The organism is Janthinobacterium violaceinigrum (assembly GCF_009208555.1).
Taxonomy (GTDB): Bacteria; Pseudomonadota; Gammaproteobacteria; order Burkholderiales; family Burkholderiaceae_D; genus Janthinobacterium; species Janthinobacterium violaceinigrum.
This window is the reverse complement of record NZ_WFLI01000001.1, coordinates 167,641-336,578: the sequence shown is the minus strand read 5'-3', so window position 1 is coordinate 336,578 and position 168,938 is coordinate 167,641. Positions and strand designations below refer to the sequence as shown.

General features: G+C 64.2%; 157 protein-coding genes and 1 pseudogene (1 of these 158 running past the window's edge). 63 read left to right on the top strand and 95 right to left on the bottom strand.

The features are described from left to right. From xrtA to GCN75_RS01585, 8 genes are all read right to left on the bottom strand, one after another. Nucleotides 1-932: exosortase A (gene xrtA / locus GCN75_RS01620; protein WP_152281046.1), on the bottom strand; the 932-nt coding region annotated here is incomplete at its 3' end. After that, a complete protein-coding gene (locus GCN75_RS01615) occupies nucleotides 929-2,218 on the bottom strand; it encodes a TIGR03087 family PEP-CTERM/XrtA system glycosyltransferase (RefSeq protein ID WP_152281045.1) in 1,290 nt (429 codons plus the stop codon). The genes xrtA and GCN75_RS01615, both read right to left, overlap by 4 nt. A gap of 15 nt (nucleotides 2,219-2,233) precedes the next feature. Then, nucleotides 2,234-3,346: a FemAB family XrtA/PEP-CTERM system-associated protein gene (locus GCN75_RS01610; protein WP_152281075.1), complete on the bottom strand. Its 1,113-nt coding sequence runs from the start codon at nucleotides 3,344-3,346 to the stop codon at nucleotides 2,234-2,236. Beyond that, the gene (locus GCN75_RS01605) at nucleotides 3,346-4,200 is read right to left on the bottom strand and encodes an XrtA system polysaccharide deacetylase (protein WP_152281044.1); all 855 of its coding nucleotides are present in this window, start codon (nucleotides 4,198-4,200) and stop codon (nucleotides 3,346-3,348) included. Before GCN75_RS01605 ends, GCN75_RS01610 begins: the two co-directional genes overlap by 1 nt. Beyond that, nucleotides 4,197-5,351 carry a non-hydrolyzing UDP-N-acetylglucosamine 2-epimerase gene (gene wecB, locus GCN75_RS01600; RefSeq protein WP_152281043.1) on the bottom strand — a complete coding sequence of 385 codons (1,155 nt, stop codon included), beginning with the start codon at nucleotides 5,349-5,351 and terminating at the stop codon, nucleotides 4,197-4,199. Before wecB ends, GCN75_RS01605 begins: the two co-directional genes overlap by 4 nt. A 12-nt stretch (nucleotides 5,352-5,363) precedes the next feature. Beyond that, the gene (locus GCN75_RS01595) at nucleotides 5,364-6,893 is read right to left on the bottom strand and encodes a TIGR03016 family PEP-CTERM system-associated outer membrane protein (protein ID WP_152281042.1); all 1,530 of its coding nucleotides are present in this window, start codon (nucleotides 6,891-6,893) and stop codon (nucleotides 5,364-5,366) included. Beyond that, nucleotides 6,877-7,710: an XrtA-associated tyrosine autokinase gene (locus tag GCN75_RS01590; RefSeq protein ID WP_152281041.1), complete on the bottom strand. Its 834-nt coding sequence runs from the start codon at nucleotides 7,708-7,710 to the stop codon at nucleotides 6,877-6,879. The genes GCN75_RS01595 and GCN75_RS01590 overlap by 17 nt, the downstream gene beginning before the upstream one ends. 19 nt (nucleotides 7,711-7,729) lie before the next feature. Then, entirely contained in the window at nucleotides 7,730-9,259 is a 1,530-nt protein-coding gene (locus GCN75_RS01585) for an XrtA system polysaccharide chain length determinant (RefSeq protein ID WP_152281040.1), read from the bottom strand. Nucleotides 9,260-9,509: 250 nt separating this feature from the next. Between GCN75_RS01585 and GCN75_RS01580 the strand changes: the two genes are divergently transcribed. Then, a complete protein-coding gene (locus GCN75_RS01580; protein ID WP_152281039.1) occupies nucleotides 9,510-10,133 on the top strand; it encodes an XrtA/PEP-CTERM system exopolysaccharide export protein in 624 nt (207 codons plus the stop codon). Nucleotides 10,134-10,332: 199 nt separating this feature from the next. Then, nucleotides 10,333-11,079: an N-acyl amino acid synthase FeeM domain-containing protein gene (locus GCN75_RS01575; RefSeq protein WP_152255691.1), complete on the top strand. Its 747-nt coding sequence runs from the start codon at nucleotides 10,333-10,335 to the stop codon at nucleotides 11,077-11,079. 4 nt (nucleotides 11,080-11,083) lie between these two features. On the opposite strand, the gene GCN75_RS01570 is transcribed toward GCN75_RS01575, so the two are convergent. The 3 genes from GCN75_RS01570 to prsT are packed head-to-tail and all read right to left on the bottom strand — an operon-like array spanning nucleotide 11,084 to nucleotide 17,121. Beyond that, on the bottom strand, nucleotides 11,084-11,854 hold the full coding sequence (locus GCN75_RS01570) for a S1 family peptidase (protein ID WP_152281038.1): 771 nt from the start codon (nucleotides 11,852-11,854) through the stop codon (nucleotides 11,084-11,086). Continuing rightward, nucleotides 11,851-14,334 carry a hypothetical protein gene (locus GCN75_RS01565; protein WP_152281037.1) on the bottom strand — a complete coding sequence of 828 codons (2,484 nt, stop codon included), beginning with the start codon at nucleotides 14,332-14,334 and terminating at the stop codon, nucleotides 11,851-11,853. Before GCN75_RS01565 ends, GCN75_RS01570 begins: the two co-directional genes overlap by 4 nt. A 3-nt stretch (nucleotides 14,335-14,337) precedes the next feature. Further along, on the bottom strand, nucleotides 14,338-17,121 hold the full coding sequence (gene prsT / locus GCN75_RS01560) for an XrtA/PEP-CTERM system TPR-repeat protein PrsT (protein WP_152281036.1): 2,784 nt from the start codon (nucleotides 17,119-17,121) through the stop codon (nucleotides 14,338-14,340). Between the two features lie 219 nt (nucleotides 17,122-17,340). On the opposite strand from prsT, the gene GCN75_RS01555 reads away from it, so the two are divergent. Beyond that, nucleotides 17,341-18,645, top strand: a complete 1,305-nt coding sequence (locus tag GCN75_RS01555; protein ID WP_152281035.1) for a nucleotide sugar dehydrogenase — start codon at nucleotides 17,341-17,343, stop codon at nucleotides 18,643-18,645. Further along, nucleotides 18,645-19,994 carry an SDR family oxidoreductase gene (locus tag GCN75_RS29480; protein ID WP_226940999.1) on the top strand — a complete coding sequence of 450 codons (1,350 nt, stop codon included), beginning with the start codon at nucleotides 18,645-18,647 and terminating at the stop codon, nucleotides 19,992-19,994. The genes GCN75_RS01555 and GCN75_RS29480 overlap by 1 nt, the downstream gene beginning before the upstream one ends. Nucleotides 19,995-20,441: 447 nt before the next feature. Here GCN75_RS29480 and GCN75_RS01540 read toward each other — a convergent pair whose 3' ends face one another. The 3 genes from GCN75_RS01540 to GCN75_RS01530 all read right to left on the bottom strand — a co-directional run bounded on the left by GCN75_RS01540 (nucleotide 20,442) and on the right by GCN75_RS01530 (nucleotide 25,443). Beyond that, the gene (locus GCN75_RS01540; RefSeq protein WP_152281034.1) at nucleotides 20,442-21,929 is read right to left on the bottom strand and encodes a SpoVR family protein; all 1,488 of its coding nucleotides are present in this window, start codon (nucleotides 21,927-21,929) and stop codon (nucleotides 20,442-20,444) included. Nucleotides 21,930-22,066: 137 nt separating this feature from the next. Further along, nucleotides 22,067-23,335, bottom strand: a complete 1,269-nt coding sequence (locus GCN75_RS01535; RefSeq protein WP_152281033.1) for a DUF444 family protein — start codon at nucleotides 23,333-23,335, stop codon at nucleotides 22,067-22,069. 2 nt (nucleotides 23,336-23,337) lie between these two features. Continuing rightward, complete coding sequence (locus GCN75_RS01530) at nucleotides 23,338-25,443, bottom strand: serine protein kinase (RefSeq protein ID WP_226940998.1); 2,106 nt, start codon at nucleotides 25,441-25,443, stop codon at nucleotides 23,338-23,340. A 182-nt stretch (nucleotides 25,444-25,625) separates the two neighbouring features. Here GCN75_RS01530 and GCN75_RS01525 point away from each other — a divergent pair, with 182 nt between their 5' ends. Together GCN75_RS01525 and GCN75_RS01520 are read left to right on the top strand one after the other, a co-directional pair. Then, nucleotides 25,626-26,807 (top strand): S1 family peptidase, encoded by a 1,182-nt coding sequence (locus GCN75_RS01525; protein WP_226940997.1) that lies wholly within the window; start codon nucleotides 25,626-25,628, stop codon nucleotides 26,805-26,807. Nucleotides 26,808-27,035: 228 nt separating this feature from the next. After that, complete coding sequence (locus tag GCN75_RS01520; protein WP_152281031.1) at nucleotides 27,036-27,374, top strand: hypothetical protein; 339 nt, start codon at nucleotides 27,036-27,038, stop codon at nucleotides 27,372-27,374. Nucleotides 27,375-27,617: 243 nt separating this feature from the next. Here the strand turns inward: GCN75_RS01520 and GCN75_RS01515 are convergent, their stop codons facing one another. Both GCN75_RS01515 and GCN75_RS01510 read right to left on the bottom strand, forming a co-directional pair. Next, the gene (locus GCN75_RS01515) at nucleotides 27,618-29,054 is read right to left on the bottom strand and encodes a catalase (protein ID WP_152281030.1); all 1,437 of its coding nucleotides are present in this window, start codon (nucleotides 29,052-29,054) and stop codon (nucleotides 27,618-27,620) included. Nucleotides 29,055-29,297: 243 nt separating this feature from the next. Further along, nucleotides 29,298-30,011 (bottom strand): annotated as a pseudogene (locus GCN75_RS01510) (GNAT family N-acetyltransferase); the annotation flags it as partial. Between the two features lie 126 nt (nucleotides 30,012-30,137). On the opposite strand from GCN75_RS01510, the gene pdxR reads away from it, so the two are divergent. Beyond that, nucleotides 30,138-31,592: a MocR-like pyridoxine biosynthesis transcription factor PdxR gene (gene pdxR / locus GCN75_RS01505; protein ID WP_152281028.1), complete on the top strand. Its 1,455-nt coding sequence runs from the start codon at nucleotides 30,138-30,140 to the stop codon at nucleotides 31,590-31,592. Nucleotide 31,593: 1 nt separating this feature from the next. Here pdxR and GCN75_RS01500 read toward each other — a convergent pair whose 3' ends face one another. The 6 genes from GCN75_RS01500 to GCN75_RS01475 form a co-directional block, all read right to left on the bottom strand. After that, a complete protein-coding gene (locus GCN75_RS01500) occupies nucleotides 31,594-32,286 on the bottom strand; it encodes a tetratricopeptide repeat protein (RefSeq protein WP_152281027.1) in 693 nt (230 codons plus the stop codon). A 55-nt stretch (nucleotides 32,287-32,341) separates the two neighbouring features. Continuing rightward, entirely contained in the window at nucleotides 32,342-34,444 is a 2,103-nt protein-coding gene (locus tag GCN75_RS01495; protein ID WP_152281026.1) for a bifunctional 2',3'-cyclic-nucleotide 2'-phosphodiesterase/3'-nucleotidase, read from the bottom strand. 83 nt (nucleotides 34,445-34,527) lie between these two features. Further along, nucleotides 34,528-34,983, bottom strand: coding sequence for a TlpA disulfide reductase family protein (locus GCN75_RS01490; protein ID WP_152281025.1), 456 nt, complete (start codon nucleotides 34,981-34,983; stop codon nucleotides 34,528-34,530). Then, nucleotides 34,980-35,447: a DUF3299 domain-containing protein gene (locus tag GCN75_RS01485; RefSeq protein ID WP_152281024.1), complete on the bottom strand. Its 468-nt coding sequence runs from the start codon at nucleotides 35,445-35,447 to the stop codon at nucleotides 34,980-34,982. The genes GCN75_RS01490 and GCN75_RS01485 overlap by 4 nt, the downstream gene beginning before the upstream one ends. 10 nt (nucleotides 35,448-35,457) lie before the next feature. Then, entirely contained in the window at nucleotides 35,458-36,648 is a 1,191-nt protein-coding gene (locus GCN75_RS01480; RefSeq protein WP_152281023.1) for an FtsX-like permease family protein, read from the bottom strand. Then, entirely contained in the window at nucleotides 36,645-37,301 is a 657-nt protein-coding gene (locus GCN75_RS01475; protein ID WP_152281022.1) for an ABC transporter ATP-binding protein, read from the bottom strand. The genes GCN75_RS01480 and GCN75_RS01475 overlap by 4 nt, the downstream gene beginning before the upstream one ends. Before the next feature lie 191 nt (nucleotides 37,302-37,492). On the opposite strand from GCN75_RS01475, the gene zigA reads away from it, so the two are divergent. Genes zigA through GCN75_RS01455 form a run of 4 tightly spaced genes read left to right on the top strand, consistent with a single transcriptional unit; the run spans nucleotide 37,493 to nucleotide 41,091 of the window. Continuing rightward, nucleotides 37,493-38,719 carry a zinc metallochaperone GTPase ZigA gene (gene zigA / locus GCN75_RS01470; protein WP_152281021.1) on the top strand — a complete coding sequence of 409 codons (1,227 nt, stop codon included), beginning with the start codon at nucleotides 37,493-37,495 and terminating at the stop codon, nucleotides 38,717-38,719. 19 nt (nucleotides 38,720-38,738) lie between these two features. Continuing rightward, entirely contained in the window at nucleotides 38,739-39,743 is a 1,005-nt protein-coding gene (locus tag GCN75_RS01465) for a CobW family GTP-binding protein (RefSeq protein ID WP_152281020.1), read from the top strand. Beyond that, entirely contained in the window at nucleotides 39,740-40,528 is a 789-nt protein-coding gene (locus GCN75_RS01460) for a HoxN/HupN/NixA family nickel/cobalt transporter (protein ID WP_152281019.1), read from the top strand. Before GCN75_RS01465 ends, GCN75_RS01460 begins: the two co-directional genes overlap by 4 nt. Nucleotides 40,529-40,572: 44 nt before the next feature. Next, a complete protein-coding gene (locus tag GCN75_RS01455; protein ID WP_152281018.1) occupies nucleotides 40,573-41,091 on the top strand; it encodes a GNAT family N-acetyltransferase in 519 nt (172 codons plus the stop codon). A gap of 25 nt (nucleotides 41,092-41,116) precedes the next feature. On the opposite strand, the gene GCN75_RS01450 is transcribed toward GCN75_RS01455, so the two are convergent. The 9 genes from GCN75_RS01450 to GCN75_RS01410 form a co-directional block, all read right to left on the bottom strand. Further along, nucleotides 41,117-41,542, bottom strand: coding sequence for a Fur family transcriptional regulator (locus tag GCN75_RS01450; protein ID WP_034787417.1), 426 nt, complete (start codon nucleotides 41,540-41,542; stop codon nucleotides 41,117-41,119). 103 nt (nucleotides 41,543-41,645) lie between these two features. Further along, entirely contained in the window at nucleotides 41,646-42,998 is a 1,353-nt protein-coding gene (locus GCN75_RS01445) for an alpha/beta hydrolase (RefSeq protein WP_152281017.1), read from the bottom strand. A gap of 108 nt (nucleotides 42,999-43,106) precedes the next feature. Beyond that, the gene (locus GCN75_RS01440) at nucleotides 43,107-43,985 is read right to left on the bottom strand and encodes a peptidase (protein WP_152281016.1); all 879 of its coding nucleotides are present in this window, start codon (nucleotides 43,983-43,985) and stop codon (nucleotides 43,107-43,109) included. Nucleotides 43,986-44,076: 91 nt separating this feature from the next. After that, on the bottom strand, nucleotides 44,077-44,886 hold the full coding sequence (locus GCN75_RS01435; RefSeq protein WP_152281015.1) for a transglutaminase family protein: 810 nt from the start codon (nucleotides 44,884-44,886) through the stop codon (nucleotides 44,077-44,079). Beyond that, the gene (locus GCN75_RS01430; RefSeq protein ID WP_152281014.1) at nucleotides 44,886-45,830 is read right to left on the bottom strand and encodes an alpha-E domain-containing protein; all 945 of its coding nucleotides are present in this window, start codon (nucleotides 45,828-45,830) and stop codon (nucleotides 44,886-44,888) included. Before GCN75_RS01430 ends, GCN75_RS01435 begins: the two co-directional genes overlap by 1 nt. Beyond that, entirely contained in the window at nucleotides 45,824-47,278 is a 1,455-nt protein-coding gene (locus GCN75_RS01425; RefSeq protein WP_152281013.1) for a circularly permuted type 2 ATP-grasp protein, read from the bottom strand. The genes GCN75_RS01430 and GCN75_RS01425 overlap by 7 nt, the downstream gene beginning before the upstream one ends. 128 nt (nucleotides 47,279-47,406) lie before the next feature. Next, nucleotides 47,407-48,564: a sensor histidine kinase gene (locus GCN75_RS01420; RefSeq protein WP_152281012.1), complete on the bottom strand. Its 1,158-nt coding sequence runs from the start codon at nucleotides 48,562-48,564 to the stop codon at nucleotides 47,407-47,409. A 68-nt stretch (nucleotides 48,565-48,632) separates the two neighbouring features. Further along, nucleotides 48,633-49,514 (bottom strand): hypothetical protein, encoded by an 882-nt coding sequence (locus tag GCN75_RS01415; RefSeq protein ID WP_152281011.1) that lies wholly within the window; start codon nucleotides 49,512-49,514, stop codon nucleotides 48,633-48,635. 80 nt (nucleotides 49,515-49,594) lie between these two features. Then, complete coding sequence (locus GCN75_RS01410) at nucleotides 49,595-51,784, bottom strand: TonB-dependent receptor (protein ID WP_152281010.1); 2,190 nt, start codon at nucleotides 51,782-51,784, stop codon at nucleotides 49,595-49,597. A 232-nt stretch (nucleotides 51,785-52,016) separates the two neighbouring features. On the opposite strand from GCN75_RS01410, the gene GCN75_RS01405 reads away from it, so the two are divergent. The 4 genes from GCN75_RS01405 to GCN75_RS01390 all read left to right on the top strand — a co-directional run bounded on the left by GCN75_RS01405 (nucleotide 52,017) and on the right by GCN75_RS01390 (nucleotide 55,396). Next, nucleotides 52,017-52,685 (top strand): hypothetical protein, encoded by a 669-nt coding sequence (locus tag GCN75_RS01405; protein WP_152281009.1) that lies wholly within the window; start codon nucleotides 52,017-52,019, stop codon nucleotides 52,683-52,685. A 125-nt stretch (nucleotides 52,686-52,810) separates the two neighbouring features. Beyond that, entirely contained in the window at nucleotides 52,811-53,761 is a 951-nt protein-coding gene (locus GCN75_RS01400; RefSeq protein WP_152281008.1) for a 2-hydroxyacid dehydrogenase, read from the top strand. A gap of 127 nt (nucleotides 53,762-53,888) precedes the next feature. Next, nucleotides 53,889-54,146, top strand: a complete 258-nt coding sequence (locus GCN75_RS01395; RefSeq protein WP_152281007.1) for a hypothetical protein — start codon at nucleotides 53,889-53,891, stop codon at nucleotides 54,144-54,146. 65 nt (nucleotides 54,147-54,211) lie between these two features. Next, nucleotides 54,212-55,396, top strand: coding sequence for a low temperature requirement protein A (locus tag GCN75_RS01390; RefSeq protein WP_405002771.1), 1,185 nt, complete (start codon nucleotides 54,212-54,214; stop codon nucleotides 55,394-55,396). Nucleotides 55,397-55,409: 13 nt separating this feature from the next. On the opposite strand, the gene GCN75_RS01385 is transcribed toward GCN75_RS01390, so the two are convergent. After that, entirely contained in the window at nucleotides 55,410-55,940 is a 531-nt protein-coding gene (locus GCN75_RS01385) for a GNAT family N-acetyltransferase (protein ID WP_152281005.1), read from the bottom strand. Between the two features lie 103 nt (nucleotides 55,941-56,043). Between GCN75_RS01385 and GCN75_RS01380 the strand changes: the two genes are divergently transcribed. Then, a complete protein-coding gene (locus GCN75_RS01380) occupies nucleotides 56,044-56,613 on the top strand; it encodes a helix-turn-helix domain-containing protein (RefSeq protein ID WP_152281004.1) in 570 nt (189 codons plus the stop codon). A 2-nt stretch (nucleotides 56,614-56,615) separates the two neighbouring features. Here GCN75_RS01380 and GCN75_RS01375 read toward each other — a convergent pair whose 3' ends face one another. Further along, a complete protein-coding gene (locus GCN75_RS01375; RefSeq protein ID WP_226940996.1) occupies nucleotides 56,616-57,512 on the bottom strand; it encodes a LysR family transcriptional regulator in 897 nt (298 codons plus the stop codon). Between the two features lie 63 nt (nucleotides 57,513-57,575). On the opposite strand from GCN75_RS01375, the gene GCN75_RS01370 reads away from it, so the two are divergent. The 3 genes from GCN75_RS01370 to GCN75_RS01360 all read left to right on the top strand — a co-directional run bounded on the left by GCN75_RS01370 (nucleotide 57,576) and on the right by GCN75_RS01360 (nucleotide 61,252). Then, a complete protein-coding gene (locus tag GCN75_RS01370; protein WP_152281003.1) occupies nucleotides 57,576-59,093 on the top strand; it encodes an MFS transporter in 1,518 nt (505 codons plus the stop codon). Nucleotides 59,094-59,325: 232 nt separating this feature from the next. Continuing rightward, complete coding sequence (locus GCN75_RS01365) at nucleotides 59,326-60,894, top strand: EAL domain-containing protein (RefSeq protein ID WP_152281002.1); 1,569 nt, start codon at nucleotides 59,326-59,328, stop codon at nucleotides 60,892-60,894. Nucleotides 60,895-60,898: 4 nt separating this feature from the next. Continuing rightward, the gene (locus GCN75_RS01360) at nucleotides 60,899-61,252 is read left to right on the top strand and encodes a hypothetical protein (RefSeq protein WP_152281001.1); all 354 of its coding nucleotides are present in this window, start codon (nucleotides 60,899-60,901) and stop codon (nucleotides 61,250-61,252) included. Nucleotides 61,253-61,255: 3 nt separating this feature from the next. Here the strand turns inward: GCN75_RS01360 and GCN75_RS01355 are convergent, their stop codons facing one another. Continuing rightward, a complete protein-coding gene (locus GCN75_RS01355; protein ID WP_193317341.1) occupies nucleotides 61,256-62,608 on the bottom strand; it encodes a serine hydrolase in 1,353 nt (450 codons plus the stop codon). Between the two features lie 137 nt (nucleotides 62,609-62,745). After that, nucleotides 62,746-63,654 (bottom strand): VirK/YbjX family protein, encoded by a 909-nt coding sequence (locus GCN75_RS01350; RefSeq protein WP_152280999.1) that lies wholly within the window; start codon nucleotides 63,652-63,654, stop codon nucleotides 62,746-62,748. 189 nt (nucleotides 63,655-63,843) lie between these two features. Here GCN75_RS01350 and GCN75_RS01345 point away from each other — a divergent pair, with 189 nt between their 5' ends. The 5 genes from GCN75_RS01345 (at nucleotide 63,844) to GCN75_RS01325 (ending at nucleotide 66,552) form a co-directional block, all read left to right on the top strand. Next, the gene (locus GCN75_RS01345) at nucleotides 63,844-64,452 is read left to right on the top strand and encodes a hypothetical protein (RefSeq protein WP_152280998.1); all 609 of its coding nucleotides are present in this window, start codon (nucleotides 63,844-63,846) and stop codon (nucleotides 64,450-64,452) included. Nucleotides 64,453-64,491: 39 nt separating this feature from the next. Then, nucleotides 64,492-64,926, top strand: a complete 435-nt coding sequence (locus tag GCN75_RS01340; protein WP_152280997.1) for a DUF1801 domain-containing protein — start codon at nucleotides 64,492-64,494, stop codon at nucleotides 64,924-64,926. Then, entirely contained in the window at nucleotides 64,923-65,483 is a 561-nt protein-coding gene (locus GCN75_RS01335; protein WP_152280996.1) for a hypothetical protein, read from the top strand. Before GCN75_RS01340 ends, GCN75_RS01335 begins: the two co-directional genes overlap by 4 nt. Nucleotides 65,484-65,572: 89 nt before the next feature. After that, the gene (locus tag GCN75_RS01330; RefSeq protein WP_152280995.1) at nucleotides 65,573-66,022 is read left to right on the top strand and encodes a GNAT family N-acetyltransferase; all 450 of its coding nucleotides are present in this window, start codon (nucleotides 65,573-65,575) and stop codon (nucleotides 66,020-66,022) included. After that, nucleotides 66,019-66,552, top strand: coding sequence for a DUF3592 domain-containing protein (locus GCN75_RS01325; RefSeq protein WP_152280994.1), 534 nt, complete (start codon nucleotides 66,019-66,021; stop codon nucleotides 66,550-66,552). Before GCN75_RS01330 ends, GCN75_RS01325 begins: the two co-directional genes overlap by 4 nt. Before the next feature lie 167 nt (nucleotides 66,553-66,719). On the opposite strand, the gene GCN75_RS01320 is transcribed toward GCN75_RS01325, so the two are convergent. Then, on the bottom strand, nucleotides 66,720-67,742 hold the full coding sequence (locus GCN75_RS01320; RefSeq protein ID WP_226940994.1) for a DNA-binding protein: 1,023 nt from the start codon (nucleotides 67,740-67,742) through the stop codon (nucleotides 66,720-66,722). 221 nt (nucleotides 67,743-67,963) lie between these two features. On the opposite strand from GCN75_RS01320, the gene GCN75_RS01315 reads away from it, so the two are divergent. After that, nucleotides 67,964-68,983 (top strand): site-specific integrase, encoded by a 1,020-nt coding sequence (locus GCN75_RS01315; RefSeq protein WP_152280992.1) that lies wholly within the window; start codon nucleotides 67,964-67,966, stop codon nucleotides 68,981-68,983. A 557-nt stretch (nucleotides 68,984-69,540) separates the two neighbouring features. Here GCN75_RS01315 and GCN75_RS01310 read toward each other — a convergent pair. From GCN75_RS01310 to GCN75_RS01285, 6 genes are all read right to left on the bottom strand, one after another. Then, nucleotides 69,541-69,954: a hypothetical protein gene (locus tag GCN75_RS01310; RefSeq protein WP_152280991.1), complete on the bottom strand. Its 414-nt coding sequence runs from the start codon at nucleotides 69,952-69,954 to the stop codon at nucleotides 69,541-69,543. Between the two features lie 276 nt (nucleotides 69,955-70,230). After that, entirely contained in the window at nucleotides 70,231-70,488 is a 258-nt protein-coding gene (locus GCN75_RS01305) for a hypothetical protein (RefSeq protein ID WP_152280990.1), read from the bottom strand. Between the two features lie 139 nt (nucleotides 70,489-70,627). Then, on the bottom strand, nucleotides 70,628-71,065 hold the full coding sequence (locus tag GCN75_RS01300; RefSeq protein WP_152280989.1) for a GNAT family N-acetyltransferase: 438 nt from the start codon (nucleotides 71,063-71,065) through the stop codon (nucleotides 70,628-70,630). After that, entirely contained in the window at nucleotides 71,062-71,520 is a 459-nt protein-coding gene (locus GCN75_RS01295) for a PaaI family thioesterase (protein WP_099668007.1), read from the bottom strand. Before GCN75_RS01295 ends, GCN75_RS01300 begins: the two co-directional genes overlap by 4 nt. 44 nt (nucleotides 71,521-71,564) lie before the next feature. Beyond that, entirely contained in the window at nucleotides 71,565-72,056 is a 492-nt protein-coding gene (locus tag GCN75_RS01290; protein WP_152280988.1) for a MarR family winged helix-turn-helix transcriptional regulator, read from the bottom strand. Nucleotides 72,057-72,112: 56 nt separating this feature from the next. Then, a complete protein-coding gene (locus tag GCN75_RS01285) occupies nucleotides 72,113-73,309 on the bottom strand; it encodes a citrate synthase family protein (protein WP_226940993.1) in 1,197 nt (398 codons plus the stop codon). A gap of 76 nt (nucleotides 73,310-73,385) precedes the next feature. Here GCN75_RS01285 and GCN75_RS01280 point away from each other — a divergent pair, with 76 nt between their 5' ends. Both GCN75_RS01280 and GCN75_RS01275 read left to right on the top strand, forming a co-directional pair. After that, a complete protein-coding gene (locus GCN75_RS01280) occupies nucleotides 73,386-73,928 on the top strand; it encodes a GNAT family N-acetyltransferase (RefSeq protein ID WP_152280987.1) in 543 nt (180 codons plus the stop codon). 22 nt (nucleotides 73,929-73,950) lie between these two features. Continuing rightward, nucleotides 73,951-75,003: an NAD(P)/FAD-dependent oxidoreductase gene (locus GCN75_RS01275; RefSeq protein WP_152280986.1), complete on the top strand. Its 1,053-nt coding sequence runs from the start codon at nucleotides 73,951-73,953 to the stop codon at nucleotides 75,001-75,003. 31 nt (nucleotides 75,004-75,034) lie between these two features. Here the strand turns inward: GCN75_RS01275 and GCN75_RS01270 are convergent, their stop codons facing one another. The 4 genes from GCN75_RS01270 to GCN75_RS01255 all read right to left on the bottom strand — a co-directional run bounded on the left by GCN75_RS01270 (nucleotide 75,035) and on the right by GCN75_RS01255 (nucleotide 77,747). Continuing rightward, complete coding sequence (locus GCN75_RS01270) at nucleotides 75,035-75,505, bottom strand: hypothetical protein (protein WP_152280985.1); 471 nt, start codon at nucleotides 75,503-75,505, stop codon at nucleotides 75,035-75,037. Beyond that, on the bottom strand, nucleotides 75,498-76,115 hold the full coding sequence (locus tag GCN75_RS01265; RefSeq protein WP_077404411.1) for a hypothetical protein: 618 nt from the start codon (nucleotides 76,113-76,115) through the stop codon (nucleotides 75,498-75,500). Before GCN75_RS01265 ends, GCN75_RS01270 begins: the two co-directional genes overlap by 8 nt. 117 nt (nucleotides 76,116-76,232) lie before the next feature. Next, the gene (locus GCN75_RS01260) at nucleotides 76,233-76,652 is read right to left on the bottom strand and encodes an NTF2 fold immunity protein (RefSeq protein WP_152280984.1); all 420 of its coding nucleotides are present in this window, start codon (nucleotides 76,650-76,652) and stop codon (nucleotides 76,233-76,235) included. A 213-nt stretch (nucleotides 76,653-76,865) separates the two neighbouring features. Beyond that, nucleotides 76,866-77,747, bottom strand: a complete 882-nt coding sequence (locus GCN75_RS01255) for a LysR family transcriptional regulator (RefSeq protein WP_152280983.1) — start codon at nucleotides 77,745-77,747, stop codon at nucleotides 76,866-76,868. A gap of 97 nt (nucleotides 77,748-77,844) precedes the next feature. Between GCN75_RS01255 and GCN75_RS01250 the strand changes: the two genes are divergently transcribed. Then, on the top strand, nucleotides 77,845-78,429 hold the full coding sequence (locus GCN75_RS01250; protein ID WP_193317340.1) for a GNAT family N-acetyltransferase: 585 nt from the start codon (nucleotides 77,845-77,847) through the stop codon (nucleotides 78,427-78,429). Nucleotides 78,430-78,557: 128 nt separating this feature from the next. Continuing rightward, on the top strand, nucleotides 78,558-80,036 hold the full coding sequence (locus GCN75_RS01245; protein ID WP_319633273.1) for an MFS transporter: 1,479 nt from the start codon (nucleotides 78,558-78,560) through the stop codon (nucleotides 80,034-80,036). Nucleotides 80,037-80,121: 85 nt separating this feature from the next. Here GCN75_RS01245 and GCN75_RS01240 read toward each other — a convergent pair whose 3' ends face one another. The 4 genes from GCN75_RS01240 to GCN75_RS01230 form a co-directional block, all read right to left on the bottom strand. Then, on the bottom strand, nucleotides 80,122-80,955 hold the full coding sequence (locus tag GCN75_RS01240) for an alpha/beta fold hydrolase (protein WP_226940992.1): 834 nt from the start codon (nucleotides 80,953-80,955) through the stop codon (nucleotides 80,122-80,124). Nucleotides 80,956-81,043: 88 nt separating this feature from the next. Further along, complete coding sequence (locus GCN75_RS01235) at nucleotides 81,044-81,796, bottom strand: LytR/AlgR family response regulator transcription factor (RefSeq protein ID WP_152280980.1); 753 nt, start codon at nucleotides 81,794-81,796, stop codon at nucleotides 81,044-81,046. Then, on the bottom strand, nucleotides 81,793-81,951 hold the full coding sequence (locus GCN75_RS29055; protein ID WP_193317339.1) for a hypothetical protein: 159 nt from the start codon (nucleotides 81,949-81,951) through the stop codon (nucleotides 81,793-81,795). Before GCN75_RS29055 ends, GCN75_RS01235 begins: the two co-directional genes overlap by 4 nt. Next, nucleotides 81,881-82,960 carry a sensor histidine kinase gene (locus GCN75_RS01230; RefSeq protein WP_193317338.1) on the bottom strand — a complete coding sequence of 360 codons (1,080 nt, stop codon included), beginning with the start codon at nucleotides 82,958-82,960 and terminating at the stop codon, nucleotides 81,881-81,883. Before GCN75_RS01230 ends, GCN75_RS29055 begins: the two co-directional genes overlap by 71 nt. 146 nt (nucleotides 82,961-83,106) lie before the next feature. Between GCN75_RS01230 and GCN75_RS01225 the strand changes: the two genes are divergently transcribed. Further along, on the top strand, nucleotides 83,107-84,123 hold the full coding sequence (locus tag GCN75_RS01225; protein ID WP_152280978.1) for a formylglycine-generating enzyme family protein: 1,017 nt from the start codon (nucleotides 83,107-83,109) through the stop codon (nucleotides 84,121-84,123). 31 nt (nucleotides 84,124-84,154) lie between these two features. Here the strand turns inward: GCN75_RS01225 and GCN75_RS01220 are convergent, their stop codons facing one another. The 3 genes from GCN75_RS01220 to GCN75_RS01210 all read right to left on the bottom strand — a co-directional run bounded on the left by GCN75_RS01220 (nucleotide 84,155) and on the right by GCN75_RS01210 (nucleotide 85,903). Then, nucleotides 84,155-84,538: a cupredoxin domain-containing protein gene (locus GCN75_RS01220; protein WP_152280977.1), complete on the bottom strand. Its 384-nt coding sequence runs from the start codon at nucleotides 84,536-84,538 to the stop codon at nucleotides 84,155-84,157. Between the two features lie 3 nt (nucleotides 84,539-84,541). Continuing rightward, nucleotides 84,542-85,435 carry a metallophosphoesterase family protein gene (locus tag GCN75_RS01215; protein WP_152281070.1) on the bottom strand — a complete coding sequence of 298 codons (894 nt, stop codon included), beginning with the start codon at nucleotides 85,433-85,435 and terminating at the stop codon, nucleotides 84,542-84,544. A 63-nt stretch (nucleotides 85,436-85,498) separates the two neighbouring features. Next, the gene (locus GCN75_RS01210) at nucleotides 85,499-85,903 is read right to left on the bottom strand and encodes a c-type cytochrome (RefSeq protein ID WP_152280976.1); all 405 of its coding nucleotides are present in this window, start codon (nucleotides 85,901-85,903) and stop codon (nucleotides 85,499-85,501) included. 240 nt (nucleotides 85,904-86,143) lie between these two features. Here GCN75_RS01210 and GCN75_RS01205 point away from each other — a divergent pair, with 240 nt between their 5' ends. Both GCN75_RS01205 and GCN75_RS01200 read left to right on the top strand, forming a co-directional pair. Further along, on the top strand, nucleotides 86,144-86,635 hold the full coding sequence (locus GCN75_RS01205; protein WP_152280975.1) for a sigma-70 family RNA polymerase sigma factor: 492 nt from the start codon (nucleotides 86,144-86,146) through the stop codon (nucleotides 86,633-86,635). 1 nt (nucleotide 86,636) lies between these two features. Further along, entirely contained in the window at nucleotides 86,637-87,440 is an 804-nt protein-coding gene (locus GCN75_RS01200) for an anti-sigma factor family protein (RefSeq protein WP_152280974.1), read from the top strand. 19 nt (nucleotides 87,441-87,459) lie between these two features. Here the strand turns inward: GCN75_RS01200 and GCN75_RS01195 are convergent, their stop codons facing one another. The 3 genes from GCN75_RS01195 to GCN75_RS01185 all read right to left on the bottom strand — a co-directional run bounded on the left by GCN75_RS01195 (nucleotide 87,460) and on the right by GCN75_RS01185 (nucleotide 92,366). Beyond that, nucleotides 87,460-88,509 (bottom strand): alpha/beta fold hydrolase, encoded by a 1,050-nt coding sequence (locus GCN75_RS01195; RefSeq protein WP_226940985.1) that lies wholly within the window; start codon nucleotides 88,507-88,509, stop codon nucleotides 87,460-87,462. A gap of 10 nt (nucleotides 88,510-88,519) precedes the next feature. Then, entirely contained in the window at nucleotides 88,520-89,989 is a 1,470-nt protein-coding gene (locus tag GCN75_RS01190) for an alpha/beta fold hydrolase (RefSeq protein WP_152280973.1), read from the bottom strand. A gap of 85 nt (nucleotides 89,990-90,074) precedes the next feature. After that, entirely contained in the window at nucleotides 90,075-92,366 is a 2,292-nt protein-coding gene (locus GCN75_RS01185; RefSeq protein WP_152280972.1) for a heavy metal translocating P-type ATPase, read from the bottom strand. 99 nt (nucleotides 92,367-92,465) lie between these two features. Between GCN75_RS01185 and cadR the strand changes: the two genes are divergently transcribed. Beyond that, nucleotides 92,466-92,897 carry a Cd(II)/Pb(II)-responsive transcriptional regulator gene (gene cadR, locus GCN75_RS01180; protein ID WP_152255756.1) on the top strand — a complete coding sequence of 144 codons (432 nt, stop codon included), beginning with the start codon at nucleotides 92,466-92,468 and terminating at the stop codon, nucleotides 92,895-92,897. 262 nt (nucleotides 92,898-93,159) lie between these two features. Here cadR and GCN75_RS01175 read toward each other — a convergent pair whose 3' ends face one another. The 5 genes from GCN75_RS01175 to GCN75_RS01155 form a co-directional block, all read right to left on the bottom strand. Then, nucleotides 93,160-93,591, bottom strand: a complete 432-nt coding sequence (locus tag GCN75_RS01175; protein ID WP_152280971.1) for a hypothetical protein — start codon at nucleotides 93,589-93,591, stop codon at nucleotides 93,160-93,162. A 13-nt stretch (nucleotides 93,592-93,604) separates the two neighbouring features. Continuing rightward, complete coding sequence (locus GCN75_RS01170) at nucleotides 93,605-93,985, bottom strand: hypothetical protein (protein WP_152280970.1); 381 nt, start codon at nucleotides 93,983-93,985, stop codon at nucleotides 93,605-93,607. A 114-nt stretch (nucleotides 93,986-94,099) separates the two neighbouring features. Then, nucleotides 94,100-94,651, bottom strand: coding sequence for a DUF4142 domain-containing protein (locus GCN75_RS01165; protein WP_152280969.1), 552 nt, complete (start codon nucleotides 94,649-94,651; stop codon nucleotides 94,100-94,102). A 100-nt stretch (nucleotides 94,652-94,751) separates the two neighbouring features. Then, nucleotides 94,752-95,417: an SMI1/KNR4 family protein gene (locus GCN75_RS01160; RefSeq protein WP_152280968.1), complete on the bottom strand. Its 666-nt coding sequence runs from the start codon at nucleotides 95,415-95,417 to the stop codon at nucleotides 94,752-94,754. A gap of 3 nt (nucleotides 95,418-95,420) precedes the next feature. After that, nucleotides 95,421-95,807 (bottom strand): MerR family transcriptional regulator, encoded by a 387-nt coding sequence (locus GCN75_RS01155; protein WP_152280967.1) that lies wholly within the window; start codon nucleotides 95,805-95,807, stop codon nucleotides 95,421-95,423. Between the two features lie 154 nt (nucleotides 95,808-95,961). Here GCN75_RS01155 and GCN75_RS01150 point away from each other — a divergent pair, with 154 nt between their 5' ends. Beyond that, complete coding sequence (locus tag GCN75_RS01150) at nucleotides 95,962-96,756, top strand: SDR family NAD(P)-dependent oxidoreductase (RefSeq protein WP_152280966.1); 795 nt, start codon at nucleotides 95,962-95,964, stop codon at nucleotides 96,754-96,756. A 3-nt stretch (nucleotides 96,757-96,759) separates the two neighbouring features. Here the strand turns inward: GCN75_RS01150 and GCN75_RS01145 are convergent, their stop codons facing one another. From GCN75_RS01145 to GCN75_RS01115, 7 genes are all read right to left on the bottom strand, one after another. Continuing rightward, a complete protein-coding gene (locus GCN75_RS01145; RefSeq protein WP_152280965.1) occupies nucleotides 96,760-98,049 on the bottom strand; it encodes an NRAMP family divalent metal transporter in 1,290 nt (429 codons plus the stop codon). Beyond that, entirely contained in the window at nucleotides 98,050-98,826 is a 777-nt protein-coding gene (locus GCN75_RS01140) for a class I SAM-dependent methyltransferase (RefSeq protein ID WP_152280964.1), read from the bottom strand. 59 nt (nucleotides 98,827-98,885) lie between these two features. After that, a complete protein-coding gene (locus tag GCN75_RS01135; RefSeq protein ID WP_152280963.1) occupies nucleotides 98,886-100,976 on the bottom strand; it encodes a c-type cytochrome in 2,091 nt (696 codons plus the stop codon). Nucleotides 100,977-101,165: 189 nt separating this feature from the next. Then, nucleotides 101,166-102,365, bottom strand: a complete 1,200-nt coding sequence (locus tag GCN75_RS01130) for an FAD-dependent monooxygenase (protein ID WP_152280962.1) — start codon at nucleotides 102,363-102,365, stop codon at nucleotides 101,166-101,168. Beyond that, nucleotides 102,362-102,874 carry a MarR family winged helix-turn-helix transcriptional regulator gene (locus GCN75_RS01125; RefSeq protein WP_152280961.1) on the bottom strand — a complete coding sequence of 171 codons (513 nt, stop codon included), beginning with the start codon at nucleotides 102,872-102,874 and terminating at the stop codon, nucleotides 102,362-102,364. Before GCN75_RS01125 ends, GCN75_RS01130 begins: the two co-directional genes overlap by 4 nt. Beyond that, nucleotides 102,867-104,234: an MFS transporter gene (locus tag GCN75_RS01120; RefSeq protein ID WP_226940984.1), complete on the bottom strand. Its 1,368-nt coding sequence runs from the start codon at nucleotides 104,232-104,234 to the stop codon at nucleotides 102,867-102,869. The genes GCN75_RS01125 and GCN75_RS01120 overlap by 8 nt, the downstream gene beginning before the upstream one ends. 133 nt (nucleotides 104,235-104,367) lie before the next feature. Then, nucleotides 104,368-105,276 (bottom strand): LysR family transcriptional regulator, encoded by a 909-nt coding sequence (locus tag GCN75_RS01115; protein ID WP_152280959.1) that lies wholly within the window; start codon nucleotides 105,274-105,276, stop codon nucleotides 104,368-104,370. Between the two features lie 102 nt (nucleotides 105,277-105,378). Here GCN75_RS01115 and GCN75_RS01110 point away from each other — a divergent pair, with 102 nt between their 5' ends. Further along, nucleotides 105,379-106,815 (top strand): amidase, encoded by a 1,437-nt coding sequence (locus GCN75_RS01110; RefSeq protein ID WP_152280958.1) that lies wholly within the window; start codon nucleotides 105,379-105,381, stop codon nucleotides 106,813-106,815. A gap of 9 nt (nucleotides 106,816-106,824) precedes the next feature. Here GCN75_RS01110 and GCN75_RS01105 read toward each other — a convergent pair whose 3' ends face one another. Both GCN75_RS01105 and GCN75_RS01100 read right to left on the bottom strand, forming a co-directional pair. Continuing rightward, nucleotides 106,825-107,247 (bottom strand): DUF2061 domain-containing protein, encoded by a 423-nt coding sequence (locus tag GCN75_RS01105; RefSeq protein WP_152280957.1) that lies wholly within the window; start codon nucleotides 107,245-107,247, stop codon nucleotides 106,825-106,827. A 165-nt stretch (nucleotides 107,248-107,412) separates the two neighbouring features. After that, nucleotides 107,413-107,820 carry a nuclear transport factor 2 family protein gene (locus GCN75_RS01100; protein WP_226940977.1) on the bottom strand — a complete coding sequence of 136 codons (408 nt, stop codon included), beginning with the start codon at nucleotides 107,818-107,820 and terminating at the stop codon, nucleotides 107,413-107,415. 88 nt (nucleotides 107,821-107,908) lie between these two features. Here GCN75_RS01100 and GCN75_RS01095 point away from each other — a divergent pair, with 88 nt between their 5' ends. Beyond that, a complete protein-coding gene (locus GCN75_RS01095) occupies nucleotides 107,909-108,493 on the top strand; it encodes a TetR/AcrR family transcriptional regulator (protein ID WP_152280955.1) in 585 nt (194 codons plus the stop codon). Nucleotides 108,494-108,529: 36 nt separating this feature from the next. Here GCN75_RS01095 and GCN75_RS01090 read toward each other — a convergent pair whose 3' ends face one another. After that, on the bottom strand, nucleotides 108,530-109,882 hold the full coding sequence (locus GCN75_RS01090) for a chitinase (protein ID WP_226940975.1): 1,353 nt from the start codon (nucleotides 109,880-109,882) through the stop codon (nucleotides 108,530-108,532). A 280-nt stretch (nucleotides 109,883-110,162) separates the two neighbouring features. Then, on the bottom strand, nucleotides 110,163-111,725 hold the full coding sequence (locus tag GCN75_RS01085) for a M28 family metallopeptidase (RefSeq protein WP_152280954.1): 1,563 nt from the start codon (nucleotides 111,723-111,725) through the stop codon (nucleotides 110,163-110,165). A 223-nt stretch (nucleotides 111,726-111,948) separates the two neighbouring features. Between GCN75_RS01085 and GCN75_RS01080 the strand changes: the two genes are divergently transcribed. Next, nucleotides 111,949-112,605: an SDR family oxidoreductase gene (locus GCN75_RS01080; RefSeq protein WP_226940973.1), complete on the top strand. Its 657-nt coding sequence runs from the start codon at nucleotides 111,949-111,951 to the stop codon at nucleotides 112,603-112,605. 297 nt (nucleotides 112,606-112,902) lie between these two features. Here GCN75_RS01080 and GCN75_RS01075 read toward each other — a convergent pair whose 3' ends face one another. The 7 genes from GCN75_RS01075 to GCN75_RS01045 all read right to left on the bottom strand — a co-directional run bounded on the left by GCN75_RS01075 (nucleotide 112,903) and on the right by GCN75_RS01045 (nucleotide 119,321). Beyond that, nucleotides 112,903-113,415: a DUF4062 domain-containing protein gene (locus GCN75_RS01075; protein ID WP_152280953.1), complete on the bottom strand. Its 513-nt coding sequence runs from the start codon at nucleotides 113,413-113,415 to the stop codon at nucleotides 112,903-112,905. Nucleotides 113,416-113,859: 444 nt separating this feature from the next. Next, on the bottom strand, nucleotides 113,860-114,681 hold the full coding sequence (locus GCN75_RS01070) for a rolling circle replication-associated protein (protein ID WP_226940972.1): 822 nt from the start codon (nucleotides 114,679-114,681) through the stop codon (nucleotides 113,860-113,862). Nucleotides 114,682-115,264: 583 nt separating this feature from the next. After that, nucleotides 115,265-116,059 carry a TraB/GumN family protein gene (locus GCN75_RS01065; RefSeq protein ID WP_152280952.1) on the bottom strand — a complete coding sequence of 265 codons (795 nt, stop codon included), beginning with the start codon at nucleotides 116,057-116,059 and terminating at the stop codon, nucleotides 115,265-115,267. Between the two features lie 399 nt (nucleotides 116,060-116,458). Then, nucleotides 116,459-117,388, bottom strand: coding sequence for a hypothetical protein (locus tag GCN75_RS01060; protein WP_152280951.1), 930 nt, complete (start codon nucleotides 117,386-117,388; stop codon nucleotides 116,459-116,461). Nucleotides 117,389-117,402: 14 nt separating this feature from the next. After that, nucleotides 117,403-117,720 (bottom strand): hypothetical protein, encoded by a 318-nt coding sequence (locus GCN75_RS01055; RefSeq protein ID WP_152280950.1) that lies wholly within the window; start codon nucleotides 117,718-117,720, stop codon nucleotides 117,403-117,405. A gap of 376 nt (nucleotides 117,721-118,096) precedes the next feature. Beyond that, nucleotides 118,097-118,510 (bottom strand): MerR family transcriptional regulator, encoded by a 414-nt coding sequence (locus tag GCN75_RS01050; protein ID WP_152280949.1) that lies wholly within the window; start codon nucleotides 118,508-118,510, stop codon nucleotides 118,097-118,099. A 16-nt stretch (nucleotides 118,511-118,526) separates the two neighbouring features. Continuing rightward, the gene (locus GCN75_RS01045) at nucleotides 118,527-119,321 is read right to left on the bottom strand and encodes a type 1 glutamine amidotransferase domain-containing protein (RefSeq protein ID WP_152280948.1); all 795 of its coding nucleotides are present in this window, start codon (nucleotides 119,319-119,321) and stop codon (nucleotides 118,527-118,529) included. A 250-nt stretch (nucleotides 119,322-119,571) separates the two neighbouring features. Here GCN75_RS01045 and GCN75_RS01040 point away from each other — a divergent pair, with 250 nt between their 5' ends. From GCN75_RS01040 to GCN75_RS01020, 5 genes are all read left to right on the top strand, one after another. After that, nucleotides 119,572-120,810 (top strand): NADH:flavin oxidoreductase/NADH oxidase family protein, encoded by a 1,239-nt coding sequence (locus GCN75_RS01040; RefSeq protein ID WP_152280947.1) that lies wholly within the window; start codon nucleotides 119,572-119,574, stop codon nucleotides 120,808-120,810. Beyond that, nucleotides 120,810-121,865 (top strand): acetoacetate decarboxylase (ADC), encoded by a 1,056-nt coding sequence (locus GCN75_RS01035; RefSeq protein WP_226940971.1) that lies wholly within the window; start codon nucleotides 120,810-120,812, stop codon nucleotides 121,863-121,865. Before GCN75_RS01040 ends, GCN75_RS01035 begins: the two co-directional genes overlap by 1 nt. Nucleotides 121,866-122,095: 230 nt before the next feature. Further along, nucleotides 122,096-123,133, top strand: coding sequence for a zinc-dependent alcohol dehydrogenase (locus GCN75_RS01030; protein ID WP_226940970.1), 1,038 nt, complete (start codon nucleotides 122,096-122,098; stop codon nucleotides 123,131-123,133). A gap of 100 nt (nucleotides 123,134-123,233) precedes the next feature. Next, complete coding sequence (locus GCN75_RS01025; RefSeq protein ID WP_152280946.1) at nucleotides 123,234-123,938, top strand: hypothetical protein; 705 nt, start codon at nucleotides 123,234-123,236, stop codon at nucleotides 123,936-123,938. A 155-nt stretch (nucleotides 123,939-124,093) separates the two neighbouring features. Beyond that, complete coding sequence (locus GCN75_RS01020; RefSeq protein ID WP_193317337.1) at nucleotides 124,094-126,037, top strand: cytochrome c/FTR1 family iron permease; 1,944 nt, start codon at nucleotides 124,094-124,096, stop codon at nucleotides 126,035-126,037. Between the two features lie 108 nt (nucleotides 126,038-126,145). Here the strand turns inward: GCN75_RS01020 and GCN75_RS01015 are convergent, their stop codons facing one another. Next, the gene (locus GCN75_RS01015) at nucleotides 126,146-128,008 is read right to left on the bottom strand and encodes an amidohydrolase (RefSeq protein ID WP_152280944.1); all 1,863 of its coding nucleotides are present in this window, start codon (nucleotides 128,006-128,008) and stop codon (nucleotides 126,146-126,148) included. A 291-nt stretch (nucleotides 128,009-128,299) separates the two neighbouring features. Between GCN75_RS01015 and GCN75_RS01010 the strand changes: the two genes are divergently transcribed. Next, nucleotides 128,300-128,827 (top strand): ribonuclease domain-containing protein, encoded by a 528-nt coding sequence (locus tag GCN75_RS01010; RefSeq protein ID WP_152280943.1) that lies wholly within the window; start codon nucleotides 128,300-128,302, stop codon nucleotides 128,825-128,827. A gap of 260 nt (nucleotides 128,828-129,087) precedes the next feature. Here GCN75_RS01010 and GCN75_RS01005 read toward each other — a convergent pair whose 3' ends face one another. Beyond that, entirely contained in the window at nucleotides 129,088-129,459 is a 372-nt protein-coding gene (locus tag GCN75_RS01005; RefSeq protein WP_152280942.1) for a gamma-glutamylcyclotransferase family protein, read from the bottom strand. 230 nt (nucleotides 129,460-129,689) lie between these two features. Between GCN75_RS01005 and GCN75_RS01000 the strand changes: the two genes are divergently transcribed. Beyond that, nucleotides 129,690-130,337, top strand: a complete 648-nt coding sequence (locus GCN75_RS01000; protein WP_152280941.1) for a hypothetical protein — start codon at nucleotides 129,690-129,692, stop codon at nucleotides 130,335-130,337. 18 nt (nucleotides 130,338-130,355) lie between these two features. Here the strand turns inward: GCN75_RS01000 and GCN75_RS00995 are convergent, their stop codons facing one another. Next, a complete protein-coding gene (locus GCN75_RS00995; protein ID WP_152281063.1) occupies nucleotides 130,356-131,861 on the bottom strand; it encodes an anion permease in 1,506 nt (501 codons plus the stop codon). Nucleotides 131,862-132,151: 290 nt separating this feature from the next. On the opposite strand from GCN75_RS00995, the gene lodA reads away from it, so the two are divergent. The 3 genes from lodA (at nucleotide 132,152) to GCN75_RS00980 (ending at nucleotide 136,593) form a co-directional block, all read left to right on the top strand. Continuing rightward, a complete protein-coding gene (gene lodA, locus GCN75_RS00990) occupies nucleotides 132,152-134,362 on the top strand; it encodes a CTQ-dependent lysine 6-oxidase LodA (protein ID WP_152280940.1) in 2,211 nt (736 codons plus the stop codon). 14 nt (nucleotides 134,363-134,376) lie between these two features. Further along, nucleotides 134,377-135,513: a tryptophan 7-halogenase gene (locus GCN75_RS00985; RefSeq protein ID WP_193317336.1), complete on the top strand. Its 1,137-nt coding sequence runs from the start codon at nucleotides 134,377-134,379 to the stop codon at nucleotides 135,511-135,513. Nucleotides 135,514-135,819: 306 nt separating this feature from the next. Further along, nucleotides 135,820-136,593, top strand: coding sequence for a ferredoxin--NADP reductase (locus GCN75_RS00980; RefSeq protein WP_152280938.1), 774 nt, complete (start codon nucleotides 135,820-135,822; stop codon nucleotides 136,591-136,593). A gap of 62 nt (nucleotides 136,594-136,655) precedes the next feature. Here the strand turns inward: GCN75_RS00980 and GCN75_RS00975 are convergent, their stop codons facing one another. Continuing rightward, nucleotides 136,656-138,314, bottom strand: a complete 1,659-nt coding sequence (locus tag GCN75_RS00975; RefSeq protein WP_193317335.1) for a phosphoethanolamine transferase — start codon at nucleotides 138,312-138,314, stop codon at nucleotides 136,656-136,658. Nucleotides 138,315-138,547: 233 nt separating this feature from the next. On the opposite strand from GCN75_RS00975, the gene GCN75_RS00970 reads away from it, so the two are divergent. After that, the gene (locus tag GCN75_RS00970; RefSeq protein ID WP_152280936.1) at nucleotides 138,548-139,123 is read left to right on the top strand and encodes a type 1 glutamine amidotransferase family protein; all 576 of its coding nucleotides are present in this window, start codon (nucleotides 138,548-138,550) and stop codon (nucleotides 139,121-139,123) included. A 20-nt stretch (nucleotides 139,124-139,143) separates the two neighbouring features. Here the strand turns inward: GCN75_RS00970 and GCN75_RS00965 are convergent, their stop codons facing one another. The 4 genes from GCN75_RS00965 to GCN75_RS00950 all read right to left on the bottom strand — a co-directional run bounded on the left by GCN75_RS00965 (nucleotide 139,144) and on the right by GCN75_RS00950 (nucleotide 149,215). Continuing rightward, entirely contained in the window at nucleotides 139,144-140,619 is a 1,476-nt protein-coding gene (locus tag GCN75_RS00965; RefSeq protein ID WP_152280935.1) for a serine hydrolase domain-containing protein, read from the bottom strand. Between the two features lie 187 nt (nucleotides 140,620-140,806). Then, entirely contained in the window at nucleotides 140,807-148,405 is a 7,599-nt protein-coding gene (locus GCN75_RS00960; RefSeq protein WP_152280934.1) for a glycoside hydrolase family 18 protein, read from the bottom strand. Between the two features lie 86 nt (nucleotides 148,406-148,491). After that, on the bottom strand, nucleotides 148,492-148,827 hold the full coding sequence (locus GCN75_RS00955) for an immunity protein Imm33 domain-containing protein (protein WP_152280933.1): 336 nt from the start codon (nucleotides 148,825-148,827) through the stop codon (nucleotides 148,492-148,494). Nucleotides 148,828-148,834: 7 nt separating this feature from the next. Next, a complete protein-coding gene (locus GCN75_RS00950) occupies nucleotides 148,835-149,215 on the bottom strand; it encodes a hypothetical protein (RefSeq protein ID WP_152280932.1) in 381 nt (126 codons plus the stop codon). Between the two features lie 335 nt (nucleotides 149,216-149,550). On the opposite strand from GCN75_RS00950, the gene GCN75_RS00945 reads away from it, so the two are divergent. The 9 genes from GCN75_RS00945 (at nucleotide 149,551) to GCN75_RS00905 (ending at nucleotide 155,743) form a co-directional block, all read left to right on the top strand. After that, a complete protein-coding gene (locus tag GCN75_RS00945) occupies nucleotides 149,551-149,739 on the top strand; it encodes a hypothetical protein (RefSeq protein ID WP_152280931.1) in 189 nt (62 codons plus the stop codon). 228 nt (nucleotides 149,740-149,967) lie between these two features. Beyond that, a complete protein-coding gene (locus GCN75_RS00940) occupies nucleotides 149,968-150,159 on the top strand; it encodes a hypothetical protein (RefSeq protein ID WP_152280930.1) in 192 nt (63 codons plus the stop codon). Nucleotides 150,160-150,236: 77 nt separating this feature from the next. Beyond that, nucleotides 150,237-151,250, top strand: a complete 1,014-nt coding sequence (locus tag GCN75_RS00935; RefSeq protein WP_152280929.1) for an ATP-grasp domain-containing protein — start codon at nucleotides 150,237-150,239, stop codon at nucleotides 151,248-151,250. Next, nucleotides 151,232-152,110, top strand: a complete 879-nt coding sequence (locus GCN75_RS00930; protein ID WP_152280928.1) for an SDH family Clp fold serine proteinase — start codon at nucleotides 151,232-151,234, stop codon at nucleotides 152,108-152,110. Before GCN75_RS00935 ends, GCN75_RS00930 begins: the two co-directional genes overlap by 19 nt. Before the next feature lie 20 nt (nucleotides 152,111-152,130). Next, on the top strand, nucleotides 152,131-152,649 hold the full coding sequence (locus GCN75_RS00925; RefSeq protein WP_152280927.1) for a MauE/DoxX family redox-associated membrane protein: 519 nt from the start codon (nucleotides 152,131-152,133) through the stop codon (nucleotides 152,647-152,649). Further along, entirely contained in the window at nucleotides 152,649-153,203 is a 555-nt protein-coding gene (locus GCN75_RS00920) for a TlpA family protein disulfide reductase (RefSeq protein WP_152280926.1), read from the top strand. Before GCN75_RS00925 ends, GCN75_RS00920 begins: the two co-directional genes overlap by 1 nt. Beyond that, nucleotides 153,200-154,972 (top strand): ABC transporter ATP-binding protein, encoded by a 1,773-nt coding sequence (locus GCN75_RS00915; RefSeq protein WP_152280925.1) that lies wholly within the window; start codon nucleotides 153,200-153,202, stop codon nucleotides 154,970-154,972. The genes GCN75_RS00920 and GCN75_RS00915 overlap by 4 nt, the downstream gene beginning before the upstream one ends. 11 nt (nucleotides 154,973-154,983) lie before the next feature. After that, on the top strand, nucleotides 154,984-155,385 hold the full coding sequence (locus GCN75_RS00910; RefSeq protein ID WP_152280924.1) for a GFA family protein: 402 nt from the start codon (nucleotides 154,984-154,986) through the stop codon (nucleotides 155,383-155,385). 109 nt (nucleotides 155,386-155,494) lie between these two features. Next, complete coding sequence (locus tag GCN75_RS00905; protein ID WP_010398340.1) at nucleotides 155,495-155,743, top strand: DUF3297 family protein; 249 nt, start codon at nucleotides 155,495-155,497, stop codon at nucleotides 155,741-155,743. A gap of 65 nt (nucleotides 155,744-155,808) precedes the next feature. Here the strand turns inward: GCN75_RS00905 and GCN75_RS00900 are convergent, their stop codons facing one another. The 7 genes from GCN75_RS00900 to GCN75_RS00870 form a co-directional block, all read right to left on the bottom strand. Further along, the gene (locus GCN75_RS00900) at nucleotides 155,809-156,708 is read right to left on the bottom strand and encodes an HvfC/BufC N-terminal domain-containing protein (protein ID WP_193317334.1); all 900 of its coding nucleotides are present in this window, start codon (nucleotides 156,706-156,708) and stop codon (nucleotides 155,809-155,811) included. Next, a complete protein-coding gene (bufB, locus tag GCN75_RS00895; RefSeq protein WP_152280922.1) occupies nucleotides 156,698-157,621 on the bottom strand; it encodes an MNIO family bufferin maturase in 924 nt (307 codons plus the stop codon). Before bufB ends, GCN75_RS00900 begins: the two co-directional genes overlap by 11 nt. A gap of 11 nt (nucleotides 157,622-157,632) precedes the next feature. Beyond that, nucleotides 157,633-159,657 (bottom strand): ferritin-like domain-containing protein, encoded by a 2,025-nt coding sequence (locus GCN75_RS00890; RefSeq protein ID WP_152280921.1) that lies wholly within the window; start codon nucleotides 159,655-159,657, stop codon nucleotides 157,633-157,635. Nucleotides 159,658-159,938: 281 nt separating this feature from the next. Then, on the bottom strand, nucleotides 159,939-160,586 hold the full coding sequence (locus tag GCN75_RS00885) for a hypothetical protein (protein ID WP_152280920.1): 648 nt from the start codon (nucleotides 160,584-160,586) through the stop codon (nucleotides 159,939-159,941). Further along, the gene (locus tag GCN75_RS00880; RefSeq protein ID WP_152280919.1) at nucleotides 160,583-161,449 is read right to left on the bottom strand and encodes a hypothetical protein; all 867 of its coding nucleotides are present in this window, start codon (nucleotides 161,447-161,449) and stop codon (nucleotides 160,583-160,585) included. The genes GCN75_RS00885 and GCN75_RS00880 overlap by 4 nt, the downstream gene beginning before the upstream one ends. Nucleotides 161,450-161,530: 81 nt before the next feature. Then, on the bottom strand, nucleotides 161,531-162,361 hold the full coding sequence (locus tag GCN75_RS00875; RefSeq protein ID WP_152280918.1) for a glutaminyl-peptide cyclotransferase: 831 nt from the start codon (nucleotides 162,359-162,361) through the stop codon (nucleotides 161,531-161,533). A gap of 26 nt (nucleotides 162,362-162,387) precedes the next feature. Further along, a complete protein-coding gene (locus GCN75_RS00870) occupies nucleotides 162,388-163,296 on the bottom strand; it encodes a LysR family transcriptional regulator (RefSeq protein ID WP_152280917.1) in 909 nt (302 codons plus the stop codon). A 103-nt stretch (nucleotides 163,297-163,399) separates the two neighbouring features. On the opposite strand from GCN75_RS00870, the gene GCN75_RS00865 reads away from it, so the two are divergent. Both GCN75_RS00865 and GCN75_RS00860 read left to right on the top strand, forming a co-directional pair. Further along, the gene (locus tag GCN75_RS00865) at nucleotides 163,400-163,867 is read left to right on the top strand and encodes a CidA/LrgA family protein (protein ID WP_226940969.1); all 468 of its coding nucleotides are present in this window, start codon (nucleotides 163,400-163,402) and stop codon (nucleotides 163,865-163,867) included. After that, a complete protein-coding gene (locus GCN75_RS00860; RefSeq protein ID WP_152280916.1) occupies nucleotides 163,864-164,553 on the top strand; it encodes an LrgB family protein in 690 nt (229 codons plus the stop codon). Before GCN75_RS00865 ends, GCN75_RS00860 begins: the two co-directional genes overlap by 4 nt. Here GCN75_RS00860 and GCN75_RS00855 read toward each other — a convergent pair. Then, complete coding sequence (locus tag GCN75_RS00855; RefSeq protein WP_152280915.1) at nucleotides 164,550-165,233, bottom strand: TetR/AcrR family transcriptional regulator; 684 nt, start codon at nucleotides 165,231-165,233, stop codon at nucleotides 164,550-164,552. The two genes, GCN75_RS00860 and GCN75_RS00855, sit on opposite strands and share 4 nt — an antisense overlap. Nucleotides 165,234-165,322: 89 nt before the next feature. Here GCN75_RS00855 and GCN75_RS00850 point away from each other — a divergent pair, with 89 nt between their 5' ends. The 4 genes from GCN75_RS00850 to GCN75_RS00835 form a co-directional block, all read left to right on the top strand. Continuing rightward, nucleotides 165,323-166,465 carry an FAD-dependent oxidoreductase gene (locus GCN75_RS00850; protein WP_226940968.1) on the top strand — a complete coding sequence of 381 codons (1,143 nt, stop codon included), beginning with the start codon at nucleotides 165,323-165,325 and terminating at the stop codon, nucleotides 166,463-166,465. A 78-nt stretch (nucleotides 166,466-166,543) separates the two neighbouring features. Continuing rightward, on the top strand, nucleotides 166,544-167,635 hold the full coding sequence (gene mnmH / locus GCN75_RS00845) for a tRNA 2-selenouridine(34) synthase MnmH (RefSeq protein WP_152280914.1): 1,092 nt from the start codon (nucleotides 166,544-166,546) through the stop codon (nucleotides 167,633-167,635). A 42-nt stretch (nucleotides 167,636-167,677) separates the two neighbouring features. Continuing rightward, nucleotides 167,678-168,742 (top strand): selenide, water dikinase SelD, encoded by a 1,065-nt coding sequence (gene selD, locus GCN75_RS00840; protein WP_152280913.1) that lies wholly within the window; start codon nucleotides 167,678-167,680, stop codon nucleotides 168,740-168,742. A 26-nt stretch (nucleotides 168,743-168,768) separates the two neighbouring features. Beyond that, nucleotides 168,769-168,938, top strand: the start of a protein-coding gene (locus GCN75_RS00835) for a putative selenate ABC transporter substrate-binding protein (RefSeq protein ID WP_193317333.1). The gene runs 709 nt beyond the window's last position; 170 of the gene's 879 nt are visible here — the first part of the coding sequence; its start codon is at nucleotides 168,769-168,771; its stop codon lies beyond the right edge, outside the window.

Sequence of the window (168,938 nt, the reverse complement as noted above, 5' to 3'; positions counted from 1 at the left end):
CGCGTGCCTGCCGTGCCGACGCCGGGCCGCACGGGCAGGGTGGACAGGGCGGCGCGCGCCGGCGGCAATTCGCGCCAGCGCGCGGCCAGCCAGAACAGCAGCAGCGCCACCACGCCGAAGAACAGCCAGCCGTAGATCAGGTGATCGACGCCCACGGCCAGGCGCATGTTGCTCAGGTGGCCCAGCATCACGATCAGGTAGGCGCGCACGCCATTGGCCACGATGGGCACGACCAGGGCGGCGGCCATGACGGCCAGGCGCCGCCCCGTGCTGTGCACGTTCACGTGGGCGTACAGGGCGCCCAGGGCCAGCGCGGCGATCAGGTAGCGCAAGCCGCTGCACGCCTCCACCACCGACCAGTTGCCTGTGGGCAGCGAGAAATTGCTGCCATCGCGAAATACGGGCACGCCTGTCCATTGCAGCGCGGTGACCGTGAAGGCGGCCGTGAAGTCGATCAGCGGTTCCAGGAAGACTTCGCCAAATGGCACGGCGAGAAACAGGTAGGCGAGCGGGAAGGCCAGCAGGCGCACGGCCGGCCAGCCCAGGATGGCCAGCACGCAGGCGGGCAGCATGGCCGTGGCCGCATACTGTTCCACCACGGGCACGTTGGCGGCATCGGCCAGCAGCCAGCCCAGGCCCAGCGCACCCAGCAGCAGCAAGCCCTGCCACGTCGGCTGGAGCGCCAGCGCGGCCAGGCGGGCGCGCTGGCGCCAGGCCAGCCAGCAGCTGATGGGCACGATCAAGAAGCCATGCGCGAACGTTTGCGAGCGGGACCACAATTCCAGCATCGACCAGAACGTGGCGTGGTACAGCAGCACGACGGCGGCCAGGGCCAGCAGCAGCAAGGCCCGGGCGGCCTGATGCGGTCCATGGCCGTACGGCAGGAAGGCCGCGTCCGGCAAGCGGGCGATGCTGTCGAGCTGCAGGCTCATGTGGATGGCTCCCGCACGGGCAGCGGCGCTGCAGCCGCGCCGCTGCCACCCGCTTCGGCTTCGGCAGGCAGGCCCAGCATGGCGCCCAGGCCGCGCAGGTTGCGTTCCCAGTCGTACTCCTGCAACACCAGCTGGCGCGCCGCCGCGCCGATGGCTGTGCCGCTGCCTTCGGTTGCGCCGCCCTGGGCCTGGCGCAGCACGCGCGCGGCATGGTGGATGAATTCGGCGTCGTCGCGCGCCAGCAGCAGTTCCAGGCCCGGCTGCGCGGCGATGCCTTCCAGCGCCTGCGGCGTGGCCAGCACGATCTTGCCCATGGCCATCGCTTCCAGCACCTTGTTCTGCACGCCGCGGGCAATGCGCAGGGGGGCCACGGCCAGCGCCGCGCCGGCCAGGTAAGGCCGGATGTCGGACACCTTGCCCGTCACCACCACGCCCGCGACCCTGGCCAGCGCCGTCACGGCAGGCACGGGCGCATTGCCGACGATATAGAACTGCAGCTGGGGAAACTGGCGCCGCAGGGCGGGCCACACGTGGCGCACGAACCATTGCACGGCGTCGACATTGGGCCAGTAATCCATGGCCCCCGTAAATACCAGCGCCTGCACGCCGGGCGCATACACGGCGGGCTGGGCCGGCATGGGCGCGAAATACGCCGTGTCCACGCCGTTATTCACATGGCCCGTCTTGCGCCGCGCCATCGGTGCGCACTGGCGGAACAGGGCCGCTTCGGCGGGCGAGACGAAGCTCGAGGCCGTGAACTGCTGGGCGATATGGCGTTCGTACTGCAGCAGCAGCTGCGCCTCGCGCCGGTACAGCAGCGACATGGGCCACGGCTTGCTGTCGCCGTACTGGCGCCACTTGTCGGAATCGACATCGACGAAATCGATCACGCGGTGCAGGGAGCGGCCCGCGCTGCCGTCGATGTATTGCGCCATGGGCCCGGAAAAGGCCAGCGCATGGCGCACCTTGCCGCTCGACAGCAAGCCGTCGACCCATTGCAGCAGGCGCGCATCGCGGTAGTAATGCACGCTCATGGCTTGCCGCGACAGCAGCGCCTGCATGGCGCGCCAGCGGGCCGCGCCGCGCCCCAGGCCGATGAAGCGCGTGCTGGCGCACAGGGCGGCCACGGTTTTCGCGTGCTGCCAGTCGTCGTCATCGTCGATGAAGCAGCCCAGGTGGACGCGGAAATGCCGGCTCAGATATTGCAGCATGTGCCACGAACGTATCTTGTCGCCCTTGTTGGGCGGATACGGCAGGCGGTGGGCGAGGAAGAGCAGTTCGCGCATGGTGTGTCCGGATGCCTAGCCCAGTTGCCGCACGATATGCGGCCCCAGCAGGTTGGCCAGCGGCAGCGGCAGGCGGCGCCAGGCGCGGATGAACAGCGCGTACCTGGGATTGAGCGGGTTGACTTCCGGTAGTGCCCTGGCGCGCACCAACTTGTAGGCATACGGCAGCGGCTGCGGCGCGAAACCCCAGTTCTTCTTGAAGTCGCAGGCGCCCGTGCCCAGCTTGCTGCGGCCGAAATCGAACAGGCGGCAGCCGCGCGCGCAGGCGCGGCGCATCGACTCCCAGTACATGAAGTCGTTGGCGCCCGTGCTGCGCGCCAGCACGCTGCCGCCGCCGTAATAGGGCAGTACTTCATCGCGGAAATAGAACTGCAGCACGCTCGCTTGCGCCTGCTGGCCGTGGTACACGGTGAGGATCTCGCAATCGGCGCCGAACACGGCGCGCAGCAGGGCAAAATGACGGCGCGCGAAGACGGGCGTGCCCAGCCGGTGCACGCTGGCCGCGTAGATCGGGTAGAAGCGTTCGAGGTCATGGTCGATGGCGCTGTGCAGGCCGGCCGCCATGGCCTTGCGCACGACGGCGCGCTGCTTGCGGGGAATGGCCAGCAGGTTCTGTTCGGCATCGGCATGCAGGGTGTGGCGGAAGGTCGCGTACAGGGGCTTGCGCAGCCAGCGGGCCGGTGCCTTGTCCGGTGCATCTTCTCTCTCCTCGCGCCAGCGGTATTCCAGGTGTCCCACGCCCAGGCGCCGGGCCAGCGCCTGCGCCGCCTCGTCGAGGGCTTGCCGGACGTCCCCGCTGCCGCCGGCGATGCCGCCGTACACGCAGAACGGCAGCGAGACGAGCGAAGAGCCGAACAGGCGGCTGCGCACGTGGGCCAGCGGCAGTACGCCCGCGATGCGCCCGTCCTGTTCCGCGTACAGGAAATGGCTGTCGTGCCGGAAACCCTGTTCCATGATGGTTTGCCAGCCGGCGCGGTGAAAGAAGGTGGCTTCGGGGCAAGCATCGACAAAGGCATCCCAGCGCGCATGCTCATGCCCCTGCAGCGAGCGCACGGCAATGGCGCTTGCGCGCGGCATGGTGCCGGGCGCAAGCGCCGGGAGGTCGAAGGGAGGGCTGGCCTCGTGCATCATGTGCTTTCCAGAAAAATACGGTCCATGCGGTCCCAGGCGAAGTCGCGCGTCAGCCGCGCCAGCCGCGCTTCCATGCGCCCCAGGTTCAGGTAGTGGCGAAAGCGCGTCTTCGCGCTGAGGCCGGGTGGGCGGGGCTGGCCGGGATCGAGTTCCCAAGGATGAAAATAGAATATGCCAGCTTGCCCGTCGCGCGAATTGATGCGCCGCAAAAGCCAGCGCGACAGTGCATACGGCATCAGGCGAAAATAGCCGCCGCCGCCGGCCGGCACGTTGCGTCCGTGCAGGCGCACGGTGCTGACGGGCAATTCCAGCACGCCCAGCGGCCCCCGCGGATGCCAGGCGAAGCGGGGCGCGCCGGGCATGCCGTAGTGGTCGTGGCGGATCGGGTAGATGCTGGAACTGTAGCGGTAGCCCGCTTCCTGCAGCACGTCGAAGGCCCACAGGTTGGCCGCGCCGATGGAAAAACTGGGCGCCCGGTAGCCGTGCACGGGCAGCCCCGTCAGCTGTTCCAGGATGGTCTTGCTGCGGCGCACGTCATCGGCAAATTGGGCGGCTGACTGGTCGCAGGCGCGCAGGTGCGCATAGCCGTGGCTGGCCACTTCGTGGCCCGCACCGGCCACGCGGCGCAGCATGGCCGGATAGCGTTCGGCAATCCAGCCCAGCGTAAAAAAGGTGGCGTGGATGCGCCGGCGTTCGAGCAGCAGCAGGATGCGCTCGATATTTGCCTCGACCCGGCATTCGAGGCGGGGCCAGTCTGCGCGCGCGATGTGCGGCGCAAACGCGGATACCTGGAAATAGTCTTCCACGTCGATGGTCAGCGCGTTGCGCAACAGCGCGGGCGGCGCCGTCATGGCGTGCCCCCGCGTGCGGCCAGCCAGGCGGCGATGGCGGCGGCGATGCGCGTGGCCGCGTGGCCATCCCACAGCGCGGGCAGGCGGCCACGCTTGCCGCCCGTTGCCAGGGTGGCGCGCGCCAGCGCCAGGATGACGGCCGGGTCCGTGCCGGCCAGCGTATTCGTGCCGTCGCTGACGGTGACGGGCCGCTCCGTATTGGCGCGCAGGGTCAGGCAGGGCACGCCCAGGGCCGTGCTTTCTTCCTGGATGCCGCCCGAATCCGTCAGCACCAGGCGCGCCCCCTGCATCAGGCCCAGCATTTCCAAATAGCCCAGCGGCGGCAGGCAGACGATGCCCGGTTGCGCCAGCAATGCTTCCAGGCCCGCCAGGCGCAGGCCGGCTGCCGTGCGCGGGTGGATGGGAAACAGCAGCGGCAGCTGCCGCGCCAGTTGTCCCAGCGCCCGCAGCAGCGCTTCCAGTTGCACCTTGTCATCCACGTTCGACGGCCGGTGCAGGGTCACCAGGCCATGCGCGGGCGGACAGGCGTGGCCGTGGGCGCGCAAGGTGGCGGCGGGCGCGGCGGCGCGGGGCAATTGCTGCCGCAGGCTGTCGATCATGACGTTGCCCGTGAAATGGATGCGTTCGGGTGCGATGCCTTCGCGCAGCAGGTTGGCGCGCGCGCCTTCCTCGCTGGTCAGCAGCAGGCTTGACAATTGATCCGTCAGCACGCGGTTGATTTCCTCGGGCATGTGCCGGTCGCCGCTGCGCAAGCCCGCCTCGACGTGGATCACGGGGATGGTCCGCTTGGCCGCCACCAGCGCGCACGCCAGCGTGGAATTGACGTCGCCCACCACCAGGACGCCATCGGGCGCCAGCGGCGGATAGGCGTCCAGCACGGCGTCGAAGCGGCGCATGATCTCGGCCGTCTGCTGTGCGTGGTTGCCGGAGCCGACATCGAGGGCGATGTCGGGCGCGCGCAGGTCCAGGTCGGCAAACAGCTGGCCGTTCATGGCCGTGTCGTAATGTTGCCCAGTGTGCAACAAGGTCGTGCGCACGGCGGGCGCCTGGCGGTCCAGGGCGGCCAGGATGGGCGCCATCTTCATCAGGTTGGGGCGCGCGGCCACCACGCACAGCAGGTGTGCGGGCGTTGCTGGCGGCAAGATGGGCATGCTGCATCCTCCTTAGAACTGCATGTTGAGCGTGGCGCTGACGCCGTTCTCGCGGTAGCCGCCGCCCCGGGTACTGCTGTGCTGGGTGCGCCGCAGGTCGATGCTGGCCGTCATCTTCGGCTGCAAGGTGCGGCTGAGGCCAGCCGTGACGGTGACGTTGTTGTCGCGTCGCGGGGCGCTCAGCGAGCGCACGCTGGCGTAGCCCGCATTGACGTTTACGCTGGTGCGCGACGACGCTTGCCAGCTCCAGCCCACGTTGCTGCCCACCTGGCGCGTGCGGTCTTCGCTGCCGAATTCCACGCCGGGCAGCAGGCCGCTGTCGATGCCGCTGGCCGTCTGCGCCGTGCGGTCGACGGCGTTGACGGCGACGATCACCGTGCTTTTCGCCGTGGCGCGGGCCGCCGTCAGGCTCAGCTGCTTTTGCAGGAAATAGCGGTTGCTGAAGTAATTGATGGCGCCCAGTTCCGGGCCCAGCCCGTTCGCATAGCGCAGGAAGGCGTCGATGCGCAGGCGGCGCTGCATGGCGTTGGGGAAGATGCCGCGCCACAGCTGGTCCAGCAGATTGGCTGCGTCGGCATTGCCCAGGCGCAGGTACTGGGCGGGCATGGTGGTGATGTTCTCGCTGTAATTGAGCGACCAGTTCGTATGCCGCTGCAGGAAGTGGGCATCGAGGCTGTAGGTCTGGCCAAAGAAGCGCCGCCCCGTGCTGAAGGCCACGCTGGTGCGCGGCGACGGCGTCCAGACGCCGCCCACGGACCAGAAACGGCCTTGCGGCGCCTTGCCCGTGCTGCTGGCATAGCCTTCCTTTTCCGTGCCCGCGCTGGCCGTGGCCGCCCATTTGCTGCTGAACGGGTAGCGCAGGCCCACGCTGCTGCGCTCCATGCGCTCCGGCGCCAGCTTGCTGTTCTGCGTATTGCGCCTGTCGTAGCTGGCGTTCCAGCTCCAGCCGTTGCCGTGCGGTTCGCCGCTGAGCAGCATCTGCACTTCATCGCTGTGCATGGCCAGCAGGTCGCCGCCGCTGGCCACCGTGCTGCGCGTGTAGCGCAGTTCGGCCGTGCCCAGGGCGCGAAAACGGTGGCGCAGGTAGGGGCTCAGCATGGTGGTGCGCACCGTGCTCTCGTTGCCGCTACCGGGCAGTCCGTCGATGATCTGCGGCCCGAACGGCGAGACATTCTGGCGGCTCACGCCGGCGCGTGCCTCGACGTGCAGCCAGTCCTTGACCAGTTCCGCCTCGGTGGACGCCTGCAGCTGGTGGGTGTCCGTGTCGGGCCGGTGCAGGTAGTGGAACTTGCGCCAGCTGTAGTCGAGGTGCACCTGCAGCCGGGGGCCGCTGCCGATCAGGGCCAGGGCGGGCGCGATTTCCGTGATGAAGTCGGACCTGGCCTGCGCCTGCGGCGCCAGCACGGCGTTGTCCGTGTAGCTTTCGCGCAGGCGCAGCGACGGCACCACCAGCCAGTCGACGGCGCCGGCGGGCGCGGGCAGCAGCAGGGACAGCAGCAAGGGGACGGATCGCGGCGCGCGGCGGCTAATCGTAATAGCCATAACCGTAGTAGTCGGTGCCGGGGAACGATTTGGTCTTGTTGTAGATCAAATGAATGTGTTCGCACGATTCGATCTGGCGCAGCGCTTCCTTGACGGCGTGCTGGGTCGTCGTTTCCGCCTCGACCACCATCACCACTTGCCCCATCTGTCCCACCAGCGCGTGCGCCTCGCTGGTGATCAGCAGGGGCGGCGAGTCGAAGACGACGACGCGGTCCGCATAGCGGCTGGCAATCTCGGCCAGCAGCCGGCTCATGGCCCGGCTGGCCAGCAATTCCGTTGCATGCTTGTTGCTGCGCCCGGCAGGCAGGATGCTCAGGTTGGCCACGTTGGTTTTCAGGATGACGTCCGCCATGGCCAGCTGCGGGTCCAGCAGCACGTCCATCAGCCCCGGCTCCGGCGGCAGGCCCAGCACTTTCAGCACGGACGGGCGCGCCACGTCGGCGTCGACCAGCAGCACCGTGATATCCATTTCCATGGCGATGCTCATGGCCAGGTTGACGGCGCAATACGTCTTGCCTTCGCCGGGCATGGCGCTGGTGACGACGATCAGGTTGCCGTGGCGGATGGCGTCGGCACCGGTGGCGCGGGCCTGGCGCAGCAGCGGGCGCTTGATGATGCGGAAATCCTCGGCCACCGAGCTGCGCCCGCCATCCTGCGTGAGCATGCCTTGTTCCGCCAGCCGGGCCAGGTTCAAGGTCCGGTAGCGGGGGTTCAGCGCCTCGGCCTGGGCGTCCGCCTGGTCCGCGCCATACGGCACGCCGGCCTCGGCCACGCCCAGGATGGTGGGTTCCTGCCTGCCGCTGTCCTTGGTGCTCATCGTCGCTCCCGTGGTGGCGCTAGAATTTCAGCAGCGCGGCCGTCATGACCCCGCCGTACAGTACGAACAGGCTGCCCAGGCAGGCGCCAAAGCCATAGCGGGCGCGGCGGCGGCGCACCTGCTGCAGCGCCGTCCAGTTCATCGATACCGTGCCCAGCACGTTCAAGCCCGTGGCATCGCGCAGTTCGGCGGGGCTGAGGAAGGTGGGGCGCACCTGGCTGATCAGCAGGGCCGTGGCGATGCCGGCCACCAGGGCCGCACCCAGCGCCGCGCTGAACAGCAGCGGGCGGTTCGGGCCCACGGGTGCATATTGCACCGTGGGAGGATCGATGATCTTGAAGGCCATCATCTCCGTGGTGGAGCTCAGTTCGCCCGACAGCTTGGCCGCTTCGCGCCGGCCGATCAGCTTTTCATAGTTTTCCTTGTTGATGATGTAGTCGCGGTTCAGCTGCGCCAGCTGCGATTCCACCTCGGGCACGGCATTGCTTTGCGCCAGCAGGCGCTCGTTGCGCGCGTTGTATTCCTGCACGCGGGCGCGGATGGCGGCCACCTTGGCATCCGCGTCCGTCAGCGCCACCTTCAGCTGCTGCAGCATGGGGCTGTAGTTCTTGCCCGGGTCGCCGGCCGCCGTTTTCAGCTTGCTTTCCTCGATCTTGCGTTCTTCCAGCTGTGCAATGAGACGCTTCGAGGCGATGATGTCGGGATGCAATTCCGTAAATTGCATGCGCAGGCTGTCGAGGTTCTTGTTGAGCGAGGCGATGCGCTCGTCGAGTTCGGGATTCGTGATGGTCGACGCGTTCGGTTCCAGGTCGAGCACGGGTTCGTCGCCCTCGATCTGGCTCTGGATGGCCTTGCGCGCCTGCTCCGCCTCGACCAGTTCCAGCTTGGCATTGTTCAGGCTATCGGACGACATCAGCAGCTGGCTGCCATAGTCGATGCCCTGGCGCGGCAGCAGCAGGTTGTTGCGGATCTTGAATTCCTTCACCAGGTTTTCCGCCGCGCTCAGCTTGTCCTCGTAATTCTTGATCTGCTCGTCGATGAACTGCACGGCCTTCTGCGAGTCCCCCTTTTTACCCTGGAAGCTGCCTTCGACAAAGATGGTCAGCAGGCTTTGCACCACGTCGCGCACCAGCTTCGGGTCGCGGCCGCTGTAGCTGATGGTGTAGATGTCGTAGGCGTTGGTGCCCGTGATCTTGATGCGGCTCATCAGGTCGTCGAGCTGGGCCTCGTGCTCGCGCACGGTCTTCGAGTCCAGGTCCAGGTCGACCATGCGCATGACGCGCTCCACGTTCGGGCGGCTGAGCAGGGTACGGCTCATGATGGCCACCTGCTGTTCCGTATTCGGCACGCTGGTCATGCCGGCCATCAGCGGCTTGAGGATGGTTTGCGTATCGACAAACACGCGCGCCGACGTCTGGAAGTCGTCCGGCAGGGTGATCACCCGGATGAAACCGCCGATTGCCACCAGCCACGCCACCAGCACCGCATGCCAGCGGTATTTCCAGATGCCTTTCAGGCCGGAAAGCAATTGCTGTATCAATTCTTCCATGTCGCTTCCTTCAAGTGACGGTGCTGCACGGCAGAGGGCTTGGCGGCGCGGACAGGCGTCTTGTAAAAAATGCTTGCCTGTTGAGTAAGCAAAGTATAGGACCCCTGTCGAGCAAGATTTCCCAAGATGATTGCTTCTTGATACGCCTCAAGGTTGACTTGCCGGGTTTTAATAATCATAGGAAGTTCGCGGCTCAGGCTGGTTCTGCGGGGCCGCCCATGGACGCGCCATCGACCCGAAGAGGCTCCGCATGAATCCGTTTCGCCGTGCATTTGTCTGCCACGCGCTGGTCCTGGCGGGCGCCGCCAGCCTGCTGGGCGCCTGCCGCACGCCCCATCCGCCGGCGCCCGCCGACGACAGCGCGCCCATGCACGACTACCTGATCGGCCCGGGCGATTCCGTCAACATCATCGTGTGGCGCAATCCGGAAGTGTCGCTGACGGTGGCCGTGCGGCCGGACGGCAAGATCACCACGCCGCTGGTGGAAGACCTGGAAGCGAGCGGCAAGACGTCGACCCAGCTGGCGCGCGACATCGAGCAAGCGTTGGGCAAGTTCATCCAGCAGCCCGTGGTGACGGTCATCGTCACCAATTTTTCGGGACCGTACAGCGAGCAGATCCGGGTGATCGGCGAGGCCGCCAAGCCGCAGGCGCTGCCGTACCGGCTGGGCATGTCGCTGATGGACGTGCTCATCGCCGTGGGCGGCATCACCGACTTCGCCGCCGGCAACAAGGCCAGCATCATCCGCATGCGCGAAGGCAGCCAGCAGCAGCTGGGCGTGCGCCTGGACGACCTGCTCAAGCATGGCGACATTTCCGCCAACGTCATGATGCGGCCCGGCGACGTGTTGCTGATACCGGAGAGTTTTTTCTAAATCGGCAATAGTCCTGTCAAAACAGCATTTTTGTTTGTCATTTTGTACTTGCGGGCAAATTTCAGCGTGCAATTTTGCTATTAAATAGCGTATTTCTTCTGTTTTTTTTGCCTGGCGTGGGAACTTCTCCAGTTTTTATCTTGTCACAAGGCATTGGCTTCAGTCCGTCTCGACGGCGGCCGATGAACGTGAGGACAAGATGAGCTTTGACGATGAACCCATTATTTCCTTCGACACGCCGGGCAATTTCAGCGACCTGGTGGTGGGCGAGGGGCAGATCGATCCCGCCATGGAGCACGAACTCGACCTGCAGCGCTTTCATATCCGCATGGCCAATTCGCGTGGCCGGCGCGAAGCGGCGAGTTTGCTGATCCGCAAGATGTACGGCTGGCGCGGCTATGCCGTCGATCCCGGCATTGCGCATGCGCTCAATAAGATCACCCTGTTTGCGGAAACGGCCGGCAGCACCGTCGGCACCATGACCCTGTGCCTGGATAACGACGAGACGGGCTTGCCCGCCGACGAAAACTTCCGCGACAAGCTCGACGTGCTGCGCGAAGAGGGGCGGCGCCTGTGCGAACCGTCGCGCCTGGCCATCGACAAGGGCGTCAGCAAGCGCGTGTTTGCAGCGCTGATTCATATTTCTTATATCTATGCCCATAATATTCACGGCTTTACTGATTACGTGATCGAAGTCAACCCCCGTCACGTGGTGTTTTACAAGCGCATGCTGGGTTTCAAGGACTTCGGTGGCGAACGAGAGTGCACGCGCGTGGGGGCGCCGGCCGTGCTGCTGCGACTGGACCTCGATTACATGGGGGCCCAGATCCGCAAATACGGCGGCTTGATGGAACAGCATGGGGGTGAACGGTCGTTTTACCCCTTTTTTTTTCCGACATGGGATGAGCCCGGCATTACGGACCGGCTGAGGCAGGGGCGCAACTGACAACTCATTTGTTTTTCTGCAAGATCGCCTGCATGTGGCTGCCCGGTATCGCATACGTGATGCCGCTGGGCGCGCTGATGGCCGCCTCTTTCAGGCCCTTGACGTACACCATGTTGACGATGCCGTAGACGAGACCGGTCTCGGGATCGAACAGGGGGCTGCCGCTGCTGCCCGGATACGCCGTCGCGTCCAGTTGGAACACGGTGTACGGGGCCTTTTGCAGCTGCGCCAGGCGCCGCGGGTCCAGGCGCTGCGCGTTTTCACTGGGCATGACCACGGGCGTCAGCGACGACACGGTGGCGCGGTGCGTCACGTGGTGCAAGCCCAGCAAGGTGCCCAGGGGAAAACCCGTGAAGGCCATGGCCTGGCCTTCGCGCACGGCGGCCGCGTCGCCCAGCGCCAGGGCGGGCAGCGGCGCGCCTGCCAGGCGCAGCAAGGCCAGGTCGTGTTCCGTATCCAGCGCCTGGACTTTGGCGGGGCGAAATTGCGCCACCTCGCCCTGGCCCGTGAGGATGCCGATCACTTCGTCGGGATTGGCGTCGAGCAGTTTCTGGATCACATGGGCGCAGGTGAGCACGCTCAAGCCGTCGCCCGTCACGAAACCCGTGCCGATGAAATTCATGGGCGGCGTGCGCGTCTTTTGCAGGCTGCCCACGCCGACGATGGACGGTTTCACGCGCGCGATGGTTTGCGCCAGGGTGTCGTCGGCGCGGCAGGGCGGGCCGGCCAGGGCCAGTACCAGGCAGGACAGCAGGGCGGAAGACAAGGCTTTCATGGCGGCGCACTTTCAAGGGCAGGAGGAGAGCGGACGGGCTGCAGCAGCGCGCACAGCAGCATCAGGTAGCACAGCAGGGCGATGCGCGGCACGTCGAGCAGGCTGTCGAACAGGCCCACGACGAGAAAACCCAGCAGGGCGGCGGCGCAAGCCAGCGCGCCCTGGTTGCCCCGCGTGGCCCGGCGCAGCAGGCGCAGGCCCGCCAGGGTCAGCAGGCCCAGCATCGACAGTGCACCGCACCAGCCCGTTTCCACCAGCAGATGCAGCGCCAGGCTCTTGATATGCCACGGCAAGTGATGGTGGTCGCTGCTGAAAAACCAGTAATTGTTTGCCTGCGTAAAGCGTCCATTGGCGATCAGTTCTTCGCCGCCGGGCGCGCGCAGGCTCAGATTGTCGACCTCGACCACGGACGAGGTGGCCGTGCCGCTGGCCGCCAGTTCCAGCTGCACGGGCGGGCGCAGCAGCCAGGAACCTCCGCCCAGCCAGGCGCTGTCGAACGGCACCTCGTAGTGCTGCCAGTGCTGCCAGGCCCCCACGGGACTGCCAGTCGGCACAGGATGCAGGCGCAGCGGGATATTGACGCAAGCTTGTGCATACAGCAATTGCCGCTGGCACAGGCGCACCTGCAGCACGGGCATGGGGCCCGTCCGGCGCGCATCGAGTGCCAGCGTGTAGCGTGTGGCGGGCTGCACGGGCAGGCGTTGCAGCAGCCGCAGCAGTTCGCCATAGCCGGCGCTGTAGCCGGGACTGGCCAGGCGCACGTAGCGATTGCCGGGGTTGCCGGCTTCTTCGGCATACGCGATGCTGGCCGGCACTTCGCGCCCCGGATTGTGCCAGTAGTACGTGGCGGGAAAACTGCCCATGCCCATGCCGAACAGGCGGTCGCTCCAGTCCGCTGGCTGCATGGCCAGCACTTGCCGCCAATGGCGCAAGCGGCCCTGCATGTCGAAGGCGGTGGTGGCAAAGCGTTCGGTGGCGTAATAGCTGGCCGAGACGGGGATGGCCAGCAGCAGCAGGATGCCGGCCGCGCCCGCGATGCTGAGGCTGGCCCGGTCCAGCCGCCACAGCGGCGGATGCACGCGCCCGTTGCTCAGCATCAGCATGGCCAGCAGCACGACCAGGCCGGCCGGCAGCAGGGCCGGGGGGCCGGCCCAGTGCCAGCCTATCCAGACGAGATTGCATGCCAGCATGGTCCATGCCACCATCGCCAGGCCCAGCCTGCCCGGACCCTTGCCACCGGCCTTGCCCGGCCACAGCGCGCACGCCAGCAGCGCGGCGGCCAGCAGGAACAGGAAATATGGCCCTTTCAGCCAGCCCGCGCCATGCAGGCTGGTGCCGTCCGGCCACCAGCTGGCCAGCAAGCCCTGCACGCACAGCGCGCACAACAGGCTGGCCGGCGCCAGGCGCCACGGCAGGGGCCGCGCCGCCAGCACGAAACTGGCCGCGAACAGGACCACGGCGGCCAGCAAGCCCCGGTAGCCAGCCAGGGTAAACATATACACGAGCAGGCCGGTGCCCAGGCCGGCCAGCAATAGCCTCAGCAAGAGTTTGCGTACGGGCAGCCGGCCGGGCGGGTGCCGTGGCGTACCGGGGGGCGTGCGCAGGGTTTGCCAAAACGCCAGCAGCACCGCTGCGGCCAATGCCAGGTACAGGCCCCGCGAAAAGGTGGTGAAGGCCGCGTGCAGGGCCAGTGCCAGCAGCAGCAAGGCCAGCGCCGCCTGCCAGCGGCTGCGCGTGCGCGCCAGCCACAGTCCTGCAAACGGCAGGCTCAGGGCCAGGTAGCCGTCGAGCGCCGCGCCGCCCGTGTGCATGGCGGAAAACGGCGCCGTGATGCGGTAGTCGCTGGACAGGTTCAGCAGGCCGGGAAACGCGGCCCGCTCCCACAGCGCGAACAGCGACACCATGGCCAGTCCCGCCAGCATGCCCGGCAGCGCGTAGCGGCGCAAGGCGGGCGCGTCTGCGTCGCGCAGCAGCAGCGGCAGCAACAGCATGCTCCAGGCCCAGGCTTTGCCCAGCCGCAAGCTGTTGTACGGGCTCAGGTAATTGTCCCAGGCATTCGCGTCCAGCGGCGCCAGCGGCAGCACGCCGCGCAGCACGGCGATCAGCCAGGCCAGGCTGCACAGCAGCAGGCAGGCGCGGGCGGCGGTCGACAGCCGCGCCGCGGCGGGCTGGTCCACCGCGCCCAGGCGCCAGTAACCGCACGCCACCGTCAGCAACAGCAGCACGTCGATTTCTTCGAGAAAGAACCAGCCCGTCCACGGCGCCAGGTCAAGCACGGGCAGCAAGGCGGGCACACAGAACAGCCAGCAGGCGGGACGCCAGCACAGCAGCAGAAAGTAGGCGGGCAGCAGGATGGCAAACAGCAGGCCGGGCCAGCCGTGGCCCAGCGGGTAATGGCGCAAGGCCAGCGCGCAGGCGCCGCCCGCCAGCAGGGCCAGCAGCCGCGCCGCCAGGCCGGGCAGGGCCGCGTGCGCCGCCATGGCCTAGAGCTGGGTCAGCAAGGCTTGCGCTGCGGCCCGCTGCGGAAAGTCTTTGTTGGCGGCCAGCAATTGTTCCAGCTGCTTGCGCGCGCCGCCCTTGTCGCCTGACTTCGCCAGGGCCGCGCCCAGGTGGTACAGCACTTCGGGCGACGCCGGCGCCAGCACCGCCGCCTGGCGCAGCAGGGCCGTGGCGCGCTTGACGTCGCCTTGCTCCAGCACGATCCAGCCCAGGGTGTCGAGCACCGAGGGATTGTCGGGCGCCAGCTTGAGCGCCTGCTCGGCCGTGGCCTGGGCGCGCGGATCTTTTTCCTGCTGATAGGCCCAGGCCAGGTCGTTCAGCGCCACCACATTGCTGGTGTCCTTGGCAACGATGTACTGGAAATGCCCGATGGCGTCGCGGTATTGCTTGGCTGCCAGCATGGTGCCGGCCAGGTAGGTGCGCGTGCTCAAGTCTTCCGGATGCGCCTTCAGCCAGGCCGCCATGCCCGCATCGGCGTCGCGCGCCTGTCCCGCCGCCTGCAAGGCCCTGTACAGCTGCACCTGCAAGGGGCCGATGGGGCTGATCCCGAACGCGTGCTGGTACAGCTTGACGGCTTGCTGCGGCAGCTTTTGCTCCATCAGCACGTCGCCTTCGAGCTTGTAGCCTGCCGCCAGCTTCGGCTGCTGTTCCTGCACCTGGCGCGCCACGGCCAGCGCCTCGCGCTGGCGATTCAGGTTCAGCAACATGGCCACTTCGATCACGCGCGCTTCCAGCAGACCCGGATCGAGCGCCTGCGCTCGCTTGACGGCTTGCAGCGCATTATGGTGGTCGCCCAGCGCCAGGTACAGGCTGGCGATGCGCATCTGCAAAGGCGCCGAGCTGTTCTGGATGCCGGCCAGCTTGTTGTAGCTGTCGAGCGCCGCCTGTGCCTGACCCGCGCTGTATTCCACCTGGGCGCGCAGGGCCAGCGCATCGGCGTCGCCCGGATGGCCCGTCTGCAGGGTGCGCGCCAGCTCGAGCGCCTTGTCGGGCGCTCCCGTCTTCAGGTAAAAATTGCTGAGCAGCAGAGCCGGGCCCACGGCGTCAGGATTGTCGCGGTGGGCCCGCTCGAGCCAGCGCCGCGCCTCGTCCGTCTTGCCCTGCGACGCGGCCAGCTTGGCCAGCGCCGCGCACAGGTCGGCATTTTTCGGCGCTTTCGCCAGCGCTCGCTCGAAGCGCTCCCGCGCTTGCTCGGGCTTTTTCTCGGCCAGGTCTATCTGCGCCAGGTTGTTCAAGGCGGGCAAGTACACGGGGTCCATGCCCAGCGCCTGCTCGAAGCTGGCGCGCGCGGCGGGCAAGTCGCGCAAGGCCAGGTAGACGCCGCCTTTCAGGTTCAGCAGCAGGGGATTCGTGCCTTTTTGCTGCTGCTCCATCGTCTTGACGGCAGCGAGGGCCTTGTCGTTCTGCTTGTTGCGCAGCAAGGTCATCACCAGCATGGTGCCCGCCTGCGGCGTGCTCCTGTCGAGCATGCTGGCCCGTTCCAGCTCATTGATGGCGCGGCTGTTCTCGCCCTGGCCCAGGCGGCTGATGCCCAGCGCCGCATGCAGCCGGGCCGTGTCCGGCGCCAGGGTACTGGCTTTTTCGAAATACGCCGTCGCCTTGTCGTACTGGCGCGCGCGCAAGTGCGCTTCGCCCGCCAGCGACAGCAGTTCCACGTCTTCGGGAAAGGCGGCCAGCATCGGTTGCAGCAGGGCGATGGCCGCGTCGGTCTTGCCCCGCATCAGTTCGATCGAAGTCATCATCTTGACGGCGTACAGGTGCTGGGGATACACGGCGAGGAAGCGCTGCAGATACGCTTCCGCCAGTTGCGGCGAGCCCAGCGCCAGTTGCACGGCGCCGGCCAGCAGGATCGACGGCATGTGGTCGGGCGCCGCCTTGAGCACCAGCTGCAAGGCTTGCAAGGCCGCCTTGTTTTTGCCCTGGCGAAAATCGAGCAGCGCCTGCGCTTGCAGCAGGCCCAGGCTGTTGGGCGCCGTCTTGCGCGCCGTGGCCAGCTGGGCGCCCGCTTCCGCGTAGCGGTTTTCCGTGATATCGAGGTTGGCCAGGTCGATATGCGCCTGGGTATTGTCCGGTTTTATTTTGAGGATCTGCATGTAGGCGAGGCGCGCCGGCCCGTTCTTGCCTTGCAGGCGCAGCAGGTCGCCCTGCAGGCGCATGGCGTCGAGATTGGCGGGCGCGCTTTTCAACGCTTGCGCCAGCAGCAGCTGGGCCGCCGGCACCTGCTGCTCCAGCGCCGCCAGCCGCGCCAGGCCCAGCAAGGCCTCGACCTGGTCCGGATGGGCTTCGAGCAGGCGCGCAAACACGGCGCGCGCTTCGTCCCGGCGGCCCAGGGCCAGCAGGGCGTCGCCGCGCAGGGCCAGCACGACGGGGGGCTGCGCCGCATCGTCTGGCACTTCAGCCAGCACCTTGTCGAACTGGCCCAGCATCAGCCAGGACTTGCCCAGCAAGGGCATCACTTGTTGGGCCGACAGGCCCAGCGACTTTGCCTTGCGCAATTCTTTCTCGGCCGACAGCGCTTCGCCCGTATCGATATAGATGCTGCCCAGCAGCAAGCGTGCCGCCGCGTTGTCCGGTTCCTTCTGCAGCAAATTCTTCAGTTGGATGATGGCGGCCCGCGCCTCGCCTTTCTGGCGGTACTGCTGCGCGTCGGCCAGCAGCGATTCGCTGCTTTGCGTGCCGTGGCAAGCCGTCAGCAGGGGCAGCAGCAGGGTGCAGCACAGCGCGGCGGCAGGCAGGCCGGGGAAAGGGCGGGGCAGGGAACGGGCCATGGAAGTCTCCGGTAGCGGCGTGCATGGGGAATGGGCATGGCCTAGCTTAAAAAGATGGCCGCCGCTCTCCTTGATTGCGCTCAACAAGCCGCCGATTGTCGCCGCGCGCGCTGGCCGCCGCCCCGCGTTTCTTGTTCCGGCTCAAGAATGGCCGGACCTGCAACCGTAGAATTTCCTGGACGGCGCTGCTGGGGCCGCAACCATTCGGAGCACACGCATATGGACAGCAAGGTGGAGAGCAGGACGGACGTGGTGGCGGTGGTGGGACTCGGCTATGTGGGCTTGCAGCTGGCCGTGGCGTTTGGCATGCGCCAGCGCACGATCGGTTTTGACTTGTCGGCCCGCAAGGTGGAAAGCTACCGCAGCCATGTCGATCCCACGGGCGAAGTGAGTACGGAACAGCTGCGCGCCGCGCAATGGCTGAGCGTCGGCTGCGATCCCGCCGAGCTGCAGCTGGCCGATTTCATCGTCGTGGCCGTGCCCACGCCCGTCGACAGCGCGCATAATCCCGATTTCTCGGCCCTGGCCGGCGCCAGCGCGGCCGTCGGCCGCCACATGCGGCGCGGCGCCACCGTCATCTACGAATCTACCGTGTATCCGGGCGCCACCGAGGAAATCTGCATCCCCATCCTCGAGCAGCATTCGGGCCTGCGCTGGAAGGAAGACTTCCATGTGGGCTTTTCTCCCGAGCGCATCAACCCCGGCGACAAGGCGCATACCTTGCACAGCATCCGCAAGGTGGTCTCGGGCGACGACGACGCCACCCTGGACAAGGTGGCGGCCCTGTACGAAGGCGTGGTCGAGGCCGGTGTGCACCGGGCGTCCAGCATCCGCGTGGCCGAGGCGGCCAAGGTGATCGAAAACACGCAGCGCGACCTGAACATCGCGCTGATGAACGAGCTGGCCATCATCTTCGACCGCATCGGCATCGACACGCTGGAAGTGCTGCAGGCAGCGGGCACGAAATGGAATTTCCTGCCATTCCGGCCCGGCCTGGTGGGCGGCCACTGCATCGGCGTCGACCCCTATTATTTGACGCACAAGGCGGAAATGCTGGGCTACCACCCACACGTGATCCTGGCCGGGCGCCGCATCAACGACGGCATGGCCAAGTTCGTGGCGGAAAAGACGATCAAGGAAATGGTGCGCGCCGGCTTTAAACTGAAGGGCGCGCACGTGAACGTGCTGGGCCTGACCTTCAAGGAAAACTGCCCGGACTTGCGCAACTCCAAGGTGGTCGACATGATCCACGAACTGCAGTCGTACGGAGTGCAGGTGCACGTGCACGACCCCGTCGCCGATGGCCGCGAAGCGCTGGAAGAATACGGCTTGTCGCTGGAAAGCTGGGAACAGCTGCCGCGAGCCGAGGCCATCATCAGCGCCGTTTCGCACCAGGCCCTGCTGGCCCGTCCGCTGGCCGACTTCCAGAGCAAGGTGCTGGAAAATGGCTGCTTCATCGACATCAAATCGCATTTCGACCCCCGTCCGCTGGAAGACGGCGGCCTGCACGTGTGGCGGCTGTGATGGCGGCCGATGCCTGCGGTCCGGCCGCAAACCCGGCGCCCGGCGCTCCGGCTTGGGGCCCGGCTGCCGGCGCCTACGCGCAAGCGTGCGCGCAGCTGGCCAGCGAACCGCGGCGCTGGCTGGTGACGGGCGTGGCCGGCTTCATCGGTTCGCACCTGCTGGAAACCCTCTTGACGCTGGGGCAGGAAGTGCGGGGCCTCGATAATTTCATGACGGGCCACCGGCATAACCTGGAACTGGTGCGCGCCAGCGTGGGCGAACAGGCGTGGCGGCGCTTTACCTTCATCGAGGGCGATATCCGCGATCCGCAGGCGTGCGCGCGCGCGTGCGGCGGGACAGGGGGCGCAAGCGGTGTTGCCAGTGCCGCGGATACCGTCGCGGATGTGATTGCGGGCAGTGCATTCGATGCAAATCGTGGAAGTACGGGCGGCGATGCCGGCGCTGGCAAGATTGCAGGCAAAGATGCAAGTAATAGTGCGGGAAACAGCAAGGGTGCTGGTGACAGCGCCATTGCAGGCCATGGCTGCAGCGCAGGCGGCATTGACGGCTATGGGGGGAACGGCACCGCCGATGCCGGTGGCCCCGTCGACTACGTGCTGCACCAGGCGGCGCTCGGTTCCGTCTCGCGTTCGCTGGAAGACCCGCTGCTGTGCCACGCCGTCAATGTCAGCGGTTTCCTGAACATGCTGGCCGCTGCCCGCGATGCGGGCGTACAGCGCTTCGTGTATGCGGCGTCCAGCGCCACCTATGGCGACCATCCGGCCTTGCCGAAAGTGGAACAGCATATCGGCGCGCCCCTGTCGCCGTATGCCTTGAGTAAATATGTCAATGAACTGTATGCGCAAGTGTACGCGCGCTGCTACGCCATGCAGACGGTGGGGCTGCGCTATTTCAATGTCTTCGGTCCGCGGCAAGACCCGCTGGGTGCCTACGCGGCCGTCATTCCCCGCTGGATCGCCGCCATGCTGGACAATCAGGCCGTGTACATCCACGGCGATGGCGCCACCAGCCGCGACTTCTGCTTCGTGCACAATGCCGTGCAAGCCAATCTCCTGGCCGCCACGAGTCCTGACCCGGCGGCCATCAACCAGGTCTACAACGTGGCCGTCAACGCCCGCACCAGCCTGACGCAGCTGCACGCCACCATGCAGCAGATGCTGCAGGCGGCCCGTCCGCAGCACGCACCGCTGGCGCCCCGGTACGGCGAGTTTCGCGCCGGCGACGTGCGCCATTCGCAGGCCGACATCGCCAAGGCCGCCCGCTTGCTCGGCTATGCGCCCACGCACGACCTGGCGCAAGGCTTGCGCCAGACCATCGCGTGGTATGTGGCGCAGGCTGATAGGGCCTAAGGCAAGAGACATGAGGCAAGCGGCATGAGGCGAGCGGCATGGGCTTGTCCGGCGTGAAGACTCGCTGGCGAAGTGCGAAAGCAGGCAGGCCGAGCATGACGGGCAGCCGGCCGAGCGCAAGGATCTGCCGCCCATTGCAAGGGTCAGCCGGTCTGACATGACGATACGCTGATCAACCGCGGGCTACCAGCTGCTCAAGCTAAACTACAAGGACTACAAGGACTACAAGGATTACAAGGCCTACAAGCTGCTCCGGCGCGAACCACAAGCTGGCCAGGCGCGAGGTCGCGGCTAGCGGCTAGCAGCTAGCAGCTTAGCGAATAGCAGATAGCAGGAAGCAGGTAGCGGCATGCCTCGCCCGAGGTGCGCGCACAGGTGGCCCGCGCAGCAGGTGTCCATTACCGGAGCCAGGCGCGCGCGATATGCATGCGCCCGGTCATCTGCCGTTCAGTGCTGCATGGGCGACCCTGCCGGCGTCGGTGGCGGCACTGTCGGCGCGGGCGGTTCGGGTACGCCGTCGGTCTTGCTGCGCAGAACCCGGGGCGTGCCGCGGAAATCGGCCGTATGCAGAGTGACGGGGCGGCGCCAGACGCGGGCGATATACGCAAGCACCTGTTCCGCCCGCTCCAAATCCAGGCCGCGCCCATCGCGCTGGTGATCGTGGCGCAACACGAGGCTGCCGTCGTCGTTGAGCAGGGTGACGGCGATGCAGGGCGCGCCATAGTTGTATTTGGGCGCCAAGATGGCTTCGCGGATGGCCCGCAAGTCGCGGTTTGCCAGGCGCGTTTCTCCGTCGCGGCGGCTTTCATGCACGAACAGGCCAAGGCGGTCGGCCAGTTCCCCGTCCAGATAGTTGCGTATGAAACTGAAATCATCATCGTCGCGGCAGATCTGGCGCGCCCGCGCCAATCCTTCGCGCTCGATGATATGTTCCCACATGCAAAAGCCCAGATGATAGGGATTGACGGCCAGCGCCTGCTGGTGCTCGCCCGCGTAGGGGCGCACCACGTCCGAGTGCGACTTGATGGCGGACAGATACAGTGCAGGCGGCAGGAAACGGGCTTCGCGCAGCAGCCGCGCATGCCAGTACGAGGCCCAGCCTTCGTTCATGATCTGGCAGGCGTACACGGGATAGAAATAAAACGACTCTTCGCGCACGGCAAGAAAAATGTCGCGCTCCCAGTCGGCCAGTTCTGGCCCGTATCGAGCGATGAACCACAGCAAGTCGTATTCGGCTTGCGGCGGCAGGAGCGGGCGCTGCGCCAGCCGCGCCCTGGCCGCCTCGTGCGCCGCCAGCGCGGCCGCTTCGCCCGGCAGGCGCCGGTAGCGCTGCGCAAAAGGATCGTCAACGCCGGTCCTGTCTTGCTTGCCGGCCACACCGGCGGGTACGGATGATGCGGCATAGGGCGGGCGGTGCAGCTCGGCGTGGATGTCCACGTGCTGTTCCAGCGCCAGTGCTGCGTCGAGCACGGCCTCGACCGCCTCCTGTCCGTGGCGTTGCAGCGCCGCTTCGAGACGCTGCGCCCGTGCCGCGCTCTGTTCCAGGATGTGCTGGCCTGCCATGGCGCCGAAACGGAGGAACAGGGCATTGCGGCTGGCAAAGTCGGCATGGCCCAACACATGCGCTGTGACGAGGGTGTTTTCCGCCACGGAATTATGTTCGGCCATGTAGGCATGGCAAGGGTCGCCGGGGAACATGACTTCGAACATATGCGAGTTACCCATCTTTTGATGCACGAGCTGGTGGATGTAGCGCACGCCGAACGACCAGTGACGCATGCGCACGGGCAAGCCATAAATGGCGATTTCGGTCATGAAACTGTCCGGCACCAGCTCGAATTCGACGGGGGCAAATTCCAGGCCCAGTTGGCGCGCCAGCGCTTCGATGCGCGTCGCGTAGCCGTCCAGGCCCGCAGGCTCTGGCGCATCTGGCATACCTGGCGTGCCTGCGATGCCTGCAATGCCTGTTGCCGTGTCGCCTGTTGCCTCTGCCGTGCCGCCGTGGAGGGCGGGCGGTGCAGCCGGACCAGGCCCCGCATCCGGCTGTGGGGCGGATTGCGGACTGGGCCGCGTCATGGGTTTTCCTCCGCGTCGGCCGCCTCGTGCTGGAAAAAGGTGCGGATGGCGGCCCACACATCGTCGGGCTTGCTGAGCAGGCTGCTGTGCAGGGGCAAGCCGCGCCGTTCCTGTTCGGCAAACAGGCTGTGCATCTCCGTTTCCAGGCTGCGCGGTACGCCGGGCAAGGTTTCCACATAGCCCATGTAGTTGAGCAAGGTGGCCAGTTCGCCCAGGGCCACGCTGGCCGGCGCCCGGTCTTCGCTGAAATTCTCGCCGTCGGAAGCATAGAACAGGTAGGCGTTGTAGCGGCCCGGCGCGTAGTGCTCTTTCAGCAGGTCGCGGCTCAGGCAAAAGGCCGTGGAGGCCATGGTGCCGCCCATGCCGTTGACCTGGAAGAACTCGGCTTCGGAAAATTCCCAGGCCCGCGTCGTATGGGCGATAAAGCGCGTTTCCACGCGCGCATACCGGCGGCGCAAGCCTTGCAAGGCAAAGAAAAAGAAGGACTTGGCCAGCCTGCGCTCGGCCTGCGCCATGCTGGCCGACACGTCCAGCACGAAAAACACGACGGCATTCGCGCTGGGCCGGGGCTGCGGCAGCACCTGGCGGTAGCGCAAGTCTTCGTTGGTGAAGGGCACGGGCTGCGCTTGCACCGCGCGGCGCTTGATGGCTTCCTTGACGGTGCGCCGCCGGTCCAGGCGCGAACGAGCGCCATGCCGGTCCAGACCGCTACGCACGAGCCGTACCTCGTCGATCGCGCCCAGGTGGCGCGGTTTCAGGTGGGGCAACGCGAAGGCGTCCCACAGCCAGTCGAGTATATCGTCGATGGGGAACTCCAGCAGCAGGCGCACCGTCCCCTCGCCATTGCCGCCTTCGCCTTGCGTCCCGGTCTCGTCCGTGGTGGCGGGACGCGCCGGGCGCAGGATATCGCCGGGCTGGCCGTCCCCCTGGCCCGCGCCCACGCTGTTGCGCGCGGGCGCCAGGCGGAAACGCGCATGTTCGAGCAGGCGCATGGGCACGTGCACCGTGCGCTGCTGCGGCCCGCCGATCAGGTCGGGCGTGGCGATCAGCTCGGGCAAGTGGGCCTGCACGGCTTCGCGCACTTTCTGGTTGTGGCGCAGCCAGTCGCGCGCGCCGCGCGAGAACAGCGCATACCACGGCTGGGCCAGGGCCGGCGAGGCCGAAACCGGGGCTGCCCCGTCGGCGGTACTTGCCGTGCCCGCGGCGGCGTCGCGCGCCGGGCCGCCATCGTGGTTGCCGCTGCCTGGCAAGGTGGTGGCGGACATGGCTATTCCTGCGCCAGCAAGGTGGTCACGTAGTTGAGCGCTTCGCGCGCGCTATGGGCGTCATAGCCATATTCGTCGACCAGGCGCTGCTCGACGGCGGAAATCCTGGCCCGCACGTCGTCATCGGGACGTTTTGCGGAGCCCACCAGGCGCAGCACGTCGCGCCGCTGCTCGAACAGGTATTGCTGGATGGCGTCGTGCAGCTGCGCATGGCTGGCCAGGCCAAATGCTTCGCCCCGCTTGAACGCGCTCATGGCCTTGCGTACCACCTCTTGCCGGAATGACTGCTTGCCCGAGTCGCTGATATGGATTTTTTCTTCCACGGCGCGCAGGAAGCGTTCGTCGGGACGGCGCTCTTCGCTGGTGATGGGGTCGCGGATCTGACGGTTGTCCAGCATGGCTTCCACTTCATCGAGGTATTTGTTCAGCAAGTCTTGCGCTTCTTGCTCGAATGAAACGAACAAGGCCTTGTGCACGTCGGCCTTGACCCAGCGGTTATAGAAATCCTTGCGCGTAAGTACCAGGTAATCGACCCACTTGCGCTTGCGCCGCGGCTCGATGCGCGCATCGTTTTCAATGCCATCCTTCAAGGCCAGCAACACGTCCATGGTGGAGAGGCTGTTGCGCTGGGCGGAAATGATGGCGTGCGACAGGGCATTGATGACGAAACGGGGAGACACGCCCGACAGGCCCTCGTCCGGCGCCTTGTCGCGCTCGCGCATGCGGCGGATGTCGGCCGGCTGCAGGTCGTCGACGTCTTCGTCCGCGTAGATGCGCAGCTTCTTGACCAGTTCGGCTTCCTTGTCGTCCGCTTCGGGCAAGCGGCTGAGGATGGCAAACACGGCTGCCGCATGCAGCACGTGCGGGTCGAGGTGCACGTCGCGGAAGGCGGGCGCGGCCGCCAGGATCAGTTTGCGGTAGATGCGTGCTTCCTCGCGGTAATTGAGCGTGTACGGCACTTGCACGATGACCATGCGGTCGAGCAGCGCCTCGTTCTCGCTTTCTTGCAGGAATTTGCGAAATTCGGCCAGATTCGTGTGCGCGAGAATGGTTTCATCGAGGTAGATCAGGGGGAAACGCGACACCTTGACATTCTTTTCCTGCGTCAGGGTCAGCAGCAGGTAGAGAAATTCCCGTTTGACCTTGAGGATCTCGATCATTTCCAGCATGCCGCGGCTGGCCGCGTACACGGCACCGGACCACGACCAGGCGCGCGGATCGCCTTCGTCGCCGTACTGCGCCACTTTCGACAGGTCGACGGAGCCCACCAGGTCGGCCAGGTCGGCCGTGGTGGGGTCGTGCGGCGCATACGTGCCGATGCCGCAGCGGCCCGCCTCGGACAGATGGATGCGCTCGACGGGCATGCGCAAGAAATCGCCTCCGTACTGCTCCTCCAGACGGGCGCGGCAGTGGGGGCACAGGTCGCCATGCAGTTCGGCATCATAGCTGGCGCGAAAGTCGGCGCGCATGCTGTGCGGCACCAGATGCAGCGGCGATTCGTGCACGGGACAGCCGGCGATGCCGTACAGCGCCCCCTCGCTGCTGTGGCTGTATTCTTCCAGGCCCCGCTTGAGCAGGATCACCATCGTCGACTTGCCGCCCGACGGCGGGCCCAGCAATAGCAACATGCGCCGGCCCACCTCGGAACCGGCCGCGGCCGCCTTGAAGTAAGAGGCGACCCGGTCGATCGCTTCGTCGATGCCGAACAGCTCGTCGTCGAACAAACGGCAGCGGAAGCGCCCGCTGTCATCGGTGTGGCCGTTCCAGCGCATCATGTCCCACAGGTACTGGTGCGCGCTGCGCGCCAGCAGGGCAGCCCGGCCCGGCAAGATCTGCTCGAGGAAGTCGGCAAAACTGCCGCGCCAGGGGCTGATGCGGTGTTTTGCCGCCCAAGCCGCCATGCCGTGCACGAAACCCGCATGCTGGGTGGCGTGCGGCCCGCTGGCCTCTGCAGCGCCGTTGCCTGCCGGCTCGCCTGCAGGCACTGCCGCCGCAGGCGCGTTGTCGTCGGATTGGCGTGTCGTACCAGCGCTCGTCATTGTTTCCCCATCTATACCGTTGCTGCCGTTGCCGCCGTGGAGCAGGCCCAGTTCCAGCGTGTCGGCCAAGTATACGGCGCCGCCTCTGCCCGCACGCCTGATCTCGCTCAACCTTGACGAGGGAACTATTTTTGTCTTCGCCGCCCCCTGATGGCGGTGCCCAACCGTACACCAGCGTAGTTGAATCCAGATCAATACCGGCTGGCGCGGCCCGCCCACACTGGAAGCTTGCAGCGACCCACGAGGAGAACATGATGATAGGCAATGAAAATGGTTTCAGCGCCCCGCCTGGCAGCAGCGGCAGGGGACAAAGCGCCGACGATGAAGAGGCCGTCGGTCAATTTTCCGTCCCAGGCGACGACGACAATGCGGCCGAGAGCGCGTCCGTCCCGGACGTGCCCGACGCCTTGAGCGGCGTCAGCATGGAATTGCTGGAAATCAAGCGCAGCATCGAAGACGGCATGCGCCAGTCCATCTCGCAGGCGGGCGGCGTGCGCGCGGCCGATGCCTTCAGCGACGGCGGCAATATCCAGGGCGTGTCCATCGGCCTGGGCGAGGGCGCCAGCGACAGCTCGTCGGGCGAACCGGGCTTGCCGGCCCTGACCCTGTACGTGGCCGAACCCACGTCCGTCGACCGCGCCAAGGCCGCCATCGTGGGCGCCATGGGCGTGCGCGCCGTGGCCAGCGACAAGGTGCCCGTCAACATCGTCGTCACGGGCGTGATCGATGCGCAACCGCACCGCTTCCGTCTGCGCCCGGCGCCGGGCGGGGTATCGGTCGGGCATTTCCGCATCACGGCCGGCACCATCGGCTGCCTGGCTGTGGGGCGCAGCGCGCCGCGCAACAGCCGCCTGATGATCCTGAGCAATAATCACGTGCTGGCCAATTCCAACGGCGGGGTGTTCAACGATTGCATCGTGCAGCCCGGCCCCATCGACGGCGGCCGCTGTCCGCAAGACCAGGTGGCCGTGCTTGAGCGTTTCGTGCCCATCAATTTCAGCGGCGGCGTCAACTTTGTCGACTGCGCCACCGGCTGGGCCTGGCCTGACCGGGTGCGGCCCGAACTGGTTTACCTGAGCGGCGGCGTGCCTGCCTATTTCCGCATCAGCAATGCGCTGGTGGCGCCTGCGCTGGGCATGCTGGTCGGCAAATCCGGACGCACGACGCAATTGACGCAGGGCCGCATCACGGGGCTGGGCGCCACCATCAACGTCAACTACGGCGGCGGCCGGATCGCGCTGTTCCAGGACCAGATCGCTATCACGGGCGTCAGCGGGGCGTTCAGCGCGGGCGGCGATTCCGGCTCGTCCATCTGGACCTGGAACCAGCAGCGCAATCCCGTGGGCCTGCTGTTTGCCGGCGGCGGCAACATCACGTTTGCCAACCAGATGCGGCGCGTGGTGGTGGCGCTCGACATCAATTTGTACACCTGAGTACGCGTTCAGAAGCAAGCGGGCGGTGTCACGCCGCCTTGCATAACGCTGCCTTTTGCACGATGATGGTTGAGGGCCTGTGCCGGCAGCGAGCGTCGCCTGGCGCGTCTTCCTGAGCGTTTCTGCCGGGGCAGGCTGCTGGCCGGGGCAGCCGCCTGCTTGCCCGGCGAAGCGCGCGGCGGCGCCCGATGACCGGGTGTATCATGGAATGCATCAGGAGGGTGTGTCATGTCAAACAGTAAATTTGCACAATCGTCATATGCCGTCTTCGAAGATGCCGCCATGCCGTATTTGCCGGACGAGACTCTTGGCCAGGGCGCTGCCGGCGCAGGGTACGCCCATGCCGTGCCCCAAGGCCGGCTGGAAGCGGCCAAGCGGCGCAATGAGCGGGCGCTGATGGCCATCGACGGCGTGGAAGGCGTGAGCCTGGGACGCAACGCCGTCGGCAAGGAAGCGCTCGTCGTGTATTTGCGCGACTCGTCCGTCAAGCGGCGCGTGCCCTTGCAGGTCGAAGGCTATCCGGTGGAAACGAGCATCACGGGCCAGATCGACATCCAGCGCTGGTAGCGCACTGGCGCGGCGGGCTTGCCGTCACGCTAATCAGAAGCTTACCCGCAGCTTGCCCGCCGGCGAGGCAGCAGGCGGCAGGCCGTGCGCCGGACGTCGGCGCGTTTGGATCGCTTGTCGCGTGGCAGGTTTTGATGCGGCTGGTGCTCAACCCGCGGGCCGTTGCGGCGGAGGGCCCCGTTCACTGGCGGCCCTCCTGAACCTTCGCCCTCCTTGCCAAGCCGCGGGTCTTGCCGGCGCGCCTTATTTGCTCAGGCGGCCGATTGCTTCGGCCACGCCCGCGCCATAAGCGGGGTCGCACAGGGTGCAGTTGCCGATGTGGCGTTGCTTGACTTGCTCCGAAGCGCCCGAAATGGCGCGCGCCGTGTTGTCGAACAAGGCTTGCTGCTGTGCCGGACTCATCAGGCGGAACAGGGCGCGCGGCTGCGAATAGTAATCCTCATCGACGCGGTGATTCCAGTGGTCGGCCGCGCCTTCGATGCTCAATGGCGGTTCGCGGAAATCGGGCTGCTCGGCCCATTCCTGCTCGCTGTTCGGCTCGTAGCCCAAGGTTCCGCCCTGGTTGCCGTCCACGCGCATCTGGCCGTCGCGGTGATAGCTGTGGAACGGGCATTTTGGCGCATTGACGGGGATATGACTGTGGTTGACACCGAGGCGGTAGCGCTGTGCGTCGCCATACGAAAACAGCCGGCCTTGCAGCATCTTGTCCGGCGAAAAGCTGATGCCGGGCACCACGTTGGCCGGGTTGAAGGCCGCTTGTTCCACTTCGGCAAAGTGATTGTCCGCATTGCGGTTCAGTTCCAGCACGCCCACCTCGATCAGCGGATAGTCGCCGTGCGGCCACACCTTAGACAGGTCGAACGGGTTGAGGTGATAGGTGCCTGCCTCTTTTTCCGGCATGATTTGCACGTACAGGGTCCAGCGGGGGAAATCCTTGTTTTCGATGCTTTCGTACAGGTCGCGGTGCGAGCTTTCGCGGTCCTTGCCCACGAGTTCCTCGGCTTGCGCATCCGTCAGGTTTTGAATGCCTTGCTGGGTTTTAAACGTGAACTTGACCCAGAAACGCTCGTTTTGCGCATTCAGGAAGCTGAAGGTATGGCTGCCGAAGCCGTGCATGTGGCGGAAACTGCGCGGCAAGCCCCGGTCGCTCATCACCACCGTCACCTGGTGCAGCGCTTCGGGCAGCGACGTCCAGAAATCCCAGTTGCTGTTAGCGCTGCGCAAGCCCGTGCGGGGATCGCGCTTGATCGCGTGGTTCAGATCGGGAAATTTGAGGGGGTCGCGCATGAAGAAGACGGGCGTATTGTTGCCGACCAGATCCCAGTTGCCTTCTTCCGTGTAGAACTTCAGGGCGAAGCCGCGGATGTCGCGTTCCGCGTCCGCCGCGCCCCGTTCGCCAGCCACCGTGGAAAAGCGCGCGAACATGGGGGTTTGCTTGCCCACGGCGCCAAAAATCTTCGCCCGCGTGTAGCGCGTGATGTCTTGCGTGACGGTAAACGTGCCATGCGCGCCGGAACCCTTGGCATGCATGCGGCGCTCGGGAATGACTTCGCGGTCGAAGTGGGCCAGCTTTTCCAGGAACCACACATCTTGCAGCAGGGCAGGGCCGCGGGGGCCCGCCGTCTGGATGTTCTGGTTGTCGACTACAGGCGCGCCAAAGGCAGTGGTCAGCTTTTTCATTGGACTCTTTCTTTATAGGGAGGTCAACGGACGAGCCAGGGCCTACCCAAACACTGGCTGGGCTGAGCATTGCGAGGCGCTCACCGAGGCTGGTCCAGAGTAACAAATTTCTAAAAAGCAAATTCAGTGTAATCCATTTCGAGGCCGGCAACAGCCCCGCCGCGTCCGGGGAAGCAGCGTGCCCATCATAGCCCCTGGGCGAGGTCCAGGCCAACACGATAGCCGCGGCGCATACGGCTAGGCGGCTGACGCCGCGCGCAGGGCGGCCAGCGACCGCAGCTGCCTGCCAGGCGCGGGCAGGTTGTCCGGCGCCAGCCACTGCGCCAGCGCTTGCCGCACGGCGGGCCAGTCCCCATCGATGATGGCAAACCAGGCCGTGTCGCGGCTGCGGCCCTTGTAGACGGTGGCCTGGCGAAAGACGCCTTCGAACTGAAAACCCAGGCGCAGCGCCGCCTGGCGCGATGGCGCATTCAGGCTGTCGCACTTCCATTCGTAGCGGCGGTACCCCAAGGTATCGAACGCGTATTGCATCAGCAGATACTGCGCCTCGGTGGATGCGGGCGTACGCTGCAGAGCCGGCGAAAACATGACATTGCCTACTTCGATGACGCCATTGGCCGGATCGATGCGCATCAGGGCCAAGGTGCCGACGGCCAGGCCGCTCGACAGATCGATGACGGCGAAGTGCAAGGGATCGTTGCCTTGCGCGGCCTGCACCGCGTAGGCGCGGTAGTTCTCCGCGTCGTCGAAGGGGCCGGCAAGCATGTAGGTCCAGCCCCGCTGGTCCGGCGCCTGCGCATACGCGCGGGACAGGTCTGCCGCGTGCCGGCTGGCATCCAGCGGCTCCAGGCGGCAATAGCGGCCGTGCAGGGTCAGGCGTTCGGGACGGGGGCGGGCGGACCAGTGCGGGATCGGAGCGCCGATGGCTTGCTGGAAGGAATTCTGAAACGACGACATGGATGGCTTTCTGCTGAGGCGGCCCGCACGCTGCGGTCCTGAGACAGGCAGGATAAGTGGGGCTTGGCCCCATCACAAGCGCCAGTCAGTGTATATTTCATAGTGCCACGATTTCACGCCTACCCCATGAACCAGCCGCAAACGCCTCTCGAACTTCCCCTGTCCCGTGCGCCGGACGCCGCGCCCCTGCAACGGCAATTGCATGCGCGCCTGAAATACGCCATGCTCGCGGGCAGCCTGCCGGCAGGAACCCGCCTGCCCGCGTCGCGCCTGCTGGCGCAGACCCTGGGCATTGCGCGCAATACCGTCAGTGCCGTGTACGAGCAACTGGCGGTGGAAGGCTTTGTCCTTGCGGGGCGGCAAGGCACGGTGGTTGCCGTCTTGCCGCAGCCTGGCGTGGCGCCGGCCGCGCCGCCCATGCCGCCGTTAGCGCGGCGCACAGTACCGTTGTCGGCCACGCCCGTCACTGAATGTGTTCCCGCCGCGCTGCGTCCCGGCGAACCGGCCTTGCCGCAGTTTCCGCTGGCAGCGTGGCGGCGCGCGCTCGATGTTGCCTGCCGCAGCGGCAGTGCCGCGCTCGCGTATGGCGAGCCGGCTGGCAAACCGGCCCTGCGCGCGGCGATTGCCCGCTATCTGGGCGTGGCGCGCGGTGTGCGTTGCGTGCCTGGGCAAATCATCATCACGGAAGGGGCGCAAGAGGCGCTGGGGCTGTGCGTGCGGCTGCTGAGCAACCCTGGCGAGACGGCGTGGGTGGAAGACCCCGGCTACCGCGGCGCCAAGGCGGCCATGCGCGCGGGCGACCTGCGCATCGTGCCCATGCGTGTCGATGGACAGGGCATGGTGGCCAGTGCCGAGGATTGGCAGGCCCGGCCACCGCGCCTCGTCTACACGACGCCTGCCCACCAATATCCGCTGGGCCCGGTGCTGTCGGCCACGCGGCGCCTGCAGCTGATCGAGGCGGCGCAAGCGCATGGCGCGTGGCTGATCGAGGATGATTACGACAGTGAATTTCGTCATGCGGGCGAGCCGATCGCCGCCATGCAGGGCTTGGCCAGCCAGGGGCCGGTCTTGTATGTGGGCACGTTCAGCAAGACCATGTTTCCCGCCTTGCGCCTGGGCTTTCTCGTCTTGCCGCCCGCCTTGCTGGCGGCGGCTCAGGCACCGCTGGCCGCCATGCTGCGCGGCGGGCACCGGCTGGAACAGCTGGCCATGGCGCATTTCATCGACAGCGGGCAATATGCGCGCCACTTGGGGCGCATGCGCCGCCTGTACCGCGAGCGGCAACAGGCTTTGCGCGCGGCGCTGGCGCAGTCGTTCGACGTGCCGCACAGCATAGAGGGAGGCCATTGCGGCCTGCACCTGACTGTCCGTCTGCCCCCGGATTTTCCGGATGCCGCCATCGCCGGGGCCGCGCGCGCGTACGGCTTGGCGCCCACGGCCCTGTCCAGCTTTGCGCTGGCGGCGACGCCCGCGGACAATGGCCTGGTGCTCGGCTACGGCAACACGGCGCCCGGCCTGTACGCGCCGCTGCTGAGGCGCCTGGCGCAGCTGGCAAGGGCAGCGCGCCGGATGCCCGTCTGAACTAGAAACGGTTCCAGTTGTTGTGCCGGTGCTCCGTCGCTTCCTTCATCAGGTGGCCCGCGCGCAGAGCGTCGCCGGCCTGCACCGTCATCGCCAGTTCCTGGATGGCGGGCGGATATTCGTGGTGGGCCGCTTCTTCCAGCAGTTCACGCCCCTTGGCCAGGTCGCGCGGCACGCCGCGGCCTTCGCGGTAGGCGTTGTACAGCAGGAACATGGCATGCGGGTTGCCCAGCTCGCTGGACTTTTCCAGCCAATGCGCGGCCGTCACGGGGTCTTGCGGCACGCCTTCGCCATTTGCCGCCAGCAAGCCCAGCATCAGGGCCGCTTTCGCATGGCCTTGCTGGGCCGCTTGCCGGTACCACAGCCACGCCTGGTCCGGGGCTGCCGCGCGCCGCATCTGGCCCAGTTCGAATGCCGCCTCCGTGTCGCCCGCGCGGGCCGCCTGTTCGAACAGGGCCAGCGCATCGGCGCGGCGTTCGGGACGGGTCTGGTAAATCAGCGCCAGTTCCCGCTCGGCCACCGGCATGTCCTTGCTGGCCCAGCTGCGCACCTTGCGTTCGGCCAGGTGGTCGCCCGCCTGGCGCGCATGCATGGCGACGGCTTCGATCTCGGCCGACGTGGGCGGCGGCGACGCCTGGCAGGCGGCCAGGGCGGCAGCGAGGACGACGGCAGGCAGGGAGAGTGCGTGTTTCATCTTGATCACCTTTCATTGCGGGGGCCGGAACCGTTGCAGTCCCGGCCCATGGACCTTATTTGCTCAGGTCGATGCGGTACTTGGCGAAGCCGCTGGCGTCGAGGCCGCCTTCGGCCGCCACGTTGGCAATGCCGCTGCCTTGCGCCAGCGCCAGGTGGCCCGGCGCCGAGCGCAGGATCACGGGACCGGCCGTGGCCGTCTTGACGAAGCTCCAGCTGCGCGCGCTGCCATTGGCTGCCAAGGTTACCTTGCCGCCCTTGGTGCTCAGCGACGCCAGGTAGTTGCTGACCACGGCCTGGTTCGCATCGGGCGACTTGATGATGGTCTTGCTGCCATCGATGCCAGGCACGGCGCCACCACCACCGGCGCGGTAGTCGTTGGTAGCCACGATGAAGTCATCGCCATCGGCCACCGCCGCGCCCTTGTACGTGAGGTTGACGATGCGGCTGCCCGCCGGTTTCGTCACGTCGATCTGGTACGTCAGCGCATTGTTTTCCGCATAAAACACGTCGTAGTTGTAGATCGTGCCATACGACGGCACCAGGTCCTGCTCGGCGCTGCTGGCCGGATCGATCTGGGCAAACTGCTTGGCCGACGTTTCCAGCCATGCCTTCAAGTCCGAACCCTTGATCTTCACCGCTTGCAGGTTGTTATTGCTATACAAATACAGATCGCCCGGATTGCGCACTTGCAAGCCGACGGGGGCGGCCGGCGTCGCGCCAGCGGCCACGTCCGTGAAGTCCGATGGCCCGTTGCGGCCCGCCTTGAATGGCGCGCTGCACGAGATCACGGGGATGTTCTTGTAGCTCGACAAGGTGGCATCCGTGCTGGTGGCGATGAAGTTCTTCACGTAGTCGAGCTGCGCCTGGTTGACCAGCTGGATGGCGCTCACGTCACCCACCAGCGCGAAGTAGGCGGACATCTCGAAATCCGTGCTGATGCCCAGCGGCTGCTTGGCGTAGGCGATGGTGGCTGCATGCTCGGTGGCCACCAGCGGTGCGATGGCCGGGTCGGCTTTCACGAGGGTCTTGCCATCCGTGTACTTGAAGCCGCGCGATTCCACGCTCGTCTTGGCCGGCTGCACCACCCACTTGCCGCCCTGATAGGCCATGGTCAGCTTGATGATGCCCAGACGGCGGCCCCAGCTTTGCGCCATGACGGTAGGCACACCGTTGACGAAACCGTTGACGGCGTCGATCTTCGCGCTGGCGGGGAAGGCGGCAAACGAGGCGTCCAGGGCGGCTGCGCCTTCTTCCTTGCCTTTCGGGAAGATCAAGTGCGAATGGCCGATCATCAGCGCATCGATGCCCGTGCTGGTCAGGTGGTAGCTGCCGTTTTCCATCTTCGGGCTGTAGGCGCTGGTGTCCAGGCCGCCATGCGACAGGGCCACGACGAGGTCGGCGCCCTTGCTGCGCAATTCCGGCACGTATTGTTTCGCCGCTTCCTGCACGCCCGTCACGCTGACCTTGCCGGCGAGTACTTTCTGGTCCCATTCGAGGATCTGCGGCGGCACAAAGCTCAGCACGCCCACATTGATCTTCACGGTCAGCTTGCTGCCATCGGGCGCCGTGGCGGCGAAATCGCGGGGCAGCACGGTGTAGGGCTGGAAGATGGGCTTGCCGCTGGACACGCCGACGACATTGCTCAGCACGGAAGGGAAGGCGGGCGCGCCGCAGGTACCCGTCGGCTTGGCCACGCCGGGAATGCCGAAATCCGTGTTGGTGATCTGGCTCAGGTAAGCGAGGCCATAGTTGAACTCGTGGTTGCCCATGCCGCCCGCATCGTATTTCAGCGCGTTCATGGCCTTGTGCACGGCCAAGGTGCCGGAACATGGCACGGGCGCGGCCACGGCCTGCAGGTCGGCGAGCAAAGTGCCCTGGATGACGTCGCCATCGTCGAGCAGCACATTGTTCGGATTTTCCGCGCGCGCCGCCTGGATCAGGGTCGACGTGCGCTCCAGGCCCAGGCTCGTGTCTTCGGCCAGCGCATAGTAGTTATAACTGAGGACGTTCGAGTGGATGTCCGTGGTTTCCAGCAATGCGACGGTGACCGTCGTGCCTTCGGGAATGGCCGGTGTGGCCGGGGTATTCGAACTGCCGTTGCAACCGACGAGACCTGCACTTGCCAGCGCTGCCAGCATGACCCAATTTGTTTTCATTACCGCCCTCGGAGAGATTCAAAGGACGCGACTGTAACGCCGCCATATGACGGCGCGATGACAGCCGTGCAAGGCGCATGGATTCAAGGGCCGCCGCAGGCAGCCACGGCCTTGGCCAGCCACGCCGCATCGACGGGCCCCAGACGCCGCGTGCAGATCCGATGTTGAGAGTTCACAATCACTGTGTACGGCAAGCCTTTGATTTGATTGCCAAAGGTGGGCAGCAAGGCGGGGCTGGACAAGGCTTGCGGATAGCTGGCCGGGTGGCGCCGCAGGTACGCTTGCGCGGCCGGTCGCGTATCGACGGCGATGCCGATCACGCGTTGCCGTGGCTGGCTGGCGGCGTAGGCATGCAAGACGGGCAGCTCCTGGATGCAGGGCAGGCAGTTGCTGGCCCAGAAGTTCAGCACGACGGCCTGGCCGCGGAACTGGTTCAGCCTGAGCTGGCCGTCGCCATCAAGGCGGGGCAGGTCGAAGTGCAGCGGCGCGGCGTGCGCCTGGCAGGCGAACGCCAGCAACAGTGCGGGCCAGCGCGTCATTGCGGTACCACGGCCGCATCCGTCATGCGGTAATACAGGCCCATGGGGTCGCTGGCCAGCACTTTCAGCTTGCCCTGCACGATGAAGGGCGCGTAGCTGAATTTCACGGGTGTGCGGCTCTTGATTTCCACCACGCCTTCCGGACCCGCGGGCAGGCAGTAGGGACAGCTGGCCGAGGTGACGGTCAGCAGGAAGTGTTTCTGCTTCTGGCCCGCTTCCAGCGGCATCATGAAGCCTTGCACCTTCACGTCAGTATTGTCGAGCGCGCTGATTTCCGGCGTGTATTTCGGCACCATGCGGCCTTTTTTTGCCTTGACCGTGGTGGCCTGGCCCAGCAGCTTCCACGACACCACGCCGGGCAAGTCCGTCAATGGGGCGAAGAACGACGGCGGTTCATCGGCTGGCGCCGCCGCGGCGATGCCGGCCAGCAGCAGGCAGGCGCTTAAAACAAGGATTTTCAACATGGCTCTCTCCTCAGGGGCGCGCCAGGGTGGCGGCGATATCGGTGCGGTAGGCGCGCAGGGCGGGAAGGGCGGCGGCCAGCAAGCCCACGCCGGCGGCGATCACGGGCAGCCACGCTTCGCCAGCGACGACGCGCCACGCCTGCAGGTTCAGTTGCTGTTCGTCTTTCATACTCCACTGCAGCAGCGCCACGCCGCCATGGCCCAGCAGCCAGCCCAGCCCCGCGCCCGCCAGCGACAGCAGCAAGCCTTGCGCCAGCAGCAGGCGCAGCAGTGTGGCGGGCGAGGCGCCCAGGGTGCGCAGGATGGCCAGGTCGGTCTTGCGCTCTTCCAGCGCGCCGTACAGGGCTACGAACAGGGACAGGGCCGCCACCAGCAGCACGCTGGCGGCAATCGCCCGCAGCACATCGATGCCCACGCCCAGCAGATTGAACAGCCGTGCCGCCTCGAATGCGGGCTGGGCCGCCTGCAGACGCGGCTGGCCATTGACCCAGCGGGGCAGGCTGACGGCCGCCAGCGGCGATGCATATTGCACCAGCACGGCCGTCAGTTCGCGCTCGGGGGCCGCTGCCGGCTGTTCATCGGGGTCCGTTTCATGCACCTGCCACACGGAGGCGACGGGCGTGAGGATCAGCCGGTCCAGCACCGTGCCCGTGGGCGCCAAAATGCCCGTCACCGTGTACGGCGCATGCGCGTGTAGTTCGCCGCCCGCCGCCAGACCGTGCGATCCCGCGAAGCGGGCCCCCAGTGTCGCGCCCGTCTCGCGTGCGGCGCGGGCGCCGAATACGGCTTGCATCGGCTGCGCGAACAGCGCCCCTTGCGCCAGGTGTGCGCCGTAATGGCCCAGCAGGGCCGTGGTGCTGCCGACAATGCGGAAGCCGTGGAAATTGTCGCCCAGCGCGAGGGGAATCGCGTAGTTCACCAGCGGCTGCGCGGCCAGGGCCGCCAGTGCCGAGTCCGGAATATTGCCGGTCGGAATATCGGCGTGATACACGGATGACAGGATCAATTGCAGTGGGGAACCTTTCGCGCCCACCACCAGGTCGATGCCCTGCGCATCGCGTTCCGCATGCTCTTCCAGCTGGACGGAGACGGCGAGTATGAAGGTCATCATGGCGATGCCGATGGCGATCAGCAGCAGGTTCAGGCTGGAGGCCAGCGGCTTGTGGCGCAGCGCGCGCCAGGCCAGGGTGGCCGCGTTCATGCCGCCCCCCTGGCGCGCGGCAGGCGCAGCACGGCTGCGTTCGGCAAGGCGGCCAGCACCCTGGCGTCGTGGCTGGCGATTACCAGCGAGGCGCCTGCTTGCGCCGCTTGCCGGGCAAGCAGATGCACGACGGTGGCGCAGGCGTCGTCGTCGAGGTTGGCCGTCGGCTCGTCGGCCAGGATCAGTTGCGGGCGCATGACGACGGCGCGCGCGATGGCGGCACGCTGCCGCTGGCCGCCGCTCAAGGCGTACGGGTAGGCATCGAGCTTGTCGGCCAGACCCAGCTGGCCCAGCAGGCTGGCGGCGCGGGCCGGATCGGGCCGCTGGTCGCTGGCGTAGGCGGGCAACAGGACATTATCGAGCACGTTCAAGCTGGGCACCAGCGCCAGTTGCTGGGGCAGCAAGCCGATGGCGCGGCCGCGCCAGCTGTCGCGCTGGCGCGGCGTGAGGCTGGGCAGGGACGTGCCCGCCACTTCGAGGCGGCCGGCCTGGGGCGCCAGGATGCCGGCCAGCAAATGCAGCAAGGTCGATTTGCCGGAGCCGGATGGCCCCAGCAGCAGCGCGTGCTGTCCGATGGGCAAGTGAAAGGCGGCGATGTCCAGCACGGGGCGGGCGCTGTCATAGCCGTAGGTCAGTGAGTCGAGGTGGAGCATGGAGTCTTTCGGAAAGCTGGCCGGCTGGCAAAGATTGCCGCACAAATGCAAGTGAGCTGCATTATAATTCAAACGCAATCGACTTGCATTTAAAAATCCGCCGCGCATTGCCGCCGTATTTGCCAGCGCATTTGCAACCGCATCTGCCACCCTATTTGTCAACCTTCATCGTCCCCATCCGAAAGATACTCATGACCCAGCGCAAACTCCCCGTCACCGTCCTGTCCGGCTTTCTCGGCGCCGGCAAGACCACCTTGCTCAACCACATACTGCGCAACCGCGAAGGCAAGCGCGTGGCCGTCATCGTCAACGACATGAGCGAGGTCAATATCGACGCCTCGCTGGTGCAGGACAGCGCCGAGGCGGCCGGTGCGGCCCTGTCGCGCACGGAAGAAAAACTGGTGGAAATGTCCAACGGCTGCATCTGCTGCACCCTGCGCGACGATCTGTTGCAGGAAGTGCGGCGCCTGGCCGCGGAAGACCGTTTCGACTACCTGCTGATCGAATCGACGGGCGTGGGCGAACCGATGCCCGTGGCCGCCACCTTCGACTTCGAGGATGAGCATGGCGACAGCCTGAATGACGTGGCACGCATCGACTGCATGGTCACCGTGGTCGACTGCGCCAACCTGCTCGACGATTTCCACAGCGAAGACAGCCTCGAGCAGCGGGGCGAAACGGCGGGCGAGGGCGACGACCGCCAGCTGGCCAATTTACTCACGGAACAGATCGAATTTGCCAATGTCATCGTCCTCAACAAGGTGGACATGGTCGACGCGGCCCATCGCCTGCGCGTGCTGGCCGTCATCAAGGCCTTGAATCCCGGCGCGCGCATCATCGAGACGAACCAGTCCGTCGTGCCGCTGGACGCCATCCTGGGCACGAATCTGTTCAACCTGGAACAGGCGGCCAGCATGCCGGGCTGGGCCCAGGAACTGGCGGGCGTGCACACGCCGGAAACGGAAACGTATGGCATCGGCAGCTTCGTCTACCGGTCGAAAGAACCGTTCCACGCGCAGCGCCTGCACGATTACATTGCCCAGCCGATACCCGGCGTGGTGCGCAGCAAGGGATATTTCTGGCTGGCCAGCCGCCCCGAGTGGGTGGCCAGCCTGTCCGGCGCGGGCAAGCTGATGAATATCGAACCCGTGGGCCTGTGGTGGGCGTCCGTGCCGAAAGAGCGCTGGCCCACGGATGCGGCTTCGCTGGCGGAAATGAAGGCGGGCTGGAACGAGCCATATGGCGACCGCTACCAGGAAATCGTCTTCATCGGCCAGGACATGGACCAGGCCGCCATCGAGGCGGACTTGAAGAAATGCCAACTCAACACCACGGAAACGCGCCAGGGCATGGCCGCCTGGCGCAAGCTGCCCGACCCGTTTCCCCAGTGGCAACGCATGGAAGAACTGGAAGATTAACCACCGATAGGAAAGCAATATGACAGAACTGATCCCCGTTACCATCATCACGGGTTTTCTCGGCAGCGGGAAAACCACCTTGCTCAAGCGTATATTGCAGGGCGATCACGGCGTGCGCATTGCCGTGATTGAAAACGAATTCGCCGCCGAAAGCATCGACCATGGCTTGCTGGTGCAGGACAGCGACGAGCAGATCGTGGAAATGAACAATGGCTGCATCTGTTGCAGCGTGCGCGGCGACCTGATCCGCATCCTGGGCGAGCTGCACGCGAGGCGCGAAACCGGGGCAATCGCCTTCGACCACGTGATCATCGAAACGACGGGCCTGGCCGCGCCCGGCCCCGTGGCGCAAACCTTCTTTGCGGAGCCGTCCGTCAGCGAGTTCTACATGCTCGACGCCATCCTGACGGTGGTCGATGCGCGCCACGCGCAGCAGCAACTGACGGCGCACAAGGAAGCGCAGGAACAGGTGGGCTTTGCCGACCGCATCCTGCTGTCGAAGACGGACCTGGTCGACAAGGATGCGCTGGCCGCGCTGCGCCAGCGGCTGGTCGCCATCAATGGCCGCGCCAGCATACAGAAGGTGCGCTTTGGCAACGTGCCCTTGCGCGACATCCTGAACATCCGCGGTTTCAATCTGAACGCCATCGTCGAGCTGGAGCCGGATTTCCTGGGGGAACTGGGCCACCGCCATGGCGACGGCGTGCAATCGTTCGTCTACCACCAGTCCCAACCCCTAGATCTGCTGCAGGTGGAGAATTTTCTCGATGCCGTGGTGCAGCTGTTCGGTACCCAGCTGATGCGCTACAAGGGTATCCTGTACGTGGCCGACGTGCCGTGCCGGGCCGTCTTCCAGGGCGTGCACATGCTGATGGGCTCGGAACTGGGCGCGCCGTGGCGCGACGGCGAGACGCGGGCCAGCAAGATCATCTTCATCGGCCGCGACTTGCCGCAGGATATGCTGATCCGGGGCCTGGACCGCTGCGTGGCCAAGGCGGACAGCCCGGTCGAGGTGGCGGCATGAGCGTGGAAGCGGGCTTGCCCGCCCTGGCGCTGATTTTTCTGCTCGGCATGCGGCATGGGCTGGAACCGGACCACCTGGCCGCCGTCGACGGCCTGACCCTGCGCAGCCAGGCCGCCCATCCGCGCTGGACGCCGTGGATGGGCGCGCTGTTTGCGCTGGGACATGGCATCTGCGTGCTGGCCATCGTGGCCGTGGCCGCCCTGGCGTCGGCGCAATTCACGCCATCCGAGGCCGTGTTCGGCTGGCTGGAATGGCTGCCCATCGCCTTGCTGCTGCTGATTGCGGCCCTGAATGCGCGCAGCTTGCTGGCCGGCGCGCAGCTGGCCGAAGTACGCGGCCGGCTGCTGCCGCGCTGGCTGCAGGGCGCTTCCGGGCCGCTGGGCGCCATCCTCGTCGGCATGCTGTTCGCGCTGGTGTTCGACACGGCCCTGCAGGCGGCCGCCTGGGGCTACGCGGCCGTGGCGCTGGGCGGCATGGGGCCGGCCATGCTGACGGGGCTGGTGTTTGCCGTGGGCATGGGCGTGACCGATACCTTCGATGGCTGGGTCACGGCGAAAGTCATGCGCACCGGCAAAATCGAGATCGTGCGCGCATTCCGCCGCCGCCTGGGCTGGCCCATCGTCGCCATCTGCGTGGCCATGGCCGCCTGCATGGCTGCGGGCAAGCTGGACCCCGCGTGGTCGCTGCCGGAAAGCTGGATGGCGGCGCTCGGTGCGGCCATGGTGCTGCTGATGGCGGCCCTGTATGGCTGGACCTTGCTGGGCTTGCGCCGCGTGCGTGCCTGAGACGGGGGCGTGGGTATAATGGAAAAAAACTGCCGGATTCCACCATGCCCCCAGCCGATATCGTCATCCGCCTGCTGACGCCAGCAGATACCGCCGCCTTTTGCGCGCTGCGCCTGCGCGCCATTCTCGATTCGCCCAGTTCGTTTTCCTCGTCGCGCGAGGATGAGCTGGCGCGCACGCGGGAAGAACACGCGCAGCGCATCGCCGGCGGCGTCCTGCAGCGGGCGTTTGGCGCCTTCGACGGCGAGCGTCTCGTGGGGTTTGCGGGGCTGCGGCGCGAACCGCTGCGCCAGCTGTGGCACAAGGCCTTGCTGTGGGGCGTGTTCGTCGATGTGGCGCAGCGGGGCAAGGGCGTGGCGCGGCGTCTCGTCAACGCCTGCATCGAACAGGCCGAGGCGGACCCTGCCGTCATGCAGGTGCACTTGAGCGTGAATGCGGAAAACAATGCTGCCTTGCGCCTGTATGAATCGCTGGGATTTATCGCGTATGGCACGGAACCGCGTTCGATGCGCGTGGGCGAGCTGTTCTATGACGAGCATCACCTGGCCTTGCTGCTCAAGTGACGTCGTCAGGCGATGTCTATGTAAATTACTTGCAGCGGGGGCACAGGCCCTTGATCAGGTAATCGACTTCGCCGCCGCTGAAGCCTTCCGGCAAGAGCACGGGTGGCGGCAGCTTGACTTCATTGAAACAGGTGACGTTTGCGCACTTGGTGCACTGGAAGTGCGCGTGCTCGTGCGCCTGGTGGCCCGCGCCCGCGCTGAAGCGCCACACTTGGTCGGCACCCGCGATGCGGTGCACCAGTTCATTTTCCGTCAGCCATTCCAGCACCCGGTACAGGGTGACGGAATCGATATCGCTGTCCTGCGACAGCGCCTGCTGGATTTCATGGTGGGTCAGCGAACGGCTTTGCGCCATTAAAAAGTCGAGCACCTTCACACGCGTCTTGGTGACGCGGGCGTTGGTGTTGCGGATCAGCGATTCGGCTTGCGGTGTAGAAGATGATGTCAACATGATAGGCCTGCTTGCGGGGGATCGGCTGGCGGCGTCATCGCCGTGCCCGTTGCCACCCTATGGGCCGTATCTTAGCATGCGGGCCGCACCGTATGAAACGGCGTCATGGTTTGAACGTCCAATAGCGGCCGGCCACCGTATCGACGGGGTCGAGAAAGCGCTGGTCGGCGCGCGTCTGGTTGCGTATCAGGTAGAACATGTCGGACAGGGCGGAGCGCTGGTCCGCGAAGTACGAATGCTTCATGAAGCTCGTGTCCACGCCCGTGGCGTCGATGGTTTCCACACCTGCCACGATCAGCATGCCAGCGCCGCTGTCGCCCGCGCGCGGGTAGCCGTGCACGGCTTTCGACGCGGCCAGGGCCAGGTCTTGCGACGAGGCATACAGGGTCACGGGATTGCGCGCGCCGGCCAGTTTCGGTGCGATATCGTGCCGGAAGACGGCGGCGTCGATATCGGGCGCGGACAGGATGAGCTCCGTGATCTTTTGCGCCAGCTGCGGCTGCGCGGCCAGCAAGTCGGCCACGGCCCGCGTCAGCCCGCGGCTGCCCATGCTGTGGCCCACCAGGTACACTTGCGCCGCGTCCGTGCTGGCGAGAAAGTCGGCCAGGAAGGCCGTGATGTGGGGCGTGCTCCACTCGATATTGTTTTCATCGATGGTGTAGCCGGCGATGTCGCCGCGCGACGGCCAGCTGTAGAACGCGGGCGCGCCGTCGAAGCCCAGGTCGTAGGCCATCTGTCCCGTGCGCCGCGCCGCATCCTCGAAACTCACGTTGTAGCCGTGCACGAAGACAAATGCGCTCTTGCCGGCCGAGGCGCGGACCTGGGTTCTTAATGCCGCAAAGAAATTATCGTGATCCTGTACCTCGGCGTCGAGCAGCACCACGTGCTTGGCCGGATCGTCGCGAAATTCCAGGCGCCACAGCGATGGCGATTCCAGCTGGCCCATGCGGTGGTCGCGGGGGATGCTGATGTCGCAGCTGCCATAGCTGAGCGGCCCGTCGCCGTTGCCATTGCCGCCCGTGATGCTGCGTTCGCCGCTGAAGCGCTGGGCCGCAGGCTTGCCCACGTCGCGCTGGCGATCCGTGGCGAAATACACTTTCACCACGGCGTAGTTCGACACGACGGTGCCTTTATCGGCTGGCGCGGGCACGGCTTCCACGTCGGGTAGCGGGGTAACAGGCCGCTGCAGCGCATCGAGCAAGCCTTGCGCGGCAAACAGGGTTTCCATGTCGTCCGGCACGTTTGCCGCGGCCAGGGCGGCCGACAGGGCCAGTTGCCGCTGGGGATCGGCGGGCGCCGCTTCCAGCGCGGCGATGGCGGCCAGGATGGCGGCGGCGCCGTCGAACTTGGCGATGGCCAGCTTGAGCCGTTGAAAATGGCTGGCGACGGCTTGCGGCGCATGGCCGGGCGCGCCGTGTTCGATGGCTGCCACGACGGCGGAAGTGATCAAGTCCATGCGCCACCTGCCTTTCAGGTCAATCTGGATTGAATGTCAACCCATATTGCCATAAAAGCACGCGGAAAGCGACTTGTCCAGCATCCCGCGCAGCGGGCCTGTCAACGGTCAATGCTGCTTGTCGTCGCTGAACTGCTGCGCCAACGATTGCAGGGGCGCCACCGTCAAGCCGCCGCGGCTCACGTGTTCGGGGATGGCCACGCGCACGGGCTTGCTGTGCATGTTGGCGGACGACAACACGTTCATGGTCGTTTCCGGCGCCGCATTCCACACGGGATCGACGATACCTTCAAACACATGTTTCAATTGCTCGCCCCATGTGTCGCGGATCATGCGGAAGTACTGGTTTTTTTCATCGATGGTGACGAAGCGCGTGACGGCCAGGCTGCCCGTCTCGTAGACGAGCAAATCGAGCGGCAAGCCGACGGAAATATTCGAGCGCAGGGTGGAGTCCATGGAGATCAGCGCGCACTTGGCCGCTTCGTCCAGGCGCGTGAACGGGTTGATGACCCTATCGATGATCGGTTTGCCGTACTTGGCTTCGCCGATCTGGAAATACGTGTTTTCATCGTGCGATTCGATGAAATTGCCGGCCGAATACACCTGGAACAAGCGGCAGCGCTCGGCCCCTATCTGGCCCCCTAAAATGATGCTGACATTGAAATCGATGCCGCAGTCGGCCAGCGCCTTCGCTTCGCGCAAGTGCACGGTGCGCACGGCTTCGCCCACGATACGGGCCGCATCGTACATGCTGGCCACGTTCCAGATGCTGCGGCCATCGGCATCCACGTGTTCGGACACGATCTGGCGGATCGCCTGCGAGATCGACAAATTGCCTGCCGTCATCAGGACCAGCATGCGGTCGCCCGGGTTTTCGAACACGCTCATCTTGCGGAAGGTGCCCACCTGGTCCACGCCGGCGTTGGTGCGGGAGTCGGACAGGAAGACCAGGCCTTCGTTCAGGCGCATGCCTATGCAATAAGTCATCGTCGTAAATCAAGTCAAAAGGGGTAGCATTCTACACCAGCCGGACCGCGCCACCTGCTGGCAAGGCCCGGCCAGCCTCATTCCTGCCCGTTTACACGGGCACGATCTGCACGTCGACACGTAAGGTTTCCGTGCCGCCGCCCTGGCGCACGCCGCGCACGGGAGCGGCCGAATCGTAGTCGCGCCCGATGGCCAGGCGGCAATACGCATCCGTCATCAGCCGCGCGTGCGTGACGTCGATGCTGACCCAGCCCACGAAATCCGTGTCTTCCGCCCACGCGTCGACCCAGGCGTGGCTGGCCGCATGGCCCGTCGTGCCCGGATCGATATAGCCGGACACGTAGCGGGCGGGAATGCCCCAGGCGTGGCAGCAGGCCAGGAACAGATGGGCGTGGTCCTGGCACACGCCGCGTCCCAGGGCCAGCGCGTCAGCGGCCGTGGTGGTGACCATGGTGGCACCGCTTTCATACGCCACGTGGCCCACGATGTGCTCGGCCAGGCGCAGCAAATGGCCCGTGCCCGCCGTCACCCGGCGGTCCGGCAGGCTGGCGGCCGTCAGCTCGAGGATGGCGGGATTGGCCTGGGTCAGCGGTGTCGGCATGGTAAACAATAGCGGCGACAGGGTATCGACCAGGTTCAGCCGTCCCTTGTGCGGGTAGATGGTTTCCACCACGCCGTGCGCCACCAGGCTCAGGGATTGATGGCTGCCATTGATCGTCAGCATGTGCGACAGGTTGCCGTAGGCATCCGTGTAGGCGTGGCACTGGCCTGGCGTGGCGATATGCCAGGACAGGGCCCGCTGCTGCGGCTCGATACGCGGCGTCAGGTGCAGCTGCTGGATGGTGTAGGCCAGCGGCGCACTGTAGGCGTAATGGGTTTCGTGGCGGATGGTGAGCTGCATCAGGCCGCCAGGGGAACGAGGAAGTCGCGGCTGACCCGGTTGCCCAGGTCGTAGATATTTTCCAGAAATTCCGTCAAGGTATGGTGCAAGCCCGCCTTCATGATGTCGTCGATATGGCCGAATTTCAGCTCCGCATGCAGTTTGCCGGCAAACCGCTCCGTATCGGCCGACACGTCGTTGCGGATATGTTTTAAATTTTCCACCACATCATCCATGCAGGCGAGCAGGGACCGTGGCATGTCGCCGCGCAGCATCAGCAATTCCGCCACCCGTGCCGGCGTGATCACGTCGCGGTAGACCTTGCGGTAGATTTCGAAGCCGGAAACGGAGCGCAGCAGGGCCGCCCAGTAATAGAAATCGCGCTGGGCCACGTCTTTCGACGTGTCGCGCGCGCCGTGGAACTTCACGTCGAGGATGCGCGCCGTGTTGTCGGCCCGTTCCAGGAAGGTGCCCAGGCGGATGAAGTGGATGGCTTCATCCTTGAGCATGGTGCCCAACGTGACCCCGCGCGACAGATGCGAGCGGTACTTGACCCATTCGAAGAACTGGCTGGGGTCCGTTTCCAGCAGATTGCTTTTCAGGCGCTTCTGCATGTCGAGCCAGGTGGCGTTCTGGATTTCCCACACTTCCGTCGTCAACGTGCCCCGCACGGCGCGGGCGTTTTCGCGCGCGCCCGTCAGGCAGGCCAGGATGGAAGACGGGTTGTTCGGGTCGCGTACCATGAAGTCGAGCACGTCGCGCGTGTGGAAGCGGCCGTATTTGTGGTCGTACGCGCTTTGCAGCTCGGAAATACCCAGGGTGGCGCGCCAGCCCTGTTCCGCGTCCTGCTCGGACTGGGGCAGCATCGACGTTTGCATGTTGACGTCCAGCATGCGCGCCGTGTTTTCCGCCCGCTCCGTATAGCGGGCCATCCAGAACAAATGATCGGCAGTGCGGCTCAGCATGTTTTCTCTCCTGCAAAAGCGGATGTGGCTTCCAGTACCCAGGTATCCTTGGTGCCGCCCCCTTGCGAGGAATTGACCACCAGCGAGCCTTCACCGAGGGCCACGCGGGTCAGGCCGCCCGGCACCATGGAAATCGTCTTGCCGGACAGCACGAACGGACGCAGATCGATGTGGCGCGGCGCAATGCCGGCGTCCACATATGTGGGGCAGGCGGACAGGGCGAGTGTCGGCTGGGCGATGTAGCCGCCCGGATTGGCCAGCAGGCGCTGGCGGAAGTCCTCGATCTGCGCCAGGCTGGACGCGGGTCCCACCAGCATGCCGTAGCCGCCCGCGCCATGCACTTCCTTGACGACCAGTTTCGGCAGATTCGCCAGCACGTAGGACAGGTCCGCCGGTTTGCGGCATTGGTAGGTGGGCACGTTGTTCAATATCGGTTCCTGCGACAGGTAGAACTTGATCATGTCGGGCACGAACGGGTAAATGGACTTGTCGTCGGCCACGCCCGTGCCGATGGCGTTCGCCAGGGTCACCCGGCCCGCGCGATAGACGGACAGCAGGCCCGGCACGCCCAGGGAGGAATCGGAGCGGAAGGCCAGCGGGTCGAGGAAATCGTCGTCGACCCTGCGGTAGATCACGTCCACGCGCTTGGGCCCCCGCGTGGTGCGCATGTACACGGAGTTGTCGTTGACAAACAGATCCTTGCCCTCGACCAGTTCCACGCCCATCTGCTGGGCCAGGAACGCGTGTTCGAAGTAGGCGGAGTTGTACATGCCGGGCGTCATGACGACGACTGTCGGATCATCCACGCCCATGGGGGCGACGGAACGCAGGTTGTCGAGCAGCATGTCCGGATAATGGTCGACGGGCGCGATGCGGTTGCGGGCGAACAGTTCCGGGAACAACCGCATCATCATCTTGCGGTCTTCCAGCATGTAGGACACGCCGGACGGCACCCGTAGATTGTCTTCCAGCACATAGAATTCGCCCTGGCCCGCGCGCACGATGTCGACGCCCGCGATGTGGGCGTAAATGTCGGAAGCGACGGAAATACCCTGCATTTCCGGGCGGTACTGGGCATTCTTGTAGATTTGCTCGGCCGGAATGATGCCCGCCTTGATGATGTTTTGCTCATGATAAATATCATGGATGAACATGTTCAAGGCTTGCACCCTTTGCACCAGGCCTGTCTGCATCTGCGCCCATTCGGCGGCGGGGATGATGCGGGGGATGGTGTCGAACGGTATCAGGCGTTCCGTGCCGGCATCGTCGCCATACACGGCAAACGTGATGCCGACCCGGCGGAACGTCAGGTCGGCTTCGGCCCGCTTGCGGGCGATGGTCTCGGGCGATTGCTGTTCCAGCCAGTTGCTGAATTCACGATAGTGTTCACGTACCTTGCTGTCCGTACCCACGTCATTTGCAGTCATTTCATTGAAAAAATTTGCCATGTTGTGATTTCCCTTGAGCCGTGTCTGGGTATAGCTCAGCAGGAAACGTGCCAACAGGGCGGGTACGAACCGGTATAAATATGACCACTTTTGTGGCGTCGCGCCATCCGTCGCACCGATTTGGTGCGCTAGCAGTCATTGTTGGGGACGCCAGTGGGCTCGACGAAGGGACGGCAATCGACGGGCACGTCGAAGATGAAGCTGGTGCCCGTTTCGGGCGCGCTGTCGACGGCGATGCTGCCGCCATGGCTTTCCGCCACGTTCTGCACGAAGGGCAGGCCGATGCCCCAGCCGGGCGCGGGGTTGTCGTTTTCGCGGCGCAGGTAGTCGAAGATGCGTTCGGCCTGTTCCGGCGCGATGGCGTGGCCGCTATTGTGGACGGTGATGATCAGGCGTTCGTGGGTCGCTTCCACGTGCACGCCGATGGGGGCGTCGTCGCCGTACTTGAGGGCATTGCCCAGCAGGTTTTCCAGCGCGCGCCGCAGCGAGTTCTCGCACCACCAGCCGGTGACGGATTGCCCTTGGACATGGCATTTGTCGGGCCGCTGCAGATTGACCTGGCCAGCCACGGCCTGCACCAGGGGCAGCACGTCGAACTGGCTCAGCGCCAATGGCAGCCGCTGGCCCTGGTGGTAGCTGAGGCTATCGAGCAATTCCTCGATCATGCTGTCGAGCCGTTTGCTGTGCTCGGCAATCTTGTGCGCGAGCGCCACCACTCGTTCCGGCTCCGCCGGCCGCAGCAGCAGCTGGGCGCTGGTGCTGATGACGGCCAGCGGGTTGCGCATGTCGTGCGACAGGCCGGCCGCGATACGGCGCCGGAAGCCTTCGTGCATGCTGGTAAATTCGCGTATCGATTCGCGGATGCCCGAGTCGATCGATTCGTTGATCACCTGCCAATCCTTGCTGCGCAGGGTAATACCGGACTCATGCGCGACGGCGGCAAAGCAGTCGCGGAAGATCTGGTATTCCTGGATCACCTGTTCCGGCCCGTAATTGGTCATGCGCGCCCGCTCATTGCCATGCACGGCAGGCACGTTGCTGTTGCTGGCCGCGTTTTCGCGCGGGTGGCCCGGCGTGAGGGCTTCGGCCAGGTTGTCGAAAAAGGCCGGCAAGGTATTGATGAGTATGGGCGTGAGCAGCTGGTCCGCGCCCCGCACGCTGGCGCGCACGCGCTGTTCCCAGGCCGTGAGGACGGCGTCGCGCATGGCAAAGATGCGCTGTGCGCGCTGCAGCGGATGGCGTTTGCTTGCCTGGCGGCCCGTGTGCTGATCAGTGGCAATATTCACCGGAACTCCCTGACAGGAATGGCTATGCGCTTAATAGTATGCGCCAAATCAGCGGCCGGGGAAACGCCTTATTGCCCAGTATCGGCCTGCCGCAAGGCCGCATGCAGGCGGAAAAGCGCCGCTGACCACTCGCTCAGGGAAAAGTTCTGTGGGTCATCATGACCATTCGCAAAGCCCGTATCGAGCACGGCGTGGAAGGCGGGGATCAGCCACGTGCCCCTGCGCACGCTGGCGGCGATATAAAGCAGGGCCAGGCGCTCGTATTGCGCGGGCGTGAAGCCGGGATCGGGCGCCAGCCCGTCGTTGCCCTTGCCGCCGCCGGGCACGGAGTTGCGCGGCTGCACCAGTTCCACGTGCAGGAACAGCCCCGTCAGCGACGGCTTGTCCTTTTCCAGCTTGCTGGCGTAGCCTGGCGTGCCGAAGTCGCGCACTTGCAGGGAGCCGCCCAGGCGGTTCACGTAGACATGGCCTTTCGGCCCGCCACCCAGCGCAGGGTTACGTATATTGAAATCGTTGAAATCCCAGCCGGCATCGTTGATGTGGGCTGGAATGGCGTCGAGCAGGAAATTCGGGTAACTGGTGTCGTGGATGACGAAGTACCGGGCCATGGGCGCCGCCAGCCGGCCCACGGCCCGCGACAGGGGCGCATCGACGGCGCCGCCCACGTCCGCTTCGCTGACCGATTGCTGCGCCAGCCAGGCGCGCAGGCGGGCCGGGGCGATATCCGTGCGCTGGCCGATGTGGGCGGCAAGGAATTCGGGCAGCGGCGCGGTCTCGCCCAGGCGCGCATACAGCTTCACGGGGCGCAGCAGGCACGTGGCTTGCGCCCGCGCATCGCCCTTGAAGCCGCTTTTCCAGGCCACGTAGGGGCAGGCGGTTTGCTGTTGGGCAAAGGCGGTGCCGACGGTGGCGAAGAGGAACAGGGAGAGGAGGGCGGGGCGCAGTGTCATGCGCGCATTGTCGCCGATGCCGCGCCCGATGGACAGGGGCGCACGCAGCGGTGCGCCCCTGCCGGAGTGGGGACGGTTGCCTAGAAGTCGACCGAGGCGGAAACGACGACCGTGCGCGGGGCGCCCAGCACCAGGTAGCCGGAGTTGGAAGCGCCGCCGGCCGAAGCCCAGTAATTCTTGTCCGTCACGTTGTCGAGGCGGGCGCGCAAGGTCACGGCGCGGTCGGCGATGCTGGTCGTGTAGCGGGCGCCCAGGTCCAGGCGGGTCCACGACGGCAGTTTCTGCTGGTTGTCCGCGTCGAGGTACTGGGTCGAGGTGTACAGCGCGCGGCCCGTCAGCGCCAGGCCACGCACGCCCGGCACATCCCATTCCACGCCGGCATTGAGCTGGCTGCGCGGCACGCCGATGGCGTCCTTGCCGTTATTTTCCTTCTTGAGCACGTTGACCTGTTCCGCATCGAGGAAGGTCAGGCCGCCCAGCAGGCGCAAGCCGCGCACGGGGCTGCCGAAGACGGACAGTTCCAGGCCGCGGTTGCGCTGTTCGCCAAACACGCCGAAGGTACCGTTGTCCACGTAGGCCAGCGGCTGCTTGGTGGTGAACAGGGCGGCGCTCATGCCGATGCGGCCACCGTCATACTTGACGCCGATTTCCTTCTGCTTGGATTTATACGGGGCGAAGACCTGGCCGATGTTGTTCGTCACGCCAAAGCCGCCTGCCACGGCGCCTTTCTGCAAGCCCTCGATGTAGTTCGCATACACGGACACTTCCTTGCTGGGGCGGTACACGAGGCCCGCCAGCGGCGTGGTGGTGCTTTCACTGTAGCCGGGATCGGTCTGCTTGCCCGTGTCGTAGTTGTAGCTGTCATCCTTGATAGTCTGGCGGCGCAGGCCCACGGTCAGCAGTACGCTGTCGTTGGCGAAGCCCATGGTGTCGGCCACGGCAAAGCTGGACAGGATGCTGCGCGACGTGACCAGTGGATTGTCCAGCTTGCCGCCCACGTACAGGTCGGCGGCTGGCGGCACGGCGTTGAACGGCGCATAGATGCTGGCGTTGAAATTGCCGCTGATGCCATAGGCATTGCGCGATTGCGCCCAGAAGGTCGACGCCGTGGCGCTCAGGCTGTGGCTGACGCTGCCCGTGACGGCCTTGCCGCGCACGCCGATTTCGCCAGTGCGCACCGTATCGCGGCGTTCGTTGTCGAAACGGTAAGCTGTGCCGGAACCGTCCGCGCGCGCCACCGTGGGTACGGCCAGCACGTTCGATTCATTGCCGCTGCGCGCGCCCAGCGCGGCCCAGGCCACGACATCCTTGGCGATATCGTATTCGCCGCGCAGGGTGCCGAAGGTGTCGCGCTCGTTCGAACGGGTCCAGTCCTGGGCGAAATTGCGGCTGGCGTCGGGTGCTGCCGGAATCGCCACACCGGCCGCCACATTCACGCTGGGACGGGGCGCCGTCAGTTTGTGGTCCTGGTAGCCGGCGTCGGCCGACAGGCGGAAGTCGCGGCCGCGGTAGTCGGCGCCGATGGAAAATACGCTCAGTTCGCGCTTTTCATGCTTGACGGCCGTATCGCCGTCGCGGCGGGCCGCATTGATGCGGATGCCCGTGTTGTTGTCCGGGCCGAAACGGCGCGCGATATCGGTGGCTACATACACCTGGCCGCCGCTTTCCACGCCCACGGTCACTTGCGTCAGCGGCGCATTCGGCGCCCGCTTGGGCAGCAGGTTGATGGCGCCGCCGATGCCGCCGCCGCCCGGCGCCGCGCCGTTGATGAAGGTATTGGCGCCACGGAATACTTCCACGCGTTCCAGCAATTCCGATGCGACGAACTGGCGCGGCAGCAAGCCGTACAGGCCGTTATACGCGAGGTCGTCCGAATTCACGGGAAAACCGCGGATCATGTACATTTCCTGGAAATTGCCGAAACCGCGCGTGACGCGCACGCCCGGGTCGTTCTGCAGCACGTCGCCCACGCCTTGCGCCTGCTGGTCCTGGATCAGCGCCTGCGTGTAGTTGAGGCTATTGAAGGGCGTGGCCATGATGTCCACATTGCCCAGCAAACCCAGACGCCCGCCGCGCGCCACCTGGCCGCCCGCATAGGCTTTCGACAAGCCTTCCGCCGACGCATCGGCCGATGCATTCACGACCACCGTGGGCATGGTTTGCGCATCGCCGGCCGGCGCCGCGGAGGTGGTTTGTGCATGGACGGTGCTGCTGGCCAGCAGGAAGGCGGCCAGGGCGAAAGGGGTAGGGGCGAGGCGGAAGGTGCGCATGGTGTTGTTTGGATAGTAATGAGAATGATTATCATTATATTCCAGTGACGCGCAGCGCGTGGAAAAGCGTGAGAATGTGGCAAAAAAGTCGCCATTTGTACAACACCTGGCCCGGCAGGCACTGGATTCTGGCGGAAAAAGGCGCGTCACACGATACCTTGTGGATTTATTAATGCCTATGACCAAGTTTCGTTAAAATGGGCCATCGCGCCCGGCGCCCCCAGGAAACCGCATGTCATTGCACCGCCACTTACAGTCCGCCTTCCAGCGCATGCAGCGCGGCTTGAGCCTGAAAAGCGCGGCCGTCGCGCTGATCCTGGCCATGCATGCGCTGGGCCTGTATTTCCTGCTGCTGCCGGCGCGGCAGCTCAAGCAATACACGGAAGTGGCGTTCCTCACGCTGATGCCGGCCCGGCCGCTGCCGCAGACGCCGCCAATGCCCTTGCCGATGCCCATGCCTGTCCCCATGCCGCGCGCGCGGACCAGTGCGCCGCCCGCCGTTCCCGACCTGCCTGCCGTGGCGGCGCAAGCGATCGCCGTTCCCGAGGAAGTAGCCCCCGCGCCATCGGCGGCGTCGTCCGCGACGGACTTGCGCACGCGCGCCCGGCTGGCGGCGGGCGCCGCCGACAAGGCCCTGCGTGGCGAAATCAAGCAGGAGCAGCCGTGGCTGGCCGCGGCCGAGCTCAAAAGCGAAACCACGTTCCAGAAGCTGGTCGCGTCCGCCTACCGTGGCGGGCCCGTCATCCGCGTGGAAGAATACCTGTCGGCCGACGGCCGGCCGGTGACGCGCATCGTCAGCGCCGGCGGCGCCACCTGCTATGGCATGGATGCCAACCCGGGCGCGGGCGCCGACCCGTCCAGGACGGGCGGCAAGGTAAAACGCGTGCCTTGCCCGGGATAACGTTTCCGCGCAGCACACAGCGCAACACACAGTTTTCACGGCAATTACGGGGCGCTCAGCCCCGGCGGGGTCCCAAATATGCTAAGTTGCGTCTGCAAATCTTGTCGACACGACCCAGGACGCCCATGCTACCCGAACTCCTCATCCTCGCTCCCAGCCCCTCGGCTGCCGTCAACGCGCAGCTGGAACAGCACTACACCTGCCATCACGCGTGGCAGGTGCCGGCCGACGAGCGCCATGCGTGGCTGGCGGAGCGGGCGCCGGCCATCCGCGCCGTCGTCACGACGGGCGCGCTGGGCTTGAATGCGGCCGACATGGCCTTGCTGCCCGCGCTGGAAATCATCGCCGTCAATGGCGTGGGCCTCGACGGCCTGGCGCTCGACGAGGCGCGCGCGCGCGGTATCGCCGTCACCACCACGCCGAACGTGCTCACCGACGACGTGGCCGACGTGGCGCTGGGCCTGCTGCTGGCCAGCGCCCGGCACATCGTGGCGCTCGACCGTTTCGTGCGCGACGGCGGCTGGGAACGCCGCGAAGCCATCGCCCCCGCGTCCAGCCTGCGCGGCAAGACGGCCGGCATCTTTGGTTTCGGCCAGATCGGGCAAGCCATCGCGCTGCGCCTGGCCGCGTTCGGCGTCAAGGTGCGCTACTTCCAGCCCCGCGCCATTGCCGGCACCGACGTGCCGCGCGCCGAATCGCTGCTGGCCCTGGCGCAGGACAGCGATTACCTGTTCGTCTGCGCGCCGGGCACGCCCGCCACGCGCAAGATCGTCGACCGCACGGTGCTCGACGCGCTGGGCTCCCAGGGCACCTTGATCAATATCGCCCGTGGCGCGCTGATCGATGAAGACGCGCTGATCGCCGCCTTGCAGGACGGCCATCTGGGCGCGGCCGGCCTCGACGTGTTTGCGGACGAACCGCGCGTGCCGGTCGCCTTGCGGGCCTTGCCGAACGTGGTGCTGACGCCGCACGTGGGCAGCCTGACCGTGGAAACGCGTCATGCGATGGGGCAGTTGGTCGTGGATAATCTGCGCGCCCATTTTTCCGGCCTGCCTTTGCCCACGCCCGTGGTTTAAGCCCGGTTTATCGCCAATGTGCGGCCAGGCGCATGCCACCTTCACCGAATCGCCTCTCGCGCCAGCAAAATGCGTTAGCATCCTATAAATAGCATTTTTATACGATGTTGTGACGAAAGGAATGGCGATGCATACGATACTGGTGATGGGCGCGGGCTTCGCGCTGCTGGCACTGTGCCTGCTGGTGGGGTGGGGCAGGGGCGCGATGGCGCATGCGGCACTGGCTTTCATTCCCTTGTGGCTGCTGGGCGCCGGCATCAACATGGCGGTGGGCGTGCTGACGGCCGGCTATTCCGTCGCCGAGGAACTACCGATTTTTGCAGTAATTTTTGCCGTGCCAGCCTTGCTGGCCGGTTTTTTGTGGTGGCGTTTACAACGCGCCTGAGCCGCCAGCCCATGGGCAGCACCGCCAGCACGGCCAGGATTGATGATGAAAGAGTAGCTATGGAATTGACAAAATCGCTGTTGCGCAAGCGCGGCGGACAGGACAGCGGCAAGGTGGGCATGATCGAGCTGTTCTTCGACCTTGTATTCGTGTTTGCCGTGACGCAACTGTCGCACGGCTTGCTGGCGCACCTGAGCGCCATGGGCTGGCTGCAGACGGGCTTGCTGTTGATGGCCGTCTGGTGGGTATGGATCTTTACTTCGTGGATCACCAACTGGCTCGATCCCGAACGCATTCCCGTGCGCATCAGCCTGTTTGCCCTGATGCTGGGCGGCCTGATCATGTCCGCCTCGATACCGGAAGCGTTCGGCGCGCGGGGCCTGGGCTTTGCGGGCGCCTACGTGGCCATGCAGGTGGGCCGCCCCGTGTTCGCCTGGTGGGCCGTGCGCCATGAAGCACTGGCGCGCCGCCGCAATTTCCAGCGCATCACTGTGTGGGCCGTGTTGTCCGGCATCTTCTGGATTGCCGGCGGCATCGCGTCGCCCGAACAGCGCCTCTTCTGGTGGGGCGGGGCCCTGGCGATCGACCTGGCCGGCCCGTGGATGCGCTTTGGCGTGCCGGGCCTAGGCAGTTCGTCGACGGCCGACTGGGATGTCGACGGCGGCCACATGGCCGAACGCTGCGCGCTGTTCGTCATCATCGCCCTGGGCGAATCGTTGCTGGTGACGGGCGCCACGTTCGCGGGACTGGAATGGACACCCGGCAACTGGCTGGGCTTTTTGTCGGCGCTGGTCGGCAGCATCGCCATGTGGTGGATTTATTTCGACACGGGCGCCGAAGCGGGCCATCACCGCATCGCCCACTCGAAAGACCCGGGCAGCATCGCCCGCAAGGCCTATACCTACATCCACGTGCTGATCGTGGGCGGGGTGATCGTCAGCGCCGTGGCCGACGAACTGGCCCTCGTGCATCCGGATGAGGCGAGCTTCGCCGGCATCAGCGCCTTGCTGGGCGGCCCGATCCTGTATCTGCTGGGCAATGCGCTGTTCAAATGGGTCAGCAACGACCGCGCCACGCCGCCGCTGTCGCACCTGCTGGGCATCCTGATCATCCTGGCGCTGATCCCGATGGCGTACGGCCGCCTGTACGCACCGCTGACCCTGGCCTGCATCACCAGCTGCGTGCTGGTCCTCGTGGCCGTGTGGGAACACATGGCGCTGCGCCGCCCGCCGGCCGACATCGACCCTTGATGCCCGCGTAAGCCTATCTGGACGGCGCAATGCCGTCCGGATCGCTGCGCGCGTCCAGCGTCAGCTGCAGAAACGCCAGGTCCAGCCAGGCGCCGAACTTCGTGCCCACCTGGGGCAGCAATCCCACTTCCACGAACCCCAGTTTTTTATGCAGGGCGATCGAGCCGCCATTCTTTGCCTCGATGCCGGCCACCATCACGTGCTTGCCGATGCCGCGCGCGCGCGCGATCAATTCCACCATCAGGGCCAGCCCGATGCCTGCGCCGCGGCAATCCGGGTGCACATACACGGAATGCTCGACTGTATGGCGGAAGCCTTCGAAGGCGCGCCAGTCGCCGAACGAGGCGTAGCCGGCCACGCTGCCCGCCTCATCGATGGCGACGAGCACGGGGTAACCGGCCTTTTCGCGGTCGGCCAGCCAGGCGGCGCGGTTGGCGATGTCGACCGTCCGTTCATTCCAGATGGCCAAGGTGTTGCTGACGGCATCGTTGTAGATGGCTGTGATTCCTTCGAGGTCGCCCGTCCGGGCATCGCGTATCTGCATGTTGATCTCCTTGCTTGGCGTCTACTATAATGGACAAATCATAGATTGCCGCCCACGCCTTGTCCAATAAAATCCGAATGGAAGCCGGAATGAAATCCAATATATGTCCACTAAACCAGACGAATTAAACCAGCGCATCGGCGCCAGGGTGCGCCTCGAGCGCGAGGGCCTGGGCTGGTCGCTGACGGAGCTGGCGGCCCGTTCCGGCGTGTCGCGCGCGATGGTGCACAAGGTGGAGCGCGGCGATTGCAGCCCCACGGCCACCTTGCTGGCGCGGTTGTCGGGCGCCTTCGGCCTGAGCATGTCGGAACTGATCGCCCGCGCCGAAATGCGCGAAGGGCGTTTGCTGCGCAAGGCGGACCAGCCCGTGTGGACAGACCCGCAGAGCGGCTACGTGCGGCGGCACGTGTCGCCCGCCTCCGACATGCTGCTCGACCTCGTGCATATCAGCTTGCCGCCGGGCGCCGTGGTGGCGATGCCGGCCGCCGCCTATGTGGCGCGGCGCCAGCTGATCTGGTCGCTCAGCGGCAGTCTCGTCTTCATCGAAGGCGATACCCGCCACGTACTGGACGAGGGCGACTGCCTGGAGCTGGGGCCGCCGGCCGACTGCGTGTTCAGGAATGAAACCTCGGACCACTGCACCTACGCCGTGGCCGTATTGAAGAGCGCTTGAGCTTAAGCGAGCGCCGCCGCGCGCAGCTGGGCAATGAAGGCGCGCGCGGCGGGCGCCTGTTCGTGGCGGCGGAAGGCCACGGCGATTTCCGAGCTGATCTGCGGGCCTTCCAGCTCGCGGAATACCACGCCGGGCAATTGCACGCTGGCCATCACGGAGTGGGGCACGATGGCGCAACCCACGCCCAGCGACACTTCCGTCAGCACGGCCAGCAGGCTGCCCGGACGCGACACCACCTGCGCCGCAAAGCCGCCGCGCCGGCTCGCTTCCAGGGTTCCCAATTCCTGTTCCGGCACGATGAACGCCTGCTGCGCCAGCGCGGCGGGCCCGATCACGTGCAGGCGCACGAGCGGGCTGTCTGCCTGCACGGCCAGCACGAAGCGGTCGCGCAGCAAGATGACACTGTCCAGTCCGTCCGGCAGGTGCAGGGGCGGGCGCACGAACGCCAGGTCCACGCGGCCCTGGTCCAGCAAGCCGGGCAGGGTATCCATCGCATATTCGCGCGCGCCGATATGGATGCCGGGGTGGCTGGCGCGAAAGCGGGCAAACTGGTTCTGCAGCACGCCCGAATAGGCGGCCGACGCCACGTAGCCGATTTCCAGCCGTCCCAGTTCGCCCCGGCCCGCCCGCCGCGCCACTTCCTGCGCCTGCGCCAGCTGCGCCAGCGCGCGCGTGGCCTCGATGACGAACAGCTCGCCGGCCGCCGTCAGGGCCACGGCGCGCTTGCTGCGCTGGAACAGCCGCGTACCGAGCAAGCTTTCCGTTTCCTGCACCTGCTTGGTCAGCGCGGGCGGCGAAATGCCCAGCTCCGCGGCCGCCCGCGCGAAATGCAGGCTGTGCGCGACGGCCAGCACGCAGCGGAAATGCCGCAATTCCATCGCTTTGTCTGTATTCACCATGGGTAAATTATAAGGCGATCATCTTATAACAGGAAATAATACAAGCCTGCTTAAAATACAGGCATGAAAAATACCAACTGGACCTTATATACGTGCTCGGGCGTGTGCGCGCTGATCATGCTCGACACCAACGTGGTGGCCGTCTCGCTGCCGTCGATCGCCCGCTCGCTCAACGCCAGCTTCGTCGACGTGGAATGGGTGGTCAGCGCCTACATGCTGGCGTTCGCCTCGTTCCTGCTGCCGGCGGGCAGCATCGCCGACCGCCTGGGAAGGCGCAGGGTCATGCTGTGCGGCCTGGCAGTGTTCGCGCTGGCTTCCTTGCTGTGCGGCCTGGCGTGGACGCCGTTCGTGCTCAACGTGGCGCGCGCCGTCAAGGGCCTGGGCGCGGCGCTGCTGCTGACTTCCGCGCTGGCCGTCATCGGCCACACGTTTCATGCGGAAAAGGAGAGGGCGCGCGCCTGGTCCGTGTGGGGCGCGGCCATGGGCGTGGCCATGACGGTGGCGCCCCTGCTGGGCGGCCTGATCACGAGCGCCATCAACTGGCGCTGGATTTTCTACCTGAACCTGCCCGTCGTGGCCATCTTGATGTGGCTGGTGCACAAACACGTGGACGAATCGAAGGATGCGTCGAACGCCAGTTTCGATCCGCTGGGCGCGCTGCTGTTTTCCGCCGGCCTGTTCTGCATCATCTGGGGCCTGATCGACGCCAGCGTGGCGGGCTGGTCCAGCCGCGCCACCACGCTGCGCTTTCTGGCCGGCGCAGCGCTGCTGGCCGTGTTCGTGCTGGTGGAACGGCGCCAGCGGGCGCCCATGGTCGATTTGTCCCTGTTCTGCCGCCGCGTGTTTGTCGGTGCCGTGCTGGGCATGTTCGGCTACGCCATCGCCGCGCAGGTGATGATGACGTTTTTACCCCTGTACCTGCAGAACGCCTTCGGCTTTTCCGCCGTGCTGGCCGGCTGCGCCATGCTGCCGTTTGCCGTTGCCATGGTGGTGCTGTCCCGTCTGGCGCCGCGCGCCATGCGCCATCTGGACGACCGCGGCATCCTGGTGACGGGCTTGCTGATCGTTGCGGTGGGCAACGTGGCCACGGCCCTGGCCGCCGCCAGTCTGCAGTACGGCCTGGTGGCGGCCGGCATGGTCGTCACCGGCGCGGGGGCGGGATTGCTCAACGGCACCACGCAAAAGGCCATTCTCGCCTGCATCCCCCGCGAACGCACGGGCATGGGGTCCGGCATCAGCACCACCACGCGCTTTGTCGGCATCGTGCTGGCCGTGGGCGCGCTGGGCGCCGTGCTGGCCATGCGCACGGCTGCCTCGTTCGAGAAACTGGCGTGGCTGCACGGCTTGAAGGCTTCGCCCGAAATGATAGGGCGCATCGTGGCCGGCAATGCGGCCGAAGCGTTCGGCCAGCTGCCGCCCGCCATGCAGGCCGTGGCGCAGGAAGCGGCGCGCCATGCCTTCATCGACGGCTTTGCCAGCGTGCTGTACCTGGCTGGCGGCTTGGCGGCCGTGGTGGCCGCGCTGGTGTTCGTGCTGGCCAGGCCAGTGTTGTCCGCTGCGCCGGCAGCAGGAAAAGTGTAACTGTTCAGCAAGATTCACGTGCGCCGCTTGCACTTGTAATATGATGCCATCAGGAAATACATGGCATTCATATAACACGACCAATCAAGAGCGCCGAACAGAAGCGTAGCGAGCGGCAGCGAGTTGTGGCTGAGAAGCGGAGCTGTGCGAAGCACGGGGCCGCCGAGGCAGTGAGCATCGGAGGCCGCAAATCGCGACGCGCAGTAGCTTATGTTCGGTGCGGGAGGAGCGCATGCGCAGAAAACGCATCATCATCACCAGCGTGCTGGTGGCCGTCATCGGCGTGGCCGCTCCCCTGAGCCTGGCCTTTTACCTGTCGTCCGTGCGGGCCGAGCAGGGCGAGCAGGAACGCCTGCGCCTGCTGGCTGGCTACGCGCTCGAGCGCGCCCACCGTTCGATCGCCTCGGCCGGGGCCGCCCTGCGCAGCGCCGATGCGCTGGACCTGGCGCCGTGTTCGGAAGCGCATATCCAGCAGCTGCGCCGCATCACCATCACCACGCGCAGCATCGACGATATCGGCTATGTGGAAAACGGCTTTCTCAAATGCACGTCCACGGGCATCGAGGAGGCGCGCATCGCCATCACGCCGCCCGATTTCAATCTGGACAATGGCCTGGGCCTCGATTTCAACCTGCGCCCCGTCGCCAGCGGCGGCAAGCGCATGGTGGGACTGTCCTACCGCGCCTATAAGGTGCTGATCGATCCCGTGCGCTTTTCCGACGTCATCGTCGACAGCGACATCCAGATGGCCGTGGCCATCGGCAAGCGGGGCGTGCTCGATACCTTGCACCATCCGGACCCCGCGCAGGTGCAGGCCTTGCTCGCCGGCCATCCGGCGGCGGACGCCGTCACGCCCGACGGCAGCATCCATGCGATCCTTTACCGCGACGGCTTGACGGCCGTGATGATCGAGCCGCGCAGCAAGCTGAACGACAGGTTGCGGCGCGAACAGCTGCTGCTCTTGCCGCTGGGCCTGCTGATGGCCGCCTTCATCGTCGGCATCGTCATCTGGCTGTCGCGCCGCCGCCTGTCGCTGATGGGCGAGCTGCGCATCGCCATCGACCGGCGCGAATTCTTTGTCCATTATCAGCCCATCATCGCGCTCGACACGGGCGTGTGCGTGGGTGCCGAAGCGCTGATACGCTGGCGCCGTCCCGACGGCAGCATGATACGGCCCGACCTGTTCATCCCCGTGGCCGAGGAGGGCGGCCTGATCTTGCCCATCACGGACCAGGTGATCGATTGCGTCATCGCCGACATGCGCAGCGCGCTGCTGGCCGACCGCGACCTGCACATCGCCATCAACCTGTGCGCCAGCGATATCGAGACGGGCCGCGTGCTCGACGTGCTCGAACGGGCGCTCGACGGCACGGGCATCGAGGCGCAGCAGATCTGGCTGGAAGCGACGGAGCGGGGCTTCATCAACGTGGAAGCGGCGCGCGCCACCATCGAAAAGGCCCGCGCGCGGGGGCACGCGGTGGCCATCGACGATTTCGGCACGGGGTACTCAAGCCTGTCGAGCCTGCAAAACCTGCCGCTCGACGCCTTGAAAATCGACAAATCGTTCGTCGACACCATCGGCACGGACGCCGCCACCAGCAGCGTCACGCCGCACATCATCGCCATGGCCCGCACCTTGAACATGCTGATCGTGGCCGAAGGCATCGAAACGCAGCAGCAAGCTGATTATCTGCGCGAACGCAAGGTGGAATTCGGCCAGGGCTGGCTGTTTGCCAAGGCGCTGCCGGCCCTGGACTTCCTGGCCTTCTACCAGACGCGCCGCGCGCCGTCCGCATCATGAAATCATGAAACACACGCGCTTTCCTTATCCCTTGCAGCCGCTGCGCGTACCGGGCGGCTGGCACATCACCGTGAACACCCTGTTCGAGGTGGAACCCGGTCCGGACACCATGCAATGGTTCAGCAGCGCATTGCTGCTGTGGGGCCATTGCCGCGACAGCGGTTACAGCTTCAACTCGCACTTCGAGCCGGAAGACGATCCGCAGGGCGAATTCGTGCTGGAGATGGGCAAGGTGGCATATGACCGCCACGGCAAAGCCGTCAAGGACAGCGAGGTGTTCCTGGGCGAGTTCCGCACGCGCAGCAAGGCGGCGTTTGTCGCACGGGTCGAGCAATTCATGCAAGACCCGGCAGCCTGAACGCTACGGCTTGCGCGGCAAGACCGTATCCTGCCCGCTTTGCTTGAGCACGGCGCTGGCGATCTTGCCCGCCGCATCGCGCGTAAACGCCAGTTCCGCGTCGATGGCGCGGAAGAAGAATTGGTCTTTCGCGCTGGCAAACAAGGGGGCGGATCCCATGCCTGTCCCGGCCGCTTCCAGGCCCTGCTTGCCCAGGCTCACCGTCAAGGTGAAATCCTTGTCCAATGGATACTCGCCAACGTACTCGGCGAGCGCGGCGCGCGGCACTTCGATGGCCGCTTGCGGCTTTTTCAGCGGCGGCAGGGGTGTGCCGGGCAGCAAGGTGGACAAGCCCAGCGCATCGACGTCGCGCGCCGTATTCGTCAGCACCACCACGCCCCGCTTGCCGTCCGTCGTGAACGCCGCATAGCTGCTGTAGCCGCCCGTCTGGCCGCTGTGCCAGGCGTAGGCCCGGCCCTGTCGCTGTTCCAGCAGCCAGGACAGGCCGATTTTCGTGTCGTCGCCGGACGCCACCGGACGCTGCGGTTTTACCGCCAGTGCATACGGACGCAGCGGCTTGAACATGTACGCTTGCAGGTAGGCGACCATGTCGCGCGCGCTCGAATAGACGCCGCCGGCCGGCGCCACCACATTCAAATCCCAGGCGGGCGTGGGTTCGCCCGACAGCAGATGGCCGGGCGCCAGGCGCGCCAGCATGCCGTGCGTGGGCTGGTTCGAGGTGGAACGCATGCCGAGCGGCACGGCGATGCGCTTTTGCAGCAGCGCTTCATAGCTGGTGCCGGCCTGTGCGGCCAGGGCCGTGCCCAGCACGGCGTAGCCGATGTTCGAGTAGTCAAAGGCCGTGCCTGGCGCGCGCGGCAGGTGGTAGGCGGCGAGAAACTGCCGCTGCTTCGCTTCCGTGTAATCGGCATACGGGTTGGCCGGGTCCTTGGGCGCGAAGTTGTCGGGCAGGCGCGGCAGCGAGGAATAATGCGTGGCCAGGTCGAGCAGGCTGATCGTTTTTCCATCGAAGGCAGGCACGGTATAGCCCGGCAACAAGGCCGCCACGGGCTCGTCGAGCTTGACCTTGCCTTCGACGACGGCGTTGGCCAGCAGCAAGGCCGTCATGGTCTTGGTGACGGAACCGATCTGGTAGACGGTGTCGGCGCCAGGCTTGGCGCTCTTGCCTGCCTGGCTGCTGCCAAAACCATACACGGCGCTGTCCTTGCCTTCGATCACGGCGATGACGATGCTGGCGTGCAGGCCCGTGCGCGTGAGTTCTTCTGCGCGCTGGCGCACGGCGTCGTCCAGCACGGGAGAGGCCAGTGCTGCGGTACCGGCGAGGCAAAGGGGGAGGAGGGCGAAAGTGGGTGTCATGGGTAACCTTGTCCAGAGTGGATCGAAGGCACGCCGGCGCATGGAGAAAGTGGCTGGCATGCCTGGTGAAGGATACGGGCCCAACATGAAGGTTGCCTGAGTTTTATGTTTGCCGGTATGGCAAGGCTTGCGATTGCTCAATGTTCAGCCATCGGCGCTTCCAGCAGGCATGCCAGCTGCGCGCGCATGTCGCTGGTCATGCATTGCAGTAATTCGCCGCGCCGGCGCGCATCGGCGCGCTTCTTTGACGGCACCGCGGCCAGGTCGGGCGCCCGGTAGGCGGCGCAGGGCAAGTGATAATTCCCGTTGGGCATGCGCAGCGCATGCAATTCCTGCCACGCCAGGTCGTAATCGGCGGCAATATGGCGGCGCCGGCGCGCATTCAGGGCGATGCGGTTGTCATTGCTGATCAAGAACAGGTTGTTACAGGCGAAAAAATCGCCGAAATCGCGCAAGGCCGCGACCATCAGGTTTTTTGGCCGGCAACCGTGCAAGGCCCGCGTGGCCGTCTTCACGGCCTGGGCACCCGCTTCCGAGCGCAAGCCTTGCAGCGCGCCCAGCTGCAAGGACACGCCATCGGCGCGCGGCAGGAACAGGAAGCTGGCCAGGTACAGGGGCTGGCCGTCGCACGTGAGGCGCAGGCACAGCTCGCCTTCGCGGTAGCTGTCGTGAATGGCCGTCAGCTGCAGGCGGTACAGCGCCCCGTCCTTGCCTTCGAACGCGGCCAGCACCAGGGGCTGGCGCGCGGCCCGCTCGACCAGGGTCCGCGCGCCCGCCTGCCACAGGAAACGGTAGTGTCCTTCCAGCAAGGCCAAACGATCCTCGCAGCCCAGCTGGCGCGATGCGTAAGGGCGGTATATCTTGAAGCGCAGGCAGGGATGCAGCTGCGCCAGCGAGTTCAAACCTGGCATGCTGCCCAGGAACGCTTGCCAGCGCGTGCGCTGGCGGGGAAAGAAGAGGGCGCCCAGCGCCGCTTTCAGGCGGTGGCCGCTGGCAGGATGGGGCACGGCGGCGCCGTGGTGCAGGGATAAAGCGATGTCATTCATGATTCAGCCGGAAAATGGCAGGCGCTGCACAATGAGAGCCTTGCCAATTTGAATGCTACGCGGGCCAGGTGAATTTCATATTAAGAAGCCATGCACGCAGGCATTTAGAGGATGGCAACTAAACATTTGCCTTCTGGCAATCTGGACGGTTATGCTCGCGGCAACTTCACTCGACGACTGCCGCCATTCATGCATCACCGCCATTTGCTTGCCATTCCCCTGCTCGCCGCCGCACTGGGCGCCCAGGCGCAAGAGCGCACGAGCGACCCCTTGGGGCCGTTGGCGCAATGCATCAACCGCAGCGAGTTCCAGTTCAGGCAGCAGGACCGCTTGCCTGCACATGCGACGACGCGCAGCCTCAAGCTGGCGACGGGCGAGGCGCAGGTATCGACGGCCGATGGCTACCGGCTGATGTTGTTCCGCAAGAGCAGCTTGCCCTTGGTGAACCTGAAAATCGAACGCAGCGCCGCAGGCCGCTTTGCCGCCGACCGCGACGCCATCGTGGCGCAAATGGGAGAAATGGCCGCCAGGGGCAAGCCGCCGCTCCAATTGCCGCTGGAAACGGACGCGCGCGATGGCGTGGAAGTGCTAGGATTGAATAGCGCCAGTATCGCGCACACGCCGGGCATCCTCAGTCTGTACTCGCTGCTGCACGCGGCTAGCGGCACGGTGGCCACCGCCTACATACTGAACCAGCCTGCCGATCCGCTCGACTTTGCGACGGACGCGCAATACCAGGCACTGCGCACACAATTGATTGCCTCGCTTGTACGCTGCATGGCTGATCCCGCACCGTAAGGCAGGCGCACACGGACACCAGGAAAGGAGATCACCGCCATGAAAAAAGCAGAACCTGACACGCAGTCCGACGACGGCGCGGTGAGCGCCGAGTCCGCCACTGCCCTGATCGACGCGAAAATCGCCGCGCTGGCGGACTGGCGCGGCAAAACGCTGGCCACGGTGCGCGCGCTGATACGCCAGGCGGACCCGGACGTGGTGGAAGAAGTCAAATGGCGCGGCGTGCCCGTGTGGTCGCATGCGGGCATGATTTGCACGGGCGAAACCTATAAACTGGCCGTCAAGCTGACCTTTGCCAAGGGCGCCGCCTTGCCCGATCCGGACGGCCTGTTCAATTCCAGCCTGGACGGCAACACGCGCCGGGCCATCGACCTCCACGAAGGCGAGCATCTCGATACTGCCGCGTTCAAGGCGCTGATACGCGCCGCCGTGGCCCTGAACACGACGCCCAAGGCAAAGCGGACGAGCACGTGAGACATTATCTGTATCTGTGGCACGACCCGGCCGAGCGCATGCTTGTCGCTTCCGGCATCGAATTCAAGGATTTTCTTCCCGCCCTGGGCGAGGCTGGCGGCATCGTGCTGCGCAAGGGGAGCGCCGGCACGCCCATGAAACCTGCCGCTTGCCAGGCGCTGGCGCAGCAGCAATTGCCGGCCCTGGCGCAAGAAGACCTGTACGCCTGCGGCAGCCATGCCTGGGCCGACTGGCGGGGCGCGGCGGCGCCGCCCCTGGATGGGGGCGTGGCCGCCGCGCTCGCCTACCGCGCCGCGCCGTCGCAGCGCACGCAGCTGGCCGCCTTGCAAAACCGCTTCCTCGCCTTTGCCCACGACGACGGCTGGTACCTGAAACTGTTCTATGCGGCATGGGACGAGGCGGCGGCTTTCCTTGCCGGCGCCATCCCGCCAGCGCTGGGCACGCTCGATCTGGCTGCGCTGGCTCAGGGGGACGACGGCTACTGGCTACAAAACGGCGTCGTCCACGTGGAACTGAAAACCCACGATATCGACAGCGTGCTGAACCGCCGTTTGTGACCGTATAATGGCATTCCGATAACTGATACGCGCCTGCCCATGTTTCGTTCTCATTTCGCCACGGCATCGCCTCACTTGCGCGCCGCCGCATGATGCCAGCCACGGTCCGGCCATTTGCGCAGGCGGACACGCCTTGCTGCACCGCCATCCTGGCGCTGGCGGGGCGCGACACCTTCGGCCCTGTCGCCAACGCCGCGGCGTTCACGACAGCAACGCAAGGCGAAGCAATCCTCGTTGCCGAGCGTGACGGCATCGTCATCGGCTTTGCGGCCGTGCATACGGGGGACGCGCCCGACTATTTCCTGCATCATTTGTACGTGCACCCGGCGCACAGCGGGCAGGGCATCGGTGCGCAGCTGCTGGCGGCCGTGGTGGCGCGCTTCGGTCCCCACCTGAGCCTGAAGACGCAGCTGGGCAATACGGGGGCCCGGCGTTTCTATGCGCGCGCGGGCTGGGTCGAAGACGCCGGCGACGGCGGCGTGGACATCCTCGGCGCGTGGATCAGGGTGCGCTACCGTGCCGCGCCGCCTGTGCGATGAAAGACCCTGGCGCAATCGATCCCGCCCTGGCAAGGATGATGGGCTGGTTCCTGATCCTGCTCGCCCTTCCCACCGCGTATTTTTCCTTCTGGCGCGCCTATGACAAGCTCGCTTCTCCCACCTGGCCCGTGACCAGCGCCGAGATCGTGCGCAGCAGCATGTATCAGCGCACGGGCAAGTCGCAGGACTGGTGCGTCAAACTCAGTTACCGCTACAGCGTCGATGGCAAGGCCTACCGCAGTTCGCGCATCGGCGTCTCGCGGATCGGCAACGCCGGCTGCCACCGCGACCAGGCCGTCACTGCCTGGCGCCTGGCCAGCATGGCGCCAGGCGCGCACATCCGCGTGCATTACCGGCCGCGCGACCCCGGCGATACGGCCGTGTTCCTCGCCAGCCTCGATTTCCTCGATTATTTCGGCCTTGCGCTGGGGGTGCTCCTGTTCGTGCTGGGCGTATCGGAAGCGCGCAAGCAGGCGCCGCCAGCGAAGTCTGCCTTGCCGGACGTGGCATCCATGGCTGCGCGGTCGTAGTCTTGCTCAAGCGGCGCGCCGTCCGGTGTCCGCGTGAAATGCTGCGCATATTCGTCGCCGTCGGCCGTCGGCCGTCATGGGGCAAGCGAAATCATGGGGCAAGCGCTGACGGCGGGCGATACCCGTCCTGGGGCCGTCGCAGATATCCCAGACGATCACAACACGGGTCAAACACGGCGTTGCTCCTTGCTCCCGGTTAGCAGCCCCAGCCTGGCGGCCATGCCGGCATTCTCGCGCAGCAAACCGTCGCGCTCCTGCGCCAAGGCGTCCATTTTCTGCTGCGATAGTTGTCCGTTTTCCGCCAGCATGTCGAGCTGGCGGTCTTGCGCGGCCAGCGCCACCTTGGCGTCGTTCAGCGCCAGCAGGGCCGTCTCCAGCTTGGCCAGCAGGGCGTCGGCCGACGCTGCCGCCTGCAGATACTGAAATTCGAACTGGTCGCGCTCGGGGCGCACGGTAGCGAGGGCTTCGCGGTCCGCCGCGGCCTGGGCCGCCAGCGCCGTCTGCTCCGCCTGCAGCTGCGCCAGGCGCATGTCTTGCTGCACCAGCGTCGCTTGCTGGCCTTGCAAGCGCTGCTGCAGCTGCGCGTTGTCCTGTTCCAGCCGGCTGATCCGTTGCTGCGACTGGCCCCGTTCCTCGCTGCGCTGGGCGGCGGCCGCTTCCTGGTAGTGGTCGAACTGCGAGCGCACCTGCGCCAGCTGGCGGTTCAGGGCGGCGATTTCCTCGCCCCGGTCGGCCAGACGCTGCGTCAGGCCCGCATTGTCGCTGTGCAGGGTGGCCAGGGTGACGGCGCGGAAATGGTGCTCTTCCTTCAGTTGCGCCAGCGCATGCTGCGTGGCGCGCAATTCCTGGGTGAGGGCGGCGCGTGCCTCCGTCAGTTTCAACCGCTCATTTTCCGTTTTCTTCAGTTGGGCCAAAGCCGCATCGCGTTCGGCGCGGTGTTGCAGCATCCCGGTTTCCAGCTGCTGTGCCACGTCGCGCTGCTGCTTGTCGTACACGCCGCGCATCGCTTCCATCAACTCGGCCGGCAAGCCGGATTCCGTCTTCACGGCGCCCGCGCCCTGGAATTCTTCTTTCCAGCGCTTGAGCAGGGGCGCGATGGTGCTCTTGCTGCCCGTGCTGCCCAGCGCTTCGCGCACGCTGTCGACCGTGGGATTGCGCCCATCGGCAGCGACGATTTGGGCTGCTTTCATAACATCAGAGTACAGAATGCCGGTGCGGGCCATAAAATCACCTATGAGCGAAATTTAGTAACGTATTACATGATACGTAATATCGCACAATATTACGATATAAATTTTTGGAATTATTGAAAAATATAAGCTGCGATAAGATCGCTTATCGCGTGTTATGGGGGTGGTTTGCATGGTATTCTGCGACTCTCCCAGTACACAACCGCGATTTCGCTGCCGCCATGCCCGATTTACCCCTCCCGAAACGCCGTGTCGCCGTGCCGAAAACAGGCGCCATCACCGTTGCACCGTTACACGGCGCCCTGATCGATGCCGACCTGGCCGCGCGCCACCAGGCGTTTCTCGCCGCCGCCACCTCGGATAACACGCGCCGCACCTACCGTTCCGCCATCCGCCACTTCCAGGCGTGGGGCGGGGCGCTGCCCGCCGACGAGTCCACCGTCATCCGCTACCTGATGGCGTATGCAGACAGCCTGAACGCCCGCACCCTGGCCCTGCGCCTGACGGCCCTGTCGCAATGGCATGTGTATCAGGGCTTTGCGGACCCCGCGTCCACGCCCACCGTGCGCAAGACCCTGGCCGGCATCGCCCGCCTGCACGGCAAGCCGAAAAAGAAGGCCAAGGCGCTGCCTTTGGAAGATTTGGAAACGATCGTCACCAGGCTGGCCGCGGTGGGCAGCGTCAAGGCCTTGCGCGACAGCGCCCTGCTGCAGCTGGGATTTTTTGGCGGTTTCCGGCGCAGCGAACTGGCGGGATTGATGCTGGAAGACGTGAGCTGGGAGCCGCAGGGCATGGTGATCACCTTGCCCCGTTCGAAAACGGATCAACTGGGGGAGGGCATCGTCAAGGCGATTCCGTTCGGCGACGGCGTCTGCTGCCCGGCCACGGCCTTGCGCGCCTGGCTGGCCGCGGCGCACATCCGCACGGGGCCGCTATTGCGCCCCGTCAATCAGTGGGGCCATGTCAGCGCCAGGGCGCTGCACGCGAGCAGCATCAATACCATACTGGAAAGCTGCGCCCGGCTGGCGGCGCTCGATTACGTGCCGGAATTGTCCAGCCACAGCCTGCGCCGCGGCATGGCCACCAGCGCGCACCGGGCCGGCGCCGATTTCCAGGCCATCAAGCGCCAGGGCGGCTGGCGCCACGATGGCACCGTGCATGGCTATATAGAAGAAGCGGGGCGTTTTGAAGAGAATGCGGCGGGAAGTTTATTGAAGGCGAAGAAGAAGCCGGTGGGGTGACGGGGTCGACAATACCTCGCGGCATCAATACAGCAGCGAACGGGATGGCCGGCCTGATGCTCGTACCGGGGTGTTGTACGTCTGTTTTCGCCCCAAAGCGGACTTTACAATATCAAAAATGATCGCCTGAACACTATTTGAGCTTTGAGTCTCGGTCGCAAGCGTAGTTAGGGTGCTGCGCTGGAGCGAGGTAAGTATCGATGGCGGATACAATTTTGGCCTTCAATTGTTCACTGCCTGCATCTTGCATATCCCTGTGGCGCGAGCCTTCGATGTGGACCACGCATGTACCGTAGCGGCCGCGCTCTTCCTTATTCGGCAGTACACCGCGGTCGGCAGTGGTGTCACTGGCACGAATTGCCAGGACGTGGATACCAGTTGAGCGGGGCAACGCGACCCGACGGTTGTCGAGGCTGATCAAGCTGGATACGCGGTCCGGATTGTCAGCGGAAAACTGTGCCGAACTGTCGCCACCAAGGGAGTGCCCGACGAGAAGCAAGTGGCGCTCAATCATAGTTGATGAGCAGTTCAGTCGTGTCTACTTAAGTCGTGGCAATTTAAACATCCAAGAACATCATTACAGTCGATAATGCTAGCAACTGAAAAAAAGCGAGAAACAAAGTTCGTGGTACCGGCGGCATGAACTTCCATTGCAAGCTCTTTATCGGTGAAATCAAGGCAGATTTATTGCTCCCTACGCAAGAAAATAGTGCCGATAGCGCCAAGGAAAAAAACCGTACATGCGCTGGTACAACTTCAGGCGCAAAGGCGCAGCCAAAGAAAATTAACGAGAAAAAAAATAGAAACATGCGGGAAATTTTCTGTCCCAGCTGAAGTTGTATTTCATATTCCATAATTTTTATCATTGATTTTAGTTGCTCAAGTTTCGCTTCAACGACTGCTCCTGGCCAGATGCTGTCTTCGCCGGGAGCAGGAACGGTTAAGTCGAACCAATCAATCGGGAGCTCCAATTTTTTTCGGCACGGCTCGCACGTAGAGAAAAAGTGGGCCTAAGCAGAGCCAAAAGCTATTTCTATAGATGCTTTCTTGCGGAAAAGTGAAGTTCAACATCACACATAACAAAATTAAACTTGCGATCAACGACGCTCCAGCGAAGGCAAGCCGTCGTGCATTACGATCAGTCATCATCTTCCCCCGGGCACTTCGTTCAGCGCAGTATATGCGAAAGCGTGAATAGGTCTGCTTCTGGCCACTAGCAGCAGGCACTAGCGCGACGACGATTGAGGTCAGGTTTCCAAAGGCTTGCCATCGACAAGTATGCGTAATCGTTCACCTGAAAATCCAGCCCGGTGGCTTCCGTAAATAGCCTTGCCGATGGACTCGTAATATGTGGACTCGCTGGCCTCGATAGAAACGGTCACACCAGATTTTTCGGGACACATTTTTTCAAGAGCTTCCGCAACATCATTTGTTGACCGTAGTTTTACACCATTCAAGTCCACGCCATCATTATCGAAAATTTGCAAAACAATTACCTTGTCCACTATCGTTGCTCCAAAAATTCAAAGAAGCGATGCTTCAGTTCTTACGTTGGTGATCGTCTGCTTCTGGCCGCGGACGGCAAGAATGACTGAGTGTATGGCATTATTGCTCTTTTGAAAAGTCGAAGACAGGGCCTTGATTTTACTCGGCGTTCCTGGACAGCGGCTTGATGAAATGAATGCGCTCCCTTGCAGGGTCGCCAAAGTGCTCCACCAGCCGGATCTGGTAGCCATTGCGGATCAGCAAGCGCAGCATGGCCGGATAGCGGTTCATCGATTTCACGGTGACGGACGCAAAGCCGTGCTCGCGTGCCCAGCCTTCCTGGCGCTCCAATAGGCGCTGCGCCAGGCCCGTCTTGCGGTGCGCGGGCAGCACGCCGCCGAGCCAGCTGTACAAAGAGCCATCTTCGGCGGCATATCCCAGCTTGCAGCCGACGGGCTGGCCGTCCGCCTCCGCGATCAGCACCAGGGCGCCGGTGGGCAGCTGCTCCTGCAACTGCGCCAGGCTGCGCCGCTGGTCGAATTCGGGTATCGCCTGCAGCACCTGCCAGGCTTCCTCGATGTTGCCAATACGGATCATGCGGCCGCTTGTTCCCGCTGGGCCGGGCGGATGATCATGCAAGTGGCCGTCGCGTGCGCGTAGACTTTACCGGCTTCGTCGCGGATCGTGCCTTCGGAAATGACCAGGTTGCGTCCCGCATTGATGACTTTGCCTTCGGCATAAACCGTCACGTTGAAGGGCAGGGGGCGGCACATCTTGATGTTCAGGTCTGTCGTGCCGTAGCTTTCGCCGGCAGGCAAGACCGTGTGCGTGGCGCAGCCCGTGACCGTGTCCAGCACGGTGGCGGCAAAACCGCCGTGCACACCGCCCATGGGGTTGGTGTGGTTTTCATTTGCCGTCGCCGTGAAGATGACCCTGCCATGCTCGATCGTGTGAGCGTCCATGGGCATGGTCTTGGAAATACCGGGCCGGGGAAACAGGCCTTGCGCGAAAGCTTGCATCAGTTGCAAGCCGGTCATGTCGTTGGGGTGCATGCTAACTCCTGTGGGGGTGAGGGTTGGGTTAAACGTCTTGCAGATTAAATGTCTTGCTGGAAACGCAGGCGCGAGGCGTGCAGCAGGAAGCGGGCGACGACGGCCAGCTCTTCCTCGCTGAAACCTTGCTTCAGTTGTTCATTCAGGCTGTCGAGCAGGGGCAGGGCGGCGGCCAGCACCTCGCCGCCCTTGGGCGACATGTGCAGGGTGCCGGCGCGCGCGTCGAGCGCCGACTGGCCGCGCACGATCAGGCCGTTTTCTTCCATGCGCGCCACCAGGCCCGTGACCGCCGAGTTTTTCAATTGCAGCGCCCGCCCCAGATCCTTCAGTTGGCAGCCTTCCTCGCCCTTCAGGGCAAACAGGGCGACAACCTGCGTGCCTGAAAACCCCAGTTCGCTGGTGAAGACGGCATCGGCCGAACGGAACAGGTTCTGGCGCGCCAGGTTGAGCAGATTGAACAGCCGCGGCGAACGCTCGCCCAGCGGGCAGGCTGCGGCATCGGGGAGGTCGGATTGGGAGGAGGTATTGGTACGCATGCGGAGTATACTACTACGTATGCGTAATAAATCAAGCGTCTATTGTCAGCCGCGTGTCACCCGCGCTGGTGGCGCCCGATGTAGCGAGCGCGCGGGCGTATCAACGCCGCACTGGCCGCTTGCTCGGCCGCATGGGCGATCCAGCCGGCCGAGCGGGCCAGCGCAAACATGGTCATGCCCGCGCCGTCGGGCCAGCCGAACGCCAGTTCCATGGCGGCCAGCGCCAGGTCGGCGTTCGGTTTTATTTCGAGCAAGTCGCTTGCCGTGGTGCACGCGGCGAGGATGGCGCCCAGCTGCGGGTAGCCATGCGACATCGCACCTAGTACTTCCAGGAGATACGCGGCGCGCGGGTCGCCGTGCGGATACAGAGGATGGCCGAAGCCGGAGAATTCCGGCGCGGTGACCGTGTAAAAGGTGGCGATGGCGGTCCTGGCATCGGGCGCGGCCAGCGCGGCCGTCAACATGCGCCGGGCCGCCGCGCTGCCGCCGCCGTGCTTGTCACCTGACAAGGCCGCCAAGCCCGCGCTCAGCGCGGCAGGCAGGCTGGCGCCCGTCGAAGCGACGCAGCGCACGGCAAAGGTCGACGCGTTCAACTCATGGTCGGCCAGCAGCACGAGCGTGGCGCGCAGCAATTGCGCTTGCTCCGCGTCCGCTTGCCACGCCTGGGCCAGTTGCTGGTGCAGGGGCAAGGCAGATGGTGCCGTCTGCAGCAGGGCGGCGGCCAGCACGCGCATCAGCGCGGGGCCCGACTGCAGCGAGTGGAAAATGTCCGCTGTCGTCAGCATGGCCATGGCAAGCATGGCGCGCATCCATGGCGTGGCGTCCGGCGCGCTGGGCAGCCCTGGCGGCAGGGCAGGCGCGTCTTGCTGAAAATATGCGTGCGCATTGTCGTCCCACAGCAGGCCGGCGGCAACTTCCAGTGTCGCGTGCCGCGCCAGCACCGTCGCATCGCAGCCGCGGTACAGCAGCCGGCCACCGAGAATGTGGGAGATCTGCGTCTCCAGCACGGGCAAGCCCCAGTGCATGGCGGCCACGGCCGTCTGGCCGCCCCGCTTGGCGTCATTCTTGCGTGCCGCCAGGCGCAGCACGTCTTCCTGCGGATAGCGCTTGCGGCGCGACTCTCCATTGCTGACGGAAGCCAGCAGGCCCCGGCTCACATAGGAATACAGGGTGGGCAGGCTGACGCCCAGCAGGCGCGCCGCGTCGAGAGCGGACAGGTCGTTGTTCATGGCGGCCATTGTAGCGTTTGTCACTTTATATTGATTGATGGAATCAAGATTGACGGCCCGGGTGGCGCCTCACTAGACTCATGCCTTTCCAGGAGTCTGCATGAACACACACACGATACGCACCTTGCGCCCCGACGACGCCGCGCCACTGCTGGCCTTCGAGCAAGCCAACCGGGCCTGGTTCGAGCACCATATCGACCCGCGCCCGGACGCTTTTTACAGCATCGACGGCATCCACGCGCACGTCACGCAATTCCTAGACGAGCACGCACAGGGGCGCATGCACCCATGCGTCATCGTGGACGAACGCGGTGAATTGATCGGGCGCGCCAACCTCAAGGACATCGACCGGCAGCAGGGCACGGCCGAAGTCGGCTACCGCATCGGCGAACGGCAGGCGGGCAAGGGCCTGGCGACGGCCGCGCTACAGTACCTGATCGCCCTGGCGCAAGAGGAATGGCAGTTGCAAAGCCTGTGCGCCTACGCCATCGATGGCAACGGGGCTTCGATCCGCGTGCTGGAACGCTGCCGTTTCTCGCAGGGCGTTGCCGTGCCCGATATTGCCATCGTGAAAGGCAACGTCGTCGATGGTCATGCGTATGCGCTGGATTTGCGGGCGGCTGGGGTAGACTCTGTCCTATGATAAATATGCAAAGTTGCCAGATATGAATCAGGAATCCTCAAAACGTATCGTCGTCATCGGCGCCGGCATCGTCGGCGCCTCACTCGCGTATCACCTGGCCAGCAAGGGCGCGCAAGTCACCGTCGTCGAGGCGGGCGGCATCGCTTCCGGCGTGACGGGTACCTCGTTTGCCTGGATCAACGCATCCTGCGCGGGGATCGACCCCATTGCGGCCCTGCGCGGCGGCGCCGTCGCCGCCTGGCGCCAGTTGGAAACGCACGTGCCGGGATTGTCGGTGCGCTGGGATGGCGCCTTGTCGTACGGCACGCAGGACGGGCGGATGTCGCCCTCATGTATATTGATAGACCGGACCCGGATCGCCCATTTTGAACCGCGCCTGAAGCAGCCGCCGGAACAGGCGCTGTACGAGCCGGAGCAGGGCGCCCTCGATGCCGTTGCCGCGACCCACGCCTTGCTGGCAGCAGCCCGGGCGCTGGGTGCGACCGTCCGCACGCACACGCCCGTGCTGGGTTTTGCCGTCCACAACGCGAAGGTGACGGGCGTGGGAACGGCCGCTGGCCTCATCGAGGCGGACACGGTCGTGCTGGCAGCGGGGACGGGCACTGCCGCGCTGGCCGCGCAACTGGGCGCCAGCCTGCCCATCCACGCGTCACCCGCCATCTTCCTGCGCTACCAAGCGCCGCCCGGCCTCGTGCGCGGCATCATTTCCAGCCACACAATGGAAGTGCGGCAAGCTGAAGATGGGACCATGCTGGCGGCGGAAGATTATGTGGACGACGCGCCGGAAAACCAGCCCGCCGCGATGGCGCAGCGCACGGCCAGCGCGATCCGGCGTGAACTTGAAGGCGCCGGGGCCATCGCGCCGGAATTCGCCTGTGTGGGCCTGCGCCCCATGCCCTTTGATGGCGTGCCCGTCATCGGCTATTTGCCGCAGGTAGAAGGCGTGTACGTGTGCGTCATGCATCCGGGCGTCGTGCTGGCAGGTATCGTGGGACAGCTGGCCAGCGGGGAAATCGTCGACGGCCAGCCAGCGTCAGCCTTCGAGGCTTGCCGGCCCGCGCGTTTCCTGGCGTAAATGACGTAAAGGCCCGGCGCCGCGCTGATTCCTACGGCACGGGCACGACAAATACGGGCAGGATGAACGGCACTTGCTCCTGCTCATCGCCTTCCTCCGACGGGGCCTGCATGAAATCCTCGTTGCGCCAGTCCCCGTTCACCACGCGCTCGGCAATCAGCGCCAGATCCTGCGTTTCGCGCACCTCGCAGCGAAACGGCAGCCGGCCATGCGAGCGCGATACCAGGCTGAAGCGCAACTGGCGGCACTGCACATCGTGCCAGCAATAGAACAACATTTCCTCGCCAGCGAGCGCGTCGCTGCGTGCCGCGATCAATTCTCCGATGAATGCAACGATATCGGCCGCATGGATCTGCGGCGTTTCCTCATCCGTGGGCGAAAAGCTCCACATGTTCTCCATCGCCTCGCGGTTGATGTCGTCGGCATCAATGAACACCTCATCGTCTTGCGCCATTTCCAGCCATGCATTGACTGTCCTGCAATTCATCATGTCGTCATGCATCCCATGTTTTAAAAGCCGTCCATACCGAGCGCCATGCGCCATGCGGAAGTTTGGCCTGCATGGAAAGTGACAGTCCGCCGTCGCCCATACGATCGCCTGGCTTCCATTGTTTATTCTTCAGACTAAGTGCCCGTGCTCTTCCCATGTCGACAGTTTTCATGTCTTTGATGTCATAGCCGACTTCCAATACGGGATGCAGCACTTCTCCATTGGCTGTCAAATATAAAGTATCGACATGGACCTTGGGTTTGTCAAAACGTTCGTAAAGCCTTGTTGCAGCGGATTTAAAACCCTGGCCAATGGCGATGCTGATGGTTGTTGGACCATTGCAGCCCAGAAGCGCGGCAAGCGCCCAATAGTCATGATCAGCAGTGACAAGCCTGGCCAAACAGCGTTCTATCCATGCCGATTCATCAGTTCTGAATTCTTTCCAGTATGGAGAAAATGAATTTTGCAGATAGCCGACTTCGTGCAGCGCCCCGACCAGGTTAATCTGCTTGTCCACGCAGCCAATATCGTGCAACAGATGGGCTGCGGCTGCGGCGACCGCATACTCGCCTTTGGCCATGGCCTTATCTTCGAGTTTTTTCAGTTTGGTGTTAATACTCATTCTTTTCCTGGTGCGGACGATACCGCGCTCGTTGTGATTGCTGGCGTCTCTCGGAAGCGTGGACTGCGTTGATCGTCGTCGCGTGGCCCGCATTGGCGCAAGCTTGAGCGAACGCGACTAAAGATACGCCGGTCGCCAACGCTCCATGCCTTCCTCTTCATCAAGCCATTCTTTTTTATCAATAAGCCATTGCTGGTTTTTAAGACCAAATGTATATCTGTATCTATTCTTGAATCCCGAAGTCTGCTGCGTGGAAATGACAGCTTTACTTCCTGAGATGCATGAATTTAAAAATATTTCGGTGGGTGAGTATTCAGGAGGATCGCTGCAGAGCAATGACATCTGGCGACCTTGTTTTCTTTCTTTTTTGGTGCAAAAGCAATCAAAAATAGCATCAAGATCCTGCTTCATTTTTTCTTTGAGAGTAATCAGCCCTTTCTCTCGCACCTCGGGGTAGTAATGAAGTTCCCAACCATTCATGGTCAGAATAAAATCCTTCAATACATTTTCCACATCAACTATTTCAATACTCATCATTTCCCTTGGCTAGCAAATGTCGCTAGTGTCAATAAAGATGCCAGCGCCCGTCATTTCATGCTGCCATCTTTGATCATTCAAGTTCAGACCATTCAGGATTGTGCCACACCTCGACCTTGAAGCTCCGCCTCCTTGCCGTGCCGGATCAGCACTCAGGAACTGGCTTCTATTTATCATAAAAGCCTCAACATTCCTGCACTGACTTGCATGCACTCACCCCCTCGGCCCATCCGCCAACAACTCCGCCAGCCTTGTCGTCAGCCACAGACTCGTCTCGCTCAGCTTCTTCCCATGAATCGATAAGCGCCGCACCGGCAGGCGCGACAGGGCCAGCGCAGGGCAGGGCACTTCCTGCAAATACCCCTTGTAATTGTCGTAATTGGCGATGTTCAGGGGCAGGATCGCCCAGCCCAGCTCGTCCGCGACCATTTCCGCGATGCTGTAAAAACTGTCGGAAAACCAGACGGCGGGGCTGAATGCGTGTTCGCGGTTGAGCTCTGAATCCATGATCAGCTGGCGGTAGCGGGTGAGCTCGTTGCGGCTCACCTCCTGGCCGTGCGCCATGGCGTGGCCCTTGGCCACGAACACGCCTTGCGCCACGCTGCCGATGTGCTGCTGTTCCAGCACGGGAGAAATCGGGCCGCGGTCGAAGTGGAAGGCCACGTCGGCTTGCTGCTGCTCCACGTATTGCGCCACTTCCGACGCCGTGGCGTTGAGCATTACCAGTTCCAGCGCCGGGTAGCGCGCCGCCAGTTCCTTGACCAGGGTGCTGATGGCCAGGTAGGGCAGGGCTTCGTCCAGCGCCAGGGTCAGCTGCGCTTCCGGCGCCTCGCTCAAGAGCTGCGCCCGCAGCTGCAGCCGCTCGGCCTGGCGCAGCAGTTCGCATGCTTCCAGGTGCATCACCTTGCCCGCTTCCGTCAGCACGGCGCTGCGGCGCGAGCGGTCGAACAGTTCCACGCCGAACTCCGCTTCCAGCAAGCCTATCGAGGTGCTGACCACCGATTGCGCGCGGCCCAGCCGGCGCGCGGCGCCCGAGAAAGAACCGGCCGCGACGGCCGCCTCGAAGTAGCGCATTTGTTCCAAAGTCCATTGCATGGCATTCCCCTATCTGTTTTACAGATGGATTTTAACTTGAATGCCATTCAGGGGCGACATAAAATGCATTTACATTTTCAACAACACGAGATCCGCCATGAAAAACGCTCAAGCCAGTACCCCCGCCATCAGCTTCAGCTGGTGCCACGACGCCACCGCCGAAGATGCGCTGTGCAAGCTCTACCTCGACAACGTCAGCGCCGACTACATCTCCCATTCGGAACTGCAGGGCGAACGCGCCGATGCGCCCGGCAACTGGCGCGCGGACTTGCCTGAGGTCATCCGCAGCGAAATCCGCGCCGCCTTGTCGCATGACTGGGAACATGGCGATTCGACCTTGCTGGCCGTGGCTACTTCGGGCGACGCCATCATCGGCATGGCCCTCGTTTCCATCGACACGCGCCAGCGCGCCTCGAAATCGTTTGCCGCGCTGGACGACCTGGTCTTGCTGCCATCCGTACGCGGTAGCGGCATCGGCAGCTTGCTGGTGGAATGGGTAGCTGGCGAATTGCGCAGCCACGGCATCGCCCGCCTGTTCCTCGAATGCGGCGCGCACAACCTGGCGGCGCAGACCTTCTTCAAGGGGCGCGGCTTCAAGCAAGTGTCCGTCGTCATGCTGCGCGAACTCGACGTACCGGAAGTGACGGCTGCCGTGGATGACAAGGATGGCGACCGTGGCTGACGCCCGCCGCCCCCGACCAGCCCAGGCCCGCAGCAGCCTGGAACGTAAATACTTGCGCAGCACTAAATTTATCCATACCGATAGTTGTTAAAAGTTACACTAAAATCCATGAGTTGTTTATGCATCCAATGAAAAAATGGCTGACGCTGGCCATCGTCTCCAGCGCCCTGTTCCTGATCGTGGTCGACATGACCGTGCTCTACACCGCCTTGCCCGCGCTGACGCGCGACCTGCAAGCTTCCGCTTCCGAAAAATTGTGGATCATCAACGTCTACGCGCTGGTCGTCTCCGGCTTGCTGCCCGGCCTCGGCACCCTCGGTGACCGCCTGGGCCACAAACCCGTTTTCCTCGCCGGCCTGGCCGTGTTCGGCATCGCCTCGCTGTGCGCCGCGTTTTCGCCCGCCGCCGAATGGCTGATCTTTGCCCGCGTGCTGCTGGCCCTGGGCGCCGCGCTGATGATGCCGGCCACCTTGTCCATCATCCGCCTGACATTTACCGATAACCGCGAGCGTTCGTTCGCCATCGGCGTGTGGGCAGCCATCGCCTCGGGCGGTGCGGCGTTTGGCCCCGTGCTCGGTGGTTTCTTGATGGAACATTACTGGTGGGGTTCCGTCTTCCTGATCAACGTGCCCATCGTGCTGCTGACCCTGGTGCTGGCCGCCGTCGTCCTGCCGAAACGGGCCGGTAACCGCGACAAGCCGTGGGATCTGAAAGGCTCGCTGCAAATCATGATGGGCCTGCTTGGTGGCGTATATGCGATCAAGGAACTGGGCAAGCCGCAGCCATCGTATGCGATCGCCGCGTTTGCCTTTGCCGTGGGCGCCGTCTTCATGCTCGCTTTCGTGCGCCGCCAGAAGCGCCAGGCCAAGCCGCTGATCGACTTCGCCCTGTTCCGCGAACTGCCGTTTTCCAGCGCCGTGGCCGCCGCCATGGTGGCTTCCGCCGCCCTGATCGGCATGGAACTGGCGTTGAGCCAGCATATGCAGCTGGTGCGTGAACTGTCGCCGCTGGAAGCGGGCTTGCTGCTGTTGCCGCTGCCGCTGGCGTCCGTCTTTGCGGGACCGCTGACGGGTTTCATGCTGCCGCGCGCCGACAAGGCCATGGTCTTGTGGGGTTCCTTGCTGCTGTCCGGCATCGGCATGGCGTCTTACCTGCTGCTGCACAACGCCACCGTCCCGGCGCAAGTGGCCAGCCTGGTGATCCTGGGCCTGGGCCTGGGCGCCGTCATGACGGCCGCGTCCAGCGCCGTGATGCTGAACGTGGCGCCGCAACAAGCGGGCATGGCCGCCTCGATCGAGGAAGTATCGTATGAACTGGGCGCCGTGATCGGCGTGACCGTGCTGGGCACCATCTTGTCGGCCGTCTACAGCGCCACCCTGGTGATCCCGGAAAGCGCGGGCCTGTTGCCGAATGCCCATGACACGCTCGACGCGGCGCTGCTGGCCGCAGAACAGTTGCCGGCCGAACTGGGCCTGCAAGTGTCGGAACTGGCCCGCTCGGCCTTCGACAAGGCGTTCATTGTCGTGCTGGCCACGGCGTCCGCCATCCTGATGGCCGCCGCCGCCACCATCCGCCACCTGCATCTGCGGGCACGCCGCGCCGCCTGATGCATGGGCCACGCGCCCGGCAATACCGCACTGAAGACTGGCCCGCCGCGCAAACGGCGGGCCAGTCGCGTTTTCAGCCCGGAAATCAATCTCCCAAAGCAACTTTCTCGGTCGCCAGCGGCAGTACCTGCCGGATCGCGGCCACGACGACGTCCGGCGACGTCAGCGCCATCTGGTGGCTGGAGTCCGCCACCATGTTGACGGCCTGCGGATACAGCGCCTTGACGGCGTCGCGGCTTGCCTGGTCCATCCTGAACGCACCAAAATCTACGGCGATCGCCGTGCTGGAGACGGGCCGGTTCTCCAGGCGCACCATGGGTTTGCCGACGTCCGGCAGGTCCAGCACCATCTCGCCCGTCCCGTCGATGTGCTCGATTTCGCGCCAGACCGTGCGGGAAAAGGCCAGCTGGCCCGCGATGCGCGTGAGCCACGGAAACTCCTGTACCGGCCTGACCATGCGCGGATACAGGGCGTCGACCAGCACCAGCGCCTTGACTTCTTGCGGATAGGCGCGCGCGTACAGCTGCAGGTACAGGCCGCCCAGCGAATGGCCGACCAGCACGTAGGGCGGCGCCAGGCCCTTGAAGCGCAGCGCGGCACGCAACTCCTCGACGATGGTGCGCCCGTCGCGCGGCGTGGTGGCCGTCTCGCTGTTGCCATAGCCGGGCCTGTTGTAGGCAAACACGCTCGCCTGCTGCGCCAGCCGCTCCGGCACCGTGCCCCATTTATCGATGGTGGCGCGCGAGCCGTTCTCGAACACCACCACGTCGCGCGAGGTGGCGTGGCGCAGGGTCAGCGACTCCAGCTGGCGCCCGCCGACGCTGTCGATGGCGGGGGCGGGCAGGGCGGCAAAGGCGGGCAAGGCGGTGGCGGCGCAGAGGGAAAGCAGGAACTGGATGAGCATGGACGTCTTTGGCAAGGAAAACGCCAGCATCGCCGATGGCCAGGTTCGCCGCACTGGCCGCGCGACGAATCGACAGCCGGCGCGACGGCTGGCAAGCCAGCCGCTACATGGCCTTGAACAGGTGCACGAAGGCGCGGCTCACGGGCAGCTCGCCCGCGTGGCCACGCATGCGCAGGAACAATCGGCTCGCTTCGTCGCGGCGCGTGCCGTCCAGCCAGGCCAGGTTGATCAGGGTGGACCGGTGCACCTGCCAGAATTGTTCCGGATCAAGCTGGGCAGCCAGTTCGATGATGGGCGTACGGATCAGGAATTCGCCGTCCACGCTGGCCACCACAGTGTACTTGTCGTCGGCATGGAAAAAGCGCACCTGGGCCACGTCGAGGTGGTGCGTGCGCTCACCCTGGGACGCAAGGATGTAGCGCAGCCTGGGACGGGCAGGGACGGGCGCGGGCGCCAACTGCAGCAAAGCCTGCGCCATGGCTGCGCTGGCGGGCGGCTGGGGAGGCTCGGAGCGCAAACGCGCCACGGTGCGAGCCAGCCGTTCGGCCGTGACGGGCTTGAGCAGGTAATCGAGGGCCGCATGCTCGAATGCCTGCAGGGCAAATGCATCGTAGGCCGTGACGAAGACCACGCGCGTCGCGCCCTCGATGCCTTGCGCTACCTCCAGTCCCGTCAAGCCCGGCATCTGGATGTCGAGGAAGGCGATATCGGGTTCCAGTTCGGCGATCTGGGTGGCGGCATCGATGCCGTTGCGCGCCAGGTGGATGACCTGCAAGTCCGGCCACAGGGCCAGCAGCTGGTCGCGCAGATACAGCGCCAAATGCGGCTCGTCGTCCGCGATCAGGGCGCGCATCATGCCGCCGCCTGCATGACGGGGGCGCCGGCGCCGCGCTGGAAAGGCAGCTCCAGCACGGCTTCGGTGCCAGGCCCGCCTTCGCGCTCACGCAGGCTCAGGCTGGCGTTGGCGCCGAACTGGGCTTGCAGGCGCGAGCGCAGATTGGCCAGCGCCATGCCGCTGCCCGGGCGCGTCGGCTTGCCGGGCGCCGCCAGGCCCGCGCCGTCGTCCAGCACGCGCACTTCCAGGCGGCCCGCGCGCACCACTGCCTGCACGACGATGCTGCCACCGTCCACCGTCCAGCGTGGGCGCCAGTCCGTGTTCGATGGCGTTTTCCACCAGCGGCTGCAGCATCAGCGCGGGCATGCGGGCCAGGCGCGCTTCCGCGCTGGCGTCGATGCGGAAGCGCAGGCGCTCTTCCATGCGAATCTGCAGCAAAGAAAGATACTGGTGGGCCATGTCCAGTTCCGCGTCCACGGTGCTGTCGCCCTGGCGCAGCTGCGCCAGGCTGGCGCGCAGGTAGCCGGAAAACGTTTCCAGCATGCGCTTGGCGCGGGGCGGGTCGTAGTCCATCAGGCTCTGGATATTGGCCAGGGTGTTGAACAGCAGGTGCGGCTCGATCTGGCCCTGCAGCAGGCGCAGGCGCGCATCCGTCACCTCGGTTTGCAGCTGCTGCTGGCGCAGGCGCGAACGCCACCAGGCCCAGTTGGCGGCCATGATGAACAGGATGAAGACGGCAAACTTGGTCAGCGCAGCAGGCAGGGAGACGAACATGCCCCACAGTTTGAAGCCAACGAGGATGGGGACGATGGTAAAGCCGATGCTCATGCCCAGGATGATGGCAGCCAGGGCCAGCGCGCCCAGCGCCATGCCGGCGCGCAGGTCCCGCACGTCCGACATGCGCTCGACGAGCGCCGCCGGCAGCCAGCGCCCGGCCAGGCGCAGCACGCCGAACAGGGTATGCACGATGCACAGGCAGATGCCGATGTTCGGCAGCAGCGAGGCCCACCACCAGCGCGGCCGGTCGACTTGCCCGAAGATGGCGACGATGGCCATGAGGCCCAGTGCCAGGGCGACGCCGATCAGCGAAATGAGCAGCAGGCGAGTCAATAGGGGGACGGCATTTCGGGGGCGCAGCTCCCATAACGAGCGCCAGCCCTGCAGCAAGCTTGTTTTTTGCATCATGGGCATAGTGTAGCTGCCCCTTGCCTGATTGACCAGAACATGGCTTGCCATTCGTCGGCCCTACTGTCGATTCGTCGCATGGGCAGGGCAAGGGGGGTGGCCCGGCTGGCAATCTGTGCTTCCACCCACCCATGACCAGGAAGCCCATGAACTACCTGAAACACGGCCTGCTTTGCCTCGCCAGCGCACTCCTTGGCAGCGTCCAGGCCGCATCGGCGGCACCGCAGCCGCCCATCCTCCCGCCCATGGCCAGTATGCCCGCCGGCGTGTTCATCATGGGCAGCACGGAACCGCCCATCGGCGACGGCAGCCATAATCCGGCCGAGGGACCGCCGCGCTCAGTGCGCGTGGCAGCCTTTCGCCTGGCGAAATACGAGACGACAGTGGCGCAGTTCCGGCAATTCGTCGCCGCCACAGGCTACCGGGCGGCCGGAGAATGCTGGGAATTCGACCGCAACGACGGCATTGCGCTCAAGGAAACGGGCTGGGATGCGCCCGCGCATGCGCCGACGAACTACCACCCCGTCATGTGTGTCAGCTGGAACGATGCCCATGCCTACGTGCAATGGCTGTCGCAGCAGACGGGCCGGGCCTTTCGCCTGCCCAGCGAGGCGGAATGGGAATACGCGGCGCGCGCGGGCACGACCACGAAATACCCGTCCGGCGATGTGCCAGATCAATTATGTGTCTACGCCAACATGAAGGACCGGAGCTTCAAGAGTGCCGCCCGGCGCGACTTCGGCCTCGACATGCTCGTCACCGATTGCGACGACGGCGCCGAGTACACGGCCGTCGTGGGCATGTATGCGTCCAACGGCCATGGTTTACACGACATGATGGGCAATGTGGCCGAATGGGTGGCCGATTGCCAGCACCCCGATTACCGGGGCGCACCCGCCGATGGCACGGCCTGGAGCCAGGGCTGCGAGGCGGAGGGCGATTACTTCATCACGCGGGGCGGCAGTTATTCTGCCTCGCGCCAGGTGCTGCGCAGCGCCGCGCGCGGGCATGGCGGACGCGGCAACGCCAGCAGCCTGGGCGAAGGCTTCCGCATCGCCGAGGACGTGGGCAGCTGCACCGCCAGCACCTGTGCCGACGGCGACGCCGCCTTCGTCGCGGCGCTGGCAGCGGCGCAGCAAGCGGCGCGCCGCCCAAGGAACTGACGGGCGCCCCGCGCTGCGCGTGCAGGCAGGCCTAGTCCGTGACGATGATCTTCCCACTCATCTCCTCATGGCCAGTGCCGCAAAAATTGTCGCACAGGAAGGCGTATTCGCCGGCCTTGTCCGGTGTCAGCCGCACTTGCGTGATCTGGCCCGGCGTCAGGTCGGCGCGGATTTTCATGTCCGGGATGAAAAAACCATGGATGAAATCGATGGCCGTGAACGCCAGCACAACCGGCTCGCCTTTCTTCAAGCTGATCTCGTTCGGCGTGTAGACGAACTTTTTCGCCTCGATGGCGATGACCTTTTCCTTTGCGATAATTTTCTTCAGGCCCTGGGCGTTGATGGCGGCCACCGTCAGCAGCGCGCCGATCCCGCAGGCCAGCCTTGCACATAGCTGTCTTCTTGCACGGTCCATGGTTCAGCTCCTTGTCACGGGAAATTCCGTGAGCTGGTAGTCCTTGTTTGCTTCTGCTTCCACCTCGCGGAAGCCCAGTCCCTTGTTCGGCGCAGCCGGGTCCCACGGCAAGGGCGTGCGCTTTTCCTGCGATCCCGGTGCCGGCAAGGGAAAAATCAGCGACTTGGCGGCGTGGTGCGCGATCTGGCCCGTTATGTGGTGGTGTTCCTGGTGGATATGGCCATAGAACACCGTCACATTGCTGTAGGGCGCCAGCAGCGCAAGCGCCTTGTCGCCGTCGCGCGTGGCCCAGTCCCATTTGGGCACGAGGTCGAACAGGGGCCGGTGGGTGAATACGACGATGCGCGCATCGTTTGCCTGCTGGTCCAGGTCGTTTTTGAGCCATGCCAGCTGGGTGTCGCCGATGCGCGCGCCGGGGTCTGACACGTTATCGAGGGCAATGAAATGCACGCCCTTGTGTTCGAATGCGTAGTTGGACGGGCCGAAGTTTTCCTTGTAGGCGGCGCCGTTGTCGAGCGAAGCGTCGTGCTCGCCGGGGATGAAGCGCACGTTTTTCACTGTTAAACCCGCCGCAATGTCCTTGAACTGTGCCATGCGCTGGCGGCGCTCCTTCGGGTCGTCCGTCGTATGCGTGAGGTCGCCCGTAAAGATGATGAAATCGGGCTGCACCTCAAGCGCATTCACGGTGGCGACGGCTTTCCTGAAAGTGTTGAGGGCATCGGGATTGGCGGCGCCGCTGAATCCCCAGTGCACATCCGACAACTGGACGAAATAGAAATCCTCGTAGGCGGCGGTCTTGCTGCCGGCCGCTGCCGCCGGCGCATGCCCATACAGTCCGGACATGAACACGGCGCCGCCGCCGATGGCGGTCAGTTTCATGAAACTTCTGCGGTCCATCATGATCTTTCTCCTTATTTCTTGAATGCCTGGCTTGGCCAGCAGGCGTTGGCAGCACGGCAGCTATTTGGCGGCGGCTGGCGGCGGGCCAGCCCGTCCGGTTTCCTTCTGCAAGTACGCGATCAGGTCGGCGCGGTCCTGCGCGGACGGCACCATGTAGCCCATTTTCTGGCCGGGGATCAGCTTCTCCGGATTCGACAGCCACTGGTCCAGCGTTTTCCCGTTCCACACGATGGCGGACGATTTCACGGCGGGCGAGTAGTTGTAGTCGGCAGCGGTGCCGGCTTTCCTGCCGAACACGCCCTTGTGCGCGGGTCCCACGCCGTTGTAGTCGATCGAGTGGCAGGACATGCACATGGTTTTGTAGAGCACCTGGCCGCGCATGGCATCGCCGCCGGCCGTGGCGGCGCCGCTGGAAACCATCAGCATGGCCGCGGCCAGGCCAGGGATGAAGTACGGGTATGGCATGTCGAGCTCCTTTCGCTGGACAGTTGCTTGGAGTCGGCCCGCTGCAATCGGGGCCTGCACATGCTATAACTCCGAAGGCGGGGCAAATATTCCCGCCTGTGCCGGTTTATTTTCCGGCGCTAAAAAAACCGTCATGTCGGGAATAAACGGCAGGCAAAGCGAGTCTCAGGAGTTAAGACGCCAGACAGGCGGATAGGTGTTGATTTGAATGACATCGATAAAACCAGGTTCTTTGAAAAAATGGCCTTGCCTCATCTGGACTCTGCCTACAAGCTGGCACGATGGCTCACGCGCAATGATCAGGATGCCCAGGACCTGGTGCAGACAGCCTTCCTGCGCGCCTACCGCTTCATGGATGGCTACCATGGCGATGGCGCGCGCGCCTGGCTGCTGACGATCGTGCGCAACACCTATTACACGTCCCTGCGCGATGGTCGCGCGGAACACGATGACATCGGCTTTGACGAGGAAGTCCATGGATACGATGAGGAAAGATGCGGCAACCCTGAAGAGATCCTGGCCCGGGCCGACGCGAAGGACGCGGTCGACCATGCCCTGCAGGCATTGCCGCGGCCTTTCAGGGAAGTGCTGGTCTTGAAGGAGATCGACGATCTGTCCTATAAAGAGATTGCGGACATCGTCGGCATCCCGATCGGCACGGTGATGTCGCGCCTGGCGCGCGGACGCAAGCTGCTGCTGGCGTGCCTGAAACAAGCTACCGGTGAGAACTGAAATGGAGTGCACGGAATCCCACAGCAAGCTGTCAGCCTATGCCGATGGTGAACTCGATGCCCCGGCCATGGCGCAACTGGCGCAGCATCTGGCCCTGTGCCCGGAGTGCGCCAGGGCCAGCGAACAGCTGTTTGCCCTGCGCGCAGCGGTGAAACAGCACGCCGTCGGCCAGGCCGCACCCGCTTTCCTGCTGCAGCGCCTGCGCCAGGCGCTGCAGGACGAAATGAAGGAAACAAAGCAGGCAAAGAAAACTGCGCGCGGCCGCAAATGGGGAAAATTACCGTGGGCATGGATCAATTTTGGCGTGGCCAGCGCCAGTACGGCGGCCCTGGCCGTCACTTTGGCGCTGTACCTGTCCGTGCCATCGGATGCAGAACGGCTCGACCAGGAGATCGTTGCCAGTCATTTCCGTTCGCTGATGCCCAATCACCTGGCCGACGTGGCGTCATCGGACCAGCACACGGTCAAGCCATGGTTCAGCGGCAAGCTCGATTTTTCTCCGCCCGTGGTTGACCTGGCGCAAGAAGGTTTTCCCTTGATCGGCGGGCGCCTCGACTATATCAAGCAGCGTCCCGTCGCCGCTCTTGCTTATCGCCGGCATCAGCATGTGCTGAACCTGTATGTCTGGCCCGACGGGGCACAGCGCGATGCGGCGCCACGCCTGACTGTCAGGCAAGGCTATCATTTGCTGCGCTGGAGCCGGTCCGGCATGCATTATCAGCTCATCTCGGACCTGAATGTGGCGGAACTGATGGATTTCCAGCGCCAGCTCACGGTGCAGATCGACAAGGAAAGTTTGCCGTGAATGGGCCGCGCCGCCCGCTTTATTTCAGCAGCGGCGCCACCTGGTCGCGCAAGACCGTCCATTGGGCGTCGAGCACGGCCTGGTTGGGGTCGTGTCCGGCCCGTTTCACCACGGTAAAACCTTTGCCCGGCGCCGTGATGCGGTCGAAGTAGCTGCGCGCGATGGCGGGCGAGGTCAGCAAGTCCGCTTCGCCCATGAGGAAAAACACGGGCAATGCAAAGCGCGTGCCCAGCGCGGGCAGGTCGACCTTGGCGAACATGCCGTCGCCCTGCATGCCGATGAACTGGAGGTACGAATAGTCGTCGGCCGCCTCGGCATCGGCCAGCGCCTGCGGCGTGGCATAGAACGGTGCCGGCTGCCACCAGTGTTTGGGCGGCGCATCCGTTGCCAATCCCTCATATTTGCGGTCGAAGCGGCGCAGGATGCCGAAGTTGCGGGGATCGCGCCAGGGCGGCGCACCGAGCGCCGTCAGCTTGTCCACCGTGGCGGTATCGCCGGCCGCCTGCGCCAGCGCCATCACTTCCCGGTACATGCCGGCTTCGTTCGCCCGCGCATTGACCACCTGCGCCGTACCGATATACGCGTGAAACAGTTTCGGCTGTGCCTTGGCCATGTGCACACCCAGGATGGAGCCCCAGGAACTGCCCATCAAAATGACTTTCTGCTGGCCCAGATGCTGGCCGATGTAGCGGGCGACGGCGATGCCGTCGTCGCGCATCTGTTCCAGGGACAATGGCACATCGTCCGCCGGCCGCTGCTTCGCATACGTCATGCCCGCGCCGCGCTGGTCCCACTGCACCAGGGTGTAGTGGCGTTCCCAGCCGGCGTAGACAGCATCCGCGTAGGGACTGAGCGCATTGCCGGGGCCGCCGTGGATGAACAGGATCACGGGATTGCCGCAGGCGGCGCCCGTGACCGTGATCCATTGCTCGATGCCATTGATGGGCACATAGCCTTGCTCGCGGACGGATTGTGCGGGTGAGGCGCAGATCGACTGCATGGCGGGCGCCGCCGCTTGTGCCACGCCGAAACACGATAACAGCAGCAATGCCGGGCCTGTGATGCGCATATGGTCCTTTTTAGATAGCTGGGGGGAACTGCAGCGTGCAATCCTGCGCCGACTTGCCGGCAATAAAGCGGGTGCTGGCCTGTTCAAAACAGGCGGGCGCCGTCCACAGGATGAAATGCGGGGCGTTGTGCACGGTGGCCAGCGCCACCTTGCCAGCCTTGTTCTGCGTCAGAGCCTGCACTTGTGCCTGGGCGCCTGCATACGGCGTCTTCGGGTCCAGCGTGCCTTGCAATACCAGGGCAGGGGGCACTTTCGCGGGCAAGGCGCCAAAATAGTCATCGCGCGCGTAGGTGGGCAAGCCGCCGCCCAGCAGGATGCGGGGCAGGGGACTGGTAAACAGCAAACCGGCCTCGTCGCGGTCGATGTCGGCGGCCGTCCAGCCGGGACGCAGCGAAGGCTGCAGATTGTTTTCCGAATTGCTGATGATATTGACCAGCGGAATCGACAGCGGGGACTGGGGATAGCTGCCCAGGCTGGCTGCCGCGTCCGTCAGAGTGGCGCGCACGGCCGTCAATTCGCCATCCTTGCCCTGGTCCAGCTCGTGCAGCAGGTAGGGGATGCGGTCGCGCGCGGCCGGCACGTCGAGCATGCCGCCCATAAAGTGTTTCAGGTTCTTGCCGGGGATTTTCGCCAGCAAGGCAGGGTCCGCTTGCGCCTTGTCCAGCACGCGGCGGTACACGCTGGCGGCCGGCTCGCCGAGTGCCGCGTGGCAAGCCGCATCCGCATCGCAGCGGGCCAGCACCTGCATGCCGACCGCGTTCACCACGTGCGAGCGCTGGCTCAAGTCCCAGCGCGCATCCGTCTGCGGCGGCACCAGCGAGTCGAGAATCACGCCCTTGACGGGCAGCGGCCCCAGCTGCAAGGTGCGCAAGACCAGCTGCGTGCCGTACGACACACTGTATACATACACCGGTGGTTTGTTCTTGCCCTGCTCACCGTCTATCAAGGCTTTCAAGTCGCGCGCGGCCGCAGTGATGGAAAACTGCGCCACGTAATCGGGCATCAGGTTGATGCCGGCAAAGCAGCTGCCCCATTCGGCACCCGCCAGGGCGCGGCCGCCGGGGCTTTGTTCGGACTCTTCCACCTTGCACAGGCGCGACGAGTGGCCCGTGCCGCGGTGGTCGGGGATCAGGAATTCAAAACCGGGAAAGCTGCGGCGCAGGGTGGGCAGCAGGTTGTAGAACGAGGCCCCCGATTCGCCGGGGCCGCCCGCCACCAGCCACAAGGTGCCTTTGGCGGCTTTGCCGGCAGGCACATCGGCGGCGATCTTGCGCACGAAAACGTGCATGGCATCGCTGTCGCCCACGGCGCGGCCCTGCGCATCGTAGCTGCCCGGCACGTTCAAGCCCGAGCACAGGCTGCCGGGAACGGCCGTATCGGAGCAGGGGGTAAACAACAGGGGTTCGGCATGCAGGCCGGCGCTGGCAAGAAGGGGGGCAAGCGAGGCGGCCAGCAGGGTCAAGCGGGGCAGAAAGGTCATCGGCTACTTTGGCGGCAGTAGGGAACAGCCGCCAAAGTAGCGTTTTTTACACCAATTATCCAGATTGAAATATTTCTATAGGAACTTATTTGGGCTTGCTGCCGCGCAGCAGCCTGAGGCCGTTCGCCACCACCAGCAGGCTGGCGCCCACGTCCGCAAACACGGCCATCCACAGGGTGGCCATGCCGGCCAGCGCCAGGCCGAAGAACACGGCCTTGATGCCGATGGCAAAGCTGATGTTTTGCACGAGGATGCTGCGCGTGCGCTGGCTCAGGCTGATGAACTCGGGCAATTTTCCCAGCTCATCGTCCATCAGGGCCACATCCGCCGTTTCGATGGCCGTGTCGCTGCCGGCCGCACCCATGGCAAAGCCGATGTCCGCCTGGGCCAGGGCCGGCGCGTCGTTGACGCCGTCGCCCAGCATGGCGACCACGCCGAACTGCTGCTGCAGGGCCTTGATTTCGTCCAGTTTGTTTTCCGGCAGCAATTCCGCCTTGACCATGCCCACGCCCACCTCGGCGGCGATGCGCTGCGCCGTCAGCAAGTTATCTCCCGTCAGCATCACGGTCGTCACGCCCAGCGCATTCAGGCGGTCAATGGCAGACGCCGCCGTCGGGCGCAACACGTCGGCCACGGCGATCACGCCCAGCGCGCCGGCCGAGGTGGCCAGCACCATGGCCGTGTAGGCTTGTTGCTCCAGCCGCGCCAGGATGGCTTGCAGTTCCGGCGTCAGGGCATTCAATTCCGCCATCAGGCGGGCATTGCCCAGGTAATACGTCTGTCCATCGATGCTGCCGCGCACGCCGCGCCCATGCAGGGCGGCAAACTGGGTCACCGGCAAGTGGCTGCTGGCAGGCGGGCCCGCCTTGACGATGGCGGCGGCCAGCGGATGGGCCGAATTGGCGTCCAGGCTGGCGGCCAGCAGCAGGATGGTATCGCGGTCGCTGCCTTCCAGGGCCACCACGTCCGTGACGGCCGGTTTGCCCATGGTCAAGGTGCCCGTCTTGTCGACAGCGATGGCCTTGATGCGGTAGCCCGTTTCCAGGAATTGCCCGCCTTTCACCAGGATGCCGCGCCGCGCGGCCGCCGTCAGGCCGCTGACCACCGTGACGGGTGTGGAAATGACGAGCGCGCACGGGCAGGCGATCACCAGCATCACCAGCGCCTTATATACCCAGGCCATGATCGGGGCGCCGAAAAGCAGGGGCGGCAGCACGGCCACGAGGATGGCGAACACGACGACGGCCGGCGTGTAGTAGCGGGCGAAGTTGTCGACAAAGCGCTGCGTGGGCGCCTGCTTGCCCTGGGTTTCCTCGATCACCTTGACGATTTTCGCCAGGGTGCTGTTGCCGCTGTTGGCTGTCACGGTGACGTCGAGCAAGCCCCGTTCATTGATGGTGCCCGCATACACGACGTCGCCCACAGCCTTGTCCACCGGCATGCTTTCACCCGTGATCGGCGCCTGGTTGACGGACGACTCGCCGCTTTGCACGATACCGTCGAGAGCGATGCGCTCGCCCGGCTTGACGCGCATCACCGTGCCGATGGCTACCGTGGAAACGTTCACCGGGCCCCAGGCGCCGCTGGCGTCGGCAACGGTCGCCGTGTCGGGCGCCAGCTGCATCAGGCTTTGCACGGCATTGCGCGCGCGGTTCAAGGACAAGCCTTCGATCAGCTCGGCAATGGCGAACAGGAAGATGACCATGGCCGCTTCCGGCCACTGGCCGATGGCGATGGCGCCGAACACCGCCAGGCTCATCAGGAAATTGATGTTCAAGGTGAACGTTTTCAGGGCAATCCAGCCTTTTTTCAGGGTCGGCCAGCCGCCCGTGGCGATCGACAGCAGGGCCAGGGCAATGACGAGGGGCGAGCTGTCTTCATGCGTGGTCCACGCCAGCGCCTCGGCGCCCGCCGCCGCCAGGCCGGACACGGCCAGCAAAGCCTTTTGCAGGCCGCTCAGGCCGCCTTCGGCAGGATCGCGCGCGACGACCGCGTCCGCTTCCATGGGAATAGCCTGCATGCCGATGCCGTGCAGGGCCGCTTCCACCGTGGCCAGCGAGGGCAGGGTGTGGTGCACGTCCAGCACGCGGTTCATCAGGTTGAAATCGAGGCCCACGACGCCGGCCATATTGGCCAGCTTGTTGCGGATCAGCCGTTCTTCCGTGGGGCAATCCATGTTGGCGATACGGTATTTGGCCGTGCTGGCGCCGTAGATGGGGGCGCTGGGCAGGGCGGGCGCGGACGGCGCGGCAGGCGTGGACGAGCACGCATGCTGGCTGGCACAGCAGCTGGCCGCCTTGGGCGCCGGGCTGGGCTCGTGCGCGTGCTCGTGGTCATGCTTGTGGTCCTGCGCGTGGTTATGGCTATCGTGCGGCATCGCATCATCCTTCAGGATTCGTGTATGCTTCCATTAGAAACCCTGTAGCCGCTACAGGGTCAAGCGGAATTTGCAAGTTGGAATGAAAAAGGAGATGCCATGCGTATCGGAGAACTGGCCAAACGGACAGATTGTGACGTGGAAACCGTGCGTTACTATGAAAAGGCGGGCTTGCTGCAGGAACCGGGCCGCAACAGCGCCGGCTACCGCGAATACCGGGAAGAGCACCAGGAACGGCTGCAATTCATCCGCCATTGCCGCTCGCTGCAGATCGGCTTGACGGATATCCGCGCCTTGCTGGAATTTAAGAACAACCCGGCCGAGGGCTGCCAGAGCGTCAATGAATTGCTCGACCACCATATACTGCGCATCGCCGAGCAGATGGCGAATCTGCAAACCTTGCAGCAGCAGCTAGTGACCTTGCGCCACCAGTGCGACCAGCCCAAGCCGTCGCAAGACTGCGCCATCCTGCAAAACCTGTCCGAGGCGGCCAGCGGCCACGACTGCGCTTGCCATACCGAACTGCATTGACTTATCGCGGCTGTCGCCGTTGAGCCAGGCCGCCGATGCGCCTGCCGCTGCCGGTCACCACTGATTTTGTACACCGCGCCCCGCGTGTCGCAGGACGATGACCCGCACAGCTGGAGCGCGGCCGGCGGCAAGCAGCTGGCGCAAGCATGGGTGTAGAGGGCGACGAAAACTATGTGCTGAAAACTGTCAGCATGCGCTGGTCACTGAAGGTAACGGCCCGGTGCAGGCGGCGCGGCGCGGCCTGGTGCGGCGTGCGGATGTTTTACCAGGTGGCCGGGTCTTCCGCCGCCGCGCGGGCCAGGTCGTCGCACCACTCCTGCTGCACCAGCCGGTAAATGTCGGCAAAGAAGGCGCGCGGGTCGGCCATTTCATCCCATCGACAGGGCAGGGCATACGTGCTTTCGGGGTCATGTTCGAGGATGGCCTGGAAATCGTAGGCGGGGTCTTGCAGCGCCTGCGCCAGGACGGCCACCAGCGCATGGCGGTGGCGGTAGCCGAGTTCCTTGTATTGCGACGTGATGTCGCGCCGTATCAGCGCCGCGCGCTGGGCAGGGTCGTTCATGTCCCAGCCATCGAGCTCCACGCCCAGAGTTTCTTCACGGTCATACACGTCGAAAGGACCGAGGAAATGGTGCAAGGTGGGAACGTAGAGGGCATCGCTCCAGGGGCCGCGCAGTCCTTTTTGCTGTTGCATGGTGACGTCCCTTTCACGCGCACTCGGGCAAGGTCCAGCCTTCGTAGCCCAGGTCGGTGGGATAGATGGCACGGTTCTGGCCCCAGCGCGCATAGTCGAGGATGCCGTCTTCGTGCATGTCCAGCACCCATTCTGTGCTTTCCAGCAAGGTTCCATCCTTGTGGTAGACGCGGAAGAAGGTCGTCGTGCTCAGCGCGCGCACGATGTTCTGCGGTACGCCATCGCCGTAGTGGGGCACATAGGTCTTGATCACGCACGTGCCCTGGTCGTTCCACTTCTGGGCATACACGGTGGCATTGCGCGCCGCGCTCACCTTGATGAACAGCCAGCCTGCCAGCAGGATGGCGAACAGGATGGCGGCGGCGATCAGGCCGGTTTTCTTGAGTAGCTGCATGAGGTCATGGCAAGGCCGAAAACGAAGTTGCCGCATTGTATGTCAAGAGCAGAAATACTTGCCGTACAGCACGTACGGCAAGTATTTCCCTGCGTACTGCCGTCTTACTGCAGTCTATTTCGCCAGCGCCGCGTGCAAGGCGTTCGCCATTTCCAGATGGTGTTGCAACGCCGGCAAGGTCTTGGCGGCAAAGGCCTTGATGTCAGGGTCGCTGGCCTTCTGGCTGGCATCCGTAAACAGTTTCACGGCGTCCTTGTGCGCGGCCACGCCGATGCTGGCCGCATATTCCTTGTCGAATTGCGGGCCTTCCAGGCGGCCCAGCTTGTCGATTTGCGCCTTGTGCTTCGCGGCCGGCTGGTCGCTGACCTCGATCTGCTTGCTGCTGGCCAGCTGTTTCAGTTCCTCCGCCACTGTCGTGTGGCCGCTCACCATGGCGTCGGCGAACTTCTTCACCTCCTCATTGCTGCTCTTGCTTTGCGCCACTTTGCTGGCAGCAATTTCCGTGCTGCCAGCGTCGGCAGCCTTGCTGAGGAATTGCCTGTCGTAAGCGGCGGGTACGGCGGCGGCAATGCTGCTGATGGCGATGCCGCTCAGCAGCGCCACGGCGGCGCCGATGGCCACGCTTTTCAGGAAAGGCGTGCGGGAACTGGTGGTGGAGATGGGCATGGAAAATCCTTTCAAGTGTGGTTTTTTCTATAAGCTGATGACAATGTTAAGCCACCAGCCTGCGCACACGAATAGGACCGTCGCGGCCATGCCCGTAGGACTAGTCCTGTTCGCTAGCGCACAATTCGACTTGTTTCAGAGCAAACAAGGCAGCGATGCCCGCGTCGCGTCGCCAGGCGGGCATGCCGATATCGAGCCACTGCGCCATCGCTTCCAAGTGGGAGGGTTCAGAGACGCTGTGCTCGAGTTCGTCGAGCACCGTTTCCCTGTCGATGTACAGGCTGTCCAGCCAGGCGTCGAACGAGGGCGCCAGCTCGATGAAACCGTGGGCGCGCTTGCCCGTCCATTCCGGCAACTCCTGCACATAGGCCAGCACGCGGCCGCCGCCGTCTTCCGTCAAGTCCAGGTAGACCATGGAATTGCCGCCATCGCGGGCGAAGGGCAGGATTTTCGGGGGCATGGCCGTGTGCTGGCGCGCCGCGCGGATTTCGCCCACCAGGGTTTCATCGCAGAAATCTCCTTCGTCGGCGCTGAAAAAGGTATTGAAGCCCATCTTTTCCACGCCGCCATTACCGTCCGGCACATCGCAGGTGTAATCGAACCAGGCGCCGTTGGCCGCCTGCAGGAAGGCAAGGAAAGCGGGCGGCAGCGGGGCTTCCAGCAGGGTTTCGATGGCGGCGATCTGCTGCGCCGTAGGCGGCGGCTTGGCGCCCTCGATGGCCAGGTGGCGGTATTGCGTGTAGTAGTTAGCGATTGAATGGTTCATTGATTATCCTTGTGTATGCACTGGCGCCGCGTCGTCGCAGCCTGTCTCCACCTTGGCCAGCGCATCGACGAGGCCGGCGCGCAGCACGGCCATCGAGCGGGCTTTGTCATCGATCTGGGCAATTTTAATTTCCAGCATGCTCCGCTTGGTGGCCGCATCGAGGGTATTTTCCTGCCAGACGGCAATCACTTCGGCGATTTCCTTCAAGGTAAACCCCAGGGCCTTGGCGTGGCCGATCAGCTCGATGCGCCGCACGGCTTGCGCCGAATATTCCTTGTAGTTATTCGTCATACCCGGCTGCGGCGCTTCGTCCAATAAGCCCTGGCGCTCGTAGAAGCGCACCGTGTCCTTGCTGACGCCCGTCAGGCGGGTGATTTCACCGATGCGCATGGTTTTTTGACTTTCTCTTCATTTGTGGACCGCGAAAATGTGCAGGGCAAGGCATGTGCAACGCAGGCATGCGCACTTTTTTACGATTCACGCTTGACCGTGGACTAAAGACCACAGTTTACAGTGAAATCCTCTTCACTACGATTCAATTGCCATGACCGCCTTCAACTATACCAATCAAACCGTGCTGATCACGGGCGCCTCGTCCGGCATCGGCCGCGTCTTTGCGCAAACCCTGGCCGCGCGCGGCGCCCACGTGCTGCTGCTGGCCCGCTCCGGCGCCGTGCTCGACAGCCTCGCGGCCGACCTTTCCCGGCGCCACGGCATCCGCGCCCATGCGCTGGTGGCCGACCTGGGCCAGCCTGGCGCCGCCAGCGAGGCGTACGCGCGGGCCTGCGCGCTGGGCATGCCGCCCGATGTGCTGATCAATAACGCGGGTTTTGCCACGCATGGCAGGTTCGAGAGCATCGGCCTGGCGCGCCAGACGCTTGAGGTCGCCGTCAATTGCTCGGCCCTCATGGAACTCACGCACCGCGCCTTGCCGCACATGCTGGCCCAGGGACGGGGCGCCATCATCAACGTGGCGTCCACGGCGGCCCTGCAACCCGATCCCTACATGGCCGTGTATGGCGCCTGCAAGGCCTTCGTGCTGTCGTTTTCGGAAGCGCTGTGGGCGGAAAACCGCCGCCGCGGCGTGCGCGTGCTGGCCCTGTGCCCCGGCGCGACGGATACGCCCTTCTTTGACGTGGTGGCCGCGCCTGAAGCGGCCGTGGGCCGGCGCATGGCGCCGCAAGCCGTGGTCGATGAAGCGCTGCGCGCGCTGGACCGGGGCCGCAGCAGCCACGTGGCGGGGCGGCCCAACCGGCTGCTGGCCTGGCTGCCGCGCCTGTTGCCCCGCCAGACCGTGCTGGGCATCGTGGAAGGCATGCTCAAGCCGAAGACGGCGTAGCGCTCAGAAGGCCATGGTGGCAAACATGGCCAGCACGGCCGTCGCCATGACGACGGTGGACAGCCAGCCCAGCGCCCGCAGGCGGCGCGAAATGGTGAGCGAGCCCATGATGGCGGGGCGCGAGGCCATCACCATCATCAGGGCCATGATGGGCACGGAAATGACGCCGTTGATGACGGCGCTCCAGTACAGGGCCTTGATGGGGTCGAGCGGCGTGAAGCACAGGGCCGCGCCGATCACGGTGGACGTAACGATGATGCCGTAGAACTTCTTGGCGGCCCGGGGCGCCAGTTCCAGGCTGCTTTTCCAGTGAAAGGCGCCGGCCATGGCATAGGCGGCAGAGCCTGCCAACACGGGTATGGCCAGCAAGCCCGTGCCGATGATGCCCAGGCTGAACAGGGCAAACGCGAACTCGCCCGCAATGGGACGCAGGGCGGAAGCGGCCTGGGCCGATGTGTCGATATGCGTGATGCCTTGCGCGCCCAGGGTCACGGCCGTCGTCAGCATGATGAAGAACGCCACCAGGTTGGAAAAGCCCATGCCGATGGCCGTGTCCATCTTGATGCGCTGGAACTGCCGAGGCGCCTGCTCGGGCGTGCGGCGCAAGGCTTGCGCGCTGGAATCGGCCTGCAAGTCTTCCACTTCCTGCGATGCCTGCCAGAAAAACAGATAGGGGCTGATCGTGGTGCCGAACACGGCCACGATCATGGTCACCGACGCGGCCGACCAGGCCAGCTGGGGCCAGACGGTGCGCAGCGCCACTTCGCCCCACGGAATATGCACGGTCAGCACGGTGGCCACATAGGCCAGCAAGCCCAGGGTCAGCCATTTCAGGATGCGCACGTACTTCTGATAGGGAATGAACACTTGCAGCAGCAGGGACAGCAGGCCGAAGCCCACGGCGTACAGGTGGGGCGGGCCGCCGATGATCAGGGTCAAGGCATCGCCCATGGCGGCCACGTCGGCGGCGATGTTGATGACATTGGCCAGCAGCAGCAAGCCGACGATGGCATACAGCAAGGAGCGGGGATAGTGGCGGCGGATATTCGTCGCCAGGCCATGGCCGCTGACCCGGCCTATCTTGGCGCTGATGACCTGGATGCCCAGCATCAAAGGAAAAGTCAGGCACACGGTCCACAGCATGCCGAAGCCGAACTGGGCGCCCGCCTGCGAATACGTGGCGATGCCGCTGGGATCGTCGTCGGCCGCGCCCGTGATCAAGCCAGGGCCCAGCTTGCCCAGCCAGGTGTCGGACGTGGCTGCGGGCTGTTCGCCATTTTTCCCGGTTGGCATCTATGCCGCCTGTTTTTGCGCCACGAAGGCGGCCGTCAGGTAGGGCACGCTGATGCTGTCCCGGTCCCGCAAGGCCGGTTCCGAGGCGACCAGCTTGCGGATCTCGTCGTCGATGCGCTGGCGCTCCTGCGGCGGCAGGGCGGCGATAAAACTGGTCGAGCGCACCCGGTTGAACAGCACGTCTTCGACCGAGCCCGTATGCTCCTGGGAAAATTGTGTTTCCTGCAAGGGCGCAAAGCCCGCGTGGGGGAAGGCCTGGCGCCAGGCGCCCGTGTAGTAACGGGGCGTGTCGCCTTCGGCCCGGTTGACGATGGCGTCGAGCCTGGCCACCCAAGGCACGCTGGCGTCGCGCAGATTCCACACCAGGCCCAGCCTGCCGCCCGGCTTGAGCACGCGCAGGATTTCATCGAGCGCGGCCGGGGTGGCGAACCAGTGAAAGGCTTGCGCGCAGACAACGGCGTCGACGGACGCATCGGGCAAGGGAATGGCCGTTGCCGTGCCGGACAGGGCCTGTACTTGCGGCAAGGCTGCGGACAGGGTGGCCAGCATGGCAGGCACGGGTTCCACGGCGATGACGGTGGAGCCCGTGTCCAGCAGGCGCGGCGTGAACTTGCCCGTGCCGGCGCCCAGGTCCAATACGGTGGCGCCCGGCGCCAGGCCCAGGCTATCGTGCAGCCAGGCCGACACGGCGGGTGGATAATCGGGCCGGCCCTTGACGTAGGTGGCGGCCGCCGTGGCGTAGCCGTCGGCTGCCGCGTGATGGATGTTGCTGCTCATGCATGACTCCCAGGCGTGGTCGTGGCATGAGCGTAGCAGATTACGCGGGGAACAGGGTGTCAGTAGCGCGCATCGGTGGGTTTGCCGCCCTTCGGCCAATCCTTGACCTTGTCGGGGAAGTCGGGGCGCGGCATGTGGGTGAAATACTCGGCCACGTCGACGGCATCCTGGTCGGACAGGTTGCCCTGGCCCAGCGGGAATTTCTGGCCGTGGCCCATCACCATATTGGCCTTGACGAAGCCGGCCGCCGTGTAGGTGCGGGCCATGCCGGCGCCGATGTTGAACGAACGGTCGCCCCACAGCGGCGGGAAGGCCACTTCGCCGTTGGCGCCCCGGATGCCGTCGCCATTCGCGCCATGGCAGACGGCGCATTGCTCCGCATACACCTTCTTGCCGTGCACGGGGTCGGGCAGCAGTGCGCGGTCGATCTTGGCCACGCCCCGTCCCGGCACCTTGTCGTTCGCTTGCGTGGCGCCCTTCATCCAGTCGATGTAGGCGACCATGGCTTGCAGGTCGGGACCGTCCACGGGCAGCGGCTTGCCGTGCATGGAGCGGCGGAAGCAGCCGTTGATGCGCTCGCCCAGGCTGATGACCTTGCCGGCACGGGGCGCTTCCGACGGGAAGAAGGCGGAAATGCCGAGGAAGGGCGAACCGTTGGCCACGGTGCCGCCGTTCAGGTGACAGCTGCTGCAATTGAGGTCGTTGCCCACGTTGTTCGGCAGGCGCGCGCGCGTTTCCGTCATCAGCTGCATGCCGTGGATCAACTGGCTGGCATTCGGTTCGGCCGACAGGGCGGCGAAGCGGGGCGTGACGAAACCGCCCGCATCCGGCGCCTTGAGCTTGAGTTCCTTGCGCACCTTGGCGATCTGCGCTGGCGTGACGGGCGCGCCGTGGTTGCCCCACTTGCCGCGCACGAAGGTGAGGATTTCCGCCAGTTCCGTGTCCGACAGGCGGTCATACGACGGCATGCCGAACGAGCGGGGCGAATGCTGCGTGACGGCCGACTGCCAGCCCGTCAGCGCGATATGGATGACGGTAGTGGCGTCCTTCGACTGCACGGAATCGTTCTGCGCCAGCGGCGGGAAGATGTTTTCCACGCCGCGGCCGTCGCGGCGGTGGCAGGTGGCGCAAAACTGCAGGTAGCCCAGGCCGCCACGCGTGTTGTACAGCGCATCGTTGCTGGCCGCGACAGCAGGCGCCGGTTTGATCTGCGACACTGGCGCGCCCGGCTTGGCCGGCAAGCTGTGCAGGTAGTGCGCCAGCGCGTCGAGGTCGCCGTCCGTGAAGTACTGCGTGCTGTGCGTGATGACTTCCGTCATGCTGCCGGCCGCCGTGCCGAAGCTGTTGCGGCCCGTCTTGAGCAATTGCACGATGTCGGCCGGCGTCCACAGTTTGCGCAGGTTGACCGCATGCCAGCCGTCGAAAGTGAAGCCGGACAGGTAATGCTTGCCGCTGCTGCCATCCTGGCCCATGGTTTTCTCCTGGAAAGCCACGCCGCGCGGCGTGTGGCAGGAGCCGCAATGGCCGAGGCCCTGGGCCAGATAGCTGCCCCGGTTCCAGACGGCCGACTTGGCGCTGTCGGGCTTGAACGGCGCGTCGTCGAGGAAGACGGCGTTCCACAGAGACAAGCCCCAGCGCATGCTGAACGGCCATTTCATGTCCGTTTCGCGGTTTTGCTGCGCCACGGGCGCCACGCCCCGCTGCAGGTAGGCGTACAGGGCCTGCATGTCGTCGGGTGTGATCTTCGCGTAGGAAGGGTAGGGCATGGCCGGATACAGGTTGTGGCCGTCGGCCGCCACGCCCTTGCGCATGGCGCGGTCGAATTGCGCGAACGAGTAGCTGCCCAGGCCCGTCTTCGCGTCGGGCGTGATATTCGTGCTGTAAATGGTGCCGAAAGGCGTTTTCAGCTCCAGGCCGCCCGCCATGGGGGCGCCGTTCGGACTCGTGTGGCAAGCCACGCAATCGCCCAGGCGGGCGACATATTCGCCACGCTTGATCAGTTCGGCCGAGGCGGCAGGCGCGGCCCGGGCGCTGGCGCAGCAGGCCAGCAAGCCCAGGAGCAGCAAGATGAGCGCGAACCAGGTAGTTGTCGGAAAGAAAGTGACGCGATGGCGGTGCGAACCGCGAGGGGGGATGGAAATGGCGTTCATGGTGACCCTTTATTATTGGGGCCAAGCTTACGCATTCGCTGCCATGGCGAAAATTGGGAGTTTCTTTCGATCGACTAGGTAATTTTGCCTAGTGCATCACGGCAAAAATTCGTGTATGCCTGCGCGCGGCGCACCGGCAGGCGCGCATGGCAGACACCGTGCACGCCTGCCCGTCACCGCCGGCCTGCTTCACGCCATGTGCGCATACTCGGGCAGCGCGATGGCATCGGCCTTGGGCGTCAGGAACTTCGCCAGGATGGACTTCACAACCGGCACATTGCTCATGCGCAGCAAGGCATGGCCAACGGCGATCCCGGCGCGCGAGTGCGGCGAAGCGAGGCGGGGCGCGAACTTGGGCACGTTCTGCGCCTGGTCCACATACGGGCGCATGATCGCTTCATACGCGGCAAATGCCTGCGCGTGATCGTCGTGGCGTCCCAGTTCCCCCGCCAGCACGTAGGCGCCGCACATGCCCAGGCTCGTCCCCATCCCGCTGATGGGCGAAGCGCAATAGGCGGCGTCGCCCACGAGCGCAATGCGGCCTTTCGACCAGCGCGCCATTTTTACCTGGGAAATCTGGTCGAAATACAGGTCGGGAGCGTCGTCCAGGGCTGCCAGGATGCGCGGCGTCTCCCATTTGAGGCCGCCAAATTTCTCCTTCAGCAGGGTCTTCTGCTCGGCAGGCGACAGCTTTTCGTAGGCGCTGGGTGCTTCCTGGAACGACAGCAAGGCGCGCGTGGTGCCCAGGTTATCGGGACGCAAACATACGCTCAGGCCGCCAGGGGCATTGAACCAGCGCATCTGGCGCGCATCGCCGGGGGCGCGGGGGATGGTGAAATAGGCCGTGTAGAGATCGAACGAGCGGCGCGTGACTTCGTTGCCGAACACCAGCTTGCGCGTGTGCGAACCTACGCCTTCGGCGCCGATGACGAGATCGAAGACCTGTTCGCCACCCTGCTCGAAGCGCACCTTGACGCCATGGGGCAATTCTTCGAGCGCGGCGATGCTGTCGCCAAAGCGGTAGTTCACCGTGCTGCGGCCATGCTCGATCAGCAACTTGGCCAGTTCCCCCCGCAAAATTTCCAGCTCGGCCACGGGACCGTTGCCGCCGAACGCCCCGATGCCGATTTCCGCCTGGGTGCGGTCCTGTTCGTCGACAAACTTGATGCCGTCCTCATGCGTGCTTTTGGAACGGATGGCGCTTTCGAGCCCCATGCGCTGGGCCACGATCTTGCCTGCGCCCCTCACGTCGATCGTTTGTCCCCCATCGCGAAATTCGGGCGCCCGCTCGACCACGGTGACGTCCATGCCCTGGCGCGCCAGCCAGAAAGCCAGGGTGGGGCCGGCGACACTGGCGCCCGTTACGAGGATTTTTCGTTTGTTTTTCATTTTGTTTTCTTTTCTGATGGGGTTGGCAACGTGGTCCGGTAAACCGTGATCACTTGCTGGAGAAAATGTTCGATCGTCGTGCGTTCGTTGGCCGACAGGGCGCCCAGCACCGCATCCAGCCCATCGAGCATGGGTGCGATATGCCGGTACGTCTGAGCCACGGATGCCGGCACGGGATGGACGAGCACGCGGCGCTTGTCGTCCTGCTGGCGTACGCGCGTCACGTGGCCGGCCCGTTCCAGGCGGTCGATGACGAGCGTCACGCCCGCCGTCGTCACGGCAAGGCGCGCGGCCAGCTCATTGGGCGACAGGGGACCATGCGTGATCAACTGCTCCATCAGGGCCAGGTCCGTCTGGTTGATGCCCATCGCGGTGCCCAGTTGCTGGGCCGTTTCGCGCGTCAGGATCGCGATATCCTGCAGCTGGCGGCCGATGGCGTCGCCGGCGATGTGCATGCCGCGCGGATCTTCCGCGGCGAACGATTCAGTGTGTGCGGGCTGGTCATGCATGGTTTACCTCGAGTTCAGATTTTGCAGCAGTGGGAAAAAAGAAGGTCACGCCCATGAAGGCGATGAGTATGAAGGCCTGGATCGTCAATGCGGCGCCCAAGGCCAGGTCCGGCGTCATGGCGGGATGGGCGGCAAAAAATGCGCCGCTGAACAGGGCCACGCCTATTGACGCGGCAATCGATTGCACGGCAGACAGCACGCCCGAACCGGAACCGATCTGCCTGTCGTCCAGCGACGCCAGAATGATACTGAACAGGGCAGCAATCACGAGGCCGGCGCCGATACCGCAGACCAGCATGCCTGGAACTATCTGCCAGGCAGAAAATGCCGCCGTCTTGCCCAGTTCAAATTGCAGCAGTGCCACGCCGGCCAGCTGGACGCCGGCCCCCAGTTGCAGCACCTTGCGGCCAAAGCGGGCCGCCAGGAACGCGCCGCTCAAGGTGGCGCCGCACGCCGTACCCACAGCGAACGGCAGGTTGGCAATACTGGCTTCGCCCGCCGTCAATCCATGGCCGATCTGCAAGAACAGCGTCAGCACCAGTTGCATGCCGACCAGCGAGCAAAAGAACAGGGCGATGCCGGCCAGTCCCGCCGTGTAGGCGGGGCGCCGGAAGATCGACGTCATGATGAGCGGCGTCTGCCCCGCGCGCACTACCGCCGACTGGCGCAGGCCGAACAGGCCGAAGCCCAGCACGGCCATCGCGATGGCGGGCCATCCCCAGGCGGGCCACGCCTGCGCCTCGCCCAGCGGCAAGACCAGGAGGATGGAAGACAGTACCAGCAGGCTGGCGCCGATGGTGTCGATTTTCACAGACGGGTCGCCCGCTCGCCGGGGCAGGTAGCGCCACGCCACGAGGAAACATGCGATGCCGATCGGAATATTAATCAGGAACATGGTACGCCAGCCGAGGCCAAACAAATTCGATTCGAGCAGCATGCCGCCCAGCACGGGGCCCAGTATGCCCGCCAAGCCCAGGATGGGGCCGAAGATGCCGAACACCTTGGCCAGATCGGGACCGCTGTAGTTTTCACGCAGCAATCCCAAACCTTGCGGCAACAGCATGGCACCGGCCAGCCCCTGCAGCAGGCGAAAGGCAATCAGGAATGCAATGGTCGGCGCCACGGCGCACAGCAGCGAGGCGATGGAAAACGCGGCCAGGCCCAGCAGGAACATGGCGCGCCGGCCGAAGCGGTCGCCCAGCCGGCCGCCGAGCACCAGGCCGGCGCCCAGCGCAAGCGCATAGCCGCCGATCACCCATTGCATCTGGGCGGCGCTGGCGCCCAGCGTCTCGATCAAGGCCGGACCACCGACGTTGACGATGGTGGAGGCGGCAAGGTCCATGATTTCGGAAACGATCATGACAAGTAAAATGGGCCAGCGAGGCAGTGCAGCAGTATTCATCCGAATTAATAGCTAACTTAGTTAGTGATAAAACGAGACAGTATACGGATTTTTGATCGCTGTCAATGCGGCGGGGCAGAGGCCCCGCGCGTCAAACGGGCTTGTCGTTCCACTCCATGATGCGCTCGCGCAGCCAGCGGTGCGCCGGGTCCAGGTGCATGCGCTCGTGCCAGACCATGGCCATGTCGTAATCGGGCAGGGCGACGGGCGGCTCCCAGGTGCGCAGCGCGCCCAGCGCGTTTTTCAGCAGGCGCGACGGCAGCAAGGCCACCATGTCGGACTCTGCCAGCAGGGGCGGCACGATGAGGAAATGGGGTACGGACAGCACCACCTTGCGCTTCCGCCCCAGCTGTTCCAGCGTCGTATCGACGCTGCTGCGGAAACCGCCGCCATTGGGCGAGACGACGATAAATTCCAATGCGCAAAATTGATCGAGATCGGGCGCTGTCTGCAGCAGCGGGTGGCCGTGGCGGCCCGCCAGCACGTAATGCTCGGTGAACAGGGTGCGGTGGCGCAAGCCGGCCGGCGCTTCTTCCTGGGCCAGGAAGCCGAGGTCGACCTGGCCGCTTTCCAGCTCTTGCGCCATGCGCGCCGGCACGGCTTCAAACACGGCCATGCGCGACAGCGGCGCCTGCGCGCGCAACGATGGCAGCATGGGCCGCAGGATCGCATATTCGGCGGCGTCTGCCGCGGCCAGGTTCCAGCGCACGTCGGATGTGGCCGGATCGAACGCCTGTTCCGGCTGCAAGACTTGCTCGAGCTGGGCCAGCGCGGCTTGCAACGGTGCGAACAGGGACAGCGCGCGCGCCGTGGGCAGCATGCCGCGCGGACCGGGCAGCAGCAGCGGATCGTCGAAGGCGGCACGCAGCTTGCCCAGCTGCACGCTGACGGAAGGCTGGCTCAGGTGCAGCCGCGCGGCCGCCCGCGTGACGTTGCGCTCGATCAGCAAGGCATTCAGGGTCAGCAGCAGGTTCAAGTCCAGCTTGTGCAAATTGTTCATGGCTATACCTTGTATATCAACTATTCATTTCCACTATGATAGCGCAAGCCCTACAGTGGTTCCTGTGCTTTTCCACTCTTCACCTTTTACAGGAACTAACTGATGCAACTCCATGAATATACAAGCTTTGATGGCCTGGGACTGGCCCAACTGCTGCGCGATGGCGCTGTCTCGGCGGCCGAATTGCAGGACGCGGCCGTGCGCGCCTGCGCCGCCATCAACCCGCAGATCAATGCCGTGGTCGAGCTGTGGCCGGCGGATTTGACTGCCATCGACCGTACGGCGCAGTTCGCCGGTGTGCCATTCCTGATCAAGGATGTGGCCGTCACGATGGCGGGCCAGCGCAGCGAAGCGGGCAGCCGCCTGGGCGCCGGCCATGTGGCCACGTTTGACTCCCATCTGATGACGCAGTTCCGCCAGGCGGGACTGGCGACCTTGGGCCGGACGAGCACGCCGGAAATGGCGTTCGCCACCACGACGGAACCCGTGCTGTACGGCGCCACGCGCAATCCGTGGAACCTCGCTGTGAGCGCGGGCGGCTCCAGCGGCGGCGCGGCAGCGGCCGTGGCGGCCGGCATCGTGCCGCTGGCCCATGCGACGGATGCGGCCGGCTCCATCCGCGTGCCGGCCGCGTCGACGGGCTTGTTCGGCTTCAAACCGAGCCGGGGACGGGTGTCGAACGGTCCCGCCATGGACGAGATCTTCAGCGGCCTGGGCGTGCAACTGGGCGTGAGCCGCACGGTGCGCGACAGCGCCGCCTTGCTCGATGCCGTGCAAGGCATCTTGCCGGGCGAGCCGTATGTGACCGGTGCGCCCGGCCACAGCTGGCTGTCGCAGGTGGGCGTGGCGCCCGGCAAGCTGCGCATCGCCGTGCAACGGGCCGCCTGCAATGGCGCCCGGCCTGTGCCCGCCATCGATGCGGCGCTGAACGACACCGTGCGCCTGCTGGAAAGCCTGGGCCACCACGTGGAAGAAGTGCCCGCCGCGCTGGGCGTGTCGTGGGCAGCGTTCGTGCAGGCCAATGCCAGCATCTGGTGTGCCAACCTGGTGCCGTGGATCGATGGCCTGGCGCGCGAAAGCGGACGCGCCGTGTCGCTCGCGACCCTGGAGCCGGCAACCCTGGCTTGCTACCGCCATGGACAGACGGTGTCGGCCGTCGAGTTCGTCGGCGCCCTCGACGTGCGCAACACGGTCACGCGCCACGCCGGCGCCATGTTTGGCCAGTACGACGTGCTGCTGACGCCCACCTTGCCGGACTTGCCGTGGCAACTGAGGCGCTATGGCGAAAAGGAGGAACAGCTTGACGGTGTTGGCTGGACGGCGCGCCTGTTCGAACACTCGCCGTACACGCCGCTGGCCAACGTGGCGGGATTGCCGGCCATGTCCGTGCCGCTGGCGCAGTCGCCCGATGGCATGCCGATCGGCATGCAATTTATGGCGGGCTATGGAAACGATGGCGCCTTGCTGCGCCTGGCGGGACAACTGGAGCGGGCGGCGCCGTGGGGGCAGCGGTGCCCGCCCGTGTGGGCGGGAAATTAAGAACGGCGCTTACAGGGAGGCGAGGCGGGCCGCGCCGCGGCTTGCCAGGCGAAAGCGGGCTTTTTCCCACAGCCGGTCGTGGAAGGGCAGGACGATCACGTTGCAGATCGGCTCGACCACGGCCAGCAAGCCGCCGAAGGCCATGGAGCCCGTGGCCCAGTACATGACGCCGAAAGCCACGCCCATGTGCAGGGCCGTCTGGCTGAGCTTTTCGCCGGCCACGGCGGCAAAGCCCAGGCGGCTGGCGGCATAGCGGCGGCGGATCGCGTGCCAGGCTTTTTCATGCCCGGGCAGCAGTGCAACGTTGATGATCGGTTCGATGATTGCGGCCAAGCCACCGAGCGCCAGGGACCCCGTCAGCAAATAGGCGAGGCCAAAGGCAATCGACATGTGCGTGCAGACCTGGCTGAATGTTTTGATCGCTGTAAACAAGGGATGCTCCTTTCTGTTGAAATCGCTTATCCTTGAAGTAGATAGTAACGATTCTCATTTACAAAAGGAAGTAAAATATTTCAACTGAACCCATAGATTGAGGCTATGGTTTGAGAAATATCAATTGCCCCCTGCTGCGGGCACCTCTTGCCGCCGCCATCGCCGTCAGCGTATCGCCGTCGCCTGCGACCAGACGGTTTGCCAGCATCCACCGCGCCGCTCATAGCTATCGATATGCCAGTAGCGTGCCCGTGGTACAGCCTGGCCGGCGAAATGGATTTCAAGCTGGGCCTGATAGCGCAGGACGGCTGCATCGCCATACAGGCGCACGGCGATCTCGCCCGGCTCCCAGCTCAGATAGCGCATGTGGCCTGCCGCGATGGCGCCCAGGTATTCCTCCCGGGACAGCATGCTGCCGATCGGCGTGACCAGCTGGAAATCTTCGGCATGCAGGGCGCGCGCCAGCGCCAGGTCGCCGTCGACCAGCGCCCGCAGGCGGCGCCGTTCGATCTCGCGCAAATGCTCCGTCTGCTGCAAGGCCGTCTGGCGGCAAGAGTCTTGCTCTATCATCATCCATCCTTTCTGAGGGAAATTGACACTTCGACGTAATTTGTCTAAAAGCTATGTTGACACTATATGCTCAAAGTGTCAACATGCCCACATGTCACTCCACACCCTGAAAACCCAGCGGATACTCGATGCGGCACTGGCCGTGTTTTGCCGCTACGGCTACCGCAAGACTTCGATGCTCGACATCGCGCAGGCGGCCGGCATGTCGCGCGCGGCGCTGTACCTGCATTTCAAGAACAAGGAAGACGTGTTCCGCGCCGGCTCAGAACGGGCCCATGCCACCGTCATGGCGCAGGTGGCAGCGGCGCTGGCCGAAGCCGGTCCCGTCTTCACGCGCATCGAAACGGCGCTGCTGGCATTCCAGCAAGGCTTGATGGCGGAAATTTCCGCCAGCGCCCACGGGCAGGAATTGTTTGACGCCAACATGACCCTGGCCGCCGACATCACCTTGCACGCGCGGGCAACGCTGGCGGCATCGCTGGCCGGTGCACTGGAACAAGCGGAAGCGGCGGGCGATATCGCGCTGCGCCGGGTGGACGCGACTGCCGCGCAGGTGGCCGCCTTGCTGGTCGCCGCCATGGAGGGTATCAAGCACACGCAAGGGGGAGGGGAGGCGTTGCGCCAGGGCATGGCACTGCACACGCGCCTGCTGGGCGCGGCGCTGCTGCGCATGTGAACCGCGTGGCTCCCATGCGCAGCGGGGCCAAGGTTGTTACGGCAGGGTTTTCAGCACATTCTTCGTCGGCACGGAGAAGTTATAGCCATCGTGGCGGTCCCAGTTGATCGACCACGTCATCACGCCGCGGAAGTCCGGATACGCCTGCAGCGGCTTGATGGTGCCGCAATTGAGCAGGCGCGTCAGGCAATTGAGGGCATTGCTGACGTCGGCATTCGTCGTGAAACCCGAGCCGGCCGAGCTGCGGCCCGACGGTACGCCAAAGCCCACCTGGTCCGGACGCAGGCCTGCAAAGGTATTGCCGCCATAGTTGAACCCTTCGATCAGCATGCGCGCCGTGGCCACCAGCTGGTCGGCCGAGCCCGCCTTGATGGCGCCCGTGGCGTACGGCGTGTAGATGTCGCCATTGTTGTAGTACTGCGGGTGCAGCACCGTCAACTCGCTGCGCAAGGCGTTGATGATGGGAATGTAGGCGCCCCAGATGCTGCCATAGCTCGTATATCCCCCCTCCACGTACACCCATTCCGGCGCCATCGACAGGTAAAAACTGTTGCCGACCTTGGCTTTCAGGTTTTTCACGGCGATCGGCAGATAGGTCTGGATGGCCGCGCCTTGCGCCACGCCGTTTTCCAGGTCCAGGTCGATGCCGTCGAAGCCATACTTGGTGATGATGGCGTATAGGCTGTTCGTGAAATTCGTCGCTTCGGCCGTGTTGCCGACGGAAACGGAACCGTTCTGTCCGCCTAGCGACAGGATCACTTTCTTGCCCTTGGCCCGCTTGGCCGCCACGTCGGCGATGAATTGTGCTTCCGTACCCGCACCCGGATCGATGGTCAGGCTGACATTGCCGCCGCCCGCGTTGTCGCCGAACGAGACGACGATCACATCCCAGTCATCGCTGACCTGGCTGATCGGATAGGTGGCGCCGCTGGGGTTGGTGAAGTTGTGCCAGTAGCCGATCAGCGCGTGCTTGGCCAGGCCCGTGGGGGTAGGCGTCGGCGTTGGTGTAGGAGTTGGTGTCGGTGTCGGTGTCGGTGTCGGAGTTGGCGTAGGTGTCGGAGTTGGAGTTGGGGTTGGCGTAGGTGTTGGGGTCGGAGTTGGCGTAGGTGTCGGCGTGCCGCAGTCTCCCACCGCCGTCCAGGGCTGGCCGCTGCCGGCGCCGCCGCTGCTGGTCGATGGATTATTTCCTTGTGTCCACCAGTTGGCCGTGTAATTGACGTTGTTGTAGCTGGCCTGGCCGCCGCCGTTGTAGGCAGTGGCGCTATTCCATGGCGTGTAGCAAGCCACCGCTGCGGTGGCGCCCGCCAGCAGCTGGCTTGCACCTGCGCTGGATCCATCGCTGCCGCCGCCGCAGGCCGCCAACGTTCCGCCGAAAAGGGTAATGATCATGGTATTCATGACTGTCCGGTTCATTGCATCTCCTTGTGTGTTTTTATATGGCCAGACGGCTGGACACCGTCCGCTGTTTCAGAGTGCAAGCATTGCAGGTGGTAGTCAACTGGTTTTATTCTTTGCGCGAAATCACAATACCAGTTGCCATCTGGTCCCATCAGAAGGGCGGCGCGGGCCATACCAGTGGCTGTTTTCTGGCGCGCTGGTATGGTGTCCGGAATAGCGCCAGGGGCAGGGCGGGGAAGGGAGGAGGAGGCCGTGCGGCGGCGCACGGCCGCTACGGCGCGGTTTCCTTGCGCAAATCGGCATGGGGCACGCGCGACAGGTCCAGCAGCAGTTGCGTCAAGGCCACGGTCTGGCGCTGCATGAGGCGGTAGTCGAGCTGGGTCACGGTGTCGATGCCATGGTCGAGCAAATAATACGGTTGCGCCATGTAATGAAGCGTGGGAATGGACTGCGCGGCCTGGAAATACCGGCCTTCGTCAGGCCAGCCGGCGTGCTGCGGGCCGGATTTGCTCGACGGTAGCACGAACGCGGGTGCTGCGTTGGCCTGTTTCAGCATGGCGTAGGACGCATCCATCAGGGCGGGCGTGCGCGGCGAAAACAGAGCGACCGGCTCGAACCTGCCCGTGGGATGCAAATAACCATGCCTGTCGGGCAGCACTTCCAGCGCGCCCAGGTGCCCGACGGCCAGCATCGCGGCCATGCGCTGCGTCACGCCATCGTCCTGGTGGCGCTTGAAAAACTGCGCGATGCCCACGCCACCCGCGAAATGGCCGCTCGTCAACAACAGCATGACGCTGCGCGGCAGGCTGTCCTGCGGCAGGCGCGCCAGGTACTGGGCCATGTCGACGATGGCGTTCGCCCCATTGTCGTCCAGCCCGTTCGGGCCATCCGTGTGGCTAGCCAGCACCATCAATTCCTCGGACTTGCCGGGGATGATGCCGATCAAATTGCGCGTCTGCACCTGCCGCACGGTGGCAGCCATGGTCAACCGCAGGACGGGCGCCTTGCCCGCCAGCACCCGGTCGCGCAGGCGCTGGCCCCGCTCGCGGTCGATAAACACACCGGGCAACTGGCGCACTACGCCGTCGTGGGGCGCATACAAGCCATCCGCCGCCATGGACGGCGTATCGAGAATGACGATTACACCGGCCGCACCGGCCGCCTGCAGGCTGTCCAGCAAGGCGATGAACGGCTCCAGCCTCTGGAACGGGCGCGCATACGGCGTGTCCGGCCCCATGGCGTGGTCCGGATCGTGGATGTGAACGGCGGATTGGTGGAAAACCTGGCCTGTCCACGCCACTTTGGGCATCTCGACAAGCACCAGCTGGCCCGCCAGGCTGGCATCGGGCGGGACATTTGGCGCCAGATAGACGATGCGTCCTGTAATGCCGGACGGCGGCGTCACGCCCGAATACGGAATGTAGCCAGCCGTGGGTAGTACGCCGGATCTGTCGTCATCGACCACGTCCAAACCCCAGTTTTCAGCTTCCACCGACCATTGCCGGAAGCTGAAAGGCTCGAAGCGCAGCTGTTTGACACCGGCGCGCGCCAGGCGTTCCTGCAGGACGTCGATATACGCTTCATGCCGCGGCGATCCGGTGGCGCGCAGGCGGCGCTCGTCGAGATCGACTTGCCAGTCCACCAGCTGTTTTCTGGACAGAAATTGCGTAGCATCGACCGTCACGGCAGCCGACGGCGGCAGGGCGCGTGCAGGCCAGGGACCGGGCTTGCTGGCGCAGGCGGACAAGGCGGCCGCGATGGCCAGCGCGCCGGCTAGGGACAGGCAGCGGCGGTGCGGCGGCAAAAACGCGGTGCGTGGAGGTGCCGCGATCATCGGGACTCAATGTTGAGGTTTTTCATTCGAAATAGCCGATAAAGGATTGATTGCATGGTGAATTTGATAGACGTTGCAGGCCATGACAAGCTTGTCACGGGCGGCAATTTACCACGAGACCAGGCGATCGGCCGGCACGCATCACCGGGCGATATCCTGTTTTCAAGCGCACCGTATTCCTTTCGCCAAAGAAAGCCTGTAACTTCCTGCATGGCGCCGTGCCATGATGAAAGCGGAAATGATGAAAAAGATATTGATACTGGGCGCAGGCGGACAAGTGGCGCAGTGGGTCATCCGCGCCTTGGCGGGCCGTGACGACATCGCCTTGACGCTGTTGCTGCGCAATCCCGCCAAGCTGCCCACGCCAGTCCCGCCCAACGGCACCGTGCTGGCCGGCGACGTGCTGGACCACGCCTTGCTGCGGCAAACGATGCCAGGCCACGACCTGGTCTACGCCAATCTCGTGGGCGACGACATGGACAAGCAGGCCAACAGCATCATCGCCGCCATGCGGGCCTCTGGTGTCGAGCGCCTGGTTTTCGTGCTGTCGATGGGCATCTACGACGAAGTTCCTGGCAAATTCGGCGCATGGAATAACGCCATGCTGGCCGAAGACCTGAAACCATTCCGCCGCGCCGCCGACGCCATCGAAGCGTCCGGCCTGGCATACACGATCGTGCGTCCAGCCTGGATGACGAACGAAGACGAAGTCGACTACGAACTGACCACGCGCCACGCGCCGTTCAAAGGCACCGTAGTGTCGCGCAAGAGCGTGGCCGACCTGATCGCCAGCATCATCGCAGCGCCAGACCTGCACCTGCACGCCAACCTGGGCGTGAACAAACCGAACACGGACGGGGACAAGCCGTATTTCATGTAGCTTGTTCACGTGAAGGCTCGCAGCGGCGGCGACAGCTGCGCGCAGATGGGGGAAACGCAGATGGTGGAAATCGCATTTGCGATTGAGGAGTTGGCAAAATGGAGGATTTCTCAAATCCACCCATAACTTCGCATAATTTATATTATGTCAAATGAGAAGTGGAAGTGGAGACTACTTCTAGCAGCCCCGACGACTCATAAGTGGTTTCATAATGGAGGCGATGCCGAGACTACCACTTCAACTGTCCCGCTCCGATAATTGCACAATGTCATTGACAGGCACCGCCGAAATTAGCTATCAATCTTTCCGTATGGCTCGAAGTTGCAGCATCACATTGTCCCCGTATGGCGTAAGAGTCCAATATGTAGAAGTATCCTTTACGCTTCTACTGCGTGTGCTTTTAGTGATTAAACCCAGTGCCCTGAGCTGAATCTTAATGGTCTGAAAGTCATCCTTAGCTTTTCCTTCCTCACTTGATTCAGTTAAGCCGACAGCTATTTTTTCAGGCTCCTTATGAATAAAACCAATAATTGGCTTACCTGATTCCTTTGCATAACGAAATTCCATTTCTGTATAACTTATTTTATCTGGCCCAATAGATCCGTATCGACCGGCGACAACAATAAGGTAATAATCACAGTCATCAATCACCTTTTTAATGAGCGTCCATTGATCCTCATCTGCCGCCGGAAATAATTCCATGCCAGCCGGAATGGCATCTAACTCCAAAAGGGCTTGCATTATTTCTTTTCGCTCTTCCGTCAAATCAGAATAAGTTGAGCTAATAAAAACTTGATATCTTTTATCCATGCCATTATATTTCCGCATCAATTATAAATTATGTTCTCATCCGATTTATTTTTCTTGGAAATGCAAATCGAAAGCTCCCTCTAGCATACATTTAAACATAATTCCTCTTTCCTCGATAGATATTATTTATCAAAATCACCGCGTTTGGCTCGTTGGCAGATACCATAGCAACGAATTTCATCCTTAAAACATCTTTCACAAACCCGTAGTCGCAGGCAGTACCCGGCCTGTTGAACCGCCCATTTCGGGACGCCAAGCATATACATGAAATCGCCAAGCATCCTAGTCCGGTTGACGGACCGCCAGTTGGTTCGCCTGGAGTTGCGAATAATCCAGTACTGATTGCGGAACTCATCCTCGATTTGCTCAAGTATTCGCAGTGAATTATCGTCAAAATTTGCCATGTCACTCCCCTCCTTCCCGTCAATCAAGGTGGAGTAACTGTCAGAACGGACAATCGTCCACCGCTTGTGGCAATCCCGGTGCCGTCGCCAGGTACACGACGCTGAGATTGTTGTTGCACCAGGTCTGCAAGCCGTCCATGCAATGGCCGGAAAGCGCCTGAAATGCGACCTGCGCAGCGCGCAGCATGTTTGTACAAAATGGCACCCGCCATACATCGACTTCCGGCACCACGATGCCCCTGGAGCGGAAGTAGCGCTTCTGGTCAAGCGCCCTGCACTGCATTTCTTTGCCGCAATATTTCGCTATATAACTGGCAATCTTGTGAGCCCCGGCCACGCCGAAGCCGAAACGGTGCCGGTCGCGGACGTGGACTTGGCCCATCTGTTCGCCGTTCGGGCCACGCCCCAGGATGCCTTGCCAGATGGAGCGCAGCAGTGCGTACATCTGACGCCCGGCGACGGCCACATGAAAATGCAAGGCGCCACGGGCCTGTTCCTCAATGACCGCTACATAATGAAATTGTTTATGCTTACCAATTTTTCGACAAAACGCCTTCCAGTGCTTTAATGCAAGTTCGCGGTCCAGCATGTTTTCTCGATAGGTCAACGTCACCATGCGGTCGGCGCCGATTTGCTTGCAGCAAAGGCGCACATTCTTCTTTGCGCGCCTACCCGCATCGTCGTCATTCGCTTCGCGCTGGCTCGATTCGCCACGTTTCGCCCGTGGTTTGCGCCGCAACGCTGGACCGATAAAGAAACGTTCTTTAACGACAGTGACTTCGCACTGTCCGTCTGGAAATACACGGCGTCGCGCCGTGTAGGTATCGTTCCAGGTATTCTTAATACCATCATGACAATTCAATCGAGACCCGGTTCATGAACGGGATAGAAGAGAAATGGAAAAAAAACCGTTAAGAACCAATGATTTGCAGGTTCGGTGAACAATAGACTTGGGACGTAAGTCAAATTGATGATGGAAGTAGAAGCAACCGTTTCAAGAATAGTACGCCGACAGCATTTTGAGTACTCCAGCGACAGCATTGTAGGTACTCTGGGGTTTGGTCTGAAAAAGATCAACTTGCTGTCGCACAGTATCTCGAACAATCACCTATATCAGTAGGTCCTCGACTTACTGAGACATTGCCGAATCTCACCTGTCCAAGAATGCATGGCTAACAGGCCGCGCTAACAGTACCGTGCCTACTGCTTGTGCCCCAGATGGTCAAGAACTTCGTGGCGGAACAGAGGTGGCGTGCGAATAGCAGCGGGGATGGCTGCTGAAGTGCTGGTTTGATCACGCAAGATAATCTATCCTCCATATTAATAATTAATAAATTGAATTACCGGGGATGCCGAGAGGTTAAGATCAATCAGCTAAGCGAACCGATTGATCGCCAATCTTTGTACGTAGGTTTTTACGTTTAATCAGTGTTTTTAACTGCTTCCTACTTATTTTTATTTTCTGAGGTGGCGGGAGGTGATGCTTCTGTGCGCGCCAATACAATACTCAAGTCGAATTTTTCATTTTCTTCCAAAGGCACTGCGCATATATTTTTACAGGGATGAGAGCTATAATTATCTTCAATCTGGACAATTCCGCATTGATTCCTGGATTGACATATCCACGCGCTCCCTGAGTTAGCGCGAATATCTATAGAAAAAGTTTTATCTTTAGGGAAATAAGATGGAATAGTTTTATTTGATTTGTCGAATGGATTATTATACATCGCATGTATGTTTCCAGTTAGCACGAGCAGGCGATAGCCTGGATGTTCAGCCAATTTTCTGATTAAGTTATTCGCCATTTTCTCTTCGGTAGCATCACTGAAGCAAAGAATTTTGATATCTACATCCGCAAGAAGGCTGAGCGATCTGAGTGAATCAATTAGATCGAGCATTGCTATGCTTGAACGTCCATCATATATCCCACTAGCAGGTTTCCAAAATTCCCGCTCTAACATTGATTCTCTGATATTTCCCGCTTCTTTTTCGTTGGCATGAATGAAATTATTTAAAATAACATCCTCGGATTTTGGAATTTCCAACGCGACCGCAATATTTCTTTTCTGTATGGATAAACTTTCTACAAGATAATAAAAAATTCTTGGGGAATGCACAGTTCCATGAACCTCCCCGACAAAAATATATTCATACTGATCTTTTATTTGGAAACTCCATGTGGGAGGTGAGATAAGTACGCCAAAAATAATTATGGCTTTTAATAAATTTGTAGCCATCATCGAAGATTATCCTTGTTAATTTCATCAGCTTCCATAATTGATATCGTATTTTGTGTTGGCATATAGACATCTTCAAACGATTCATAATAATCAATATTTTCCATGTAATATTTATCAAATTCCCGAATGGTTAGTCTAGGTTTTTCATTTGAGTATTTAAAAGACGAGGAGTCTTCTAACAAGAAATTACAAAATGCATCAAATTTCTATAGTTCTGGAATCGAAAAATCCAACCAAAGAAATGTTAGCTGCCACTCTTTTCATCTGATTAGTCGGCAGCTCTGACCAAGGCGTCGCCAATCGGAATAACTCGCAGGATTCCTGCCATCCGCTGCCACATGTTCCCGCAGCATCCCAACTGCTACCGCGACCGAATGGGAATCCGTCCAGCAATGCCCATCAATATTTTAAAGTGAATAACACACTAGTTTGACCACTACGTGTCCTGCCGGTTAAGAGATCGGCTCCGACTGAACGTTTGATATCAAAGCTAGGAACATACCCAGGGTCTACGCCCGCAATCGTGAATGGGAAGCTCATTACGGCCGAATATAAAGTGTACCCTGCCTTTTCCCTTTCTCCAGAGGCGGAAAGGTCGCGCTGGCGCTGTGCTTTGAGCGTAAATAGCGGTGCCACAACCCATGGTCCAAGCTTGTTCTCTGCCGCACTCATACCGAACGGGTACACGGAAAACTGAACTGAGGCCAACAGGCCAGACTCCCGTCCATTGACACCTTTCTTCGCCGATGCTGATGCGTGGTCCATATACGCGCCACCTGCAAATCTGAAATACATACTAGAGTCTTGCGGCTGGTAATACATTGATCCAATAGCGGTTAATCGCTTAGTATCCACGTCGAATTTTGACTGGCCACTGGCATCGGTAACAAATTTCAGCGTTTTGCCCATGCTGCCGTTTACGCCGATGTCATAGCTGACAACTCCGCCTGCGGCAGAACCGCCTGGGATCACATGCCAATCCGCACCGAGGGACACACCTCGGTCATTTGATGGAGTGTCTCCGCCGGACATTTTGTGCAGAAATACCCCGCCGCTCAAATTGTGTTTGATGCTCGGTACTTCAATCAGATCGGACTGTTTTAAGCTGCTCGCAATAATCTTCAACACCGCATCGGTTTGCCAAGTCTCCTTGCCGTCGACAGAGTTGAACGCGATTCCAGCACCCTGCTCCCATTGTTTTTTCGCAGCATTGGGTTCATCTGCCGACCGCAAGGTCAAAGTGGTCTTGTCCATAGTATCGGCTGCAACTGCAACAATCGGCGCAAAGGTAAATAGCGCGAACGCGAGAACACGAAAGTTTGTATTCATCTTCACTCTCCCATTTACAGCACGTTATCTGGTTCAGGAACCGGTGCTACTTTTGATGCTTTGCACTGCGCTTCCCACATCTCCATTGGAGTGGCGCATTGGGATTGAATTGCACTGGGCAGGATTTCGCCCCCGGCATAACCGCGAACGGAGGTATCAACGATTTGCCACATGTCAGACTTCCCTTGCGGCGTAATTTTTAGATCTGTCAAAAGCTTGTCAGCGATTTTACCCAGCGTGTTAGAACTGTTGTCTAGCGCTAGGTTGCAAGGCGACGCTTTGTCGATCGCATAGAAGAGCAGTTCATGCAGTTTGCGCAGATTGAGTCCCATACGGTTTCTCCCTAAGTCATAGACATTTTCATTTGATTATTATCTAAACAACCACAAACACTCTATACGGTTATTCAATGCCCAAGTCTCACACATCTTCACAATGACGTGAAAGCAACAAATTATGTGAAGATACTGCCAGAACAGAATCCCGTCGGCGATGGAGCCAGTGTGGTGAACTCGGAGATACCCAGTTGGTGCTTGACCATGTGAACCTGTTCTTGGCACTGGGTGACGGATGGGGTGGAGCAAAGAATAAGCATGCTGCCTGCCAATGCCATGATCAAATGTGAGGTAATCGTGCAAAGGTAAATAAATCGCAGCATGGCGATTCATTTCTCCCTGATGCAAACCTGCTGTAAAACCAGTCCCGTATTTAGTCTTTACCGACTATACCCAAGCTTTCCATGACCCTGGCAGCATTATCCTTGCAGTCCACATCCTCCGGTTTTGCATCGATCAGTTGAATCAGCGACAAAAGATGGGCCTTGTTTTGTGCCAGGCGCACTTCCAGGGATTCGATATCGGCTATCTTCTTTTTGAGCGCGGCCATCAGCTCGTCGTGCCGCCATGACGATATATCCTCGGGCAAGACTTGCTTGATTTCGTCGAGGGAAAAGCCCGCCTGCTGCGCGTCGCTGATAATGGACAGGACTGCCACCGCTTCCAGCGGATACTCGCGGTAGCCGTTCGATTGCCGGCTCACGGCTTTCAGCAAGCCCTTGGATTCGTAGAAGCGTATCGTGGAGGCGGCCAAGCCGCTGCGCTTGGCCAATTCGCCAATTTTCATGGTGTTTCCCCCTAAGTTATTGTGGTTTGTTATCCCGGAGGGCTTTCAGTAGCGCTTGTGCCACTTCCTTGCTGGACCCGGGGTTCTGACCAGTGACGAGGCGGCCGTCCGTCATGACGAAGCTGCCAAACGGGATCAAGCCTTTTTCATACAGCGCCCCTCTCTTCTCTACCTCGCTTTGCAAAAGGTAGGGAACCTGGTCCCTGATGCCGGCAAGCGATTCTTCCAGGTTTGAAAAACCCGTCACCCGGCGCCCTTTGATCAGCGGCTCGCCCTTGTCGTCCTCGAGGTCGAGCAAGCCAGCGGCGCCATGGCACACGGAGGAAACGATGCCGCCGTTGCGGTAGATCGCCTCGGCGACGCGCTTGAGGTCCTTGTTGCCCTTGAAATCCCACATCGTTCCATGGCCGCCCGTGTAGAAAACAGCCGCATAGGCAGCGGGATCGATGTCGGCCGCGGCCTTTGTCGATTGTAATGATGCCATGAAAACAGGATTTTTCAGGTGCTCTCTTGCCGCCTCATCCATATACAGCCATCCCTGGCTGCGCTCATCGAGCGGCACGGCCCCGCCGCCTGGGCTGACGAAGTCCACGCCATAGCCGGCTTCCTGCAGCGCGTCGTACACGTGCGTCAATTCCGTGAGCCAGAGTCCCGTATGGTCGTTTCTGCTTGGATATTGGGAATGATTGGTCATGACGACCAGCACTTTTTCCATGCCCGGACCGCGCATTGGGGATGCCGGTTCAGCAGCAACCATCTGCATGAACAGCAAGGGCATGACAGCCAGAAGCAGCTTCTTGAAAACAGACATGGGATCGTCCTCCGGATAGTTGAGTGGTCTGAGCCATGTTGCGAACACAGCGTGATCGACTATAAGCTTAAAGCCAACTTGAATGTCAAGCGGCCGATGGACAACCGCGAGATTTTTGTGGCCCAAAGGAAGCGGCCTCGCTTCAAACCAGTGTCCCGAACGCGACAGTGCGATTTTTTTTCGTTTTAGGGCTTGACCTTCAAGTTAGCTTAAAGCTTATCGTGAGGCTATCGCAACCTTGGAGATAAGCATGAAACCCTTTACCCCCCTGACATTGCCCAATGGGGCAGTCATTCCCAACCGCCTCGCCAAAGCCGCCATGGAAGAGAACATGGCTGACCAGGACCACGCCCCGTCGGAGGAGCTGATCCGTTTGTACCAGTCGTGGGCTGACGGCGGCGTTGGCCTGATGATCACTGGCAACGTGATGATCGACCGCCGCGCCATGACGGGCCCCGGCGGTGTGGTGCTTGAGTCCGAGCAATTTGGCGCCCGCTTCGAGAACTGGTCCCGTACGGCCCGTTCACGGGGGGCGCACATATGGATGCAGATCAACCATCCGGGACGCCAGATGCCTGCCGCCATGGGACAGGAAACCCTGGCGCCGTCAGCCGTGTCCATGGACCTGGGCAATTTCTCGAAGCAGTTTGCGGCGCCGCGCGCAATGACGGAGGCCGATATTGCCGACGTGAAGCAGCGCTTTGTCCGGGCCGCGCAGCTGGCGGAGCAGTTTGGCTTTACGGGCGTGCAGATCCATGCGGCGCACGGTTACCTGATCAGCCAGTTCCTGTCCCCGATTACCAACAAACGCAGCGACCGCTGGGGCGGATCGATAGCGAACCGCGCGCGGCTGCTGGTCGACGTCGTCAACGAGGTGCGGCAGGCTGTCGGCAAAGGCTTTGCCGTCGCGGTGAAACTCAACTCGGCAGATTTCCAGAAAGGCGGATTCAGCTCGGAAGATGCCAGGCAGGTCGTATCCATGCTCAACACGCTGGGCGTGGACTTGATTGAATTGTCTGGCGGCAGTTATGAAGCGCCGGCCATGCACGGCCAGACCCGCGATGGCCGCACGCTGGCCCGCGAAGCCTATTTCCTCGAATTTGCCAAGGACATCGCCACGGTGGCCCGCATGCCGCTCATGGTAACGGGCGGCATACGCCGCTATCAGGTGGTCGAGCAAGTGCTGGACAGCGGCATCGCCATGGCCGGCATGGGTACGGCGCTGGCGCTCGATCCCCAGCTGCCCGAGGCATGGCGTTCCAATCGATCGGCCAGCCCGTCGCTCCGGGCCATCACCTGGAAAAACAAGGTGCTGTCGTCCATCGCCTATATGGCAATGGTGAAGTATCAGCTGCGGCGCCTGAGCCAGGGCAAGCATACCAAGCCGAATGTGGCCCCTGCCCTGGCCTTATTGATTCAGCAATTGGAAACCATCGTCAGGAATCGCCAGTATCGCCGCAGGATGAACAGGCATGCGCTTGCCGCGTAATGGCTGTAGTGATTTTTAAATTAACTTTTCCAAATCAACCATTAGAGGTACGAGAAATGAAGATGAAAATTGCCGTTGCAGTCACTGGATTGATCTTGAGTACGGCAGCAACCGTGTCCTGGGCTGACAATGCCGTGGAAAACACGCAGGTCCTCATGAATATCGCGGGCCATGACGTTCCCGTGAAGGCTGGCGGCCTGTATGACCGGTTTCGCTCGAATCCCCCTTTATCGGTCATTGCGTCGGAAGCGCCAGACGTCGACCTGAGCTGGTTCAAGGGAATCAAGAAAGAAAAGGTGGCCATCGGCTTTGAATCGTATTCGCCGAACTTCTATTACAAGAACCGCAAGATCACGGCCGTCTTTACGGCGGACCTGGAAAGGCTGAAGGAACTGATGCCGGAAGACATACGCAAGCAGGTGCAGCCGCTGCAGGTATGGCCAGGCCGGGGCGCCGTGGCATTGACGGCCTACGCCTATGATTATTGCGACAACGACAGCTACAATGAAATCTCATTGGCGATTGTGACCAATCAACCCGGTACAAGCAGCTTTGGCCCTTTTACCTTGCTGGGCCAATCGCTATCCAAGGACTTCTGGGGCTATGTGCTCAAGCTGCCCGTGAATACCGAACTGGCCAGGGTCCGCGGCGTCGTCGGATACAACCTGCCCAAGTGGCTGACGGGTATCGAGTTGAAGGAAACCGAATCAAGCATTTCCTTCGAAGTCACGGATAGCGAAACGGGAAAGCTTGATTTTGTTTTTGAGGGAAAAAAACTGGGCGACTTGTCGCACAAGGCCGATTTGGTGACCAACAGCTTCACCAACAAGGACCTGGGCGGGAAGCTGACATACGGCTATGCCGTTTCCCGCCAGCTGAGCTACGCATCGAGTACGAGCGCGGACGCCGTCGGCCTGAAACTGGGCGACGGCAGCTTCTCCCGCTATATCAAGTCATTGAAGCTGGGGAAGATGATGAAATATGAATACGTGCCCGAGTTCCAAAGCGCGCTGTATGCGCCGAAGCCGCTCGCAGCCCTCGGCGCCGAAAAATGATGGATGAAGAAGAAGCGCCAGATCGCGCCGCGAGAAGTTAAAAGCACCCGCTCGGGTGCTTTTTTTATATTGGATGCGCTTGCCACTGCTGCCGCAATACGTTGATGTAGGTCATTCAAATTTCACGCTCCCTGCAGCAGAATATGACCATGCGCAAACGCCTGTACTGCAAACCACGGCAGAACGTTTCGCGCCCTGCACGATGCCCTACCCACTTCACAAGGAATAACATGACACCCACTACCATGAAAGCCGCCGTTGTCGAGCAACTGGGCCAGCCGCTGGTGCTGCGCGACGTACCCGTGCCGGTTCCCGGCCCTGGCCAGATCCTGGTCAAGACGGAAGCGTGCGGCGTCTGTCACACTGACTTGCATGCGGCGCGCGGCGACTGGCCCGTCAAGCCCACGCCGCCGTTCATTCCCGGCCACGAAGGCATCGGCCTGGTGGTGGCCATGGGCACGGGCGTGACGGAAGTGCAGCTGGGCGACCGGGTCGGCGTGCCCTGGCTCTACTCGGCTTGCGGCCATTGCGAACATTGCCTGGCAGCCTGGGAAACCGTGTGCGCCGAAGCGCAGTTCGGCGGCTACACCAGGAATGGCGGCTTTGCCGAATACATCCTGGCCGACCCGCGCTATGTCGCGCACATTCCGGCGGGCTTGTCCGCCGTGCAGGCGGCGCCCATCATCTGCGCGGGCGTCACCAGTTACAAGGGCATCAAGGAAACGGGCGCGCGGCCGGGCGAATGGCTGGCCGTGTCCGGCATCGGCGGACTGGGCCACCTGGCCATCGAGTATGCGCTGGCCATGGGCTTGCGCGTGGCGGCCGTCGACATCGATGAAGGCAAGCTGGAACACGCGCGCGCCCTGGGCGCCGAAGTGACCATCAATGCCCGCCAGGGCGATCCCGTTGCGGCCTTGCGCGAAGCGACGGGCGGCGGCGCGCATGGCGTGCTGATCACGGCGCCGTCGATCGACGCCTTCCAGCAGGGCGTGGCGATGACGCGCAAGCGCGGCACCTGCGTGCTGGTGGGCTTGCCGCCAGGCGACTTCCCGACGCCCCTGTTCGACGTGGTCGCCAACTGCGTGACGATACGCGGCTCTTTTGTGGGCACGCGCCAGGACATGGCCGAGGCGCTCGCCTTTGCCGCCACTGGCAAGGTCACGGCCGACGTGGAATTGCAGCCGCTGTCGGCCATCAACGAGATCTTCGGCCGCCTGGAACATGGCAAGGTTGCCGCGCGCGTGGTGCTCGATTTCAGCGGCAGCTGAGCGGCACGCCGCCGGCAGGCTGCGCGGTGTGCCGTGCGACGGCAATGAGATTGATGTTGCTATGATGGCATTTCATAAAAGACACACCGAGGATACACCGATGAAGAAATCCCTCTCCCGCCTGCTGGCCTGCGCCGCCCTCGCCTGGTCGTTTTCGGCCAGCGCGGCAGACTCGGCTGCGGCTACGCTGCCCGGACACTATTACCTGCAAGGCGTCATGGAAACGGGCTCCGAACTGCTGCTGAAAAAGGACGGCACCTTCGAATGGATGCTCAGTTATGGCAATACCGACGAACAAGCCAGCGGCGAGTGGCGCGTTGCCGGCGACCTCGTGACCCTGGTGGCGGGCAACGGCGGCAAGGAACCGCTGTTTCGCGTATTCGAGGAAACGGAAATGAACATCCAGAAACCCGCCGAAGCGGGTGTGTGGGTGGCCATCGTCGGCTTTCCCCGGCTGGGGCCGATGGCTGGCGTGGAAGTGAAATTCGAGGCGCAAAGCGGCAAGACGGCCACGGCCGTCAGCGCGGCGAACGGCGACGCCATCGTCTCCATGCCGGCATCGGAACGCTGGGTGCGCGCCGGCTTGCGCCGCCAGGGCTCGAAGGCCGACTATCAATGGCTGGCCGTGCCACCCGAGCGCGCGCAGGAGCGCATCGCCGCGTTCGCCGTCACCGATCCCCAATGGTTGCGGGGCCAGGCCTTCCAGAAGCTGGCCTTGCGCGTCGTCAAGGGCGGCCTGAAGGTCGACGATGCGGACAACGGACTGGCCAGGGGCCTGTACGCGAAACCGGCATCGAAGCAATAACCTTTCCGCCTTGTTCCATTCTCCAGGCAGTTTGTCCGGGTCAAGAACATTGACCTGGACGACGCTGTTTGCGCCCGCGCACGCCCGTGCGCCGTTGACACCCCGCACTGTCTGTCCTATAGTCGCCGGGTTAACGACAAATGAGAATGAGAATCATGTTCAGCTCTATCAAGAAATGGCTCGTATGCTATCCGCTCGTGGCCGCCAGCTTGCTGCTGGCCGGCGGCGCGCAGGCGCAAGCGACGGATCCTGGCGCCGGCGCCAAACAGTTGTGGCAATTGATTGACTATGTTGCCGTCGATTACAGCGGCGCCGTCGAGCATGGCAAGGTGGTCAGCGAGGCCGAATATGCGGAAATGCTCGACTTCACGGACAATGCGACGACGCAGATCGCCGCCCTGCCCGCCCACGCTTCCAAGACAACCATTGCCGCCGCCATCGCCGACTTGCGCGCGGCCGTCGTGGCCAAGGCGGACGGCTTGGAAGTCAAGCGCCTGGCGCACCATGCGAATGGCTTGCTGATTGCCGCCTACCCGATCCCCGTGGCGCCCAAGGTGCTGCCCAACCTGGCGCGCGGCGCGGCCCTGTATGCGGCCCAGTGCGCTTCTTGCCACGGCGTGGCCGGCGGCGGCGACGGTCCGCTGGCGGCCAGTCTGGAGCCGAAACCGATCGCCTTCACGGATGGCGAACGGGCGCAGTCGCGCAGCCTGATGGCGCTGTACCAGGTCATCTCGCAAGGCGTGGCCGGCACCTCGATGGCCAGTTTCGGCCAGCTGTCCGAAAACGAGCGCTGGGACCTGGCGTTCTATATCGGCGGCATGTCGCACGACGCGGCGGCGCGCGCGCACGGTGAAAAGCTGTGGCAGGACGATCCGCGCAGCAAAAAACTGTACGCGGACCTGGCTGCCGTGACGACCCTCACGCAGGAAGCGGCGGCGGCCAAGCTGGGCGCGGATGAAGCCCAGGCACTGACGGCCTACCTGCGCAGTCATCCGGACAAGGCCGAGGCGCACAAGCCGGCCGGCCTGGCCCTGTCGCGCCTGCGCCTGGCGGAAAGCCTGGCCGCCATGCACGCAGGCGACCGCGCGGGCGCCACGCGCCTGGGCCTGTCCGCTTACCTCGACGGTTTCGAGCCCATCGAGCCGATGGTCGGCGCGCGAAACAAATCCCTGCTGCTGGCCGTGGAAAACGCCATGCTGGCCTACCGTTCCGCCGTGGCCAAGGGCACGGTGGCCGACGCCGAGGCGGCGGGCGAAAAGCTGCAGCAACTGTTTACCCACGTGGAAGCGGAGCTGGGCGATGCCAAGGCGGATCCGATGACCACCTTTATCGGCGCCTTGACGATCTTGCTGCGCGAAGGCGTGGAAGCGCTGCTGATCGTGATCGGCATCATCGCCTTCCTGCGCAAGGCCAAGCGCAACGATGTGCTGCCCTATGTGCATGCAGGATGGGCCAGCGCGCTGGTGGCGGGCGGCCTGACGTGGGTGGCGGCAACGTATCTGGTGACCATCAGCGGCGCCAGCCGCGAAGTGAGCGAAGGGCTCGGTTCCGTGTTCGCGGCCCTGGTCTTGCTCAGCGTGGGCCTGTGGATGCACCAGAAGAGCAGCGCCGGGCGCTGGCAGGAATACCTGCACGAGAAACTCACGGCAGCGATGAGCCGGCGCTCGGCCTGGGGCCTGTTCGCCCTCGCCTTCATCGCCGTCTACCGCGAAGTGTTTGAAACCGTGCTGTTCTACTCCGCCCTGGCGGCGGACGGCAACGGCGGCGCCCTGCTGGGCGGCTTCGCGGTGGCCATCGTGCTGCTGGTCGTCATTGCCTGGGCCTTGCTGCGCACCAGCGCTCGCATGCCAATCGGCAAGTTCTTCTCGTGGACGTCCGCCTTCGTGGCCGTGCTGGCCGTGATACTGATGGGTAAAGGCGTGGCCGCGCTGCAGGAAGCGGGCTGGGTCGGCGTCACCCCCGTCGACTTCATGCGCATCGACTTGCTGGGCATCTTGCCTACGGCGGAAACCTTGCTGGCGCAAGCGGCCATCCTGGCCATTATCGTTGCCGGCTATGGCTGGAACCGCGTTTCCGCAGGCAAGCGCAAGCCCGCCTGACCGTCAAACGCCCAGGAAACGCGCCGGCACGGGCGTTTCTGCCTGAAATGGCTGACCGTCCCCCGATCGCTGCCTGTAGCGGTCGGGGGCGGTGACGTTGACAGCCGCTTAGCGCGCAATTTCCCCTGGCGACTTGGCTGCGCTGTGCACTTGCACCCCTGCCAGCCAGGTTTCCTCCACCACGATGTCGCGCAGCTTGCGCACGGTCTCGTCCAGCGGGTCTTGCGCAAGAATCACCAGGTCAGCCCGCTTGCCGGTTTCCAGCGAGCCCACCAGATGATCCATGTGGCAATGCCAGGCGGCATCCAGCGTGACGGCACGCAATCCCGCCATGCGACTGATCCGCTCGCCCGGATTCAGCGCCTCTTTCCCTGGCGCACCTTCCATGGTGCGGAACACGGCCTGCTCCATCATGCGCAAAGGACCCAGCGGCGAGACGAAATGGTCCGAATGCAAGCTGATGGGCATGCCCGCATTCAATGCCGAGTAGCAGCGGTCCAGCAACTGGGCCCGCTCCTGGCCAAAAATGGTCTGCTGGAACGTGTGTCCCCAATAGCCGACGTGGCCGATGAGGAAACTGGGGTTCAGCTGCAGTGTCGCCATTTTCGTAATGGCCTCATCATTCAGCAACGATGCGTGCTCCACCCGCAGGCGCAGCTGGCGCCGCTTTTTCGCCTCTTCTTCGCTGATGCCGCCTGGCCGTGGCGTCAGTACCTGATCGTAGCTGTGCAGCACATATTCCACTGCCTTGTCGCCGTTGGCGTGGACCAGCACGGGCCAGCCGCGCCCCACCGCCTTGTCCAGCATGCGGGAAAACACGGACGTGTCGGGGTAGTTGCTCAAGCCGGTGGGCGGCACCTCCGGTATCGAATGGTCATGCGAGCACGCATAGGGCTGGCTCTGGTAACCCGTCAGGCCCTGGTTTGAGCCATCCGCGATCAGCTTGATCGCCTTGATGCTGAAACGCTGGTCGCCGTGGTTGTCCAGGTCCGGCTTGTAATGATCGAGCCAATTGTCCAGCGCCTTTTCTTCCGGTTTGGTAAACAGCGCGGCGCCGATGCGCACGGGACCGAGGTGCGCTGCCAGCTTGAGCAGGCCGATTTCCACCAGCGGCGCATCGGTGGCGCCCACGCCGGCGTCGAATACGCTGGTAAAGCCCATGGCCGAAGCGTTGTCCAGCACCTGCTTCAGGCAAGCGATAAATTCCGGCAGCTTGGGCAGCGGCGCAACCAGCAGCGCCTTGGCGATCCTGATTTCGGTCAGCACGCCGGAAGGGCTGTCCTCGATGTTCGCCGCCTTCAGCGCTGCGGTATTGAGGTAGGCAAGGTGGCCGGACGAGTTCATCAGCAGGATAGGCACCGTGCTGCTCAGCTCATCCAGTTGGCTGGCGCCGATGTCTTCCCACGACATCATCAGCGAAGGATCGACGCCGAAGCCCAGCACCCAAGGGTTGCCTTTTTTATCTTTCGGCAGCTTGTCCGGCTGTCCCAGCGCCGCGCTGATCCGCCCGCTGATGCTCTGGAAACTGTATTCCGTATCCAGCTCCTGCTGCCGGGGTATTGCCAGGAACGGCGTGAGCGACAGCCAGCTCTTGTACAGCGCGCTGGGCAGGATGTGCATATGGGGTTCGACAAAGCCTGGCAGCAAGGTGCGGCCGTCCAGGTCCACCTCGCTTGGCTGGTGCTGCTGCATGGCCTGGCGCACGGCGTGCAGCGTGCCGGTGGCAATGATGGTGCCGCCGGCGATGCCCAGCGCCTCTACCTGGTCGCTGCCGTCCGCGGCCATGGTGTGGATGTGGCCGTTATGGAAAATCGTTGCTTGCGGGGTCAGTTTCTGGGCTTGCTGGGAATATGCGTGCTGGAACGCGGCGTCCAGTTCACCGCTGAGTGCGGTTTCCGTCAACAGGCCGCTAGTCAGCGTAGGCAGGTGAGGCAGGTTGCAGCAGGCGCAACCGAGGTGGTCATGGCTCATGCAGATTCCTATCAGAAGTTGATGATTTAGATTGATGAATTCATCCCTTGTTCTGGCTCGAATATACCCAACAACAGAATATCGGGAGAACGGCACGTTTGCACTGGCTTGCTTGTTGCCAGTAACTGCCTCGAAGCATAACGAATTAGCGATCAAAAAAACTCAAACATTGTCACGTCAATCAAAATGACGGCGCGATTTATTCAAAAATCCGCCTTGCATTTATTTTCCGGAATATTTCGTCTGACAGTTTCTGACGAAAACATATGACCACCCATAGTTGCGTGACAATTGGAGAGTAAACCTTTTAAATATTTAATTATATTCAGTACTGCAGAGATTGCGCCGGCCGACCAATACTGGCCGTATCCAAGAAAATATTCCATTAACCGCAACATCAACGAAAGATTAGCAATGAAAGCTCAACGCACAACAAGCTGGTCGCTGGGTCTGATTGTGGCAGGCGCCCTTTTCTCCTCCCATGCCTATGCGGCGAAAATCCCCGATTGCGGCAAAAGAGAGCCGAGCAAGACCCTGCCCAGCCCGCAAAATAGCGAATATGACGCATACCGCAACGCGAAAACAAGCGCGGTGGCCGGTGGTGCTGGCAATACCGTATTCAACAATAATGAAAAGCGCCTCCCTGCCGCCGGCAAGGACGAGGTTTATTATGAATACTATCTGGGTATTGGCGGCGATGGCGGTGCGGGATCGCATCGCGCGGTATTGCTCGTGCAGACTCCGGCAGGGAAACGCAAATTAGTGGAACGCTATTACACGCAAGACCACTATGCATCTTTCTGCAGCCTCAAGAACTAGACGTTCTTTATTACATTCAAACGGCGCCGGGGAAACTCTAGGTGCCGATTGAAATATCCGTGCATAATATTGAATATGGCTTGAATATGGATTAATATGGCTTGAATATTTACATTCGTCTAATAACGGATCTTAGCGCATGCCTGCGAAACAGACTTTGATCTGCGACAAATTCTCGCTGCATTGATCCGCCCAATGCGCAATCCCGCGCGCTTGGCACTATAGCCGTTACGGGCCATGCTGAAAGCAGCGCGCCGCCCTCACCGCAGCGCATCGCGCGCATCCACGTAGGCCCAGGCTTGCATGCCCGACGCCAGGGTGACGCGCTCGCGCCGGTAATCGGCCACCTCGTAGCCATCCGCCTGGCGCAATTCCTCCGCCGAAACGGCCAGCACGGCGCCCGGCACGCAATCTGCCGGCTCGCCGCTGCGCGAGGCGATCGGGTGATGCGTCTTGCCGCTGGTCGCCACCACTTGCGCATCGGCTATCGCCAGCAGCGCCAGACGGTAGCCCGGCAACTGGTCGGGCCGGCTGTCGAGCAATCGCCCGAAGGTGGCCAGCTGCACGTCGACCTGTTGCAAGGTGCCGTAGGAAAACAGGTGTTCTGCCGCTTCCGCTGGAAGAGTTGCCATTGCCGCCCCTTGTCGTTCTGCCTTGTTTGCCTGCCTCGAATACATCATTGCTCATTATTCACCAGTGCCGTGGCACGGGTCAATCGTGCACCTGCCCGTGCCTCTGGCTCCGCGTGACGGCATTGACATAGGTCAGGTCGATGCTGACGGCACGCCGGCCCTGCACCTGGGCATGGCTGATCGGCCCGCAGCGGTTATCATGCCGCATATCGTGAAAGGAAGACTGGACAATGACATCGATCTCTCGACGCTTGCAGGAACTGGGCTTGACGGACAGCCAGGCGCAGAGCTTGGCGGACGCGGCGCAACGCAATGACCTGGCCCCCGCGCTGCAGCACTTGCTGTTGCGGGGCCTGTGGTCCGATGTGGTCGATGAAAGCATGCCGCAGCCGCAATGGCTGGAACGCTGGCGCACCTTGGGCGAGTCGGACTTCCCGTTCATCAACTCCCCTGCCCTGCAGCGCCTGCTGGATGCGGGCGTCGACGTGCACGACCTGACGGACGTGGTGCGTTCCGCGCAGGTATTGACCATCTATAACATCGCCCAGCTGATCGATGAACCTTGCGGCGACCTCGGTTACGACGTCGCGGATGCTCCCGACGTGCAACTGGCGTATGTGGATGAAACCGGCGCGCCGCACCGGCCCGGCAGCCTGCATGCGGCGCTGGAAGAACTGGACCCGGCCGGCCGCCATGGCCAGCCCCGTACACTGGAGCTGCGCCAGTTCGGCGGCTTGCCGGACGAATTGCAGAGAGAAATCGAGGACTTGCTGGCGCAACAGGCATGGTCGCAGGCGGCCGTCCTGTGGAAACGCGCCACCGGCGGCGACCTCAAGCAGTGCCTGGCCACGGTGCAGAGCCTGGCGCGCCAGTTGTAGCGGCGGTGATAGCCTGCGTTACCAGTAGCCAAGCACCTTCCACCAGGTCGTGCCCACGATGGCAAAGATCAGCAGTTCCACCACGCACATGATGAAGCCGACCCGCCACCAGTTGCCCATCGTCACGAAGCCGCTGCCGAAGATGATGGGCGAGGTGCCCGTCGCATAGTGGGTCAGGGTCATCATGATGGCCGAGCCGGCCGTCATCATCAGCATGAACGGCACGTGGTATGCGGCCGGGATCAGGTGCAGGCCCACCGTCAGGAAGGCCAGCAACATGGCGCTGATGTGGGCCGTCGTGCTGGCAAAGAAGTAATGCGAGAACACGAACACCAGCACAAGGACGGCGGCGATGGGCAGCCAGTCCATGCCGCTGGCGACGATGGCCGCCTTCATGCCGGCCGAGAACCAGGCGATCACGCCCGTCTTATTTAACTGCTCGGCCATCATGACCAGCGCGCCGAACCACACGAGGGTGTCCCAGGCGCTCTTTTCCGACAGCACGTCGTCCCAGTCGATGGTGCCGGTAATGATCAGCACGAACAAGCCGACAAAGGCCACCACCGTCGCATCGAGCGAAAACGCGGGGCCGAACAGCATGGCGGGCACGTTCGCCCACAGCAACAGCAGCAAGGCGAAGGTGCCCAGCATGACTTTTTCCGACGGCGACAGCGGCCCCATGCCTTTCAGCTCGGCTTTCGCGTAGGTGACGGCGTCCGGCGTGGCCTTCAGTTCCGGCGGCGACAGCCAGTAGATAATCAAGGGCATCACCAGCAGGCAGACGAGGCCCGGCAGCAGCATGCACAGGGCCCAGGTGGTCCACGTCAGGTGGAAACTCTGGCCGCTGGCCTTGGCCACGAAATCGACCACCAGCGGGTTCGGCGCCGTGGCCGTCAGGAACATGGCCGACGTGATGGGATTGGCATGGTAATTGACGAGGGCCAGATAGGTGCCGACTTTCTTTTCCGTGCCCTTGGCCGGGTCCGAATCGAAGGCATTGGCGATCGATTTCATGACGGGGTGGACGATGCCGCCACCCCTTGCCGTGTTACTTGGCGTAAATGGCGCCAGCACCAGTTCGCAGATGGCCAGGCCATAGCCGATGCCCATGGTGCGCTTGCCCAGCAGCGAGATGAACAGCAGGCCGATGCGGCTGCCCAGCCCCGTCTTCTTCAAGCCCCGCGAAATCAGGATGGCCACGACGATCAGCCAGATCAGGGGATTCGAGAAACTGCTGAGCGCATCCGTGATGGCGCCCTTGGACGAGGTCGACGTCACTTGCGACAAGGACACGATGACGATGGCCATCATCGCCATCACGCCGATGGGCATGACTTTCAGGATGATCGCCAAAATCGTAGTGAGGAAAATCGCCACCAGGCCCCAGGCCTTGGGCGTCAAACCGTCCGGCGCCGGCAGCAATAGCATGCTTACAAGCAAGGCGGTGCAGATCAGGGCCGGGACGAGGCGGAATGGGACGGCTTCCTTGAAATGCAGGAACAGGTCGCGCACTGTTTTATACATCATGATTTCCTTTACTGGGACAGGCATCCAGGCGGGCAGTCGCGCCCGCGCAGGCTGGTGATAATTCTTTTTAGCAACATCATACAAGTTCAGGCGCAAGTACCCTGCTCCATTACGCCTGCACGTGCGGGCAAATTGCCGAATCGTTGACTTGAGCGCTATCACAGGGGCGAAAAATATTGACGGCAAGTGACAATAGGTGACTTTTTTGGCAATTTTTCTCTGTATCGTCCCCCGTAGCTGCCGCCAGATACGCCACCAGGGATGACAACCTTTTAAGGGAAAACTTGATGACTAGCACAGAACAGTATTCGATCCACCCATCGATCGGCATTGCCCGCGTTGGCAACAGCCATGATTCGTTTTACCTGGCGCCGGAAACGATAGGCGGGCTGCCGCTGGAAGTGGACAGTAACAACGATCCGCAGCTGGCCAATGGCAAGCCCGTCCACGTTGCCCAGTTCAAGGATGCGGCCGGCCGCGTGCGGCGCCAGGCAGCCAGCTTCAAGATTTACAAGTCCGACCCGGCTCGCCCGGGCGAAAAGACCGTGGTCGACATGCAAGACCCCAGCATCGCCCGCATCGAATGGAAAGTGCACGTGGCAAACAAGAAGGCGGCCTGGTGGAACTTCATTCCCCTGCTGGGCGACCTGATGTTTGGCCCGTACAACAGCTATGAAACGTGGGAAAATACGCCGCCCGCCTGGAAGCTGACGCCCAACTCCTGGACCAATCTGCGCAACGGCGACGTCACCGGTGCGGCGGCACGGCAGGCACTGATCGTCGATCCGGGACCGCGCACGCTCGACGCGCCGCTGCGCAAGGCCCATTTCGACAAGGATGGCGCCGGCGCCTATAAATATGTGTCCTTCCCCGATCCGCAAGCCATCACGCAAGGCTATCCGGTGCGCACCCTGGGCGAAATGCGCACGGATTCGCGCGGCAACCTGCTGGTGATCGGCGCCTTTGGCCGCGCCGGCGGCTCCGAAAGCATCACGGGCTTTGGCGGCGGCGATACGTGGAATGACGATGTGGGCGACGGCCCCGTCACCGCAACCATCCATTTCAAGGATGGCAGCCCCTGCGTCGAATTGAAAGCGTGGGTGGTCATCGGCTCGCCGAAGTTCGCGCCCGAGCTGGTGAATATCTCCACCTGGGACGATGTCGTGGCCGACATGGCCATCAAATACAAGAATGCGCTGCCCGAAGCCTACGACGCGGCCCGCTGGAGCAGCAGCGACGGCTGGAACCCCGAGTATGTCGTCAATTACGAGCAGGATATCCGCCCCTTCCTCGCCAGGATAGGCGACTACCAGTGGGTGGCGACGGTGCCGTCGATGACGGCCTTCATCCGCCCTGCCTTCGACGTGGCCGATGCCTCGGAAGCGAACCGGCCGCAGCGTGAAAAATTCCTCAGCTACTTCCGCAAGCCGTCGGCCATCCGGCCCGGCACGGCAGAACAGGTGCCGGGATTCACGGGCGGCCAGGGCGGACAATTGTTCAGCGCCGCCACCACGGAGAACCCCGGCGCGGGCGTTCCCCTCGTGCCCTTGAATTCGGGCAGCAATTCCGTGCGCAACAACGTCATCAGCAAGTTTTCGGTCCTGACGGATACGCAGTACTTTGCCTTGCAACAATGGGCGGCGGGCAAATTCTCGCCCACCGCGCCGGGCCTGGCACTGCCGGGCATCGACCCGCTCGACCACGCGACCATCGGCAATTGCGTCGGCGAACCCATGTGCCCCGGCATCGAAGTGACGTGGAGCGTGCGCAATCCCGTCATCTATGCGAAACCGTACGCCATCCTGCACCGCGTGGATGCCGACTACGAGAAGAACGGCCTGTCGGCTGGCCGCGACGAGTGCGAACCGCTGGACTGGAACGACCCGACCGTCGGCACCGGCTGCGAACCGGGCGACCTGACCAAGCGCATGGCCATCCCGTGGCAGGCGGACTTCTATGACTGCTCCGTGCAGATGATCAACTTCGACAATCCGGACCTGGTCAAGAATCCAGATTCGCTGATCCCCGTGCCGCCCACCTACTACGCCTACTGGTGGCCGCCGCAAAGCCCGTGGAACGTGATCAACGGCGCCACCACCAAGGAAGAACAGGCGCTCGCCGGCGTGCCGGCCGGCATGCAAGTGATGTACAGCCGCGGCATGAACAGTTTTTCGCAAATGATCAGCTCCTGGCATTACCTGGGTTTCATCGTGAACCAGAACCAGGATGCCGAGTCGGGCCGCCAGTACCCGTACTTTGTCGAGAAGGAGCGCAACCACGCCAAGTTCGTGGCCGCCAGCGTCGGGGTCGGCAATGCCAGCAGCTTCGTCACGGGCGACGATGCCAACTACCTGCCCGCGTGGTTCCTCAAGGATGAGGATCCGCAGACGGCGCGCGAGAAAGCATCGCAGCTGTTTGCCAGCGGCGGCGCGCAAGTGGCCCTGCAAGACACGCCGAAGAAAATCATGCCCGCCAACCGGCGCCGGTTTTCCCATTGAGCGTGCCAACGGGTTTGCCAACGAGCGTAGCCGCAGCGCGCGGCTACGACGTCGTCATTGTCGGCGGCGGTGCCGCCGGCACTGCCGCCGCCCTGACCCTGGCCCGGTACACGGGCTTGCGCATCGCCTTGCTGGAAAAGCAGCTGTTCGACGATTACCGGGCCGGTGAAACGGTATCGTCGTCCATCTTTTCCATGCTGGACTTCCTGGGCGTGGGACGCGACTTGCTGGACGGCGCCCAGCTGCCCGCGTTTTCCCACGCGGCCGCCTGGGGCAGCGCCGAACTGATGTCGCGCGACGCCGTGTTCAGCAGCCACGGCCACGGCTTGCACCTGGACCGCAGGCAGTATGACGCCATCCTGCTCGAACAGGCGCGCCAGGCGGGCGTGGCGTTGTTGCGCCCGGCGCAACTCGTGCAGCTCGAACACGGCGAGCCATGGCGGCTGCGCGTCCTGGCCGATGGCCAGGAAACGGCGCTGACGGCCCGCTACCTGATCGATTGCAGCGGCAAGCAGGCGGCCATCGTGCGCCAGCGCAAGCGCCCCATCCACACGGAAGACTCGCTGGTGGCGCTGTACGCCTATTATCAGCTGGCAGAACCGCAATTCCTGCCGCACCGCACCCTGGTAGAAACGACCTCGCACGGCTGGTATTACGCCGCGCCCCTGCCCGGCGACCGCGTGGCGCTGGCCTTCATCACGGATGCCGACATCCTCAAGCGCCTACGGCTAAAGGAATCGGCGCCGTGGCGCGAGGCCGGCATGGACACCCGCCACGTGCGCGATATCCTGGCGCGCTTGCCCGCGCCGGACGCCCTGCGCCACTACGCCATCCACAGCCGGGTGGCGTCGCTGCCCGCGGACGAGAACTGGACGGCGGCTGGCGATGCGGCCGCCTGCTTCGACCCGATCTCTTCGCTGGGCATCGGCCAGGCCATGGCGTCGGGCATCCATGCGGCGCGGGTGGCGGAAGCCTACCTGGCGGGCGACCCTGGCATGGCGTCGGGCTACCGGCGCAGCGTGTTCGCTTCGTTTGAAACCTATCTGCAGATGCGGCGCGGCTTTTACGGCGCCGAGCAGCGCTGGCCCGATGCGCCGTTCTGGCAGCGCCGGGCCGGCCGGCATGGCGCCGCCGCAGGCCTCCAGGCCTAGCCTTGCCGCTGCGGCAAGCCCGGGACGCCTGCGCCCCGGGCCCCATCGTGGTCCATCCTGGCCCCCCCGGCGAAAAAGTGAGCCAGGTCAAGAGTCCGCATGCCCGGCGCCCGTTTCCGGGCGAATTTCAGCCCCGCCTTGCCATTCGCACTATAATGTCGGCACCGCGTGCGGCAGCAATGGCGGCGATAGACGGTAACAATTTCGTGTGGAGGCCAGTACAATAGCGTCTGGGCCTACACAGGGTTTCACTTTTGCCAGCAGTTGCCAGCAACTAACCATTTTTTTGACCAGCCAACAAACACTATGAGTTCGATGAATGAAGAGCGCGTATTAAGCGTGCACCACTGGACGGATACCCTGTTCTCCTTTACCACCACGCGCGACCCGTCGCTGCGTTTCTCGAATGGCCATTTCACCATGATCGGCCTGCGCGTCGATGGCAAGCCCCTGCTGCGCGCCTACAGTATCGCCAGCGCCAATTACGAAGACCACCTGGAATTTTTCAGCATCAAGGTGCCGGGCGGTCCATTGACGTCGCGCCTGCAGCACTTGCAAGTGGGCGACACCGTCATCGTGGGCCGCAAGCCGACGGGCACCCTGGTATCCGACTACCTGCTGCCAGGCAAGCGCCTGTACATGCTGTCGACGGGCACGGGCCTGGCGCCTTTCCTCAGCATCGTGCGCGATCCAGACATCTACGAGCGCTTCGACCAATTGATCCTCGTGCACGGCGTGCGCCAGGTCGACGAGCTGGCTTACCGCGAGCTGCTGGAAGAGCATCTGCCGCAGCATGAATTCCTGGGCGAAATGGTCAGCGACAAGCTGCGCTACTACCCGACCGTGACGCGCGAAGACTTCCGCAACATGGGCCGCATCACGGCACTGATCGAAAACGGCAAGCTGGCCGAAGACCTGGGCTTGCCAGAACTGAATCCGGCCGAAGACCGCGTGATGATCTGCGGCAGCTCGGACATGCTGCGCGACCTGAAGGAAATGCTGGAAGCGCGTGGCTTCAAGGAAGGCAATACCTCGACGCCTGGCGACTTCGTCGTCGAGCGCGCGTTCGCCGAGAAGTAAGCGGCATCGCTCCCGGGGCCCGGCCCCGCCGCCATGTGCGGCGGCGCCGGGCCTTTTGCATGTCAGCTGGCGCCAGGTCCGCGGGCCGCTGCCGGGGTGCCCCGCTGGTACTGCAAGCCGTTCATGAAGCGCTGCACGGGCTGAAACGCGCTGCTGAGGATATCGTCGTGCGCCGCGTAATAGCGCGTCTCGATCTTCAGCAAGCCCAGCACGGTCGCATCGAGCTTGTCCGTTTGATACGGCCGGCTTTCCAGCGCGGCGCGCGCAGCCGTCGATTGCGGCGCTTGCTGGTTATTCCAGATCAGCATGGGGATTTCATAGCCGCTCTTGTCCGAAGCGGAATGGCCCGCATGGTTGCGGCTGTAACCGACTTCCTGCCCATGGTCGGAGACAAACAGCAGCGAGGCGGCGCGGCCGGACTTGGCCTTTTCCGCCATGCCGATCAGGGTGCCCAGCACGTAGTCGCCATAGCGGATGGCGTTATCGTACTCGTCGCGCTGGTTGCGTATCCAGCTGGACCTGCCCTGGCTGGCCATTTGCGCGCTGACGGCATCATGCGCCTGGTCGAAATGCGAAAAACGGCTGGGATAGCGCATGTCGTAGCTGGGATGCGCGCCCAGCAAGTGCACGACGATCAGCTTTTTGGGCGCCGCATCGGCCAGCGCGTGGGAAAACGGCTGGAACAGGTTGCCGTCAAAATTGTTTTCGCCGCGGCCAGTGCCATAGTTGATGAAGTCGCTTTCATCCGCCTCGCCCGCCAGCAGCCCGATCCAGCCGTCGTTGCGCGTCTGGTTCGACACCCAGAACGTCTTGTAGCCGGCCGCCTCGGCCAGCATCAGCAAATTCGGCTTGGCCATCCATGCGTCGGGGTTGCCGATGTCGGCCGGCGTGAGCATCGTCATCATCGATTCCACCGTGCTGGACGCGGGCGAAATCACGTCATTGAATACCAGCAGCTTCGAACGCATGGCGTCGAGCTGGGGCGTGGTGGCGCGCGGATAGCCATACAGCGACATCGAGGCGCGGTTGGTGCTTTCGCCGATCACGAGGATGACGGTGCGCGCATCCTCGCCCGCGTACTGCACATTCCAGTCGCGCGGCGCAGCCATGGCGGCCGTCAGCGCATGCTGCATGGACTTCATCGCCTCGAGCTGCGCACTGTACTGCTGGTAGCGCAGCGGCCAGAACAGGGCAGGATTTTCGCGCCGCATGGTGGTATTGACGTGCAGTGACACGAGAAACGCGGCCATGAAGACGGCAAAGCCTTTTTGCAGCAAGCCCGGCGCCGCACTGTCGCGCCCCGCCTGCCAGCGCTGCAACCGGCGGTCGGCCAGCAGCAGCACCGCCGTCACGAGCACGAACCAGGCGGCCGCTTGCGCCAGCGCGACGCTGTTGTGCAGGAAAAACTCTCCCGTTTCGGCTTGATCTGTCGCAAACATGGCTTGCAAAACTGCATTGGGATTCGGCCGCATGCCAAAATAGCCACGCAAGAAGCCCTTGACGGCGGCGTCGAGGTAAAACACAGGCACCACGACGCGCAGCAGCACGGTGAATGCGCCGGCACGGCAGCGCCACGCATGCAGCACGCTGCCCGCGCCCAGCAGGAACGCGGCCAGCAAGACGCTCAGTTTCAGGTATTCGTTCGCGCTTAATTGATCGAAAAGGAAGAAAATCAGCAGGCCGGCAATGCTCAACAGGACACGGCAAAACAGAATCAGCATGGAGGCGGCAAAGAGTAGGTATTGATCAGGGGCAGGCCCGCGCGGACGGGCCAGCGATTGTAGCGCAGTCGCCGGCAATATGTGCCCCATTTCTGCGCTGCCCACCGTGCCGGCACGGCAGGACTTTCGCGCTCGCTCCTGACAGAAATTGTCAGTACTTTTTATTATGATTTCGGCACCAACGGGCTAGCCAGCCTGTACTATTGATATCACCACCTGCGACAGGACTTTTCATGACACGTGCCATCACCATTCTGACCGAGAACTTTGCCGATTGGGAAACCGCCCTGATCAACTCCACGGCGCGCCTGTATTACGGCTTCTACACGCAGTTCGCCACGCCGGGCGGCTTGCCCGTCACCTCGTCCGGCGGCATGCTGGTCACGCCGCAACTGGCACTGGAAGCCATTTCGCTCGATGAGCTCGACTTGCTGATGGTGTGCGGCGGCAGCCACTGGCAAAGCGGCAAGGCGCCCGACCTGGGTCCCTTGCTGCGCGCCGCCCGCGACAAGGGCGTGGTGCTGGCCGGCATCTGCGACGGCACGCGCGTGCTGGCGCAGGCTGGCGTGCTCGACACCGTGCGCCACACCTCCAACAGCGCCGACAACCTGATCGATGCCGGCTATGGGGGCGCCGCCCTGTACCAGGACGTGCCCTGGGCCGTGGCTGACCAGCGCGTCATCACGGCGCCCGGCACGGCACCCGTCACCTTCACGGCCGAAGTCTTGCGCGCCCTGGGCATCGATGACGAGAACCTGGCCGCTTACCTGGCCCTGCATGGGGCCGAACACGGCCAGGCTGCCAGGTAAGGCGTCCGCCAGGCTGGCCGCTAATCGGCGGCCAGCACGCGCAGGCGCTCGGTGGCGTGCGTATTGCCGGGGTCCAGTTCCAGCGACCGCCGGTAATGCGTGACGGCCAGCGCCTTCGCGCCGCCCGCTTCGTACGCTTCGGCCAGGCTGTCGTGGCCGTTCGCCCCTTGCGGATACAGTTGCACGCCCAGCGCGAAGACGGCAACCGCCTGTGTCGGCTGCTGCCGGCCCAGCAGGCGGTAACCCCAGGCGTTCAAGTCGTCTTCGCTGGGGGCTGACAGTCCGTGCTGGCGCCGGATGGCCGCCAGTTTCTTGTCCAGCCCGTCGAAGCCCGCGCTGGCCGCTTGCTGGCGCAGCAAGTGCGCGGCATACGCGCCGCCGCGCAGCTGGCGCAGGGCGGGAACGTAAAAGCCGGCGACAGTATCGATCAGCTGTTCCGGCTGGCCGCCGGCCAGGTTGCTCAGGATAATGACGGCCAGGTCATCGTCGGGATACACATAAAAGGCCGAGCGGGCGCCGCCGATGCCGGCCACCGCCCGGTGGCCATCGCGGCCGATGGTGGGCCAGCCCAGCGCCCAGGCCCCAGGCTTGCCGTCATTCAAGCTGGTCGGCTGCCACAGCCGTTCCAGGCTGGCGGGCGCCAGCAAGCGGCCCGACTGCAGCGCGATCAGCCAGTTGGCCAGCTCGCCCGCATTGCTGTTGATGCCGGCCCCCGCCCGCATGAATACGGGAAAATCCTCGATCACGTTGCGGTAGCCCTTGCCGCCCCGGTTCAGCACGTAGGAACTGGCCTTGTTGGCGACCACGTCCTTCGCGTCGCCGAAGCCGCTGTGCCGCATGCCCGCCGCATCGAACTGCTGGCGCTGGACGAATTCGGTAAACGGCTGGCCGCCTTGCCGCTCGATCAATTGCGCCAGCAACACATAATTGGTCTGGTTGTAGCGGTAGCGCTCGCCTGGCCTGGCTTCCACGGGCAGCGCCTGCACGGCTTTCCACGCTGCATCGGCGTCGTCCGGCTGCGGCCCCACCAGCTTGCCGCTGCGCTGGTCCAGCACATCGGGCAAGCCCGATGTATGGTTGAGCAGCTGGGTCACTGTCACGGCTTGCCAGGCTGGCGGCAAGCCCGTCAGGTATTGGCTCACGGGCGCAGCCAGGTCGACCTTGCCCTGCTGCACCAGTTGCATCACGGCCACACCCGCAAACGCTTTCGTGGCCGAATTGATGGAAAACAGGCTGGCATCCGTCACGGGCACCTGGTATTGCAGGCTGGCCAGGCCGAAATTGCGCGACAGCACAACCTTGCCGCGATGAATTACTGCCAGCTGCAAGCCAGGAATCTGGCGCTCCTGCATTTCGCTGCGCACAAAGGCGGCAATGTCGCGCTGGGCCTGGCCTTGCTGCTGCACGGCCGGCAAGGCGCCGGCGCCGATGGCGGCTACCGGAAACGCCGCGGCGAGCGCCACAGCCAGGGCGGCGGATGAAAAATGAACACGCATCGTACGGCTCTCTCTCGTAATCTGGATCATGCTGGGCAAGCGGGCCTGCCGCGCTGGCGGCGCCCGGACGACAAAGCGCCGCATATCCAGCCAAGCCGGACATGCGGCGCATGGCGGCCCTGACGGGCCACTATTGCAAAATAGCACTATTGCAAATAAATGTATATACGCGCAGCAAGCTGCCGGCCTAGGTCAGGGCCCCCTCCCCCTGCCGCCTGGGCGCCGGTTCAGGGTCCAGCGCGCCCAGCAGCGGCGGCAGCACGCAGCGCTGCAGCATGGCGCGGTGCGCCAGCGCACGTTCCAGCAAGGCATGCGTTTCCTGGCGCAAGCGGTCGACCAGGGGATCGCGCCCCACGTCGTCCGCCTGGCGGCCGGCACGCGCCGCCAGGGTGGCGCGCAAGCGGGCGCGCGCCGTATCGGCACTGAGCTGGCCTGCCTGCAGCATGGCGGCGACAGGCGGACTGAACTGGTTGCCTTGCCCACTGCTGGCCAGGCTGGCCTGGCTGGACAGATAGGCGGCCAGGCGGCCCGAGGTCCAGATCAGGCTCAGCGTTTCCGACATGGCCGTTTCGGCCAGGCCCGCCAGCGCCATGAACTGGATCAGGCGCGCCACGCTGCCGTCGAGGGCCGCCAGTTCCGCCTTCGCATCGGCCCCGATGCGGCCGTTGTACTGCGCGATCCAGCGCTGCTGCACGGGCTGCATGGCGCGCTGGATCTGCACCAGCAGGCTATTGCCGATGATCAACAACTGGCTGTCGACCACCTGCCCCGCCACCAGGCGCAGCTGCGCCACCGGCTGGCGCGCGCCGCGGAAAGCCACCCACAGCGTGACTTGCCCCTCGTCGCTGACGAGCGACAGGTCGGCCACGCGCAAGACGTGGGCCACGGCCAGCACGCGCTGCAGCTTGACGGCGCGCCAGCCCAGGCTGGGGCTGGTCAGGAAGCGCGACAGGCTGCCCAGGTGGCTGGCGCGCTCGGCCAATTGCGTTGCGGCCACGCTTTCCATTTCCAGCTCGGCCAGGTCCAGCACGGGCACGGCGTCGAACATCAAGCCATGCAGCAAGGCCGCGTCGCCCAGCCGGCCCGGCGGCAGCCGCCAATCCTGGCTGCCCTGCACGGGAATGATGGCGCGGCAGCGCGCTGCCAGGCTGGCCAGCGCCTGCACGTAGTCATCGATCAAGCCGTCGAGGAACGGTTGATTGTCGGCAAAGTCGCTGAGAAAACCCTGCAGCGTTTCCGACGGTGCCACGATCAGTTCGTCCAGGTCGGCAATCATGCCCTGCGGATGGTCCGAGAACTGCATCAGGTGTTCGGACACCCACAGCAGCCGGCTGGCCACCGTCTTGCCATAGGCGGCAGAAAAATACACGCGCTGGCTCGCTTCCTCCGCCCCCGTACTGCGGCGCACATAGAAATCATGGCAGTCGCCGATGCGGTTGATGCTCACCTGCCCCGCCTGTCGCGTCGCCGCGCCGGCCGGCAGCGGCCAGGTCTGCAGCCAGCTGCTGTCGAGCGTGTCCTCGAGCCGGCGGCGCGGCAGGCCCAGCAGCTTGTTGCGCACGCCGTTCACCAGCCGGTTGCGGTAATCGGCCAGGCGCGCGGGGTCGTCGGCCAGGCGGGGGCCGTCGGCCGCCGCTGCCGTCGCCGCGTGCAGGTTTTCCGTCTCGGCATTGGCTATGGCGATGTCCATCGTCGCATAGTCGTCCATCAGGCTCACGGTCATCATTTCTTGCAGGTAATGCAAGTCGCTGCCCAGCCTGTCCTCGATCAGGTCGAAACGGCGCTCGACGCTGTCGAAGCCCCGCTGCATGGCCAGCAGCACCTGGCCCGTGGCTTGCCGCGTCTCGGCGCGGCCGGCGGCGAAGCCTTCGTCCATCTGCGCCGACAGTTCCGCCATCTGGCGTCCCAGTTCGCGGCCCAGGCCGTCGATCTTGTCCTCGATGCCGTCCAGGCGGTTGTAGATGCCGGCCTGCATCGACGCCAGCTGCTGCGACATGGCCGCCAGGCTTTCCTGCAAGGCCTTGCCCACCGCTTCGATCTGCTTGCTCAAGGCCTTGTACATTTCCTCCATCGGGTCGGGCGGCGGGCCGAAAATGGCGCACTGCACGATATTGAAGGCGGCCATGCCGATGGAAAACATCATGGAAATGCTGTCGCCGCCCTTGCCGATCGAGCCCAGCCCCTGCATGGCGCGCATCTGTTTCCAGCCGTAGGCGATGGTGGCCACGGCGATGCCGATCTGCACGATGCGGTTTGCCCACGTCAGTATGGTCTTGGCCACTTCCGCAAACTTGCCCGAAATCACGCCCTTGTCGTGCAGCCAGTCGAGCGCCGAGGCGCCGTAATGGGCGATACTGTCGGCCAGCAGCGCATAATCCTGCATCTTGCTGATCTTGCGCTGGGCCGCCTCCAGCTGCCCCTTGAGCTTGGCCTGCTGCTCCAGCTGGCGCAGGCGCTGCGGGTCCATGTCGCGCTTGCGGCGCAGGCTGTCGACTTCGCCGATCGCCTTGCTGCGCGCAGCCACCGCGTCCTTTTCCACGCCATCGAGCCGCACATGCTCGTGCTCGAGCGCATCGTCGTACAGGTCGTCGGGCAAGCGCTGGTCTTCGCTCATGCCCGCCGGCAGCTTGACGTCGATGCCCGCCTTGCGCAGCTCGGCCGCCGACAAGCTGAACGGCTTGTTTTCCAGGTCCCTGACCAGCTCGCGGCGCGCCCGCGTATTGTTCAGGGTCGCATCGGCCTGGGCCGCGTTGCGGGTCAGCTCGTCGATGCGCGCCGTGTACGGGCTCTTCAGCAGGCGCTCGTCTTCCTGCGCCTGCAGCTTGCTGTCGACTAGCATATTGTTTTGCCACGTCTGCACCATGAATTTCATCTGCGTGGCGCGCACGCTCTGTTCCAGGCGCCGCCGGCGGCTGGCTTCCTCGTCGATGCCGGGCACGGGAGACGTGTCGGCCGGGTCGAGCACGCGGCGCACGGGGGCATTGCTGCTGCGCGCGGGCAGCGGCGTGACGGCGTCCGTCTGTTCCGGCAGCGCCACCGGGTCCTGCGCCAGATACGGCGGATCTTCCGCCCAGCTGAACCACTGTTGCGCATAGGCATTCACATCGCCCTGCGGTATCCACGGAGCGGGCGCGCGCAGGGCCAGGAAGGCGGCCGCGGCGGGCAAGGCCAGGACGGCGCCTTGCGGCGTCGTGCAAGACCACAGCAGCAATTGCTGCATGGCCAGGCCGGCCATGGCCGGACCGCCGGAAAATTCGCCCAGGGCCGTGTACGGGTCCTGCACGGCCGCCAGGTCGGACACGACCAGGCGGCCGGCGTCCAGTTCCTGCTGGTGATAGGCGCGCACGGCCGTCCCCATGCCGCCGATCAGGGCATCGGCAGCCGCCCCCATGGGCGCGGCCATCCACGGCGCCATCACCAGCAAGGCCGTCACTTCGTTCGGCAAGGCCCGCTTGGCAAGGTCGGTGCGCAGCACGGGATCGTCCCAGCCGTTCGGCGTCAGGGCGTCGCGGCCTGCCTGCATCAGCATCCGATAGTGGGCCGGCGCGCGCTGGGCCAGGCTTGCCTGCGGTTCACCGGCAGGCGCCGGCCAGCCCAGCTCCACCAGCGCAGCGTAGTGCAGCAGCGCCTGCTCGTAGACGGCCGGTTCGCTGACGACGCGGTAGGCGTCGGGGCGCTTGGGCCGCGCGGCGGCGGCCACCAGCTGGCGGCATTCCTGGCGGCGCCACGGCCGCACCTTGTCCGCCGCCGTCCAGATGGCATCGATGGCGGCGATGAAGGCGTCAGGGTCGGCATGGCGCTGGCCCAGCAGCTGCACCAGCACCTGCCGCAAATCCTCGCCCACGCCCTCGGCCTGCTTGCAATCGTCGGCCCGGGCACCGTCGGGCACCAGCACATGCATCAGGCAGGTATCGCCCTCGCCGCGCGCGGCCGCCAGCAAGGCGTCATCGATGGCGTAATCCTGCACCAGGTGCTGCACTTGCCGCGCCGTTTCCGGCAGCACGGGCGCCAGCGCCGTTGCGATCAGGGTGGCGATGCGCGGATTGTCGCTGAGGAAGGCTACCGTCGCGGGCGCGATCGGCGCGCCCGCCAGCGGCAGGTCGGGCAACAGATACGGCGTGCTGGCCAGCAGTTCCGGCGGCAGCAAGGCGGCCAGCACGGGTTCGTTCAGCAAGGCGCTCGTGCGTTCAGCGTTGCCGCCGCTCCACAAGGGCGCGCCGGCGGCCGTCAGCTGGGGCACGATGGCGCAGTGCTGCGCGCGCAAGGCCGTTTCGGCCAGGCTTTCCTGGGCGCCGCTGGCCGCATCGGTGGCCTGCAATTCGGGCGGCGCGCCTTGCGCCAGCGCCTGCGCCATGCCGGTCTGGTTGCCGGCGGCAGCCAGATGATGCAGCCAGGAACGGCCGTCGTCGCCGTCGCGCCAATTCCAGCTGGGCTGCAGGCCCGCCTGCGCGCGGGGCCAGCCGCGCGCCGCCAGGTAGCGCAGTGCGCGGCCCTTGGCGATCACCACGTCGCCGTTATCCAGCACGGCGGCCGCATCGGCCGAACGGCTGGAACTGAGGCGCTGCAGCATCACATAGCCACTGCCGCGCCGGCCCCAGAACATGTAGGCGCCGTCGCTGATGCTGACAAAGCCGCCCTGCGGCAGCGGCAGCAGCGCGCGTCCCACCTGTTCGCCGTCGCTGAGCGCGGCCCAGGTGGCCGCCTGCGGGCGTTCCGGCTGCAACGCCGCCGGGCCGTAGGCCTGGTAGTTGCCATTTGCCGTCAGGGCCGCCACGGAACCGTCGGACAAGGCGCTCAAGAAGGCGATGGCGCCCCAGTCTTCCCTGCCGGAACGGGGCACGGCCGCCTGCAAGGCCAGCTTGCCCCCATCGATCTTCCACAAGGCTACCGATGGCAGCTCAGCGCTGCGCGCCGCACCGCTCAGCAGCAAACCTCCCGGCAGCGCGACGAGCGCCGTTGCCGCCAGCGGCATGGGCGGCGACACTTGCCAAGCCTGCTCGCGCCGGGCCGGCGCCGTCACGGTACGCAGCGCCGTGCCGTCAAAGTACAGCGCCTGTTCGCCCCAGCCGGCCACCAGGCTGCCCGCCTGCGGCGCCAGCCCCGTGGCGATACGCTGCACGGGCGTCGTGCCGTCTTGCGCATCGATGCGCGCCAGCTCGCCATTTTGCTGCAATGCGAGCAGGCGGCCCGAAGGCAAGGCCAGCAGCGCGACCACGGGAGCGGCCAGGTGCCAGACGGCGCGCGCTTCCCACTCCCACGGCGTGACGGCGCGGTTGGGTGCCATGATCTGCACGGCGCCGTCCGCCAGGGCCAGCGCCAGGCGTCCGCCCGGCAGGGCCGCCATCGCCAGCACCTCGGCGCTCACCGCCATGTCGCGGCTGGCCAGCGGCGCGCCATAGTCGCGGCCCACGCTCCACAAGGGCCGGGCCGGCAGCGCCGTGCCTTCCCTGGCCGCGCGCCGGTACAGGCTGGAATCGGGCAAGGCCAGCAGTTCAGGCTGCGCGGCCGGGCGTTCCTGGCGCAGTTCGTCGCCGATGGCGCGCAGCAGCGAGCGCGGGTCGCTGGCCGGCAAGTCGCCGGACAGGTCCCAGGCCATGACGCCGCCCAGCGATTCCGTCTTGGCATAGCGGATCTTCTCGCGTATCGACGCGGGATCGTCATACGTCACGGAAATGGCCGGCTGGCCATCGCGCGCCGGCACGTACAGATACGGTGCGCGCGCCTTCGGGTGCAGGCCGGGCGCCACGAAATTGGGAAACTTGTCGGAGCGGCTGCCCAGCTTCATCTGCCCGGCGATATGGCTGTACAGATAGGTGCCGGGCTGGTCGGAAAACTGCCCTTCGGCAGGGCCGTCCGTGCGGCAATTGATGCCCAGGCGCGCGTCCGGATCGCGCTGGCCGCCCGCTTCCGGCACCACTTTCACGCCGCGCCCGTAGATGGGCAAGCCCAGCGACAGCTGCTGGCGCGTGAAGCACAGGCGGTCGGCGTAGTCGAGCATGGTGGCGAGCGTCTCGCGCACGCCGCTCGGCTGTTCGCCCGCGCCCGCGTCCGAAGCTGGCAGCATGGGCGCGTTGAAGTCCGAATAGGTAAGCCAGGGCCCGCCGTAGTCATACGTCATCATGTGGATGGTGTCGACCAGGCGTCCGATGGGGCGCCAGTAGGTGTCGCTGCCGGACGGCACATCTCCGCTGTCGATCAAACGGATCTTGGCCGCCGCGGCCGGCGAAGCGATGCCCAGGTAAATCCTGCGTTTCTCGGGATTGAAACTGGCGTTGGCTTCCGCGGCGCGCAGCGCCTCGAGGATGCGCACGTAGGCGGGACCGTCGTCCTTGCCCGGATACTCCCAGTCGATCTCGATGCCGTCAAAGCCCATCAGCACCACCGTTTGCACCATGGCCTCGGCAAAGCGCTGCGCCTTGACGGGGTCGTTGCCGACCATGCTGAACAGCTCGGCGGCAGGCTGGATCTTCTGCTGCAGCGCGGCCGCCAGCGCAAACTGGATGCGTACGCTGTCGTCCGGCCGATAGGCGCTGCGCGCGCCCGAACCGAAGGTCTCGCTGCCGATGGCGCCCCCCACATTGGCCCAGAGGTTATTCAAGTAGGTGGGCACGAGGACCGTGGACCAGGCAAAGCGGGTGGGCGCCGCGCTGGGCTGCACCACGCTGCCGTTCATCGTCAGCGGCGCCCACAGGCGATAGTACATTTCAACCACGGCCTGCCCTTGCCGGATGCGGTACACGCTGATCGTGGCATCCTTGTTCAGCGGCTCGGCCCGCGACGCCGATTCCTGCATTTCACGCACGCTGAAGCAGTCGCACACCTCGAACTCCAGCACCTTGGGCCAGCCGCCGACGATCAGGTGCACTTTCAGGTCGGGATTGAGCTGCTTCATGAATTGCAGCGAGGACAGCTGCCAATCGTCGCCCCAGTGGTCGGAACTGGCGGGCGTGCCATCCTGATTGATCGTGAACATGCCGTACGACAATTCATTGATATTCTGGAACGGCACGTCGCGGATGAAGACGTCGCGCTGGTAGCCGAAATAGTTCGCGTAATAGCCGAGCGAGCGGCGCGAGAACGCGGCGGCCGTCACGAGGTCGCGGCAGGACTGGTCGATCACGCGGCTGCGCTTGTCGCCCATGCTGGCCTGCAGCAGGTCGAGCGGCACGTCCAGCCAGTCGTTGCTGCCGTCGAACTGCACGCGGATCGCGGGCAATCGGGTCAGGCCATCGATCGAGGAGCGGCACACCAGGTATTTGAAACTGCTGACATACGACAGGTCGCGGCCCAGGTTGGCTGGAATCACGGCCGGCTTGCGCAGGTAGCGCACCTGGTAGACAAATTCCGGCATGCCGCTCATTGCCAGGCGGCCCGTCTGTTCCGTGCCGACGCTGACCACGGCCGCATAGCCGCCTGCCTTGCTGATCGCCATGCGCGTATATTCCGCCGGATGCTCTTCCGACGAGGCCAGCGCGCCCCATGGCGCAAAGAACTCGTCCGTGGCGAACAGCGCCTGTTCGTCCAGCATGCCTTCGTGCTTGTTCATCTCGGCCAGGAAATACTCTTCCTTCTTCTGCGGCCAATCCCTCTCGTCGATCTTTTTCGCCGTCATGATGGCGTCGAGGCTGTTTTTGCCCGTGACCGTGCCGACGGCGATATTCATGGTGATTTCCAGCTTGGCAATAGCGAGCTCCTGCTGGCTGGTGTTCAGCAACACGATCGTGTCGACACCGTTACGCTTGTGGAACTGCCATTTCAATCCGTATTCTGCGGTAGACGTTTTCATCTCGGCTCCGTTTCCAGGGAGATTAAGGAAATGAAAGTCTATGCCACGGGCAATATTTAAAACTGAGCAAAACTTACATCGCCGGCCTACTCTTGCCCTTCCAGCCACACGTCCTCATACCCTTCCCGGTCGAGGATGAACTTGGCGCCGCTGGGCAAGGCCAGGTAGTCGAGCACCTGCGGCAGCATCTCCTGCAGGTGCTCCGCGTGCAGGGGCTGGTAAAAGCCGCTGGCGTCGTCGTGCTGGCCGCAGTGGATGAACCAGCTGATGGTGCCGTTTTCCGGCAGCTCGATGCGCGTGCCGTAGATGGGCGATTGATCGAGGCTGCCGATGGCCAGGGCCACCATGGGCTCGGGCGCCTGTGCCGGCAAGCCGAACTTGTCGCAGATGCGTTGCTGTGTTGCGCTGATCGATGCAGTCATATCGCTTTCAGGATCCGATGTAGTGGTAGTGGAGGCGCAGTGCGCCATCGTGATTGGACATTTCCAGGTGCAAGGTCGCTTCGCCCCGCTTGCCATCGGCCAGCAGCAGGCATTCCAGGCCCAGCGGTCCGGCATCGGTGGCGTACACATCGACGGCGGGACGACCGCCCTTGCCCGGCACGAAGGCCTGCTCCAGCGGCGCCAGGGACAGCGCTTCGTTGGCCGCAAAATAGCTGTCGAGCATGTCGACGATCTCGTCGGCCACGCCCGGCGACAGGCCCCAGTCGCGTTGCAGCGCAACAGGATCGCGCCGGTCCAGCGTCCGCACGAAGGCGGCGGCCTGCGCATATGCCAGCTGCCGCAGGCTGTCCGTCAAGGCCATTTCCATAGCTCACTCCTGCCTTATCCATTCAACAGGCGCCATTATAGTGCGTGCCGGCGGGCATTGGCGCTGCGTTTGCCATGATAATCGCCCACATGCACCGCGATAGTGCAGCGCAATAATCAATCGGCCTTCCGCTCATTTAAAATAGCACCATGATTATTTATCGCACCGCAATAACTTTTTATTCCACGTGACATTTGGTGAGTATCTGCGGAAGATAATCGTAAATACGCTTCATTTTCAAGTTGACGCCTATTTATTCCGGCGCTAATATCGAATGGCCATATACCATGGCATACAACGCAAGCAGTACTTAACCATCACAAGAGGATAGTACAATGCAAAACCAACCAAAATTGTTCGCATTCAAACTGGCTGAGAAACAGGAACAAAAACCGGCAGTGCCCGCCACCGCCTGGAAAGTGCGCGACGGCGTCGCCGTGGCCGGCTGCACCGCAGTCGGTACCAATGACCAGTACCGCGATTCTTCGCGCTTCCAGCCAAACGACCGCGGCCAGTATTGCTGATACTCGCGGCGCATTGACCCCGCCTGGCGCGGGGTTGCATACCATCCCATCCATTAAAACTGGCGCGAATTGCGGCGCGGCTATTGCGTGCGTGCCGGATTCATATGCGGGATATCGTATTTTTAAAATAGCCGGCCATTCGCCGATGCAGCATTGACCTGAAATAGGCATTTGAAATGCACGCCATTTTTCGGCAGCGGCTGTTAACCATCACAAGAGGATAAAAACATGCAGAAGCAAAATCAAACAAAATTGTTCGCATTCAAGCTGGCAGAAAAGAAAGAACAGGAAAAACCGGCCCTTCCTGCGCCCTGGAAGGTGCGCGACGGTGTCGCCGTGGCCGGCTGCACGGCAGTCGACAGCGAAGAGCAATACCGCTATTCGCGCATCGGTTCGAGCGACGGCGGAGAGTTTTGCTGATCTTTGCTGACCTTTGCGCCAGCTGAAAGCCTTGCCACGGCAAGGCTTTTTCATCTTCCCTTACGCAGGCTCCCTACATGCACAAAAAGGTTTTGATTATCAGCCATAGCGGCGACCTGCACGCCGACCTGGTCGAAGCCATCCTCGCCGAGCGCGGCCATGCCCCTTTCCGTATCGATCTCGACGCCTTTCCCCGCGATTATCAGCTGTGCCAGCGCCTGCTGGAGGGCCAGGCCCGCTCCCGGCTGCGCCGCCTGCCCGACGGCGACTGGCTGGACCTGCGCGCAGTAGGCGCCGTCTGGCTGCGCAAGGCCGCCGACTATGCCTATGCCAGCGCCGACCTGACGCCGCAGGAACGCGCCTATGCGCAGCTGGAAACGGAGCAAGCCATCTTCAGCGTGCTGTACACGCTCGATTGCTACTGGCTCAGCCATCCTCTGGCCCTGCGCGGCGCGCAATGGAAGGGCGAACAGCTGGAACGGGCTGCGCGCATGGGCTTTCGCGTACCCGCCACCCTGATCAGCAACGTGGCCGACGACGTGCGCGCCTTCCGCAGCGCCGTTGGCGGCTCCATCATTTTCAAGAGCATGTCCACGCCCAGCCTGGCCGCCGAGACCGTCGATGCGGCAGAGCGCATCAGCGGCGGCATCGGCACCACCATCGTCGACGACGCCATGCTGGAAAACCTCGATGCCGTCGGCGAACTGAGCTGCCAGTTCCAGGAATATATCGCCAAGCAATACGAGCTGCGGATCACCGTCATCGGCAAGCAGCTGTTTGCCGCGTGCCTGTATTCCCAGGACGATGCCCGCACGGCCGTCGATTCGCGCGACATGTCGGCCCCCATCCGCTATGAAGCGGCCGCCTTGCCCGAGGAAATACGGCAGCGCTGCCTCGATTTCGTGCACAGCTATGGCCTCGAATACGGCGCGCTGGACCTGATCGTCACGCCCCAGGGCGAATATGTTTTCCTGGAAAACAATCCTGTCGGTCAATTTTTGTACGTACAACAACTGGTGCCCGCCTTGCGCATGCTGGAATGCGTGGCCGATACCCTGATCGAAGGAGCGCTATGCCACAGCCAGACCTGAGCCTGCTCCCCCTGCGGCTGCGCGAACTGGAACAGCAACGCGACAGCCGGGCCATCGTCCTGGCCGCCTCGCACCTGGACATGGAGCTGCTGCCCGCCCTGTATGAACTGTGCCAGGGAATCGGTCCCGTGGCACGGCTCGATGTGGTATTGCACGGACGGGGCGGCATCGTCAACGCGGCGCGGCGCATCGCCATTCTGCTGCGCCAGCATGCGCGCCACCTGAGCTTTATCGTGCCCTTCCACTGCCAGTCGGCGGCCACCCTGCTGGCCCTGGGCGCGGATGACATTATCGCCGGCGACCTGGCCCTGTTCTCGCCCATCGACCCGCAGCTCGAAGGCGCGGACGGCGGCGCCTTTTCCAGCCTCGACATCAAGGTCTTCGGTGACATGGCGCAGCAATGGTTCGGCGTGGACGCAGCCGACGCGCGCCAGCAATCGCTGTCCCTACTGTGCGGCAGCATCTTCCCCCCTTCCCTGACGGCCTTTTACCGCACCACACTGGAGCTGGCGCAGATCGGCGAGGAATTGCTGGCCTGGCAATTGCCCGATGCCACACCCGAGGCGCGGCGCGCCATCGTCGCGCAGCTGGTGACGGGCTACCACTCGCATAACTATGCGCTGACGCGCGAGGAACTGGCCCGGCTGGGCCTGAACATGGCGCGCGATGCCCACGCCGAACGGCTGGGCTGGGCCATCTCGACGCAATTGCAGGCAAGCATAGGCGGCGCCCTGCGCAGCGCGCCCGAGGAACCATGGACGGATGCCCTGCTGGCCTCGCGCGACGGCGTGCAGCTGCGGCGCCAGCGTCCGGGCGGCTTCGCCCCCGTATGGAGCACGCCAGCGGAGTGCGCATGCTGACGCCGCTTTTAGCCCCCTCCTTGGCCCCCTCTTTGGCGGCCCTGCTGCCCCAGGTGGCGCGCTGCTGCATCGCCTGGCTGCTGCTGGCGGCGGGCGTGGGCAAGCTGCGCAGCTATGGCGCCTTCCGCGACAACCTGGCCACCTCGTTCGGCGTGCCGCCTGCCGCCGCGACGGTGGCGGCGCCGGCCCTGGTGGTAGCCGAGCTGCTGCTTGCCGGCTGGCTGCTGGCCGGCGGCGCGGATCTGCCCATGCTGCTGTCGCTCTTGCTGCTTAGTACGCTCACTGCCGTGCTCGCCTACCGTTACTTCACGCACAGCGTGGTGCGCTGCAGCTGCTTCGGCGAAGCGGCGCGGCCCGTCTCGCACTACGACCTGCTGCGCAACGTGCTGGTGGTCGGCATCAACGGCGCCTACTTTGCCTTTGCGCCAGGGGCGGCGCTGCCCATGGCCACCGGCGTGCTGGCCGCCGGCCTGGCGGCCATCGTGTGCGTGGCCACCATTTCCCTGCACGACATCGCCACCCTGGCAAAGGCCGACTGATGGATTCCACCACATTGCAATGGGTGCTGGCGGCGCTGGCATTTACCCTTGCCGGCAATATCTGGCTGACCCTGGCCGTGCTGCGCGCCAGCCGCCGCGAACGCATCGCGCCCGCGGCGCTGGTGCCGGGTGAACCCCTGCCTGCCGTGCAAGCCCGTCCGCTGGACGGCGGCCCCCCATTTCAACCGGGCGCGGCCGGCCAGGCCACCGTGCTGCTGTTCCTGGCCAGCCGCTGCCCGAAATGCCGGGAAAAGCTGGCCGGCGTCGAACAGCTGATGCCGCTGGCGCGCGAAGCGGGCCTGGCCCTGTGGCTGCTCAGCGAAGAGCCGCCCCGCCGCTTGCGCGCCTTCTTGCCCAGCGACAACCTGCGGGCGGCCACGGCGCGCCTTGCGCTGCGCGACTACCGGCGCGTCAATCCCCTGATGAGCTCGCCCTCGTATGTCTTTGTCAATTACCAGGGGCAGGTGGAAGCGGCCGGCCTGATCGGCGACGAAGACTGGCTGGCCCTCGTCGGGCAATTGAACGCCGAACCGGCGCAGGAGCGCGCCGCATGAGCCATCTGAACATCGCCCCCCACCTGGAACGCCTGCGCCTGCTGTATCCCGTGCGCTGGCGCATCGCCGCCGGCCTGCTGTGCATGGCCCTCACCGTGGGCGCGCAGTTGGCCTTCCCGCAAGCCATCGCCTATTTCATCGACAACGTGGCCGCCCTCACCCGGCGCGGCGTCACGCCGGGCATGGTGGCCGCCATGCTGGCCTTCAGCGTGCTGTATGCGCTGGCCTCGGCCGCGCGCTTCTACCTGCTGCAATCGGGCGGCCACATGATCGTCATGGGGGTGCGCCGGCGCCTGTTCGACGTGGTGATCAACCAGCCCATCGCCTTCTTCGACAAGCACCATGGCGGCGAGCTGAACAGCCGGCTCACGTCCGACGTGTCGGCCCTGCATGAAAGCCTGACCATCGGCGCGGCCAATGCCCTGCGCTCGCTGTGCGTGTTTGTGGGCGGCATCGCCATGCTGCTGCAGCTGTCGCCCATGCTGAGCCTGCCGCTGGCCCTCTTCATTCCCATCAGCCTGTATCTGGGCAAGCTGTCTGGCAGCAATTACCGGCTGCGCGCGCGGGCCATTTCCGCCAGCCTGGCCGCCAGCGGCAAGGTGGCGCAGGAGTATTTTGCCCATGCACGCCTGGTGCAGGCGTTCAACCAGCAGGGCGGCGCCATGGCCCGCTACGCGCAAGCCATGCGGCAATTGCTGGACGTATCCCTGGCCGGCACGCGGCTGCTGGCCGTGTTCCAGGGCGCGCAGGGACTGCTCGCCTTCGTTGCCCTGCTGACCACCCTGTGCTTCGGCGCGCACCTGATCGGCCAGGGGCGCCTGAGCGTGGGCGAGCTGACGGCCTTCGTCATCTATGCCAGCATGGTGACGGATACGGCCGGCTCCATCAGCGAATTCTGGAACACCTGGATGCGCACCATGGGATCGACCGACCGCATCTTCGACATCCTGCGCAGCCACCGCCCCGTGCCCGAGTCGGCGCCGCAGCCGCCACTGGCGGGCCATATCGCGCTGCGCGAAGTGCGTTTCGCCTACCCCGAGCGCACGCAGGTCACGGCGCTCGACGGCGTCAGCCTCACCATCCGCGCGGGCGAAAAAATCGCCCTGGTGGGCGCCTCGGGCGCGGGCAAGTCCACCATCGCCAGCCTGGTGCTGGGCCACTACCAGCCCGACGCGGGCAGCCTGCAGTTCGACGGCATCGATGCGCGCGTGCTGGGCGTGGCGCAGCTGCGCCGCCAGATGGCCGTGGTGGAGCAGGAACCGGCGCTGTTTTCCGGCAGTATCGCCGACAATATCGCGTTTGCCGTGCCGGACCGCCAGGTGACGCGCGAAGAGATGCTGGCGGCGGCGCGCCTGGCGCATGCGCACGATTTCATCACGGCCTTCCCGGACGGCTACGAGACCCTGGTGGGCGAACGGGGCGTGCAATTGTCGGGCGGACAGAAGCAGCGCATCGCCATTGCCCGCGCCATCCTGCGCGCGCCGAAAATCCTGATCCTCGACGAAGCCACCAGCGCGCTCGATGCGGCCAGCGAACAGCTGGTGCAGCGCGCCCTCGATACCCTGATGCAAGGGCGCACCACCATCATCATCGCCCACCGCTTTTCCACCATCGTGAAAGCGGACCGCATCATCGTGCTGGACAATGGCAGGATCTGCCAGCAAGGCACGCACGCCCAGCTGCTGCGCGCGGGCGGCCAGTATGCGCGGCTGATGCAGCAGCAGCTGTCGCAATTCCAGCAGTTGCATGACAGTACGGCAACGCTGTAAGCTAGGCCACGATGAAAAGAACCTGCCATGGCAGTTGCCACTGCGGCGCCGTACGCTTCGCGGCCGAGATCGACCTGGCGGCGCCCAGCCTGCGCTGCAACTGTTCCTATTGCCTGAAAATCCGCTGCTGGGCCAGCCAGGTGCCGGCCACGGCCTTCCGCCTGCTGGCCGGCGAGGCGGCCTTGAGCGAATACCGCTTCGGCGCCGGCCGCGAACGCCACTATTTTTGCCGCCACTGCGGCGTGCGCCTGTTCAGCCGCGGCGATTCCGCCCGCAGCGGTGCATTTGTCGGCATCGGCGTCAACTGCCTCGACGACATGTCGGCGGCCGCACTGGCCCGGGTACCCGTCACCTTTGTCGATGGCTTGCATGACGAGTGGAACACGCCGCCGCAGGAAACACGGCATCTGTAGGGGCGGAACGACGGCGGATATAGGAAATGCGGGGCGCCGCGCCGCGGGCCGCCAGATAAGCATGCGCACCCCGTTGTCTGGATCGGCATTCTGGGCGATAATTACGCCCATGAACGATACCACCACCTTACCCCCATTGCCCGATCGCCTGTCGATCGACCCCAGCAGCCCTTACCACGTTGCAGCCGTGTTCGAGAACGACGTCGGCATCCGCTTCAACGACAAGGAGCGTCTTGACGTGGAAGAATATTGCATCAGCGAACGCTGGATCAAGGTCGCTTCCACCAAGTCGCTGGACCGCCGCGGCCGTCCGCTGCAGATCAAGCTGAAGGGCAAAGTCGAAGCGTTTTACCGCTAAGCAACACATTCAGCCGTCATCGAGGCCGATTTTCATCGGCCTTTTTTGCGTCCGCCGCTTTTCGCTCAGGCGTGGCTGCTGACGAGCCCTGCCGCGGCCGCCATGGGCAGCCACAGCATGGCGTCCGCCTGCACCTCGTCCGGCGTCCTGCCGCCCGCGTGCGCCGCCTGCCGCGCGCACTGCGCCAGCGGCGCGCCGCCATCCAGCGCCTGCAGCCAGTCAAACTGCCATGGCTGCAGCTCCTGCATGACGATCCGGTAATGCATGCGTGAAATGGCGACAAAAGCGGGAGTCGCCTGCGGCTGGGCCGGCACGGCGTCGCCGGGCGCGGCCTGCGCCTGCTGCCAGTAGTCGCACAGGGGGAACGACAGGGCCAGCAGCCGCGCGCACGGCGCCAGACGCCATTGCTGCATCGGTCCCAGCAGCAACTCCAGGCCGGAAGGCAGCATGGGCGGCGCCAGCTTTTCCAGGCCGGGCGCCCTGCCCGCCTCGCTGCGCGCCCGTTCCAGCCGCGCCAGTTCCACGGGGAAGCGCAAGGCCTGCTGCCGTTCGCCGGCGTCACGCTGGCTGGCGGCGAGAAAATCGGCAAAGCCGCCGCCCAGGTCATACAAGGTCGCCGAGGCGGACGGGTGGCGCCAGACATAGGCGCGGGCAAAGAAGGCGAACAGTTCGTCGCCCATGACCTTGCGCAAGACGGGATAATCGGCTTGCAGGCATTCGAGCAGGCGCTGCACATAGCCATCCGCATGGATGTGCAGCGGCGCCGGCCCGCCCCTGGCCCGTTTCAGCACTTGCTCCTGCGTCAAGCCATGGCGTTCTCCGGCCAGCTGGGCGCCCCGCGCCGCGCCGCCCGGCGCCGTCATCGCCGTCAGGAACCACGCCTGCAGTTGCGCCAGCGGCACGGGGGCGTCGCCAGCTCCGTCCTCAGCTACGTCAACCTCGCCGCCGGCAGCGCTACGGTGCATGGGCCGCCTCCAGGTGAAAGCCCAGCGGCGCCGACACGGCGCCCGCAGCGCCGGCCATGGCGGACGCCGCATCGGCGATTTCTCCCCGTTCGGCCGCGCGCGCCTTGCCCAGTTCGGCCAGCAGCTGCGGGTATGGCGGGATGTCGGCATCCCATTCCAGCAGGGCCGACACGCCGCCCGTCAACTGCTGCGCCAGCGCGTACAGGCGCCACACGGCGGCCGGCACGGGCGCATCGTGGGTGTCGATCAGCACGGCGCCGCAGACGGTGGGGCCGGCCAGGTGGATCTGCACGATGTGCGCGTGCGGCAGCTGGCGGATGTAGTGGGCCGCATCATAGCCGTGGTTATGCGCGCAAACGTGGACATTGTTGACGTCCAGCAAGAGTCCGCAGCCCGTGTCTTCGGCCAGGCGGCCCAGGAATTCCCACTCCGGCATGCTGGACTGGGCAAATTCCACATAGCTGCTGGGGTTTTCCAGGACCAGGGGACGCCCCAGGAACTCCTGCACCTGGCGCACCCTGCCCGCCACGTGGCGCAGGCTGGCCTCGTCCAGCGGCAGCGGCAGCAAGTCGTGGCTGTTGAGCGAGGCGGCGCCCGTCCAGCACAGGTGGTCGGAAATCCACGCGGGCCGGATCTCCCCGGCCAGCTGGCGCAACTGGCGCAGGTAGGCAAGATTGAGCGGATCGCTGCTGCCGATCGACAGCGAGACGCCATGCATGACGATGGGCACCTGCGCCGCCACCTGCTCCAGCACATGGCGCGCATAGCCGTGGTTGTCGATGAAGTTCTCGCTGATGATCTCGAACCAGTCCACCTGCGGCCCGTGGCGCAGGATGTCCGCATAGTGCGGCGGACGCAGCCCCACGCCCAGGCCCAGGTTCGGCAGGCCCAGGCGTGGCGGCACGTCATGCATGGCGCGCGGCATCAGGTCGATGGCGGCAAGGCCAGGCGCAGGTCGGTGGGCGGCGGCGGCGCCCCCACCGGCGTGCCGCGCGCCGCCATCACCTTGCCGTAGGCTTCCCAGGCCTTGTCGTAGACATTGTCGCCCAGCGCAAAGCTCATGGTCTGTCCCAGCGCAATGCTGCGGTGGTCGGGCGCGGGACCGAAATCGTACAGAGTCATGGTGGCAGGCTCGGGCGGTTCCTTGCCCGTCGTGTTCGGATACAGCTGCGAGGCCGAAATCGGCACGGCGCAGCCGCCGAAGCCGCCGCATTTGTTGTCGCTGGGCGCGCTGTAGACCTTGTCGGGCTGCGGCGGCGGTGGCGGCACGTAGCACGGCGTGCCGGGCGACGCGGCAAGCTTGACCGAGTGGCCGCAGGACGAGCCGCCCGTGTCGGCCTGGGCAAAACCGCAGCCGCCCTGGGCATGGCAGCCGTTCGAGCCGCGGCAGGTATGGTAGACGGCCAGCGCGGCGCAGGTGGACGAGGCCTCGCCCTCCAGGTGCATGCCCTGGCAGGCGTGGTAGAGCACGCTTTTCTCGGCCAGCGGCACGCCCGTCGCCAGGTTCGGCGCCTGGCCCAGCACGGCCCAGCAGATGGCCATGCGGTCGCCCGCGCCCACCATCGACGGATACGGGAAGTCCAGGTCCTGGTTCAGCCAGTACTTGTCCAGCACGGAAGTGATGCCGTAGATGGCGCCCGTGGCGACCGTGCTCAGCATCTGCAGGGTGCCGCTGGCATCCTTCAGGCGGTTCAGGGCGCCTGCCACGGCGGCGGGCGCAGGGATATTCCTGGGCGCAGTGGCCGGGTTGTAGCGCTCGTTGGTCAGCATGGCCTCGGTCCAGCGCTGGCCCTCGCCGTGCCAGCTGGCCCAGGTTTTAACCGGCAGCATGGCCTTGACCTGGCCGAAACGCTCGTAATGGTCGAACGGCGCGCTGTCGTGGCGCGCTTGCGCGTCGCGCGATTCCGCATCCTTGCCATTGTTCGCATACGACGGATAATCGCATTTCAAGGCGGCCAGGTCTTCGCGGTAGTCGGGCTGCACGGCCATCAGGCGCCGCGCCGCGTCGCGCCGGTAGCGCCGGATGGCCGCTTCGCTGCCCTCGCCCTGGTCCGTAATGGCCGCCATCATGTCGATGGCCTTGTTGAACGAACCCGTCTGGCCGCCATCCTGGTCTTGCGGGCCGAAGCAGGTGTCGAACTTGGGAAATTCCGCCCGCGCATGGCCCTGCACCTGGCTGTTGAACATGTCCTGCTGCACCGAGCCGTTGACGAACAGCTTTTGCCACAGGGTCTGGCCATCCGCGTATTCGATGCTGATGTAGCGCGCATAGCATTCGTACATGTAGCCGATGGTGCCGAACAGGGGCAAATCCTGCACGTGCTTGCCCGGCGTCCAGCCCACGAACGGTACTTCGGGGAAATATTTCGTGTGGTTGTGCTTGTCGAACTCGGCCAGCTGGGCCCGTGCCTGCTCCTCGGGTTGCTCGATGGCGAGGAACAGGTCGCACTGGTTCGCGTTCAGCTCTTCCAGGTTGACGCGCACGTGGCGGTAGCCCGAGGTGTCCTGCAAGTCGACGATGTGCGGGATCACCGTGCACTGCGTGCCATAGCAGGTCCAGCCGTGGTCCTGCGACTGCAGCTCCGAGCCCGTGAAGCACGGCGCCGTGCCGATGGCCGTGGCCAGGTTGGCCGCCATCTGCAGATGCAGCATTTCCTGGATGAAGACGCTGAAGATGATGTTGAACGCCTTTTGCTCCTTCAGCTCGGGGCGGGCCGTGGTACCCATGCCCGGCCACTGGCGGCCCTCATAATAGGTGATGCCTTTCGAGTTGACCTGGTGCGTGCCATGGATCGAGTACATGGTGGCCATGTACAGGGGAATGGTGAACAGTTCGACGCTGACGGCCGCCTGGGCGATGGCGCGCACGGCGGCCTTGTCCGTGTCCAGCATGTCGAGGGGGCGCCTGGTGATGGCTGGCTGGGTGCTGCCTAAAACGGGCATTTTCATTCTATCTCTCCACAGGAAGGATGCGTTTCGGATATCGGGCCGGGACGCGCCATCTGCGTGCGCTGCTCACGGCACAGAAATCATACGCTTGAGAAAGATATTTTTGCGGCAAGATTTATGCGCTGGCCCAGGCATGGCGCTGCGTCAGTCCAGCCTGCCTTTCGCCATGAAAATAGCCGTCGTACGCGGCCATTCGATGACAATTGAATAGAATCGGCAAAACGCGCGCGTGTATAAGCGCGGCGCCGGCAAGCGCCGGCCCGTGGCTTGCATGATGCAAGTCAGGTGCCGGGCGGCGGCTGGAACGCGCAGAAACCGGGCCACTGGTCGCGGCTGTCGCACACTTTCAGGCAGCCTTTGTTATCCTTGAACGTGGCGACCACCTTGATGGCAAAGCCATAGATAGGCGTGGTGGCCAGGAAGGCGGACGGGCAGCTTTGCTCGTTGCTGAAGCGGAAAGTGATTTCTTCGCGGCGGCCCTTGCGCTCAAAGCCCAGCATGAAGGTTTCATTGCTGTTCCACTGCGCCTTGCCCGGCACGCGGAAGCGGTAGCGGGGGCTGCCCTGCTGCTGCCCGTCAAGTTTCTGGCCAAACACGCGGCTGCTGGCCGTGGCCGTTTCGACCTTGGCGATCGGATAGGGCACGGCAAACATATAGGTGCCGGCAAAACCCTGGTCGAAGCCGAGTCCCTTCTGGTAAAACGGCACGACGATATGCGGCGCGCCCGTGTATTCCACGGTATTGCGGGCCGTTATGCGCGACGTCAGCTTGTCATCGGGCGCTTGCCCGAAGACCACGTCCAGTTCCAGCAAGGCTTGCTGCTTGTCGATGTCTTGCGCCAGATAATCCTGGGCGAATATTTCCCCGTGCACGCAGCCGGCCAGCACAGAGGCGGCGAGGCAGCCGGCGATCAGTCTCGGTATGCTCATGGCTGTTCCCCCTCGGGCGGCACGGAACTGAGGCCCAGGCCCGTCACTTGCCAGTCGTTCTTGCCCAGTGTCCATTGAAATTGCTGGCCGAACCAGGCCAGTTCCAGTTCGCGCTGGATGCGGTTCGAATCCGTGCGGCCCTGGCGCGCCTTGATGGCGGCGCCCGCCTGTTCGCCAGCGACCTGCGACAAGGGCTTCAGCCACCGTTGATAGGTGTCGGGCGGCAAGGCCAGCACGCCTGCCACGCCATCGTCGCGCGTGGCGACGACGACCTCCACGCTGGTCGCCCTGCGGACCAGATAGGCGCCGCGCCGGCTGTCGGGCGAGACGGAGACCAGCATGGCGGGCGCGTAATCGCCCGTGACGATGCCCGGCATGTCAAACCACAGCAGTTCGCCCGAGTCCGTGTCGAGCGCGCGACCGTCGCGGGCAAACAGCAGTATTTCGCTGCGGCCCGGCTGCGGCACGCCCCATTCGGGGTCGCGCTCCGTGCGCACCATGTCGTCGCGCCGCAAAGGACTGACGGGACGCATCAGCGGTACGCCGTTCTGCACGCCGATCAGGATGGTCCCCTGTCCCGTATAGCCCTTGGTAAACGCCAGCAGCATGGGCTGGCCATCGCGCGTGGCCTTGAGGGGCCGCACTTCCACCACTTCGCGTGCGCCGCCGGGCCAATAGCCGTGCTTGCGGAAAGACAAGTTGACGAGCGGGTCGTGGCGGTCGCGCGTGACGACAAAGTCGCCATATTGCTTCATCACGGGCACGTATGGTGTTTGCGCCTGGGCGGCGGGCAAGACGGCGGCAAGCAAGCCGGCAGCGGCCGCCAGGCGGCGTAAAGGTAGCAACAGAGGTAGAAACGGCATGGCATCCTGCAAGGGTCGCGCAAGGCGAAGGAAACGCATCATAGACGATTCCTCGTCAGCAACACTGTCCGATAGGAAACATCAGCGGCGCTGAATTTCGATCAGTTCGATCTCGAACAGCTTGGGCCACAGTTTGCCCGTGACAAACAAACGCTTGCCGCGCGCATCCCAGGCGATGCCGTTGAGCACGGCGTCGGGATTGGCCGTGCCCCGCTGCTCGGGCGGCAGCAAGCCCGTCAGGTCTATCCAGCCCACGACCTTGCCGCTGGCCGGGTCGATGCGGGCGATCACGTCCGCGCCCCATACGTTGGCAAACAGTTCGCCGTCGACCATTTCCAGCTCATTCAGGCGGTCGATGGGACGGCCCTCGGCCTTCACCTCGATGCGGCGCACCTCGGCCATGGTTTTCGGATTGAGCACGCGGATGGCGGACGTGCCATCGCTCATGTAGACGAAATGACCATCGCTGGCCAGGCCCCAGCCTTCGCCCTGGTAGCTGAATTTGCGCTTGAGCTTGAACGTCTTCAGGTCGAACACATAACCGGTCTGCGAAATCCACGTCAGGCCCAGGATCTCGTCGCCCACGTCCGTGATGCCTTCGCCGAACACATTCTTGTCCAGCATGCTTTTCTGCAGCACCTTGCCCGTCGTCAATTCCACCTTGCGCAAGGAAGACTGGCCGTTCTGGCCCGTGCTTTCATACAGATGGCCATCCTTGAACAGCAAGCCCTGCGTGAAGGCCTGGGGATCGTGCGGATAGGTATTCTTGACGAAATAGCCATACACGGGAAGCGCGGCCTGGGCGTAGCCCATTTCGCTCATCAGGCCCACGGTGCATAACAATCCCAGCAGCAGCGAGCCGGCGGTGCGTTTGATTTTGGCGGTAACCTTGGCGTTGACGTTGATGTTCATCTGGTGGGGCGGAAGTTGGCGAGCGCCTATTGTAAACGTGCCGCGTCCGCCATGCGCGCCCTGACGAGGTCCAGCCAGGCGCGCCCCGCGAACGACAGCCGCCCGCCGCGGCGCCAGGCCAGCATCAGATTCCATTCCACGGGCGGCCCGGCCAGGGGAATGACGGCAAACTGCGATTGTTCCAGGGTGTCGCAATACATCTTCGGCAGCAGGCAGATGCCCACGCCCAAGCGCACCAGCGAGGCAATGAAATCCCACTGGCCGCTGCGGCCCGTGATGCGCGGCACGAAGCCGGCCCGCTGGCAGGCATCCTGCACGATGTCGTTCAGGGCAAACGCGGCGCCATAGAAAATGAAGGGGCTGTCGGCCAGCTCGGCCAGGGCCACGGAGGAACGGCCCTGCCACGGCGAGCCGGGCGCGGCCAGCAGGCACAGGGGCGAGCGCACGAGGGGCAAGGCTTCGAAATCCTGCCAGGTGGCCGCATTGCCCGGATAGTCGAGCATGGTGCCCAGTTCCACCGTGCCCGTGCGCAAGTCGCGCTCGATGGCCTGCGTGCCGCTCTCGTACATTTTCAGCTCGATGCCCGGATAGCGCTGGTGGTATTCGGCCAGCCATGGCGCCAGGGTGGAATGCGTCTGCGGCGACACGCCCACGCGCAGCTCGCCCCGCTCCAGCTGCTGCAGGTCGCGCAATTCCACCTTCAGTTCCGCATGCAAGGCCAGCAATTCATGCGCACGCGACAGCACCACCTTGCCCGCGTCCGTCAGGGTAAAGCGCTTGCCCGCGCGGTCCAGCAAGGCCAGGTCCAGCGACTGTTCCAGCTGGGCGATCATCTTGCTCACGGTCGGCTGCGTCACGTGCAGCCTGGCGGCCGCGCGCGTAAAACTGTTTTGCTCGACCACTTCGACGAAGTAGCGCAAGGAGCGGATATCCATGATGCATTCCAATATCGAATGATGATCATGAGTTTAAGTCATTTTATCTTTTGATGTCGGGTCCCTACAATGAAGCCTTCCCCCTGCCGTTTGAGAGTCCGCCGTGAAAGCCCCCGTCCTGCACCACTCCGCCGCCGTCTCCCGGATGCCTGCCCCCGCCTGGCGCCAGCCCGTGCAGACCTTGTGGCAGGTGGGCGTGCTGATCGCTGCCTGGTGGCTGGCCGACGCAGCCGCCGCCGCCCTGCACCTGCCGTTTTCCGGCGGCGTGGTGGGCCTGTTCGTGCTGGTGGCCCTGCTGCTGGCGGGCTGGGTGCGGCCCGCCGCCATCGAACTGGGCGCGAACTGGCTGCTGGCCAATATGCTGCTGTTCTTCATTCCGCTGGTGGTGTCCGTGGTGCAATTTACGCAGCTGCTGAAGGCGCAGGGGCTGATGCTGTTCTTCAATATCGGCCTGGGCTTTGCCAGCGTGATGCTGGCCACGGCCTTGACCGTGGAATGGGTGTGCCGCTATGAACGCAAGCTGCGCCTGCAAACACTGCTGCGCCAGCGCGCGGCGCGGACGGCTGCATGAATACCCTGATGTTGTCGCTGCTGTTCCTGCTGCTGACCCTGGTGCTGTTCTATGCCAACCAGGCGCTGCACAAGCGCCACCCGCATTTCCTGCTCACGCCCGCCATCTGCACCTCGGCCATCCTGATCGTCATCGTGCAGGCCACCTCGACGCCGTTCGCCACGTATTTCGGCGAGACGCGCTGGCTGCCGTGGCTGCTGGGCCCGGCGACGGTCGCGTTTGCGCTGCCCATCTTCCAGGAGCGCAAGCTGATCCGCAAGCACTGGCTGGCCCTGAGCCTGGGCAGCTGCGCCGGCATCGTGGCCTCGGTCGCCGCCACCCTGCTGCTGGACCGGCTGCTGGGCGTGCACGGCGACATGGCGCGCAGCCTGCTGGCCCGCTCCGTGTCCACGCCGTTCGCGCTCGAAGCGTCGCGCCACATGGGCGGCTCGGCCCAGCTGACGGGCATCTTTGTCGTGATGACGGGTTTGTTTGGCTTGATGCTGGGCAAGCCGCTGCTGAAACTGCTGCCCCTGCGCATGCGCATCGCCCGCGGCGCCCCGTATGGCGCGGCCGCGCACGGTTTCGGCCTGTCCGTGGCGCGCCGGGTGGGCACGGAAGAAGGCGCCGTGGCCAGCCTGACGATGATCTTTTCCGGCGTCGTGACGGTGCTGCTGGCGCCGCTGCTGGGGCACCTGCTGGGCTAGCGTCCCTCTTGCAGCGCCTGCATGCCATGCACGATCAGGTCGATGCCCGCGAGGAAATCCTCGCGGTCGTCGTGCGCGCGCAGCTGCCCTGCCACCTTGCGGGCAAATGGAAACGCCTGCGCGTCGAGGCGCGACCATACGCCCGCCATGGTGTCGAGGACATGCGCGCGCTCCAGCCCCTTTTCCCGCGCGATGACGGCATTGGCCGCATTCTGTCCGCTCACGCCCAGCAAATAATTTAACAGGGTGCATGCCGCCAGCCATTGCCCGTTCGGCGGCACGCCCAGCGCGTCCACCTGCCGGCCCAGGCGCTCCAGGATGCGCACAGTGGGCAGCTGGCCCGGCGCGCGCGACAGCGCCGAGCCCAGCCACGGATGCGCATCCATGGCCTCGAACATGGCCAGCGCCACGGCGCGGATGCCCGCCTGCGGCGTATCGCCGTGCGGCGCCCCATCCATGGCGCGGGCCACGATGGCGTCGCTGGCGGCTGTAAATAAATCGTCCTTGTCGGCCACGTGCCAGTAGATGGCACCCGCCCCCGTGGCCAGGCGCGCGGCCAGGGCGCGGAAGGTCAGGCCGCCCTCGCCGGCCGTGTCGAGCAGGGCAATGGCGGCGTCGATGATGGTGTCGCGCGTCAGCGAGTCGGCGCGTCGTGGTGGGGTCGCTACGGTATCGGGCATCGCTTATCTTGACACAGATGCCGGTGTGCCGCAAAATTCTCGTGGAACGTCGTTCCAGTTCCATTTTAAAACCACCTTCAAGGATCACCATGCATATCGCGATCATCGGCGCAGGCCTGGGCGGGCTGATGCTCGCCCGCGTGCTGCACGTCCACGGCATCGCCGCCACCGTGTATGAAGCGGATGCGTCGCCGCAGGCCCGCAGCCAGGGCGGCATGCTCGACATTCATGCGGACAGCGGCCAGCGCGCGCTCAAGGCGGCGGGCCTGCATGACGCCTTCCGCGCCCTCATCCATGCGGGCGGCGAAGCGAGCCGCGTGCTCGACCGGCACGGCACGGTGCTGCTCGACGAAGGGGACGATGGCACGGGCGGCCGTCCCGAAGTGCCGCGCGGCGAACTGCGCCGCCTGCTGCTGGACGCGCTGCCGGCCGGCACCGTGCACTGGGGCCATAAGCTGGCAAGCGTCGCGACGCTGGACGGCGGCCGGCACATGCTGGGCTTTGCAAATGGCGCCACGGTGACGAGCGAGCTACTGGTGGGCGCGGACGGCGCCTGGTCCAGGGTGCGGCCCCTGCTCTCCGGCGCGCAGCCCGCGTACAGCGGCATCACCTTCATCGAAACGTATCTGCTCGACAGCGACCGCCGCCACGGGGCCGGCGCGCAAGCCGTGGGTGCCGGCGCCCTGTTCGCGCTGGCGCCTGGCAAGGGCATCCAGGCCCACCGCGAAGCCGATGGCGTGCTGCATGCGTATGTGGCCTTGCGCAAGCCCGAAAGCTGGCTGGCCGGCATCGACTTTGCCGATCCCGCCGCCGCCCGGGCCTGCATCGCCGCGGAATTTTCCGGCTGGGCGCCCGCGCTCACGGCCCTGATCACGGACGCCGACACGCCGCCCGTACCCCGTCCCGTGCACATGCTGCCCGTTGACCACCGCTGGCAGCGCGTGGCGGGCGCGACCTTGCTGGGCGATGCGGCCCACCTGATGGCGCCGGCTGGCGAAGGCGCCAACCTGGCCATGCTGGACGGCGCCGAGCTGGCGCAGGCGCTGGCCGCGCACCGGGGCGACGCGGACGCGGCCCTGCTGGCGTATGAAACAGCGCTGTTTGCGCGCAGCAGCGCCGCCGCGGCGGAATCGGAACGCGTGTTGCGCCTGTGCCTGGACGACGACGCGCCGCACAGCCTGGTCCGGTTCTTCACGGCCATGCAGGACGGCGGCCAGGCGGGGGAAGCGTAAGGGGCGGCGTTTGCCCCCACGCCGGCGGCCTTTATCGGGGATAATACGTCTTTCCCCATTCCAAGCAGCCGCGCCACGATGAAATACCCTGCAGTCCTGCCTTTCAGCGACATCCTGCCCCGCCTGAGCGAGTTCGATGCCATCATCGATGTGCGCAGCCCGTCCGAGTTCGCGGAAGACCACTTGCCGGGCGCCATCAACCTGCCCGTGCTGGACGATGAAGAACGCGTGCGCGTGGGCACCCTGTACAAGCAGACGAGCGCCTTCGAGGCAAAGAAGCTGGGCGCGACGCTGATCGCGAAAAATATCGCGCGGCATATCGAGGAAGGCTTTCTCGGCCACCCGCAGCACTGGAAACCGCTCGTCTACTGCTGGCGCGGCGGCAACCGCAGCGGCGCCATGGCGCACATCCTGGCGCGCATCGGCTGGCCCGTCACGCAGCTCGACGGCGGCTACAAGGAATACCGGCGCCACGTGAACGCGGAGCTGGCCACCCTGCCCGCCCGATTCGATTTCATTAACGTGCTGTGCGGCCCCACGGGCAGCGGCAAGAGCCGTTTGCTGCAGGTGCTGGACAGGCAAGGCGCGCAAGTGATCGACCTGGAGCAACTGGCGGCCCACCGCGGCTCCGTGCTGGGCGGCTTGCCCGAGGCCGAGCAGCCGGCGCAAAAGGCGTTTGAAAGCGCGCTGTGGCAGCAGCTGCGCCATTTCGACCCCGCGTTGCCCGTGTTCATCGAGTCCGAAAGCAAGAAAGTGGGCCGCTTGCGCGTGCCCGACGCGCTGATGGACAAGATGCGCGCGGCCGCCTGCACGGACGTGCAGCTGGCCACGGAGCAGCGCGTGCAGCTGCTGATGCAGGATTACGAACATTATGTAGCCGATGCGGCGCGCCTGAACGTGCAGCTGGCCCTGTTGACGCAGCTGCATGGCAAGGAGAAAATTGCCCATTGGCAGCAATTGGCGACGGCAGGCCGCATGGCCGAGCTGGTGGAAGAATTGCTGGTGCAGCATTACGACCCCGTCTACCGGCAGTCGATCGCCCGCAACTTCAGCCGCTACGCCCAGGCGACGCCGCTGCACTTGCCCGACATTTCAGAACATGCCTTTGAGCAAGCCGCGCGCGCATTATGTGCTATCGTCGGCGAACACCGTACCGCCAGCGCCGCGTAAGCCGGCGCAGCTTTCATGACCTTTTTGAGCAGGATGACGACCATGTCCGATAGCGCAGCAACACCAAATACTCCCATCCGGTTGACCGAATTTGCCCATGGCGGCGGCTGCGGCTGCAAAATTGCGCCGGGCGTGCTGGCCGACATTTTAAAAGGCAGCGGCGGCTTTCCCCTGCCGAAGGAATTGCTGGTCGGCATAGAAACCTCGGATGACGCGGCCGTCTACCAGCTCAACGACGAGCAGGCGCTGATCGCCACCACGGATTTCTTCATGCCCATCGTCGACGACCCGTTCGACTTTGGCCGCATCGCCGCCACCAACGCCATTTCCGACGTGTACGCCATGGGCGGCACGCCCATCATGGCGCTGGCCCTGGTCGGCATGCCGATCAACAAGCTGCCCGTGGAAACCATCGGCCTCATCTTGAAAGGCGGCGAAACCATCTGCGCCCAGGCCGGCATCCCCATCGCGGGCGGCCACACCATCGATTCCGTCGAACCGATCTACGGCCTGGTCGTGCTGGGCCTGGTCCACCCCTCGCAAGTGAAACGCAACGCGGGCGCGCGCGCCGGCGACAAGCTGGTATTGGGCAAGCCGATCGGCGTGGGCATCCTGTCGGCCGCGCTGAAGAAAAATGCGCTGGATGCGGAAGGCTACGCTTCCCTGATCGCCAACACCACCAAATTGAATACCCCGGGCAAGAAACTGGCCCTGCTGGACGGCGTGCATGCGCTGACGGACGTGACGGGCTTCGGCTTGCTGGGCCACACCCTGGAACTGGCGCGCGGCGCCAAGTTGCAGGCGCGTATCGCCATGCAAGACGTGCCCCTGCTGCCGCAAGTGCAGCAACTGGCGCAGAACGGCAACATCACGGGTGCCTCGGGCCGCAACTGGCAGGGCTATGGCGCGCAAGTGCAGCTCGATGACGGCTTGAGCGCCATCGACAAGGCGATCTTGACGGATCCGCAGACGGCCGGCCCCCTGCTGGTGGCGTGCGCGCCGGAAGCCGTCGAGCAAGTGCTGGCGATTTTCCGCGCCGAAGGCTTTGGCGACGCCGTCGTCATCGGCGAGATGCAGGAAGGCAGTACCGGGGTTTCCGTAATCTAATGAATATTTTTTGCAAAGGCAGTCCCATGACCACATTCTCCAACTCATTTTCCAAGTTCCCCGCCATCCTGGCCACCGTCGCCGCCACCCTGGCCATTCACAGCGGCCTGGCGCAGGCACAGCAAGTGCTGCGCGTCTCCGCCATCCCCGACGAGGCGCCGACGGAATTGCAGCGCAAGTTCAAGCCGCTGGGCAG

What these genes read in the sequence shown, in the direction of transcription:
- GCN75_RS01085 (WP_152280954.1), bottom strand. Translation starts at nt 111,725, where the DNA reads ATGATCGCGGCACCTCCACGCACCGCGTTTTTGCCGCCGCACCGCCGC.
- GCN75_RS01290 (WP_152280988.1), bottom strand. Translation starts at nt 72,056, where the DNA reads ATGCGTACCAATACCTCCTCCCAATCCGACCTCCCCGATGCCGCAGCC.
- GCN75_RS01255 (WP_152280983.1), bottom strand. Translation starts at nt 77,747, where the DNA reads ATGCAATGGACTTTGGAACAAATGCGCTACTTCGAGGCGGCCGTCGCG.
- GCN75_RS00915 (WP_152280925.1), top strand. Translation starts at nt 153,200, where the DNA reads ATGAGCCATCTGAACATCGCCCCCCACCTGGAACGCCTGCGCCTGCTG.
- GCN75_RS01170 (WP_152280970.1), bottom strand. Translation starts at nt 93,985, where the DNA reads ATGCAGCTACTCAAGAAAACCGGCCTGATCGCCGCCGCCATCCTGTTC.
- GCN75_RS01385 (WP_152281005.1), bottom strand. Translation starts at nt 55,940, where the DNA reads ATGCAGATACGCGATGCCCGGACGGGCGACCTCGAAGGAATCACAGCC.
- GCN75_RS01490 (WP_152281025.1), bottom strand. Translation starts at nt 34,983, where the DNA reads ATGACGCGCTGGCCCGCACTGTTGCTGGCGTTCGCCTGCCAGGCGCAC.
- GCN75_RS00980 (WP_152280938.1), top strand. Translation starts at nt 135,820, where the DNA reads ATGAGTTCGATGAATGAAGAGCGCGTATTAAGCGTGCACCACTGGACG.
- GCN75_RS00920 (WP_152280926.1), top strand. Translation starts at nt 152,649, where the DNA reads ATGGATTCCACCACATTGCAATGGGTGCTGGCGGCGCTGGCATTTACC.
- GCN75_RS01320 (WP_226940994.1), bottom strand. Translation starts at nt 67,742, where the DNA reads ATGAAAGCAGCCCAAATCGTCGCTGCCGATGGGCGCAATCCCACGGTC.
- GCN75_RS01225 (WP_152280978.1), top strand. Translation starts at nt 83,107, where the DNA reads ATGAACTACCTGAAACACGGCCTGCTTTGCCTCGCCAGCGCACTCCTT.
- GCN75_RS01160 (WP_152280968.1), bottom strand. Translation starts at nt 95,417, where the DNA reads ATGAACCATTCAATCGCTAACTACTACACGCAATACCGCCACCTGGCC.
- GCN75_RS01475 (WP_152281022.1), bottom strand. Translation starts at nt 37,301, where the DNA reads ATGCTCCACCTCGACTCACTGACCTACGGCTATGACAGCGCCCGCCCC.
- GCN75_RS01125 (WP_152280961.1), bottom strand. Translation starts at nt 102,874, where the DNA reads ATGCATGACCAGCCCGCACACACTGAATCGTTCGCCGCGGAAGATCCG.
- GCN75_RS01220 (WP_152280977.1), bottom strand. Translation starts at nt 84,538, where the DNA reads ATGGACCGTGCAAGAAGACAGCTATGTGCAAGGCTGGCCTGCGGGATC.
- GCN75_RS01110 (WP_152280958.1), top strand. Translation starts at nt 105,379, where the DNA reads ATGCAACTCCATGAATATACAAGCTTTGATGGCCTGGGACTGGCCCAA.
- mnmH (WP_152280914.1), top strand. Translation starts at nt 166,544, where the DNA reads ATGAAATACCCTGCAGTCCTGCCTTTCAGCGACATCCTGCCCCGCCTG.
- GCN75_RS01295 (WP_099668007.1), bottom strand. Translation starts at nt 71,520, where the DNA reads ATGCACCCCAACGACATGACCGGCTTGCAACTGATGCAAGCTTTCGCG.
- GCN75_RS00910 (WP_152280924.1), top strand. Translation starts at nt 154,984, where the DNA reads ATGAAAAGAACCTGCCATGGCAGTTGCCACTGCGGCGCCGTACGCTTC.
- GCN75_RS00870 (WP_152280917.1), bottom strand. Translation starts at nt 163,296, where the DNA reads ATGGATATCCGCTCCTTGCGCTACTTCGTCGAAGTGGTCGAGCAAAAC.
- bufB (WP_152280922.1), bottom strand. Translation starts at nt 157,621, where the DNA reads ATGCATGACGTGCCGCCACGCCTGGGCCTGCCGAACCTGGGCCTGGGC.
- GCN75_RS01570 (WP_152281038.1), bottom strand. Translation starts at nt 11,854, where the DNA reads ATGAAAGCCTTGTCTTCCGCCCTGCTGTCCTGCCTGGTACTGGCCCTG.
- GCN75_RS01615 (WP_152281045.1), bottom strand. Translation starts at nt 2,218, where the DNA reads ATGCGCGAACTGCTCTTCCTCGCCCACCGCCTGCCGTATCCGCCCAAC.
- GCN75_RS00975 (WP_193317335.1), bottom strand. Translation starts at nt 138,314, where the DNA reads ATGCTGATTCTGTTTTGCCGTGTCCTGTTGAGCATTGCCGGCCTGCTG.
- GCN75_RS00880 (WP_152280919.1), bottom strand. Translation starts at nt 161,449, where the DNA reads ATGCCGTTTCTACCTCTGTTGCTACCTTTACGCCGCCTGGCGGCCGCT.
- GCN75_RS01050 (WP_152280949.1), bottom strand. Translation starts at nt 118,510, where the DNA reads ATGAAAATTGGCGAATTGGCCAAGCGCAGCGGCTTGGCCGCCTCCACG.
- GCN75_RS01555 (WP_152281035.1), top strand. Translation starts at nt 17,341, where the DNA reads ATGGACAGCAAGGTGGAGAGCAGGACGGACGTGGTGGCGGTGGTGGGA.
- GCN75_RS01055 (WP_152280950.1), bottom strand. Translation starts at nt 117,720, where the DNA reads ATGGGACTCAATCTGCGCAAACTGCATGAACTGCTCTTCTATGCGATC.
- GCN75_RS01015 (WP_152280944.1), bottom strand. Translation starts at nt 128,008, where the DNA reads ATGAGCCATGACCACCTCGGTTGCGCCTGCTGCAACCTGCCTCACCTG.
- GCN75_RS01355 (WP_193317341.1), bottom strand. Translation starts at nt 62,608, where the DNA reads ATGACACCCACTTTCGCCCTCCTCCCCCTTTGCCTCGCCGGTACCGCA.
- GCN75_RS01250 (WP_193317340.1), top strand. Translation starts at nt 77,845, where the DNA reads ATGAAAAACGCTCAAGCCAGTACCCCCGCCATCAGCTTCAGCTGGTGC.
- GCN75_RS01400 (WP_152281008.1), top strand. Translation starts at nt 52,811, where the DNA reads ATGCTACCCGAACTCCTCATCCTCGCTCCCAGCCCCTCGGCTGCCGTC.
- GCN75_RS01175 (WP_152280971.1), bottom strand. Translation starts at nt 93,591, where the DNA reads ATGCAACAGCAAAAAGGACTGCGCGGCCCCTGGAGCGATGCCCTCTAC.
- GCN75_RS01245 (WP_319633273.1), top strand. Translation starts at nt 78,558, where the DNA reads ATGAAAAAATGGCTGACGCTGGCCATCGTCTCCAGCGCCCTGTTCCTG.
- GCN75_RS01410 (WP_152281010.1), bottom strand. Translation starts at nt 51,784, where the DNA reads ATGCGCACCTTCCGCCTCGCCCCTACCCCTTTCGCCCTGGCCGCCTTC.
- GCN75_RS01430 (WP_152281014.1), bottom strand. Translation starts at nt 45,830, where the DNA reads ATGCTGAGCCGCACTGCCGATCATTTGTTCTGGATGGCCCGCTATACG.
- zigA (WP_152281021.1), top strand. Translation starts at nt 37,493, where the DNA reads ATGACCCAGCGCAAACTCCCCGTCACCGTCCTGTCCGGCTTTCTCGGC.
- GCN75_RS01210 (WP_152280976.1), bottom strand. Translation starts at nt 85,903, where the DNA reads ATGCCATACCCGTACTTCATCCCTGGCCTGGCCGCGGCCATGCTGATG.
- GCN75_RS01145 (WP_152280965.1), bottom strand. Translation starts at nt 98,049, where the DNA reads ATGCCAACCGGGAAAAATGGCGAACAGCCCGCAGCCACGTCCGACACC.
- GCN75_RS01185 (WP_152280972.1), bottom strand. Translation starts at nt 92,366, where the DNA reads ATGCCGCACGATAGCCATAACCACGCGCAGGACCACAAGCATGACCAC.
- GCN75_RS01155 (WP_152280967.1), bottom strand. Translation starts at nt 95,807, where the DNA reads ATGCGCATCGGTGAAATCACCCGCCTGACGGGCGTCAGCAAGGACACG.
- GCN75_RS01340 (WP_152280997.1), top strand. Translation starts at nt 64,492, where the DNA reads ATGAAAAAAGCAGAACCTGACACGCAGTCCGACGACGGCGCGGTGAGC.
- GCN75_RS01235 (WP_152280980.1), bottom strand. Translation starts at nt 81,796, where the DNA reads ATGATGCGCGCCCTGATCGCGGACGACGAGCCGCATTTGGCGCTGTAT.
- GCN75_RS01280 (WP_152280987.1), top strand. Translation starts at nt 73,386, where the DNA reads ATGAACACACACACGATACGCACCTTGCGCCCCGACGACGCCGCGCCA.
- GCN75_RS00900 (WP_193317334.1), bottom strand. Translation starts at nt 156,708, where the DNA reads ATGCACCGTAGCGCTGCCGGCGGCGAGGTTGACGTAGCTGAGGACGGA.
- GCN75_RS01465 (WP_152281020.1), top strand. Translation starts at nt 38,739, where the DNA reads ATGACAGAACTGATCCCCGTTACCATCATCACGGGTTTTCTCGGCAGC.
- GCN75_RS01480 (WP_152281023.1), bottom strand. Translation starts at nt 36,648, where the DNA reads ATGAACGCGGCCACCCTGGCCTGGCGCGCGCTGCGCCACAAGCCGCTG.
- GCN75_RS01035 (WP_226940971.1), top strand. Translation starts at nt 120,810, where the DNA reads ATGGCTGTAGTGATTTTTAAATTAACTTTTCCAAATCAACCATTAGAG.
- GCN75_RS01270 (WP_152280985.1), bottom strand. Translation starts at nt 75,505, where the DNA reads ATGCATGACGACATGATGAATTGCAGGACAGTCAATGCATGGCTGGAA.
- GCN75_RS00930 (WP_152280928.1), top strand. Translation starts at nt 151,232, where the DNA reads ATGCCACAGCCAGACCTGAGCCTGCTCCCCCTGCGGCTGCGCGAACTG.
- GCN75_RS01065 (WP_152280952.1), bottom strand. Translation starts at nt 116,059, where the DNA reads ATGATGGCTACAAATTTATTAAAAGCCATAATTATTTTTGGCGTACTT.
- GCN75_RS01100 (WP_226940977.1), bottom strand. Translation starts at nt 107,820, where the DNA reads ATGATGATAGAGCAAGACTCTTGCCGCCAGACGGCCTTGCAGCAGACG.
- GCN75_RS01460 (WP_152281019.1), top strand. Translation starts at nt 39,740, where the DNA reads ATGAGCGTGGAAGCGGGCTTGCCCGCCCTGGCGCTGATTTTTCTGCTC.
- GCN75_RS01030 (WP_226940970.1), top strand. Translation starts at nt 122,096, where the DNA reads ATGACACCCACTACCATGAAAGCCGCCGTTGTCGAGCAACTGGGCCAG.
- GCN75_RS00995 (WP_152281063.1), bottom strand. Translation starts at nt 131,861, where the DNA reads ATGTATAAAACAGTGCGCGACCTGTTCCTGCATTTCAAGGAAGCCGTC.
- GCN75_RS00855 (WP_152280915.1), bottom strand. Translation starts at nt 165,233, where the DNA reads ATGCCCGATACCGTAGCGACCCCACCACGACGCGCCGACTCGCTGACG.
- GCN75_RS01300 (WP_152280989.1), bottom strand. Translation starts at nt 71,065, where the DNA reads ATGATCCGTATTGGCAACATCGAGGAAGCCTGGCAGGTGCTGCAGGCG.
- GCN75_RS01325 (WP_152280994.1), top strand. Translation starts at nt 66,019, where the DNA reads ATGAAAGACCCTGGCGCAATCGATCCCGCCCTGGCAAGGATGATGGGC.
- GCN75_RS01135 (WP_152280963.1), bottom strand. Translation starts at nt 100,976, where the DNA reads ATGAACGCCATTTCCATCCCCCCTCGCGGTTCGCACCGCCATCGCGTC.
- GCN75_RS01495 (WP_152281026.1), bottom strand. Translation starts at nt 34,444, where the DNA reads ATGAAAACAAATTGGGTCATGCTGGCAGCGCTGGCAAGTGCAGGTCTC.
- GCN75_RS01190 (WP_152280973.1), bottom strand. Translation starts at nt 89,989, where the DNA reads ATGACCTTTCTGCCCCGCTTGACCCTGCTGGCCGCCTCGCTTGCCCCC.
- GCN75_RS01565 (WP_152281037.1), bottom strand. Translation starts at nt 14,334, where the DNA reads ATGGCGGCGCACGCGGCCCTGCCCGGCCTGGCGGCGCGGCTGCTGGCC.
- GCN75_RS01370 (WP_152281003.1), top strand. Translation starts at nt 57,576, where the DNA reads ATGAAAAATACCAACTGGACCTTATATACGTGCTCGGGCGTGTGCGCG.
- GCN75_RS01330 (WP_152280995.1), top strand. Translation starts at nt 65,573, where the DNA reads ATGATGCCAGCCACGGTCCGGCCATTTGCGCAGGCGGACACGCCTTGC.
- GCN75_RS01080 (WP_226940973.1), top strand. Translation starts at nt 111,949, where the DNA reads ATGATGAAAGCGGAAATGATGAAAAAGATATTGATACTGGGCGCAGGC.
- GCN75_RS01500 (WP_152281027.1), bottom strand. Translation starts at nt 32,286, where the DNA reads ATGAAACACGCACTCTCCCTGCCTGCCGTCGTCCTCGCTGCCGCCCTG.
- GCN75_RS01605 (WP_152281044.1), bottom strand. Translation starts at nt 4,200, where the DNA reads ATGACGGCGCCGCCCGCGCTGTTGCGCAACGCGCTGACCATCGACGTG.
- GCN75_RS01195 (WP_226940985.1), bottom strand. Translation starts at nt 88,509, where the DNA reads ATGCGCATCACAGGCCCGGCATTGCTGCTGTTATCGTGTTTCGGCGTG.
- GCN75_RS01140 (WP_152280964.1), bottom strand. Translation starts at nt 98,826, where the DNA reads ATGAGCAGCAACATCCATCACGCGGCAGCCGACGGCTACGCCACGGCG.
- GCN75_RS01260 (WP_152280984.1), bottom strand. Translation starts at nt 76,652, where the DNA reads ATGATGAGTATTGAAATAGTTGATGTGGAAAATGTATTGAAGGATTTT.
- GCN75_RS01485 (WP_152281024.1), bottom strand. Translation starts at nt 35,447, where the DNA reads ATGTTGAAAATCCTTGTTTTAAGCGCCTGCCTGCTGCTGGCCGGCATC.
- GCN75_RS01610 (WP_152281075.1), bottom strand. Translation starts at nt 3,346, where the DNA reads ATGCACGAGGCCAGCCCTCCCTTCGACCTCCCGGCGCTTGCGCCCGGC.
- GCN75_RS01525 (WP_226940997.1), top strand. Translation starts at nt 25,626, where the DNA reads ATGATGATAGGCAATGAAAATGGTTTCAGCGCCCCGCCTGGCAGCAGC.
- GCN75_RS00965 (WP_152280935.1), bottom strand. Translation starts at nt 140,619, where the DNA reads ATGCGTGTTCATTTTTCATCCGCCGCCCTGGCTGTGGCGCTCGCCGCG.
- GCN75_RS01425 (WP_152281013.1), bottom strand. Translation starts at nt 47,278, where the DNA reads ATGGCAAATTTTTTCAATGAAATGACTGCAAATGACGTGGGTACGGAC.
- GCN75_RS01130 (WP_152280962.1), bottom strand. Translation starts at nt 102,365, where the DNA reads ATGAAAAACAAACGAAAAATCCTCGTAACGGGCGCCAGTGTCGCCGGC.
- GCN75_RS01360 (WP_152281001.1), top strand. Translation starts at nt 60,899, where the DNA reads ATGAAACACACGCGCTTTCCTTATCCCTTGCAGCCGCTGCGCGTACCG.
- GCN75_RS01120 (WP_226940984.1), bottom strand. Translation starts at nt 104,234, where the DNA reads ATGATCGTTTCCGAAATCATGGACCTTGCCGCCTCCACCATCGTCAAC.
- GCN75_RS01230 (WP_193317338.1), bottom strand. Translation starts at nt 82,960, where the DNA reads ATGATGCAAAAAACAAGCTTGCTGCAGGGCTGGCGCTCGTTATGGGAG.
- GCN75_RS01515 (WP_152281030.1), bottom strand. Translation starts at nt 29,054, where the DNA reads ATGAAAAAGCTGACCACTGCCTTTGGCGCGCCTGTAGTCGACAACCAG.
- GCN75_RS01095 (WP_152280955.1), top strand. Translation starts at nt 107,909, where the DNA reads ATGTCACTCCACACCCTGAAAACCCAGCGGATACTCGATGCGGCACTG.
- GCN75_RS01445 (WP_152281017.1), bottom strand. Translation starts at nt 42,998, where the DNA reads ATGGACTTGATCACTTCCGCCGTCGTGGCAGCCATCGAACACGGCGCG.
- GCN75_RS01090 (WP_226940975.1), bottom strand. Translation starts at nt 109,882, where the DNA reads ATGATCATTACCCTTTTCGGCGGAACGTTGGCGGCCTGCGGCGGCGGC.
- GCN75_RS00850 (WP_226940968.1), top strand. Translation starts at nt 165,323, where the DNA reads ATGCATATCGCGATCATCGGCGCAGGCCTGGGCGGGCTGATGCTCGCC.
- GCN75_RS29480 (WP_226940999.1), top strand. Translation starts at nt 18,645, where the DNA reads ATGGCGGCCGATGCCTGCGGTCCGGCCGCAAACCCGGCGCCCGGCGCT.
- GCN75_RS01075 (WP_152280953.1), bottom strand. Translation starts at nt 113,415, where the DNA reads ATGGATAAAAGATATCAAGTTTTTATTAGCTCAACTTATTCTGATTTG.
- GCN75_RS01045 (WP_152280948.1), bottom strand. Translation starts at nt 119,321, where the DNA reads ATGTCTGTTTTCAAGAAGCTGCTTCTGGCTGTCATGCCCTTGCTGTTC.
- GCN75_RS01440 (WP_152281016.1), bottom strand. Translation starts at nt 43,985, where the DNA reads ATGACTTATTGCATAGGCATGCGCCTGAACGAAGGCCTGGTCTTCCTG.
- GCN75_RS01520 (WP_152281031.1), top strand. Translation starts at nt 27,036, where the DNA reads ATGTCAAACAGTAAATTTGCACAATCGTCATATGCCGTCTTCGAAGAT.
- GCN75_RS29055 (WP_193317339.1), bottom strand. Translation starts at nt 81,951, where the DNA reads ATGGCGCTGGCCAATCTGCGCTCGCGCCTGCAAGCCCAGTTCGGCGCC.
- GCN75_RS01025 (WP_152280946.1), top strand. Translation starts at nt 123,234, where the DNA reads ATGAAGAAATCCCTCTCCCGCCTGCTGGCCTGCGCCGCCCTCGCCTGG.
- GCN75_RS01540 (WP_152281034.1), bottom strand. Translation starts at nt 21,929, where the DNA reads ATGCCAGATGCGCCAGAGCCTGCGGGCCTGGACGGCTACGCGACGCGC.
- GCN75_RS01380 (WP_152281004.1), top strand. Translation starts at nt 56,044, where the DNA reads ATGTCCACTAAACCAGACGAATTAAACCAGCGCATCGGCGCCAGGGTG.
- GCN75_RS01585 (WP_152281040.1), bottom strand. Translation starts at nt 9,259, where the DNA reads ATGGAAGAATTGATACAGCAATTGCTTTCCGGCCTGAAAGGCATCTGG.
- prsT (WP_152281036.1), bottom strand. Translation starts at nt 17,121, where the DNA reads ATGGCCCGTTCCCTGCCCCGCCCTTTCCCCGGCCTGCCTGCCGCCGCG.
- GCN75_RS00905 (WP_010398340.1), top strand. Translation starts at nt 155,495, where the DNA reads ATGAACGATACCACCACCTTACCCCCATTGCCCGATCGCCTGTCGATC.
- GCN75_RS01315 (WP_152280992.1), top strand. Translation starts at nt 67,964, where the DNA reads ATGCCCGATTTACCCCTCCCGAAACGCCGTGTCGCCGTGCCGAAAACA.
- lodA (WP_152280940.1), top strand. Translation starts at nt 132,152, where the DNA reads ATGACTAGCACAGAACAGTATTCGATCCACCCATCGATCGGCATTGCC.
- GCN75_RS01415 (WP_152281011.1), bottom strand. Translation starts at nt 49,514, where the DNA reads ATGACACTGCGCCCCGCCCTCCTCTCCCTGTTCCTCTTCGCCACCGTC.
- GCN75_RS00885 (WP_152280920.1), bottom strand. Translation starts at nt 160,586, where the DNA reads ATGAGCATACCGAGACTGATCGCCGGCTGCCTCGCCGCCTCTGTGCTG.
- GCN75_RS00955 (WP_152280933.1), bottom strand. Translation starts at nt 148,827, where the DNA reads ATGACTGCATCGATCAGCGCAACACAGCAACGCATCTGCGACAAGTTC.
- GCN75_RS01165 (WP_152280969.1), bottom strand. Translation starts at nt 94,651, where the DNA reads ATGCCCATCTCCACCACCAGTTCCCGCACGCCTTTCCTGAAAAGCGTG.
- GCN75_RS00860 (WP_152280916.1), top strand. Translation starts at nt 163,864, where the DNA reads ATGAATACCCTGATGTTGTCGCTGCTGTTCCTGCTGCTGACCCTGGTG.
- GCN75_RS01265 (WP_077404411.1), bottom strand. Translation starts at nt 76,115, where the DNA reads ATGAGTATTAACACCAAACTGAAAAAACTCGAAGATAAGGCCATGGCC.
- GCN75_RS00950 (WP_152280932.1), bottom strand. Translation starts at nt 149,215, where the DNA reads ATGGAAATGGCCTTGACGGACAGCCTGCGGCAGCTGGCATATGCGCAG.
- GCN75_RS01575 (WP_152255691.1), top strand. Translation starts at nt 10,333, where the DNA reads ATGAGCTTTGACGATGAACCCATTATTTCCTTCGACACGCCGGGCAAT.
- GCN75_RS00970 (WP_152280936.1), top strand. Translation starts at nt 138,548, where the DNA reads ATGACACGTGCCATCACCATTCTGACCGAGAACTTTGCCGATTGGGAA.
- GCN75_RS01375 (WP_226940996.1), bottom strand. Translation starts at nt 57,512, where the DNA reads ATGGTGAATACAGACAAAGCGATGGAATTGCGGCATTTCCGCTGCGTG.
- selD (WP_152280913.1), top strand. Translation starts at nt 167,678, where the DNA reads ATGTCCGATAGCGCAGCAACACCAAATACTCCCATCCGGTTGACCGAA.
- GCN75_RS00935 (WP_152280929.1), top strand. Translation starts at nt 150,237, where the DNA reads ATGCACAAAAAGGTTTTGATTATCAGCCATAGCGGCGACCTGCACGCC.
- GCN75_RS00960 (WP_152280934.1), bottom strand. Translation starts at nt 148,405, where the DNA reads ATGAAAACGTCTACCGCAGAATACGGATTGAAATGGCAGTTCCACAAG.
- GCN75_RS00890 (WP_152280921.1), bottom strand. Translation starts at nt 159,657, where the DNA reads ATGAAAATGCCCGTTTTAGGCAGCACCCAGCCAGCCATCACCAGGCGC.
- GCN75_RS01435 (WP_152281015.1), bottom strand. Translation starts at nt 44,886, where the DNA reads ATGCAGCTCACCATCCGCCACGAAACCCATTACGCCTACAGTGCGCCG.
- GCN75_RS01345 (WP_152280998.1), top strand. Translation starts at nt 63,844, where the DNA reads ATGCATCACCGCCATTTGCTTGCCATTCCCCTGCTCGCCGCCGCACTG.
- GCN75_RS01040 (WP_152280947.1), top strand. Translation starts at nt 119,572, where the DNA reads ATGAAACCCTTTACCCCCCTGACATTGCCCAATGGGGCAGTCATTCCC.
- GCN75_RS01115 (WP_152280959.1), bottom strand. Translation starts at nt 105,276, where the DNA reads ATGAACAATTTGCACAAGCTGGACTTGAACCTGCTGCTGACCCTGAAT.
- GCN75_RS01580 (WP_152281039.1), top strand. Translation starts at nt 9,510, where the DNA reads ATGAATCCGTTTCGCCGTGCATTTGTCTGCCACGCGCTGGTCCTGGCG.
- cadR (WP_152255756.1), top strand. Translation starts at nt 92,466, where the DNA reads ATGCGTATCGGAGAACTGGCCAAACGGACAGATTGTGACGTGGAAACC.
- GCN75_RS01215 (WP_152281070.1), bottom strand. Translation starts at nt 85,435, where the DNA reads ATGGACCGCAGAAGTTTCATGAAACTGACCGCCATCGGCGGCGGCGCC.
- pdxR (WP_152281028.1), top strand. Translation starts at nt 30,138, where the DNA reads ATGAACCAGCCGCAAACGCCTCTCGAACTTCCCCTGTCCCGTGCGCCG.
- GCN75_RS01405 (WP_152281009.1), top strand. Translation starts at nt 52,017, where the DNA reads ATGTCATTGCACCGCCACTTACAGTCCGCCTTCCAGCGCATGCAGCGC.
- GCN75_RS01450 (WP_034787417.1), bottom strand. Translation starts at nt 41,542, where the DNA reads ATGTTGACATCATCTTCTACACCGCAAGCCGAATCGCTGATCCGCAAC.
- GCN75_RS01590 (WP_152281041.1), bottom strand. Translation starts at nt 7,710, where the DNA reads ATGAGCACCAAGGACAGCGGCAGGCAGGAACCCACCATCCTGGGCGTG.
- GCN75_RS01350 (WP_152280999.1), bottom strand. Translation starts at nt 63,654, where the DNA reads ATGAATGACATCGCTTTATCCCTGCACCACGGCGCCGCCGTGCCCCAT.
- GCN75_RS01205 (WP_152280975.1), top strand. Translation starts at nt 86,144, where the DNA reads ATGGCCTTGCCTCATCTGGACTCTGCCTACAAGCTGGCACGATGGCTC.
- GCN75_RS01395 (WP_152281007.1), top strand. Translation starts at nt 53,889, where the DNA reads ATGCATACGATACTGGTGATGGGCGCGGGCTTCGCGCTGCTGGCACTG.
- GCN75_RS01005 (WP_152280942.1), bottom strand. Translation starts at nt 129,459, where the DNA reads ATGGCAACTCTTCCAGCGGAAGCGGCAGAACACCTGTTTTCCTACGGC.
- GCN75_RS01455 (WP_152281018.1), top strand. Translation starts at nt 40,573, where the DNA reads ATGCCCCCAGCCGATATCGTCATCCGCCTGCTGACGCCAGCAGATACC.
- GCN75_RS01150 (WP_152280966.1), top strand. Translation starts at nt 95,962, where the DNA reads ATGACCGCCTTCAACTATACCAATCAAACCGTGCTGATCACGGGCGCC.
- GCN75_RS01365 (WP_152281002.1), top strand. Translation starts at nt 59,326, where the DNA reads ATGCGCAGAAAACGCATCATCATCACCAGCGTGCTGGTGGCCGTCATC.
- GCN75_RS00940 (WP_152280930.1), top strand. Translation starts at nt 149,968, where the DNA reads ATGCAGAAGCAAAATCAAACAAAATTGTTCGCATTCAAGCTGGCAGAA.
- GCN75_RS01020 (WP_193317337.1), top strand. Translation starts at nt 124,094, where the DNA reads ATGTTCAGCTCTATCAAGAAATGGCTCGTATGCTATCCGCTCGTGGCC.
- GCN75_RS00945 (WP_152280931.1), top strand. Translation starts at nt 149,551, where the DNA reads ATGCAAAACCAACCAAAATTGTTCGCATTCAAACTGGCTGAGAAACAG.
- GCN75_RS01275 (WP_152280986.1), top strand. Translation starts at nt 73,951, where the DNA reads ATGAATCAGGAATCCTCAAAACGTATCGTCGTCATCGGCGCCGGCATC.
- GCN75_RS00875 (WP_152280918.1), bottom strand. Translation starts at nt 162,361, where the DNA reads ATGAACATCAACGTCAACGCCAAGGTTACCGCCAAAATCAAACGCACC.
- GCN75_RS01060 (WP_152280951.1), bottom strand. Translation starts at nt 117,388, where the DNA reads ATGAATACAAACTTTCGTGTTCTCGCGTTCGCGCTATTTACCTTTGCG.
- GCN75_RS01200 (WP_152280974.1), top strand. Translation starts at nt 86,637, where the DNA reads ATGGAGTGCACGGAATCCCACAGCAAGCTGTCAGCCTATGCCGATGGT.
- wecB (WP_152281043.1), bottom strand. Translation starts at nt 5,351, where the DNA reads ATGCCCATCTTGCCGCCAGCAACGCCCGCACACCTGCTGTGCGTGGTG.
- GCN75_RS01595 (WP_152281042.1), bottom strand. Translation starts at nt 6,893, where the DNA reads ATGGCTATTACGATTAGCCGCCGCGCGCCGCGATCCGTCCCCTTGCTG.
- GCN75_RS01000 (WP_152280941.1), top strand. Translation starts at nt 129,690, where the DNA reads ATGACATCGATCTCTCGACGCTTGCAGGAACTGGGCTTGACGGACAGC.
- GCN75_RS01535 (WP_152281033.1), bottom strand. Translation starts at nt 23,335, where the DNA reads ATGTCCGCCACCACCTTGCCAGGCAGCGGCAACCACGATGGCGGCCCG.